Genomic DNA, 225,566 nt, shown 5'->3' on the forward strand with positions numbered 1-225,566 from the left:
AAAAACACCGAAACGCCAAAGCCGGGTTCAAGCCGAAACGAAGAAGAAACTCGCCACCAACCCTACCCCCACGAACCATACCAGCGAACGCAAGACTGCCCAGTCGGCCAAATAGCAAATGATGTAGAGCAGGCGGCTGGTGATGAACAACACAGCCAGGACGTTGATGGTCACCAGTTCGGCATTGCCGGCCAGGTGCGCAACGATCACGGCGGCGGCAAAGAACGGAGCGATTTCGAAACTGTTCAGTTGCGCGGCGTAGGCGCGCCGGGGAGCACCTTCGAGTGAGTCGAGAAAGTCCCGGGGATCGTGGTTATCTTGCAGCCTATATTTCCCGCCTGCCTTGGCGATGCCGATACACAGGTAAGGCAGGAGAAAAGCGATCAAAACACACCACAGGGCAACTGTCATACCGCATTTTCCTTTTTTAGTTTTAGAGATTCGAAGGCAAGCATCTCAGGATTTCATCACCAGCATGCCAACCTGCACCAGCCCGCAGGCTAAGAGTCGCTGCCAGCCGAAAGGTTCTTTCAGGCAGTGCATGCCTAAGAACACGCGCTCCATTACGCCTGCAGAATAGACTCGCGATCCGTTAGCAGCCGTTTATACTGCACTCGACCACGCCGCACTCAGTTGCGCATAGACCAATTCCAATAATTCTGCCGCCGCCTCGTTCGTCCGAACCAAGGCGTCGGCATGCGTATGCCTGATCCGAGCGTCAAGACTACAGACAGAGACCTTGCGCATGCCACTCGCCTTGCTTGCTTTGGCCGTTGCCGCTTTTGGCATCGGCACGACCGAATTCGTCATCATGGGCTTGCTGCCCGACGTCGCCCGAGACCTGGCCGTGAGTATTCCTCACGCCGGGTTGCTGATTACCGGTTATGCCCTGGGGGTTGTGTTCGGCGCGCCGATCCTGGCGATCGGCACCGCGAACATGCCGCGCAAGGCCACGCTGCTGGGAATGACCCTGATGTTCATTCTGGGCAACGTGCTCTGCGCCCTGGCGCCGAACTACACCACCCTCATGGCCGCCCGGGTCATCACTGCGTTATGCCACGGGGCGTTTTTTGGTATCGGCTCGGTGGTGGCGGCCGGGTTGGTGGCGCCGAACAAACGAGCCCAGGCGATCGCGATGATGTTCACCGGCCTGACCTTGGCGAATGTCCTGGGCGTGCCGCTGGGTACGGCCTTGGGCCAATATGCCGGCTGGCGGTCGACGTTCTGGGCTGTGTCGGTGATCGGTGTGATCGCGGCCATCGCCCAGTGGGTCTGGCTGCCAAAGGAAATCCCGATGGACAAGGCCAACCTCGCCAGCGAATTCAAGGTATTGGGCAAGGCCAACGTGTTATTGGCCCTGGGCATGAGCGTGCTGGCCTCCACCAGCCTGTTCAGCGTATTCACCTACATCGCGCCGATCCTGCAGGACATCACCGGCGTCAGCCCTCACGGTGTCACCGTCATGCTGTTGCTATTCGGGGTCGGCCTGACGGCGGGGAGTTTCCTCGGTGGACGCCTGGCCGACCGGCGCTTGCTGCCATCCCTGGTGGGCATGGCGCTGGCCGTGGTGCTGGTGCTCGCCGCCTTCAGCCAGACCAGCCGATCGGTGATCCCGGCGGCGATTACCCTGGTGCTGTGGGGCGTCTTTGCCTTCGCCCTTTGTCCGATCCTGCAACTGCTGATCATTGACCAGGCCCATGAGGCCCCGAACCTCGGCTCGACCCTGAACCAGAGCGCGTTCAACCTTGGCAATGCCGCCGGCGCGTGGATCGGCGGCCTGGTCGTCGCCAGCGGGGCCGACCTTGCGGATCTGCCGTGGACCGGCGCCCTGGTTGGCGGGCTGACCGTACTGGCCGCGCTTTACTTTATTTTTCGGCAGCGTCGCTTGGGCGCCGTGGCACGCCTTGCCGACTGAGGGGCGTATTGGTCTCGCTGCGCACTTGGGCGTGGCTGATCAGCGCGAAGATGAAACTGCCGCCAATAATGTTCCCCGCCAACGTCGGTGCGGCGAACACCATCCAGAAGTCTTCCCACGACAGCTGGCCGGCAAACACCAGGTAAGACACCTCGGCCGAGCCGACGACGATGTGGGTGAAATCCCCAAGCGCCATGAGGTAAGTGATCAGCACGATGATCCACATCTTGGCGCTTTCCATGGACGGGATCATCCAGACCATGGTGGCGATCATCCAGCCGGAGATGATGCCCTTGGCGAACATCTGGCCCGTGTCGTTTTCCATGACCTTGCGACCGATATCGAGAAAGGCCAGGTCGGTGCGCTGGTCGAAAATCGGTAGATGCAGCATCACGTAGGCCACCAGCAGCGTGCCGCAGAGGTTACCCACCAGCACCACGCTCCATAGCCGGAACAACCGGCCGAAGTTGCCCAGTGTCGGCTTGCTCATGATCGGCAGCACAGCGGTCAGGGTATTTTCGGTAAACAATTGCTGGCGCGCGAGGATCACCGCCAGGAAGCCCGCGCAATAGCCGAGGCTGGCGATCACCTTGAAACCTTCATGATCCGGCAACCGCGAGTTGAGCAGCCCCATCGCCATCAGCGACAGCCCCATGGTCAACCCGGCCGCAAGGGCCGACCACCACAGCGCCGCCACGCTGCGCTCCAATTCCTGGTCACCCTGGGTGCGGATGATTTCATGCAACACCGCGGCGCGAGGCGGCTGGTTGCGGTCGACTTCGTGCTGCTCCTCTGCCGAGAGATCAGGGGTCTTGCCGTCTTTATGAGTGTCCATACAGCTCCTGAACCGGTGGCGTGATGTAGCTACGACACGCGGCGTACGGAGCTGTTCAGTGGTGCCCGCAAATGAGAGGCATATCGCCATCCTATTCGATGGCATCGTCCTGGAATTGATCCTTGACGTACTTGATCTCGGTCCGGCCATGGGGGGCGGGCAAGCCGTCTTCGCCAAGATTGACGAAGACCATTTTTTCCACCGTCAGGATGCTTTTGCGGGTGATCTTGTTGCGCACTTCGCAGGTGAGGGTGATGGAGGTACGACCAAACTCCGTGGCGGTGATACCCAGTTCGATGATGTCGCCCTGGCGCGAAGCGCTGACAAAATTGATTTCGGAGATGTACTTGGTGACCACGCGCTGGTTGCCCAGCTGGACGATGGCATAGATGGCCGCCTCTTCGTCGATCCAGCGCAACAGGCTGCCACCGAACAGCGTGCCATTGGGATTGAGGTCTTCGGGCTTGACCCATTTGCGGGTGTGGAAATTCATGATCACTCCTGGACGTCTGGCCGATGAATGCCCGCATCATGGCAGACCGTGCAGATCCGCTCTACGCCGCGGCGCCTATAACGATCATCGGCAATTTTGATTTGCCGACAGAAACCCTTTGGAAGATCCGCTTAGCCCGTTATAATCGCCCCGCTTTACCCGGCCCACCCTTTGGTCCGGTCCCGCCACCTGTCCGAGGGGCGCTGCAGCAGGCTCGACCTGTCAGGCTCGGATGGGGCGTTGCTTGTACGGGGCTCCCCGCACAGGCACTAAACGCACAACGGCGCCCATTCGCATACATTACGAATGGAGGCTCTTGATGAGCGCTGTTATCACGCCTGCTGCTTTTACCGACTACAAAGTCGCCGACATGTCCCTGGCTGACTGGGGCCGTCGCGAAATCATCATCGCCGAATCCGAAATGCCAGCCCTGATGGGCCTGCGTCGCAAATACTCTGGCGAACAGCCATTGAAGGGCGCGAAGATCCTCGGCTGCATCCATATGACCATCCAGACCGCCGTGCTGATCGAGACCCTGGTTGCACTGGGTGCCGAAGTGCGCTGGTCCTCCTGCAACATCTTCTCGACCCAGGACCAGGCTGCCGCCGCCATTGCCGCTGCCGGCATCCCGGTCTTCGCCTGGAAAGGCGAGACCGAGCAAGAGTACGAGTGGTGCCTGGAGCAGACCATCCTCAAGGATGGCCAGCCATGGGACACCAACATGATTCTTGACGACGGTGGCGACCTGACCGAGCTGCTGCACAAGAAGTACCCGGCCGTGCTGGACAAGGTCCATGGCGTGACCGAAGAAACCACCACTGGCGTACACCGCCTGCTGGACATGCTGGCCAAGGGCGAGCTGAAAATCCCGGCCATCAACGTCAACGACTCGGTGACCAAGAGCAAGAACGACAACAAGTACGGCTGCCGCCACAGCCTCAACGACGCCATCAAGCGCGGCACCGACCACTTGCTGTCCGGCAAGCAGGCCCTGGTGATCGGCTACGGTGACGTGGGCAAGGGCTCGGCCCAGTCCCTGCGTCAGGAAGGCATGATCGTCAAGGTGTCCGAAGTCGACCCAATCTGCGCCATGCAAGCCTGCATGGACGGCTTCGAACTGGTTTCGCCGTTCATCGACGGGATCAACGACGGCACCGAAGCCAGCATCGACAAAGCCCTGCTGGGCAAGATCGACCTGATCGTGACCACCACCGGCAACGTCAATGTCTGCGATGCCAACATGCTCAAGGCTTTGAAGAAGCGCGCCGTGGTCTGCAACATCGGCCACTTCGACAATGAGATCGACACCGCTTTCATGCGCAAGAACTGGGCATGGGAAGAAGTGAAGCCACAGGTCCACAAGGTTCACCGCACCGGCACTGGCAGCTTCGATCCGCAGAACGATGACTACCTGATCCTGCTGGCCGAAGGCCGCCTGGTCAACCTGGGCAACGCCACAGGCCACCCAAGCCGCATCATGGATGGCTCGTTCGCCAACCAGGTCCTGGCCCAGATCTTCCTGTTCGGCCAGAAATACGCCGACCTGCCACCGGCCCAGAAAGCCGAGCGCCTGACTGTGGAAGTACTGCCGAAAAAACTCGACGAAGAAGTGGCCCTGGAAATGGTCCGCGGTTTCGGCGGCGTGGTCACCAAGCTGACCAAGCAACAGGCTGACTACATCGGCGTTACCGTCGAAGGCCCGTTCAAGCCGCACGCTTACCGTTACTGATCGGCGCCCCCCTTCCGGGGGGATGCACTTTTGTAGGAGCGAGCCTGCTCGCGATCGACGTCGCCTCGGTCTGACACTCCGATCGAGGTGCCTGCATCGCGAGCAGGCTCGCTCCCACACTGGCCCGCCTCCACAGGGCTCTGCAAGCCTCACGGCCTACGAGTTTCCAAGGATATGACCATGTCCCAAGACCGTCGCTACAGCTTCGAATTCTTCCCGACGAAGACCGATGCTGGGCATGAAAAGCTGATCGCCACTGCCCGCCAGCTGGCAAGCTACAACCCTGATTTTTTCTCCTGCACCTACGGCGCTGGCGGTTCGACCCGCGACCGCACGATGAACACCGTGTTGCAGCTCGAAAGCGAAGTCAAAGTCCCCGCCGCGCCACACCTTTCTTGCGTGGGCGACAGCAAGGACGACCTGCGCAGCCTGCTGACCCAATACAAGGCAGCCGGCATCAAGCGCATCGTTGCCCTGCGCGGCGACCTTCCGTCGGGCATGGGCATGGCCAGCGGAGAGCTGCGCCACGCCAATGAACTGGTTGAATTCATTCGCGAGGAAACCGGCGAGCACTTCCACATCGAAATCGCCGCTTATCCGGAGATGCACCCGCAGGCGCGCAATTTTGAGGATGACCTGCACAACTTCGTGCGCAAGGCCAACGCCGGCGCCAACAGCGCGATCACCCAGTATTTCTTCAATGCCGACAGCTATTTCTACTTTGTCGAGCGTGTTCGCCAGATGGGTGTGGACATTCCCGTGGTTCCGGGAATCATGCCAATCACCAACTACAGCAAGCTGGCGCGTTTCTCGGACGCCTGCGGCGCGGAAATCCCGCGCTGGATCCGCAAGCAGCTGGAAGCCTATGGTGACGACACCGCCAGCATCCAGCGCTTCGGCGAAGAGGTCATCACGCAAATGTGTGAGCGTTTGTTACAAGGCGGCGCACCGGGGCTGCATTTCTATACCCTGAACCAGGCCGAGCCTAGCCTAGCGGTATGGAACAATCTCAAACTGCCGCGTTAATGACTTAATGCAGTGGTACAAAAGGGCCCTGGCAAAAACCAGGGCCTTTTTCTTTAAAAAAAGGACATCAGGAGCAACTCGATGCCGAATGGTCAAAGGTCGACGACCCCACAACTTATCTATTTGGTCTATGGGGCCGAGACCTATCACCAGGAAGCGGTGTTCAGTATCGCCAGCGCCTTGGCGGGCCTGCGGGAGACCCCCGATGAGGCATTGGACATCCAAGTGTTCACCGACAATGCCGCGCCCTACGTGGATTTGCCCGTTCGAGTGCGCCACCTGGACAACGAAACGCGCCAAGGGTGGATCGCTCCCCACGGCTATCATTTCCGCGCCAAGCACGTGGTCATGCGGAAGGTGCTCGAGGAAAGCGACCTGGCATTGCTGATCGACACGGACACCTTCTTCCATTGCTCGCCGATCGAGCTGTTCAAGCGGATCGAGCCGGGCACACTGTTGTGCAATGCCGTCGGCATGAACTATGGCGCCAACAAGGATGCCGGGCTTTACCTGACCCTCGCCCAGCCCTTGGCTCAACGAGAACTGGCCGACGACAACATGCCGCTACTCAATTCCGGCGTGATTGGCCTGTACGCAGTCGATGCGGCAATCCTCGATCACTCCATTGCGCTGATGGACGAATTTTATCCGTTGGCCCAAGGAGCCTATACCCTGGAAGAGTTCTGCCTTTCGGTGGCGGCCTATCGCAAGGTCAAGGTGCGTGAATGTCCAGACCTGATCCACCACTACTGGAGCCGCAAGCAGCTGTTTCGGGCCAAGACCAAGGCCTGGTATGACAAACACCGCGCAGCCCCCGTGGGCCAACATGCCCTGGATGAAACGCGGCAAGTCACTGCCATACTACCGCGCCCACCTATCTTCCAGCGCCTGGCCTACAAATTCATTACCGTGGCGTTGCCCGGTCACAAACGTCAGTTCATGCGCGAGATCCTGTACGGCTGCTATCGCCATACCAATCCATTCGACCAGGCGTGCGGCCCGGTCTGGTGGGAAAAGGCCCTGGAGAACGTCGAGCACCGGTTGAAGAAGCCTTTGGAAGACCATGAGCTCAAACATTGGCTCAGCCATCCCGTGATTCGCCTGGTGCTGGGTAAACGCCGAGAAGCCATCTACCGACACCTGATGCAGACAAAGAGCAACTGAGCCACGTGCTAGAGCGCTCTAGCTATTTAATGAGTTCTCGTCGTAACCTCCGGTCATGCCCGTAATCCTCCCGTTGCTGACAGCCCTCCTTCTCTCGTGCCTGAGCGTTGCCGCCCAGGCCGAGAAGTTGCGCATTGTCACCGAACCCTGGGCACCTTATGTCTACGAGGAAAACGGCAAGACCCTTGGCCTGGACTATGAAACCACGGCCATTGTGTTCAAACGCCTGGGCATCGATGTGGAATGGCAACTGCTGCCGTGGAAGCGCTGCCTGGCCATGCTGGAGCAAGGTTTGGCAGACGGCGCGCTCGACATATTCCACAGCGACGAGCGCGATGCCCTTCTGCTATACCCCAGCGAACCGCTGTCGGAGGTTGAATTCGTCATGTTCTATGCCAACGCCCGCCCCCACCCTTTTCGCACGCTCGACGACCTGGACGGGCTGACCGTCGGCACGTCGCCCGGTTATCTGTATAGCCAGGCGTTCAGGGAATCGAGCCGATTCAAACGGGAAGCGGCTCCGACCCACGAAGCCAACTTCGGCAAGTTACAGCTGGGCCGCATCGACCTGCTCATCACCGACCGTCGTGTAGGCCGACACGCCGTCAAGGCGCTTCAACTGGACAACCAGATCACAGAGAATCCCACCGTGGTGAGCCGCCAGAGCCAATACCTGGCGGTACGACGCAAGGCGGGCATGGACTTGCTCGTGCAACGCTTCGGCGCCGAGCTCAAGCGTTTCAAGCATGAACCGGCCTATGCCGAGCTGAGTGCTCGTTATGGCGCTGCTCCGGCGGCCAAGGCGGCTGGGCACAACGCGGTGTCACGCTGAAATGCACCGTTGAGCAGCAGGAAAGCAGCGCAGGGCGATTGCTCTGTTATACTCCGGCCTTCCCGCCAGGCTCACGCCCGGACGCCCGGTCTTGCAAAAGGCATCCCGACACCGCTACAGCGCAGCTTCCAGCCCGCGCGAGCCCTGTCCGGACGTGTCTTCCAGACCCGGCGGGACCGGACGGGATGAGGTCTCCAATCGACCGCATTCGCGCCAGGCAAGACTATCCCATTGGGCCAGGCCCTCACTAAAAACAGGATTACTCATGTCCTTTGCTTCCCTCGGTCTCTCCGAGGCTTTAGTCGGCGCCATCGAAGCCGCCGGCTACACCCAGCCTACCCCGGTGCAACAGCGGGCCATCCCCGCCGTGTTGCAAGGTCGCGACCTGATGGTCGCCGCACAGACAGGTACTGGCAAGACCGGCGGTTTCGCCCTTCCGATCCTGGAGCGGCTGTTCCCTAACGGTCACCCAGACAAATCCCAGCGCCACGGCCCGCGCCAACCGCGCGTCCTGGTCTTGACCCCGACCCGCGAACTGGCCGCCCAGGTGCACGAGAGCTTCAAGGTCTATGCGCGCGACCTGAAATTTGTCAGTGCCTGCATCTTTGGCGGTGTCGGCATGAACCCGCAGGTCCAGGCCATGGCGCGCGGCGTCGACGTGCTGGTGGCCTGCCCCGGTCGCCTGCTGGACCTCGCCGGCCAGGGCAGCGTCGATCTGTCCCACGTGGAAATCCTCGTGCTGGACGAAGCCGACCGCATGCTCGACATGGGTTTTGTCCATGACGTGAAGAAAGTGCTGGCACGCCTGCCGGCCAAGCGCCAGAACCTGTTGTTCTCGGCGACCTTCTCCAAGGACATCACCGACCTGGCCGGCAAGCTGTTGCACAACCCGGAACGCATCGAAGTCACGCCGCCGAACACCACGGTCGAGCGCATCGAACAGCGCGTGTTCCGCCTGCCGGCCAGCCACAAGCGTGCCCTGCTGGCGCATTTGATCACCACAGGCGCCTGGGAACAGGTCCTGGTGTTCACCCGCACCAAGCACGGCGCCAACCGCCTGGCTGAATACCTCGACAAACATGGCCTGCCGGCCGTGGCGATCCATGGCAACAAGAGCCAGAACGCTCGCACCAAGGCCCTGGCTGACTTCAAGGCCGGCGAAGTGCGCATCCTGGTCGCCACCGACATCGCCGCCCGTGGCCTGGATATCGACCAGTTGCCCCATGTGGTCAACTTCGAACTGCCGAACGTCGATGAAGACTACGTGCACCGTATCGGCCGTACCGGCCGGGCCGGTCGTTCGGGCGAAGCGATTTCCCTGGTCGCGCCGGACGAAGAAAAACTGCTCAAGAGCATTGAGCGCATGACCAAGCAGAAAATCCCCGACGGCGACCTGATGGGCTTCGATGCCAGCACGATCGAGGCCGAAAAGCCTGAAGTGCGCGAGCGTCCGGATGTGCGCAACCCGCGCAACCCACGTGGCCCGCGGGGCGACGGCCCGAATGGCAGTGGCGGCGGTCGCAAGGACAAGGGCAAGGACAAGGGCAAGGGCAAGGACAAATCGGCCAGCAACGGTCGCGGCGAGCGCCCGGCCCGCGAGCAGAAACCACGCGAAGGTACGCCGGCCCGCGAACAGCAGCGCCCTGCCCCTCGCGCCGCAGCCGATCGCGGCCCGGCCGATCGCGGCCCGGCCGATCGCGCCCCGGACGAGTTCCTCGACGACGATATCGATAACTTCGGTAACCGTGTCGACTACGTGCCACAGCAGAAACCGGCCCAGGGTCGCGGTCGCCGTCCTGGCGCCCCGGCACAAGGCGCAGGTTCGGGCGCACCGCGCGGTGGCCAGTCACAAGGTCGCCAGAACGGCCCGCGCAACAGCAACGGTTCTTCCACCGGCACCCCGCCGGCCAAGCGCAACGGCCCGCGCAGCGGCGCCCCACGTGACGGCCAGGCCCGGCGCGAAGACTCCCGACCTCGCCGCCAGGCCCGTGGTGACGACCAGCCTCGCCAGGAACCCGCCGTGCAGAACCCGCGAGGCAACCAGCCGAAAATCATCCACAAGGAATCGAAAACCGATCGTTTCCCGACGCCTGAGCAGCTGGACCAATTACCAAGCCGTCCGCGTGGCGAAAAACCGGCCTTGCTGACACGCAATCGCTGAGTTTCTCCAAGCCATGAAAAATGCCCCGGGTCTCACGACCCGGGGCATTTTTTTTGTGAACTCTTCCAGCTGTGGGAGCGAGCTTGCTCGCGATGGCGGCAGGCCTGCCACATTGATGTTGGCTGAAGCACCGCTATCGCGAGCAAGCTCGCTCCCCCCAGCATCCTTTGTATCGCCGAAATCCAGAGCAATAAAAAACGCCCCTGGCCGCAAGACCAGGGGCGTTTTTCGTCAGGGGCTAACGTTACTTCGCCTTGACGCCTTCAAACGAGACATACAACTCGACCGCGTCGGATTTCGGACCCAGGTCTTTCTGCTTGCCGAAGTCGGAACGCTTGATGGTGGTAGTGCCTTCGAAGCCGGCACGGTAGCCACCCCATGGGTCTTTGCCTTCGCCCAGGAAGGTCGCCTTGACCACAACCGGCTTGGTCACGCCCATCAGCGTCAGGTCACCGGTCACGTCGGCGGTGTTTTCGCCGGTGGACTTGACGCTGGTGGACACGAACGTGGCCTTGCCGAATTTGCTGGCGTTTAGGAAGTCAGCGCTGGCGATGTGTTTGTCGCGCTCGGCGTGGTTGGTGAACACGCTGGCGGTGTTGACGTTGAACTCGATCTTGCTGTCTTCAGGCTTGGCGGCGTCGAAGCTGAACTTGCCGTCAATATCCTTGAAGGTACCGGTGATGAAGCTATAGCCCAGGTGGCTGATCTTGAAATCAACGAAGGCATGCTGGCCTTCCTTGTCGACCACGTAGTCTGCGGCCATGGCCTGGCCGGCGGACAGCAGGGCAGAACCGATTGCCAGGGCGGCGAGCGTCTTTTTCAACATGCTTTCTATTCCTTTGGAGTCGAGGTTGAACATCAGGCTTGGCGCCCCAGCATGCGCTTGAGGGTCGCGTCACGGTCGATAAAGTGGTGTTTCAATGCTGCCAACGCATGAAGGCCGGAAAAAATTACCAACGCCCATGCCAGGTAAAAGTGGATCTGGCCGGCGACATCTGCCTGATCGGGCAGTCCGAACACCAGCGCGGGTACTTCAAACAGACCAAACACCGAGATCCCGACACCGTCTGCGGTGGAAATCAGGTAACCGGCAATCATCACGGCGAACAGCCCGAGATACAGCGCGCTGTGGCCAAGCTTGGCGCCTACGCGGGTCAGTCGCCCGTAGGTTTCCAGGGTCGGTGGCGGCGGGCTGACAAAACGCCAGAGCACCCGCAACACCATCACCGCCAACAGCACCAGGCCGATACTTTTGTGCAGCTCCGGCGCGTCTTTGCGCCAGGTGCTGTAGTAGTCCAAACCGACCATCCACAAGCCCAGCGCAAACAGCCCATACACCGCCAAGGCAACGGCCCAATGGGAAACGATGCTGACCCAGCCATAACGAGAAGAGGAGTTGCGAAGCTGCATTGCTCATATCCTGTAAAAACTGCGATCAAGACTAGCGACTTATCGATCGATTTAAAGCGGAAAATTTCGCTTTGAAATATCGAGAAATACGATGATCAGTCTGCAGAGGGTGGGTTAAGGAAAGATTAAAGCGGATGCGTTGCGTGGTGGCGAGGGGAAGCGGGCATGGATCCCGCAAGATGGAAGGGGCTCATCGTGAGCAGGCTCGCTCCACGAAAGGCCGTGCTGGGTGATATTCCCTGTCTCCTCAAGCCCCGGGGAAGCGCTCGTATCGATATTTTCCGTGGCTTCGTCCCGGGACGGATGTCCAAGCCAAAGCGGGTCAAAAGTTTATTTGAGGACGTGGAAATTAAAAACTTGGTCGTTTTCGCTACTGCCTCTCTAGAGTTATCTGTTGACGCACTCAGGCCTGTAAGGATCCATATCGCATCTATACGACAATTGAGGATCGTGTTTTTTAAGTATCATACGGCCATCTGTACAGCCGCTGCCGAAGAGCATGATCAATAATATTAATGCCGCCACCGGTTTCATATGTTGCTCCAGTTCTACGCGTCTAACGCTTTGAATCAATTAACCGAGCACTCAGGCTTATATGGATCAAAGGTGCATTTGTACGCCAACTGAGGGTCCCGTTCTGGAATCATCGGAATAATCAGGGGATCCCGACATTCACCATACACACACCCGTACAGCGAAACCGATACGACCATTGCCATTAGTATTTTCATACGCGCTCCTGTTTTTCGAGGAGCCTAGACTTTTGGCTTGGTGCGCTATATCGCCTGCTTCCGGTTAAAGGGTGGGAAGTTTCCGATATCTCGTCTAGCCCTGTAGGACGTCGGCGTAATGATCCACCCGTGGCGAGGGAGCTTTCTCCCGCTCGGCTGCGAAGCAGTTGTAAACCGGCGGGTGCGGTGTGCCTGATGCTCGCATTCGGCAGGACTGGGGCCGCTTCGCGGCCCAGCGGGAGCAAGCTCCCTCGCCACGGGTTTATTGATTGCCTTAAGTGAACGGCAGCGTTCTTTGCACCTGACCTTACTGAGCCTTGATCTCAGTAGTCGCTGCCGGCTTGGCGGCGGGTTTCTTCACTGGCTCAGCCTTTTTCACTGGAGCCTTGGCCGGGGCCTTTTTAGCCGGGGTCTTGGCCGCCGGCTTCTTCGCCGCTGGCTTGGCCGTGACTTTCTTGGCTGGCTCGGTCTTCGCCGGCGCCGGCGCGGGTGGCTCCACCGGCGCAGGGGCTGGGACGGGGGCCGGTGCCGGCGCTGGAGGCGGCGCTACCGGCTCGGGAGCCTTGGCCGGTTCCGGCTTTTTGTCGTCATCCGAGCCACCGAACAGGTTGGTGAAGAAGTTGCCCTTCTTCGCAGCCACCGCACCCGCTGCCGCCGCCGCCACCGGAGCCACCTTAGCCGGTTCGAATGATTTGCCGGCGGCCAAGTCTTGCACCTGGCTGGCGGCACGTTGGCCACTGCGTAGCGCGCCTTCCAACGTGCCTGGATACATGGCGTCGGTGTGTTCACCGGCAAAAGCTACGCGCTGCAAAGGCTTTTCCCACAGGCGCCAGTATTTGCTGATCTGACCCGGACCAAACGCCAGGTACGCGCCGCCCATGGAAGGGTCGGTGCTGTAGCGACGGATTTCATAACCGGTGAACGCACCGCGCGCTTGGGGATAAAACGCATGCAGGCGGATCAGCACTTGGTCGACCATCTGCTTGTCGCCAAAAGCCTGCATCACCCGGGCATTGTCGCCGGACAGGTTGATGACCACATTCGCCCCGCCCTTCAAAGCCGGCTCGATCCACATCATGCCCAGGCCGGCGTTGCTGTAGATCTCGCCCGACATGCGCGCCTTGCTGTCCCAGACCGGGGTCTTGAACTTGAGCATGATCTGGTCGCGCCAGCCGTAATTGGTGCCTTTGATCGCGCCCTGGTGCTGGGCATCGAGGGCCGGGGTCAGCTGGATCTTGTTCAACGCCCGCAGCGGCACCGCGAGCACGACGTAGTCCGCCTGGTAACCCACGCTGCCGACCTTGACGGTGACGCCGTCCTTGTCCTGGGAGATGGCCGAGACCGGGGAGCCGGTCTTGATAGTTTTCAGTTGCTTGACGAACGCCTGGGCCAATACCGGGCTGCCACCGAGCAGGCGCGAGGCGCGCAGGTCACGGTCGGATACGCCGCGATAGACGCGGTTCTGCTGTGCGAAATACAGCAGCGACAGGCGGGACGGCTCGTCATAGCGCGTGCGAATTTCCTGATTGACCAACTGCCGCGCGGTAGCGGGCAGCTGCAAGCGGTCGAGCCAGTTGGACACGGTGATCTGGTCGAGGGCGTGCAGCGTGTTGGTGGCCGTCGGGTTCAGCGGATCGTCGATGGACCGCGCCAGCTCGTCCAGGGTGGTTTCATAGCGCTTGAGCGCTTCGGCGGTGGCGGGCTGCTTGGTCGCCAGGTCGGCGGCGGTGAAATAAGCACCGTCGATCAGGTAACTCGGGGTGCGCACGAATTCCGGCGCCGGCGTGGTGCTCAGCTTGAAGGTGGAGACGTATTTGTTCAGCACCGGCTGGGTCTTTTCGTTGCCGATCCACTCACTGGTGGCCATGCCCGAGCGACCGCCCAGGCTCGGCTTGGCTTCCAGCAGCGTCACGGCCCAGCCTTTGTTCTGCAATTCGTAGGCCGCCGTCAGCCCGGCCAATCCACCGCCGATGACGATGGCCGTCGGTTGCTTGTCCTTGGCCAGCGCCGAAACGCTGAACAGCCCTATCATCACCAGCGCACAGGCGCGCAGCCAACCAGCAGACATTCAACGAACTCCGGAACAAAGCGTAAGAATTTTCGGTTTTTTGAGCCAGTCGGCTCTCGGTTTTTCGAGCCAGTCGGCTCAGGGAACGGCGAAGAATACGTCAGCCATCAAAGCGCCGCCAGCGACGTCTATCGCCTGGCCCAAAGTCGCGTGAATGACACAATGGGTTGTCCGCGGGGCCGCCATTGCATAGGCTTGCGCGATTGTTTTGCCCGCGCCCGCCGCGAGCCGCCTCGAGGAGACTGTACATGGGCCTGAATAACCAGTGGATGCAACGCGATCTCGCGGTGCTGTGGCACCCCTGCACGCAGATGAAAGATCACGAACAGTTGCCGCTGATCCCCATCAAGCGCGGCGAAGGCGTGTGGCTGGAAGACTTCGAAGGCAAGCGCTACCTCGACGCGGTGAGTTCCTGGTGGGTCAACGTCTTCGGCCACGCCAACCCGCGCATCAACCAGCGCATCAAGGATCAGGTCGATCAACTGGAGCACGTGATTCTCGCCGGTTTCAGCCACCAGCCGGTGATCGAGCTGTCCGAGCGTCTCGTGAAGATGACGCCTGAAGGACTGACCCGGTGCTTCTACGCCGATAACGGTTCGTCCTGCATCGAAGTGGCGATGAAGATGAGCTTTCACTACTGGATCAATCGCGGCCGGCCGGACAAAAAACGCTTCGTCACCCTGAGCAACAGTTACCACGGCGAAACCATCGCGGCGATGTCGGTGGGCGACGTACCGCTGTTCACCGAAACCTACAAGGCGTTGCTGCTGGACACGATCAAGGTACCCAGCCCCGACTGCTACCACCGCCCCGAGGGCATGGGCTGGGAAGAGCACTCGCGAAACCTGTTCGCGGCCATGGAACAGACCCTCGCCGAACACCACGACAGCGTCGCCGCCGTGATTGTCGAACCGCTGATCCAGGGCGCCGGCGGCATGCGCATGTATCACCCGGTGTACCTGAAGCTGTTACGCGAAGCCTGCGACCGCTACGGCGTACACCTGATCCACGATGAAATCGCTGTCGGCTTCGGTCGCACCGGGACGATGTTTGCCTGTGAGCAGGCCGGCATCACCCCGGATTTCCTTTGCCTGTCCAAGGCACTGACCGGCGGCTACCTGCCGCTGGCGGCATGCATGACCACCGACGAGGTGTACAGCGCGTTCTACGACGACTACCCGACTCTGCGCGCCTTCCTGCATTCCCACAGCTACACGGGTAACCCGCTGGCCTGCGCCGCAGCCCTGGCAACGCTGGATATCTTCGAAGAAGACAACGTCATCGAAACCAACAAGGCCCTGGCCCAACGTATGGCGAGCGCCACCGCGCACCTGGCCGATCACCCGAACGTGGCCGAAGTGCGCCAGACCGGCATGGTGCTGGCCATCGAGATGGTCAAGGACAAGGCCAGCAAAACCGCCTATCCGTGGCAGGAACGGCGTGGGCTGGCGGTGTTCCAGCATGCCCTGGAGCGTGGTGCGTTGTTGCGGCCGCTGGGCAGCGTGGTGTATTTCCTGCCGCCTTATGTCATCACGCCGGAGCAGATCGATTTCCTGGCGCAAGTGGCCAGCGAAGGCATCGACATTGCCACCCGGGAAAAGGTTAGCGTGGCAGTGCCGAAGGACTTCCATCCGGGTTATCGCGATCCGGGCTGAATCCCGGCCTCCTGTTGAAACACTGTTGTGGTGAGGGAATTTAGCGAAACGTCGCCTCGCCACAGATTTAACTTTTCAGAGACTCCACATGAGACTGTCCCGCTTCTTCATCGACACCCCCCTGAGCCTTGGCGATCACGAGTTGCCTGAAGCCCAGGCCCATTACATCGGCCGGGTGCTGCGCATGGCCGAGGGCGATGCGGTGCAGGTGTTCGATGGCTCGGGCCAGGAGTTTCGTGGCACCCTGGCCGAGGTCGGCAAGAAACGCGTGCGCGTGCAGCTCGACGAGCAATTTGCCGGGCAAGCCGAGTCGCCGTTGCGCATTCACTTGGGCCAGGGCCTGTCCCGGGGCGAGCGCATGGATTGGGCGATCCAGAAGGCCACCGAGCTGGGAGTCACCGAGATCACGCCGATCTTCACCGAGCGGTGCGAAGTGCGCCTCAAGGACGAGCGCGCCGACAAGCGCCTGCTGCATTGGCGCCAGGTGGCGATCAGCGCCTGCGAGCAATGCGGGCGCTCCACCGTGCCGGTGATCCACCCTCCACTGCTGCTGGCCGACTGGCTGAAGCAGACCGACGCCGAATTGAAACTGGTGTTGCACCCGGTGGCCGATCCGCTGACCAGCCATGCCAAGCCCTCGTCCCTGGCGTTCTTGATCGGCCCCGAGGGCGGGTTGTCGGATGGCGAGGTCGAGCAGGCCAAGGCCGCCGGCTACCACGCCGCCCGCCTCGGCCCCCGCGTGCTGCGCACCGAAACCGCTCCGGTGGTGGCGCTGGCGGTGGCGCAGCAGTTGTGGGGGGATTTCTGAGTCTCGGCGACCACTGAAGACCCCTTGTGGGAGCGAGCCTGCTCGCGAAGGCGATTCAACATTCATCATCGATGCAAGCTGATCCACTGCATTCGCGAGCAGGCTCGCTCTCACAGTTCTTCCACAGTTCTTCTTCCAAAGGCTACTGCACCGGATCGCTCGTCGGCTTGGCAATGATCGCCTTCAACTCGCTGGTCATCGGGAACTCCAGGTTCAGCCCCTTCGGCGGGATCGGCTTCTGGAACCAACGGTCGTAGATGGTGTTGATTTCTCCTGATTTGTACAGGTCCGCCAGGGTCGCGTTGACCAGCGCCAGGAATTGCGGATCGTCCTTGCGCACCATGCAGCTGTAGATTTCCCGCGACTGTTCTTCCCCGACCACGACCCATTTGTGTGGATCGCGCGCCTTGGCCCGTTCGCCATAGAGCAGCGCGTCGTCCATGTAGAACGCCGCCGCCCGACCGGTCTCGAGCATCTGGAAGGCTTCACCGTGGTCCTTGGCGCTGATGACGAACATCTCGACTTTGTTGTTCAGGTTGTAGCTTTTGAGGAACCGCTCGTTGGTGGTGCCGGCGGTGGTCACCACGTTCTTGCCCCGCAGGTCGGCGAAGCCGTGAATGCCGCTGTCCTTGGCCGTCAGCAACTGGCCCTTCACGTAAATGAAACCGTAGGAAAACGCCACTTGCTTCTGCCGCTCGGCCGTTACGCCAGTGGAGCCGCATTCCAGGTCCACGGTGCCGTTCTGCACCAGTGGGATGCGGGTCTGGGAAGTGACGAGGTTGTATTTCACGTTCAGTTGCGGCAGCGCCAGTTGCTGCTTGATCCGCTCGACGATCTTGCTCGCCAGCTCCACGGAGTAGCCCATCGGTTTGCCGCTGTTGTCCCCCACATAGGAAAACGGCACCGAGGCGTCGCGATAACCCAGCGTGATGCTCTTGCTGCTGGCGATCTTGTCCAGCGTGCCGGCCGGCGGCGCTTCGTTGGCGAATGCCGGGGCGCTCAACAGCAGGCTCAGGGTGCAGCCGATCAACGTGATTCTTTGCATTGTTATTCTCCGTTGCGGGTGGGTCAGGCGGCGCGGGGCGCGAGGCCTCGCATGTCGATGGAAGGTGTACGTTGGCGGATCAGTTCACTGAGCAAGCGGCCGCTGCCACAGGCCAGGGTAAAGCCCAAGGCGCCATGGCCCAGGTTGAGCCACAGGTTGCGATAGCCGGTGGCGCCAATCAGGGGCACGCCGCTGGGCGTGGCCGGACGCATGCCCGCCCACTCGACGGCGCGTTCGTAGTCCCCGGCCTGTGGGAAGGTTTCCATGGCCTGGCGGCGGATCAAGGCCAGGCGCCTGGGGTCCGGTGCCGGGTCAAAACCGACAATGTCCACCATCGCCGCCACTCGCAATTGTTCGCCGATGCGAGCGTAGACGACCTTGCGGTCATAGTCGGTGATGCTCAGGTCCGGCGCCCGGTGCCGCGCCTCGATGGGGACCGTCAGGCTGTAGCCCTTGAGCGGGTACAACGGCATTCGTACGCCAGGCAACGCCAGCGCTGCGCTGCGGTGGCCAGCGGCGATCACCAAGGCGTCCACGTCCAGGCGATGGCCGCCCAGGTCGATAGCCTGCACCTCACCGTTGGCATAATGGGTAGCAGTCACCGCACGCCCCAACAGGAACTCGCAACGCCCCGAAGCCCGCAACCGCGCCGCCAATTGCTGGCAGAAGCCATGGCAATCGCCAACCTCCTCGTCCGGCGTATAGATCCCGCCCGCGAACGGCACGTCGGCCAATGCGGGTTCCAGGCTCGCGCAATCGGCGTGGCCCAGTACGTGCTGAGCAGGATCCGTTACCCGCCGCCGAGCGTGTTCGAAATGGCTGGCATTGCGAAACGTCACCAATTTGCCGTTGCGCCGCCAGTCAAAGCCGTCGAGGCGATCCTCTTCACGCCAGGTCTGCAATGTCGCTTGGCTCAGCAGTGCCAGACGCAACAGGTGTTCACCGTTGCGGCGGTTGACCGAGGTCCGGCACGCGGCGATAAACGCCGCCATCCAGCGCCATTGGGCCGGGTCGAGGCGTGGGCGCAGCTTGAGTGGCGAGTCCGCGCGCAACATCCAGCCAAGGGCCTGCCACGGCACCCCGGCATCCGCCAGCGGCGTGACGTAGCGATAAGATAACTGCCCGCCATTGGCGAAGCTGGTTTCGCTGCCCAACGCGTCGCGGGCTTCCACCAGTGTGACATCGACGCCTTCGCGGACCAGCGCGTAAGCCGTCGCCAACCCGATCACGCCTCCACCGATGATGCAAACCCGCTGAGCCATGTTCATCCCACACCTGTTTTGAATGGGTCAAGGTTAGGATCGGATGACAGCGTTCGAACAATGAATAAAGATGGGCCTCCTATAAACAAAGGTTATGGACTCGCCATGCGCCTTCGTCATATCGAGATTTTCCAGGCCATCCGCCAGACCGGCTCCATCAGCGGGGCGGCGCAATTGTTGCACGTCTCCCAGCCGGCCGTGACCAAGGTGCTGCAGCATGCCGAACAGCAACTGGGGTTTGCGCTGTTCCTGCGGGTGCGCGGCAAGCTGCAGGCCACGCCCGAAGCGCTGGAACTGGAACGCGAGGTCGACAAGGTCAGCGAAAGCCTGCAAGGCGTTCGGCGCCTGGCCCAGAGCCTGCGCCGCGAGCCCGGCCACAGCCTGCGGATCGGCGCCACGCCAGCCTTGGCCTTGTCGCTGATGCCGGCGGCGATCCATCACTGGACCCGACTGTATCCAGACATCGTGTGCGAATTATCCAGCGCCCACAGCCGCGAATTGACGCAAAACCTGCTGATGCGTGAGATCGACGTCGCCCTGACTTTGCAACCGCCCGATCACCCCGGCCTCAAGGCCCAGCCCCTCGCCAGCGGCGTGCTGGTGGCCCTGGCGCCCAGCGGGCACTGGCCCGAAATGGCCATCGGCACGCCCATGCCATTGCAGGCCCTGGCCGATGCGCCGTTGATCGGCCTGTCCAGCACCGACCCGCTATCGGCCAGGCTGGACGGCTATCTCAAGTCAGTGGAACCGCCGCCGCGCATCAACATCGCCGTGCAGACGTACTCACTGGCCCGGGCCATGGTCGAGTCCGGTGCCGGGCTGGCGGTGATCGACCCGTTCACGGCCTTGGGCGCTTCGCGCACCCGCACGGCCATCCGCCCGTTGTCACCTGCGCTGCCCATTTCCCTGTACGCCGTGACCCGGGCCAACGAGGCCCCAGCCCATACAATGGGTGCCCTGCTGGAGATTTTCGCCAGCCAGGCCCAGGCGCAACTGGATCGTCTGTTTACAAGTGCTCAAAGCACATAGAACAGAATCGCCACGAAATGCAGCAGGCTGCCGGCAATGACGAACAAATGCCAGATGCCATGGGCATGGCGCAGGCGTTGGTCGAGCGCGAAAAAAACGATGCCCACGGTGTAGAGCACGCCGCCCGAGGCCAGCCAGGCGAACCCGGTGCTACCCAGCGCCGCCAACAACGGCTTGACCGCCACCAGGACGATCCAGCCCATCACCGCGTATATGACGATCGAGAGGACCCGCGCTTCGGAGCGTGGCTTGATCTCCTGCAGGATGCCGATCAGGGCCAGTCCCCAGACAATCCCGAATAACGTCCAGCCCCACGGCCCGCGCAGGGTCACCAGGCAGAACGGCGTGTAGCTGCCAGCAATCAACAGGTAGATCGAAAAATGATCGACCTTCTGCATGATTTCTTTTTTGCGTCCGCGCACGCTGTGATAAACCGTCGAGGCGCTGTAGAGCGCCAGCAAGGTGAACCCGTAGATTGCCACGCTGACAATCTTCCAGGGATCGCCGGCCATTCCGGCAATCACCAACAACCACACCGCGCCGATAAACGCCGCGACAGCCCCAACCAGGTGCGTCCAGGCGTTGAGTCGTTCTCCGTGATACATCCAATCCCACCCCACATTCCGAAACTGGCGCCAAGGCTCAGGCCTGGCGCCTGAAACTGCAATGAATTGCTTTTCAAATTGCGATATAGCAGGTGTGGCGAGGGGATAAATCCCCTCGCCACAAAGGCAGGTTCGGGCACAATCAGCCCATACGAATAAGAGTCTGCCTCCCATGCTGATCGACGAAGAATTGACCCTGAAAAAACTCGAGGTGTTCCTGGCCTTCATGCGCACCGGCAACCTGGCGCGGGCGGCGGCCGATCTGCAAACCAGCAACGTCAGCGTGCATCGGGCCATTCACTCCTTGGAGAGCGCCCTGCGTTGTCCATTGTTCAAGCATGAGGGCCGCAACCTCACGCCGCTGGAAAGCGCCTATGTATTGGAAGAGCGTGCGCAGAAATTGATCCAGGACGTGATCGAAAGCGTGCGCCTGACCCGTGAGGCGGCTGGTTTTTCCGCCGAGCGTTTCAAGCTGGGATCGTTGTATTCATTGACGGTCAAGACCGTGCCGCAGCTGATCATGGGCCTGAAGATCCGCCGCAGCGAGCTCAATATCGACTTGATCATGGGCTCCAACATCGACCTGTTGTACAAGCTCAAGAACATGGAAGTCGATGCGATCCTGGTGTCGCTGGACGACAGCGTCAACGACCCGGACTGCGAGCAGATCCAGCTGTTTTCCGATGACATCTTCCTCGCCACGCCGGCCGACTCCCCCTTCGCCCAGCGCAGCGAAGTGGACCTGGCCGAAGTGCGCGACGAGACCTTCATCACCCTGACCCAAGGCTTCGCCACGCATCAGGACGGCGTTCGGGTATTCAAGCAGGCGGGGTTCGAGCCGAAGGTGGCGATGCAGGTCAACGACATCTTCACCCTGCTGAGCATGGTCAGCTCAGGGGTAGGCTATGCCTTGCTGCCGGGCAGGATCGCGGCGGTGTACGAAAACCGGGTGAAACTGATCCCGTTGCAGGAAAAGTACCGTTTGCAGCAGCACATCGGCGTAGTCTTTTTGAAAGCCAAGGAGCGCGACCCGAACCTGCTGGCGCTGTTGGCGGAGTGCCGGATGTATGCCAATCGCCAGGCTTGAAACCGAGCCGCGCCCATCGCGAGCAGGCTCGCTCCCACAGGGGATCTGTGAACACCGATCCAAAGTGGGAGCGAGCCTGCTCGCGATGGCGCCAGCGTAGTTAGCGAAGAGCCTAAGCCCTACCCCATCAACCCGCGCATGATCAGAAACAACAGCGAAGGCCCGAGCAAGCAGCCAAGCGCCGTATAGAACGCCGCCGTCAGGCAGCCATACGGCACCAGCTTCGGATCGGTCGCCGCCAGGCCGCCGGCCACGCCACTGGAAGTACCCATCAGCCCACCGAAGATCACCGCGCTGCGCGGGTTGTTGAGGCCGATGAAGGGCGCCACGAACGGCGTCGCCACCATCACCAGGATCGCCTTGATCAACCCGGCGGCGATGGACAGCGCCATCACCTCGGAACTGGCGCCAATCGCTGCCCCGGTCACCGGCCCGACAATATAGGTCACCGCCCCGGCGCCAATGGTGGTCAGGCTCACCACATCGGTGTAACCGAAGGCCATCGCCACCCCAACACCGGCGATAAATGAAGTCCCGACCCCGACGAACAAGGCCAGTATCCCCACGAAGCCGGCGCGCTTGAGCTCCTCGACGCTGACACCGAACGCCGTGGCGACAATCGCAAAATCACGCAGCATCGCGCCACCCAGCAAGCCGATCCCGGACAGCAGCGGGATGTCCACTACGCCCTTCTGCCCGCCGGTCATGGCCCCGCCGATGTATGAAAGCACCAGGCCCAGCAGGATCGCGATGGCCGAGCCATGCAGGCGACCTTTGGTGAACGTGTTACTCATCCAGTAGGACACCCACATGGTGATCCCGACAATCGCAAAACCACTGATCAGGCCGTAGCCGGTGATGACTTTCATCATGGATTCGTACATGGCGATCACCCGACCGTTTTCACGGACACGTTGGATTGAGGGTCCTTGTTACCAATGCGCACCAGCACCGGTACCAACGCAAAGGCAATCGCCACGGCCAGGGTCCCGGCCAGGATCGCCATCGGCCCGCCTTTCAGCGCGCCATAGACGTTTTGCTGCGCCGCCATCGCCACCACGATCGGGATATAGATGGCACTCCAGAATTCCACGCCAGCTTCAGACTTGCCCTTGAACAGGCCGCGCTTGTTCAGATAGCTGCCCAGGCCGATCAATAGCAGCATCGCAATGCCGACACCGCCGACGTTGGCCGGCACGCCGATCAATTTGCCCAGCAGCTCACCGATGAAAATACCCGCCAGGGTACAAAAGGCCAGAAACGCCACACCGTAGATAATCATTGTCGTAATCCTCAAAATGCATCGTCGAAGTTGTTGTTTTTGTGCTTCGCCAGCTTGAGTCGGTGTCTAGGGTTGGCGGCGTCCCTCCTCATGCAGTAGCGCTTGCAGCGTATCCAGCCGCGCGCCATCAAACGCCATGACAGTGCCTTGCTCGAACACCCGGCGCGCCAGCCCGGTGAGCACCGCGCCGGGCGGCAATTCGATTTGCAGGCGCACGCCACGCTCATAGGCGCTCTGCACCGTGCCGCGCCAATCGACGACACGGCACATGTTGAACGCCAGATCGTCGCGCAACGCATCGGTCTTGAACATCGGCCGGGCGCGGCTGCCACTGAGATAGCCCAATGTTGGCGCCTTCAACGGCACGTCGGCGAATGCCTGGGCCAACGTCCGGGCCGGTGCCTCCAGCAACGGGCAATGGGACGGCACGCTGACCGCCAGCCGGCAAGCCTTGCCCGCGCCTTGACGCCGGGCCTTTTCGGCGACGAGGCCCATGGCTTCGTCGCTGCCGGCGATGACTACCTGGTTATCGGCATTGATATTGGCGAGGTAGACCGGCGCTGTTTCGCTGTGTACCTGGGCAAGCAAGGTCTCCACCACCGCGAGGTCCAGGCCGATGATCGCCGTCATGCCGTAGCCTCGTGGATACGCCTGCTGCATCAGCTCGCCCCGCAGGCTGACCAGGCGCAGCGCATCCGCAAAATCCAGCGCCCCAGCCACGACCGCCGCCGGATAAGCACCGATGGACAGCCCCGCGACGTAATCCGGAGCGCGAGCCTGCTCAAGCAACCGACGAGCCGCCGCCACGCCTGCGATCAGCAGGCACAGCTGCACGGCGCGAGTCGATTGCAAAGCCTGGGCACTGTCCAATCGCAATACATCTTCACCCAGCACATCCCCCGCCTCTTCGAGGATCAGCGGTGCCAACCCATGGAGCATGCCCACGCGCTGCGCACCCTGGCCGGGAAAGACGAAAAGGCTGCTCACGCGACCTGCTCCACTGGAGATTGCCAAGGGTCGCTCACCAGGCGCGCCTGGACATCATCCTTGAGCAAGACCCGACGCGACGAGCCCGCCCACTCGCGTAGGGCGACGGCGCCGCAAGGCGTTTGCAACTGCATGTCCACGGCGCAGACCGAGGCATCCAACAGCGCCAGCAGTTCCTTGGCCTGGAGACGATTCAGACGACGCGGCGCGCGCAGAATCAAATCCAAGTCACTGCGTTCATGCAGCGCCTCGACACCCGTGGCCAATTCGAACCCGGCGCTGCCGCTCACGCCCCAGATCCAACCACTGGCGTCGAGCAAGGAGCGGAGCTGCGCCAGGGCGATCAGCGCAGGCAGGTCACGACGGCATTCGACATGACAAAGATCTTCCGGGCGTACCCGGCGCTGGACCGCAACCACAGGCATCGACGCGGCGTAACGCTGTTCCCGGGAGGGGCCGCGCAGGCCCACCGCGACGTGCCCGGGCAAGGTGAGCGCCCGACGCACCACCACCGGCTGCCCGAGGTCGAGCGATTCGACAGCCCAACCCGGCGCATCCGCAGGCAACTGCAAGGCAGTCATCCCCCAGAGCAGGTCATGGGCCAGGAACGTGCTCACCACTGCGCCCTCAACAACTGGCGAACTTGGCTGGAAGCTGCGCGATGGGCCGCCCCCAAACGCCCGCTCAGATCCCGAGGCGCACCCGCCACGTCGTTGATCGCCTGTTGCAGGCAATCAGACACCCGCCCCAGATCCGCTGCCGTCGGTTGCTCGATCTGCTCAACCGACAAGGTTTCCCAGAGCAAACCCAGGCTGGCGTAGCTGTCGATGTCATAGGCCATTGGCGGCACGCTGGCAGCCAGGGCTTCAAGTTCTTCGACACTGCGCAAGGTCACCCGCGCCGCCGAGGCCTTGCCCATGGCATGGACCATCACCCCCGGGTCGCGCAGGGCAATCAGCCGGTTGGCCTGGTAGCCGTGGGCCAGGAACGCGCCGGACATCGCCTTGCCCACCAGCAAGCCAATCACCGGGTGCCCGGCCAATCGGGCGCGGACATAACTGTCTGCCGCGCCAGCCAGTGCTTGGTGAATGCCGAGGGCTTCTTCGCGACGGCCATAAGCCTGGCTGGGCACATCGACGATGGCGATCAGCGCACGTTTGCGAGGCGCGTTGCGGTCGGCTTCGATGGCATCGTCCACCGCCTTGGCCAAGCCCCAACCTTCGAGCAACCCGACTTCGCCATTGCGCGCCCGAGGAAAACGGTTGTCGGGATCGGCCACCACGGCGATCAACCGCGCGGTTTGTTCGCCCAGTTGGACGTCGGCCACTTGCAGCGAAGCTGGCAAGCCATCCAACGGCTTGGCGCCGCCGCTCAAGGCCTCGAACCAGCGCGCGCCTCTCATTGAATACGAACTCATGGGCGTTCTCCCTGATACAGCTGGCGAACCGCTGACGGTTCGATTTGCACGTCGGTGTCCAGGCGGGCCAGGCGTTGCAGGAACAAATCGGCCTGACCGCTGCGGTGTTCGTCGGGCACACCCAGGTGCAACAGTTCGCCGACCTGCCGACGGATCTGCGCGACGTCATCGGCAACGTATCGGTCCACCAGCCCGGTCGCGTAGCGCTGCTCGCCGCCGGTCAGGCTCCAGATGAACGGACGATCGCGGGAGTCGTACTCGTCGATGCCGGCCTCCTGCTCGATCACTTGCGGGCCGTTCAACCCCAGCCGCGCTTCCTGGGTCACCAACAGGTAACTGCACAACCCGGCGGCAATCGACATGCCGCCAAAGCAGCCAACGCTGCCCGCTACCACGCCGATCACCGGTTGGAATTGGCGCAGGTCGACGATCGCCGAGTGGATCTCGGCGATCGCCGCGAGCCCGAGGTTGGCCTCCTGCAACCGCACGCCGCCGGTTTCCAGCAGCAGCACGACGCGGGTCGCGATGCCTTTGCGGTTGTCTTCAGCCGCCAGTTCCAGCGCACCGGCAATTTTTGCCCCGCCGACTTCGCCGAGGCTGCCGCCCTGGAACGCACCTTCGATGGCGGCGATCACCACCGGTAGGCCATCGAGCGTGCCCTTGGCGATCACCACGCCATCGTCGCTCTGCGGCACCACGCCTTGGCGCAGCAGCCATGGCGACATGACGCGCTGGAAGGGGTCGAGCAGTTCACGGAATGTTCCCTCGTCGAGCAAGGCCTTGGCCCGTTGCCGGGCACCGAGTTCGACGAAGCTGTGCTTGTTGAGCAGCGTTGCGCTGTCAGTCATGGCCGATCTCCTCGAAGCCTTGTTCCAGGCGCAGACGCACCACGCCTGGGGTGGCGCCGAAATCATGGATGTCGATGTTCATCGCCGGGGGCGTCTGGCCGTCGAACATGCGGGCGAACAAATGCTGCCAGCGTTGCTCGCTGCCATTGACCGAGGTCTGCACCTGAATGGTCAATTTTCCCGCCAGCCCCGGTTCGATCAGCACCTCCAGATCGCCCGAGCCGACGCAGCCCACCAGCGCCCGGCCTCGTGGCGGCTGTCCGGCGGAAAATTCAAAGGACAAGGTTTCCATCAGCACACTCCTGGAAAGAGGTCATCGCCGCGCTCGATACGGTCGAGAAAGAGGCAGGCGGCAAGCAGGTCGGCAGCGCCGCCGGGCGAGGCGTTCAAGGCAATCAATTGTTGGTCCAGCGCATGGAGTTGGCGGCGACCCACCAGGCTCGCGCTGCCACCGGCGTCGAGCACCGCTTTGGCGCCCTGTTGCATGGCTTGCAGCCCCGCTTCGCCGGCGCGGTAGAGCACGCAGGTGTCGGCCAGGGTGGTCATGATCGCCAGCAAGGCATCGAGCCGGGCGTTCTGTTCGCCCGCTCCAGCCGCGCGGCTGCGCTTGAGTTGCGGCAGGCCCAGGCCGGTGACGGCCGGGAACGCCAGCTGCGCTTCTTCCCGGGCACCGCGTACGCCGTAACGCTGGGCGACCTGGACGCCATGGCTCAAGGATTGGGGCGCATAACGGTCGTTGAGCAAGGCCAGACGAGCGGCGCGTAGGGTGACGGCGCCCGCGACGTTGGATTCAGGCTTCAGCGCCGCCGCAGCGATCAACAGGCCCAAGGCCCAGATCGCGCCACGATGAGTATTCACCCCACCCGTGGTGGCGAGCATCGCGGCTTCACCGTCACGGCCGATGCGGCCCAGGGCTTCGCGCAATGGCAGGCCGATCTCGCCACAGTCGAGGGCGGCTTCGGCCATTTCCTTGAAGGCCGGCCACAATGACAACGCCGAAGCGTGCATCAGACCCAAGTGCAGATCGGTATGGGCACCGCTGCCGCGCCGATCCACCAGCGCCGGTTTCGGCGAGAGGTCGGCCTCATCGATCAACGCGTCCACCGCCAGGTCGGCCAGACGTTCAGCCAGGGAAATTGGCTTGGGTTGCAGATTCAAGGCGCGCATTTACCAGCTCCTGAACTTGGCGGGCGGGTTGTAGAGGCCACCGGACCACTCCACCAGATCGGCCACGCTCTTGGCCGCGAGCAGCTCGCGGGTGGCGTCGGTGCGGCGGATACCGAGGTCTTCGGGCAAGGCAATCAACCCTTCGCGGCGCATGCGCGCGGTGTCTTTCGGGTCATGGCGCAAGCCGACGGCCGTCACCCCGGCCACGGCGGCGATCATCGCCTGGCGCTCTTCGAGGGAGCGGGCCTTGTACAGGTAGGCGATGCCTTCTTCGGTGAGCAGGTGGGTAACGTCGTCGCCGTAGATCATGATCGGCGCCAGGGGCATGCCGGCCTGCTTCGCCACGTCCACCGCGTCGAGGGTGTCGACGAAGGTCGGTTTGCCGCCCTCCTGGAACGTCTCGACCATCTGCACCACCAGCTTCTTGCCGCGCTCGAGCAGCGGCGCTTCGCCGTCGCCGTGGCGCATGTCGAGCCAGGCCGGGGTGCCATGACGACGGCCGCGCGGGTCGTGGCCCATGTTCGGCGCGCCGCCAAAACCGGCGAGTCGGCCACGGGTCACGGTTGAGGAATGACCGTCGCCGTCCACTTGCAGGGTAGCGCCGATGAACAGGTCCACCGCGTATTGCCCGGCCAGTTGGCAGACCATGCGATTTGAACGCAGCGAGCCGTCATGGCCGGTGAAGAACACGTCGGGCCGGGCGGCGATGTAGTTCTCCATGCCCAGTTCGGTGCCGAAGCAATGCACGCTTTCGACCCAGCCACTTTCGATGGCCGGGATCAGGGTCGGGTGCGGGTTGAGGGTCCAGTTGCGGCAGATCTTGCCTTTGAGGCCGAGGGATTCGCCGTAGGTCGGCAGGATCAATTCGATGGCGGCCGTGTTGAACCCAATGCCGTGGTTCAAGGATTGGACGTTGTGTTTTTCGTAGATCCCACGGATGGCCATCATCGCCATCAGCACATGCACAGGCTTGATGTGGCGCGGGTCGCGGGTGAACAGCGGCTCGATGTAGAACGGCTTGTCGGCCACCACCACGAAATCCACCCAGGACGCCGGGATGTCCACACGGGGCAGGTCGCTGACGTCGTCCACCAATTGGTTGACCTGGACAATGACGATGCCATCGCTGAAAGCCGCCGGTTCGATCAGCGCGGGGGTGTCTTCAGTGCTGGGGCCGGTGTAGATATTGCCGGCGCGGTCGGCCATGAAACCGGCCGAGAGCACAACGTTGGGAATCAAATCCACCACCAGCCGGGCATAGAGTTCGATGTAGGTGTGGATCGCGCCGATTTCCAGCAGGCCGTCTTCCAGCAATTGGCTGATGCGCAGGCTTTGGGTGCCGGCAAAGGAAAAATCCAGCTTGCGAGCGATGCCACGCTCGAAGAGGTCCAGGTGCTCGGAACGGCCGACGCTGGGCATGATCATGTGCAGGTCGTGCAGCTTCGATGGGTCGGCCTTGGCAAGGGAGCGCGAAAGAAAATCCGCCTGCTTCTGGTTATTGCCCTCCAGCACCACACGGTCGCCGGGCAAGATCAATGCCTCCAACGCCGCAACGATGTTATCGGTGGGCAACACCACGCCATCGGCAAGGTCCTTGACCAACGCCAGGCGCCGCTGCTTTTCGCTGCGCCGCCGCGTCCATCGCGAGTCGGGGGATATTGTTGTTGTCATGTCCACTCCACGGGTTCGCTTTCGTGGGGCTTACCTTAGGAGTGTTGTGGCGAGGGCATCAATCAAGCTCGATGGTGGATCGTTACGGTGGGAGTAATGGTTGAGTGCGGCGCGATGGACAGCGCTTTTCGTGGCGAGAAAGCTAGCTCCCTCGCCACGGATATCAGCTCTGGGACAGCCCCGCGGCAATCACCAGCTCCTCCAACGCCAACAGATCCGGTACTTTCGCCACATGTTCCCCGACCTGCACGGCGGCCTGCTCCAGCCCGCACAGCGGCACGTCAACGTAGCTCAACTGGCTGTCGAGCTTGTAGGAACGCGGGATGCCTTGGACCAGCAGGGCAATGAAGCGCAACTCCGGGCGGCCGCCCAGGGCGTTGAGCACGACGATGCGCGCGCGCTCGCCGATCATGGTTTTCTGGCCACAGGCCGACTCGAAACTCAGCAGTGGGATCTGGCGTTCGCGCCAGCTCACCCAGCCCAGAAACCAGGGCGGTGTGTCCATGTCGAACGCGCTGCTTTGGTAGTCGATCAGCTCCGCCACCGCGACATTGGGCAATACCAGATGCCGGTCGGCCAAGGGCAGCAATAACCCGGTGAGATGACTGGCGCGAAATTCATCCATGGTTTTTGCTCCAGTAGGCGATGCTGTCGAGCAGCACCGATTCCTGGTACGGCTTGCCCAGGTAATCGTTGACACCGATGGTCATCGCGCGGTCGCGATGCTTCTGGCCGGTGCGGGAGGTGATCATGATGATCGGCAAGTGCGCCAGGCTTGGGTCGTTGCGCACTTGGGTGGCGACTTCGAAGCCATCCATGCGCGGCATTTCGATGTCCAACAGCATCAGGTCAGGCGTGTGTTCGCTCAACAGGGCCATGGCGTCAACTCCGTCCTTGGCCGTGAGGACATGCATGCCATGGCGCTCCAGCAAGCGGCTGGTAACCTTGCGCACCGTCACCGAGTCGTCCACCACCAAAATCAGCAGCGGTCGCTGGGGTTCGCTCTCACTTTGGGTAGACAACTGGCGGCGCGGCACCTGGTGCGGCAAGGCGCGGATCGGCGCCAGCAGGTCGAGGATCAGCACCACCCGGCCGTCTCCCAGGATTGTCGCCCCGGACAGGCCCCGTACCGCTGAGAACTGCGAGCCGAGACTCTTGACCACGATCTCCCGGGTCCCAGCGGTGGCGTCCACCTGCACCGCGACGTGCCGTTCGTTGCACTGCACCAGCAGCACCGGCAAGGGCTGGCTTTGCCCCAGTAATTTCGGGCGGGCCGCGGTTTTCAGCAGCTCCCCCAAGTAACACAGCTCGTAGCGCTGCCCGGCGTAGGTGTAGGTGGGCGGATCGAGCTGGTAATAGCCGTCCAGTTCAGCGGGCAATACCCGGACGATGCTATCGATGGTGTTCAACGGAATTGCGTACTGGTCTTCATGGCACTGCACCATCAACGCCCGGTTCACCGACACCGTGAACGGCAGGCGAATGCGAAAGTGCACACCCTGCCCCGGCGTCGAGTCGATGGACATGGTGCCGCCCAACTGCCGCACCTCTTCGTGGACCACGTCCATGCCGACGCCACGCCCGGAAATCTGGGTAATTTTTTCCGCCGTGGAAAAGCCTGGCTGGAGAATGAACTGCAGCACATCACGGTCACTGATGTCGCTGTCGGGCGCCAGCAAGCCACGCTTGATCGCCTTGCGCCGCACCGCGTCCAGTGGCACTCCCGCACCGTCGTCGCGAATGTCGAAGATGATGTCGCCCCCCTCCCGGGACAAGTCGAGGCTGATGCGCCCCTTGGCCGGCTTTCCGGCGGCGATACGCACATCGGCGGGTTCAAGGCCATGGTCGACGGCGTTGCGCAACATATGCTCCAAAGGCGCCGCCATGCGTTCGAGCACGTTGCGGTCCATCTCGCCCTCGGCATTGTCGACCACGAACTCGACGTCCTTGCCCAGTTCTTGGGCGACTTGCCGGACGATGCGCTTGAGTCTCGGCACCATGCGCTCGAACGGCACCATGCGCGTACGCATCAGGCCTTCCTGGAGCTCGGTATTGATGCGCCCTTGCTGTTGCAGCAGGTTTTCCGCGTCGTGATTGCTGCGGTCAAGGGTTTCCTTGAGATCGAGCAAGTCCGAAGCGGACTCGAACAGCGCCCGGGACAATTGCTGCAACTGGGAATGGCGGTCCATCTCCAAGGGGTCGAATTCTTCGTAGCCCAACCGCTCGGCTTCCGCTTGCTGGCGGCTGAGAATGCGCCCCTGGGTTTCGGTATCCAGGCGACGCAACTGATCGCGCATGCGCTCGATGGTGGTTTCCATCTCGCCCAGGGCAATACGCGCGTCGTTGACTTGTTGCTCGATACGGCCACGGAAGATCGATGTTTCGCCAGCGAGGTTGACCAGGTCGTCGAGCAATTCGGCGGAGACCTTCACTGTGTCCACGCCGTCGCCCGACATTGCGGGCTCGGGTCGCGACGGCAGCGTTGCTGGCGCCTGGATCGAGGCAGGCTCCGGTGTTGCAACAGGTTCGGGCGCCTCGTTCTCCTGCGGATGGCCCACCGCGTGGATCCGCGCGATCAACCGATCGCCTGGCGGACACGGCTGCCCTGCGCGGACCGCGTCGAGCATCTGCGCCAGTCGGTCATGACTGCTTTGCAGCAGGACAAATAGCTCGGGGCCCGGTTGCAGCAGACCCGCCGACAGGCCTTCGTAAAGGTTTTCCAGTTCATGGGCGAGATCGCCGATGGGGGCGATTTCCACCATCCGTGCGCCGCCCTTGAGGGTATGCAAGTCCCTCAGCAAGGTTTCCACGGCCTGGCGGTTGCCCGGGTCTTCCTGCCAGCGCAGCAAAGCAGCGCCGGAACTGTCGAGGATGTCGAAACCCTCCTCGAGAAAGATTTCCAGCAGCTCCGGGTCATGCCCCGTGGCATCGCTCGGACTCGCCCCCGGTGTCTCGATGGCGTTCGGCCGGTCCTGGCGGAACCGGTGGATAGCGTCGATCAGCGCAACGGGATCGCCCAGTGGCTGGCCTTGCTGCAACTGCCCGAGCAAAAGATCGAGGCGCGCATGGCTGCTGTCGAGCAGTTGCGCCAGTTCCTCGCTGTAGCTGTAGCGGCGATCCACCAGTCCCTCATAGAGGCTTTCGAGCTCCTGGGCGAGGTCACTGACCGGCCGGATATTCGCCATGCGCGCGCCGCCCTTGAGCGTATGCAGATCGCGCTGCAGCGACGACAGCGGCGCGCCGTTGTCCGGATCGGCGAGCCAGCGCTGCAAGGCCTGGGCGGCGCTTTCCAGGATGTCCTGCGCCTCTTCGAGGAAGATCGAGGCGATGTCGTCGTCGACCGAGGTCTCGGTGGTCGCGCCCTGCTCCATTTCGGCGGTCGCCTGTCCCAGCTCGCGGATGCTAAGGGTGCGACTGCCGTCGCTGCGAATCAGCCCCGTGGCGGCTGGGTCGAGACTCTCTTCGAGCAGTTTGCGCAGGGCTTGCACCCGCTCGGACCGCGAATGCACATGCTGGCCGGCCGCCAACTCGTCGAGCATGTCGATCAACGCTTCGTGGGCGCGTTGCGCTTCCTGGAAAAAGGCGTCGCTGACTGCGAGGCTGCTTTCCTCCACCGCGCCGTAGAGGTCGAGCAACGCTTCGCAGAGCTCGTCCACCGGGTGCAGGTCGGCCAGGTGCGCGCCTTCGCCCAGGGTGGTCAGCTCATCGAGCAAGGCACTCAATTCCTGGCTTTCAGCGGGATGCTGCTGCCAACGCTGCAACAGGTTCTCTGCGTCCAACAGGATATCCATGCCTTGGGCGAGGAAGTTATTGATCAACTGCGGATCACGCTTGGTCCGCGCGCCTTGATCCACCGCGCCAACCGCCGCCTGCAAGCGCTCGGCCAGCAGCGCCCGGGCCCGCTGGATCAAGTCGGCGGCACCGGCTATCGAAGCCAACGGTTCGCTGTGCAACTGGCGCAGGCCGCGTCTCAACAGCCCCTCGCCCTCAAGCAGCAGTTCAATCTCATCCAGGTCCAGCGCCAGCGAATGCGCCTTGTATTCCCGGGCCAGCTCGTCCAGCGCCCCGGCAAGCTCGGCAATGGGCAGCACACCGGCCATCGATGCGCTGCCCTTGAGGGTGTGCAACGCCCGTTGCAGTTCGTCGCTGGCCTGCAACGGCAGTTGTTCGGCGGCTTGATCAAGGAAGCGATCGAGCGTGGCGAGGTGCCCTTGGGCTTCGTTGTCGAAAATGTTCAGGAGCAGCGGATCGAGAGCCGTCACGTCTCGCTCGTCGTCATCGTCTTCATCGCTGCCCTTGGCAAGAGCATGGGCGCGAGCCGCCAGACGATCGACGTCGTCACGCTGGGATTGGCGGTGCGCGGCGAATTCGGCGACCAGGGCCGGCAGCAGTTGCACCGTTTCTTCAATCAACTGCCGGACCGAAGCGCCTGGCTCCACGCTGCGTTCCAGCACCCGGTTGAGCAGGTTTTCCACGGCCCAGGCCAACTCACCGAGGATCAGCGCCCGAACCATCCGGCCGCTGCCCTTGACGGTGTGGAAGGCTCGGCGCAGTTCTGTGAGGGCGCCATGATCGTCCGGATGGGCAGCCCAGCGCGGCAGGTACTCGTTCAAGACATCGAGCACTTCGGCGGTTTCCTCGAGGAACACCTCGCGCAGCTCATCGTCTATCGGGCTTTCGTCCGCCGGGGGCGGCAGCAGGCTGGCCGGCATGTTTCTCGCCGGCGGGTTGACCGCCGAGACCGGGCTGGCCAGGACTTCGGCCAAGGATTGCACGGTCTGCGGGTCGTCCAGCTCTTGCAGATCCTGCATGACCTGGGCTTCGTTGGGGCTGAGCACGTCATCGAGTAACGGCACGCGGGCTTCGTCGGGGAAATACCCGAGGGCGCCCAGGCTGCGCTCGACCCCATCAAGCAGGTTCTCGGCAGGCTTGTGGGGGTCTTCGCTCAAGCGCTCCAGGTAATATTCCAGGCCGGTGATCACGTCGGCCAGGTGATCCAGCTCTTCCCAGCCCGGTCGGGCATGCTCGAGCAACAGGTGCTCGTGGATGAAACCGTGGCAAGCCTCCACGAGGCTGGCAGCACGGGTCAACGGGATCATCGCCAGCGCACCGCGCACCTGGGTCAGCAGCGCCGGCAATGGCTGGAGCTGCTCGCTGTTCCAGTCCGCGTCGATGTAGTCGACGATCAGGTCCTTGGCCTGCTGCAGGCAGGTGTGGGCTTCCTTGATGACGATCTGGTGGATCTGGGTCAGGTCGGTGGTCGGCAGACGGTTGTCTTCGCGGCTCTCCGGCTCGACAGTGCCGACCATGCCAGCCAGGGTCGCCTCGACATAGAGCAGGGCACCGGCGACGTCCATCAGGGTCGCGTCATCCGGCTCGCGTTGGCCCTGGGCCAGGCTCAGGACCACCGCCAACTGGTCGATGATCACTTTTCGGGGCTGGCCGAAACCCAGCACCGCCAGGGTGTCGGCGATCTGGCGCAGGGGCGCCAGCAAGCTGTCCAGCTCCGTGACGTGCTGCCGATCGCTGCGCACGAAAAGGTCCAGGCGTTCCTTGACCCGGACCAGTTCCTCGCAGAGCGCCGCCAGCACCGAGCGCATGGCATCGCGGTCGGGCCCGGCCAGGCGGGCCCGTTCCTCATCGACCATGGCGCTGTCGGGCAGCGCGTCGTCCAGTGAGTAGCGTTCTTTCATGATCTGCATCTGCCCGCTGGGATGTTCGGCCTTGGCAATATAGAACAACAGGCTCTTGACCAGGTGTGACGGGGCCGGTTGATTGACGCCTGGCATGCCCTGCACCAGCAGGCGCTTGAGCTCCTTGTCGGCATCCTTGAACAGGCTGCGCAACGCCGGGCTGTTGGCGATGCGCCCCTCGCGCATGCCCTCGACCAATGCCGAAGCGACCTGCCACAACGCATTGAGTGGCGCCCCGGCGCACAGCGTTTCCAAACGGTGGAAGACCTTGGCCAGGTAGCCGAGGTGAGTGGCGTCGTCTTGTTCGCGCAACAACCCCACCAACGCGACCTGCAAGGTTTGGCGCAGCTTGCGCAGGGTGCCTGGCAGGTCGGCGGGTTCGAGCCGTTTCAAGGCGTCATCCCTGAGAGGCGCGACATCAGGCAACTGCGGGCTGAACAGGCTGGTCTCCGACAACAGGCTTTCGCCCCTGGCGCTGCGCAAGTCGTTGATCAACGGCAGCACCACCAGCGGCAGGTCGCGACGGGCGCCTTGCACACGTTCAAGATAGGCCGGCAATTGGCCCAGGGCCTGGCGCAACAGGCTGACGGCCTCGTCGCGGTGGGCAATACGATTGTCCTGCAGCGCGATGCACAGTTGCTCCATTTCTTCGGCGAGTAACGCCGCGCCATAAAACTCGACCATCTGCAGGCCACCGTGGACCTGATGGATACAGGCCAGGCATAGGGCAAGTGCATCCGGCGCCTGCGGGTCGTCCTCCGGACGATTGAGTGCCAGATGAGCCTGCCTCAGCGTTTCGGCAATCTCGCCCTTGACCCACTCCAGGGCCACGTAGTCGTGCCGATCACCCATATCCACTCCAAATCAACAGTCATATGCAGCAGAGCACCTCAGCCCTTTTGGCGAGGGAGCTTGCTCCCGCTGGGCCGGTTCGACGCCTCGGGCGCAACGGCCAAGGATTTTATGAGCGCTGCGCGCTCAAGCGGGAGCAAGTTCCCTCTCCACAAAAACTTCCTCGCCAGATGCGTTTTTTCAATGTGCAGCGCTGGTCAGTCACTGCTTGTCCTCATCGCCAGCCGGTGCTGGCGGCAAGGTGAAACCCGACACCGAGCGGCGCAGTTGGCTGGCCATCTTCGCCAGGTTGCCGATGCTCTCGGCGGTGGCGGTGGAGCCGGACGAGGTCTGCGAGGTGATCTGCTGAATCACGTTCATGGTCAAGGAAATCTGCCCTGCGGAGGTGGTCTGCTGCTGCGCCGCGTTGGAAATGCTCTGGATCAGTGCCGCCAGGGTCTTGGACACACCTTCGATTTCCTCCAGGGCGACGCCGGCGTCCTGGGCCAGGCGGGCACCGCGCACCACTTCGGTGGTGGTCTGTTCCATGGAGATCACCGCTTCATTGGTGTCGGCCTGGATCGCCCGCACCAGCGTTTCGATCTGCCGGGTCGCCGCCGAGGAACGCTCCGCCAACCGCTGCACTTCGTCGGCCACCACTGCGAAGCCGCGACCGGCATCACCGGCCATGGACGCCTGGATCGCCGCGTTGAGTGCCAGGATGTTGGTCTGGTCGGCGATGTCGTCGATCAGGCTGACAATGTCGCCAATTTCCTGGGACGACTCGCCCAACCGCTTGATGCGCTTGGCGGTGTCCTGGATCTGTTCGCGAATGTTATCCATGCCATGGATGGTGTTGTGCACCACCTCGTTGCCCTTGTTGGCGATTTCCACGGAGCGCTCGGCCACCGCCGACGACTCGGCGGCATTGGCCGAAACCTGGTCGATGGATTGCGCCATTTCATTGATTGAAGTCGATGCTTCGGAAATTTGCTGGGCCTGGTGCTCGGATGCCTGGGCCAGGTGCATCGCCGTGGCCTGGGTTTCCTGCACGGCGGCAGCGACCTGGCCGGCGGTGAGGTTGATGGTCGCCACCAGATCACGCAACTGATCCACCGAGTAGTTGATCGAGTCGGCGATGGTCCCGGTGAAATCCTCGGTGACCGAGGCAGTGACGGTCAGGTCGCCGTCGGCCAGGTCCTCGATTTCGTCGAGCAATCGCATGATTGCATTCTGGTTGCGCTCGTTCTTTTCCGCCGTCTCTCTCAACTGGCGGTTGGTTTCGCGAACCATGACCAGGCCGATAAGGATAATCGACATCAGCGCCAGCAGGCCCAATACATAGCCGCCAATGGTGTTGACCGAACGCCCGCCCGCCAGGTTCTCGAACGCCGTGGCCAGGTGCGAGGCCTCATCGAGGAGGGTTTGCGACAGGCTGAAGATATTGCTCGCCGACTCGCGGACCTTGAACAGCTCCGGGGAGGTCTCGAGGATTTCATCCACCGAGCCCGAGACGAACTCGAACAGCTCGCTGATTTCCGACAGGCGCGCCCGGGCATCGCGATCCTGTACCTGGGGGATCTTCAAGGTCGGGTCCCCTTGCAGCATGCCGTTGAGCACCTGGCCGAAACGCGCGGCGTCGCGGCCAAAGGTATCGGCGGCCTGGCTGGCATTTTCATCGCCGGCCAATACGGTATTCACCGCGCCGAGGATGCGTTCGGCCAGCAGCGACTGGCGCTGGGCCATGGCCACCTGGGCGGCCGGCGCTCCACGTTGCAGGAGGATCTCGACGACTTTTTCATACTCGACCTGCAGTTGCGGAACGGTTTCGGCCAGGGTCGCCGCGACTTGATGCAGCGACAGGACGGTTTGCTCGCTGGAGAGGATGGCATCGGTATTCTTCAGCAGCCGCTCCCAGTCCAACTGCACGGCACGCATCTGCGGCCGCAGGGTGGCGGGCGCCGGCGGCAGGCCGGTCACCGGATCGCCCTGTTTCAGGTAGCCCCAGCGCTGGGCGAAGTCGTTGCGCGCATCGCTCAGCAGCTTGAACGCAGCCGCCTTGCCGGCCGCGGCCTCGGTGGCGTTCTTGGCGATGCGCTGGGACAACACCCGCAGCTCACCGGCATGGCCGATGTACTGTTTGTCATAGGTGGACTGGACGTTGAGGTACGCGAAATTGGCGAACAACAGCATGATGAAGACAATCAGCGCGACGAACAGCACGATGATCTGCGAACGACTGCGCGACGCTTCCAGTGGCTTGCCTGTTTTTGCTTTGATCATCGGTTCTCGCCTGTCCCCAAAACCCCAAACCACCGCCATTCAAATGTGGGAGCGAGCTTGCTCGCGATAGCGGCGGTACAGCTTGCATCAATGTTGACTGCACTGGCGCCATCGCGAGCAAGCTCGCTCCCACAGGGGCCGCGCTGCGGCCTGTTAAACCGCCACATCCATGAACCCCGGCGAACGCGCCAAGGCAAACGGGCTGAACACCTGCCATTGCCGCTCGCCGGCGAAACGGCCCTGGACGTACGCCGATTCCGGGCGATCCAAGGAGGCCGTGGGAATCGCTTCAAGGCTGTCCTTGGCAAAATGCTGCAAGCCGAGCACTTCGTCCACCAGCAAACCGGCGAAGACTTCGTCATGGTCCACCACCAATACCCGCCGCTGCTTGCGCACGCTGGACAGTTCATGGCCGAAAAAACCGCACAGGTCCATCAGCGGCAACAAACGCCCCCGCAGGTTGGCGACTCCGCGAACCCATGGCTTGACCCCGGGCAACGAGGTGTGGCGCGGCTCATGCAGCACTTCACTCACTTCGCCCATGGGCGCCACGTACCAATGTTCGCCCAGGCGAAAACCGATGCCGCTCCAGCTGTCCCGGTGCATGGGCTGGGACGGGAGGTCCGCGCCCAGCAACCGGCAGCGTCGATCGATCTGAAGCAACAGTTCGAATGCGGTCAGGGAGTGGCTCATGCCCGCGTCGTCAGCCTTCCAGCACTTTGTTCAGGGTCGTGATCAGGGTGTCCTCGTCCACCGGCTTGGTCAGATAGTCCTTCGCACCCTGGCGCGTACCCCAGACCTTGTCGGTGTCCTGGTCCTTGGTCGTGATGATGATCACGGGGATGTGTCCGGTATCAGGGTCCTTGGTCAGCTGGCGCGTGGCCTGGAAACCGTTGAGGCCGGGCATGACGATATCCATCAATACCGCATCGGGTTTTTCCTGGCGGGCCAATGCCACGCCATCGGCGCCGTTTTCGGCCTTCAGGACCTCGTGGCCGTGCTTTTCCAGCATGCCAGTGAGCTTGTACATCTCAGTCGGCGAATCATCGACGATCAGAACGCGTGCCATGGTGTTCCCCATTCTTCTGGACCTCGGGCCCGAGGCCGAGCGTCATTAATGTGCCTGGTGCGACTGGACAGCGGCAAAGCCCGGGACATGGGCCTGTATCGCGCCCAGCAGTTCTTCCTTGCTGAAAGGCTTGGTCAGGAATTGATCGGAGCCGACGATGCGCCCCTTGGCCTTGTCGAACAGACCATCGCGGGACGACAGCATGATCACGGGCGTCGCCTTGAAGGCGCTGTTGTTCTTGATCAGGGCGCAGGTCTGGTAACCGTCCAGGCGCGGCATCATGATATCGACAAAGATAATGCCTGGATGATGATCGACGATCTTGGCCAGGGCATCGAAGCCGTCGACCGCCGTTATCACTTCGCAACCAACGTTGCGCAGCAGGGTTTCGGCGGTGCGGCGGATGGTCTTCGAGTCGTCGATGACCATCACCTTCAAAGCGCTGGGTTGCTGCTGCGTAAGATGCTCTGCCATTGCTACTGCGAACCGGTTTTTAACGCATAAGTGTGATCGACAGCGCAAACCCTTGATGTTCAAGGCCCGCACGTCACATGGCAGCCTTTTTAGCACAGTCTCCAGCAACGATCTATCCGCCGCTCGGTACGGTGGTTTTTCCTTGACCGCCAATCTTCGGGGCGCCACTCTGACGCCACTTTTTCAGCCATTTGTGCCCATCAAATTTCGAGGAACCAAGCCATGAGCGTACGCGTCGGCATTGTCATGGACCCAATCGCCAGCATTTCCTATAAGAAGGATAGCTCGCTGGCCATGCTGCTGGCCGCTCAAAAGCGCGGCTGGGAGTTGTTCTACATGGAACAGCGCGACCTCTACCAGGCCGAAGGCCAGGCCCGGGCACGGATGAAGCCGCTGAAAGTCTTCGCCAACCCCGAGAAATGGTTCGAACTGGGTGACGAGAACGACGCGCTGCTAAGCGACCTGGACGTGATCCTGATGCGCAAGGATCCGCCGTTCGACATGGAATTCGTGTATTCCACTTATCTGCTGGAACAAGCTGAAAGCGCCGGCGTGCTGGTGGTCAACAAGCCGCAGAGCCTGCGCGACTGCAACGAAAAGCTGTTCGCCACGCTATTCCCGCAATGCACGCCGCCCACCATCGTCAGCCGTCGCCCGGACGTGTTGCGCGAATTTGCCGATCATCATGGCGACGTCATCCTCAAGCCCCTGGACGGCATGGGCGGCTCTTCGATCTTCCGCCACACCGCAGGCCATCCGAACCTGTCGGTGATCCTGGAAACCCTGACCTTGCATGGCCAGCAACAGATCATGATCCAGGGCTACCTGCCGGCTATCGTCGACGGCGACAAGCGCATCCTGATGATCGACGGCGAACCCGTCGATTATTGCCTGGCGCGCATCCCGGCGGCCGGCGAAACCCGTGGCAACCTGGCGGCCGGTGGTCGTGGCGAAGCTCGTCCGCTGACCGACAAGGATCGCTGGATCGCCGCCCAGGTCGGCCCGACGCTGCGCGAGAAAGGCCTTCTGTTCGTCGGCCTGGACGTGATCGGCGAGCATCTGACGGAGATCAACGTCACCAGCCCGACCTGCATCCGCGAGATCGACAATGCCTTCGGCACGGACATCGGCGGCATGCTGATGGACGCCATCGAGAAGCAGCTGCAAGCGGCAAGCCACACGCGGCAAGCTTGATGCAGCTTGTCGCTTGCTGCTTGAGGCTTGAAGTTAAAAACCAACATTGCGTTATCATGCCCGGCCTGTGAAACCCGCGATGTTGGTTTTTTTGCCATGACACTCCCGTCCGATCTGCCCCAAGAGCTCGCCCATCGTGGCGTGCGCCCGGCTGATCGCCTTGGCTTCACCCTTTTCCTGGCGGCATTGATCCACCTGGCGCTGTTGTTGGGCGTCGGCTTTGCCACGGTCGAACCCAAGCAGATCAGCCAGACCCTGGAAATCACCCTGGCCACCTTCAAGAGCGAAACCAAGCCACAGAAGGCGGACTTCCTGGCCCAGGAAAACCAGCAGGGCAGTGGCACCCTGGAAAAGAAAGCGACCCCCAAGACCACCGAGATCGCGCCGTTTCAAGACAATAAAGTGCAGAAGGTGACCCCGCCGCCCACGGCCAAGCCGGAGGTCCAGGAGACGGCGCCCAAGGCTGCCGTGACCACCGTGGCGCCGAAGCCGAAAAAAGCCCCGGTAAAGGAAGAGGTCAAGCCCGATCCGAAACCCAAGGCGCCAGAACCGACTTTCGACAGCTCGCAGTTGTCCAGCGATATCGCCAGCCTGGAAGCCGAACTGGCCCAGGAACAGCAGTTGTACGCCAAGCGCCCGCGCATCCATCGCCTGAGCGCAGCTTCGACCATGCGCGACAAGGGCGCCTGGTACAAGGACGAGTGGCGCAAGAAGGTCGAGCGCATCGGCAACCTGAACTACCCCGACGAAGCCCGGCGCAAGCAGATCTACGGCAACCTGAGATTGATGGTTTCGATCAACCGCGATGGCTCGCTGTACGAAGTGCTGGTGCTCGAATCCTCCGGCCAGCCGCTGCTGGACCAGGCGGCCCAGCGAATCGTGCGCCTGGCCGCGCCCTTCGCACCGTTTACCGGTGACCTGTCGGACATCGACCGCCTGGAAATCATCCGCACCTGGAAGTTCGCCCGGGGTGATCGGCTGTCCAGTAACTGATCTTCAGACAGTATCAATACCCTGTGGGAGCGAGCTTGCTCGCGATAGCCATCGATCATTCAGCATGAATGGCGACTGACACACCGCATCGCGAGCAAGCTCGCTCCCACAGGGGATTGGTGACAGCCCCAAGCATTTCCCAGCTTGTCAGTTCGCCCCCACGCCGCCACACTAGCGCCTATGAAAAACGTCAGCCCCACCTACCTCAAGCATCACTTCCTGATCGCCATGCCGCACATGGCCGATCCGAATTTTGCCCATACCTTGACCTACATCGTCGAGCACACGGCCAATGGGGCCATGGGACTGGTGGTCAATCGCCCACAGGAGCTGAACCTGGCGGACATCCTCGAGCAACTGCGCCCCGAGGTCGAGCCGCCATTGCTGTGCCAGCATGTGCCGATTTTCATCGGTGGCCCGGTGCAGACCGATCGCGGTTTCGTGCTCCACCCGTCGGGTCCCAAATTCCAGGCCACCGTCGATTTGAACGGTGTGTCGCTGTCCACATCCCAGGACGTGCTGTTTGCCATCGCCGACGGCGTCGGCCCGGAAAAGAGCCTGATCGCCCTTGGCTATGCCGGCTGGGAACCCGGGCAACTGGAGGCCGAACTGGCCGACAATGCCTGGCTGACCTGCCCGTTCGACGCCGACATCCTGTTCAACACCAGCAGCGAACTGCGCCTGGAAGCGGCCGCCAGCAGGCTGGGCGTCAACCTCAGCTTGCTCACCAGCCAGGCAGGACACGCCTGATGGCTCTCCGCCTGCTGCTGGGCTTCGACTACGGCACCAAACAGATCGGCGTTGCGGTCGGCCAGGTCGTCACCGGCCAGGCCCGCGAACTGTGTACCTTGAAGGCACAGAACGGCGTTCCGGACTGGAACCAGGTCGAAGCGCTGATCAAGGAATGGAAACCCGACGCCGTGGTGGTCGGCCTGCCGTTGAACATGGACGGCACGCCCAGCGACATGTGCGTGCGCGCGGAGAAATTCGCCCGACGGCTCAACGGCCGCTTCAATCTGCCCTTCTATACCCATGACGAACGCCTGACCACGTTCGAGGCCAAGGGCGAACGCCTGGTCCGCGGTGGGCAGAAAGGCAGTTACCGCGACAACCCGGTGGACGCCATCGCCGCCGCCCTGCTGCTGCAAGGCTGGCTCGATGCCAACGCCGCCCTGTTCGAAACCTGATTTTTTGAAAGCGCCGCGAGGCGCTTTCTTTTGGCGATAAACCGAGTCACCAGCACCGACCCGGAAACCTGAAGGAGCCAGCATGAGCCTGCCCAATCCCGCCGAACTGATCAGCCAGATGGCGATCCGTCTCACGGCGCACCTGGAACAACGCGGCATCAGCGAACCGCGCTACATCGGCATTCGCACCGGCGGCGTCTGGGTTGCCCAGGCCTTGCTCGATGAACTGGGCAGCGATTCGCCGCTGGGTACCCTGGATGTGTCCTTCTACCGCGATGACTTCAGCCAGAACGGCCTGCATCCACAAGTACGTCCCTCGGCCCTGCCGTTCGAGATCGAAGGCCAGCACCTGGTGCTGATCGACGACGTGCTGATGAGCGGCCGGACCATCCGCGCCGCCATGAACGAATTGTTCGACTACGGTCGCCCGGCCAGCGTGACGCTGGTGTGCCTGCTGGACCTGGACGCCGCCGAGCTGCCGATCCGCCCGAACGTGGTCGGCGCGACGCTGGCGCTGGCCGCCCACGAGCGGGTCAAGCTCTCAGGGCCGTCGCCGCTGCAACTCGAACTGCAAGACCTTGCCCTTTAACTGCCCTTGTAAGAGTCCATCGCGATGACGCCTCTCGAAACCAAGCGCCCGCTGCAGCTCAACGATCAGGGCCAGCTGCGGCATTTCCTGTCCCTCGACGGCCTGCGCCGCGAGCTGCTGACGGAAATCCTCGATACCGCCGACTCGTTCCTCGAAGTCGGTGCCCGAGCGGTGAAGAAAGTCCCGTTGCTGCGCGGCAAGACCGTGTGCAACGTCTTTTTTGAAAACTCCACCCGCACCCGCACCACCTTCGAACTGGCGGCCCAGCGGCTGTCGGCGGATGTGATCAGCCTCAACGTGTCCACATCCTCGGCGAGCAAGGGCGAGACCCTGCTCGACACTCTGCGCAACCTCGAGGCCATGGCCGCCGACATGTTCGTCGTGCGCCACGGTGACTCCGGCGCGGCACACTTCATCGCTGAACATGTCTGCCCGCAAGTGGCGATCATCAACGGCGGCGACGGCCGTCACGCCCACCCGACCCAGGGCATGCTCGACATGCTGACCATCCGTCGTCACAAAGGCAGCTTTGAAAACCTGTCGGTAGCGATCGTTGGCGACATCCTGCATTCGCGGGTGGCGCGCTCGAACATGCTGGCCCTCAAGACGCTGGGCTGCCCGGACATCCGCGTAATCGCGCCGAAAACCCTGCTGCCCATCGGCGTCGAGCAGTACGGCGTGAAGGTCTACACCGACATGACCGAAGGCTTGAAGGACGTGGACGTGGTGATCATGCTGCGCCTGCAACGCGAGCGTATGACCGGCGGCCTGCTGCCCAGCGAAGGCGAGTTCTACCGCCTGTTCGGCCTGACCACGGCACGCCTGGCCGGAGCCAAGCCGGACGCCATCGTCATGCACCCGGGGCCGATCAACCGCGGCGTGGAGATCGAGTCGGCGGTGGCCGACGGGCCGCGTTCGGTGATTCTCAACCAAGTGACCTACGGCATCGCCATCCGCATGGCCGTGCTGTCCATGGCCATGAGCGGGCAAACGGCCCAGCGCCAACTCGACCAGGAGAACGCCCAGTGAAGCTCAGCATTCTCGGCGCACGCGTGATCGATCCGGCCAGCGGCCTGGATCAAGTGACTGACATTCATATCGATGCCTGCAAGATCGTCGCTCTGGGCGCCGCGCCGACAGGCTTCGCGGCGGTCGAGACCCTCGACGCCCACGGCCTGGTAGCCGCCCCCGGTCTGGTTGACCTCAACGTCGCCCTGCGCGAGCCGGGCTACAGCCGCAAAGGCAGCATCATCAGCGAAACCCGGGCGGCCGCCGCCGGTGGCGTGACCAGCCTGTGCTGCCCACCGCAAACCAAACCGGTGCTGGACACCTCGGCCGTGGCCGAACTGATCCTCGACCGCGCCCGCGAAGCCGGCAACACCAAGGTCTTTCCCATTGGCGCACTGAGCAAGGGCCTGGAAGGCGAGCAACTGGCCGAGCTCATCGCCCTGCGCGACGCCGGTTGCGTGGCGTTCGGCAATGGCCTGAACAATTTCCGCAACACCCGTACCCTGTGCCGCGCGCTGGAATATGCGGCGACCTTCGGCCTGACGGTGATCTTCAACTCGCAGGACCTTGACCTGGCCGAAGGCGGCCTGGCCCACGAAGGCCCCACCGCCAGTTTCCTTGGCCTGCCGGGCATCCCGGAAACCGCCGAGACCGTGGCACTTGCCCGGGACCTGCTGCTGGTGGAGCAAAGCGGCGTGCGCGCGCACTTCAGCCAACTGACCAGCGCCCGCGGCGCCGCGCTGATCGCCCAGGCCCAGGCACGTGGTTTGCCAGTGACCGCCGATGTGGCGCTGTACCAGTTGATCCTCACCGACGAAGCGCTGATCGACTTCAATAGCGTCTATCACGTCCAGCCGCCGCTGCGCACCCGCGCCGACCGCGATGGCTTGCGCGAGGCGGTGAAGTCCGGGGTGATCTCGGCCATTTCCAGCCATCACCAACCCCACGAGCGCGATGCCAAGCTGGCCCCCTTCGGCGCCACCGAGCCGGGCATCAGCAGCGTCGAGCTGTTGCTGCCGCTGGCCATGACACTGGTGGAAGACGGATTACTGGATCTACCGACCCTGCTGGCACGCCTGAGCGCCGGCCCGGCCCAGGCGCTGCAATTGCCTGCCGGGAAACTGGCCGTGGGTGCCGCGGCGGACCTGGTGCTGTTCGACCCCGCCGCGTCCACCGTGGCCGGTGAAGCCTGGCGCTCCAAGGGTGACAACTGTCCGTTCCTGGGTCACAGCCTGCCGGGGGTGGTGCGCTATACCCTGATGGATGGGCGGATCACTCACCAGGTTTGATACCGCGTCGCCCCTATCGCGAGCAAGCTCGCTCCCACAAGGGGATCTTTGGTGAACACAGGATATGTGAACACCCTCGATCCAGTGTGGGAGCGAGCCTGCTCGCAAATGCAGGCGACACGATCTACCTGTCTTAATGGAAAGCCCCACGCTTCTGCGCATTACGAATCGAGACCTGGTCATTCAGCGTCCAGAAGTCATACAGCACCCCCAGGAAAAACACCCCACCGGTCAGCAGGTAAAGGAGCCCACTGAGCCACTTGCCTTGGTACATGCGATGCACACCAAGCACCCCGAGGAACGTGAGCAGGATCCACGCCACGCTGTATTCGATGGGGCCAGGGGTAAAGCGCAGGTCCGCTTCGCGGTCCATGGCAGGGATCAGGAACAGGTCGATCAGCCAGCCAATGCCCAGCAGGCCGAAGGTGAAAAACCAGATCGTGCCGGTCACCGGCTTGCCGTAATAGAAACGGTGAGCGCCGGTAAACCCGAGAATCCAGAGCAGATACCCGATGACTTTGCTGTGGGTATCGCGGATTGCGTCCTGTTGATAGCTGTTCATGAATGGTCTCTTTTGCCTCGATAGAAAAATTTGTTCGGACTTTTTGTGACTTTTTTGTGTCTCGCCGACAAGCGGTCCTGGTCGGCCCGAGCCGGGGAAACGCCCGTACTACGGGGCCTGTGTCGGACAATCAGGCCAAAATGACGGTATTGTGCGGCGTTTACGCTGGGTTTCGGATCGACAAACGGCCTCGGAAAGCGAAAAAAAGCTGTTATAAAGTTGCGCGCTAACCTTTATGAGCCCTGCCTAATGCGTCCATTTTTAAAGACATGGCTGACCATCTGCCTATTATTGCCACTGGCCGCCCACGCCACCAACCGTGAGCAACGTCTTCCCAACATCAATGGCTACACCCCTAAATCCCATGTTTCTGCTCCGTCGAGCAAGAACAAGCAAGGCGTCCAGCGCGTGAGCACGGCTCAGAGTCGACTGGTGCCACCCATGGCGACCAAGACCACCAGCAATGTCTTGAGCCGCGCCGTGAATGTACTCGGCACACCTTACCGTTGGGGCGGCAGCAGCCCAAGTAAAGGTTTCGATTGCAGTGGGCTGGTGAAATACGCCTTCAACGACGCCACCTTCGATTTGCCGCGCACATCCAACGCGATGGCAGCCGGCCACGGTGAAAAAATCGAGCGCAAGGACTTGAAGCCTGGGGACCTGATTTTCTTCAAGCTCAAGAGCCGGCGAGTCAACCATGTGGCCATCTACCTGGGCAATGACCGCTTCATCCACGCCCCGCGCCGTGGCAAGTCGGTGACCATCGACACGCTGAACAAGCCGTATTGGAACACCCATTACGTGGTTGCCAAGCGGGTACTGCCCAAAGAGCCGGGTGCGATGCGGGTGGTTCAGCGCTGATCTGAAGACCACTTGGTCCTTGTGGCGAGGGAGCTTGCTCCCGCTGGGGCGCGGAGCGGCCCCGACGGTGCATGCCTGGGTGACGGTGGCGTCTGATTTGGGGCTGCTTCGCAACCCAGCGGGAGCAAGCTCCCTCGCCACAAGAGCGGTACTGCCTTCTTGCCCTAGAAATTATCCGGCGTACGCGCCCGCTCCCGCGCATGCTCGCGGCTGATCAGTCCCTTGTTCACCAACTCCTTCAGGCACATGTCCAGCGTCTGCATCCCCAGCGAGCCGCCGGTCTGAATCGACGAATACATCTGCGCGATCTTGTCTTCCCGGATGAGATTGCGGATCGCCGAGGTGCCGAGCATGATTTCATGCGCCGCAACCCGGCCGCCGCCGATCTTCTTGACCAGCGTCTGGGAGATCACCGCCTGCAACGACTCCGACAGCATCGAACGAACCATGGACTTCTCGTCACCGGGAAACACGTCCACCACCCGGTCAATGGTCTTGGCCGCCGATGTGGTGTGCAGCGTGCCAAACACCAAGTGCCCGGTTTCTGCGGCAGTCAGCGCCAGCCGGATGGTTTCCAGGTCGCGCATTTCCCCCACCAGGATCACGTCCGGATCTTCCCGCAGGGCCGAGCGCAGCGCCGTGGAAAAGCCCTGGGTATCGCGGTGCACCTCGCGCTGGTTGATCAGGCATTTGCGCGGTTCATGGACGAATTCGATCGGGTCCTCGATGGTGAGGATGTGATGATGCTTGTGGCTGTTCAGGTAATCGATCATCGCGGCCAGGGTGGTGGACTTGCCGGACCCCGTCGGCCCGGTCACCAGCACGAGCCCACGTGGGGCCTCGGTGATCTTGCGAAACACCTCGCCCATACCCAGGTCTTCCATGGTCAGGACTTTCGAAGGGATGGTCCGGAACACCGCCCCCGCGCCACGATTCTGGTTGAAGGCATTGACCCGAAACCGCGCAACGCCTGGCACGTCGAAGGAAAAGTCGGTCTCCAGAAACTTTTCGTAATCCACTCGTTGCCGGTCATTCATGATGTCGTAGATCAGTTCATGGACCTGCTTGTGGTCCAACGCCGGCAGGTTGATACGCCGCACATCGCCATCGACACGGATCATTGGTGGCAACCCGGCGGACAGATGCAGGTCCGACGCCCCCTGTTTGGCGCTGAACGCCAGCAGTTCAGTGATATCCATAGCGCTCCTCAATTCCAGTAGAATGCCGCGAACCTCAGACCCGCTGGCCTTTCTTTATGACCACGATAGCAGACAACATTGCTCAGGTTAGATCGCGCATCCATGCGGCGGAACAGGCCGCCCGACGCGCCGGACACAGCGTCCATCTACTGGCCGTCAGCAAGACCAAGCCCGCCCAGGCCCTGCGCGAAGCCTACGCCGCCGGCCTGCGTGACTTCGGCGAGAACTACTTGCAAGAAGCCTTGGGCAAGCAGGCCGAACTGACTGACCTGCCCTTGATCTGGCACTTCATCGGCCCCATTCAATCGAACAAGACGCGCGCTATCGCCGAACATTTCGACTGGGTGCATTCCGTGGATCGCTTGAAAATTGCACAGCGCCTGTCCGAGCAGCGGCCAGCCGAGCTGCCACCATTGAACATCTGCATTCAGGTCAACGTCAGCGGCGAAGCCAGTAAATCCGGCTGCGCGCCAGCGGACCTGCCCGCCCTTGCCAGCGCCATCAGCACGTTGCCACGCCTCACGTTGCGCGGGTTGATGGCGATTCCCGAACCGACCGACGATCGCGCTGAACAGGACGCGGCTTTTGCTGCTGTCCAGCGCCTGCAAGCCAGCCTGGACCTGCCCCTGGATACGCTGTCCATGGGCATGAGCCATGACCTCGAATCCGCCATTGCTCAAGGCGCCACCTGGGTGCGCGTCGGTACTGCGCTGTTTGGGGCTCGCGACTACGGTCAATCGCCCAGCTGACTCACTCATCTTTCATAAGGATCCGTTATGAGCAACACGCGTATTGCCTTTATCGGCGCCGGCAACATGGCCGCCAGCCTGATCGGCGGCCTGCGGGCCAAGGGCCTGGATGCAGCGCAGATCCGCGCCAGCGATCCGGGTGAAGAAACCCGCCAGCGGGTGAGCGCAGAGCACGGCATCGAAGCCTTCGCCGACAACGCCCAGGCCATCGACGGCGTGGACGTCGTGGTGCTCGCGGTCAAGCCGCAAGCAATGAAAAGCGTGTGCGAAGCCCTTCGCCCGCATCTCAAGCCACATCAACTGATCGTGTCGATTGCCGCTGGTATTACTTGCGCGAGCATGAACAACTGGCTCGGCGCCCAGCCCATCGTGCGCTGCATGCCCAACACCCCGGCACTGCTGCGCCAGGGCGTCAGCGGCCTGTTCGCCACCGAACAGGTGACGGCCGCCCAACGCCAGCAGGCTGAAGAATTGCTGTCGGCCGTGGGTCTTGCGCTGTGGCTGGAAACCGAGCAGCAACTGGACGCGGTCACCGCCGTCTCCGGCTCTGGCCCGGCGTACTTCTTCCTGCTGATCGAAGCCATGACCGCCGCCGGCGAGAAACTCGGCCTGCCCCGGGAAACCGCCGCTCAGCTGACCTTGCAGACTGCCCTGGGCGCCGCGCATATGGCGGTCGCCAGCGATGTCGATGCGGCGGAGCTGCGTCGCCGCGTGACTTCGCCGGCCGGTACCACCGAAGCGGCCATCAAATCATTCCAGGCCGGAGGCTTCGAAGCCCTGGTTGAAAAAGCACTCGGCGCCGCCGCGCACCGCTCGGCCGAAATGGCCGAACAACTGGGCCAATAAGGAGCCATTCATGATTGGATTGAACACTGCAGCGGTCTATGTCCTGCAAACCCTCGGCAGCCTGTACCTGCTGATCGTGCTGATGCGCTTCGTGCTGCAACTGGTGCGCGCCAACTTCTACAACCCGTTGTGCCAGTTCATCGTCAAGGCGACCCAACCGCTGCTTAAACCATTGCGCCGGATCATTCCGAGCCTGTTCGGCCTGGACATGTCCTCGCTGTTGCTGGCGATCCTGTTGCAAATGGCGCTGATGGCCCTGACGCTGCTGCTGACCTATGGCATCACCGGCAATCCGCTGCAATTGCTGATCTGGTCGATCATCGGCGTTACCGCACTGTTCCTGAAGATATTTTTCTTTGCCCTGATCATCAGCGTGATCCTGTCCTGGGTCGCGCCGGGCAGCCACAACCCGGGCGCCGAACTGGTGAACCAGATCTGCGAGCCGGCCCTGGCGCCGTTCCGCCGCATCGTGCCGAACCTCGGCGGCCTGGACATCTCGCCGATCCTGGCATTCATGGTGCTCAAACTGATCGACATGCTGGTGATCAACAACCTGGCGGCGATGACGATGATGCCGGAGATCCTGCGGGTGCTGATCTAAAGCACGCTGCAACTTTTCCTGTGGCGAGGGAGCTTGCTCCCGCTGGGCTGCGAAGCAGCCCCAAACCGGGCGTCACCGTCGTCCAGACAGCCCCGGGCGGCAGCATTCAGGGCCGCTTCGCGCTGGAGCGCCAGCCCGGCCCAGCGGGAGCAAGCTCCCTCGCCACAGATTGATCCAGTCACCACAGGGTTTGCATCAGCGGACAATCAGCGCCGCCGTTTGCTTGCCGCTAACCCCAGCGGTCTTTAGACTTACGCCTCATTTCAACGAGAGCAGGGTCGATGCCAGCTGCCTTTCCCCCCGATTCCGTTGGTCTGGTGACGCCGCAAATGGCGCATTTCAGCGAGCCCCTGGCCCTGGCCTGCGGCCGTTCGTTGCCAGCCTATGACCTGATCTACGAAACCTACGGCACCCTCAACGCCACGGCGAGCAATGCCGTGCTGATTTGCCACGCCTTGTCGGGGCATCACCACGCCGCCGGCTACCACAGCGTCGATGACCGCAAGCCCGGCTGGTGGGACAGTTGCATCGGCCCCGGCAAGCCCATCGACACCAACCGGTTCTTCGTGGTCAGCCTGAACAACCTCGGCGGTTGCAACGGCTCCACCGGCCCCAGCAGCCTCAACCCCGACACCGGCAAGCCCTTCGGCGCCGATTTCCCGGTACTGACCGTGGAAGACTGGGTCCACAGCCAGGCCCGCCTGGCCGACCGCCTCGGCATCGGTCAATGGGCGGCGGTGATCGGTGGCAGCCTCGGCGGCATGCAGGCCCTGCAATGGACCATCACCTACCCGGATCGCGTGCGCCATTGCCTGGCAATCGCCTCGGCGCCCAAGCTGTCGGCGCAGAACATTGCCTTCAACGAAGTGGCGCGCCAGGCGATCCTCACCGACCCCGAGTTTCACGGAGGTTCGTTCCAGGAACATGGCGTGATTCCCAAGCGCGGGTTGATGCTGGCGCGGATGGTCGGGCACATCACCTACCTGTCCGACGATTCCATGGGTGAAAAATTCGGCCGAGGCCTCAAGAGCGAAAAGCTCAACTACGACTTCCACAGCGTGGAATTCCAGGTCGAGAGCTACCTGCGTTATCAGGGCGAGGAATTCTCCGGGCGCTTCGACGCCAACACCTACCTGCTGATGACCAAGGCGCTGGACTACTTCGATCCGGCGGCGAACTTCGACGATGACCTGGCGAAAACCTTCGCCAATGCCACCGCCAAGTTCTGCGTGATGTCGTTCACCACCGACTGGCGCTTCTCCCCGGCCCGTTCCCGGGAGCTGGTGGACGCACTGATGGCCGCGCGCAAGGACGTCTGCTACCTGGAAATCGACGCCCCCCAGGGCCACGACGCCTTTTTGATTCCGATCCCGCGCTACCTGCAGGCGTTCGGCAACTACATGAACCGTATTACGCTGTGAGGACGCCATGAGAGCCGATCTGGACATCATCCAGGAATGGATCCCCGCCGGCAGCCGCGTGCTCGACTTGGGCTGCGGCAACGGCGAACTGCTGACCTGGCTGCGGGACAACAAGCAAGTGACGGGCTACGGGCTGGAAAACGACCCGGACAACATCGCCGAATGCGTGGCCAAGGGCATCAACGTCATCGAACAAGACCTGGACAAAGGGCTGGGCAACTTCGCCAGCAACAGCTTCGACATCGTCGTCATGACCCAGGCCCTGCAAGCCGTGCATTACCCAGACAAGATTCTCGACGAAATGCTGCGCGTCGGGCGCCAGTGCATCATTACCTTCCCCAACTTCGGCCACTGGCGCTGCCGCTGGTACCTGGCGAGCAAGGGACGGATGCCGGTGTCGGAATTCCTGCCCTATACCTGGTACAACACCCCGAACATCCATTTCTGTACGTTCGAGGATTTCGAAGAACTGTGCCGCGAGCGCAAGGCCAAGGTCATCGACCGGCTGGCGGTGGACCAGCAGCACCGCCACGGGTGGGCCAGCAAGCTATGGCCTAATCTGTTAGGTGAGATTGGCATTTACCGGGTCAGCAGCCCGGGCCTTGCCGACCATCAGGTCGCGGTGTGAGCACCCGCCTTTTCAGGAGCACGACATGAAGCGTCTAGCGTTGCTGTTAATCACCTCCTGCCTGAGCATCGGCGCCATGGCCGCCGATGTCATCAAGGCCGAGCGCAAGGAAGTGTTCGGTGACGTCACCGTTCACTACAACACGTTCAACTCCACCTTCCTGACCCCGGACATCGCCAAGGGCGCCGAGCTGATTCGCAGCAAGCACCAGGGCGTCATCAACGTCTCGGTGATCAAGGAAGGCAAGCCGTTGATGGCCCAGGTCAGCGGTACGGTCAAGGACCTGACCAGCAAGACAGTCCCGCTCACCTTCCGTCAGGTCACCGAAGCAGGCGCGATCTACTACATCGCCCAATATCCAGTGGAACAGCAGGAAACCCGCACCTTCGAGATCAAGGTGCAAACCGGCGACAAAATCAACACCATCAACTTCAACCAGGAACTGTTTCCGGGCCAATGATCAACCTTACCCAACTCGTACTGGCCAGCCACAACGCCGGCAAACTCAAGGAACTCCAGGCGATGCTCGGCGGATCGGTGCAGCTGCGCTCGATCGATGAATTCAGCCAGGTCGAGCCGGAGGAAACCGGTTTGTCGTTCGTCGAGAACGCCATCCTCAAGGCCCGCAATGCGGCGCGCATTTCCGGCCTGCCGGCGCTGGCCGACGATTCCGGTCTGGCGGTGGACTTCCTCGGCGGCGCGCCGGGCATCTATTCGGCCCGTTACGCCGATGGCAAAGGTGACGCAGCGAACAACGCCAAGCTGCTCGAAGCCCTCAAGGACGTGCCCGAAGCCGAGCGCGGCGCGCAATTCGTTTGTGTGCTGGCGCTTGTGCGCCATGCCGACGATCCACTGCCGATCCTCTGCGAAGGCCTGTGGCACGGGCGCATCCTCGCCAAGGCCAGCGGCGAACACGGCTTTGGCTACGACCCGTTGTTCTGGGTGCCTGAGCGCAATTGTTCCAGCGCCGAGCTGGGCCCCGTTGAAAAGAACCAACTGAGCCACCGCGCCCGCGCCATGGCCCTGCTGCGCCAACGCCTGGGCCTGCAATGACCACCGACTCCCCCGCACCGCTGATCCACGGCGGCGCACAGACACCTCGGGCGCCGCTGCCCATGCTGCCGCCCTTGGCGTTGTACATCCATATCCCCTGGTGCGTGCGCAAATGCCCGTATTGCGACTTCAACTCCCACACCGCCAGCCCGCAGCTGCCGGAGGAGGAATACGTCGACGCCTTGCTGGCCGATCTCAACCAGGATTTGCATGGGGTTCACGGCCGGCCGTTGTCCTCCATTTTCTTTGGCGGCGGCACGCCGAGCCTGTTCAGCGCCCAAGCCCTGGGGCGTCTGCTGCGGGGCGTCGAGGCGCGCATCCCTTTTGCGCCCGATATTGAAATCACCCTGGAAGCCAACCCAGGCACCTTTGAGCAAGAGAAATTCGTCGCCTACCGGGCGCTGGGCATCAATCGTCTGTCCATTGGCATCCAGAGCTTCCAACAGGCCAAGCTCCAAGCGCTTGGCCGAATCCATAACGGCGACGAGGCGGTGCGTGCCGCTGGCATGGCCCGCCAGGCCGGGTTCGATAATTTCAATCTCGACTTGATGCATGGCCTGCCGGATCAATCCCTCGAAGATGCCTTGAGCGATCTGCGCCAGGCCATTGCCCTGAAGCCCACCCATTTGTCCTGGTATCAACTGACGCTGGAGCCGAACACGGTGTTCTGGAACCAGCCGCCAATCTTGCCGGAAGACGACACGCTGTGGGACATCCAGGAAGCCGGGCAGGCGCTGCTCGCCGAGCATGGCTACGACCAATATGAGGTCTCCGCCTATGCCCAGCCAGGGCGCGCGGCGCGTCACAACCTCAATTATTGGAGCTTCGGTGACTTCATCGGCATCGGCGCCGGGGCCCACGGCAAGCTCAGCCATCCGGACGGGCGCATCGTGCGCACCTGGAAGACTCGCCTGCCCAAGGATTATCTCAACCCGGCCAAACGTTTCCTGGCCGGCGAAAAGAGCCTGGCCAACGAAGAACTGCCTTTCGAGTTCCTGATGAACGCGCTGCGTCTTACCGAAGGTGTAGCGGCGCAGCTTTATCCACAGCGCACCGGCCTGTCTTTGGAAAGCCTGGCCGACGGCCGGCGCGAGGCCGAACAAAGTGGGTTGTTGCAGGTCGAACCGTCACGTCTGGCGGCGACCGAGCGCGGACAGCTGTTTCTCAACGACTTGCTGCAGAAATTTCTGAGCTGATCAACACAAGGAAATCGAATGGATCTGGTACTCGACCTGCTCGCCACCGTATCCCGCTGGAGCCGCAGCAACCTGTCGGAAATCTCCCTGGCGTTGGTAGGCTGCCTGCTGGTGTTGTTTGGTGCGGATATCAAGGGCTGGGTCGAACAGCGCCTGGGCAGCATCGCCGGCGCCTTGCGCGTCCCGCTGATCGCCCTGCTATGCATGATCGGCAGCGGCGCCGCGCTGATCTACGCCACGCCGTGGATCGTCCGGGGCTTGAGCCAGTTCAACAACTACAGCCTGGCGCCGGTGTTATTGGTGGTGCTGGTGTTGATTGGTGTGGTGGCTGACCGCCGCTGATTTAAGCCATCACATAAAACACATGTGGGAGCGAGCCTGCTCGCGAAGAGGGAGTGTCAGGCAATGCTTTTTTGGCTGACACACCGTATTCGCGAGCAGGCTCGCTCCCACAGTTTTATTGCGTGATGTTTAAGGCAGCTTCTCGAACTTCAAGTCCCAAACCCCATGCCCGAGCCGTTCGCCACGACGTTCGAACTTGGTGATCGGCCGTTCAGCCGGGCGCGGTACGCACTTGCCGTCCTCGGCCAGGTTGCGATAACCCGGCGCGACGTTCATCACTTCCAGCATGTATTCGGCGTAGGGCTCCCAGTCGGTGGCCATGTGCAACACACCGCCGACCTTCAACTTGCTACGCACCAGCTCAGCGAACGACGCCTGGACGATCCGGCGCTTGTGGTGTCGGCTTTTGTGCCACGGATCCGGGAAGAACAGCATCAGCCGATCGAGGCTGTTATCGGCCACGCAACGATTAAGCACTTCGATAGCGTCGCAATCGTAGACCCGCAGGTTGGTCAGCCCTTGGGTCAGCACACCGTTGAGCAGCGCACCGACACCCGGACGATGGACCTCCACGCCGATGAAATCCTGTTCCGGCGCGGCGGCGGCCATCTCCAGAAGCGAGTGGCCCATGCCAAAACCGATTTCCAGCGAGCGCGGCGCCGAGCGTCCGAAGACCTGGTCGAAGTCGACCGGTGCATCGGCCAGGGGCAGGACATACAGCGGGGCGCCCTGTTCCAGGCCGCGTTGCTGGCCTTCGGTCATGCGCCCGGCGCGCATCACGAAACTCTTGATGCGGCGGTGCTGGCGCTCTTCGCCTTCTTCCGGCAGGACAGGCGTGTCGTTCGATTCAGTCATCAATGGCTCTTACTTGATCAGACCATCCAGCGGCGAGGACGCGCTGGCGTAGAGTTTTTTCGGCATGCGGCCGGCCAGGTAGGCCAAGCGGCCGGCAACGATGGCGTGCTTCATGGCTTCGGCCATCAGGACCGGCTGCTGGGCATGGGCGATGGCCGAGTTCATCAGCACCGCTTCGCAACCCAGCTCCATGGCGATGGTGGCGTCGGAAGCGGTACCGACACCGGCATCCACCAGCACCGGGATCTTGGCTTCTTCCAGGATGATCTGCAGGTTGTATGGGTTGCAGATCCCCAGGCCGGTGCCGATCAGGCCGGCCAACGGCATGACCGCGATGCAGCCGATTTCCGCCAACTGACGGGCGATGATCGGGTCATCGCTGGTGTAGACCATCACGTCAAAACCTTCCTTGACCAGGGTCTCGGCGGCCTTGAGGGTTTCGATCACGTTGGGGAACAGGGTTTTCTGGTCCGCCAGCACTTCCAGCTTCACCAGGTTGTGACCGTCGAGCAGTTCACGGGCCAGGCGACAGGTGCGCACGGCCTCGATGGCGTCGAAGCAACCAGCGGTGTTCGGCAGGATCGTGTAGCGATCCGGCGGCAGGATATCCAGCAGGTTCGGTTCGCCCGGGTTCTGGCCGATGTTGGTGCGGCGCACGGCGACGGTCACGATTTCGGCGCCCGAGGCCTCGATGGCCAGGCGGGTTTCTTCCATGTCGCGGTATTTGCCGGTACCTACCAGCAAGCGCGACTGGTAGGTACGACCGGCCAGGACGAAGGGCTTGTCGCTACGAACGATGCTCATGGGAAATCCTCTGTTGGGGTGAGGTTCTTGCGAAAGGCTGCGAAACCGAGGCGACTAACCGCCACCGATGGCGTGGACCACTTCGACGCTATCACCGTCGTTCAATTTGGTTTCGGCGTGCTGGCTGCGCGGGACGATATCCAGATTGAGTTCCACCGCGACGCGGCGTCCGGTGAGTTCCAGACGGGTCAGCAGGGCCGCGACGGTTTCACCGTCGGGCAGATCAAGGGGTTCGCCGTTCAACTGAATGCGCATGCCGGATGCCGCCATCATTTTTAGGGGCTGGCATTCTAGCCCGATCAGTCTGGGTGACCCAAGCCCCTTGGTCAGCTACGAGCGACAAGCTTCAAGCGGCAAGTTGCAGGCGCCAGGCCGCGATGCCCAGGCACAACCAACCGATCAGGAAAGCCACGCCGCCCAGGGGCGTGATCATGCCCAGCTTGGTGACACCGGTAAGGGTCAGCAGATACAGGCTGCCGGAGAACAGCAGGATGCCGATCACGAATGAAATTCCGGCCCAAGTGACGATACGACCCGGGATGTGCGTGGCCAACAGCGCAACGCCGAACAGCGCCAGGGTATGCACCAGTTGGTAGGTCACCCCAGTGTGGAAAATCGCCAGATAATCGGCGCTCAGGCGGTTTTTCAGGCCATGGGCGGCAAACGCCCCCAGCGCCACGCCCGTGAAGCCGAAAAAAGCCGCCAGCATCAGAAAGCTACGCAACATGGGGAACTCCGGTCAGACTCGATGGACAGGGTCTGTATAATGGCCCGCTCGACGGGTTCGGCCAAGCCATCTCTATGCTGCGTTCATTGTTTCGACGATTCATTAAAGCCCTGTTCTGGTTCGCCGCCTGCAGCGTTGTGCTGGTGCTGCTGTTTCGCGTGGTGCCACCGCCGTTCACCGCGCTGATGATCGAGCGCAAGGTGCAATCCTGGTTCGGAGGCGAACCGATCGACCTGCAGCGTGACTGGCAACCCTGGGACAAGATTTCCAATCATCTCAAGGTTGCGGTCATTGCCGGGGAAGACCAGAAATTTCCCGAGCATTGGGGCTTTGACATCGGCGCAATCCAGGCCGCGTTCGCCCACAACGGGCGCGGCGGTTCGATTCGTGGCGCCAGCACCCTTAGCCAGCAGGTTTCCAAGAACCTTTTCCTGTGGTCGGGCCGCAGTTGGCTGCGCAAGGGGCTGGAGGCCTGGTTCACCGCGCTGATCGAAGTGTTCTGGCCCAAGCAGCGGATCCTCGAGGTGTACCTCAATAGCGTCGAGTGGGACGACGGGGTGTTTGGGGCCGAAGCGGCGGCGCGGCATCATTTTCGTGTCGGTGCAAACGCCTTGTCCCGACAACAGGCCAGCCTGTTGGCCGCAGTCCTGCCCAACCCGAGGGCCTGGAGCGCCAGTCGGCCGAGCCCTTATGTGCTCAGGCGTGCGAGTTGGATTCGCCAGCAGATGAGCCAATTGGGAGGTGATGGTTATCTGTTGCGGTTAGATGAGTCTCGGCCGGCGCCCTGGGCTCAATAGCCGCGACACCACGGATTCTTGTGGGAGCGAGCCTGCTCGCGATGACAATCGAGCACTCAGCAGAGATGTCGCCTGACCCACCGCCATCGCGAGCAAGCTCGCTCCCACAAAGGCTGAGTTGACGCTTGCATCGCACAAACAAAAACGCCCCGATCAGTAATGATCGGGGCGTTTTTGTGATAGCTGTCGCAGGTCAAGCCGCAATCGACACCTTGAGCTTGTTCATCGCGCTCTTCTCAAGCTGGCGAATTCGCTCGGCCGACACGTTGTACTTTTGCGCCAGGTCGTGCAGCGTGGCTTTCTCCTCGGCCAGCCAGCGCTGGTAGAGAATGTCGCGGCTGCGCTCGTCCAGCACTTCCAGCGCTTCGTGCAGGTTGGTGTTGGAGTTGTCACTCCAGTCGGCGTCCTCCAGTTGACGCGCCGGGTCGTACCGGTGGTCTTCCAGGTAGTTGGCCGGCGATTGGAAAGCGCTGTCGTCGTCCGCTTCGGCGGCCGGGTCAAAAGCCATGTCATGGCCGGTCAGGCGACTTTCCATTTCGCGCACTTCACGAGGTTCCACACCGAGGCTCTCGGCCACGCGATGGACTTCCTCGTTGTTCAACCAAGCCAGGCGCTTCTTCTGGCTGCGCAGGTTGAAAAACAGCTTGCGCTGGGCCTTGGTGGTCGCGACCTTCACGATGCGCCAGTTGCGCAGGATGAACTCGTGGATTTCCGCCTTGATCCAGTGCACTGCAAACGACACCAGGCGCACACCCATTTCCGGGTTGAAACGCTTGACCGCCTTCATCAGGCCAACGTTGCCTTCCTGGATCAGGTCGGCCTGGGCCAGCCCGTAGCCGGAATAGCTGCGGGCAATATGTACGACAAAACGCAGGTGGGCGAGCACCATCTGCCGAGCCGCCTCAAGATCCTGCTCATAGTAGAGACTCTCGGCCAGTTCACGCTCCTGCTCGGGGGTCAGCAGCGGGATGCTGTTGACCGTGTGCACATAGGCCTCCAGGTTCGCACCTGGGACCAGAGCATAAGCAGGTTGCAAAGAAGTGGTCATACGAAAAAACCTCCGACTCACATAACTCGTGCAGTTCAGCACTGCGAAAATTGACCGGGAACCGTAGGACAAGTTCCCACAAAAACCGAAAGGTCAATACGCGCAAAAAACAACTATTTTGGCGCAAGCTCACGTAGGTGGCGTGCTACCGCAATCCATGCACCGATATAACCCAACAGCACCGCGCCAAGCAAGAGCGACAGACCGTCAGCGACTGGCACTCCGGCCAGCGCGAAGTCACTGCCATACAAACCGGCCAGTCCCACTACCGCATCGTTCAGCCAGTCCAGGCCGAACGCCAATACGCCCCAGGACAGGATGCCTGCGCCGAAGCCATACAACGCTCCCATATAAAGGAAAGGCCTGCGTACATAACTGTCCGTACCGCCGACGAGTTTAATCACTTCTATCTCGGTGCGGCGGTTTTCAATATGAAGACGAATGGTATTGCCTATCACCAAAAGTAATGCAGAAACCAAGAGCACCGTCAGGCCGAAGACAAACCTGTCGCCGAGCTTGAGGATCGCCGCAAGACGCTCGACCCAGACTAGATCAAGTTGCGCCTGTTGTACCTTCGGCAGCTCGGAAAGTCTTTGTCTTAATGCTTCAAGGGTCGGCTTGTCGACCTCATTTGGGGTGACCAGCACAACGCCTGGCAGCGGGTTCTCCGGCAGCTCCTTGAGGGCTTCGCCCAGCCCCGACTGCTGCTGGAACTCTTCCAGCGCCTGCTCGCGACCCACGTATTCGGCATCGGCCACGCCCGGCATGGTCTTGATCTGCTCACGCAGCGCCTCGCCTTCGCCTGGCGTCGCATCCAGTTGCAAATAAAGGGAGATCTGCGCCGCGCGCTGCCAGGAACCGCCCAGGCGCTCCACATTACTCAGCAGCAATGACAGGCCCATGGGCAGGCTCAAGGCCACCGCCATCACCATGCAGGTAAAGAAGCTGCCGATCGGTTGCTTGCCCAGGCGCCGAAGGCTGTCCAGCAGGCTGGCGCGATGGCTTTCGATCCAGGCGTGCAACAGCGTGGTGAAATCCGGGCCATCGTCATCGTCGCGCTTTTTCTTCTGCGGCTGCGGATCGGTGCCCTTCGGGGCCACGCGTTCGGCCACTTTCGGGCTGCGAGTAGCACTCATACGCCTGCCTCCCCGTCGCCGATCAGTCGACCGCGTTGCAAGGTCAGCATGCGGTGACGCATACGCGCGATCAGTGCCAGGTCGTGGCTGGCGATCAGCACGCTGGTGCCCAAGCGGTTGATGTCTTCGAATACGCCCATGATCTCCGCCGCCAGTCGCGGGTCGAGGTTACCGGTGGGTTCGTCCGCCAACAGCAAGGCCGGGCGATGGACGATGGCGCGGGCAATGCCGACGCGCTGTTGCTGGCCGGTGGACAGGTCGCCCGGGTACAGATCGGTCTTGTCCGACAGAGCCACGCGCTCCAGGGCCGAATCAACGCGTTTGTTGATTTCGGCCTTGGACAGCCCAAGGATCTGCAAAGGCAGCGCCACGTTATTGAATACCGTGCGATCGAACAGCAGTTGGTGATTCTGGAATACCACGCCGATCTGGCGCCGCAGATAAGGGATCTGGGCGTTGCTGATGGTGCTCAAATCCTGGCCGGCCAGCAGCAGCTTGCCGGTGGTGGGCCGTTCCATCGCCAGCAGCAGGCGCAGCAAGGTACTTTTACCGGCACCGGAGTGGCCGGTCACAAACAGAAACTCGCCCCGACGGACCCGAAAGCTCAGCTCGTGCAAGCCGACGTGACCGTTCGGATAGCGTTTACCGACCTGTTCGAAACGAATCATGAATGCTCCCGCTCGGCAAACAGCGCCTGGACAAAGGGCTCGGCTTCGAAGGTGCGCAGGTCATCGATGCCTTCACCCACGCCGATGTAGCGAATTGGCAGGCCAAACTGCTTGGCCAGGGCGAAGATCACCCCGCCCTTGGCGGTACCGTCGAGCTTGGTCAGGGCCAGCCCGGTCAGTTCGACGGTCTGGTTGAACTGCTTGGCCTGGTTGATGGCGTTCTGGCCGGTCCCGGCATCCAGCACCAGCAACACTTCGTGGGGCGCATCGGCGTCGAGCTTGCCGATCACCCGGCGGACCTTCTTCAACTCTTCCATCAGGTTGTCTTTGGTGTGCAGGCGACCGGCCGTGTCGGCGATCAGCACATCGATGCCACGGGCCTTGGCGGCCTGCACGGCGTCGAAGATCACCGAAGCGGAGTCGGCACCGGTGTGCTGGGCGATGACCGGGATCTTGTTGCGCTCGCCCCACACTTGCAGTTGCTCGACAGCGGCGGCGCGGAAGGTGTCGCCGGCGGCAAGCATGACCTTCTTGCCTTCGAGCTGCAGCTTCTTCGCCAGCTTGCCGATGGTGGTGGTCTTGCCGGCACCGTTGACGCCAACGACCAGAATCACGAACGGCTTGTTCTGCGAGGCAATCACCAGCGGCTGCTCCACGGGCTTGAGCAGGTTGGTCAGTTCACCCTGGAGGGACTTGTACAGCGCATCGGCATCGGTCAATTGTTTACGCGCGACTTTCTGGGTCAGGCTCTGGATGATCACCGAGGTGGCCTCGACGCCTACGTCGGCGGTGAGCAGGCGGGTCTCGATGTCTTCCAGCAGCTCGTCATCGATGACTTTCTTGCCCAGGAACAGGCTGGCCATGCCCTCGCCAATACTGGCGCTGGTCTTGGACAGGCCCTGCTTGAGGCGGGCAAAAAAACCGACCTTGCTCTCTTCAACGGGCCGCGGCGGTTCGACCGGGGCCGAAGCCTCTACCACGACAGGTTCCGGCTCGGGGGCGAGCTCCGGGGTCGAAGGCGCGAGCACGGCAGCTGGCGCCTCCTCCGGTTGCATCGGGGCTGGGATTGGCGGCGTGACGTGGGGCGCCTGGGCGTCCTCTACCAGCGCGACCGGTTCTTCCGCCACGGGCAAGGTGAGCCAAGGGGCCTGCCCGGGAGGCGGGGTCAGGGGTTGCTCGAGCACCGGCTCATCCACCGGTTCAGCCACTGGCTCGGCTTCGGCCTCGGCCGGTTGCAGCACCGGCTCGGCGATCGGCAGGACAATGGGCGCAGCCTCTTCGACCACCGTCTCGTCGGCGGGCTCAGGCTGCGGTTGCGGCTGTTCACCCACGGTTTCCTGCGGCTTCTTGCGCAGCCATCCGAACAGGCTTTTTTTCTCGCCAGCCGCAGCTGGGGTCTTCTTGTCGTCGTTGGAACCAAACATGGAGGACGGCTATCTCACGGTAGCGACGCGCCTGGAGGGCGCCTCGGTGATAAATATTCGATGCTGAACAGACTGCGTTTCATCGAGCTTGTTCACGCGCAACAGATTGTCGAAATGTCGCCAGGACACCTCATGGTCGATTTTTTCGAAGGACTGGTACGGCATCGTCGGCGAAAACGCGGGGATACAGGAACAAACCCAACGTTTGTGCACGGAACCCAGACAGCCTTGGGCCGATAAAAGACCCGATAGGCGTGGCCGCCAGTAAAACGGACCGTTATCCTAGCACCTCCTCGCCTGCTGAGGCTAAGACCCGGCAGGCAGCCCGACAGGTTTAAACACGAATGAATGCTCTTGCCCGCCGCGCCGCAGGCCTGCTGCTCAGCACGGTTTGTCTGCCCTTTTCAGTCTTTGCTGCCGATCCACAACCTACCCACGAATTCACCCTCGACAACGGCCTCAAGGTCGTGGTGCGTGAAGACCATCGCGCCCCGGTCGTGGTTTCCCAGGTCTGGTACAAGGTCGGCTCCAGCTACGAAACGCCGGGCCAGACCGGTTTGTCCCATGCCTTGGAACACATGATGTTCAAAGGCAGCGATAAAATCGGCCCCGGCGAAGCATCGTTGATCCTGCGCGACCTGGGCGCCGAAGAAAACGCCTTCACCAGCGATGACTTCACTGCCTACTACCAAGTGCTGGCCCGGGATCGCCTGGGCGTCGCCTTCGAACTTGAAGCCGATCGCATGGCCAGCCTGCGCCTGCCGCCGGAAGAGTTCAGCCGCGAGATCGAGGTGATCAAGGAGGAGCGCCGCATGCGCACCGACGACAAGCCGATGTCGAAGGCCTTCGAGCGCTTCAAGGCCATGGCCTATCCAGCCAGCGGCTATCACACGCCGACCATCGGCTGGATGGCCGATCTGGACCGGATGACCGTCGGCGAGCTACGTCACTGGTACGAATCCTGGTACGCCCCGAACAACGCAACCCTGGTGGTGGTGGGTGACGTGACGCCGGATGAGGTCAAGAACCTGGCCCAGCGCTATTTCGGTCCGATAGCGCGGCGCGCGGTGCCCGCCGCCAAGATCCCACTGGAGCTGGCCGAACCGGGCGAGCGCAAGCTCACCCTGCATGTACAGACCCAACTGCCCAGCGTCATGCTGGCCTTCAACGTGCCCAGCATCGCCACCGCGACGGATAAGGGTTCGGTCAACGCGCTTCGCTTGATCTCGGCCTTGCTGGACGGCGGCTACAGCGGCCGGATTCCGACCCAGCTGGAGCGTGGCGAGGAACTGGTGTCGGGGGGCTCGTCGAATTATGACGCATTCACCCGTGGCGACTCGTTGTTCACTTTGTCGGCAACGCCTAACACACAGAAAAACAAAACCCTCGCCCAGGCCGAAGCAGGTTTGTGGCGCTTGCTCGAACAACTGAAAACCACGGCCCCGACCGTCGACGAACTGGAGCGCGTCCGCGCCCAGGTCATCGCCGGGTTGGTGTATGAGCGCGACTCGATCACCAGCCAGGCCACCGCCATCGGGCAATTGGAAACCGTCGGCCTGTCCTGGAAGCTGATGGACACCGAGCTTGCCGAACTGCAAAGCGTGACCCCGCAGGATATCCAGAAGGCAGCCCAGCTGTATTTCACCCGCTCGCGCTTGAGCGTTGCGCACGTCCTGCCCGAGGAGAAAGCCCATGAGTAAGCGCCAATCATCACGCCTGGTGCTGATGGGCCTGGTGTTGGTTGCCCTGGCCGGTTCCCTGGCCGTCTACCTGTCGCCATCGAAGAACACCGATGCCAGCCAGGCATTGGACAAGGCCAAGTCAGGCAACAAGTTGCAATCGCTGGCCGAACTGGATGACAAGGCACCGAGCCGCCGCCAGCTCGATGTGCAGACCTGGAAAACCGCTGACGGCGCCAAGGTCCTGTTCGTCGAGGCCCGGGAATTGCCAATGTTCGACCTGCGCCTGACCTTTGCCGCCGGCAGCAGCCAGGACGGCGACGCCCCCGGCCTGGCCCTGCTGACCAATGCCATGCTCAACGAAGGCGTGGCCGGCAAGGATGTCAGCGCCATCGCCCAAGGCTTCGAAAGCCTCGGCGCGGACTTCGGCAACGGCGCCTATCGGGACATGGCCGTGGCCTCCCTGCGCAGCCTCAGCGCGACGGACAAGCGTGAGCCGGCGCTGAAGCTGTTTGCCGAAGTCGTCGGCAAACCGACCTTCCCCGCCGACTCGTTCGCCCGAATCAAGAACCAGATGCTCGCCGGTTTCGAGTATCAGAAGCAGAACCCCGGCAAACTGGCGGGCTTGGAGTTGATGAAGCGCCTGTATGGCGATCATCCGTACGCCCACTCCAGCGACGGCACCGAACAGAGCATTCCACCGATTACCCTGGCCCAAACCCGGGCCTTCCATGCCAAGGCCTATGCCGCCGGCAACGCCGTGATCGCCCTGGTGGGGGACCTGTCCCGCGCTGACGCCGAAGCCATCGCCAACCAAGTATCAGCCGCGCTGCCCAAGGGCCCTGCGCTGGCCAAGACCCCGCCACCGGTGGAGCCGAAAGCGAGCGTCAACCATATCGAGTTCCCGTCCAAGCAGACCAACCTTATGCTCGCGCAGTTGGGCATCGACCGGGACGATCCGGATTATGCCGCCGTGTCCCTGGGCAACCAGATCCTGGGCGGCGGGGGTTTCGGTACACGACTGATGACCGAGGTCCGGGAAAAACGCGGCCTGACCTATGGCGTGTACTCCGGCTTCACGGCAATGCAGGCTCGCGGTCCGTTCATGATCAATCTGCAAACCCGCGCGGAAATGAGCGAGGGCACGCTCAAGCTGGTGCAGGACGTGTTTGCCGATTACCTCAACAATGGCCCGACCCAGAAAGAACTCGACGACGCCAAGCGCGAGTTGGCCGGGAGCTTCCCGCTGTCCACCGCCAGCAATGCCGACATCGTTGGCCAGCTCGGCGCGATGGGCTTCTATGATTTGCCGCTGAGCTACCTGGAAGATTTCATGCGCCAGTCCCAGGCGCTGACGGTCGAGCAGGTCAAGGCTGCGTTGAATAAACACCTGAGCACCGACAAGATGGTCATCGTCACCGCTGGCCCGACCGTGCCGCAAAAGCCATTGCCGGCCCCCACTGACAAACCTGCCGAGCAGCCGCTCGGGGTTCCGGAGCACTAATGGCCCGCCCATCCAATTCCAGCAAGAAACCCGTGCACAACGGCGTGAACCAGTTGCGCATCATTGGCGGCGAATGGCGCAGCCGGCGGCTGAGTTTTCCGGATGCTCCAGGATTGCGACCGACACCGGACCGGGTTCGTGAAACCCTGTTCAACTGGCTAGCGCCTTACGTGGCGGGCGCCAAGGTGCTCGACCCGTTTGCCGGCAGCGGCGCACTGTTTCTCGAGGCGTTGTCCCGTGGTGCCGCCATGGGCCAGGCGCTGGACGCCAGCAGCCTGGCCGTGTCCAGCCTGAAGGAACACCTCGGCACCCTACGCTGCACCGTCGGCCAGGTGCAGACAGCCGATGCGCTGCGTTACCTTGACAGCCAGCCGGCAACTCCATTCGACCTCGTCTTCCTCGACCCGCCATTCAACCAGAATCTGCTGCCGACGGTATGCGCCTTGCTCGAGGAACGTCAGTGGCTGGCCGAGGATGCCTGGGTCTACACTGAAAGCGAGACCGCTCCGTCCACCCTGGGCTTGCCGAGCAATTGGCGCTTGCATCGCGAGCAGAAATCCGGACAGGTGCATTACGCGTTGTGGCAGCGTTTACCAAAGGACATTGGCTGAACGGCTGGCCGTGCATCGAGAAATAGTCAGAATGTCCGCCGCATCCGAACCTTTCGTCCCTGCCCCTGGGCTTGGCAACCCGCACCTGCAAACATTGTGGGGGCCGTTATGGCGGAAGTCCTGCCCCATCGATCGCGAACGGGAGCGGCTGTGGCTGGAAGACGGCGACTTCCTCGACCTCGACTGGTATGGACCCCATAGCGCCGAGGCGCCATTGGTACTGGTACTTCACGGGCTGACCGGTTCTTCCAACTCGCCCTACGTGACCGGGCTGCAACAAGCACTCAACGACCAAGGCTGGGCCAGCGTCGCGTTGAACTGGCGCGGGTGTTCGGGGGAGCCGAACCTGCTGCCCCGCAGCTACCATTCAGGAGTGAGCGAAGACCTGGCCGCCGCCCTGACGCATCTGCGCACCCGGCGACCTCTGGCGCCATTGTTTGCCGTGGGCTATTCACTGGGCGGCAACGTCTTGCTCAAGCATCTGGGCGAGACCGGCAGCGACAGCCAACTGCTGGGCGCGGTGGCCGTTTCGGTGCCGTTTCGCCTGGACCAGTGCGCCGATCGTATCGGGCAGGGCTTCTCCAAATTCTACCAAGCGCATTTCATGAGGGAGATGGTCGCCTACATGCGCAACAAACAGCGCCAATTCCAGCACGACGGACGCCAGGAAGGGCTTGCGGCCCTGGCCGCGCTGGGCTCGCTGGACAATATGCGCACGTTTTGGGATTTCGATGGGCGCGTCACCGCGCCCCTACACGGATTCTCGGATGCGGCGGACTATTATCGTCGCGCCTCCAGCCGCTATTTCATGGCGGAGATCAAAACGCCGACCTTGCTTATCCAGGCCGCCGACGATCCGTTCGTATTTCCCCACAGCCTGCCCGCCCCTGAAGAGTTGTCAGCGTCGACCCGGCTTGAATTGCATGCCCGAGGCGGACATGTCGGATTCGTCGACGGGACGTTACGGCGTCCCGGCTACTATCTGGAACGACGCATCCCCAAATGGCTCGCCACCCTGGGCCATGGCTGACGATTCGCAAGCGAGAAAACTTTTGTGGGAGCGAGCTTGCTCGCGATAGCGACAGATCAGCGACATGACTGATACACCGCCATCGCGAGCAAGCTCGCTCCCAATTGGTTGTAGGTGCCTCGTTATTCGCCCTTCGCCACGCCCCGCCGCGGATCATTGATCCACTCGCTCCACGAGCCGGCGTACAGCTTGCCCAACGGATACCCTGCCAGGCACAAGGCGAACAGGTTATGGCATGCTGTCACGCCCGAGCCGCAATAGGCCACCAGGCCGCTCGGCGAGCGATCGCCGAATTTTGCGGCAAAGCGCTGCTTGAGCTGGTCGGTCGGCAGGAACCGCCCATCGGCGCCAAGGTTATCGGTGAAGGCCGCGCATTGCGCGCCCGGGATATGCCCGGCCACCGGATCGATCGGCTCGACCTCACCTTTGAATCGCGGCAACGCCCGCGCATCCAGCAACGTCATGTCCGGCTGGCCGAGGCGTTGCTGCAATATGTCGGCACTGACCAGCAGATTCGCGTCCGGCGAACCACTGAAGGAGCCGGCCTGGATGGCCGGCGGATCGAGACTCAGGGGCAAACCGACCGTGTGCCAGGCCTTGAGCCCGCCGTCGAGAATGTAGACGCCCTCGCGCTTGCCCAGCCAGGCCAGCAGCCACCAGGCCCGGGCAGCGTAGGTACCGGGACCATCGTCGTACAGCACGACGTCACTCTCATTGTTAATGCCCCAGGCCTGCAGACGCGTAACCAAGGCCTCAGGTGCGGGCAAAGGATGGCGCCCGGTCACGCCTTTGACCACCGGACCGCTCAGGTCGCGCTCAAGGTCCGCGTGAGACGCACCGGCGATATGGCCTTCGGCATAACTGCGCTGGCCGTAGTCCGGGTCCTCCAGGGCAAAACGACAATCAAGGATCACCAGCCCAGGCTGTGATCGCCTCTGTTCTAGGGCCTGGGGGCTGATGAGTTGCGCGATGGGCATGGTGAACTCCTGTGGCTGAATCAAGCAGGTCCGATCCTTATTGCCCTTCCTCCAGGGTCTGGGCCAGGGGGACATAAAATTCTTTGAACAACGCATCCACCGCTTCACGGGCCTGGTCAGTCACGAAACCCGCCTCGAGCACCAGGACCTGGTATACGCCACGCTTGATGGCTTGTTCGCTCAAGTGGCTGGAGTTTTCACGGGTCGTGCACAGGAACCGTACCCAGGACGTGAGGATGATCCAGGCGTTGAGGGTCAGGGATTCGATCTGCACACGGTCCATCTTCAGGATACCGGCTTCGACGAAGCCCTCGTAGATGGCGGTGCCATGGATCAGGCAGCGCTGGGAAAACCGCCGATAACGCGCCGCAAGTTCCGGGTCGCTGTCGAGCAGGTGTTCCAGGTCGCGATGCAGGAACCGGTAACGCCACATCGCCGACAGCAGCTCTTGCAGATAAAAGCGCTTGTCGTCCACCGTGGCCAGGCGGCCTTGGGGCGGGCGCAAGAAGCTGTCCACCAGGTTTTCATACTCACTGAACAGCACGGCGATGATCGCCTGCTTGTTGGGGAAGTGGTAGTAGAGGTTGCCAGGGGACATCTCCATGTGAGCGGCAATATGGTTGGTGCTGACGCTGCGCTCGCCCTGGCGGTTGAACAACTCGAGGCTGTTCTGCACGATGCGCTCGCTGGTTTTCATTCGTGGGGCCATGGCTTGGGCTTTAATAAAAAGTGATCGAAGGGCATCTTACGACCTATCGGTCACAGGATAAAACCCAAGGGATTTACAGAGGCTCATTTGACTTTCTAGAGCATAAGCTCTAGAAAACACCGATGCCAATAATAATCCGGTGCCCGCCATGCCTGCTGATGTCGCTTACCTGCACGAGTCTCAACAGCAGCTGGACGAGCTCCAAGCGCTCTTCATCGCCCAGCGCCAAGCCTACGCGGCTCACCCGATGCCACCGGCGGCGCAGCGACTGCAATGGCTCAAGGCATTGGGCGAACTGTTGAGCAATGAACGGCAGGCCTTGATCGACGCCATCAGCGAGGATTTCAGCCACCGCAGCGCGGACGAAACATTGTTGGCCGAGCTGATGCCGAGCCTGCACGGTATCCATTACGCCAGGCGACACCTCAAAGGCTGGATGAAGCCCTCTCGACGCAAGGTTGGCCTGGCCTTCCAGCCGGCATCGGCCAAAGTGGTCTATCAGCCGCTGGGGGTGGTCGGGGTCATCGTGCCCTGGAACTATCCGCTCTTCCTGGCCATAGGGCCTTTGGTCGGAGCCTTGTCGGCGGGCAACCGGGTGATGCTAAAACTCAGCGAATCGACCCCTGCCACCGGCTTGTTGCTCAAGCAACTGCTGGCCCGGATATTTCCCCAGGACCTGGTGTCCGTCGTGCTTGGCGAAGCAGACGTAGGCATCGCGTTCTCCAGGCTGCCGTTCGATCACCTGCTGTTTACCGGCGCCACCAGCATCGGCAAGCACGTCATGCGTGCGGCCGCGGAAAACCTGACGCCCATCACCCTGGAACTGGGCGGAAAATCTCCGGCCATCGTTTCCGATGACGTCCCGCTTGAACACGCTGCCGAGCGCATCGCCTTCGGCAAGACCCTCAACGCCGGGCAAACCTGTGTCGCACCGGATTACGTGCTGGTGCCGCAAAATCGTGTCGGGGCGTTCGTCGAGGCGTATCGCGAGGCCGTACGCGGGTTCTATCCGACGTTGATTGACAACCCGGACTACACCGCCGTAATTAACGAACGACAACTGGCACGGCTTAACGGCTACATCGGCGATGCAACAAGCAAAGGGGCGTTGCTGATCGAGCTGTTCGAGCAAAGCCAGGGACAACGCATGGCCCACAGCCTTTTGCTCAATGTCACGGACGACATGACGGTCATGCAGGACGAGATTTTCGGGCCGCTGCTCCCCATCGTCCCTTATGAGAACCTCGACCAGGCATTTGCCTACATCAATCAGCGACCTCGCCCCTTGGCGCTCTACTATTTCGGCTACAACAAGACCGAACAGAATCGCGTACTCGACGAAACCCATTCCGGCGGCGTCTGCCTCAACGACACGCTGTTGCACGTGGCCCAGGACGATATGCCGTTTGGCGGTATTGGCGCCTCGGGGATGGGGCACTACCACGGACATGAGGGGTTCCTGACCTTCAGCAAGGCCAAGGGCGTGCTGGTCAAGCAGCGGTTCAACGCGGCGAAACTGATCTACCCGCCCTATGGAAAGCCGTTGCAGAAACTGATCCAGAAGCTGTTTATCCGCTAACCAGTGTCTTCCCGGGTAATAACAATAATGAACCCAAGCCTGACCGATAAGCCCGTCCTGTCACGACGCGGTTTACTGCAACTGAGCTTCGGCGCCAGCGCCTTCCTGGCCACGGTGGGATTGGGCGCCAGCCTGAGCGGCTGCTCCTCCAGCCAACCGGCCCTCGGGCTGGCGGCATTGCGCGACAGCGACTTGCCGTTCTTGCGTGCCGTGATAGCCGTCATGCTCGACGGGGCCACAACAGCTGGAACGCTCCCCGCCGCCACCGATGCCACGCTGCAAAGCCTGGATCGAGGGCTGGCGCACCTGTCGCCCGCCATGCTCAAGCTAACGCACCAGCTATTCGACGTGCTGACGCTGGGGATTACCCGCGGGCCGCTGACCGGGATCTGGGGCGCGTGGGAAAACGCCAGCGCCGATGACATTCGACAGTTTCTGACGCGGTGGGAAAACAGCTCGCTGAGCTTGTTGCGCCAAGGCCACGGCTCGTTGCTGCAAATGGTGATGATGGCGTGGTACAGCCGGCCCGAGTCCTGGGCCCATTGCGGGTACCCGGGACCACCGATGGTTTGAAAGCCACAGTGGACTCCAGCGCCGTCCATAACAACAAGGGACCCCTAGCATGCCCGTACCCGACCCGTTCCGTGAAGGCCTCGCCCGTGGCTGGACCACCTACAACGGCGCGCAACTGAGCCAGGACCTCACGCTGGAAGCGGACGTGGCGATCATCGGCAGCGGCGCCGGCGGTGGCACCACGGCGGAAATCCTCAGCGCCGCCGGTTACAAGGTATTGCTCATCGAAGAAGGGCCGCTGAAGACCAGCCACGACTTCACGCTGCGGGAGGACCAGGCCTATACCAGCCTGTACCAGGAAGGCCTCGGACGCATGAGCAAGGACGGCGCCATCACCATCCTCCAGGGACGTGCGGTGGGCGGCACGACGTTGATCAATTGGACTTCAAGCTTGCGCACCCCAACGCAAACCCTTGAGCACTGGGCGGCCGAACACAACGTCAAAGGCCACGGCCCCGCCGACATGGCCCCTTGGTTTGAACGGATGGAACAACGCCTCGGCGTGGCACCCTGGATGATTCCACCCAACGCCAACAACGACGTGATCCGCAAGGGCTGTGACCAATTGGGCTACGCCTGGCATGTCATCCCACGCAACGTGCGAGGTTGCTGGAACCTGGGATACTGCGGCATGGGCTGCCCGACCAACGCCAAGCAATCGATGCTCGTCACCACCATACCCGCCACGCTGGACAAGGGCGGCGCGCTGCTTTACCTCGCGAGGGCTGAGCGTCTGGTCATCAAAAACGATGCGGTCGTCGGCTTGGATTGCCTGGCCATGGACGAGCATTGCGTGGCACCGACCGGGCGGCGCATCACGATCAAGGCGCGGCATTATGTATTGGCCGGCGGCGGTATCAACAGCCCTGCCCTGCTGTTGCGCTCCGAGGCACCGGACCCGCACGGACGGCTGGGCCAGCGCACGTTCCTGCACCTCGTGAACATGTCGGCCGGCCAGTTCGATGAAGTGATCAACCCCTTCTACGGCGCTCCGCAGTCGATTTATTCGGATCATTTCCAATGGCAGGACGGCGTCAGCGGCAGGATGTCGTACAAGCTGGAAGTGCCGCCATTACATCCCGCCCTTGCCGCCACGCTGCTGGGTGGCTTCGGCGGCGAAAATGCGGCGCACATGGCTCACCTGCCCCATACCCATGCCATGCTGGCGTTGCTGCGTGACGGCTTCCATCCGGATAGCCCCGGCGGCAGCGTCGAATTGCGCAGCGACGGCACGCCAGTGCTCGACTATCAGCTGTCGCCCTACGCCTGGGATGGCCTGCGCCGGGCATTTCACAGCATGGCCGAAATCCAGTTCGCCGGAGGCGCCCGGGCCGTGATGCCCCTGCACAGCGATGCCCATTATGTGAAAACCCTGGCGCAGGCCCGCGAAATGATCGACGGGCTTGATATGGTCCTGTACCGCACGCGCCTGGGCAGTGCCCATGTCATGGGCGGCTGCGCCATGGGAGAAGATCCGAAGGCTGCCGTGACGGACAGCCTCGGCCGACATCATCAATTGGGCAATCTCTCCATTCACGACGGCTCGCTGTTCCCCACCAGCATCGGCGCCAACCCGCAATTGTCGGTGTATGGATTGACGGCACAACTGGCGACATCCCTGGTCGAACGTCTGGAAAAACCTTGAAAACATGGATTATTCGCAGCGTCTATAGTGCTTTCTTCGCCAACAGCCGACTTGGCCGGCCGAGATGGCTGCGATACCATCCGACTCCCCAACGGACTCCCGCCAGGACGACGCGATGAACCGAGTGTTGTACCCAGGTACCTTCGACCCTATTACCAAGGGCCATGGCGATCTGGTCGAACGCGCCTCGCGCCTGTTCGACCATGTGATCATCGCCGTCGCCGCCAGCCCGAAGAAAAACCCGCTGTTCCCGCTGGAACAACGAGTGGAGCTGGCCCGCGAGGTCACCAAGCACCTGCCCAACGTGGAAGTGGTCGGTTTCTCGACCCTGCTCGCGCATTTTGCCAAGGAAAAGAACGCCAACGTGTTCCTTCGTGGCCTGCGAGCGGTCTCGGATTTCGAGTACGAGTTCCAATTGGCGAACATGAATCGCCAGCTGGCGCCGGACGTCGAGAGTCTTTTCCTGACGCCGTCGGAACGCTATTCCTTCATTTCTTCGACGCTGGTGCGAGAAATCGCGGCCCTGGGCGGCGATATCACCAAGTTCGTCCACCCGGCGGTGGCCGACGCGCTGACCCTGCGCTTCAAGAAATAACCCCTCCGGGCGACGATCCCTAACGCGGCTCGACAGTCATGCGTGCGCAGTCCATCGCGCCCGCGTGCACTGCGCGCGTGATTGCGGCACAATTGCGTCTATTCGTTTTCAACTGCCCGGGCCCTACGCCCCGGCCGGAGTCTGCATGTCCCTTATCATCACCGACGACTGCATCAACTGCGACGTCTGCGAACCCGAGTGCCCGAACGAGGCCATTTCCCAAGGCGAAGAGATCTACGTCATCGACCCGAACCTGTGCACCCAGTGCGTCGGCCATTACGACGAACCCCAGTGCCAGCAAGTCTGCCCGGTGGATTGCATCCCGCTGGACGAGGCTCATCCGGAGACGGAAGAACAGCTGATGGCGAAATATCGCAGGATTACTGGCAAGGCTTGAGCTTCTGGACGGCCTTGCCGGCCCTATCGCGAGCAAGTGATTTATTTCTGCCACACAGCAGATCCCTGTGGAAGCGAACCTGCTCGCGACAGGGCCATCAGCCACACCACAAATGCACACAAGTGACGATTCACTCCTGCCGCTCGAACCCCTCACCGATACACCCCAGGCATCGCACGAATGTGGCCTTCGCCGGGTCCACCACCAACGCCTTGCCCGCATCGCCCACGCCGCCGCCCAGCGCGGTAAAGGGTAACGACACGACAAACGCGCCGGCGCCGATCACAGTGGCAGCGAGCAGCAGCGGTCGCGCGATCAGCAAGTCGCCGATCATGGCGTAGGCCGGTGGGTTCTGGATGGTGTAGCGCGGATCACCGCTTTCGGTGTTTGCGAATACAGGCAAACCGACACTCAGCGAGAGCGCCAGAACGACAGTTCGAATGAGACTCATGGGTGCGATCCTTCGGCTAAATCAATATGACTACTGACTATAGACCGTAGGACGAATCAACTCTGGCAGCGTGGACACCAGACACTCGCTCGCTGCCCCAGGCGGATCTCCCGCAGCCCCGTGCCGCACATCTTGCACGTCTGCCCGCCTCGTCCGTACACGAACAATTCCTGCTGGAAATACCCAGGCTGGCCGTCGCCGCCAATGAAATCCCGCAGCGTGGTCCCGCCGCGCTCGATGGCATGGGCGAGGATGCGTTTGATCTCGATCGCCAGTTTCAAATAGCGCGCCCGGGAAATGCCCCCCGCTTCGCGGCGCGGGTCGATTCCGGCGGCGAACAGCGCTTCCGTCGCATAAATATTGCCCACGCCCACGACGATCGCGTTATCCATAATGAACGGCTTGACCGCCATCGAGCGGCCGCGGGAAAGCTGGAAAAGCCGTTCGCCGTCGAACAGATCGGTCAGCGGCTCAGGCCCAAGGCGGATCAGGAGTTCGTGGTTGAGCGGATCAAGACTCCAGAGCATCGCGCCGAAGCGACGAGGGTCGGTGTAGCGCAGAGCCAGGCCCGACTCCAGTTCGATATCGACATGCTCATGCCTCGCGGCGGGCATGCCGGTTTCAACCAGCCGCAAATTGCCGGACATGCCCAGATGACTGATCAACGTGCCGACTTCGGCGTTGATCAGCAAATACTTGGCCCGCCGTTCCACTTGAACGATGCGCTGCCCCGAGAGGCGCACATCGAGGTCTTCAGGAATCGGCCAGCGCAAGCGGTGATCGCGCACCACCACGCGGCTGACCCGCTGCCCCTCGAGATGTGGCGCGATTCCGCGGCGAGTGGTTTCGACTTCCGGCAGTTCTGGCATGGGGTTCTCGAATCAGGCGAAGACTGGCATTCAACGACTGGCCAGGTCGCGTATTTCCTGTTTCTGGGTCTGGAAGTCATATTCCGACAACCCGATATAGTCGAGCACCAGCGGTCCGACGCATTCCCACTCGTGATCGTCGGCCTGGTTACCCAGCACGCGGTGGGACGAGCAGATGTTTTCCGACATCTTCAGGATCGCCAGCAGGTTTTTCAGCGGGCAGTTATTGCGCGCATTTTCGTCGCTGAAGATCGCCAGGGCGTTGTGGTGATTGGCGATGGCCTGGCTGACATGGTCCGGCAGGCGCCAGGACTTGGACGTGTAGTAACCGACCACGGCATGGTTGGTATTGAACACACGGTTTTCGGTGTCCACCACCCGGCATTCGGCACTGGCGTTGGCGTAGGCCTCCTCCAGCACGCTCATGTAGGTTGGGAATTGCTTGAGCATCAGCGGCACGCCACAGTCGTGGAACAGCCCGAGGGCGTAGGCTTCGTCACCATTCTGCATACCGAGGCGCTTGGCCAGGGTCAGGCAGGTCATCGCCACGTCCTGGGCGGTGTCCCAGAAACGATTCAAGGTCACGATGGTGTCGTCGTGCAACTCTCCCTTGATCGATTGGGCATTGATCAGGTTAATGATCGAACGGCTGCCCAGCAGGTTCACCGCGCGCTGGATCGAGGTGATCTTGTTGCTCAAGCCGTAATACGGCGAATTGACGATCTTGAGCAAGGCCCCGGAGAGGCCCGGATCCTGGGAAATCAGCTTGGCGATGGTCTCCAGGTCCGGATCGGGCATGTACTGCTCCATCTGCAGATCCACCATGATTTGCGGCTGCGGCGGGACGCTGATCCCTTGCAGGGACTGTTGGATCTGTTCGGTGGAAAGCTCTTTGGACATGGGTACGCACTCTGGGCCAGGCGGGGATTCTAACCCTTAAAGATAAATCCGGCACACCGCCGGGTAGACCGGCGGAACTTTCATTCAAGCCTCGGCTTCGGATTTTGTAGGACCGACAACCAAGCCTGCATACCGGCTTAGGTCGGCAGCTCACCCACTCAGCTTGAGGAGATTTTTCATGCCCGGCTCCCTGAATGACAAACGCGTGGCCATCCTGGTGACAAATGGTTTTGAACAGGCCGAACTGACCGGTCCGAAGCAGGCGCTGGAGCAGGCCGGGGCCAAGGTGGAAATCGTTTCGGCCAGCGAAGGCCAGGTCAAAGGGTGGAACCATGACCAGCCGGCCGACGATTTCCAGGTCGACCTGACGTTCAAGGCCGCCAATGTCGAGCAATACGATGCCGTGGTGCTGCCCGGTGGGGTACAGAACTCCGACACGATCCGTATCGACCCCGACGCCCAGAACCTGGTCAAGGGCTTCGAGGCGGCCGGCAAGCCCATCGCAGTGATTTGCCATGGCGGCTGGTTGCTGGTGTCGAGCGGGCTGGTCAAAGGCAAGACCATGACCAGCTACAAGACCCTCAAGGATGATTTGACCAATGCCGGCGCGAACTGGGTCGATCAGGAAGTGGTCAAGGATGGCAAACTGATCAGCAGCCGCCAGCCTGATGACATTCCTGCTTTCAACCGCGAGCTGATCAGCGCGCTGTCCGCCTGAAGCCGTTACATTGCGGCGAGGCGAGCGCGCTCCTTCGCCGCATGTCCAGCATAAGCCCCGCAACGGTTGCAACACGGTATACTCCCGCTCTTTTTTCCGGAGCGACGTCATGTCCCTGCCTAGCCTGCGCCTCAAAGCCAACGCCGACCGTCGCCTGCGCGCCGGCCATTTGTGGGTCTACAGTAACGAAATCGACGTAGCCGCCACCCCGCTGCACGGTTTCAAGGCTGGCGACCAGGCCATCCTGGAGGCTGCGGGCGGCAAGCCGCTGGGCATCGTCGCGATGAGCCCCAACAACCTGATCTGCGCCCGATTGCTGTCCCGTGACGTGAAGCTGCCCCTGGACAAATCCCTGCTGGTGCATCGCCTCAACGTGGCGTTGTCCCTGCGCGAGCGCCTGTTCGACAAGCCGTTCTATCGCTTGGTCTATGGTGATTCCGATTTGCTGCCGGGGCTGGTGGTCGACCGTTTCGGCGACATCCTGGTGGTCCAGATCGCTTCCGCCACTATGGAAGCCCATAAAGACGACGTGATCGCCGCCCTGACCCAGGTCCTCAAGCCAAGCGGCATCCTGTTCAAGAACGACTCCGCGGCCCGTGACGCCGAAGGCCTCGAACGCTACGTCGAGACCGTGTTCGGCCTGGTACCGGAATGGGTCGCCCTGGAAGAGAACGGCGTGAAGTTCGAAGCCCCGGTGAGGGAAGGCCAGAAGACCGGCTGGTTCTATGACCATCGCATGAACCGCGCGCGCCTGGCGCCGTATGCCAAGGGCAAGCGCGTGCTGGACCTGTTCAGCTACATTGGCGGCTGGGGCGTGCAAGCCGCCGCGTTCGGGGCCAGCGAAGTCTTCTGCGTCGACGCATCGGCATTCGCCCTTGACGGCGTGGAGCGCAACGCTGCCCTGAACGGCTTCGCCGAACGGCTGACCTGCATCGAAGGCGATGTATTCGAAGCCTTGAAGGAGCTCAAGGCCGGCGAGGAGCGTTTCGACGTCATCGTGGCCGACCCGCCCGCCTTCATCAAGCGCAAGAAGGATCTGAAGAACGGCGAAGGCGCCTACCGACGCCTCAACGAGCAAGCCATGCGCCTGCTCAGCAAGGACGGCATCCTGGTCAGCGCTTCGTGCTCGATGCACTTGCCCGAGGACGACCTGCAAAACATCCTGCTGACCAGCGCCCGTCACCTGGACCGCAACATCCAATTGCTCGAACGCGGCGGCCAAGGCCCAGACCATCCGGTGCATCCGGCAATCGCCGAAACGCGCTACATCAAGAGCATTACCTGCCGTCTGCTGCCCAACAGCTAAGGCCTTGTTGGGCGTAGCCGCTGCTGCGCCCAGCCTGCAACAATTAGAACGTCCCCACGCAGCCCAGGCTGCGTTTTTTTTGGTCGTAAGAAAAGTTACCGCATCAGGAAGCAAATAATTGTATTAGTAGATCTTGTATGAACTATCCCACGCAATTACTGGAGCCGTCCTACCTGATATTTGCTTGCCATGCATTCGTTAGAAACTATGATTGAGCTGTCACACCGGAAGTGACAACCCATAGTAAAAAACAACACTTAACGAACAAGGAGTTTCGTCATGAAAACAATTACCCTCGAAGTCAGCAAAATCGCCAACCTGGCAGGCTTGGTGACGCCTAAAGCCCGCTAAGCAAGACGACGGGGACGCGGTTGCCGGCGCCTCGCCCCCTTCTTTCTCTTCGCCACAGCGGAAACGATGCCATGCAAATAAACCCTTGCCTGTTCATATTGGCGCGCCCACCCCATCAAGTCGTATGGAATTATGAACAACACACCCAGTTCGAACTGGACATCTATTACGCAACCAGACTGGCGCAACTTATAAACGACCCTTCACGATTCGATCGTTCAAACCCCATCGACAGGGAATTTGCCAAAGTCGATATATTGGTCGAGGGTCGGACTAAGAATATTGACTGGAAGTGGGACGAACTCTCCAGGATCTTTCATATCGGAACAAAAAACATTCCCTGCGAGAGCGTCCCCCAGGATGTGGACGAATGGGCGACGCTTTACCTGCACCATTGCGCCGAAGTCCTCTCCTCTCCCGCGCCCCCAGCCAGGACAACACCCTGTCCCGTCGGGCGAACCGTCCTTGAGCGCCCTTCATGGGATGAACTCAAAGAGGTGTCGCTGGTACGGACGCTCGTCAGCCGAAGCACCTCCCGCTCATTCGACAATCGCGCCATTTCCATTGCTCAGGTCAGCACTCTCCTTTACCTGGCCTTGGGTTACCTGAACGAACGATCATGCCCTCTCGAACGGTTCGCCGCGCGAAGAAGCAGCCCCTCGGGTGGTGGTCTTAATGCCTGCGAAGGTTATTTGTACGTGCGTAACGTCACGGGACTTGATGCGGGCCTCTATGCCTATCACCCGGACGAACATTCGGTCAGCCTGATCCGGACGCTGCCGGATGAATCCCTGGGCCAGCTGCTGTGCGGCCAGCATTTCATCAACAACCTGCCGTTCGGGCTGTTCATTACTTCGCGCTTCGACAAGCTCTGGTGGAAGTACGAACATTCGCGCGCCTATCGGATGGCTTTTGTCGAGACCGGCCATGTCTCCCAGAGCTTCCTGATGGTAGCCACCGCCATGGGCCTCGATACATGGCTGACAGGGGCCTTGGCCGACTGCCAGGTGGAGCACTTGCTCGGCCTTGAGGGAACCCCCGAACAACCGTTGTTCTTTGTCGGCTGCGGCCACGGTGACGGCCAGGTCCACTGCCGCGAGTTGATATCGTTGCTCGACGAACAGGACGCTGCGCCATGAGCGAGCAGACCTTTGTCCAGCCACCGCTTTACTCCTTGGCCGACTGGAATCGCAAAGCCGCCGTACGAGCAGGTAAGGACGACTATCGCCTGCCTGACGATCTGGAGCGGCAGTTATCGAGCCGGCACTGGTTTCCACCAGCCTTCATTCCCTATGTCGAACACCCGTTGGTCATACACGCAGGTCAATCCGTTGCCCAACGGCTGGCGGCCAATCACCTGGTGTACTTCCTCGATTACACGACGATGCTGGAACACCGGATCGTCAACCGCTCCGTGGAGGCACTGGTCCATGGCGAACTGGCCGTGCCGATTCCGACCGAAATGAAAACCGCGGCCCTGCAGCTGTATACGGACGAGGGCTACCACGCACTGTTTTCCAACGAGGTGGCTGAACAGATCGCTGCCTTGTACGGCATCCAGGATCGCCCTCCGGCCAGGCGAATCGGTCGGCTGTTGGGCGTGATCCAAAAATGCCCACCCCCGGACCGCCCCCTCGCGTGGTTCCTGTTGGGGTTTGTCTCCGAAACGATCATTGCCCGGGAGCTGCTCACCCTCACCCGGAAAACCTTGGTCTGTACGGTCTACCGCATGCTCAAAACTCATCTGCAGGACGAAGCGCGCCACAGCCGATACTTCAGCGAGGTCTTCGGCTACCTCTGGCCGATTCTCGACGCAACACAACACGAGTGGGCGGCGAGGCTGCTGTTGGAGATCATCGGGCTTTATTTCGAACCGGATATCCCCTGGTTGATGGGCAGCCTCGCCAGCGTGGGCTTCGACGAGACGGCATCCCTCCAGATCGTTGCCGACATCGTGCCGCCACACGCCCATGCCGCACGGGTTCGCTCAGGTGCGGTATCGACATTCGCGGCCATGCAACGAGCCGGTTTTTTTGACAATGACCACAACCGAGCGCTCTTTTGCGAGGCGGGGTTCCTTGATGGCTGACCTATCCAGTCGTCCATCTGCGGACAAGCCAGCCATCGTCGGGCTCCTGACGATGTTGACGCTGCTTGGCGTGTTTCCGATCGATGTTGTACTGCCTTCGTTTCCGGCGCTGGCTGGGCACTTTCGCAACTCATCCTCAGACATTGCCCTGTCTGTCAGCCTGTTTGCCGTAGGCATTGCGCTCTCACAGCTATTGATTGGCCCGCTTTCCGATGCCATGGGCCGCAAGACACTGTTGTTGGTCGGCATCGCCGTCTCGGTTGTCGGCGCAGCGGGGTGCACCTTGACTGACGACTTCCGGCTGTTCCTGGTTTTTCGAATCATCCAGGCGTTGGGGTGCGGTTGCTTTGTGCTCTCCCAGGCACTGGTCCAGGACCTGTTTACCGGAACGCAACAGCAGCGGCTGCGTATCTTTCTGGTCACCTGCGGCGGCGTCTTTATTTCCATCTCGCCACTGGCCGGCACTGGCCTCCAAGGTTGGATGGGGTGGCGCGGCAGTTTTCTGGTGTTCATCGTACTGGCAATCGGCGCATTTGCCGGCGCCTGTCTTTTACTTGAAGGCCCGGCCCAAAACTGCCGATCCACGCGGATGAACTTCTTTGCGTCTTATCGCAGAGTCTGCGGTCATTTCAGCTTCATGGCCTATTGGCTGATTTCGGCACTCGCGTTTTCCTGTCATTTTTCATTCATTGTCATTTCGCCATTGATCTTCATCGACCAATTGCAGCTCTCGCAGCAGGCTTTCTCAGTGATGCTGCTGGGCTATGGGCTGGCCTATATCGGCGGCGGCGCATTCGCGACCGTACTCGACAACCGAATCGACTCGCACACCCAGATCATCACTGGCCTGAGCCTGATCCTAACGGCGGGTCTATCGATGCTGGTGCTTTTCTACATCATTGGCCTGTCCATCACGACCGTTCTGCTGCCCATGGTTGTATGCACCACTGGCACAACGATTGCGCGCGCCGCCGCCCATACCCGGGCGATGAACACCTTTGCGGAGCAAGCGGGTACCTCCGCATCGGCGGGCAGCGTGCTGATCTTCATCACGGGCGGCCTGGCCAGCGCCGGCATCAGCCTCTCTCCCTTACCCTTGCCTTTCACGCTTGCGCTATGCCTGATCGCATTCAGCCTCCTTGGCATGACGCTCAACACGCTGGTCAGGCTTCGTCACCGAAGGTTATTGCCCGGCTGAACGCTGCCAGTCGTCATCCCGAGCGTGACATTGGCGACAGATCGGCGCTTTGCGTCATTTCATCCTGGCGCCAGCGGTGTAGAATCGGGGGCATTCATCGCCATTCATCCCCGGCGGGTTTATGAGCTCATGCTGAGGCACGCAGCGATCCTGCAAAGTCATCGGCCACTTCCGGACACACCGCCAATCCCGAGTGTTCCAGACGTCGACAGAAGCTCACTCCCCATTGATACCTGATAAGTACCTGATTAGCCGCCCGGAGTGCTCCATGCCTGATTACCGTTCGAAAACATCCACCCATGGCCGCAACATGGCCGGCGCCCGTGCATTGTGGCGCGCCACGGGGATGAAGGATGACGACTTCAAGAAGCCGATCATCGCCATTGCCAACTCTTTCACCCAGTTCGTACCGGGTCACGTCCACCTCAAGGACCTGGGCCAATTGGTTGCCCGTGAAATCGAACGTGCCGGCGGTGTTGCCAAGGAATTCAACACCATCGCCGTGGACGACGGCATCGCGATGGGCCACGACGGCATGCTTTATTCGCTGCCCAGTCGCGAGATCATCGCCGACTCGGTCGAGTACATGGTCAACGCCCACTGTGCCGACGCCATCGTCTGTATCTCCAACTGCGACAAGATCACCCCCGGCATGCTCATGGCCGCACTGCGCCTGAACATCCCGGTGATCTTCGTTTCCGGCGGCCCGATGGAAGCCGGCAAGACCAAGCTCGCCAGCCACGGCCTCGACCTGGTGGACGCGATGGTAATCGCCGCCGACTCCAGCGCTTCTGACGAGAAGGTCGCCGAGTACGAGCGCAGCGCCTGTCCGACCTGCGGTTCGTGCTCCGGCATGTTCACCGCCAACTCGATGAACTGCCTGACCGAAGCCCTGGGCCTGGCATTGCCAGGCAACGGTTCGACCCTGGCCACCCACAGCGACCGCGAGCAACTGTTCCTGCAGGCCGGCCGGACCATCGTCGAGCTGTGCAAGCGTTACTACGGCGAAAACGATGAATCGGTGCTGCCACGCAACATTGCCAACTTCAAGGCGTTCGAGAATGCCATGACGCTGGACATCGCCATGGGCGGTTCCACCAACACCATCCTGCACTTGCTCGCTGCCGCTCAGGAAGCCGAGATCGACTTCGATCTGCGCGACATCGACCGCCTGTCCCGTCACGTACCGCAGCTGTGCAAAGTCGCGCCGAACATCCAGAAGTACCATATGGAAGACGTGCACCGCGCCGGCGGCATCTTCAGCATCCTCGGCTCCCTGGCCCGAGGCGGTCTGTTGCATACCGACCTGCCAACGGTACACAGCAAGACCATGGCCGAGGCCATCGCCAAGTGGGACATCACCCAGACCACCGACGAAGCCGTGCATCACTTCTTCAAGGCCGGCCCGGCGGGCATCCCGACCCAAACTGCCTTCAGCCAATCGACTCGCTGGGAAACCCTGGATGACGACCGTGAAAACGGCTGCATCCGCAGCGTCGAGCACGCCTACTCCAAGGAAGGTGGCCTGGCTGTGTTGTACGGCAACATTGCCTTGGACGGCTGCGTGGTAAAAACCGCCGGCGTCGACGAGTCGATCCATGTATTCGAAGGCAACGCCAAGATCTTCGAAAGCCAGGACAGCGCCGTGCGCGGCATCCTTGCCGATGAAGTGAAGGCCGGCGATATCGTGATCATTCGCTACGAAGGCCCTAAAGGCGGCCCGGGCATGCAGGAAATGCTCTACCCGACGTCCTACCTGAAGTCCAAAGGCCTGGGCAAAGCCTGCGCGCTGCTGACGGACGGGCGGTTCTCTGGCGGCACCTCTGGCCTGTCCATTGGCCACGCTTCGCCGGAAGCGGCGGCTGGCGGCGCCATTGGCCTGGTGCGCGATGGCGACAAGGTATTGATCGACATTCCCAACCGCTCGATCAACCTGCTGATCAGCGACGAAGAATTGGCCGAACGCCGCGTCGAGCAGGACAAGAAAGGCTGGAAGCCGGTGGAAGTGCGTCCGCGCAAAGTCACCACCGCCCTAAAGGCCTACGCCCTCCTCGCCACCAGCGCCGACAAAGGTGCGGTGCGCAACAAGGCGATGCTTGACGGGTTATAAGCGTCCTAGCTTCGAACAAAATGCCCCGCCAAGCGCGGGGCATTTTTTGGGCTTCAGTCTGACCCTTTTGGGCCAAGTGCTCCCTCGCCACAGGGTTACTTGGTATCAGTGTGGGGGACGGGTTACTGAATGTCCTCGGGCTTGACGATCACCCAGTTCTTGTCAGCCGTCACCGGCAATCCTTCCTTGGCCTGGGCGGCGGCGTGCTTGGCCATCATGCCGTTGATCTGGGTCATGTACTTGTCCTTGCGGTTGACCCACAGGTGGATGCCGTCCTTGGCCACGTCCACATCGTGGAACAACATGTAGCCGTCGCTGCTCGGCGTATCGCCGGCGACGAGTACGGGTTTTTTCCATTCGTCGATGTAGGTCAGGATCGCCGCATGCTTGCCGGCCATCCAGGTCGCCGGGGTCCAGAGGTAGGGGGTGTACTCCAGGCCCAGGTTGGCCTTCTCGTCGTATTTGCCGTTTGTGATCTGTTTGCGCGCGGTGGTCAGCTCGCCGGTCTTGCGGTCCTTGAGCAGCGTGGTCACGCCGATCACGTTCTGCGGCTTGAGGTTGTAGCCGTACTTCGGATCGGCCGCGACCATGCGCACCAGCTCTTCGGAAGCCGCGGTCATGACGTAGACCTCGATACCGTTTTCCATCAGTTTGTTGTACAGCTCGGTCTGGCCGGTGAAGATTTTCGGCGGGTTGACGTTGTACTGGACCACCTTGTCGCCATCGTAATAGGTGGTCGGCACCGGTTTGCCTGAAGCCATCAATTCATCGACATAACCCTTCAGCTCCTTGAGCGTGAACCCAGAGAACACCTGGGCCACCCACGGGTAGCAAACCATGTCGTCCAGTTCGCACAGGCGGTAGTAATAGCTGAAGAGGCTTTCCTTGTGTTCAGCCGTATCCTTGAACGGCATCAGCTTCAGGGATGGGTCCAGGGTTTCACGGCTGATGAGGCCCTTGTTCTCCATGAACGGCAACAGCGACTCCTCCAGGTCGTAGCGGTAGCTGGTGTTGTCCATGTCAAAGACCGCGTAGTTACCCTTGTTGGCGTTGGCCGCGATCATCGCTTCCAGCGCCTTGGCCTGTTCCGTCGGCCAGTGCTTGAGATCGGTGGCGAGCGCTTGGCCGACGAGGCCCAAGCCTAGAGCGACAGCGAGCAGGTGCGGTACGAGCTTCATCGGCGTTTACTCCCAGTTTGTAAGAGTTCGACGCTAACAAATGCCTGTGACGGATCCCGCCTGTGGGCGACCGCTTGCGTCCCGATAACGGCAGCGGCATGTCCGTGGGCGCCAGCGCCTTATTCCAGAAGCGACAGTAATCATTCTTTTTTAGTATTAATTCTTTAGATATCAGACTGTTAGGCTTTCCGGCTCACAGTCGCGGCTCGTGGCGACTGGCAAAGTCTTATCGGAGCTTTTCATGAATGTGCCGCTGATACTCAATCTGCTGGTGTTCATTGGCCTGCTGTTCGGCCTGGCGCAAACCCGCCACAGCACCTGGAGCCTGGCCAAAAAGGTCTTGCTGGCGCTGGCGCTGGGCGTGGTGTTCGGTATCGCCCTGCATACGATTTATGGGGCAGCGAATCCCGTGCTCAAAGCGTCGATCGGTTGGTTCGACCTCGTGGGCAATGGCTATGTGCAGTTGCTGCAGATGATCGTGATCCCGCTGGTCTTCGCCTCGATCCTCAGCGCCGTGGCCCGCCTGCACAATGCCGCGTCCCTGGGCAAGATCAGCTTCCTGACCATCGGTACGCTGCTGTTCACCACCGCCATCGCGGCGCTGATCGGCATCGGCCTGACCAACCTGTTCGGCCTCACCGCCGAGGGCCTGGTGGCCGGCACCCAGGAACTGGCGCGCCTGCAAGTGATCCAGGGCGACTACGCCGCAAAGGTCGCCAACCTGAACATTCCGCAGCTGCTGCTTTCGTTCATTCCACAGAATCCTTTTGCCGACCTCGCCCGGGCGAAGCCGACGTCGATCATCAGCGTGGTGATTTTCGCCGCGTTCCTCGGTGTCGCCGCGTTGCAGTTGCTCAAGGATGACGCCGAGAAAGGCCAGAAGGTGGTCGACGCCATCGACACCCTGCAAAGCTGGGTGACGCGCCTGGTGCGCCTGGTGATGAAGCTCACGCCATACGGCGTGCTGGCGCTGATGACGAAGGTGGTCGCCGGCTCGAATCTGCAGGACATCATCAAGCTCGGTAGTTTCGTAGTGGTGTCGTACCTGGGGCTGGGCTTGATGTTCGTGGTCCATGGCCTGCTGGTGTCGGCCGCCGGGATCAACCCGCTGCGTTTCTTCCGCAAGATCTGGCCGGTGTTGACGTTCGCCTTCACCAGCCGTTCCAGCGCCGCGACCATTCCGTTGAGCATCGAGGCCCAGACCAGTCGCCTCGGCATTCCCCGGGCGATCGCCAGCTTCAGCGCCTCGTTCGGCGCCACCATCGGCCAGAACGGTTGTGCCGGGCTGTATCCGGCGATGCTGGCGGTGATGGTCGCGCCCACCGTGGGCATCAACCCGCTGGATCCGGTGTGGATCGCAACGCTGGTCGCCATCGTGACCTTGAGTTCGGCGGGCGTGGCAGGAGTCGGTGGTGGCGCGACGTTCGCCGCGCTGATCGTGCTGCCGGCCATGGGTTTGCCGGTCTCGCTGGTGGCGCTGCTTATTTCGGTGGAGCCGCTGATCGACATGGGCCGCACTGCATTGAATGTCAGTGGCTCGATCACTGCGGGGGCGATTACCAGCCAGGTGATGCAGCAGACTGACAAAGCACTGCTCGATGCCGACGAGCATGGGGAGTTGGCGCAGGCTTGACGGGGGGCCTGTTAAATCGGCTATCGCGAGCAAGCTTGCTCGCGATGCTTCAGCGTTTTTCCCAGACTTCGAAACTGTAGGCCGGCTTGTCCCCTTCGGCCGGATTCGGCTGGTTCGAAACCAGCTTCCACTGGTTCGAATCAAACGCCGGGAACCAAGCATCCCCTTCCGGGCTCAGCGCCACGCGGGTCAGGTACAGCCGATCCGCCTGATCCAATGCCTGGGCATAGAGCTGGGCACCGCCGATCAGCATCAGCTCGTCCACGCCTTGTTCCAGCGCCCAGGCTTCGGCCCGTTCCACTGCGGCTTCAAGCGTGGAATAAACCTGCGCGCCTTCCAAAACCAGGCCGGGTTGGCGGCTCACCACGATATTCAAGCGACCCGGCAGCGGTCGACCGAGGGAGTCCCAGGTCTTGCGGCCCATGATGATCGGCTTGCCCAGAGTGGTGGCCTTGAAATATTTGAAATCCCCCGGCAAGTGCCAGGGCATGGTGTTGTCGATGCCGATCACACGGTTTTCACCGAGGGCTGCGATCAGGCTTAAGGGAAGAGTTTTTTTCATGAGGGCGAGAATACCAGAGGCCCGGACTGGCGCCACAGCGGTTATGCTCTTTGCTCATTCGAGCAACGGAAGCGCCCGTGACAGAACTGCAGAACCTCTGGTTGACCGAGACGATACGCCTGCGTGAAGAACACGCCGGCCCGCTCGAGGACCAGGAAGCCAATCGCCTGGCCCGCGCGGCAGGAGGCGATCTATCCACCCGCATCCGCCACCGCGCCCGCTGGCTGGCCGACCGCGACGGCCTTGCTCAAGCCCTGCGCCACTGGCTGCAGGGAGCGCGGCTGGCGCTGATGGCGTTGGCGGTGCTCGCCATCGCCAGCGGCGCCGGCCTGGGGTTCGCCGCCCTCGGCGATGGACGCGCGCCGGTCAACGTTTTCTGGGCCTTGGGCAGCCTGTTGGGGCTGAACCTGCTCCTGCTCATTGGCTGGCTCCTGGGCCTGCTGTTCGCTGGGGAGCAAGGCGCCACGCTGGGACGCCTTTGGCTGTGGCTCAGCGAAAAACTGGCGCGCGATGCCAAGGCTGCCCAACTGGCGCCAGCCCTGCTGCTGTTGTTGCAACGGCACCGGCTCAATCGCTGGGCGCTCGGCGTGCTGGTCAACGGCTTGTGGCTACTGGCGATGCTCAGCGCGCTGGTCATCGTACTGATGCTGATGGCGACCCGGCGTTATGGCTTCGTCTGGGAAACCACGATTCTGGGCGGCGATACCTTTGTCGCCATGACCCAGGCCCTCGGTGCGCTGCCCGCCCTGCTGGGCTTCAGCGTGCCGACCGTCGAGATGATCCGCGCCAGCGGTGACGCCGCGTTGGATATCGAGAGCGCCCGCCAGGCCTGGGCCGGGTGGTTGGTCGGCGTCTTGCTGGTCTACGGCGTGCTGCCGCGCCTGTGCCTGACGCTGCTGTGCCTGTGGCGATGGCGTCGTGGCCGCGCCAGACTTCGCCTGGACTTGAACCTGCCCGGTTACGCGCAGTTGCGCGAGCGGTTGATGCCCAGCAGCGAGCGCCTGGGGGTCAACGATGCCGCGCCCGCACAGTTGCACAGAATCGACAGCGCCGTCGGGGCAATGGAAAGTGACGGCGCGTTGCTGGTGGCGATCGAGCTGGACGAACGTCCCTGGCCGCCCAAGCTGCCCGACTCCGTTAAAAACGCCGGCATCCTCGACAGCCGCGAGTCCCGCCACAGACTCTTGGAACAACTGTCGCGTTTCCCACCCGCGCGCCTGGCGATTGCCTGCGACCCCCGGCGTTCGCCGGACCGTGGAAGCCTAGCGTTGATTGCCGAGCTGGCCCGCAGCGCCAGCGCTACCCGTATCTGGTTATTGCAGGCGCCACCCGGCGAAGCGCTGGACGGCGAGCGCCTGGGTGATTGGCATAACGCGCTGCAACAGTTGGAGTTGCCGTTCGCCGATTGCGCCCCGATGAACTGGCTGGAGACCGGCCATGACTGAATCCATCAAGCCCCTGAAGCTCGCGGTGGTCGGCCACACCAATGTCGGCAAGACCTCCTTGCTGCGCACCCTGACCCGCGACGTCGGCTTCGGCGAGGTGTCCCATCGCCCGAGCACCACCCGTCACGTCGAAGGGGCTCGCCTGTCGGTGGATGGCCAGGCGCTGCTGGAACTGTACGACACGCCGGGGCTGGAAGACGCCATCGCCCTGCTCGATTACCTGGAACGCCTGGAGCGGCCGGGCGAACGCCTGGACGGCCCGGCACGCCTGGCGCGCTTCCTCGATGGCAGTGAGGCCCGGCAACGCTTTGAGCAGGAAGCCAAGGTGCTGCGGCAGTTGCTCGCCAGCGATGCCGGACTGTATGTCATTGATGCCCGCGAGCCAGTGCTGGCCAAATACCGCGATGAGTTGGAAGTCCTCGCCAGTTGCGGCAAACCGCTGCTACCGGTGCTCAACTTCGTCAGCAGCGCCCAGCATCGCGAACCTGAGTGGCGCGAAGCCCTGGCGCGATTGGGCCTGCATGCGCTGGTGCGCTTCGACAGCGTCGCCCCGCCGGAAGACGGCGAACGGCGCCTGTACGAAAGCCTTGCGCTGTTGCTGGAAAACGCTCGCGAACAGCTGGAGCGACTGATCGATGATCAACAGGCCCAGCGCCAGGCTCGCCAGCAGAGCGCAAAGCGCCTGATCGCCGAACTTCTGATCGACTGTGCCGCCTGCCGACGCAGCGTCGCCAGCGATGCGGATCTGGAGCACCAGGCCATCGGCCAATTGCGCGACGCCGTCCGTCAGCGCGAGCAGCGCTGCGTTGAAGCGCTGCTCAAGCTTTACGCTTTCCGTGCCCAGGACGCGGCCGCCAGCGATTTGCCTCTGCTGGACGGTCGTTGGGGCGATGACCTGTTCAATCCCGACACCCTCAAGCAATTGGGCGTGCGAGTCGGTGGCGGGATCGCGGCCGGGGCAGCGGCGGGTGCGGGCGTGGATTTGCTGGTGGGAGGGTTGACCCTTGGCGCCGCAGCCCTGGCCGGAGCCATTGCCGGCGGTGCGCTGCAAACCGCCCGCAGCTATGGCAACCGGTTGATGGGCAAGCTCAAGGGCCAGCGCGAACTGACCGTGGACGACAGCGTGCTGCGCCTCCTGGCCTTGCGCCAACGGCAATTGCTGCAAGCGATCAATCAGCGCGGTCATGCGGCGATGGACAGTATCCGTATCGCCACGCCCCACGATAAGACATGGCGCGAAGGCAGGTTGCCCGAAGCATTGAACAAGGCCCGGGCGTATCCGCAGTGGTCGTCGCTCAACCCCAGTCCCCGCTTGAGCCAGGCCGAGCGGCAAGAGCAGATCGAGCTATTGGCCGAGCAGCTTTAGACACCGTCATTTCTGTGGTGAGGGCATTTATCCCCGTTGGGTCGCGAAGCGGCCCCCTGCTTTTTGGATGTGCGGCTGTGGTCGATATTTTTTTGGGGGCGCTTCGCACCCCAGCGGGGATAAATCCCCTCGCCACAAAAAAACGGTTCGCCGCAATTATTCCGCGGCCAACGCTTTTAGCGCCGACGCCGCTTCCGCCAGCTCCAGCTCGCTGAACACCCGTACGCCATGGCGCTTGAGCAACGCCGCCGTCACGCCCTCGCCGAGGACTTTCACACCGCTGAATGTCCCGTCATAGGTGAGCAGGTTGCCGCAGGAGGGGCTGTTGGCCTTCAGCACGGCGATCCGGATGCCGTGTTCGCGCACCAAATCCAACGCTTGATAGGCACCCGACAAAAACTGCGCGCTCACATCCTCGCCATCGGTGGTGATGACCGCCGCGTCGCCATCGAGCACTTTCACTCCTTGCCCGCCAGGAATCTCCGCCGCCGGCCGGGGCGTGGGCAAGCCGCCGGCGACCTCCGGGCACAGCGGCACGACACGACCCTCGTCGAGCCATTGCTGGAGCTGATCGAATGGCCCGCTGGCGCCACCGTCGTAACGCACGCGATGACCGAGCAGACAGCGACTGACTAGGATTTTTTCCATGCTCAGAACAACTCGTTGCCGCGGCGTCGGAACCAACCGGTCAAGGACAGGCGCTCACGCGTCGCCGGCAGCACTTCATGGGGAATGTCCCCCGAGAGAAACACCACCAGGCAGCCGCCGGTGGGCACTACATCGTGCTCACTTTCGCCCAGGTACATGCGCAACTGACCGCCGTGTTCCGGCAGCCACGCGTCATTGAGATAGAGCACCGCCGAGACCATGCGCCGGTCATCGTCACGGAAGCGGTCGACGTGCTTGAGGTAGAACGCGCCGGGCGGGTACAGGGCGAAGTGGCTCTCGAAATCCTCCAGGCCCAGGAACAGGCCGCGGTTCAAGGCCTCGCGCAGGCTGTCCATCAACCCCAGGTAACGGTCGCAGGCGTCAATCTGGCCGGGCTCGATCCACTGGATGTGATCGCCACGGATCCCTTCGCGAATTTCCGAAAACGGCCCGCGTCCAACGGCGGCCGGGGCCAGTTCACCTTCAGCGGCGCGCTGGCGGCACTCGGCCGCCAAGGCGCGCGTCAGCGCATCCGGCAGGAAGATGTTCTGCTGCGACCAGCCGCGCTCGGCCAGGTCGTCGACGATACGTAACAGCAACGGATGATCAGAAGGTATTTGCATGGCGCGCATAGTATTCCTGTGCCTGCAAAACCGACAGCGCCGCGCAGCGGGTTCGCTGCGCCAGGTGGCACCGCCGTACGAACTTGATACGAATTCTCGACAAGTTCCCGCACCCCACGGAGAATAGTCGGCTGCTGACAGGAGTCCCTATGCGCCGTTTGCTTTTCTCACTGTTGATGTTCTGCGTATTGCCCGCCTGGGCAGACAGCTACGACCAGTTGTATAAGGTCGCCGGCTGGCCGGAACAACGGGCGCATTTCAATGACGCCTTGAATGCCGCGCAGCAGCGCTATCAGAACAGCCTGCCGCCAGCGGTATTCCAGGCGTTGGTGAACAACAGCAACCAACGGTTCGCGCCCCAGGCCATGGACCAGCGGGCCGAGGCCCAGCTGCGCAAGAACCTTGCCGACCCGGACCCGGCCCTGACCTTTTTCCAATCGCCCCTGGGCCGCAAAGTCGTCGCGGCCGAACTGCTCGCCACCCGCCGCGACCAATTGGCGAAGAACGCCAAGGGCCTGCCTAAGATGCAGGCCAGCGATAACCGCCTGCTGATCATCGGCCATCTGGCCCAGGCCCTGCCCGCCCGTGAAGCCGGTGCCGAAGTCAGCCTGGCGATCGCCGGCGTGGCGGCCGACAGCCTGAGTTCGATGATTCCAGGCTTGCTGGGCGGCGGGCAGGCTCAAGGCATGTTGAACGGCCAGCGCCAGCGCCTGATGGACCAGATCGGTGCGGACCTGAACAACACGTTGCTGTACGTCTACCGTGACCTGACCGACACCGAGCTGGAAGAATTCGCCACCTTCGCCGAGTCGGCCGAGGGGCAGGCCTATTACCAGGCGGCGCTGGCGGCGATTCGGGCGGGGTTGGCGGTGGGGCAGAACTTAGGGCAGTAGGGATTCAACATCGCTATCGCGAGCAGGCTCGCTCCCACAGGGACTGATTGCACAGATCCATCGTGGGAGCGAGCCTGCTCGCGAACGCGATAGATCGATCACCGCCGGACCCGACTCATCCGCCTGCTCAAGAACTCAAACATTTCCTGACGCATCGCCAACCTCTCATTCGCCAGGTGATGCCGCCCCTGCGGCAACATCAGAACCTGCGGCCGGTCGAATTTGGCCTGCAACACTTGCAAGTTGTGTCGCCAATCCACCGTCATGTCCGCCTGCCCCTGGACGATCAACGGCTGGCGCGGGCTGCTCGGCGCCGCCTCTATGCGCTTGATCCACTGCGCGAGCGCCCCGACCCACGCGGTGGGCAGGCGCAGCGGTTGCAGCGGGTCGGCCTGCAGGAACGGAAGGAAATCCGGGTCGGTGGAATTCTCGGTGAACCGCCGGGCAATGCCGGTCACGAACGGCTTGAGCAGGTAATAACTGAGGCGCGACCAGCCCCAGGCGCGAGGCCGGACCAGGGGCGACAACAGGATGACCTGGCCCTGGGCCGGGCTGTTTGCGCCCTGGTTGAGGACATGGTCGACCACAATTGCCCCGCCGGTGCTTTGTCCGCACAGGTGCCAGGGTTGCGGCAAGCCAAGGCTGTCCCCTTCTGCCAGCAAACCTTGCAATGTCGCCTGGTAGTCGGCGAAATCGCCGATGCTGGCGCGCTCGCCACTGGACAATCCATGGCCCGGCAAGTCGCAGCTGATCACCACGAACCGCTGCTCCAGCGCCCAGTCGATCAAGTGCCGGTAAAGGCCCATGTGGTCGTAATAGCCATGGAAAAGGAACAGGGTCGCCACGGCTTTTTCCGGCCACCAGACCTGGCCGACCAGCTCATACCCCGCAACGTCGAAACGACCCAGGCCGCTGCGCAGCGTGCGTGCCGGGAAATCCAGTCCATAGAATTGCTGGTAGGCCTGCGCTTGCGCAGACAGCGGCTGCCACTGCGCCAAAGGTTGCAGGCTGGCGCGCAGATGATCAGGGTCAAAAGAAGCGGGCATTGGTATTCCAGGCAGGAGCGCATCGCGCGAAACAGGCTTTGTAAGCCTGTGATATTCATCTGTCGCGTCGGGCATGGCAAGCTACGCGGCTCCAGAGGATCGACTCCATGCGCCCGTCCCACCGCACGACCTTGCTTGCCAGCCTGCTCGCCCTCGCGTGCGCCGTCGTGCTGTGGCTCGCCTACGACTGGTTCCAGGGCCGATTCCTGAGGACGTTCAGCCAACACACGGCAGTATTTTCCGGCGACCCCCTGCGCCTGCCGCCCGACCTGGCCGGCCCCGGCGCAATCCGCCTGGTGCATTTCTGGGATCCGGCCTGCCCGTGCAACGTTGGCAATCAGCAGCACCTCTCCGAGCTGGTCGAGAAATACACCCCCCTTGGCGTGGCGTTCTACGCAGTACAAAAAACCGGCAGCCTGGGCCGCCTGCCTGCCACGCTGAATAGCCTCAAGACACTGCCGGCGCTTCCCGGTTCGGAACAGATTCCTGCCAGCCCCGCCGTGGCGATCTGGGACCGCCACGGCAAACTGGCGTATTTCGGCCCGTACAGCGAAGGCTTGACCTGCAATTCGAGCAACAGCTTTATCGAACCGATTCTCGAAGCGTTGAGTACCGGCCGGCAAGTCGACGCAACCCACACCATGGCGGTGGGTTGTTATTGTCCGTGGGCCCAGGACACATCCAGCAAACAGTAGGGCCGAAGATATCCCTCCGAGGAACGATGCACCGGGAAGCGGTCACGTGTTAAACAGGCGATCCACAGCGAGATCGTGGGACCGCTGCCACTCGAATAAGGAATGACCATGAAACGGACCCTCGTTGCCTTCCTGTCACTGGTCGTCACCGCCGTTATCGTCGCGGGCGGCTACCTCTACAGCAAGCAGCCCACCCGCCAGGGCACGGTGCAGTTGCAAGGGCTGCAAGGCTCGGTGACGGTGCGCTACGACGAACGCGGCGTGCCGCATATTCGCGCCGAGAACGAAACCGACCTGTACCGTGCCCTCGGTTACGTCCACGCCCAGGATCGGCTGTTCCAGATGGAGATCATGCGGCGCCTCGCCCGGGGCGAGTTGGCCGAGATCCTCGGGCCCAAGTTGCTCGACACCGACAAGCTGATGCGCAGCCTGCGCATTCGCGAGCGCGCCGCCAGCTACGTCGCCGAGCAGGATCGACAGTCGCCGGCCTGGATCGCTACGCAAGCGTACCTGGACGGCATCAACGCCTATCAGCAAACCCACACGCGGCCGCTGGAGTTCGATGTGCTGGGCATTCCCAAGCGTCCCTTTACCGCTGAAGACACCGCCAGCATCGTCGGCTACATGGCCTACAGCTTCGCCGCGGCCTTTCGCACCGAACCCTTGCTGAGCTATGTGCGCGACGAACTCGGTGCCGAGTACCTGAAGATTTTCGACCTCGACTGGCAGCCCCAGGGCGTCCTGCCTCAGGATCCGGCAGGCGGCACGACATTGTCCGCCACTGACTGGAAAGACCTCAACGCCCTCGCCCGCCTGAGTGAGCAGGCCTTGGCCGACCATGGCCTGCCGCAGTTCGAAGGCAGCAACGCCTGGGCGGTCTCGGGCAACCGCACCCACAGCGGCAAGCCTTTGCTGGCGGGCGATCCGCATATCCGCTTTTCCACGCCGTCGGTGTGGTACGAAGCCCACCTGTCGGCGCTAGGTTTCGAACTCTACGGCCAGTATCAGGCCCTCATGCCGTTCGCCTCCCTGGGCATGAACAAGGATTTCGGCTGGAGCATCACCATGTTCCAGAACGACGACCTGGACCTGATCGCCGAGAAGATCAACCCGGACAACCCCGAACAGGTCTGGTACCGCGGCCAATGGGTGGACATGACCCGCAGCGAACAGCAGATCGCCGTCAAAGGCCAGGCGACGGTAACGCTGGTGTTGCGCCAGTCGCCCCACGGCCCGATCGTCAACGATGCCCTCGGCGCCAATGCGGGCAAGACGCCAATCGCCATGTGGTGGGGGTTCCTGGAAAGCCGCAATCCGATCCTCGAGGCGTTCTACCAGCTCAACCGCGCCGACACCTTGGTGAAGGCCCGCGGTGCGTCGGCCAATATCCATGCGCCGGGGCTAAACGTGGTCTGGGCCAATGCCAAGGGCGACATCGGCTGGTGGGCCGCGGCGCAATTGCCCAAGCGGCCGGCTGGCGTGAAACCCGGCTTCATTCTCGACGGCACCAGCGCCGAAGCGGAAAAAGACGGTTTCTACCCTTTCAGCAGCAATCCCCAGGAAGAGAACCCGGCCCGGGGCTACATCCTCTCAGCCAATTTCCAGCCGGTGGCGGCCAGCGGGATCGAGATCCCTGGCTACTACAACCTCGCCGACCGGGGTCAGCAACTCGACCGACAACTGAGCGACAAACAGGCCAAATGGGACATCCAGACCACCCAGAAACTGCAACTGGGCACCACCACCGCCTATGGCCCGCGCCTGCTTGCACCTTTGTTGCCGATCCTGCGCGAAGCGGTCAGCGACCCGCAGGAGCGCAAGTGGGTGGAACAACTGGCTGAGTGGAAGGGCGACTACCCGCTGGACTCCATCAGCGCCACGCTGTTCAACCAGTTCCTGTATGACCTGGCCAACACCGCCCTGCGGGACGAACTGGGCGACGGATTCTTCGAAACCGCGCTATCGACCCGTGTCATCGACGCCGCGCTGCCACGCCTGGCCGCCGAGAAAGACTCGCCGTGGTGGGACGACCGATCGACGCTGGGCACCGAAACCCGCGCCGACACGGTGATCAAAGCCTGGGACAAATCCCTGGCGCACTTGAGGGCGACGCTGGGGGCCGACCCCGCCCAATGGCGGTGGGGTCAGGCACACACCCTGACCCATGGGCATCCCTTGGGCCAGCAAAAGCCGCTGGACCGGGTCTTCAACGTTGGACCGTTCGCCGCACCCGGCACCCATGAAGTACCGAACAATCTCTCGGCCAAGATCGGACCAGCGCCCTGGCCCGTGACCTATGGCCCTTCCACCCGGCGCATCATTGACTTCGCCGACCCGGCCCACAGCGTCACCATCAACCCTGTCGGCCAGAGCGGCGTACCATTCGACAAGCACTACAAGGACCAGGCCGACGCCTATATCGAAGGGCTGTATCACCAGGCGCACCTGGCCGAGGAAGAAGTCACCGCCAACACCCACGGCACACTGAAACTGCTGCCCGCCAGGGCCGAGCCCTGACCATGGCATCGGAATGTTTCTGACGATCGACAGGCTTGGACATCAATGATCGTCAAGACTGCAAAAGCCCAACCCGTTTATCACAATGGAGTCGATGCAATGTTCAATAACTGGTCCGAACTGCTGCCCACCATCAAGAGCGCCTTTGGCGCCCTGGGCAAAAGCAATCCGAAAATGGTCAAGGCCTACATGGCCCTGGATGAGGCTGCCGCCGAGAACAACGTGCTCGACGCCAAGACCCGTGAACTGATCTCCATCGCCGTGGCGATCACCACCCGATGTGACGGCTGCATCGGCGTACACACCGACGCCGCGATCAAGGCCGGCGCGACCCGCGAAGAAATCGCCGCCACCCTGGCAACGGCGGTCTCGCTGAATGCCGGAGCGGCTTATATCTATTCCCTGCGGGCGCTGGAGGCCCATGACGCACTGAAAAAATGAGCTTAAAGCAACGCGGCAAAATTCAACCTGAACTGTTGCGGCGTCACGCCCAACCGCCGATTGAAGACGCTGCGCATGTGTTGGGCATCGCGAAAGCCGCATTGGTAAGCGACGGTCTTGAGCGGTGCCCGAGTGCTTTCCAGCATCACGCGCGCCGCGTCTACCCGGGCCTGTTCGACGAACTCGGCTGGCGTGACCTTCGCCTCCCGGGCGAACACGCGGGAGAAATTGCGTGGGCTCATGTTCGCCGCGCTGGCGAGGTTGGCGATGCCCAGATCACCGTTGAGATTCGCCAGCACGTACGCCTGGACCTGGGCCACGGTGGAGGTCGGCTCGGCATGGGGCGCGAGAAACGGACTGAACTGTGATTGACCGCCTGAACGCTGGGTGAACACCACCAGCCGCTTGGCGACATTCAGTGCCACCTCCGGCCCATGGTCCTGAGCCAGCAGAAACAGTGACAGGTCGATTCCCGCCGTAACGCCCGCCGAGGTATACAGCTCGCCGTCCTGCACGTACAGCCGATCGGCTTCGATCCGGGTCGAGGGGCACAGCTGCGCCAGCGCCGAAGCATCGCCCCAATGGGTGGTGACGGTCCGCCCCTGGAGCAATCCCGCCCGAGCGAGCATGAACGCGCCATTGCAGATCGAACCGAAGCGCCGTGCCCGGGCGCAGGCTTCGCGCAGCCAGGCATTGAACGCTGGGCCAACGTCCATGAACGGCAATTGCGGCCCGCCCGCGACCAGCAGCAGGTCGTACGGCCCTGACGCTGCGCTGAAATGGCGGTGGGGATTGAGGGACATGCCGTTGGAGCAAGACGTCGCACCGCGCTCGACGCCGATCACTTCCAGCCGATAGTGATCCTGCGCGGCGAGAAAGCGATTGGCTTCGCAGAACACATCCAGGGGGCCGCTGACGTCCAGGGACTGGACGCCCGTGAACACCACGATGGCGACGGTTTTTTCCATGGTGCTCACTTACCTGTCCGGGTTGACCACAGAACCCTAGCCAATCCGGCGTGCAGAAGCCAGATGGCATGAAACCCAAGTTCATTGGCCGTAATCGCAGCCATGGCGCGATTGCTGCGCCGTATCCCGGCGAACAGACTGAACCCTCAGCGCCGCCACGGCGCACCGCCAAGAGGAAAGCAGCATGACCCGCATCGCCGGCATCCAGATTCCCGACAGCGCCCTCGCCCGGGCCACCACCGAATACATCCGCGACATTGAATCGGACCTGCTGTATCACCATTCCCGCCGGGTGTTCCTGTTCGGCGCCTTGAGCGGCCAGCGCCAGCAGTTGGCTTACGATCCGCAGCTGCTCTACGTCGGCGCGATGTTCCACGACCTCGGGTTGGTGGAAGGCTACCGCAGCGACGATGAGCGCTTCGAAGTGGACGGCGCGAATGCCGCCGCGGCCTTCCTCAAACCCTACGGGTTGAGCGATGACGACATCGAGCAAGTGTGGCTGTCGATCGCGCTGCACACCACGCCCGGCGTGCCGAAGCACCTGCGCCCCAACGTCGCCCTGGTGACCGCTGGCGTGGAAATGGACGTGCTGGGCATGGATTACGCCGCGTTCCCCGCCGCACAGCGCGACGCCGTGGTGCATGCGCATCCCCGGGGAGAAGGCTTCAAGGAGTGCATCATCTGCGCCTTCGCCGACGGCTTGCGGCATCGTCCACATACCACCTTCGGCAATGTGAAAACCGATGTGCTGAGGGATCAGGAGCCGGGGTTCAAGCCGATGAACTTCGTTGAAGTGATCCGCAGCTCGCCCTGGAATTCATAGCCAGCACACCCCGCCACTATCGCGAGCAGGCTCGCTCCCACAAGGGGATCTGCAGTGAGCCACGGATTTGCAGGCAAAAAAACACCAGTGGGAGCGAGCTCGCTCCCACATTTTGGTCCCAGAGTCGGTTAGGCCGAAGCGGTTTCCGCCCGGCGTACTTCCGGTTGCTTCCAGGAATCGGCGGCGCTTTCCTCGATCGCTTGCTGGATCGCCCGCTTGCGGTTTTCTTCGGCACGGCGGCTGAAGTACCAGACCAGGAAGGTCACCAGGGACACCGCCAGCAGGATCAGGCTCGCCACGGCGTTGATTTCCGGTTTCACCCCCAGGCGCACCGCCGAGAAGACTTCCATCGGCAAGGTGGTCGAGCCAGGGCCGGAGACGAAGCTTGCCAGCACCAGGTCGTCGAGGGACAGCGCGAACGACATCATGCCGCCCGCCGCCAGCGACGGCGCGATCATTGGAATGGTGATCAGGAAGAACACCTTCCACGGCCGCGCGCCGAGGTCCATGGCCGCCTCTTCGATGGACAGGTCCAGCTCACGCAAGCGCGCCGAGACCACCACCGCCACGTAGGCCGCGCAGAACGTCGTGTGGGCGATCCAGATCGTGACGATGCCACGTTCCTGAGGCCAGCCGATCATTTGCGCCATGGCCACGAACAACAGCAACAGCGACAGGCCGGTGATCACTTCCGGCATCACCAATGGCGCGGTGACCAGGCCGCCGAACAGCGTCCGACCCTTGAAGTGGGTGATGCGGGTCAGCACGAAGGCCGCCAGCGTGCCCAGGGCCACCGCGGCAATCGCCGTGTAGCAGGCGATTTCCAACGAGCGCATCACCGAGCCCATCAGCTGGCTGTTGTCCAGCAGGCCGACGTACCACTTGACTGACCAACCGCCCCACACCGTCACCAGTTTGGAGGCGTTGAACGAGTAGATCACCAGAATCAGCATCGGCGCGTAGATGAACAACAGACCCACCACCAGCATCAGGCTTGAAAAACTGAAGCGCTTCATTACTTGCCCTCCATTTCTTTGGCCTGACTGCGGTTGAACAGGATGATGGGCACGATCAGGATCGCCAGCATCACCACCGCCAAAGCGGATGCCACCGGCCAGTCTCGATTATTGAAGAATTCCTGCCACAGCACTTTGCCGATCATTAGCGTTTCCGGGCCGCCCAGCAGTTCCGGAATCACGAACTCGCCCACCACCGGGATGAACACCAGCATGCAGCCGGCGATGATGCCGTTCTTGGACAGCGGCACGGTGATCTTCCAGAAGCTGTTGAAGGTGCTCGAACCCAGGTCCGACGCGGCTTCCAGCAGGCTGGCATCATGCTTTACCAGGTTGGCGTAGAGCGGCAGGATCATGAACGGCAGGTAGGAATAGACCACGCCGATATAGACCGCCAGGTTGGTGTTGAGAATTTGCAGGGGTTCGCTGATCCAACCCATGCTCATCAGAAAGCCGTTAAGCAAGCCGTTGTTGCTGAGGATACCCATCCACGCGTAGACGCGAATCAGGATCGCGGTCCAGGTCGGCATCATGATCAGCAGCACCAGCACCGTCTGCATCTCTTTGCGGGCGTTGGCGATGCCATAGGCCATGGGGTAGCCGATCAGCAGGCACAACGTGGTGCTGATCAGCGCCATCTTCAGCGAGCCGAGATAGGCGGAGATGTACAGCTCATCCTCGCTGAGCATCACATAGTTGCCAAGGTTGAGCAGCACCTGCAGCTTCTGGTCGATGTAGCTGTAGATTTCGGTGTAAGGCGGGATCGCCACGTCGGCTTCGGCGAAACTGATCTTCAGGACGATGAAGAACGGCAGCATGAAGAACAGGAACAGCCAGATGAAGGGCACCCCGATGACCATCTGACGGCCACCGGGCGTTATTCGGGCGAGACGGCGTTTGAACTTGCGCATGTTCATGAGCGAAGCACCACGCCGCTGTCGTCTTCCCACCAGACGAATACCTGGTCGCCCCAGGTCGGACGCTGGCCTCGGCGTTCGGCGTTGGCGACGAACGACTGCACCAGCTTGCCACTCGGCAGCTCGACGTAAAACACCGAGTGGCCGCCCAGGTAGGCGATGTCATGGACCTTGCCACTGGACCAGTTGTGCTCGCAGGTTGGCTGCTCGGGCGTGACCAAGAGTTTTTCCGGGCGGATGGCGTAGGTGACGGACTTGTCCTGCACCGAGGTGCTGATGCCGTGGCCGACGTAAATGTTGCGGTCCAGGTCCTTGCACGTCAGCACCGCGTGGCCCTCGGCGTCGTCCACCACTTCGGTCTCGAAGATGTTGACGTTGCCGATGAATTCACAGACCAGGCGGCTGGTCGGGGTCTCGTAGATATCGATCGGGCTGCCGATCTGGGCGATCCATCCCAGGTGCATGATCGCAATGCGCTCGGCCATCGTCATGGCCTCTTCCTGGTCGTGAGTCACCATCACGCAAGTCACGCCGACCCGCTCGATGATCTCCACCAGCTCAAGTTGCATCTGCGAGCGCAGCTTCTTGTCCAGAGCGCCCATTGGCTCGTCGAGCAGCAAGAGTTTGGGCCGCTTGGCCAGGGATCGGGCCAGGGCCACGCGCTGGCGCTGGCCACCAGAGAGTTGGTGCGGCTTGCGCTTGGCGTACTGGCTCATCTGCACCAGCTTGAGCATTTCAGCCACGCGGGCGTCGATCTCGGCTTTCGGGATCTTGTCCTGTTGCAGGCCGAAGGCGATGTTCTGTGCCACGGTCATGTGGGGGAACAAGGCGTAGGACTGGAACATCATGTTGATCGGCCGCTCGTAGGGCGGCAGGTCGGTGATGTCCACGCCATCGAGGAAAATCCGCCCCTCCGTGGGCCGCTCGAAGCCTGCCAGCATGCGCAGCAAAGTGGATTTGCCCGATCCCGAACCGCCGAGCAAGGCAAAGATCTCGCCTTTCTTGATTTCCAGGGACACGTCGTCCACGGCAATCGTCTCGTCGAACTTCTTCGTGACCCGGTCGATCTTGACCAGCACCTGCTTGGGTGTCTGGTCGCCCTCGAGGGCTTTCTTATAGGCGCCGGAGGCAACTGCCATTTACGAAACTCCCACAAAATTTGCAGCTCGCCCAAGACGGGCGAACCTTGGAAAAGTTAGAGCGCTTGACGCTATTTACCCGACTTGACCTTGGTCCAGCTGCGGGTCATGAGTCGTTGGATCTTGGGCGGCAACTCGGAGTTGACGTAGAGCTTGTCGACAACCTCCTGCGGGGGATAAACCGCTTCGTCGGTGCGCACTTCCTGGTCCATCAGTTCGCCAGCCTTGGGGTTCGGGTTGGCATAACCGACGTAGTCGCTCACCTGGGCGATGACCTCAGGCTTGAGCAGATAGTTCATGAACGCGTGGGCCTCCTTGACGTTGGCGGCGTCGCGTGGGATTGCCAGCATGTCGAACCAGAGGTTGCCGCCTTCCTTGGGAATCACGTAGGCGATTTCGACGCCCTTGCCGGCCTCGCTGGCACGTTCACGGGCCTGGAAAATATCGCCGGAGAATCCGGCAGCCACGCAGATGTTGCCGTTGGCCAGGTCCGAGATGTACTTGGAGGAGTTGAAGTAGGTCACGTAAGGCCGGATCTTGAGGAGCTGGGCCTCGGCCTTCTTGTAGTCTTCGGGGTTCTGGCTGTTGGGGTCCAGGCCCAGGTAGTTGAGCATCGCCGGGATCATCTCGTCGCCCGAGTCGAGGAACGAAACGCCGCAGCTGGACAGCTTCTTGATGTTTTCCGGTTCAAACAGCATGGCCCACGAGTCGATTTTTTCGACACCCAGTACCGCCTTGATCTTCTCGACGTTATAGCCGATGCCGTTGGTGCCCCACAGGTAAGGCACGGCGTATTGATTGCCCGAGTCGTTTTTTTCCAGACGCTTGAGCAGCGAAGGATCGAGGTTGGCGTAGTTCGGCAGCTGCGATTTGTCGAGCTTCTGGAACGCCCCGGCCTTGATCTGCTTGCCCAGGAAATGGTTGGACGGCACGACCACGTCGTAACCGGTGCGACCGGCCAGCAACTTGCCTTCCAGGGTTTCGTTGGAATCGAACACATCGTAGACCGGCTTGATCCCGGTGGCTTTCTCGAAGTCCGCCAGGGTGGATTCGCCGATGTAGTCCGACCAGTTATAAATATGCACGATGGAAGCCGCTTGGGCACTGACAGCGAGTGTCAGGCCAGCACCGACCAGCAAGGCGTTGCGCAACAAAGAAAAGACAGGCACGTGGAGGTCCTCTTAAATAGTTGGGCCCAAGTTGCCCCCGTTACCGGGCAACGATATGCCCTGCAACAAAACCGGCGCGCAACTTACCCTCGATAAACCGATCCAGCAAAACTTTTAGTTATTTAATTGCTCCTGTTGCCGCCCTCCCGGGGACGGCGACAACCGGAGCGTGCTTCAAGCCGGCTTATTTGCCGGATTTGATCTTGGTCCAGCTGCGGGTCAGGATCCGCTGGGTCGCCGACGGCAGGTCGGCGATGGCGTACAGCTTGGCCTTCACTTCGTCCGATGGGTAGATGCTCGGGTCACCGGAGATTTCCTTGTCCACCAGCGCGGTGGCGGCCTTGTTGCCGTTAGGGAAACGCACGTTGTCGGTGATCTCAGCCATGATTTCCGGCTGCATGATGAAGTTCATCCACTTGTAGGCGGCTTCGACGTTTTCGGCATCTTTTGGAATGGCGACCATGTCGTAGAACGAACCGGCACCTTCCTTCGGAATGGTGTAGGCCACTTTCACCTTGCCGCCAGCTTCAGCCGCACGGCTCTTGGATTGCTCGATATCACCCGAGTAACCCACGGCCACGCAGATGTTGCCGTTGGCCAGGTCCGAAATGTACTTGGAAGAGTGGAAGTAACCGATCGATGGGCGCAGCTTGAGGAACAGTGCTTCGGCTTCGGCCAGTTGCTTCTTGTCCTGGCTGTCGGTCGGGTAGCCGAGGTAATGCAGAGCCACGGGAATCATTTCGGTTGGCGAATCGAGGAAGCTCACGCCGCAGCTCTTGAGCTTGGCAATGTTCTCGGGCTTGAGCAGCACGTCCCAGGAGTCGATCTTGTCGACGCCCAACGCGGCCTTGACCTTCTCGGGGTTGTACCCGATGCCGATGGTGCCCCACATGTACGGAAACGCGTGCTTGTTGCCCTGGTCGCTGGCATCGCCGACGGCCTTGAGCAGGTCGGGGTCCAGGTTCTTCCAGTTCGGCAGCTTGGACTTGTCCAGCTCCTGGTAGACGCCGGCCTTGATCTGCTTGGCGAGGAAGTTGTTCGACGGCACCACGACGTCATAGCCGGATTTGCCGGCCAGCAACTTGGCTTCCAGCGTCTCGTTACTGTCGAATACGTCGTAGACGACCTTGATCCCCGTTTCCTTCTCGAACTTGGCGACCGTGTCCGGCGCGATGTAGTCGGACCAGTTATAGACGTGCAGCACCTTGTCGTCCGCCTGGACGGCGCCCGCCATCACGCCCATCAGGGACATGGCGAGGAGGGTCTTGCCAGCTAACTTCATACCTAATGTCTTCATGCCTAATGCCTTCATGAAAAGTGCTCCAGTTATTCTTCTTGGCCACGGTTGCGTAGCCGGCTCTCTGGCAACTTGAACAGCGGGGGTAGTCTGGCAAGTTACAGGGCAAGCTTTCAACAAAAGCCCAGCCTTTTGTTCACGCTGGGCGAGGCCCATGCCGGCACCTCGCTCAGAGCCTAGCACTTAGCCCTGCAACGCACTGAGCGTCAGGTCCAGGCATTGCCGCGCCTTGGCCACCAGTTCGTCGATCTCGGCCTTGCTGATCACCAGCGGTGGCGCAATGATCATGGTGTCGCCCACGGCGCGCATGATCAGCCCATTATCGAAGCAGAACTGCCGGCAGATCATGCCCACGCCCTTGCCTTCGTAACGCTTGCGCGTGGCCTTGTCCTGGACCAGCTCGATCGCCCCCAGCAAACCGACGCCGCGCACTTCACCCACCAGCGGATGATCGTTCAGTTCCCGCAGACGTTGCTGCAAATAGGGTGCCGTCTCGCCGTGGACACGCTCGATGATCTTCTCGTCGCGCAGGATCCTGATATTTTCCAGGGCCACTGCCGCAGCCACCGGATGGCCGGAGTAGGTGAACCCGTGGTTGAAGTCGCCGCCTTCGTTGAGCACCGCGACCACGTCGTCGCGCACGATCAGGCCACCCATGGGGATGTAGCCGGAGGTCAGGCCCTTGGCGATGGTCATCATGTGTGGTTTCAACCCGTAATGGTCGGTACCGAACCACTCGCCGGTGCGCCCGAAACCACAGATGACCTCGTCGGCCACGAAGAGGATGTCGTACTTGGCGAGGATTTCCTTCATGCGCGGCCAGTAGCTGTCCGGCGGCACGATCACGCCACCGGCGCCCTGGATCGGCTCGGCGATGAACGCACCGACGTTATCCACGCCGATCTCGAGGATTTTTTCTTCCAGCTGATTGGCCGCCCAGATGCCGAACTCTTCAGGGCTCATGTCGCCGCCTTCACCGAACCAGTACGGTTGGGCGATGTGGACGATGCCCGGGATCGGCAGGTCGCCTTGCTCGTGCATGTAAGTCATGCCGCCCAGGCTCGCGCCGGCCACGGTCGAACCGTGATAACCGTTCTTGCGACTGATGATGACTTTCTTGCTCGGCTGGCCCTTGATCGCCCAGTAGTGGCGGACCATGCGCAACATGGTGTCGTTGCCTTCGGAGCCAGAGCCGGTGAAGAACACGTGGTTCATGCCTTGCGGCGCGATATCGGCGATGGCCTTGGACAATTCCAGCACGGGCGGGTGAGCGGTCTGGAAGAAGAGGTTGTAGTACGGCAGCTCACGCATCTGTTGGCTGGCGGCGTCCGCCAGTTCATCGCGACCGTAACCAACGGCCACACACCAGAGGCCGGCCATGCCGTCGAGAATCTTGTTGCCTTCACTGTCCCAGAGGTACACGCCCTTGGCGTGGGTGATGATGCGCGGGCCTTTCTCTTTCAGTTGCTTGAAGTCGCTGAACGGTGCCAGGTGATGATCGCTGCTAAGAGCCTGCCATTCGCGAGTTTGCGGGTTGTTGCGGGTCATGCGAATTCTCCTTTATTCCATGAGGGCGGGGCCTATGGCAGCCCCGCCCGGCGCATCAGACGGCAAAGAGCAGGAATTCCCGCTCCCACGAACTGATGACGCGCTTGAAGTTTTCATGCTCGGCCCGTTTGACCGCGACGTAGCCCGTGATGAATTTCTTGCCCAGGTACTTCTCGATGGTGGTGCTGTTCTCCATGCGTTCCAGGGCGTCTTCGATGGTCAGCGGCAGGCGCAGGTTGCGGCGCTCATACCCTCGACCCACCACCGGCGCGCTCGGGTTGATGCCTTCGACCATGCCGATGTAGCCGCACAGCAGGCTGGCGGCAATCGCCAGGTACGGGTTGGCGTCGGCGCCCGGCAGGCGGTTTTCCACCCGACGGTTCTGCGGCCCGGCATCCGGCACCCGCAGGCCCACGGTGCGGTTCTCTTCGCCCCACTCCACGTTCACCGGCGCCGAGGTGTCGGGCAGGAAGCGGCGGAACGAGTTGACGTTGGGTGCAAACAGCGGCAACAGCTCAGGGATGAATTTCTGCAGGCCACCGATGTGGTGCAGGAACAGATCGCTCATGGTCCCGTCTTCATTGGAGAAGACGTTCTTGCCTGTTTCCTTGTCGATAATGCTCTGGTGCAGGTGCATGGCGCTGCCCGGCTCGCCGGTCATGGGCTTGGCCATGAACGTGGCGGCCACGTCGTGCTTGAGCGCGGCCTCGCGCATGGTGCGTTTGAACACCAGGATCTGGTCGGCCAGGGACAGCGCATCGCCGTGACGGAAATTGATTTCCATCTGCGCGGTGCCGTCCTCGTGGATCAGCGTGTCGAGGTCCAACTCCTGCAATTCGCACCAGTCATAGACGTCTTCGAACAGCGGGTCGAATTCGTTGGCCGCTTCGATCGAGAACGACTGGCGACCGGTTTCCGGCCGGCCGGAGCGGCCGATCGGTGGTTGCAGCGGAAAGTCCGGGTCGTCGCTGCGCTTGGTCAGGTAGAACTCCATCTCCGGCGCGACAATCGGCTGCCAGCCCTTGTCCGCGTAGAGCTTGAGCACCTTCTTCAATACGTTGCGGGGCGACAGCTCGATGGGGTTGCCCTGCTTGTCGTAGGAGTCATGGATCACTTGAGCGGTGGGCTCGATGGCCCAGGGCACCAGGAAGACTGCGTTTTCGTCCGGGCGGCACATCATGTCGATGTCGGCAGGGTCGAGCAGTTCGTAATAGATGTCGTCTTCGACATAGTCGCCCGTTACGGTCTGGAGCAGGACGCTCTCGGGCAGGCGCATGCCTTTTTCGGCAATGAACTTGTTGGTCGGCGAAATCTTGCCCCGGGTGATGCCGGTCAGGTCGCCAATCATGCATTCGACTTCTGTGATCTTGTGGTCTTTCAACCAATCGGTGAGCTGGTCGAGGTTGTTACTCATAAATGCCTCTAGGCGTGAGTTTCCTGGCTGCTATTAGTAGTCAGGCGTTGTTTGACGCATCGGCGTCGCGTTGTGTTGCCCTTGCTCGGCAGGCATCGCCAAATGCCTGGAAAATCGCAAGATAGTTCGGATTAGAGCCTACCGCCCATTCCGGGTGCCATTGCACACCTAAAGCAAAAGCCTTGCCTTGTACAACCGAGACGGCTTCGATCAGGCCATCCGGCGCCAGCGCTTCAACCCGCAGCCCCGGTGCCAGGCGCTCGATGCCCTGGCTGTGAATCGAGTTGACCTCAATGTTCGGCGGCAGGCCCAGGGCCGCGAGGACCCCGCCTGGCTGGACATGCACGGCATGGGCGGGGCCGTATTGAATGTCCACCGGCTGGGTGTCGTCTTCACGATGATCGATGAAGGTTCCGACTTCATGAACTTTCTGATGCAGGCTGCCGCCAAAGGCTACGTTCACCTCCTGGAAACCCCGACAGATGCCCAGCACCGGAACGCCCGCATCGACGGCAGCGCGTATCAGTGGAAGGGTAATGGCATCCCGTGCAGGATCATGGGCAGTGCCTGGCGCGCTAGCCGGGCCTTGATAGTGAAAAGGTTCTACATTGGAAGGAGAGCCGGTAAAAAGAATACCGTCCAGGGCGTCCAGAATATCGGACGGTGCGAACAGATCCGCCAGGGAGGGAATCAGCACTGGCAAACCCTTGGCGGCTGTTGCGACAGCCCGGGCATATTTGTCGCCAGTGGTGTGATACGCATGCAAACCGATCTGCCTGGAGCAGGTGGTGACGCCGATTAACGGCAGGCGAGACATGAAGCACCCCGGTATTATTGCTGTTATGGGTTTGAATCGAGCTTAGCCTTGTTCATTTTTTTACACAACACCCCCGTAAAAAATACAACACGGCACGCTCAAGCCTGCGGGCGCGAAGGCCCTCAAAGGAAAAAAAACGCCCCAAACTGCCTCAAAAATGCCCCTCGGGTGCTTTTTTAGGGCACAAAAGGCCCAGCTTGACTTCGGCATGCCGTTCGGGTTGACTGGCTTTCGAAGAGATCAATGATTGATATTTTTAACAACAAAGGTGTTGCATCATGTCGGTACCCCCGCGTGCCGTTCAGCTTAACGAAGCGAACGCGTTCCTTAAGGAACATCCTGAGGTTCTGTACGTTGACCTTCTGATTGCGGATATGAATGGTGTGGTGCGCGGCAAGCGCATCGAACGCACCAGCCTCCACAAGGTTTACGAGAAAGGCATCAACCTGCCGGCCTCTCTATTTGCCCTGGATATCAACGGCTCGACGGTGGAAAGCACCGGCCTGGGCCTGGACATCGGCGATGCGGACCGCATCTGCTATCCCATCCCCGGCACCCTGAGCAATGAACCCTGGCAGAAGCGCCCGACCGCGCAACTGCTGATGACCATGCACGAACTCGAAGGCGACCCGTTCTTCGCCGACCCTCGGGAAGTCTTGCGCCAGGTCGTGACCAAGTTCGACGAATTGGGCCTGACCATTTGCGCGGCATTCGAGCTGGAGTTCTACCTGATCGACCAGGAGAACGTGAACGGCCGTCCGCAACCACCCCGCTCACCGATCTCCGGCAAACGCCCGCATTCGACCCAGGTCTACCTGATCGATGACCTGGACGAATACGTCGATTGCCTCCAGGACATCCTCGAAGGGGCCAAGGAGCAAGGCATTCCCGCCGACGCCATCGTCAAGGAAAGCGCCCCGGCGCAGTTCGAAGTGAACCTGCACCACGTGGCCGACCCGATCAAGGCCTGCGACTACGCGGTACTGCTCAAGCGCCTGATCAAGAACATTGCCTACGACCATGAAATGGACACCACCTTCATGGCCAAGCCGTATCCGGGCCAGGCGGGCAACGGCCTGCATGTCCACATCTCGATCCTGGACAAAGACGGCAAGAATATCTTTGCCAGCGAGGATCCCGAGCAGAACGCCGCGCTGCGTCACGCGATCGGCGGTGTGCTCGAGACCCTGCCCGCGCAGATGGCTTTCCTCTGCCCGAACGTCAACTCCTATCGTCGTTTCGGCGCGCAATTCTACGTGCCGAACTCGCCGTCCTGGGGCCTGGACAACCGCACCGTGGCCTTGCGCGTGCCGACCGGCTCAGCCGATGCCGTGCGCCTGGAACACCGGGTTGCCGGCGCCGACGCCAACCCGTACCTGCTGATGGCCTCCGTGCTGGCGGGCGTTCACCACGGCCTCGTCAACAAGATCGAGCCCGGCGCGCCGGTCGAAGGCAACAGCTACGAGCAGAACGAGCAGAGCCTGCCGAACAACCTGCGCGATGCCTTGCGCGAACTTGACGACAGCGAAGTCATGGCCAAGTACATCGACCCGAAATACATCGATATCTTCGTGGCCTGCAAGGAAAGTGAGCTGGAAGAGTTCGAACATTCCATCTCCGACCTTGAATACAACTGGTACCTGCATACCGTGTAAGCGGTTGCGGTAAAAAAGAAACGCCGCAGACCTTATGGCCTGCGGCGTTTTTTTATGTCTGGGCGGGTGGCCGCCTTCGGCCGATCGCGAGCAAGCTCGCTCCCACAGGGATTTTCAGCGCACATGATTCAAGGGGCACCGCACACTCAATGTGGGGGCGAGCTTGCTCGCGATGACGGCCTGGCAGACAACACAAGAACCGACTCGTACAATGCCCGCCAGCCCCGCAGGAGACGTCCATGACGCGCATCGCCACCCCTCGCAAACCTCGCGCACGCAGCCAGGCCCGGATCGACTCGATCCTCGATGCCGCCCGTACGCTGCTTGCCGCCGAAGGCGTGGCCAGCCTGTCGATCTACAGCGTCGCCGAACGCGCGGGGATCCCGCCCTCCTCCGTCTACCACTTCTTTGCCAGCGTCCCGGCACTGCTCGAAGCCCTGACTGCCGACGTTCACGCCGCCTTTCGCGCCTGCCTGCAAGCACCGATCGACCATGGCGCGCTGAACCATTGGCACGACCTGTCGCGGCTGGTGGAACAACGGATGCTGGTGATCTACAGCGAGGACGCCGCCGCTCGGCAACTGATCCTGGCCCAGCATGGCCTCACCGAAGTCACCCAGGCTGACCGCCAGCACGACCTGGAACTGGGCGCGTTGATGCACACCGTGTTCGCCCGGCATTTCGAGCTGCCGACGCTCCCCTCCGACGTCGACGTATTCGCCCTGGCCATGGAATTGGGCGACCGCGTCTATGCCCGCTCGGTCCAGCAACAGGGCCAGATCACTCCGCGAATGGCTGAAGAAGGCATGCGTGTGTTTGACGCGTACCTGGGGCTGTATCTGCCACCGTATCTGCCCAAGCGCCCTGATTGATCGTGCCCACGCTCCGCGTGGGAACGATAAGCCCCGAAGGGCTCACGCCGTCCGGGGCCCGGGGTAAAACACGGTTCACAACTTGGCGATCGACACCTCGGTGGATTTGACGAAGGCAATCACTTCGCTGCCGATCGCCAACTCCAACTCCTTGACCGAACGCGTGGTGATGACCGACGTGACGATGCCCGAAGCGGTCTGCACATCGATTTCCGACAGCACGTCGCCTTCGACGATTTCCTTGATGGTGCCTTTGAACTGGTTGCGTACGTTGATGGCTTTGATGGTCATGGTGTCGATTCCTGTCTGGATGAAGTTATTGCGCCCAACGCAACTGCGTGGGCAAGGGTGAAACGGGTTCGGGTTCCGGCGGTTGGCCGGGCAAGGACAGCACACGGTTGAGGACTTCGGTTTCCAGGCTCGCCAGGCGATGCGAGCCGCGAGCACGGGGGCGTGGCAGGTCGATGGCCAGGTCGAGACCGATCTGGCCGTCCTCGATCAGGATGACCCGATCGGCAATCGCCACTGCTTCGCTGACGTCATGGGTCACCAGCAGCACGGTAAAGCCGTGTTGCTGCCACAGACGCTCGATCAGTTGCTGCATTTCTATCCGGGTCAAGGCATCGAGCGCGCCCAAGGGCTCGTCCAGCAACAACAGGCGCGGTTGATGGATCAGCGCGCGAGCCAACGCCACCCGTTGCTTCTGGCCGCCGGACAACGCCGCCGGCCATTCATGGGCACGATCCGCCAGGCCTACGGCATCGAGCGCCTGCAAGGCTTGTGGCCGCCAGTTGCCCTTCAGGCCAAGGCCGACGTTGTCGATGATCTTCTTCCAAGGCAGCAGACGCGCTTCCTGGAACATCAGCCGAGTGTCTTCTCGCGCGGCGCTCAGCGCTGCCGAGCCGGCCAGCAACTGGCCGCCCGAGGGCTGATCCAACCCGGCCAACAAACGCAGCAAGGTGCTTTTACCGCAGCCACTGCGCCCCACTACCGCGACGAACTGCCCAGCCGGGATATGCAGGTCGATGTCACGCAATACCTGTCGCGAGCCAAACGTCTTCTGAAGATTGCGCACCGCCAGCGGAATGCCTCGCAGCAGGCGCGGTGGTTGTTGGGCGGTCATGCGACACCTCCCTTGTTCACTTGGTAGGCCGGATGCCAGCGCAGCCAGACCCGTTCAAGGCCACGGGCGGCGAGGTCAGCCAGCTTGCCAAGCACGGCGTACAGAAGAATCGCCAGCACCACCACATCGGTTTGCAAGAATTCCCGGGCATTCATCGCCAGGTAACCGATGCCGGAACTGGCCGAGATGGTTTCCGCCACGATCAGCGTCAACCACATGAAGCCCAGGGCGAAACGCACACCCACGAGGATCGAAGGCAAGGCGCCCGGCAGGATCACCTGGCGAAACAGGCTGAAACCGGACAAGCCGTAGCTGCGGGACATTTCCACCAGCGCCGGGTCGACGTTACGGATCCCGTGGTAAGTGTTGAGGTAGATGGGAAACAGCGTGCCCAGCGCCACCAGGAAAATCTTCGCCGACTCGTCGATGCCGAACCACAGGATCACCAGCGGAATCAATGCCAGGTGCGGCACGTTCCGCACCATCTGCACAGAGCTGTCCAGCAGCCGCTCGCCCCACTTCGACAGGCCGGTGATAAAGCCCAGCGCGAGGCCGATGCCGCCGCCGATCAGGAAGCCGACCGCCGCGCGCCAACCGCTGATCGCCAGGTGAGTCCAGATCTCGCCGCTGCGCACCAGGCTCACGCCAGCCTCGATCACTGCCACTGGCGCCGGCAGGATCCGCGTGGAGAGCCAGCCGGCCGATACCGACAATTGCCACACCGCCAATAACAGCAGCGGCACCGCCCACGGCGCCAGGTTGTGGATAACTTTCTTCATGGCCGCCTCAACTCTGGGACGCGGCTTTGGGCAGAATGTCGTTGGCGACCATCTCACCGAACGGGCTCACGTAGCCCTGGCTTTTCGGCAATTGCGGGCGTTCCACGTCCAGGTGCGGAAACAGCAGCTCCGCCACCCGATACGACTCTTCCAGGTGTGGATAACCCGAGAAGATGAACGTGTCGATGCCCAAGTCGGCGTACTCCTTCACCCGCGCGGCCACGGTCGGGCCATCGCCCACCAGCGCCGTCCCGGCACCGCCGCGAACCAGGCCGACACCGGCCCACAGATTGGGGCTCACCTCCAGTTTGTCGCGGCGACCGCCGTGCAGCGCGGCCATCCGCTGCTGACCCACCGAGTCGAAGCGCGCGAGGGAGGCCTGGGCGCGAGCGATGGTTTCGTCGTCCAAATGGGAGATCAAGCGGTCGGCCGCTTGCCAGGCTTCGGCATTGGTTTCCCGCACGATCACATGCAGGCGAATGCCGAAGCGCACGGTGCGTCCTTGCTTTGCGGCCTTGGCCCGCACCTGTTGGATTTTTTCGGCGACGGCTGCGGGCGGTTCGCCCCAGGTCAGCACCATTTCCACCTGCTCGGCGGCCAGGTCCTGGGCAGCTTCCGACGAGCCACCGAAGTACAGCGGCGGGCGCGGTTGCTGGATCGGCGGATAGAGCAGCTTGGCGCCCTTCACGCTGATGTGTTCGCCGTCGTAATCCACGGTCTCGCCTTCCAGCACCCGGCGCCAGATCCGGGTGAATTCCACCGAGGCCTGGTAGCGCTGTTCGTGATCGAGGAACAGCCCGTCGCCGGCCAGTTCGTCCGGGTCGCCGCCAGTGACCAGGTTGAACAGCGCGCGTCCTCCCGAGAGTCGATCCAACGTCGCGGCCTGACGCGCCGCCACCGTCGGGGAAATGATCCCGGGCCGCAGGGCTACCAGGAATTTCAAGCGCTGGGTCACCGGAATCAGGGAAGCGGCCACCAGCCAGGAGTCTTCGCAGGAACGCCCGGTAGGAATCAGCACGCCGCCGAAACCCAGTCGATCGGCCGCCTGGGCAATTTGTTGCAAGTAACCATGATCGACGGCGCGGGCGCCTTCAGCGGTGCCAAGGTAATGGCCGTCGCCGTGGGTGGGCAGGAACCAGAAAATATTAAGGCTCATGGAGTGGTCTCCTAAGGGATCGAATTACTGCGCGTTCGCAACGGCCGCCCGCGGCGTCCAGATCACGTCCTTGATACTCAAGGGCTTGGGAATCAATTTGAGCTGGTAGAAGCTGTCGGCGATTTTCTGCTGCGCCGCGACGACTTCCGGCGTCAGGAACAACGCCCCGTAGCCTTGCCGCTTGACCGAGGTAAGCGTGATATCGGCAGGCAAGCCGAGCAGCGGCGAGACCTGCCGCGTCACGTCTTCAGGATTGGCCCTGGACCACTCCCCTACCGCCCGCACCTCTTCCACCAGAGCCGTAATCACCTGGGGATTTTTCTGCGCATAGGGTTTGGTGGCGAGGTAGAACTGGTGGTTGTCGACGATGCCTTTGCCGTCACGCAGGGTGCGCGCCTGCAATTGCTGCTCAGCGGCGGCCTGGTACGGATCCCAGATCACCCAGGCGTCCACGCTGCCTCGTTCGAACGCCGCGCGGGCATCGGCCGGTGGCAGGAAAACCGTCTGGACGTCGGTGTATTGCAGGCCCGCATCTTCCAGCGCCCGTACCAGCAGGTAATGGACGTTGGAGCCTTTGTTCAGCGCGATTTTCTTGCCCTTGAGATCCTGCACCGATTGGATCGGCGAGCCCTTGGGCACCAGGATCGCTTCACTGTTGGGAGCCGGCGGTTCGTAGGCCACATAGAGCAGGTCCGCGCCGGCTGCCTGGGCAAACACCGGCGGGGTTTCGCCGGTCACGCCAAAATCGATGGAGCCGACGTTCAAGCCTTCAAGCAGTTGCGGGCCGCCAGGAAACTCGGTCCATTGCACGTCCACGCCTTGGGCGGCGAGGCGTTTTTCCAGGGTGCCCTTGGCCTTGAGCAGCACCAAGGTGCCGTACTTTTGATAACCGATCCGCAAGGTTTCGGCTTGAGCCTGGGTGATGACGCCGAAGGACACAGCCGCAGCAAACAGAGCGACCAGCCCGCGACGCAAAATGACAGTGCGCATGGCGCCTCTCCTTTTTGCTATGGGGTTTTGGCTGCACCTGCTGGGCCGTTGGCGGCTGAGTAAGGTGGAGTTGAATCAGGGATGTAGCGCGTCAAATGCTCCAGCGAGCACTCAACAGACGTTCGTTCAGTACGCTGGGATCCAACGGTTTGGGCCGACGGGCCATGGCGCTGTAGAACTGCTCCAGCGCTTCATCCAGGCGCTGTTGCAAGGCAGGCGTCAACCGCGCTTGAGCGCTGCCTTCGCCGTAGGCTATCTGGTTGTCTTCAGCGAAGATCCCATGGAGCATCTCCTGGGCCTTGAGCGCCGACAGCACCGGCTTGAGGGCATAATCCACCGCCAGCATGTGGGCGATGCTGCCACCTGTCGCCATGGGCAACACCACCTTGTGGGCCAGGGCCCGTTCCGGCAGCAGATCAAGGACGGTCTTCAACGCACCGGAAAAAGACGCCTTGTATACCGGCGTGGCGATCAACAGGCCATCGGCGTTTTCGATCTGTGCCAGCAGGTCTACCACCTTGGGACTGTCGAAGCGGGCATGGAGCAGATCCTCGGCCGGGAAGTCCCGTACCTGATAACTCACCACTTCCACACCTTGATGTTGCAACCAACGTTGCGAGCGCTCCAACAGCACACCTGAACGTGAGCGCTGGCTGGGACTGCCGCCGAGCGAGACAACCAACATGCCAACCATTCCTTAAGAGTCGTGCGCGATTCGCGGTGGGCGATCTCGCTGTATGGGCCAAACCATAACAGCGCTTTTATATATCTTTAAATCATATTTATTCATTTAGTTATTCTTTACGGAGATATACGTTCTGCTTTTTTCGGCACAATAAAAAAGGCCGTCGAAACGGCCAAAATCCTTTGGTACAAATCCAGTCCTGTGGGAGCGAGCCTGCTCGCGAAGGCGGCGTACCAGTCAATATAAATGCATCTGACAGACCGCTTTCGCGAGCAGGCTCGCTCCCACAGGTTCTGCGTCAACGATTAGGTTGAGGCGTGAGGCGCAGATAGGGCTTCACGGCACGGTAGCCCTTGGGGAAGCGCTGCTTGAGTTCTTCTTCATCCTTGAGCGACGGCACGATCACCACTTCATCACCGTCCTGCCAATTGGCGGGCGTGGCGACTTTGTAGTTGTCGGTCAGCTGCAGGGAGTCGATCACCCGGAGGATTTCGTTGAAGTTGCGCCCGGTACTGGCCGGGTAGGTGATGGTCAGGCGAATTTTTTTGTTCGGGTCGATCACGAACAATGAGCGCACGGTCAAGGTGTCGCTGGCGTTGGGATGGATCAGGTCGTACAGGTCGGACACCTTGCGGTCGGCATCGGCCAGGATCGGGAAATTGACCACGGCGTTCTGGGTTTCGTTGATGTCGTCGATCCACTTGTGGTGCGAGTCCACCGGGTCCACCGACAGGGCGATGGCCTTGACGCCGCGTTTGGCGAACTCGTCCTTGAGCTTGGCAGTGAGACCCAACTCGGTGGTGCACACCGGGGTGAAGTCCGCCGGATGGGAGAACAACACGCCCCAGCTGTCGCCGAGCCATTCGTGGAAGCGAATCTTGCCGGCGCTGGAATCCTGTTCGAAATCGGGGGCGATGTCGCCGAGTCTGAGGCTCATGATGCGGCTCCTGAATGTTTTTGGAGCCCAACTGTGCACCGCTTTTCGTTGCTTTAAAAAGAATGAATACCCATTTATCTAGATCATTAAGAAATATAAAAAACTGTTCACTGGTGCCGCAGCGTATAGCGGCCCAAGATCATTCCCGAGGTTTCGAGAAGGCCTCGAGTGCTGAAAAAGAGGAGAAGGTTCGGGAAAGGCTACAGGGGTGGGCCGGACCCGAAACGCAAAAGCCCCGCCGGGCGTGATGCCGGGCGGGGCTTTTTTACTTCGCTACGTCTTACATGAAGCTGTAAGTGTAGTTGAAGATTACGCGGGTCTGATCCTGGTCGTCGCCGACACCGCCGCTGCGGTAGCTACCGTGACGCACAGTAGTACCGAAGCCTTTCAACGCGCCTTGCTGGATCACGTAATCCACACGCATGTCGCGTTCCCACTCGGAGTAATCGCTTGTGCCGCTAGCGGTCTTGACGTCGTCGCCACGCAGGTAGGCAACCGAGGCTTTCAGGCCTGGAACGCCCATGGAAGCGAAGTCGTAGGAGTACTGGCCGAAGGTGGTGTTCTCACCGGCACGGACAAAACCGTTGATCATGCTGTCGGTGAACAGGTAGAAGCTCGCACCACCAGCACCTTCAGGACGGTTGTTGCCGTCAACCACGTTGCCTTGGTTCAGGTAGACGAAGCCACCGTCATCGCCGACTTGTTGATGACCCAACAGGAAGGCACTGCCACCCAGGGTGTAGGTGAACATGGCGCTCCAGGTCTTGTTATCGACCTCGCCCGGGTTCTTGGCATAGCCACCGTTGTTGTTGAAGCGATAGCCCAGGTCACCGTTGCGGCCATCCGAACTGCTGTCGAAGTAACGCAGGTCAGTCTTGAAGGATTGACCTTCGCTGATCGGGAAAACATGGACCGCGCCCAGGAAGTGTTGCTTGTAGTAATCCTGCAGGTTCGCGTAGTAGTACTGCAGCGTCAGGTCTTTGGTGACCTTCCAATCAGCACCCGCGTAACGGAACTGGTTACTGTCCTGGGTACCGCCCGCCACGGCCAGGCCAGTGCTGTTGCTCGATGCACGGCCAGTGGCCTGCTCCAGCTGACCAGCGTTGAGCGTGACGTTGTCGATTTCCTTGGAGGTGATGGTGCCACCCTCGAAGGTCTGCGGCAGCAGGCGGCTGTCGTTGGCCACCAGGATCGGCAGGCTAGGCGCCAAGGCACCGCCCAGGTGAGCTTCGGTCTTGGAGAAAAGAGCCTTTACGTTACCGGACAAACGGCTCCACTCGTGGACCGCCGCGCCATCGGTATCGGCTGGCATATAGGAACCGTTGTTACGACCCCTGCCGCCATCGAGACGGATACCCACCAGAGCCTGGGCGTCGATACCGAAGCCAACGACACCTTGCGTGAAGCCAGACTTGTAGTCGAACTTAAGGCCGGTGCCCGTTTCGCGCAGGTCTTCACTGCCCGTCTCGTGGTTGTCGTTGTTGAAGTACAGCGTACGGGAACTGACCGACGCCTTGCTGTCTTCGATAAAACCGGCGGCGCCTGCCTGCTGCGCCAATACCCCAAAGGCCACTGCCATGGCCAAGGTAGACTTCTTCATGCTTCGCTCCTCTCGTTTTCTAATTCTTGTGTGTCTTTGGTTCCGAATCGAACGCCCGGAATCCGCGGATGCGCGATTAGCGCCAGACCGTGACTGGCAAGTCAACCGTAACCCTTTCGGCCTACGACCATGGTCTAACCCCGCGACACCGGCCCGGAGAATAAAGGATTATTTATAAATCCAAAAAGAATTGTTTCGGCAGTTTTCAGCGTTTTTTGACATATAAGTGCCATCACTGCGTCATCAAGCCGTGAAACGTCTTATCGGCGGCGCAAAGGATTACTGAATGGTGTTTTGTCGCCAGCTTTGGAGACCCGCAAAAGTCTGGCGCAGAGATGTGTTTGCGCGCCTCCTGCGCCTTCGACCCAGTCAACAACCGCTCGCGTATGCCGCGATCTTGACGGGATCCAGACTAGCTGCTCATTGTCTGAAATCAAGAAGACCGCGGTAACGCCAGTTTGCCGAATGGCTGCCTACAGGGTTTTTTCGAAGATTTTCGAATTGCGCTGGTAGTTGTAAAGCGATGCCCGGGCCGCAGGCAGGCGCTCGACGCTGCTGGGTTCGAAGCCCCGCTCACGAAACCAATGGGCCGTGCGCGTCGTCAATACGAACAACGTCTTGAGCCCCTGGGCACGGGCCCGGGTTTCGATCCGTTCCAGCAATTCATCGCCCCGGCCACCGTGGCGATACTCCGGATTCACCGCCAGACAGGCCAGTTCACCGGCATCCGAATCGGCGATCTGGTAGAGCGCCGCGCAAGCGATGATCATTCCTTCGCGCTCTACCACGCTGAACTGTTCGATCTCACGCTCCAACACCTCACGGGAACGGCGCACCAGGATGCCCTGTTCTTCCAGAGGACTGATGAGGTCGAGCAATCCGCCGACGTCTTCGATGGCCGCTTCGCGCACCACCTCGAACTGCTCCTGGGCCACCAGTGTGCCGCTGCCATCGCGAGTGAACAATTCGGCCAGCAGCGCGCCGTTTTCGGCATAGCTGACGATATGGCTGCGGGCAACACCGCCGCGGCAGGCCTGGGCCGCCGCATCCAGCAGTTCGGCTTGGTAGTCGCTGCCCAAGCGCTGCATATGGGCCGGGACCTGTTGCGGGCGCAGCTCACGGACCAGTCGGCCATCTTCGCCGATCAGGCCTTGCTCGGCGCCGAACAGCAGCAGCTTGTCCGCCGCCAGGTCGATGGCGGCCCGAGTGGCGACGTCTTCGCAGGCGAGGTTGAAGATCTCCCCGGTGGGCGAATAGCCCAACGGCGACAGCAGCACGATGGAACGCTCGTCCAGCAGGCGATTGATGCCCTTGCGATCGACCCGGCGCACTTCGCCGGTGTGGTGATAATCCACACCCTCGAGCACGCCGATCGGCCGGGCGGTGACCAGGTTCCCACTGGCGACCCGCAACCGCGAACCCTGCATCGGCGATGACGCCATGTCCATGGACAGGCGTGCCTCGATGGCGATGCGCAACTGGCCGACCGCGTCGATCACGCATTCCAGCGTCGCGGCATCGGTGATGCGCATGCCGTGATGGTAATGGGGCGTCAGGCCCCGTGCGGCCAGGCGGGTTTCAATCTGCGGGCGAGAACCATGGACCAGCACCAGGCGCACGCCGAGGCTGTGCAGCAGCACCAGGTCATGGACGATGTTGCCGAAGTTGGGGTGCTCGACCCCGTCGCCAGGCAGCATGACGATGAAGGTGCAATCGCGGTGGGCATTGATGTAAGGCGAAGCGTGACGAAGCCAATTGACGTATTCGGGCATGAACCTGGACCTGTAATAAATAACAGCCGAAAAAAGACGAAACAGAACGCACAGCGGGCTGGTGGTTATCGTCGGAACAGGCTTGGCGACACGCGCGCTCTCCTCATGTGATGGATACGGGCCCGCACGCGGGCAATTTAATCGGCCGTGGTCGGCGTCAGGCAGTAATGACCGATCAACTGACGGAGCAATTGCACGGTAGGTTGCAAACGTGACATTTCAAGGTACTCGCCCGGCTGATGAGCGCAGGCGATATCGCCAGGGCCCAACACCAGGGTTTCGCAGCCAAGGCGCTGAAGATAAGGCGCTTCGGTGCCGAACGCCACTGCTTCGGCGCGATAACCGGTCAGCCGCTCGGCTACGCGCACCAATGCGCAGTCTTCGGGCTGTTCGAACGGAGGGACTTCAGGGAACAACGGAGCGTAGTCGATCTTGACCTTATGCCGCTCGGCGATGGGGTCGAGCTTCTGCCGGATCGCCGCCCGCAGCACTTCAGGGTCCATGCCCGGAAGGGGGCGCAAGTCGAACTCCATGGAACATTGCCCACAAATTCGATTGGGATTGTCGCCGCCGTGGATGCAGCCGAAATTCAGCGTCGGTTGCGGCACGGTGAATTGTGGATTACGGAATTCACGCTGCCATTGCAGGCGCAAACCGCGCAGTTCGCCCATGGCGTCGTGCATGGCCTCGAGGGCGCTGTGGCCCAGGCTTGGGTCGGATGAATGGCCGCTGCGCCCGAGGATGTCGATGCGCTCCATCATCACGCCCTTGTGCAGGCGAATCGGTCGCAGGCCGGTGGGCTCGCCGATCACCGCAGCGCGGCCCAACGGACGACCGGCATCCGCCAGGGCCCGGGCGCCGGCCATGGAGCTCTCTTCATCGCAGGTGGCGAGGATCTGCAACGGTTGCTTGAACGGTTGGTCCAGCAGCGGCCTGACCGCCTCGATGGCCAGGGCGAAGAAGCCTTTCATGTCGCAACTGCCCAGGCCCACCCAACGCCCATCGATTTCGGTGAGCTTCAGCGGATCGGTCTGCCATAACGCGCCGTCGAACGGCACCGTGTCACTGTGGCCGGCCAGTACCAGCCCGCCAGGGCCCGTGCCGAAACTGGCCAAAAGGTTGAACTTGCCGGGGCTGACCTGTTGGATGTCGCAGCGAAACCCAAGCTCGGAGAGCCAGCCCGCCAGCAGTTCGATGACGGTGCCGTTGGACTGATCCAGCGCGGGCTGGGTGCAGCTGACCGACGGTGCAGCGATCAGGGCAGCGAATTGGTCTTTCATGGACGGCAAAGGCATCGCTGGCTCCGGACTTGCAAATTGAAGTCCATCATAGAGCCATCGAGCGCAAGGATGGAACCGTTCGGCGCGTAGGCTCGACGAGTCCTGTACACTGCACGGCCTTGGCAGCCACACCTTCCCCCGGCTGCGCACCCGATCCCTGGATTTTCCGGCCATGCAGAAAGAAACCGAAATCAAACTCCGCGTCAGCCGCGAGACCCTGGCAGCGTTGCGTGAGCATCCGCTGTTGAAAAAACGCAACAAGAGTGGCTGGGAACGCCACGAACTGATGAACCAGTACTTCGACACACCAGAGCGCGACCTGGCTCGGGCCAAGGTCGCCCTGCGCCTGCGTCGCGATGGCGAAGCAGTGATCCAGACCCTCAAGACGCGGGGCCAGAGCATCGCTGGCCTATCCGAGCGCAACGAATACGATTGGCACCTGCCCAAGGCCAAGCTCGATCTGAAGAAACTCGACGGCGAATGCTGGCCCGAGGCGCTGGCTGACCTGGACAAAAAAACCCTCAAAGCGATCTTCACCACCGACTTCGTTCGCGAACGCGCCGAAATCGCCTGGGGCCGTGGCAAGAGCAAAGTGGTCATCGAAGCCGCCCTGGACCTGGGCCACGTCGTGGTGGGCAAGCAGAAGGAAGAAATCTGCGAGCTGGAACTTGAACTGCGCGAAGGCGAACCCGCCGCCTTGCTGGAACTGGCCGCCGAACTGGCCGTGACCCTGCCCTTGATGCCGTGCGACATCAGCAAGGCCGAACGCGGCTATCGCCTGCAAGATGCGAGCAGTTATGCCCTGAGCCTTCCGGCCCCGCAATTGACCGCTGAAACGCCGCTGGACGACGCCTTCGCCGCATTGAGCTGGCACCTGCTAGGGAGCAGCCAGCGCCTGGCCGAGCAGTACCGTTTCAACGGCCATTGGCGCCTGCTGCAAGACTGGGTGGAAAATCTCGCCGAACTGCGTGCCCTGCTCAGCAGCCTCGGCCAGGCCGCGCCGCGCCAGTCGACCCACGACCTGCGGGTGGCCCTGGACGCGCTGCTGGAGGACTGGCGTCCACTGGTTCAGGCCGGCATCGAAGACGAAGACGTGCGCAAGGCCGCGCCGGAGCAATTCCTCGAGGAGCTGCAGGACCCGCGTTGGGGCCTCTTCTCTCTCCAAGCGTCACGCTGGCTGCTGGCCCGCAGTTGGGCCGCCGACCGCAACACCCGGGGCAATCGCCAGGGCGCGGCGCAACTGGGCAGTTGGCTGCCACGGCTGCTGGGCGAAGAAGCTTCGTCGCTGCAACTGCAACGCTACCAACAGCAGCCGGAAGACCTCGCCGAACAACTGCCGCGCATCGAACGCATCCAGGCCTGGCTGCATCACGCCCGCCAGGTGCTGGAAATCCCTGAAATGGACCGACTCTACGGTGAGCTGAACAAGCTGGCGCAGCTGGCCAACGAACCGATCACCGACGAACTCCTGGACGCGCGCAAGCAACAGGCGATCGCGGTGTATCAGAATCGGGCCTGGAAGACTTTGTTGCGCCTGTAAGATCGCCATCGTCGGATCGCCGCCCGGAGCAAGCTCGCTCCCACAGGGGTCCAGCGTTGCACACAGATCTTGTGGCCGCTGAAGATCAACTGTGGGAGCGAGCTTGCTCGCGATGAGGCCAGCCCAAACATCGCAAAAACAAGCTCAGCGCACCACCGGCAAACTCGTCGTCGACTTGATCTCCGACAGCGCCACGATCGAATTCACTTCCTGGATCCCCGGCACCATCGACAGCTTCTCGAAAAAGAAGCGCTCGTAGGCCTCGATGTCCGCCGTGACAATGCGCAGCAAGAAATCCACCGACCCCATCAGCACGTAGCATTCCAACACGTCCGGAAAGCCGCGGATCGCCTCCGTGAACTCGGTAAAATTCGAGCGTCCATGGGCGTTGAGTTTGATTTCGGCGAAGATCTGCGTGTTCAGGCCGATTTTCTTACGATCCAGCAACGTCACCTGCCCGCGAATGATCCCTTCTTCCTTCATCCGCTGAATCCGCCGCCAGCATGGCGATTGGGACAAACCTACCCGTTCGGCGATCTGCGCGCTGGAGAGCGAAGCGTCGTCCTGCAACAAGGCCAATATCTTGCGATCAAACCCGTCCAGCTCGCTCTGCATAAAAAATCCCCGATAAGGCCATCACATGGTTTATCCAATTCGCCAGGTTGGCGAATAAGCTTATTTTAGATAAGAAATACCCCCAATCCCATGCAAAGATTTCTCTCCAATCTCAGGAGAAATGCCATGCCCTCTTTGCAAGCCCCCGGCACCGCCGCGCTCCGCGCCGACGTCTGGCACACCGCCAATCCCTATTGTCGCGCCCGCTTTCATTTGCTCGGGGAAGCCGAGGCGGACCTGCCCTGCCGGGTGCTCAACCTGTTCGCCTTGCAGGGCCTTGTTCCGGAAACCGCACGCATCGAACGTCTCGACGAATTGCTCTCGATGGAATGCCTCCTGACCGGGCTGAGCTGGCACCGCGCCCAAGTCATCGCTGGAAAATTGCGTAACCTGATAAGCGTCTGTTCAGTCGACTTGCAAGACGCTGATATCGCGCGGGCCGAGCCGATGCTGGCGGCAGGTTGAGGGCCTCCAGGCAAGAATTGGAAACGCATTGGTCGGGTAGTGGCCCAACGGTCCGCAGGGTCGGGACTATTCTTTTGCAGAACGAGCCACGACGCCGAAGCGTCTGTATCGCGGCTTTGCTGCAATTGTCCAATAGGAACCCGAACGCCCATGTCCACCAAACACGCCACTCAGGACCGCTGGCTGGACCTCAACGACCTGCTGCGCCAACTGGTTGCCCAAGGCCTCATCAGCCAGGACTCTGCCGAGACTGCGCTCAATGCCCGCCGGCGCCATAACGCCAACAGCCAGCTGCATCCACTGGAGTTCATCGCCAACCAGCATCTCGACGACCTCAGCCGTCCCGGCAAGCGCCTGGACCTGGAAAACCTGACGTTGTGGCTGGCCCAGCAGGCCGACCAGCCCTACATGCGCATCGACCCATTGAAGATCAACGTCGCGGCCGTTACGCCGCTGATGTCCTACGCCTTTGCGCAACGCCACAAGATTCTCGCGGTAGCGGTGGACCGGGACGCCGTGACGGTCGCCAGCGCCCAGCCCTATGTCAGCAGCTGGGAAGCGGACCTGACCCACGTACTGAAGTTGCCGGTCAAGCGCGTGGTGGCCAACCCTGTGGACATCCAGCGCCTGAGCGTGGAGTTCTATCGACTGGCCAAGTCGGTCAGCGGCGCGACCACGGTCGACCAGCAACCCAGCAATCTGACCAACTTCGAACAACTGCTCAACCTGGGCGCCAGCGATCAGGAGCCGGATGCCAACGACGCGCATATCGTCAATATCGTCGACTGGCTGTTCCAATACGCCTTCCAGCAACGGGCCAGCGATATCCATATCGAACCGCGCCGCGAGCAAGGCACCGTGCGCTTCCGCATCGACGGCGTGCTGCACACCGTCTATCAATTTCCGCCACAGGTGACGATGGCCATCATCAGCCGGCTCAAGAGCCTGGGCCGGATGAACGTTGCCGAAAAGCGCAAGCCCCAGGACGGCCGCGTGAAGACCAAGACCCCGGACGGCGGCGAGGTGGAGTTGCGACTGTCGACCTTGCCGACCGCGTTCGGCGAGAAAATGGTCATGCGGATCTTCGACCCGGAAGTGCTGCTCAAGGATTTCGACCAGCTCGGCTTCTCTGTCGACGACCTGCGCCGCTGGCAGGACATGACTCGCCAGCCCAACGGCATCATCCTGGTCACGGGCCCCACCGGGTCTGGCAAGACCACGACCCTGTACACCACGCTGAAGAAACTGGCGACGCCTGAAGTGAATCTCTGCACCATCGAAGATCCGATTGAAATGGTCGAGGCGTCATTCAACCAGATGCAGGTCCAGCACAACATCGACCTGTCGTTTGCCGCGGGGGTACGCGCATTGATGCGGCAAGACCCGGACATCATCATGATCGGCGAGATCCGCGACCTCGAGACCGCTGAAATGGCGATCCAGGCAGCGCTCACCGGGCACCTCGTGCTCTCGACCCTGCACACCAACGATGCACCGAGCGCCATCAGCCGGCTGCTCGAACTCGGCGTGCCGCATTACCTGATCAAAGCGACGGTGCTCGGCGTCATGGCCCAGCGCCTGGTGCGAACATTGTGCCCGCATTGCAAGGCTCCCCTGACCCTGGACGAAGACGACTGGCAAACCCTGACGCGTCCCTGGCAGGCGCCGTTGCCCACCAATGCCCAGCAGGCCGTGGGTTGCTCGGAATGCCGTGACACCGGTTATCGCGGTCGCGCCGGGGTGTACGAGATCATGCAACTGAGCGACAGCGTCAGAGCCTTGATCCATCCCGACACCGACCTGCTTGCGGTGCGCCGCCAGGCGTTCAAGGAAGGCATGCGAAGCTTGCGACTCTCGGGCGCGCAAAAGGTGGCGGCGGGCTTGACCACGGTCGAGGAAGTATTACGAGTGACACCACAGAGCGAGCAGAAGTAGGCACGGTCCGGCTCAGGGACCGGAAACGTCCCACAGACATACCGGAACGGACCGTAGCGAAGATAATGGCCGCTTGCCCTACACTCAGGGTTAGCAGGTCCATTCAATTCGTACAGGGAACCGTCATGCAGATCGGCAGCGTGCTTCTACTCTTCATCGGCCTCGTGGTCGCCATCCTGTTCATGGGGTTCAAGGTGGTGCCCCAGGGTTATCAATGGACGGTCGAGCGGTTCGGCCGCTATACCAATACGCTCAAGCCTGGCCTGAACATCATCATTCCCGTGATGGACCGCATCGGGCGCAAGATCAACGTCATGGAAAGCGTGCTGGACATCCCGCCCCAGGAAGTCATCACCGCCGACAACGCTACAGTGCAGATCGACGCCGTGTGCTTCTTCCAGGTGGTCAATACCGCCCAGGCCGCCTACGAGGTCAACAACCTCGAACACGCCATCCGCAACCTGTTGCAGACCAACATCCGCACGGTGCTGGGCTCCATGGAACTGGACGCCATGTTGAGCCAGCGCGACGGTATCAACGAGAAGTTGCTGCGCACGGTCGACGAAGCCACGGCGCCGTGGGGCATCAAGATCACGCGGATCGAGATCAAGGACATCAGCCCGCCGGCCGACCTGATGGCCGCCATGTCGGGGCAGATGAAAGCCGAACGTATCAAGCGTGCACAGATCCTGGAAGCCGAGGGGCTGCGAGCGTCGGCGATTCTTACCGCCGAGGGCAAGAAACAGGCCCAGATCCTCGAAGCCGAGGGCAGCCGCCAGGCCGCGTTCCTTGAATCCGAGGCACGTGAACGCCAGGCGCAAGCCGAAGCCCTCGCCACCCAGGTGGTGTCCCAGGCAATCGCCGACGGTAACGTACAGGCCGTGAACTACTTCGTTGCGCAAAAATACATCGACGCGCTGGGGCAACTGGCCTCGGCCAACAACAGCAAGGTGATCCTGATGCCGCTGGAAGCCAGCCAGGTCATCGGTGCGGTGGGCGGCATTGGCGAAATCGTCAAGGCCACCTTCGACAACAAGAAAGCCTGAGGCGCGTATGTGGCTGTTCCTGCAGCAATTGTCTTATTGGGACTGGCTGGCGCTGGGCGTCATCCTGTTGATATTGGAAGTGTTCGGCGCGGGCGGATACCTGCTGTGGATTGGCATGGCCGCCGCAGCGGTCGGCGTGCTGACGTTCGTCCTGCCGCAATTGGTGTGGGAGATCCAGCTCCTGCTGTTCGGCCTGTTCGCTATCGCGACAGCCCTGTATTGGTGGCGACGCCAGCGCAGCGCCATCCGCCAAAGCGACCAGCCGCACCTGAACCTGCGCGGGCAGGAGCTGATCGGCAAGGTGTTCCAGGTCCACGAGGCGATTGTCGATGGGCGCGGCAAGATCAGGGTGGCCGACGGCGTCTGGTTGGCGAAGGGTCCCGACCTGTCCATTGGCACGCGGGTCAGGGTGGTGGCACAGGAAGGTACGGTATTGACAGTGGAAAGGGCTGACTAACGTGCCATGGAACTGAACCGGGGCAACCGTAATCCAACGTCATAGTTAACCCTGTGGAGTCACCTATCATGCGTCTCAAACTTGCTGTCGCGACCCTGGCCTTGCTTTCTCTCCCCGTGGGCTCGGCAATGGCCGACACGTTTTGGCGTAACGTCATTTCGTCCGGCGCAACCACCGGTTCCACCTACCTGACCTTCAAGGATAACAAGCTGATCGTCGCCGCCCAGGACGACGCCGGCAGCTTCGTCGCCAGTGACGGCGGCATTCGTGGCCCTTACCTGGAAGCGGCCATGCAGAAAGTCCGTGCCGACAACCCTGGCCTGCAAGCCACCGACATGGAACTGGCCAACGCGATCCTGGCGAAGAACGCCATCGCCCAGGAGTGATTCCCGCCCCATGAAAAATGCCGCTCGATCGAGCGGCATTTTTTTATGGGCAAACAACTGCTGAGCTTCTTTCCTACATCGAACCGGCCAACAACCCCGCCGCTACGATGAAAGTTCACCGGCCCGCGGAGGAAGGCTCTGATACAAACGTGCGAGGCTGGCACCGCAAACTCTATCGATTCGAACATTCCCCACAATGCGAACCGATACTCATGAACAAGCCATGCCTTTCGTTGCTGCTGATCACCGCCACACTTAGCACCACGTCACATGCCGAGGGCCTATACGGCTCGATAAAAATCCTGAGCGTGCAGCAAGATCTTTCCGATGCCCTCCTTACCAGTCCCAGGGTCAACAATCGTGTTGTCAGCCCGACCAGCAACAAAGACGTTGGCGGATCTGTAGCGGTTGGCTATGGATTCGAAGGCAACTGGCGGCTGGAAACCGAGTATTCACTCAAACAGAATTCGGAGTTCAAGAGTCATTGGGCGCCGTTCGATGCCAACGTCAACAATATGCAAGTTTCGTCCAGCCGCTTGATGATCAACGGGTACAAAAACTTCCCGCTTAACCAACATTTTTCGCTGTACGCCATGGCTGGCCTGGGTGTGGCGTTTATCGATTCCGAGGGTTACCAGTCCAACCCTTCGCGACGATTCGCAAACAACAGCCAGAACAACTTCGCCTATGCACTGGGCGTAGGGGCGGATATCAAGCTCAGCCAGCAACTCACCCTTGGCACTGGTTATCGCTACGTTGACATGGGCGATATCGAAACCGGTTACAACACCTTTGCCAATCGCATCAACGCTCGGGACGAACAGCTCAAGGGCAAATTGCGCGAACAGAACCTCTACGTCGAGGCACGGATGGCGTTCTGATCTGAGACACAAATCAGAACTGCGGTGCACTCTCATAAAAAATGCCGCTCAGTTGAGCGGCATTTTTGGCCCGGTGAGCTCTAGCCAGGTCCGGGTTATTCGCCGATTGCAGCTTTGTAGCCGGCCGCATCAAGCAACTTGTCCAGCTCGGCCTCGTCGCTTGGCTTGAGCTTGAAAATCCAGGCGCCGTACGGATCAGAGTTCAGCAGCTCTGGTGAACCACCCAGCTCTTCGTTGATTGCAATCACTTCTCCCGAAACAGGGGCATAGATATCGGAAGCGGCCTTGACCGATTCCACCACGCCGGCTTGATCGCCTGCAGCAAAAACTTTACCGACTTCAGTCAGCTCGACAAACACCACGTCGCCCAACGCTTCCTGTGCATGGTCGCTGATGCCCACGGTGACGGTACCGTCGGCTTCCAGGCGTGCCCACTCGTGGCTTTCGGCAAAACGCAGTTCGGCAGGGATATCGCTCATAATTCTGTGTCCTCAAGAAAAAGTGTCAGCGGCCGGCGGCCCGCCGTAAAAAATCAGATCAGGGTTTTGCCATGGCGGACGAAGGTCGGCTTGACCACTCGTACCGGGTACCACTTGCCACGAATTTCCACCTCGGCACGGTCGGCGGTAGCCATCGGAACGCGTGCCAGGGCAATCGACTTGCTAAGCGTAGGAGAAAAACTACCACTGGTGATCTCTCCTTCGCCAACATTGGCGATACGGACCACTTGGTGAGCGCGCAATACACCGCGCTCTTCCAGCACCAACCCCACCAGTTTGTGCTGCACGCCGGCGGCAAGTTCAGCCTCCAGCGCAGCGCGACCGATGAACTGACGGCTCGCCGGTTCCCAGGCAATGCTCCAGGCCATGTTCGAGGCCAACGGTGAAATATCCTGGTGGATGTCCTGGCCGTAGAGGTTCATGCCGGCTTCCAGGCGCAAGGTATCGCGGGCGCCGAGTCCGATGGGAGGAATACCGGCACCCACCAGGTCGTTGAAGAAACTCGGGGCCTCACGGGCCGGCAGGACAATTTCCAGGCCGTCTTCTCCGGTATAGCCGGTACGGGCAATGAACCAATCACCGTCGGCGCGACCTTCGAAGGGCTTGAGTTGCTGGATCAACTGGCCGCGTGGTTGCGTAACCAGCTCGGCAATCTTGTGCCGGGCCTGGGGGCCTTGGATAGCCAGCATCGCCAGTTCGGCACGCTCGTGCAGCTGCACTGCGTAATCGCCGAGTTGCGCTTGCATCCAGGCCAGGTCCTGGTCGCGTGTCGAGGCGTTGAACACCAACCGGTAACCGTCCTCGACACGATAGATGATCATGTCGTCGACAATGCCGCCGCGCTCGTTGAGCATCGCGCTGTACAACGCGCGACCAGTGTCCTGCAAGCGATCGACGTCGTTGGCCAGCAGGCGCTGCAGCCAGGCTTTGGCCTGGGGGCCGGCTACATCGATCACGGTCATGTGGGATACATCGAACACACCGCAGTCGCGACGCACCTGATGGTGCTCTTCAACTTGCGATCCATAGTGCAAGGGCATATCCCAACCGCCAAAATCGACCATTTTCGCGCCGAGGGCGAGATGAAGGTCATACAGAGGCGTACGCTGTCCCATGGGTTTCTCCTTCCGGGCTTGGCGAAGGTGCGGATGGGTACTGCCACAGCCCGAACGCCTGAAAAAAGAATTTTCCGACGCTCCTAGCTACCCGGTCCGACAGACGGACCGCACCGAATGCCGCGCATTGTATCCGCATGATCCAAGGCTGGCACCTAGGCGTGTGCTCTATTCACTCAGAACGCGTCGATGGGCCGAACGCCGTATCAATCCGATGACTGGCAGCAGCCCCACCAGCACCAGGCTCAGCGCCGGTAGGGCGGCCCGCGCCCACTCCCCTTCGCTGGTCATTTCAAAGATCCGTACCGCCAGCGTGTCCCAGCCAAACGGGCGCATCAGCAAAGTCGCCGGCATTTCCTTGAGCACATCGACGAATACCAGCAGCGCGGCGCTCAGGGTGCCAGGAAGCAGCAACGGCAGATACACTTTGAAAAACAGTCGCGGCCCACTCACCCCGAGACTTCGTGCGGCTTCGGGCAACGACGGGCGAATACGCGCCAGGCTGCTTTCCAACGGGCCATAGGCCACGGCCAGGAAACGCACCAGGTACGCCAGCAACAGTGCCGACAAACTGCCCAGCAGCAACGGCTTGCCCGCGCCTCCGAGCAGTGTCGACAGCGGGATGACCAGCTCGCGATCCAGATAACTGAACGCAAGCATGATCGATACCGCCAGCACCGAACCGGGCAAGGCGTAGCCCAGATTCGCCAGACCGACCCCGGCGCGGATCGACCGGGTCGGCGCCAGACGTCGAGCGAAGGCAAGCAGCAAGGCGACGCAAACCGTGACAAGTGCCGCGAGTCCGCCCAGATAGAGGGTATGGAGAATCAACCCGGCGTAACGCTCATCCAGGTCGAAACGACCGCGCTGCCAAAACCAGACCACCAATTGCATGAGCGGAATGACAAACGCACAGGCGAAAACCAGCAGGCACCAGCCGCTGGCCGCCACCGCCTTGAGTCCTCGCAGGTGGTATAGCGCCTGGGCTCGCGGTCGCTCGTTGCCGGCCCGCTGGGCGCCCCGGGCGCGGCGTTCGCCGTAGAGGACCACCATGACCGTCAACAACAGGAGACTGGCCAGCTGGGCTGCGCTGGAAAGGCTGAAAAACCCGTACCAGGTCTTGTAGATGGCCGTGGTGAAGGTGTCGAAGTTGAACACTGATACCGCACCGAAGTCCGCCAGGGTTTCCATCAGCGCCAGCGCCACGCCGGCGCCGATTGCCGGCCTGGCCATCGGCAGCGCCACACGCCAGAACGCCTGCCAAGGCGATTGCCCGAGCACCCGCGCCGCTTCCATCAGGCCCTTGCCTTGCGCCAGGAAAGCGCTTCGCGCCAGCAGGTAGACATAGGGGTAGAACACCAGGACCAGCACCAGGATCACACCGCCAGTGGAACGCACCCGAGGCAGGCGCAGGCCACTGCCAAACCATTCGCGCAGCAACGTTTGCACCGGACCGGCAAAGTCCAGCAGGCCTACGAAGACAAATGCCAATACATAGGCAGGCACCGCGAACGGCAGCATCAGCGCCCAGTCGAGCCATCGACGGCCGGGAAATTCGCAAAGGCTCGTGAGCCAGGCCAGGCTCACGCCCAGCAGCGTCACCCCAACACCTACACCAAAGATCAGCGTGAGGGTGTTACCCAACAGGCGTGGCATCTGGGTGTCCCACAAATGGGACCAGATTTGTAGATCAATGCTCTGCCAGGACAGCAGCAGCACGCTCAAGGGCAACAAGACTAGCGCAGCGACGGCGAAGACCAGGGGATACCAGCGGCGTTGGGCGGGGTGGGTCAAGGAAAGTTCTCGTTCGCGTCATTACTGACAAAGGGCTCATGTGGCAAGGGAGCTTGCTCCCGCTGGGCTACGAAGTAGCCCTAACGATCCGGATCATGCCCCGTCAGATAGACCCGGTCGATAGTTGGGGAGGGCTTCGCCCTGGAGCGCCAGCCCGATCCCGCGGGAGCAAGCTCCCTCGCCACACTTCATCGATGGACTGAGCGATCCCGTCTCAATTCCAGCCAGCACGGTCCATCATGCGGATGGCTTCGGCCTGGCGCTTACCGGCCACTTCCACTGGCAAGGTATCGGCCTTGAACTTGCCCCAGGCAGCGACTTCCTTGGAGGGTTCCACTTTTGGATTCGCCGGAAACTCCTGGTTCACGTCAGCAAAGATGCTTTGCGCTTCAGGCGTGGTCATCCATTCCACCAACTTCTTCGCGGCTTCCGGGTGCGGCGCGTGCTTGGTCAGGCCGATGCCCGAGAGGTTGATGTGCACGCCCCGATCGGCCTGGTTCGGCCAGAACAACTTGACCTTCAGGTCCGGCTTCTGCTGGTGCAGGCGACCGTAGTAATAGGTGTTGACGATGCCGACATCACACTGGCCGGCATTGATCGCTTCAAGCAGCGCAGTGTCGTCGGAGAACACGTCGGTGGAGAGGTTCTTGACCCAACCCTTGAGGATTTCCTCGGTTTTTTCCGCGCCGTGGGTTTCGATCAGCGTCGCGGTCAGGGACTGGTTGTAGACTTTCTTCGACGTCCGCAGGCACAGGCGGCCTTCCCACTCCTTGCCCGCCAGCGCCTCATAAGTGGTCAACTCACCCGGTTTGACCCGGTCAGTGGAATAGGCGATTGTCCGCGCCCGCAGGCTCAGGCCAGTCCAGGCATGGGAGGACGCGCGATATTGAGGCGGGATGTTGGCGTCGATGACCGACGAGGTGAAGGGCTGCAGGATCCCCATCTGCTCGGCCTGCCAGAGGTTCCCGGCGTCCACGGTGAGCAACAGGTCGGCGGTGGCGTTTTCACCTTCGGCCTTGATCCGCTGCATCAACGGCGCTTCCTTGTCGGTAATGAACTTCACCGCTACGCCGGTCTTCTTGGTATACGCGTCGAAAACCGGTTTGATCAATTCATCGATGCGCGAGGAATAGACCACCACCTCATCGGCGGCCTGGGCCGTGGTAGTGCCAATCAGGGCCAAGGCGAGGGCGGACAGCAGGCGTTTTGTGGCCGACATGGTGGCGATCTCTCGATTGTGAACAGAGCGCAAATGATAAGGACTCACATTTAGCACCACAATCGAACAGTGGGCAGACACGTTTCCAAATGTTGCAACGGTGGGGTCGAGGTAGCGGTTCCGGCCTCATCGCGAGCAGGCTCGCTCCCACATTGACTTGCTTTCACATAACCCTGTGGGAGCGAGCCTGCTCGCGATGAGGTCATGAGCCCCGACACACCTCTCAGGCCCTGGCCAGTTCCGGCAAATCCCCGGTCAACCCCAGCGCCTCGCGCACGAACAACGCCTTGGCTTCAGGCAGGCGGTCCACCAACTTCAGACCGGCGTTGCGCAACCAGCGAACCGGCAACGGATCAGCCTGGAACAACCGCTCGAAACCTTCCATCGCCGCCATCAACGCCAGGTTATGGGGCATGCGGCGGCGCTCGTAGCGGCTCAATACCTTCACGTCAGCCAAGCGTTCGCCACGCCCGGCCGCTTGCAGCAGCACTTCGGCCAGCACGGCGGCATCCAGCAAGCCCAGGTTCACGCCCTGCCCGGCCAGCGGATGGATGGTGTGGGCCGCATCACCGATCAGTGCCAGCCCTTCGGCCACATAGCGCTTGGCATGGCGCTGGCGCAGTGGCACGCACAGGCGCGGGTCGGCGCTCAGTACCGTGCCGAGCTGGCCTTCGAAGGCACGCTCCAGCTCGTTGCAAAACACAGTGTCATCAAGAGCCATCAAGCGCTGCGCTTCATCGGGAGTGGTGGACCAGACGATCGAACACCAGTCTTCCTGACCCTCGCGGGCCAGTGGCAGAAACGCCAGCGGGCCGTTGTCGGTGAAACGCTGCCAAGCCGTCGTCCGATGAGGACGGGCGCTACGCACGCTGGTGACAATAGCGTGGTGCAGGTAATCCCACTCCCGCGTGGCCACCCCGGTCAGGCGACGCACGGCTGAATTCGCGCCGTCGGCGGCAATCACCAGCGGCGCGCGCAAGGTACGGCCGTCGGCCAGCGTCAGTAGCCAGTCATCACCTGAGCGGCGCATCTGCTCCAGGCGCGCGTTGGCAAGCAGGCCTAAATCACAATCGTGCAGTCGGTCCAGCAGCGCGTCCTGGACGACGCGGTTTTCAACGATATGCCCCAGCACGTCGGCATGCAGACTGGCGGCGGAAAAGTGAATCTGCCCAGTGCCGCTGCCATCCCAGACGTGCATGTCGGTGTATGGGCTGGCCCGTCGGCCGGTGATCCCGTCCCAGACACCCAGGCGTTCGAGGATCCGTTGGCTGGCTGCCGACAGAGCACTGACCCGTGGCTCGAATGCGGCCTGGGCATCAAAGGGCTTGACGCTCATCGGGCTGCCGTCGAGCAGCAGCACTTGCAGGCCACTGCCCTGCAACGCCAGCGCCAGGGCGCTGCCGACCATGCCGGCACCGACAATCAACAGATCTGCACGCAATTCCATGCTTTAAGCCTGTGTTGCTGGCGACATCAGCCGCCGGTGAAAGGAATGATCCGTATCAAGCATCAGGGCGTGTTCCCAAACCCATGGCCTGACGGGCGAACCAGCGCTTGGCGGGCGGCAGCAGGTCCAGGCCCAGCAGGCCGAGATTACGGCCCAGGGACACCAGCGGCAGATCGCTGCTGAACAGCCGCGTCACCCGGTCGGAGAAGCCCACGGTCAAGGCCTGATCCATCCGCTGACGCTCGCGATAGGCTTGCAATACGGTGAAGTCGCCGGGCGTGCTGTCGCTCTCAAGCAAGGTATCGGCCAAGGCCTGGGCGTCACGCAGGGACAGGTTGAAGCCTTGCCCGGCAATCGGATGCAAGCTGTGGGCAGCATTGCCCAGGATGGCCAGGTGCGGACGCACCTGTTCCTCGGCTTCCACCAGCGCCAATGGATAAAGATGACGCGCGCCTACTTGCTTCAGCGTGCCCAGGCGATAGCCGAACACATTCTGCAATTCACTGAGGAAGCTGCGCTCGTCAAGGGCCGCGAGTCGTTGCGCATCCATGCCCTGGCGAGTCCAGACCAATGCACAGCGATTTTCCGGCAGCGGCAACAACGCCATCGGGCCGTCATCGGTGAAGCGCTCGAAAGCCATGCCGTTGTGCGCTTCGCTGGGCGTGATGTTGGCAATCAAGGCGCTCTGGTCGTAGGGACGATTGCGCACCCCGACCCCCATCTGCTCCCGCAGGCCGGAGCGACCGCCGTCGGCCAATACCGCGAGGTCGCATTCCACAACAGTTTCGTCGTCCAGCGTCAGGCGATAGCCCGCGATTTGCGGCTCCATCCGAGCGACCTGCGCGGGGCAGCGCCAACTGACGACATCCTTGTCCAAGCCTTGCCACAGGCATTGGCCGAGCCAGGCATTCTCCACGACGTAGCCAAGGGCCGGCACGCCCTCCTCCATGGCCGACAACCGCGCCGTCGAAAACCGCCCGCGGTCGGACACGTGGATCTGCTTGATCGGCTCGGCCCGGCGGGAAACTTCCTGCCACAGGCCCAAGCGTTGATAAATTTGCCGCGCGCCGAACGAAAGCGCCGACGAGCGCGCATCGTAGCTCGGCTGCCAGGCGTCACCGGGAGCGAAGGGCTCGATCAGCATGATCTTCCAACCCCGTGCCTTGGCACCGGCTTGCAGCGCCAGTGCCAGGCTCGCGCCGACCAGGCCGCCACCGATGATTGCAACGTTGACCCGGTTCATGCCGCTTGAGTCCGTGCGGCGGCCATCAAGGCCTCGATTTCGGCGACCGTCTTCGGTACGCCGCGGGTCAGGATTTCACAACCGGTCTTGGTCACTACCACGTCATCCTCGATGCGCACGCCAATGCCGCGCCATTTCTTCGCTACGCCGCGATTGTCCGGGGCAATGTAGATGCCCGGCTCGACGGTCAAAGTCATTCCGACCTCCAGCACTCGCCACTCGCCACCCACGCGGTATTCGCCCACATCGTGTACATCCATTCCCAGCCAGTGGCCGGCGCGGTGCATGTAGAACGCCCGGTGGGCTTCGCTTGCGATCAGTTCGTCCACTTCGCCTTCCAGCAGCCCCAGGCGGACCAGCCCCTCGGTAATTACCCTGACGGTCGCCTCGTGGGCCTGGTTCCAATGTTTGTTCGGCGCGATTTGCGCAAATGCGGCTTCCTGGGCCGCCAGCACCACTTCGTAGATCGCCTTCTGCTCGGCAGAAAACTTCCCGCTGACCGGCCAGGTGCGGGTGATATCGCTGGCATAACAATCGATTTCGCACCCGGCATCGATCAACACCAGGTCGCCATCCTTGAGCACGGCATCATTTTGCTGGTAATGCAAAATGCAGCTGTTGCGCCCCGCCGCGACGATGGAACCGTACGCCGGCATCTTTGCCCCGCCCTTGCGAAACTCATAATCGAGCTCGGCTTCCAGGCTGTACTCATACAGCCCAGGCCGCGCCGCCTGCATCGCCCGGATATGTGCCTGGGCGGAGATCCGCGCCGCTTCGCGCATCACCTTCACTTCCGCCGCCGATTTATACAGGCGCATGTCGTGCAGCAGATGATCCAGGGCAACGAATTCGTTCGGCGGCTGGGCACCGAGGTGGGCCTTGGAGCGGATCACGTTGATCCACTCCATCAGGTGCCGGTCGAACTCCGGGTTGCTGCCCATGGCCGAGTACACCCGGTCGCGGCCTTCGATCAGCCCCGGCAGGATGTCGTCGATGTCGGTGATGGGGAACGCGTCGTCGGCGCCATAGTCACGGATCGCTCCCTCCTGGCCGGCACGCAGGCCATCCCACATTTCCCGCTCGGCATTGCGCTCGCGGCAGAAGAGGATGTATTCGCCATGGGCCCGGCCGGGCATCAACACGATGACGGCCTGCGGCTCGGGAAAGCCGCTCAGGTATTGGAAATCACTGTCCTGGCGATAGACATGCTCGACGTCGCGGTTGCGGATCGCAACGGCGGCGGCGGGCAGGATTGCGATACTGTTGGGCTCCATCTGCGCCATCAGGGCCTTGCGGCGACGGCTGTATTCCGACTTCGGGATATGAATCATGGGCAGACGGTGTTCCCTTTCAAGCGATCAGTGCAAGGACGGTTTGGCGGCCGGTTCAGCGGTCTTCTTGGTCTCGGTGAACAGGAGCAGAGGCGCGACCCGCAGGTACTCCATCACTTCCATATAGTCGCTTTCGCCGTCGTCGGACTCTTCCAGGGCATCCTGTACCTGGGAAATCGCCGCCAGGTCTTGCAGGACTTCCTTCGCTTCATCGCTCAGGGCGTATTCGCGGCGGGTCAGGCCGAAACCGGCGAGAAAGCCCTGGCACCACTGGCCCAGCGCAGCGGCGCGCTCGCTCAGCGGCGCATCGTCAGTCGGCAGCAGCAGGACGACGGTCATGTCATCGCTGGTCAGCTCGCCCTTGACCATTTCCTGCAGGCCGATGAGCGCATTACGCACGTTGTCCGCCGGCTCGCCTTCGAGCAGCTCGGCGGCGTCGGCCAACCAGCCGTCGGCCTCGAAGCCGGCGCCGGCGCAGCTGCGGCCAAGCAACAGGCCGTGGAGTTCGGCGGGCGAGACAGGATGACCGCTGGTGCTCAGCAGGGTGGCGAACGCTTGATACGGGGAATTCTGAATGGGCATGGGCAGCTAGGCGCCAGACGGCGCTATGTCTAGAATGGAGGCCTTGTATCCTACATCGACAGACTCGCCAAGACCATTAAAGGCTGTGCGACCTTTATCCCCCATCAGACACAATCTTCAGTGGACACAATGGAAGACACCGACCTGCAAGCGCTGATGGCCAGACTCGAGCTGCTAATTGAACGGGTCGAGCAACTTAAGAGCCAAAACGGACTCCTATTAGCTCAGGAAAAAACCTGGCGCGAGGAACGCGCGCACCTCATTGAAAAAAACGAAATCGCCCGGCGTAAGGTCGAATCGATGATTTCGCGCCTCAAGGCCCTGGAGCAAGACTCATGAGTTCAAGCAATAGCGTTACCGTGCAGATCCTCGATAAAGAATATTCGATCATCTGCCCCCAGGAAGAGCGTAGCAACCTGGTGAGTGCCGCCCGTTACCTGGACGGCAAGATGCGCGAGATCCGCAGCAGCGGCAAAGTCATCGGCGCCGATCGCATCGCCGTGATGGCCGCCTTGAACATCACCCACGACCTGCTGCACCGCCAGGATACGCCGGACGTACAGGTCAGCGGCTCGACCCGCGAACAAGTCCGCGACCTACTGGATCGAGTGGATTTGGTACTGGCCACCGATCCGGACGTCAGCAAGGGCTGATTCGCGAGGCTGCCTGGGGTATACTTGCGTCACTCCCTGGGGTGCTTGCCAGTTGGTGATGTCCCTGAGCCGATACGCACAACCACGGGGGTTGCACGTTGGGGCCGGTGTGCATGTCCGCTTGACGGAAAGCCTTAACGCCTCCTGCAACTTCCACCTTGAACTTTCGGGTTCAAGGGCTAAGCCGACAGCGGTTCATCCGGGGAGCCTGATTCTCGAAACAATGCCAGTCATCATGACTGGCATTGTCGTTTCTGGCGTTTGGCATTTCTGGCGCCGTTGTTTGCGGTTACGCTGTTTCGATGCCACCGCCTCGGAAACCTCGATATGACCGAACCTGCGTTGCCGACCCGCCCGCAACTTCGCCGCCTGCTGCGCCAGGCGCGTCGCTCCCTGACCCCGGCCCAGCAACGGGACGCCGCCCAAGGCCTCTACAGGCAACTGGCCCAGCACCCGCTGTTTCGCCGCGCGCGACACATCGCCCTGTACCTGCCCAACGACGGCGAGATCGATCCACGCCTGCTACTGCGCGCGGCCCAGCGTCGGGGCAAGGCGACTTACCTGCCGGTGCTCAGCCCATGGCCGCAGACGAAAATGGTTTTCCAGCGAATCCATCCCGGCGAGAAGATGCAGCCCAATCGCTTTCGCATCCCGGAACCACGCAAGAATATAGCCCGGCAACGCAAGGTCTGGACGTTGGACCTGGTGCTGTTGCCGCTGGTCGGGTTTGACGATGCCGGGGGTCGGCTGGGCATGGGCGGGGGATTCTACGATCGCAGCCTGGCGTATCTGTCGCGCCGCAAACAATGGCGCAAGCCGACCTTGCTGGGGCTGGCCCACGAATGCCAACGGGTCGAGCGATTGGTACAGGCAAGCTGGGACGTGCCGCTGCAAGGAACAGTCAGCGACAGGCGTTGGTACATCGCATGATAGGCGCCACCGGAATCAGCGGCGCCTGAAAGAAAGCGCTCAGCGCTTGAGCGATGGGGCAGGCTGGGCGATGTTCATCGGAACATCGTTCTTGCTGCTCCACAAGCTCTGGGCGTAACCCGTGGTCACGACACCCAGGCCGAACAGAATGACCAGTATCCACAACAAATCCGGTTTGCGTTTCATCGATTGCCCCCCTCAAGGCATATCACACACGATGACAGCAGCGGTTTTCTTATTGGCCGTGCAGCAGCGTCAAGCTTGGAAGGCCGGCATTTTGCGATAACCCGGACCCACACGCAAACTCTGGCGTCAACCGACTGTCGGTTTGTCATAAAATCGCTGAACTATTTTTAACTATATCGCCCAGGAGTAGAAATCATGGCTTATTGGCTGATGAAATCCGAGCCCGACGAATTGTCCATCCAGGACTTGGAAAAGCTCGGCCAAGCTCGCTGGGACGGAGTTCGCAACTATCAGGCACGCAATTTCCTGCGCGCCATGGCAGAAGGCGATTTATTTTTTTTCTATCACTCCAGCTGCCCGGAGCCTGGCATCGCGGGCACCGGAAAAATCATCAAGGCCGCCTACCCCGATCCCACGGCGCTGGAGCCTGACAGCCACTACTTCGACGCCAAGGCCAGCCCGGAGAAAAACCCCTGGACCGCGATCGACGTGGCCCATGTCGAAACGTTTCGCCACGTCCTGAAGCTCGACCACCTCAAGCAACAGACCGCTCTGGCAGAAATGCCGCTGGTGCAGAAAGGCTCGCGACTGTCAGTGATGCCGGTGACGGCGGAGCAATGGGCGGCGGTGGTTGCTCTGAAGCCTTGAGTGATTCGCTGTCGGGTAGGCCACCATCGCGAGCAAGCCCGCTCCCACAGGGAATCTCGGTTGCTCACTGTTCACTGCACATCCACTGTGGAAGCGAGCCTGCTCGCGAAAGGGCCCGCCTGGTTACCACAAGACTTATTGAATGATCAGGTTGTTGAACAACAGATCCTCAACCATCGGCTTGCCGGTCTCGTCGTTCATCACTTGCTGGGTCTGCTTCAACGCTTCCTGACGCAGCTTTTCCTTGGCTTCAAGGTTGTTCATGGTCTCGGTCGTCTGCTGAGCGAACAGCGCGACCAATTGGTTGCGAATCAACGGCTCGTTCGCTTTCACCGCCGCAGCGGCGGCATCGCCGGTCACGCGCAAGGCGACGTCAGCCTTGTAGACCTTCAGCTTGGTCGTACCATCCAGCCCATAGTTGCCCACGAACGGCGGGCTCAACGTGATGTAACTGACCTTGGGTGCCTCGCCTTCCTTGCTCTCTTCGGCCATCGCCGCCACAGGCAGCGACAGGGCCAGCATCAACATCATCCACGCTTTCACATTCCACTCCTCATCCGGTTTGCGGCCCAGCATACCGACCCGCCGTCCAAGCACAAGCTTATGGCCGGCTATCAGGGCGGGGCATGCTCGTTGACCCGTTGACTCTCACACCTACACTTATCGGCCATCACTCCCAAAGGAATAGCCCTGATGAAAGCCGTGCTGTGCAAAGAATTCGGTCCCGCCGAATCGCTGGTGCTGGAAGACGTCGCCAGCCCTGTCGCAAAGAAGAATGAAGTGTTGCTGGATGTGCACGCCGCCGGGGTGAATTTTCCTGACACGCTGATCATCGAGGGCAAATACCAGTTCAAGCCGCCCTTCCCGTTTTCCCCGGGTGGCGAAGCGGCCGGGGTCATCAGCGAAGTAGGGGAAAAGGTCAGCCACCTGAAAGTTGGTGATCGGGTCATGGCCCTGACCGGCTGGGGCAGCTTCGCCGAGCAAGTAGCGGTACCGGGCTACAACGTGCTGCCGATTCCCTCCGCCATGGATTTCAACACCGCGGCCGCGTTCAGCATGACCTACGGCACGTCGATGCACGCCCTCAAGCAGCGCGCCAACCTGAAGCCCGGAGAAACCCTGCTGGTGCTCGGTGCCTCCGGCGGGGTCGGCCTGGCGGCGGTGGAAATCGGCAAGGCCATGGGTGCGCGAGTCATCGCGGCCGCCAGCAGCGCGGAAAAACTCGCCGTGGCAAAGGCCGCCGGTGCTGACGAGTTGATCAACTACAACGAAACCAGCCTGAAGGACGAAATCAAGCGCCTCACCGACGGCCAGGGCGCCGATGTCATCTACGACCCGGTGGGCGGCGACCTGTTCGACCAGGCCGTGCGCGCCATCGCCTGGAACGGCCGGTTGTTGGTGGTTGGCTTTGCCAGCGGGCGCATTCCCGAATTGCCGGTGAACCTGGCCTTGCTCAAGGGCGCCTCGGTGGTCGGTGTGTTCTGGGGCTCCTTCGCCCAGCGCCAGCCCCAGGACAACGCCGCCAACTTCCAGCAGCTGTTCGGCTGGTTCGCCGAAGGCAAGCTCAAGCCGCTGGTGTCGCAGGTCTACCCGCTGGACGATGCCGCCCAGGCGATCAATGACTTGGGGCAGCGCAAGGCGGTCGGCAAGGTGGTGGTGCAGGTTCGCTGATTGGCTGCGATTCTCTTTCATCTGTACCGGGTCGAAGCCCTACGACCCGGCTTCGCCATTCCCGCAACGCCCTTCATTTATATCTGAGCGACATGTTCATAAAAGAACATGCCAAATCCAGCATTTCCACTGTTTTGCTGATTCGAACCAATGCTATTTTCGGTAACGAAACTGTAACATTCGCATCCGCAGTCAAAACAAGAATTCTGGAGCACTTGAATGTTTGCTTTCTTTCGACCCGCCGCACATCAGGCAACCCTGCCTGAAGAAAAAATAGACAGCACCTACCGACGCCTTCGCTGGCAGATCTTCGCGGGGATTTTCATCGGCTATGCCGGTTACTACCTGCTGCGCAAAAACTTCTCCCTGGCCATGCCCTACCTCATCGACGAGGGCTACACCCGTGGTCAACTCGGCCTGGCCATGTCGGCCATCGCGATTGCCTATGGCTTGTCGAAGTTCTTGATGGGCCTGGTGTCCGACCGCTCGAACCCCCGCTATTTCCTGCCATTCGGCTTGCTGGTATCAGCCGGCGTGATGTTCATTTTCGGTTTTGCGCCCTGGGCGACGTCCAGCGTGACGATCATGTTCATCCTGCTGTTCATCAACGGCTGGGCACAAGGCATGGGCTGGCCACCGAGCGGACGGACCATGGTGCACTGGTGGTCGCAGAAGGAACGCGGCGGCGTGGTGTCGGTGTGGAACGTGGCGCACAACGTCGGCGGCGGCCTTATCGGCCCGTTGTTCCTGCTGGGCATGGGCTGGTTCAATGACTGGCATGCGGCATTCTATGTGCCCGCTACCGTAGCACTTGCCGTTGCGGTGTTTGCCTTCGCGACCATGCGCGACACCCCGCAATCGGTGGGCCTGCCGCCGATCGAGAAGTACAAGGACGATTATCCGGAAGGCTACGACGACAGCCACGAAAAGGAATTCAGCGCCAAGGAAATTTTCGTCAAGTACGTGCTGCGCAACAAGATGCTCTGGTACATCGCCATGGCTAACGTCTTCGTCTACCTGCTGCGCTACGGGGTGCTGGACTGGGCACCGACCTACCTGAAGGAAGCCAAGGGCTTCACGGTGGACAAGAGCTCCTGGGCCTATTTCTTCTACGAGTGGGCGGGCATTCCCGGCACGCTGCTGTGTGGCTGGATGTCGGACAAGATCTTCCGTGGCAATCGTGGCCTGACCGGCATGGTATTCATGGCCCTGGTGACCGTGGCCACCCTGGTGTACTGGCTGAACCCGGCCGGCAACCCGACCGTCGATATGATTGCCCTGGTATCCATCGGCTTCCTGATCTATGGCCCAGTCATGCTGATCGGCTTGCAGGCATTGGAACTGGCGCCGAAAAAAGCCGCCGGCACCGCCGCCGGTTTCACCGGCCTGTTCGGGTACCTGGGTGGTTCGGTCGCGGCCAGCGCCGCCATGGGCTATACCGTCGACCATTTCGGCTGGGACGGCGGTTTTGTACTGCTGGTCGGCGCTTGTCTGCTGGCGATGGCGTTCCTTGCGCCAACCTTGTGGCACAAGCAGATCGCCAGTCAGAGCCGCGAAGCGGTCGCCTGATCCCACATTGATTGGCAGCGCTTGAGCCGCGCCTCCAGGTTCCGGTCTGGCATGGCGTGGCTGCGCAGGGCGTGGACGGTCTGCTCGACATAATCGCGAGTGGTGCCGTAACGCCCACAGGCGCTTTCAAAGACCTGGCTCAGCACGTGGTCCGGCAAGTTGCCGGCATAGCTCGGCAGGTGTCGCTCCAACACAAAACCCAAGGCTTGCACCCGGCTGCCATCCTCGAGACGGCAACTGAGCCAGTGCGGGCGATAGGACGGCACCGGCATTTCCCGCTGCCACAACGCGAACAGCGAATCCTCGAGGTTTTCCTCCGGCAGCCGGTAGGCGAAACCGCTGCACGAACCGCCGCGATCCAGTCCGAACACCAACCCTGGCAACTCCGGAGTGCCGCGATGTTCGTGGGACCACAGGTATAAACCGCGATGGTAGCCATGGACCCGACCGCGCACGCGCTCCACCGCCGTGCATTCCGGCCGCCAGATCAATGAACCGTACGCGAACAACCAGACCGGACCGCCCTGGTGGAGACTCATGGTCAATCGCATCGAGGCGAGCAGTTGTTCATGGGTCAGCTGCGCACCCAGCTCGAGTCGTGGCGGGTATAAGGCGCAGGTAATGGCGGATTCGATAGCGGTCATGGCCGTTAGCGGTTGGCTTCTCAGAAAATAAAGGGACGCCAGTGTGTTGACGTTCGTGAGGAGCGAGGCAAGTTAAATGCCAGCCCGACGCTATATACGTTATCGGTATCTGGCCGGCCAACTAAATACCGAAACGCAATATATGAAGTTATATCGAGGGCGGTCAGGGCTTTTGTGGCGAGGGAGCTTGCTCCCGCTCGGTTGCGCAGCGACCGCCTCTTTTGGGACTGCTTCGCCCGAGGCGTCGGACCGGTCCAGCGGGAGCAAGCTCCCTCGCCACAACGGCACAGCTCAAGGCTCGGTTGGGTCAGGCCCTTGGCGCATACGCAAACACATCGGCGCGCATCTGGTGAGCGTCCATGCCGGCTTCCACCAGGGCGTCGAGGGTGGCATAGATCATGGCCGGCGAGCCGCTGGCGTAGACGTGCACACCAGAAAGGTCGCTGATGTCCTCGCACACCGCCTCATGGAGCATCCCGCAGCGCCCTTCCCAGCCACACAAGTCGCTGACGACTTTATGCAGGAACAGGTTCGGCAGTTTTTTCCATTCGTCCCAATGCTCGATTTCGTAGAAATCTTCCGGTCGCCGTACGCCCCAATACAGGTGCACCGGGTGCTTGAAGCCCGCCGCGCGGCAGTGCTCGATCAAGCTGTGCATCTGCGCCATGCCGGTCCCGGCGGCGATCAGCACGAGCGGACCGTCAGGAAGCTCGGACAGGTGGGTGTCGCCAAACGGCATCTCGATGCGCACATTGGGGTTGCGCTGCAGTTGCTCCAAGAGCTTTTGCGCACTGCTTTCGCGCACCAGCACGTGTAGTTGCAGGTCGCGCCCCGAGTGCGGCGCCGAAGCGAGGGAGAAGGCTGATTTTTCACCGTTGTCGCGCTCGATCAACAGGTATTGCCCGGCGTGGTAGCGCGGCGGTTTGCCCGCTGGCGCGCGCAAGCGTACCCGCCAGACGTCGCCGCCCACTTCAACGCATTCGCTGACCTGGCACGCCAGGTTGCGCACCGGCAGCTCGCCCGGTGCCAACACGCCATCCCACAACACCACGCAGTCCTCCAGCGGCTCGGCGATGCACGTGAAGATCTCGCCATGGTCACGCACTTCACCGGCCTGCTCCACGCGACCTTCCACCAACAATGCGCCACAGACATGGCAGTTGCCATTACGACAGCTTTGGGGGCAGTCGTAGCCCAGGCGCCGCGCGCCGTCGAGAATCCGCTCGGCCGGCTGTATCTCCAGCACCGCGCCGGAAGGCTGCAAGGTTACACGCATCAATCTATTCCTAACTGATTCCAAATGGCATCGATCCGTTGGGTAACGGCTTCATCCTTGACGATAACCCGACCCCACTCGCGGGTGGTTTCACCGGGCCATTTATGCGTGGCATCGAGCCCCATCTTCGACCCGAGGCCGGATACCGGCGAGGCGAAGTCGAGGTAGTCGATCGGCGTGTTCTCGATCATCACCGTGTCGCGCTTGGGGTCCATGCGCGTCGTGATGGCCCAGATCACGTCGTTCCAATCCCGTGCGTTGATATCGTCGTCGGTGACGATAACGAACTTGGTGTACATGAACTGTCGTAAAAACGACCAGACGCCCAGCATCACTCGCTTGGCGTGCCCAGGATACGACTTCTTCATCGTCACCACGGCCATGCGATAGGAACAACCTTCGGGCGGCAAGTAGAAATCGGTGATTTCCGGAAACTGCTTCTGCAGGATCGGCACGAACACTTCGTTCAGCGCCACGCCAAGAATCGCCGGCTCATCAGGCGGACGACCGGTGTAGGTGCTGTGGTAGATCGGCTTGATCCGGTGAGTGATGCGCTCGACAGTGAACACCGGGAAGCTGTCTACCTCGTTGTAATAACCGGTGTGATCGCCGTAGGGACCTTCATCGGCCATTTCGCCGGGGTGGATCACGCCTTCAAGGATGATTTCTGCGGTGGCCGGCACTTGCAAATCGTTGCCCCGGCACTTCACCAGCTCCGTACGGTTGCCGCGCAGCAGGCCGGCAAACGCATATTCGGAGAGGCTGTCGGGCACGGGCGTGACAGCGCCGAGGATGGTCGCCGGATCGGCGCCCAACGCGACCGACACCGGGAATGGCTGGCCGGGATGCTTTTCGCACCACTCCCGATAATCCAGCGCGCCGCCCCGATGGCTCAGCCAACGCATGATGACCTTGTTGCGGCCAATCACCTGCTGACGGTAGATACCCAGGTTCTGACGGTCCTTGTTCGGGCCTTTGGTGACGGTCAGGCCCCAGGTGATCAGCGGCCCGACGTCGCCCGGCCAGCAGGTCTGCACCGGAAGCATGGCCAGGTCGACATCGTCACCCTCGATCACCACTTCCTGGCAGACCGCGTCCTTGACCACCTTCGGTGCCATGGAAATGATCTTGCGGAAAATCGGCAGCTTGGACCAAGCGTCCTTCAGCCCTTTCGGCGGCTCGGGCTCCTTGAGGAACGCCAGCAGCTTGCCAATCTCGCGCAGCTCGCTGACCGCCTCGGCGCCCATGCCCAGGGCCACGCGCTCCGGCGTGCCAAACAGGTTGCCCAGCACCGGAATGTCATAACCCGTGGGGTTTTCAAACAGCAGCGCCGGGCCTTTTGCGCGCAGGGTGCGGTCGCAGACCTCGGTCATTTCCAGGACGGGTGACACCGGCACCTGGATGCGCTTGAGTTCGCCGCGCTGTTCCAGACCGCTGATAAAGTCGCGCAAGTCGCGATACTGCATGCAAAAGCCTCATGGTGTCCGTGGCGTTCGGGGGCCCGAGTTTAACGCCGCCCGTCCAGAATAGTGAATGCACGGACAGCAAAAAGCCGGGTTTCCCCGGCTCTTGCTGGCCTGCTCGATTTACTTGCGTTTCATCGACAGGAAGAACTCATCGTTGGTCTTGGTCGTTTTCAGCTTGTCGACCAGGAACTCGATGGCCGCGACTTCATCCATCGGATGCAGCAGCTTGCGCAGGATCCACATGCGCTGCAACTCGTCATCGGCCGTCAGCAATTCTTCGCGACGGGTACCGGAACGGTTGATGTTGATGGCCGGGAATACACGTTTCTCGGCGATGCGACGGTCCAGGGGCAGTTCCATGTTACCGGTACCCTTGAACTCTTCGTAGATCACTTCGTCCATCTTCGAGCCGGTTTCGACCAGCGCGGTGGCGATGATGGTCAGCGAACCGCCTTCTTCGATGTTTCGCGCGGCGCCAAAGAAACGCTTCGGCTTTTCCAGGGCATGGGCATCGACACCACCGGTCAGTACCTTGCCGGAACTCGGGATGACGGTGTTGTAGGCACGGGCCAGACGCGTGATGGAGTCGAGCAGAATCACCACGTCCTTCTTGTGCTCGACCAGGCGCTTGGCCTTCTCAATCACCATTTCGGCAACCTGCACGTGACGGGTCGGCGGCTCGTCGAACGTCGAGGCAACCACTTCGCCGCGCACGGTGCGCTGCATCTCGGTCACTTCTTCCGGACGCTCATCGATCAGCAACACGATCAGGTGGACTTCAGGGTTGTTACGGGCGATGTTGGCCGCGATGTTCTGCAGCATGATCGTCTTGCCCGCCTTCGGCGGCGCCACGATCAGGCCACGCTGGCCCTTGCCGATAGGTGCGCACAGGTCGATGACACGACCGGTGAGGTCTTCGGTGGAACCGTTGCCGGCTTCCATCTTCATGCGCACGGTCGGGAACAGCGGAGTCAGGTTCTCGAAGAGAATCTTGTTCTTCGCGTTTTCCGGACGGTCGAAGTTGATGGTGTCGACCTTGAGCAGTGCGAAGTAACGCTCGCCTTCCTTAGGAGGGCGGATCTTGCCAACGATGGTGTCACCGGTGCGCAAGTTGAAGCGACGGATCTGGCTCGGCGAGACGTAGATATCGTCCGGGCCGGCGAGATAGGAAGCGTCTGCGGAGCGGAGGAAGCCGAAGCCGTCCTGGAGAATCTCCAGCACGCCATCACCGGAGATTTCCTCGCCGCTTTTCGCGTGCTTCTTGAGCAGGGAGAAAATCACGTCCTGCTTGCGCGAACGGGCCATATTTTCTATGCCCATCTGTTCGGCCAATTCGAGCAGTTCGGTAATCGGCTTTTGCTTGAGTTCAGTCAGATTCATATAGGAATGACGTAATCATTTATGGAGGGGAAAATTAAGCTTTTGGCTTAATGAGGCCGCGCCGCGGAGAAGGCGACAGGATCGCGTACTTATTCGAAAGGAGAGCGTCGGCGACGGCTTGCAGGGGGCAATGGAGAAACCAGTGCGGGGCCGAATGTAACACCTGGATTTGCGAGCGTCTAGCCCCGGATAACGAAAAAGCCCCGCGATTTGCGGGGCTTTTGGCAAGGCATTCGACGCTTAGATGTTGGCGTCGAGGAACGCGGCCAGTTGCGACTTCGACAGCGCGCCGACCTTGGTGGCTTCGACGTTGCCGTTCTTGAACAGCATCAGGGTCGGAATGCCACGCACGCCATGCTTGGCCGGGGTTTCCTGGTTTTCGTCGATGTTCAGCTTGGCAACGGTCAGCTTGCCCTTGTAGGTCTCGGCAATTTCGTCCAGGACCGGAGCGATCATTTTGCAAGGACCGCACCACTCAGCCCAATAGTCGACCAGCACTGCGCCTTCGGCTTTGAGTACGTCAGCTTCGAAGCTAGCGTCGCTAACGTGTTTGATCAGATCGCTGCTCATGGAAATCTCCGGGGTAATCAGCAAAAAAACGTGGCCCATCATAGCTGCCCTTCCCAGGTTCAGGAAGCCGCAGTTGATTGAGTCTCCCTATGGTGACCGATGGGTTTACGTATGGCCCACGTCAGGAAGCGGTCGGGGCGATGAAGGAAATACCGGTGCGCAACGCAGCATTACGTACATGTTCTTGCATGGTTTTGTGCGCCGAAACCGATGCGCGACGGGCCAGGGCGCGAAGGATCTTGCGGTGTTCCTGCCACGTTTCCATCGCCCGCTCCGCCCTGATGAACGGTAGCTTCTGACTCTCAAGGAAGATATCGGCGCTGGCGGTGAGAATGCTCAACATCGCCTGGTTGCCGCTGGCCAGCAGAATGCGCCGGTGAAATTCGAAATCCAGTTGTGCCGCTGCGTCGAACTCCCCGGCCTTCAATTCGCGGCGCATGGCCTCGACGTTGTCATCCAGTGCGTCGAGTTCATCGGCGCTCAACGTCACGGCCGCCAATCCGGCCGCGAAACCTTCAAGGGCATAGCGCAGCTGGAAGATATCCACCGGCGAGGCCTGGGCGGCGAACGGCCAGCGCGCTGTCGAGTCGTCGCGCGCGACCTGCGCTGCTCCCTGGACGAAAACGCCCCTACCCGGTTGGACGCTGATCAACCCCAGGGCGCTCAACGATGACAGCGCCTCGCGCAGAGACGCCCGGCTGACGCCCAGTTGCAAGGCCAGGTCCCGTTGAGAGGGCAGCGCATCGCCCGGGCCGAAGCCTTCGTCGACGATGAGTTTGCGGATGGCTTGCAGCGCCACTTCAGGCACGGCACGAGCGATGGAATTCATGGTTTTCCAGACAACCCGGACGAATGAGCGGCTAGTTGTAAAGCTATTCGAAGCCCCCGGCAAGTCGTGCCCCAGCGGGGTTCGGCCGCCCGACGCGACGCTCGATAACGGTGCGAAAAACAACCCAACTGTTCAGACCAGTCAGACCGACCGGTGCCTGCAAAACCGTGGCTTTGGCGGACCGACGCCCGGTTTGGCATGCCCTGTGCTGTGTCCGATCGGAGAAATCACACCATCGACCGCGGAGATTCACCATGATCCAGCGTTGCAGCGTCCTGCTCACTGCCCTGTTTGCCAGCCTGATGCTTTGCCAATTGCCCGCCCACGCCGATGGCCTGGAAGACGTGGTAAAACGCGGCACGCTCAAGGTCGCGGTGCCCCAGGATTTTCCACCGTTCGGTTCGGTCGGCCCGGACATGAAGCCGCGCGGCCTGGATATCGACACGGCGAAACTGCTGGCCGACCAGCTCAAGGTCAAACTGGAATTGACGCCGGTCAACAGCACCAACCGCATCCCTTTCCTGACCACAGGCAAGGTCGACCTGGTGATTTCCAGCCTGGGCAAGAATCCGGAGCGTGAAAAGGTCATCGATTTCTCCAGCGCCTATGCGCCCTTCTACCTCGCCGTGTTCGGCCCGCCCGATGCCGCAATCACCGGCCTGGACGACCTCAAGGGCAAGACCATCAGCGTCACCCGTGGCGCTATCGAGGACATCGAGTTGACCAAGGTCGCCCCCGAAGGCGCCACCATCAAGCGTTTCGAAGACAACAACTCGACGATCGCCGCCTACCTGGCCGGTCAGGTGGACCTGATCGCCAGCGGCAACGTGGTGATGGTCGCCATCAGCGAGCGCAACCCCAAGCGCGTCCCGGCGCTGAAAGTGAAACTCAAGGATTCTCCGGTCTACGTGGGCGTGAACAAGAACGAGCCGGCGTTGCTGGACAAGGTCAACCAGATTCTCGCCACCGCCAAGACGGACGGAAGCCTGGAAAAGAACGCGCAGACCTGGCTCAAGCAACCGCTGCCGGCCGACCTCTGATCGTCCTTTGAGAGGCTGAGCATGGCTTACCAGTTCGATTTTCTGCCGGTGGTGCAAAACACCGAGCTGCTGTTGCGCGGTGCGCTGTTCACCGTGGAACTGACAGCCATCGGCGCGTTGCTCGGGGTTGGCCTGGGCATCGTCGGCGCGGTGGTGCGGGCGTGGAATATCCGTCCGTTCGCGGCGATCTTTGGCGTGTACGTGGAGCTGATCCGCAACACGCCGTTCCTGGTCCAACTGTTTTTCATCTTCTTCGGCTTGCCGTCCCTTGGCTTGCAGATTTCCGAGTGGCAAGCGGCGGTGCTGGCGATGGTGATCAACCTGGGGGCGTATTCCACCGAGATCATCCGGGCCGGTATCCAGGCCATTGCACGAGGGCAACTGGAAGCCGCCGCGGCGTTGGCGATGAGCCGCTTCGAAGCGTTCCGCCACGTGGTGCTGCTGCCGGCGCTGGGCAAGGTCTGGCCGGCCTTGAGCAGCCAGATCATCATCGTGATGCTCGGCTCAGCGGTCTGTTCGCAGATCGCCACCGAAGAGCTGAGTTTCGCCGCCAACTTCATCCAATCGCGCAATTTCCGCGCCTTTGAAACCTACGCACTGACGACGCTGATCTACCTGTGCATGGCACTGCTGATCCGCCAGTTCCTGAATTGGGTCGGGCGTCGCTACATCGCCAGGAGCAGCCAATGAGCGATTTCACGTTCTGGGACGTGGTGCGCAACCTGCTCACCGGCCTGCAATGGACTCTGGCGCTTTCGCTGGTGGCGTTTATCGGCGGTGGTGTGGTCGGCTTGTTGGTGATGGTGCTGCGCATCTCCAAACGCGCCCTGCCCCGCAACATTGCCCGCACGTATATCGAGCTGTTCCAAGGCACGCCGCTGTTGATGCAGCTGTTTTTGGTGTTCTTCGGCGTGGCCCTGGCCGGGGTGGAGATTTCGCCGTGGATGGCGGCGGCGATTGCCCTGACGCTGTTCACCAGCGCTTACCTGGCGGAGATCTGGCGCGGTTGTGTCGACTCGATTGCCAACGGCCAATGGGAAGCCTCCGCGAGCCTGGCCCTCAACCCGTTGGAGCAGTTGCGCTACGTGATCCTGCCCCAGGCCCTGCGCATCGCCGTGGCGCCGACCGTTGGCTTTTCCGTGCAGGTGGTCAAGGGCACGGCCGTGACGTCGATCATCGGTTTTACCGAACTGACCAAGACCGGCGGCATGCTCGCCAACGCCACGTTCGAGCCGTTCATGGTGTATGGCCTGGTCGCCCTCGGTTATTTCCTCCTTTGCTACCCCCTGTCCCTCAGCGCGCGCTACCTGGAAAGGAGACTGCATGCCTCTGCTTAGAATTTCCGCCCTGCATAAATACTACGGCGATCACCATGTGCTCAAAGGCATCGACCTGAGTATCGAAGAAGGCCAGGTGGTGGCGATCATCGGTCGCAGCGGCTCGGGCAAATCCACCCTGCTGCGCACCCTCAATGGCCTGGAATCGATCAACGATGGCGTGATCGAAGTGGACGGCGAATACCTCGACGCGGCCCGCGCCGACCTGCGCAGCCTGCGGCAGAAAGTCGGGATGGTGTTCCAGCAGTTCAATCTGTTCCCGCACCTGACCGTCGGCGAAAACGTCATGCTCGCGCCGCAGGTTGTACAAAAAGTGCCCAAGGCCAAGGCGGTGGAACTGGCCCGCCAGATGCTCGAACGGGTCGGGCTCGGCGAAAAATTCGACGCCTTCCCCGACCGCTTGTCTGGCGGGCAGCAGCAACGGGTGGCGATCGCCCGTGCCTTGGCGATGTCGCCGAAAGTCTTGCTTTGCGATGAAATCACCTCGGCGCTGGACCCAGAGCTGGTCAACGAAGTGCTCAGCGTAGTGCGGCAACTGGCCAAGGAAGGCATGACACTGATCATGGTCACCCATGAAATGCGTTTCGCCCGGGAAGTGGGCGACAAACTGGTGTTCATGCACCAGGGCAAGGTGCACGAGGTGGGTGATCCCAAGCTGCTGTTCGCCGATCCGCAGACGGCGGAGCTGGCGAACTTCATCGGGACGGTGGAGCCTGCCTGATTTTTGCTGCCAAAGAACACTCTGTGAAAGGCTCTGGATCAAGGGTTTGGATCAGGTGCGTTGGCGTAGGCGGTCGATCGTGGCAGGATGGCAAGGTTATCGACCGAGACTCTCTGACCATGCCGCCATCCCAAGCCAAGAATCTGTCCCTGATCGCCGCTATCGACCTGGGCTCCAACAGCTTCCATATGGTCGTCGCGAAGGCCCAGAACGGGGAAATCCGCATTCTTGAGCGGCTCGGTGAAAAGGTTCAGCTGGCCGCCGGGATCGACGAAGAACGCAGGTTGAGCGAGGAGTCCATCCAACGCGGGCTCGATTGCCTCAAGCGATTCGCCCAGTTGATCAACGGCATGCCCTTGGGCGCGGTGCGGATCGTGGGCACCAACGCCCTGCGCGAGGCGCGCAACCGTGGCGAGTTCATCCATCGCGCCGAAGCGATCCTCGGCCATCCGGTGGAAGTCATTTCCGGCCGTGAAGAGGCCCGCCTGATCTACCTCGGCGTTTCCCACACCCTGGCTGACACCCCCGGCAAACGCCTGGTGGCGGACATTGGCGGTGGCAGCACCGAGTTCATCATCGGCCAGCGCTTCGAACCGCTGTTGCGCGAAAGCCTCCAGATGGGTTGCGTCAGCTACACCCAGCGTTATTTCCGCGACGGCAAGATCACCCCGGCCCGCTATGCCCAGGCCTACACCGCAGCTCGCCTGGAAATCATGAGCATCGAACATGCCTTGCACCGGTTGACCTGGGACGAAGCCATCGGCTCCTCGGGGACCATCCGCGCCATCGGCCTGGCTCTCAAGGCTGGCGGCCACGGCACCGGTGAAGTCAACGCCGAGGGCCTGGCCTGGCTCAAGCGCAAGGTGTTCAAGCTTGGCGATTCGGACAAGATCGACTTCGAGGGCATCAAGCCTGATCGCCGGGCGATTTTCCCGGCGGGCCTTGCGATCCTCGAGGCGATCTTCGACGCGCTCGAATTGCAACGCATGGACCATTGCGAAGGCGCCCTGCGTGAGGGCGTGCTCTACGACTTGCTCGGGCGGCATCATCACGAAGACGTGCGCGAACGCACCCTGGGCTCGCTCATGGAGCGTTATCACGTCGACCAGGAGCAGGCGGCGCGGGTCGAGCGCAAGGCGCTGCATGCCTTCGACCAGGTGGCCGACGATTGGGACCTGAACGACGGCGTTTGGCGCGAACTGCTGGGTTGGGCCGCCAAGGTGCATGAAGTGGGCCTGGACATCGCCCACTACCATTACCACAAGCACGGCGCCTACCTGATCGAGCACTCCGATCTGGCGGGTTTCTCACGCGAAGACCAGCAAATGCTGGCGCTATTGGTACGTGGTCATCGACGCAATATTCCCAAGGACAAATTCGCCGAATTCGGCAATGACGGCATCAAGCTGATTCGCCTGTGCGTGCTGTTGCGCTTCGCGATCCTGTTCCACCACATCCGCGGCACCCAGCAAATGCCCCAGGTTACCCTGCACGCCGACGGCGATCAGTTGGATGTGATATTCCCCGAAGGCTGGCTGGACGAGAACCAACTGACCCAGGCGGACTTTGCCCAGGAAGCCGAATGGCTGACGCGGGTGGGGATTTTGCTGAACATTCACTGATCGGCACACAGCAAGCTCCCCCGTGGCGAGGGAGCTTGCTCCCGCTCGGCTGCGCAGCAGCCGCAGGATCTGCCTGAAATGGAATTTTTCCTGACCCACCGAGCTGAATGGCTTCGGGGCTGCTTCACGCAGCCCAGCGGGAGCAAGCTCCCTCGCCACGAAAAACCAATCTACTCCGGGCTTTAACTAACCGCCAACACCGGGCTGCTCAAGCGCTCCAGCAAAGTCGCTTGGGCGCTGCGCGGGTTCTGGTTGCCGGTCGGTGTGTTGCGGATGTAGCGACCGTCCGACTGCAAGCTCCAGCTGTGAGTGTTGTCGGTGAGGTAACTCTCCAGCTCTTTCTTGACCCGCAGGATCAGCTTCTTGCCTTCCACCGGGAAGCAGGTCTCGACGCGCTTGTCGAGGTTGCGCTCCATCCAGTCGGCACTGGAAAGAAACATCTGCTCTTCGCCACCATTGAGGAAATAGAACACCCGCGTGTGCTCCAGGAAACGCCCGATGATCGAGCGCACGTGGATGTTATGGGACACCCCCGGGATACCCGGCCGCAGGCAGCACATGCCACGCACCACCAGGTCGATGCGCACGCCCGACTGGCTGGCCTTGTACAACGCACGGATGACTTTCGGATCGGTCAACGAGTTGAACTTGGCGATGATGTGCGCAGGCTTGCCGTCCAGGGCGAACTGGGTTTCCCGGGCGATCATGTCGAGCATGCCCTTCTTGAGGGTGAACGGTGCATGCAGCAGCTTCTTCATCCGCAACGTCTTGCCCATGCCGATCAACTGGCTGAACAACTTGCCGACGTCTTCACACAAGGCGTCGTCGGACGTCAGCAAGCTGTAGTCGGTGTACAGGCGGGCGTTGGCCGCGTGGTAGTTGCCGGTGCCCAAGTGAGCGTAGCGCACGATCTCGCCGGCCTCGCGCCGCAGGATGAGCATCATCTTGGCGTGGGTTTTGAAGCCCACCACGCCGTAAATCACCACCGCACCGGCCGCTTGCAGACGGCTGGCCAGTTGCAGGTTGGACTCTTCATCGAAGCGCGCGCGCAATTCGATCACCGCCGTGACCTCCTTGCCGTTTCGCGCCGCGTCCACCAGGGCATCGACGATCTCGGAGTTGGCGCCACTGCGGTACAGCGTCTGGCGCACCGCCAGGACATGTGGGTCCTTGGCGGCCTGGCGCAGCAAGTCGACCACCGGGGTGAACGACTCGAAGGGGTGCAACAGCAGGATGTCCTGCTTGCTGACGACACTGAAAATGTTTTCGCTGTTTTGCAGCAGTTTCGGGATCTGCGGTGTAAACGGCGAATATTGCAGCTCCGGATGGCTGTCCAGGCCGGTGATGCTGAACAGCCGCGTCAGGTTCACCGGACCATTGACCTGGTACAGCTCGGTCTCATGCAGGTTGAACTGCTTGAGCAGGTAGTCGGACAGGTGTTTCGGACAGGTATCGGCCACTTCCAGGCGCACCGCATCGCCATAGCGACGGGAGAACAACTCGCCGCGCAGTGCGCGGGCCAGGTCTTCTACATCCTCGGTATCCACCGACAGGTCGGCGTTGCGGGTCAGGCGGAATTGGTAGCAGCCCTTCACCTTCATGCCCTGGAACAGGTCATCGGCGTGGGCGTGGATCATCGACGACAGGAACACATAGTTGTCGCCCGGGCCGCCGACGTCTTCCGGGACGCGGATGATCCGCGGCAACAGGCGTGGCGCCGGGATGATCGCCAGGCCGGAATCACGGCCAAAGGCGTCGATGCCTTCCAGCTCGACGATGAAGTTCAGGCTCTTGTTCACCAGCAATGGGAACGGGTGAGTCGGGTCGAGGCCGATCGGGGTGATGATCGGAGCGATTTCGTCACGGAAGTAACGGCGTACCCAGGTCTTGAGCTTGGTGGTCCAGTAGCGGCGACGGATGAAGCGCACCTGGTGCTTTTCCAGCTCCGGCAACAGGATATCGTTGAGGATCGCGTACTGGCGATCGACATGACCGTGCACCAGTTCGCTGATGCGCGCCAGGGCCTGGTGCGGTTGCAGGCCGTCGGCACCGGCCTGCTCGCGGGCGAAGGTGATCTGCTTTTTCAGCCCGGCGACGCGAATCTCGAAGAACTCGTCCAGGTTGCTGGAGAAGATCAGCAGGAATTTCAGCCGCTCCAGCAGTGGGTAGGACTCATCCAGCGCCTGTTCAAGGACGCGGATGTTGAATTGCAGTTGCGACAGCTCACGATGGATGTACAGGCTGCTGTCATCCAGGTTGGGCACCGCAATCGCCGGCGCTGGGGCCGGCTCGGGCGCGGCAGCGGGGGCCGGTTCCAGCTCCGGAGGCGTTTCGGCGACTGGCTCGACCACGGGCTGAGCGTCTTTTACGGCAACTTCTGTGAGTCCTTCGGTATTCATCGCAAGTTCCTGGGAGGCTATTTCTGCTCTCGTAACAATTGGGCGGCGCGCACGGCAAAGTACGTCAGGATGCCATCAGCACCCGCGCGCTTGAAAGCGGTCAGGGATTCGAGAATCACCCCTTCGCTCAGCCAGCCGTTCTGGATCGCCGCCATGTGCATCGCATACTCGCCGCTGACCTGATAAACAAAGGTCGGCACTTTGAATTCATCCTTTACCCGACAGAGAATGTCGAGGTAAGGCATCCCCGGCTTGACCATGACCATGTCTGCCCCTTCTGACAAGTCGGCAGCCACTTCGTGCAGGGCTTCGTGGGCATTGGCCGGGTCCATCTGATAGGAGGCCTTGTTGGCCTTGCCCAGGTTCAGGGCCGAGCCGACCGCGTCGCGGAACGGGCCGTAATAGGCGCTGGCGTACTTGGCCGAGTAGGCCATGATGCGCACATTGACATGCCCGGCCACTTCCAAGGCTTCGCGGATTGCCTGGATCCTGCCGTCCATCATGTCCGACGGCGCCACCACCTGGGCACCGGCCTCGGCGTGGGACAGCGCCTGCCTGACCAGCGCATCGACGGTGATGTCGTTCTGCACATAGCCTTCTTCGTCGAGAATGCCGTCCTGCCCGTGGGTGGTGAACGGGTCCAGCGCCACGTCGGTAATCACCCCCAGCTCCGGGAAACGTGCGCGCAGGGCACGGGTCGCGCGCTGTGCGATGCCCTCGGGGTTCCAGGCTTCGGCGGCATCCAGGGATTTCAGGCCCGGCGGCGTGACAGGAAACAGTGCCAACGCCGGGATACCCAGCTCGACCCACTCGGCCGCCGCTTCCAGCAACAGGTCGATGGTCAGGCGCTCCACGCCTGGCATCGAGGCCACCGCCTCACGGCGATTCTCGCCGTCCAGCACGAACACCGGCAGGATCAGGTCGTCGGTGGTCAGCACGTTTTCGCGCACGAGCCGACGAGAAAACTCATCCCGGCGATTGCGACGCAGGCGAGTGGCGGGAAACAGACGGTTGGCGGGGGTAAAGCTCACGGCAGACTCCTGAGCCCGCAAAAACGGGCGAGCGTGACAGTTATAAGCGGCCATTATGACGAACACATGACAGTTGTGCTAAAGCGTGACCGGTAGTCGCAGTCATTGTCTTCTGTAGGAAATGTTCACGTCGAGACACATTTCGATACTTTCCTGAATGTGCCTGAAGGGTTAGGCTGCGCGTTCATTTCGCCAGCACCCAGACAATGCTCCAACAATTTCTCCACGACTTCGGCTACCTGGCCCTGTTCATCGGCACGTTCTTCGAAGGTGAAACCATCCTCGTGCTCGCAGGTTTCCTGGCGTTCCGTGGCTACATGGACATCAACCTGGTGGTCGTCGTGGCGTTTTGCGGCAGCTACGCCGGTGACCAGCTGTGGTATTTCCTGGGGCGCAAGCACGGTCGCAAGCTGCTGGCGCGCAAACCGCGGTGGCAGTTGATGGGTGACCGGGCGCTGGAGCACATCCGCCGGCATCCGGACATCTGGGTCCTGAGCTTCCGCTTCGTGTATGGCCTGCGCACCGTGATGCCAGTGGCGATCGGCTTGTCAGGCTATCCACCGGGCCGCTATCTGTTGCTCAACGGTATCGGTGCGGCGATTTGGGCCACGGCGCTAGCTGCCGCCGCGTATCACTTTGGCGCGGTGCTCGAAGGCATGCTGGGCAGTATCAAGAAATACGAACTGTGGGTACTCGGCGCCCTGCTGTTGCTGGGCTTGGGCCTGTGGCTGCGCCGTCGCATCAAAAATGCCCGGCTGGCCAGGAAAAATCTCGAGACCGAGCGACAGGAACAAGCCAGGGCCAGCGAATCTACGCCAGGCGAGTGAGTCGGTTGCGACAGCAGTAAAGCCCGATGCCACTGACCAGGCTGTAGCTCAACAACCCCACCCAAGCCACCGGGCTCGCTGGCCACAACCCTGCCACCGGCGCCAACCCTACCAGCGGCAGGTTCGCCGCCAGCCGCAGCAACTCCAGCTTCAGCGCCCAAGGGCGATTCTCAAGGGCCACGCCCAAGGCAAACAGCCCCAACGCAATCGCCCCCCAGCCCAATACCAGGGCGGCAACCGGCAGGCTGTTTTCAAGGTTCATCAGATAGCTGCCCAAGGCGATGTAGATACAGAACTGCAGCGCCACATACCACCGCTGGCGTGCGTCCAGCGGCACTTCGAATTTGCGGAATTGGGACAGGTCAGGCTTGTTCAGCGGGTATCTGGCGGCCACATCGGCCGGGCGCCAACCGGTGGGCATGAACCAGATCCGCAGCTTGTCCCACCAACGCTCGGCCCGCCGGGCATCAGCCCAGAGCTGCCCATAGAACTGCACGTTCGCCCACAACGGATTCCAGCTCGCCAGCGGCGTAGTCACGCCAAACACCACCGGCTCATCCTCGTCCTCTTCCTGGAAGGTGCCAAACAGACGGTCCCAAATAATGAACACGCCGCCGTAGTTGCGATCCATGTAGAGAGGGTTCTGCGCATGGTGGGCACGATGATTGGACGGCGTGACGAAGCACCATTCCAGCCAGCCGAGCTTTGGAATGTGTTGGGTGTGGACCCAGAACTGATACAGCAGGTTCAGCGCCGCGACACTGACGAACACCACCAGCGGCACGCCCAGGATCGCCAGCGGCAGATAGAAAATCCAGCTCAGCAGAAAGCCGGTGCTGGTCTGGCGCAAGGCGGTGGAGAGGTTGTAATCCTCGCTCTGGTGATGCACCGAATGAGCGGCCCAGAGGATATTGCGTTCATGGCCCATGCGGTGCAGCCAGTAGTAGCAGAAGTCATAGAAGACGAAGGCAGCCACCCAGGTCCAGGCCTGATCAGCCGGCAGTTGGAAGATTGCCAGGTGCTCCAGTGCAAAGGCATAGGTGACCAAGCCGACACCTTTGGTCAGCAGCCCGGTGGTGGTCGACAGCACGCCGGTACTCAGGCTGTTGATGGCGTCCGCCAGCCGATAATGGCTCACGCCGCGCCAACGATCGGCGAGCAACTCGACGGCGATCAACACGAAGAAAAACGGCACGGCATACAGAATGAAATTCATGATGCGACCCGGGCAGGCAAGGCAAGGAAGATAGTCGGCAGATTAGGTGTAGCTGCCCGAGACCCCTATGGCAACGAGTGACAAATTAGTAGACATTTAACGCCATGAATCTGGAGAAAAAGCCCATGAGCAAAAAAGTTGCAGTGATCCTTTCCGGCTGTGGCGTGTACGACGGCGCGGAGATTCACGAAAGCGTGATTACCTTGCTGCGTCTCGACCAGCGTGGCGCACAGGTCCAATGCTTCGCCCCCAACATTGCCCAGCTGCATGTCATCAACCATCTGACTGGCGAGGAAATGCCCGAAAGCCGCAACGTGCTGGTGGAGTCGGCGCGCATCGCCCGAGGCGATGTGAAAGACCTGCGCGAAGCCAAGGCCGAGGACTTTGACGCGCTGATCGTGCCCGGTGGTTTCGGCTCGGCGAAAAACCTGTCCAACTTCGCTGTCGAAGGGGCCGGTTGCGTCGTGCAGCCGGACGTCCTGGCGCTCACCGAGGCTTTCGCCGAAGCGGGGAAACCCGTGGGGCTGATGTGCATCTCACCGGCCCTGGCGGCGAAGATCTACGGCCCCGGCGTGACGTGCACCATCGGCACGGATGCCGATACCGCCGCTGCCGTGACCAAGATGGGCGGCACCCATGAAGAATGCCTGGTCACCGATATCGTCGAGGACACTGCGCGCAAACTCGTCAGCACACCCGCCTATATGCTGGCGAAGAACATCAGCGAGGCGGCTTCGGGGATCAACAAGCTGGTGGACCGGGTGTTGGAATTGACCCACGAGAACGACGCCTGACCCCATTTCCTCTTTCCTGTGGGAGGGGGCCAGCATCAGGACAAGCGAGCCAACCGCGTCAATATCCGATCCAGCGCATTGGCGAAACCCTGCTTGTCCCGCTCGCTGTACGCCGCCGGGCCGCCGCCCACATGGCCCTGCTCACGCAAGTCGGTAAACAGGTTGCGCACCGCCAGTCGATCGCCCATGTTCTGCGCGTCGAATTCCTTGCCCCTCGGATCGAGGGCGGCGACGCCCTTCTTGACCAGGCGGTCCGCCAGCGGCACGTCGCTGCAGATGACCAACTCACCCGGGACGGCGTGCTCCACCAGGTAGTCATCCGCCGCATCAGGACCGCTTGGCACCACGATCAGCTTGACCAGGGCCAGGCCCGGCTTTATTTGCGGCTGCCCAGCGACCAGCACCACTTCGAACTGGCGCTTCAAGGCGAACTTGACCACCAGTTCCTTCGCGGCCTTGGGGCAGGCGTCAGCGTCGATCCATACGCGCATAAGTGGTTTCCTCTATCTAAAAAGCATCGCGAGCAAGCTCGCTTCCACAGAGACAGCCTACATCCTGTGGGAGCGAGCTTGCTCGCGATTATGAGCGCAGCGAATGTGGCCGTTCAGGAAACCTGGACCCGACGCTTCTCCGCCACCCAACTGCGCCCGTACAGTACGACGATCGCCAGGATCGCCACCACCTGGGCGGTCAGCGAATAAGCATCGGCATGAATGCCCAGCCAGTCGAACTCGAAGAATGCCACCGGCCGCGTGCCGAATATCCCGGCTTCCTGCAGCGCCTTCACGCCATGGCCAGCGAACACCACCGACAGCGCACAAAGCAACGCGGCGTTGATGCTGAAGAACAGCGCCAGGGGCAGTTTCGCAGAGCCCCGCAAGATCACCCAGGCCAACCCGACCAGCAACACCAGCGCCGTCGCGCCGCCAGCCAATACGGCGTCATGACCGGCGGGACCGGCCTGCAGCCACAGGGTTTCGTAGAACAGGATCACTTCGAACAATTCGCGATAGACCGAGAAAAACGCCAGGATCGCGAATCCGAAACGGCCACCGCCGCCCACCAGGCTGCTTTTGATGTAATCCTGCCAGGCCGCGGCGTGACGCCGGTCATGCATCCAGACACCCAGCCACAACACCATCACGCTGGCGAACAACGCGGTGGCGCCTTCGAGCAACTCACGCTGGGCGCCGCTGACGTCGATCACATAGGCGGCCAGCCCCCACGTCGCCAGACCAGCGAGCAATGCCAGCCCCCAGCCGATGTTGACGCTGCGAACCGCCGACTGCTGGCCGGTGTTGCGCAAGAATGCCAGGATTGCCGCGAGCACCAGGATCGCTTCCAACCCCTCGCGCAACAGGATCAGCAAGCCAGAGATGTAGCTCAACGACCAGCTCAAGCCATCGCCACCCAACAGGCCGGCGGATTCCTTCAACTTGGCCTTCGCCGCGTCCAGGCGTTGTTGGGCCTGGTCCACTGGCAAGCCATCCTGTAAACACTGACGGAAAGCCATCAACGCCTTTTCGGTGTCTTTGCGCACATTGGCGTCGACGTTATCGAGCGAACTCTCCACCAGCTCGAAGCCTTCCAGGTAAGCCGCGACCGAAAGGTCGTAGGCCTGGTCATGATCACCGGCGCGATACGCCGCGATGCTTTTGTCCAACGTCGTGGCGGTGTAGTCGAGCAACTGCGCCGGGCCGCGCTGCACTTGCGGCGGCTGGGCACGTTGGGCGCGAAACGTCGCTGCTGCCGCGGGCCCTTGGGCAGCCAGGATTTCGGCCGGAGTCTGGCGGGCCAGATCGGCCAGGTTGTAGGTCAGCTCGCTTTTTGTCGCGGCCGGGTCGGCGCTGAAGCTGGCAATGTAAGTTGCCAGGTCCCAGCGCTGGCGGTCGTCGAGCTGGTCGGCGAAAGCTGGCATGTCCGTGCCCTCGACGCCCATGCTCAGGGTGTTGTAGATCGCGTAGAGGCTCAGGCGATCCAGGCGCTGGCCATCACGCAGGTTCGCCGGTGGCGGCTCCAGGCCGACGCCGGCCGGACCATCGCCAGCACCGGTGTCACCATGGCAAACCGAGCAATTCTGCGCGTACAACGGCGCACCGCGCGCCGGATCCGGGGTAATGATCGGCGCTTGGCTGACTTCGTACGCCACCGCCAGCCTTGCCCCCAACTGCCGAGCCAGGCGGGCGACGTCGTCGCCGTCCCGGCGTTCGGTGATAGCCCCGCGCAACGTGCCGATGCCTTGGGTCAACTCAGCCTTTTCCGGCTTGGCCGGCAGCGCAGCAATCAACCCCTCCAACACTTGGGTGAACTCCAGTTGCTCGCGGTATTCCGAATCATCGATGACTTTTCCCGCTTCGACAGTCGCTGGGTAATCCGCGCCGATGTAATCAAGCAGGTGCAAGGCCTGGGGAGCGCCTTCAGTGGTATCGGCCAGCAGATCGGCGCTGCACAGCGCCAACAACGGCAGCGCTAGCCAAGCCAGGAAACGAAACGGGGCAGGCATGAATGACTCTCGGTTGGAAATAAGAAGTAACATATTGTTCACTTCCAATGCGCTTGGCTCAAGTACCGATGTGTTTTCCACGCACATTTTCATCTGATCTTCATGGTTTGGAAGTGACATCACAAAAACATCATTTGGCGATTAAAAAGCCACTACGCGGTCAATCCTCCTGTTTATAATGCGCCGCCCTCTTATTTGTTGAAGGCATAAGAGCTCCTCTGTCCATGAGGAACCGACGGCGCTCCAGTGCCCCGTTCGTGGATCGCCCCAGCCCGACCCGCACACCTGGCTGATATTCAGGGAAGAAGTGTTCATGGCATCCCGTGCCTGTTTTCCGGTCGCCCTCTGCGCGATCACTCTGCTGTCCGGCTGCTCGGCCTTTCGCAACTACGACAGTGAATTGGCCCAGACCAATCAGCAATTGACCTCCGGCAATGTCGACGCGGCGCTGGCCCTGCTGGAGAAGAACAACTCCAGCCAAGATAAAGACCTGCTGTATTTCTTCGAGAAGGGCGAATTGCTGCGGGCCAAGGGTGACCTCTCCGGCAGCCAGGCGGCCTGGGGCAGCGCAGACCAGCAGGTTGGCCAATGGGAAGACGCGGTCAAGCTCGACACCGCCAAGTACCTGGCGCAGTTCGGCAGCTTCCTGGTCAACGACAAGGTCCGGCGCTACGAGGGTTATGACTATGAGAAGGTCATGCTCACCACGCAGATGGCCTTGAACCTGCTGGCGGTGAATGACTTCGACGGCGCACGGATGCAGATCAAAAAGACCCACGAGCGCGAAGCGGTGATTGCCGACCTGCGGGACAAGGATATCTCAAGCGTGAAGAGGACGCCGAAAAGCAAGGAGTCCAGACCGAATACAAGGACCTCAAGGGTTACCCGGTTGCCAGCCTGGACGCACCGGAAGTGGTCAGCCTGAAAAACAGTTACCAGAGCGCGTTCAGCCATTACCTGGCGGGCTTCGTGTACGAGGCGTTGGGCGAAAAAGACCTGGCCGCGCCGGGTTACCGTAAAGCCGCCGAACTGCGCCCCAATACCCCTCTGCTGGAGCAGGCGCTGCTCAATCTCGACAAGCCCGCCGCCAAGGACGACGACAGCGATATCCTGATCGTGGTGCAGAGCGGGCTGGCGCCCTCCCGGGATTCGATCCGTATCCCGCTGCCCCTGCCCATCAGCGGCAACGTGGTTATCACGCCGTTGTCATTCCCGCTGATCAAGCCGGACACGTCCACCGCCACCTTCGCCCAGATCGGCGTCGACGGCCGGCAACTGGACCTGACCTCACTCAACAGCACCACGGCCATGTCGCGCCGCGCCCTGCGCGATGACATGCCGGGGATCATCCTGCGTACCACCGTACGCGCGGTGAGCCGTGGCGTGGCGCAAAAGCAGATCAACGAAACCAATCCCCTGGCCGGCCTGGCCGTGGGCATTACCTCGGCCGTGCTTGAAGGGGCCGACACCCGGACCTGGCGCACCCTGCCGGATTACACCCAGGTGGTGCGCCTGCGCCTGAAAAAAGGCGAGCACCAGGTCACCTTGCCAAGCGTGGTCGGCGGCTCGGTGGTGAAGGTCAAGGTCGATCAGCGTTACCAGGTCATCACCCTGCGGGCGGTGGGCAACCAGGTGTTCGCCGGCGGCCTGGCGGCCCAGGTAATCCCGAGCGCCAATCCCACCGCCATCGCCCTCAAGCAACCTTAAGAACGGAGTCTTGTTCACATGCGTTTAAAACTGATCGCCGTCGGCGCCCTGGCCTTGCTGGCCGGCTGCGCCACCCCACCGCCACCGGAGCCGGGCAGCGCCGCCAGCAAGGTCGTGGCAATGGGCAAGACCAAGAACATCGTGGTGGGCGCCATGCGCGTCGCTCGGGAAAACGGCTACATGACCGTCAATGTGCAGCTGAGCAACACCAGTTTCAACAACAAGAACATGTATTACCGCTTCGCCTGGCTGGGACCGGAAGGCTTCCCCATCGCCGAGGAAGAAAGCTGGAAAAGCCTGACGCTGTACGGCGAACAGACCCGCTTCCTGCCGGCCATCGCACCGACACCCAAGGCGGTGGATTTCCGACTGGAAATCAACACCCCGTGAGGTGCTGAAACCTGTGGGAACGAGCTTGCTCGTTCCCACACCAGCCCCCGAGTGATGCCTGATCCCTTTATTCAGCTTTTGAGAGCAACCCTATGTTCCTACGCATTTCCTCCCTTGCCCTCGCCGCCCTGCTCGTCAGCGGCTGTGCGAACAATTCACCGGTCCTGGGCAACAAGAACATCAGCTATGGCGACACCAAGGCCGTGGAAACCGTCACCAACGAATTCGGCTCCACCGATCTGCAAATGATCGCCGAATCCATGACCCGCTCCCTCGCCCAGTCCGGCGTGCTGCAGGGTCGCCCAGTGGTCCAGGTCTATGACGTGAAGAACAAGACCAGCGAGTACATCGATACCCGGGAAATCACCACTAGCATCAAGACCCAACTCATGAAGACTGGCGCGGCGCGCTTCGCCAGCGACAACAACGCCATGGACAGCCAGGTCGACCAGCTGAAGTTGCAGAACCAGAGCGGCCTGTACAAAAAGAGCACCGTAGCCAAGACCGGCAACATGATCGCCGCCAAATATCGTATCGAGGGCTCCATCAGCTCGATCGTCAAGCGCAGCGAAGATTACAAGGACGTGTTCTACAAGTTCAGCCTGCAACTGATCGACGTCGAAAGCGGCCTGGCCGAATGGATGGACGAAAAAGAAATCCGCAAGACCACGGAGCGTTAAGCCATGCGCACATGGATCGCAATGATGGCCCTGGCTTGCGCATTCACTGCGCAAGCGGCCCCAAAAGTCGCGGTGACGGATCTGGCGTACCAAGAACGCGTCGAGGAATACATCCACACGGTTTCGGCCCAAAGCAACTTCCAGGCAAGCCCGTACAGCGCCAGCGCGTCGTCGAGCTACGACGAGATGGAGGCCACCAGCAGTTACATCGAGCAGGGTGAGCTGCGCAAGTTCACCGGTGATATCAAGGGCGAGATGCTGCGCAGCGGCATGTTCCAGCTGGTGCAGGGTACGCCGTATACCGCGTCGTCCAAGGGCGACGTATACGACGTAATCAAGCGTATCAAGGCGGGGAACTTCAAGGGGGCCGACTACGTGCTGTTCGGCACTGTGTCGGACATCGACTTCACCCGCGACATCAATGAACTTGGCACTGCCGACAGCTACTCGGCGGTGCTGGCCCTGACGTTGGTGGCGGATTTCAGCCTGATCAACACCAAGACCTTTGAGATCACCTCGGCCTTCACCGCCATGGGCGAAGGCCAGGACACCAAGCTACTGAACCACCGTGACGTGCGCATCAGCCTCAATCGTCCGCGGGTCGTGCGTGAAGTGTCCAAGGCGCTGGGGGAGGATGTGGCACGGCAGTTGAGCGAACAGCTCGGCGGCCCGATCCAGGAGCAAGCCGGCGAACCTGTGCAGCGCAACAATCTGCCGAGGGACACGGCGCCGGTGATCCTGCGCTGATTTTCAGTCAGGCAACTGATTTTGTGGTGAGGGGATGGCTCCCCTCACCCCATTGGTTTACACCGCAGCCTTGCGGATCGTCGCCAGCAAACCCGCCGCGCCAATGAACAATCCGGCAAAGGTCCGGTTCATCCGCCGTTGCTGCTTAGGGGTTCGCAACAGGCGCAACACCTTGGACGCCAGTCCGGTGTACCCGGCCATGACAATCAGATCGACGCAAATCATCGTCACGCCAAGGATCAGGTATTGCTTGACCAAAGGTGCATGGGGATCGATGAACTGTGGCAGCACGGCGAGCATGAACACCAGGGCCTTGGGGTTGCTGATGTTGACCAGAAAGCCGCGAAACACCAGCGCCAAGGGCTTGCCGATGGGGCGCACCGCCGCGTCGTCGCTGAGGTCGCCGGGGACGGCCCGCCACTGCTTGACGCCCAGGTAGACCAGGTACGCCACGCCGAACCACTTGATTGCATAGAAGGCGGTTGCCGACGCGGTGAGGATCGCGCCCACGCCTGCCGCGACAATTGCGATTTGCAGCGCCAGGCCCAATTGCAGGCCCAAGGCGTTCCAATAACCGCGCCAGAAGCCGTATTGCAAGCCACTGGACATCGATGCAATGGCACCGGCGCCCGGCGAAAGACTGATGACCCAGCAAGCGGCGAAAAACGCCAGCCACGTTTCCAGCAACATTGCACACCTCGGCTCAGATCCATCGAAACGACTAAGCTAATGCGCCGCCGGGCCGGTGGCCATTCTTTTTTTCAGGGGACGCCAGGGTAGGTGCAGGGTTATTCGACGAAACCGCCGACCGGAAACGCCTCGCTGCCGCGCCAGCGCCGCACCGACCGTTGGAAAAACAGGCTATTGGGCACCTGAACCATGGAACTGCCGGTGCCGAGTTCCTCGGGTTCGATCAACGTGGTGTAGAGCAGATTGATCGCCACCACCCGCCCCTTGATGCCTGGCTTGTCGGTGGCTTCCACCAGCTCGACTACGTCGCCCAGGCGGAACGGGCCGACGGTGTAGATCAGGATGGCACACAGCAAATTCGACAATACGCTCCAGATGGCAAAGAACGCGACCGCCGCAACGGCAACGAACCCCGACAGCGCGGTCCAGAGCACCGTGGCCGAGACACCGAGGCGCTCCAGCGCCACCAGCACTGCGCTGCCCATGATCAACCAGCGCAGCACGCCGCGCAGGATGATCATCAGCTGGGTCGGCAATGGATAGCGCTCGCCGAGCCCCGTGAGGAAGCGCGCCACGAACCGCTGGGCAACATAACCTACCAACAGGATCAGCAGGATTTGCACACCGAGCCAGATCGGCTCGATCCACAGGACCGGTATGGGCAAGGACAACGCTTCCATCAGGACAACGCCTCCAGCTCCGCTTGCAGGTTTTCCAGCAACTCCAGGGCTTGCATCCACGCCTCCTCAAGTTCCGCTTCCCGAACCTTCAGCTTGGCCTGTTCAGCCAGCAGATCACGCAGCTCGTCCTTGCGTGCCGCCTCGTAGAGACCACTGTCCCCGAGGCTGGTTTCGATTTTTTGCAGCTTTTCATGCAGCTTGCCCAGCTCGCCTTCGAGCTTGTCGGCTTCGCGCTTGTGCGGCGCCAGTTGCTGGCGCAACGCCGCGGCGGCCTGGCGTTGGGCTTTCTTGTCGGTTTTGTCCGGGTTGACCGGCGCGCTGCTAACCGGTGCGTTGCGCTGGCGATAATCCACCAGCCAGCGCGCATAGTCTTCAAGGTCGCCGTCGAACTCTTCGACTTTACCGTCCGCGACCAGATAAAAGTTGTCCGTGGTGCTCTTGAGCAAGTGCCGGTCGTGGGAAACCACCAGCACCGCGCCGCTGAATTCCTGCAAGGCCATGGTCAGGGCCAGGCGCATCTCCAGGTCCAGGTGGTTGGTCGGTTCGTCGAGCAACAGCAGGTTCGGCCGCCCCCAGGCGATCAACGCCAGGGCCAGGCGGGCTTTTTCGCCGCCGGAGAAATTCAGAACCGGCTCGTCGATGCGCGCCCCGCGGAAATCGAAACCACCGAGGAAGTCCCTGAGTGTCTGCTCACGCTCGGTTGGCGCCAGGCGCTGCAAGTGCAGCAGCGGGCTGGCCTTGGCATCGAGGGAATCCAGCTGATGCTGGGCAAAGTAGCCGACCACGGTGTTTTCACCGCGCGTCAGGCGCCCGGCCAGGGGCTGGAGCTCACCGGAAAGGTTTTTGATCAGGGTCGATTTACCGGCGCCGTTAGGCCCCAACAGACCGATCCGCGCGCCGGGGGTCAGTTGCAACTTGACCTTCTCCAGCACGGTTTTTTCGCCATAGCCCAGTCGTGCATCCGACAGGTCAATCAACGGGCTGGAGATCTTCGACGACTCGCGGAAAACAAAATCGAATGGCGAATCGACATGGGCCGCCGACAGCTCTTCCATCCGCTCCAGGGCCTTGATCCGGCTCTGCGCCTGGCGAGCCTTGGTGGCTTGGGCCTTGAAGCGAGCGATGTAGCTTTCCATGTGCGCGCGCTGCGCCTGCTGTTTCTCATAGGCTTGCTGTTGCTGGGCCAAGCGCTCGGCGCGGGCACGCTCGAAGGCGCTGTAGCCGCCGCGATACAAGGTGAGCTTGCGCTGATCGACATGGGCCACGTGGTCCACCACGGCGTCAAGGAAATCCCGGTCGTGGGAAATCAACAACAACGTGCCCGGATAGCTCTTGAGCCAGTCTTCGAGCCAGATGATGGCGTCGAGGTCCAAGTGGTTGGTCGGTTCGTCGAGCAACAGCAAGTCCGACGGGCACATCAGGGCTTGCGCCAGGTTCAGGCGCATCCGCCAACCCCCGGAGAAATCACCGACCTGACGGTCCATCTGTTCATTGGTAAAGCCCAGCCCGGCGAGCAATTTACGAGCCCGGGCGTCGGCGGTATAACCGTCGGCGCTGTCGAGCTCCGCGTGCAGGCGAGCTTGGGCGGCGCCGTCATGGTCGGCTTCGGCTGCGGCGAGGTCGCGCTGGACCTGACGCAGGCGCAGGTCGCCATCGAGCACATAATCCACCGCCAGGCGTTCGAGGGTGTCGACCTCCTGACGCATATGGGCGATGCGCCAATCGGCGGGCAGCAAGCAATTGCCGGAGTCCGGGTGCAACTCGCCGCGCAACAAGGCGAACAGGCTCGATTTGCCGGCGCCGTTGGCACCGATGAGGCCGGCTTTGTGGCCGGCGTGCAGGGTCAGCTCGGCGTCTTCTAGCAGACGTTGCGGGCCACGCTGTAAAGTCAGGTTCTGAAGTCGAATCATAATGGCGGCGGAGTCTACCAGCTTCGCCCGCAACTGGCGCGAGTAGCACGATGTCGTCTGATCTGTGGAGCTTTTCGATCAACCTCTACGCCAAGCCTGGTGTGGAATCCGCGTGCCTGGCACTACAGACAGGTGGCGCGAACGTGTGCCTGCTGCTCTGTGGGCTGTGGTTGGAACAACGCGGCGTGAGCTGTGATGAGCAAAAGCTGCAGCAGCTTAAGCATCTGGCCGGACCATGGGACTCGACCGTCGTGCAACCGTTGCGCAAGTTACGCACCCAATGGAAAAACCTTGCCCTTCAGGATCCAGGGCTGGGTGGCTTGCGCGAACAGGTCAAGAAACTGGAACTGGAAGCCGAACGGCTATTGCTTGAGCGGCTGGAGGCAACGGTCAAGGAATGGCCAACGGGACAATCCTTGGATTCAGCGCAGTGGCTGCAAAGGCTTGCGGCAAATGCCGGCCAAGCCAACCACGACGCGCTGCATCAGCTGCGCGTCGCGGTTTCCGGCACTTAGGAAGCGCGGGTTGGAGTGGGGCTTGGGACGGTGGCTACACTCGGGTTCAGTGCCGGTGCTGGCGTACCAACCGTTGGCGCGGGGGTCGCCGCCGGAGCTGGCGCAGCAGGTTTGGCAGCCGGAGCGGTTGCCGGTTTTGCAGCGGCTGGCTTGGCGGCGGCTGGCTTTTTCACGGCCGGCTTCGCAGCGGGCTTGGCGGCGGCAGGTTTGGCGGCAGGCTTGGTCGCGGCAGGCTTGGCGGCAGCGGTGCTCGCTGGTTTGGCTGCAGCCGGTTTAGCCGCAGGCTTAGCCGCAGCTTTGGCAGGCGCCTTGGCGGCGACTGGCTTGGCCGCGGATTTCGCAGCAGGTTTGGCAGCAGCACGTTTGGCAGCAGTGGCCTTGGTCGCAGTTGGCTTGGCAGCCGGCTTCGCAGCGGGTTTGGCGACCGCTTTCACAGCCGGTTTGGCAGCGGTGGCTTTCGTTGCCGCAGGCTTGGCGGCAGCGGTTTTCGCAGCGGGCTTGGCAGCCACTTTGGCAGCAGGCTTAGCGGCGACAGGTTTGGCAGCGGCTGCTTTTACGGCAGGCTTGGCGGCAGGCTTGGCGGCAGCTTTGGCGGCCGATTTTTTCGCAACGGGTTTCGCCGCGCTGGCAGCAACCGGTTTTTTCACGGCAGGTTTGGCCACTGGTTTGCTGGCTGCCTTCGCGCCTACCTTGGTCACCGGCTTGGCGGCCACTTTTGTTGGAGTTTTTGCCGCGACAGGTTTAGCCGCTGGCTTCTTGGCCGATACAGCGGCAGGCTTTGCCGCGCGAAGCGTCAGCGCCTTGCCTGCGGCTTCCTGGACACGACCCACGCCTTGGGCCAGCTTCAGGCTTTCCTGGGCGTCACGCTTGAGTTGCAGGATGTAGGCGCGGGTTTCGGATTGACGATCCTTCAGGGCATCGAGCAGGTTCTCGAGTTCCTTCACGGCATCCTTGGCCTTGGCTTGTGCCTTGGCTTTGCCAGCGGTTGCCGCGTCTTGCAGTTTGGTGCGCGACTTGTGAAGTTTTTCCTGCGCCTTGCCGCGTTGTTTTTCCAGCTTGGCGAGTAGTTTTTCAGCATCAGCCAGGGCTTGGGAGCAGGCATTTTCCAGATGCTCGAGCAAGCTGCCCGACAGTTGTTGGAGCAAGTGCAACGGAGTGTTTACAGGCTTCTTAGTGGCCGACATGGTTTACCTCCTGACTGACGTGAGTGCGGCTCATACTAGACCTCTGCTGCAACCGCCGCTAGGGCATGTTGACACTACACAAGGCGTTGCGTTGCACGGCACAAGAAATCTTCTGCGCCGGCGCCTGGGCAATTCACTTTTACTGTTTGCGGCACTGGCATAATCCCTCGAATCGAGGCCGGAGAAAGTACACATGTCGCGTCATCTTTTTTTACTTCTTTGCATGATTTTCCCAGTGGCCCAAGCCACAGAAAAACCCAACGCAAACGAAGCCCGGGAGCTGGCCTACAGTCTTGGCGCGAGCCTGGGGGAACGCCTGCGCCAAGACGTACCCGACCTGCAGATACAAGCCTTGGTCGAAGGCCTGCAACAGGCCTATCTTGGCAAGCCGCTGGCGTTGGATGATGAACGCATCGAAAGGATCCTGGCCGAACACCAGGCGCAGTTGACGGCGCAATCGGCGACGCCGCAAGACCAAGTGGCGCTGAAGACCGAGCAGAAGTTTCTCAACGAGGAAAAAGGCCGGCCAGGCGTCCAGCAATTGCCGGACGGCATCCTGTTGACCGAACTCAAGCCGGGCAGTGGCACGAAAGCCGGCCCCCACGGCAAGGTCCAAGTGTTGTATGTCGGTCGTCTGCCGGACGGCACGGTGTTCGATTCCAACCATCAGGCACAGTGGTTCAATCTTGATAGCGTGATCGATGGCTGGCGCAGTGCATTACCGCAGATGCCCGTAGGCGCAAAGTGGCGGTTGGTGATTCCTTCAGCCTTGGCCTATGGCGCCGAAGGTGCCGGAGACGTTATTCCACCTTTCACGCCCCTGGTATTTGAAATTGAACTGCTGGGCGCGACGACTTGACGCCCTGAAAAGAAAAACGGCACGCAATGCGCACCGTTTTCTGTCCCGAAGATGATCTCAAGCCTGGACCGCAGCTTCTTCCTTGTGGGCGTTGTGCAGCACTTCGATCAGGCAGTCTTCCAGCTCGAAACGCTCGTGCAACAAGCCGCCCAGTTCCTTGAATTTTTCCGCCACGCATTTGCCTTCATCGCACAGGTCGTTGAAGGCCAGCAGCTTCTCGGTGATGACATCGATGCGCGGGTAAATCGTGTCGGCCAGTTCCAGGCCGCGCTTGTCATTGAAGGCCTTGGCCTCGCCCGTGAGTTGCTCGTAGATCTCGAAATGACCCGCGGACACATAGTCCACCAGCACACCACAGAACTCTTGCAAGGGCTTGCGGCTTTCACTCAGTGCTTCAGGCTTGTCGCCAAGAGCATCATAGGCTCGAACCAGTTCGTGACGCTCCTGCAACCAGCGGTCGATCAGCAGATGCACCCCACCCCAGCGTTCCTGAGCATTCTGACAACTTTCGAGCATGGTGATTTCTTCCCTTCTGAGTCACGCCCCTCGCCGTCTGAAACACCCGCCTGAATGATCAGGAGCAAGCCAGACACAACATGATCGAGTGGCATGATTCCAATGATACGTGCGGGCCAGATTATGCCCGCGCGACAACTGCTTCAAGGTACGCAGGAGAGAAAGTTCATACAAGTGTTTAATCCAGCGCCCGGACCAACTGCGACGTCTCGCCGCCGAGCGGCCGTACCAGGGCATCCCAGACCAGGCGCAACAGCAGGTAAGTCATCGAGACAGCAACGGCGAGGAAGAACAGCAGGCTCCATTCGGGGATGCTCAGGTCGAACAGCGTCCAGGTGACACTCGCACAGTCGGGGGCACCATTGGCGACGCGATGCGCGGCACTCCACCACGAGTCCACCTCCGGCAATTGGGCCATGCAGTCAGGCAGCAGCTCATGTGACTCGCTTTGCACCAGTACATTGCGCCAAGCCAACGCCAACCCTGCCGATGCAAAGGCAGCCCCCATCGCTGCATAGGCGATGCAGCCCTTGCGGGTTGGGCCATGCACGCACGCCACGAGGCAATTCACCAGGAAGAGCATCAGGCACAGCCGCTGCAAGATACACAGGCTGCAAGGGGACAGGCCAACCGCGTATTCCAGATAACTGGCGACGCCCATAGCCAGGGCAGCAGCGATGGAAGCCATGAGAAACAAGAAGCGTGAGCTGGCCAGAGACATGGCGGATCCGTAACAGAAGAGACAAGCTGTAACGGTAGAGGAAAGCCCCTGGGCCTTTCAAGGCAGCCCCGCGCAGACACTTCACCAGAGGTGTAGGGAATTCCCGACAGGCCAAAGAGGATTCAGCTCAGTGTGCTGTAGGACTTCGCTGAGCGCTTGGTCAGACCTCCAAAAACCGGGCCGGGATTCGCCACCGTTTGCCTCAGGATGGGTACGACGCCGTGGCGAGAGAGTGTGCTCTCCCTTCCCGGCGGTTCATACCCACCTCAAAGAGTCTTCGTCCCGCCTCAAGTCGACAGGACTTGAGGCGAAACCGGTAGCGGCGCCGCAAGCAAGCGCTCATCCAGCAACCCCAACCCCTCCTGGAACAGCTGGTTGCTTCGCTCGGCATCCCCCAACTGCGCCAGCAGCCGCGCCAACTCGGCGCAAGCTTCGGGGTTGCGCTGCATGCGCAGGCTGCTTTCCAGATAATCCCTTGCCTTGCCCCACAGGCTGTTCTGCAGGCACAGGCGCCCGAGCGTCAGGAGCAGGCTCGGATCATTCGGATGATCCTTGAGCCAGCCTTCAGCCACCTGCAGTTGCCGGCTCGAATCCGCGCCACGAACCAGGCCATACAGGCGCGCCAGGTGGCTGTCGTAGTTGCGCTTGAGCGCAGCGCGCAGCACCTCTTCCGCCTCTACCTGGGCACCCAGCTGCCGAAGCTGCTCGGCGTAGGCCAATACCAGTGCCGGTTCCTGGCGCTGGGCGGAAGTCAGTTGCTGCCACGCGCGATCAAGCGATTGCAGGCCGACACTGCCATCGGCCTCGCGGTGGGCTGCCAGGGTGAGGTTTTCGCCCCAGGCCCGGCGCTCCAGTTCTGCCAGTTCGGCGGCAGGCAGGACCTTGTCCTTGCGCAACTCGGGCAGCAACCGGATCACCGCCGGCCAATCCCCCCGCTGCTGGTGCAAGCGTTGCAGCTGACGCAAGGCCTGGGTGTTATGGGGGTAGCGTTCGTGCATGGCTTGCAGGGTAGTCAATGCACCGTCTGTGTCGCCACGGTCCATCTGCAACTGGGCGTGAGTCAGCGCGATAGCCAGCTCCGCCTGGGGCTGACGCTCCAAGGCGCGCTCCAGCAAGCTATCGCTCTGATCGTAAAGGCCCTGCTCGTTGGCAGCGCGAGCGGCGCCGAGGTAATACAGCAACGGCTGCCGCTCGGCTTCGGCGGCACGATGCAAGTGCCGTTGGGCGCTGGCCCAGCGTCCCTCTGCCAGGTCCAACTGTCCGTGCTCGATTGCAACCTGGATTCGACGACTGCGGTTGCGCCGCGACCACGGGTTGACCACGCCGGTCGAGGTGGTCACCAGCCCAATCAGCGCGGTGACACCTCGCCACAGCAACCAAAGCACCGCGATCAATGCCAGCGTGACCCACAACCCGGCCTCGTAGCGGAAGTTCTTGTACGCCACCAACACGTAACCCGAATGCTCGGCAATCGCGACGCCCAGCACAGCGGCAACGGCGATGGCCACGAACAGAATCACGTAGAGGCGCTTCATGGCGTGGCCTCCTGCTCACCTGCCTTGGGCAACGGCTTGACCGATTCTTCGGCGTTCACGTTGCGGCGTTCAAGATAGGCCTGGACGGCGCTGAGCGTGCCGGTAAGGTCTGGCGTGACCACCGTCACCGGCATCTTGCCCAGCTCAACGACTCGTTCCAGCATGATTTTGCTTTGCGGGTTGTCCTGGTTGAAATTGTTCTTGAGGACGTCACGGGCTTCGGCCAGTGCCTGGGTGTACACCGGCGCCTGGCCGTTGAGGGCGGCCCATTGCGCCTGCTCCAGGGCCAGGCTCAAGGCCAGGCGCACCTGCATCAGGCTCTGGCCGGCGAGGAGCGGACGGACATTTTCATCGGCATTGAAATCGATGCGGATGTAGCGCGAAATACGATCCCACCACTGCGACCACTGGCTGGCGCCGTCGCCATCGGCGGTCAGCCCCAGCAGGGATTCACCGCGGTCCTTGTATTCGGGAGCGATTTCCGACAACTGCAAGACCTGGTCACGCAGGGCGCCCAACTGGAGGAACAGGCCGGTGCGATCTGGCTGCTCTGTGCTGCGCAACGCAGCGAGGGTCTTGGCCAGCTGTTCGCGGGCAGCGAAGGACCCGGGATCGTTTTGCTCGCGAAGGATTTCATCGGCACCCTGCACAAGGGCCTGGGCACTGTTGATGTCTTGCAGGGCGGAAAGTCGCAGGCTGGCCAGGCGCAACAGGTGCTCGGCTTCGGCCAGGCGCCAGTCCTTGCGGCTGGAACCAAGCACGGTTTCCAGGCGCTGGTTCAGGCGCTGCTGGTCGCCTTGCAACTGGGCGACCTGACGTCGCCGCTCTTCCAGCTCTTGAGCCGCAGGCAACTGCTCCAGGCGTTCGCTCAGCCGCTGCTCGTTGAGCTTGAGGTTCTGGGCCTGGTCGTTGAGTGCCTGGACCTGAGCGGCCTGCTGCTGGGTATTGGCTTGCAGGTGACGCACTTGCCAGATACCCCATCCGCCCACGGCCACGCCGGCAGCGCCCAACAATAACGCGACAATCGCAAGCCCGTTACCGCGGCGCGGCGCCACCGGCACCGACGGGTCAGTCGGAGCTTCGACCGCTGGCTGATCTTGATCTTTTGGCAAGGCTGTTTCGCTCACGTATCCATCCTTTGCATTAGAAAACGGCACGGACTGTTCCCGTAAAGCCGCCAGCAAAGCCGCGGCACTGGCGCCACGACAATCCACAACTGTCCTGGCCCCGGCGGCACGCGCCATCTCGGCGACCCTGGGGCTTGGAACAAACAAGGGTAGCCGCGCCAGGGCGGGCCACGCGTCACCGGCCAGCCGGTGCAGATGCTCGAAGCTCTGCCCACTGCTGACCACCAGCGCGTTCAAGCGTTCCGCCTCGACCTTCGCTGGCAACTCGCCTTCGCCGTAGTGCGGCAAGCCGCGACGGTACAACTCCAGGTAGTCGACACTAGCACCTTGCTCTCGCAAACGCTCTGCCAGCAAACCGCGCCCACCCTCGCCACGCACAATCAAGACACGTGCGTCAGGCCGGTCGATAGCCTGGCGCAACGCCGCCAGCTCAAGCAGGGCTTCGCTGTCGTCACCGTTTTCGGGGTAAAAAACGCGGAGGCCGGCATCGGCCAGAATTTGCCCGGTCGCGGCGCCTACGCTGAACCAGGGTTGCTCTGGAAGGCGCGGCCAGTATTGACGCAGCAACTCCACGGCCAAGCGTGCCGCAGGCTTGCTGACGACGATCACCGCGCTGTACCGATCCAGAGCCTGGAACTTGTCTCGCTCGGACTCGGACAGGGGGACCGGCGTGATATCCAGCAGCGGCATGGCGCTGCTATGGATGCCCGCCTGCGCCAGAACGGCCGCCAACGCAGACGACTCGTCCGCCGGCCGGGTCAGTAGCAGCCGCCATCCCGTCACGCGTCGCCGGCCTCGCCGTAGACTTTCTTGAGAATATCGTCGGCGCCTTGGCTCAACAGGTCCTCGGCGACGCGCACGCCCAACGCCTCGGCATCGCGACGCGGCGCCCGGGCCTCGGCGGCGAGCAGTTGGCCGCCACTCGGATCGCCCACCAGGCCCCGCAACCAGACCTGCTCACCTTCAAGGACGGCGTAGCAGGCGATCGGCACCTGGCAGCCGCCGTTCAGATGCTTGTTGAGTGCCCGCTCGGCGAAGACTCGGATAGCCGTGTCTTCATGGTGCAGCGGTGCCAGCAGAGCGTGAATCTCGCTGTCGGCGCTGCGGCATTCAATGCCCACCGCCCCCTGCCCTCCGGCCGGCAGGCTGTCATCGACGCTGATGGCCGAGGTGATGCGTTCTTCGAAACCCAGACGGATCAGGCCCGCTGCGGCGAGGATGATCGCGTCGTACTCGCCGGCGTCGAGCTTGGCCAGGCGCGTGTTGACGTTGCCCCGCAGGAAGCGGATCTGCAGATCAGGGCGACGGGCCAGCAGCTGTGCCTGGCGGCGCAGGCTCGATGTGCCCACCACACTCGCGGCGGGCAGCGCGTCAAGGCTGGAAAAGTCGTTTGAGACGAATGCGTCGCGCGGATCTTCTCGTTCGCAGATGCAAAAAAGGCCCAGGCCTTCGGGGAAGTCCATGGGCACGTCTTTCATTGAATGCACGGCGATATCGGCTTCATTGTTCAGCAAGGCTGTTTCCAGTTCCTTGACGAACAAGCCCTTGCCACCGATTTTCGAGAGTGGCGAGTCCAGCAGCTTGTCGCCGCGACTGACCATGGGCACCAGCGTCACGACCAGCCCCGGATGGGCCGTTTCGAGGCGGGCTTTGACGTATTCGGCCTGCCAGAGGGCCAAGGCGCTTTTACGGGTGGCGATGCGGATCTCGCGAGGGGACATGGATCAATCCGTACTTAAAAGATACGGCAGATAATAACAGCTCAGCCAAAACCGCTTTGACTTGAATCACGACGTCGCGGCCTCCCTGGCCGCCAATCCTGGAAACGGAACGCTCGAGGACGTCGCGCTAGAGCTGCTGCATCATCTTGCGCACGCCGGCGACATGCCGCCGACTGACGATCAGCGCATCGCCATTCAATCCCTTCAGGTACAGCTGGAAATGCCCCAGCGGCGTACGCTGCAAGCGCTCGATACGTTCGCGGGCCACCAGGGCGTTGCGGTGGATACGCACGAACCGCTCGCCGAACTCATCCTCGAGAGCCTTGAGCGGCTCGTCCAGCAACACTTCACCGCTTTCGTGACGCAAGGTCACGTACTTGTGGTCGGCTATGAAATAAACCACTTGGTTCAAGGGGATCAATTCGATGCCCTTGCGGGTCCGCGCGCTGATGTGGCTGCGTGGGCCACTGCCACTCTCGGCGGCCGGGCGGGTGAGCGCCGCCAACTGCGTGCGGTTCGGCCGCTCGGCCTTGCGCAACGCCTCCTCCAGCGCCTGGATGGACACTGGCTTGAGCAGATAGCCCACGGCACCGGTCTGCAATACCTCGGGAGGAAACTCGTCACGCGTGGTGCAAAACACCACCGCCGGAGGTGACTCGCGCTCGCAGAGCTTCGCCGCGACCTGCAAGCCGTCGAGACCCGGCATGCGAATGTCGAGCAGCACGATATCCGGCTTGTGGCTGTCGATTAGGGCCAATGCCTCTTCGCCATTGGTGGCGCTCGGCTCCAGGACACTGTAACCCTCGAGTTCACGGAGCAATCGGCTCAGGTCCTCGCGGGCCAGTGGTTCGTCGTCAACGATCAGGACATTCATATAGCGCTGGATTCCTGCGTGAGTCTCGCACAAGGATAGCGTAGACAGGGGAAGTGACATCCGTCACCGCGATCCACGCTAAGACTCGTCCGAGGGCCAAAAAGTGCCGCGAGGCGGTTGTCGATCTTTACCAGCGCTTGCCCACCGATGCTCGAGGCCTGTTGTCGCACAGCGTCGCCACAGGGTTTGTTAAGACTCGATCTGACCAATATGAGCACCCCCCTTTAATGGTGCGTCCGATGCGTCCAGGATGAAAAAGCAAAGACCTACCGTCCACTGTAGACGGTTGCCACGACGATATTGCTCAATCGAAAAATATCCTTGTGCAAAAAACCCATGCAATGGTTGACCCGCACGGTAAAAAACCTGCCGAGCAGTGCCAGCGCCAGCCCCGGCAACCCTGTTATCATCCGGGCCAGCGTTAACCGTTATCTTTTTCCAGCCGATCACGAGCGAATTCATGAGCACTGACAAGACCAATCAGTCCTGGGGCGGCCGCTTCAGTGAACCCGTCGACGCTTTCGTCGCCCGCTTCACCGCCTCCGTCAACTTCGACCAGCGCCTGTATCGCCACGACATCATGGGCTCGATTGCCCACGCCACCATGCTGGCCAAGGTCGGCGTGCTGACCGATGCCGAGCGCGACAGCATCATCGATGGCCTGAAGACCATCCAGGGCGAGATCGAGGCCGGCCAATTCGATTGGCGCGTTGACCTCGAAGACGTGCACATGAACATCGAAGCGCGCCTGACCGATCGCATTGGCGTGACCGGCAAGAAACTGCACACCGGCCGCAGCCGCAACGACCAGGTCGCCACCGATATCCGCTTGTGGCTGCGCGATGAGATCGACCTGATCCTGGCCGAAATCACCCGCTTGCAAAAAGGTCTGCTGGAACAAGCCGAGCGCGAGGCCGAGAGCATCATGCCGGGCTTCACGCACCTGCAGACCGCCCAACCTGTAACGTTTGGGCATCACATGCTGGCCTGGTTCGAAATGCTCAGCCGTGACTACGAGCGCCTGGTGGATTGCCGCAAGCGCACCAACCGCATGCCCCTGGGCAGCGCCGCGCTGGCCGGCACCACCTACCCGATCGACCGTGAATACACCGCCCAGTTGCTGGGCTTCGACACCGTCGGTGGCAATTCGCTGGATAATGTCTCGGACCGCGATTTCGCCATCGAATTCTGCGCCGCCGCGAGCATTGCCATGATGCACTTGTCGCGCTTCTCCGAAGAGCTGGTGCTCTGGACCAGCGCGCAATTCCAGTTCATCGATTTGCCCGACCGTTTCTGCACCGGCAGCTCGATCATGCCGCAAAAGAAAAACCCCGACGTACCGGAACTGGTACGCGGCAAGAGCGGCCGGGTGTTCGGCGCATTGATGGGCCTGCTGACCCTGATGAAAGGCCAACCGCTGGCCTACAACAAGGACAACCAGGAAGACAAGGAGCCGCTGTTCGACGCTGCCGACACCCTGCGTGATTCGCTGCGGGCGTTCGCCGACATGATCCCAGCCATCAAGCCCAAGCATGCGGTCATGCGCGAAGCGGCCCTGCGCGGCTTCTCCACCGCCACTGACCTGGCCGATTACCTGGTGCGCCGTGGCCTGCCGTTCCGGGACTGCCATGAAATCGTCGGCCATGCCGTGAAGTATGGCGTAGACAGCGGCAAGGACCTGGCAGAGATGAGCCTGGACGAACTGCGCCAGTTCAGCGACCAGATCGAGCAAGACGTGTTCGCCGTGCTGACCTTGGAAGGTTCGGTCAATGCACGTGATCACATTGGCGGCACCGCACCGGCGCAGGTCAAGGCCGCCGTGATGCGTGGCCAGGCGCTGATTGCCAGCCGCTAAAAAGCCAAAAGCATCGCGAGCAGGCTCGCTCCCACATTTGATCTGCGCAGGCTCACACAATATGTGTTCACTGAAGATCTAACCGTGGAGCGAGCCTGTTCGCGATGGCGACCTGCAAGGCGCTAGAATTTCATTTCCTGGCCGCGGTCTTCGCCAAAAACGCGGGCATCTCAGCATCCCGATCCGCCGCGATCCGCTTCACGTGCGGATTCTGCTCCAACAACTCCATCAAGTTCCTGGCTGCCGGCATGTCCGCCAACAGATCGATGTCGAAGACTTTCCGGCCCACCTGCAAAACCAACGAAAGGCTGTAGTAGAAATACAGGTCCGCGATGCTGAACGCCTCTCCCGCCACATAAGGCGAAAACTTGCCGTGCCGGCGGAGCGAAGCGAACCCCAACAGCAATTCACCTCTGGCCTTTTCCTTGATCGCATCGGGCACCGACATGCCGAAAAACGCTTCCGGATAACAGGCGCGCCCCGGCAGCTCGATGTACAGCTCGATTTCCCGGCACAAGGCCAATACCTGGGCTCGCCCGAACGGGTCCGTTGGCAGCAAGGCCTTGCCTGGCTGGGTTTGCTCGATGTACTCAAGGATCACGCTGGTCTCGTTGATGAAACCCTGCTCGGTCTTCAGCACCGGAACCTTGCCGCGCGGGCTGATGGCCAGCGCTTCCGGAGTCTGGGCGCCAAAGAACTGGACTTCTTCGAAGGGCACTCCCTTCTCCAGGAGAGCCAGCTTGACCATGTTGTAATAATTGCTGACAGAAAAACCATAAAGCTTGAGCATTCCATAGCCTCCAGGCCGTGCGGGGTTGGCAGCCTTGGGTTATAGACCGCCGGCGTGTTTCGCGCCAGGCGCATCACGCCGCTGAATACAGGTAAACTGGCGCCTTTTCCTAGAGGAGGCTGCCATGAGCGAGCCCATCGACAACGGCAACGACATTGACGAAGAAGAGTTCGTCGAGAATACGCTGATCCAGGCCATCGAGAATCAGATCGAAAGCGACAATCCACCAGCGGCCAAGGCCACGTTCAACAAGCTGACCCTGGTGGGTTATGAGCGTGAAGAAATTCTCAACCTGATGGCCCACGTACTGGCGGTGGAAATCGACGCGATCCTCGAAGAAGACCGTCCGTTCAATACCGAGTGGTACGAAGCTGCATTGCGCGCCCTGCCCGAGTTGCCGCCGGAAAAAAACTAAGCTGTTCTTGTGGCGAGGTAGCTGGCTCCCTCGCCATGAAAAAGTTCCCGGACAAAAAACCATGACTCTGACACTGGACAGCTCGCCCAAGTGCGCTCACCTTAGTGACGCTGTCGTCCAAATTCCTAGAAAGTCTGGAGTCCTTATGTCGCTTACCCCTGAGCTGGTTGCCGAACTGGAAATCCTTGCACTCTTCAACCTGGACAGTTCCCAGGAAGGCCTGAAAATTCATCAGACCGCTGCCCCCAAAGCCATCGCCGCTGCCCAACGCCTGTTTGACAAAGAACTCATCACCCAACCCGATGGCGGTTACCTGACCAGCCTGGGCCGTGATGCCGCACAGAATGTGCAAACGGTTCTGACGATTCTTAGCGTCCAAGAAACCGCCTGATTTTCCGCCTCGCCCACGGGAATCCCTCTGCTCGGGATTTCCGCAGGCGCGTGGCGCCTCCGTAAAAATACTTGGCTCGACCGCGTTTTCCAGCTCAAGAATTCCAGGAACCGGGCGCTATCCTGCCATCACCTGTTTTTTTCCCCACGTTCGACGCCGCGATCCGGTTTGAGCTGACATGACCCGCAACCATGAAATACGCCCCGATCTGGACCAGGGAATCGACCGCAAGGTCCTGAGCCAGCTGCGCGCGCGTTTCCTCAAGCTCAACAGCGGCCGAATGGAGCGCGCCCTCGAAGGGCTGTCGACCCGCCAGCAGGGCGTGTTGACGCTGCTTCCGCTGTTTTTTCATGTCAACCATCCCTTGTTGCCCGGTTATGTCTCGGGCAGCACACCGGCCGGGCTGTCCAATTACGAACCCGACACCGACGTCCTCGCCGAGGCTCAGCGGCTGACTCGCTCGTTCTCGTACAAACCTCGCCACGGCAGCAACCCACCGCGGCCCATCCTCGGCCTGTTCCTGATGGGCAGTCTCGGCACCTTGGCCCAGGCCGATCAGAGCGACATGGACGTTTGGGTGTGCCATGGCCCGGACCTGAGCGACGACGAACTGGCCGAACTGCGAAAGAAATGCCAGTTGCTGGAAACCTGGGCGGCCACCCAGGGCGCCGAAGCGCACTTCTTCCTCATCGACCCGCAGCGATTCGTCCGCGGCGAACGGGACAATCAGCTCAGCTCCGACGACTGTGGAACCACCCAGCATTATCTGTTGCTGGATGAGTTCTATCGCACCGCGATCTGGCTGGCCGGGCGCACGCCAATCTGGTGGCTGGTGCCGGTCTACGAAGAAGAAAACTACCAGCAGTACACCCATACGCTGATCTCCAAACGCTTCATTCGTGCGGACGAGACTCTGGACTTGGGTCACCTGGCCTACATCCCGCCGGGAGAATTCATCGGCGCCGGGCTCTGGCAGTTATTCAAGGGAATCGAATCGCCCTACAAGTCGGTGCTCAAGCTACTGCTGACCGAGGTCTACGCCAGCGAACATCCGGATGTCCGCTGCCTGAGCCTGCGTTTCAAGCAGGCGGTGTTCGCCAATCACCTGGATCTGGATGAGCTGGATCCGTACATGGTCGTTTATCGCCGCCTCGAGGAATACCTGATCGCCCGCGGCGAGCCGGAACGTCTGGAACTGATCCGGCGCGCCCTGTACCTGAAGGTCAATCGCAAGCTCACCGGCCATGCTCGCAGTAGCGGCTGGCAGCGCAACCTGCTGGAGCGCCTGGCCCGGGATTGGGGCTGGGACCAACGTCAACTGGCGCTGCTGGACAGCCGCAGCCAGTGGAAGGTGCGCCAAGTCAGCAACGAGCGGCGGGCCCTGGTCAACGAGCTGACCTACAGCTATCGCTTCCTGACCCAGTTCGCCCGCACCGAGAAAACCGTCAGCCTGATCAACAAGCGCGACCTCAATGTTCTCGGACGCCGGCTGTACGCGGCCTTCGAGCGCAAGGCTGACAAGGTCGAGTTCATCAATCCCGGGATTGCCCCGGACCTGGCGGAAGACACCCTGACCCTGGTCCAGTCGCCGAACAAGAAAGAGCCCGGGCAAAACCAATGGGGTTTGTACAACGGCAGCCTGAACGCGCTGGAATGGGAAAATTTCGCCCCCATCAAACGCAGCCGCGAGCTGCTTGAATTACTCACCTGGTGCCATCGCAACGGTGTGATCGACAGCAGCACGCGTCTGGCGCTGCACCCGGGCGAAAGCGACCTGAGCGAGTTTGAACTGTTCAACCTGTTGGGCAGTTTGCAGCAGGCCATCGCTTTGCCCCTGGCCACGGTCGACGAAGAACAGTTGCTCCACGCCAGCGTGCCCAGTGAAGTGTTGATTCTGGTAAACGTGGGCGTCGACCCACTCAAGCATCACCGCGACCTGAACATCCTGATGACCACCGAGCGCACCGATTCCCTGAGCTACGCCGGGGTCCGGGAAAACCTGGTGCTGACCCTCGACCAGGTCACGCTCAATAGCTGGAATGAAGTGCTGGTCAACCGCTTCGACGGCGAGCATGCCCTGCTCGATTGCTTGCGCGACTACCTCAACGCCTTGCCTGCGATACAACGCCAGCCGCGCTTGCAGGTCCGGTGCTTCTGTCACAACCGCGCGCAATTCATCGCACGCCGGGTCGAAGAAGTCATCGAGACCACCCAGACCCTGCTATTGAGCAAGCTCAATTACCGTTATCTGCTGCAAGTCCAGCAGCACTACCACGTACTGGAATTGGTGCCGGGCCAGGTCAGCCACGTGGCGCTGGGCAGCCTGTCGGCATTGATGGATTACCTGGGGGAAGAGCTGACGGCCTATAGCCCGCTGCACCTGGATTCAATGGCGTTGGAAGATCACGATGTGGCGCTGATCCTGCCCATGGGCCAACCCGAGTGCATCCAGGTGTTCTACCGGGTCTATGAGGACGAAGCCGAGCTGTACGTGCTCGATGAGCTCAACGCCTTGTGGCAGCAGCGCTTGCCTTATCACGACGAACAGAGCCTGCTGGTACCGCTGCAGCGGTTCCTGCAATCGGTGCTGTACCGCCGCGATGCCTTGCTACCGATGGACGCTGCCCAGCCGGTCACGCTGGAAATGCTCTATTACCAGCTCCTGCCTTCAGGGAACGGGCGGGCCCGGAGGGTCGAGTCACGACAGGCGCCGCAGACGCCGGTCAACAAACCGTTCTATGACGTACAAGCAATCATCGGCAAAGCGGCGCACGGACAAGTGCACGTCACCCTGTATTGCGATCAGCGGGAATTTTCGGAACTGGAGCATGGCGACCAATTGTTTCATGTGGTCGCCAGGGAAATTGTCGGGCAGCGCCGCGACGCCGAACGCTATCGTTGCTACATCACCGACCTGGACCTCTCGGGCCTGGTGGGTGACGGCGCCAGCCCAAGTATCCTGTTCCTGCGCTACAAAGCCGACCTGGAACGGGCACTGAACGAGGCGCTGAACCAGGTCTGAGGCGGGCTTCAGAATGCGCAGTCGCCACCGTTGACCGGCTGCGACTCGACCTCCAGCAATGTCAGCTTCAAGGTCTTGCCGCCCGGCGCCGGCCAGTCGATGTGCTGGCCGACTTTCAAGCCCAGCAAGGCGCTGCCCACTGGCGCCAGGATCGAAATCTTGCCCTCGTCGGCGTTGGCATCCTTGGGGTAGACCAGCGTCAGGTGATAATCCTTGCCGCTGCTTTCCTCGCGACAGTGCACCCGCGAGTTCATGGTTACGACATCGGCAGGCACTTCATCGTGACCCACCAGGTTCTCGGCGCGATCCAGTTCGGTTTGCAAGGCGATCACGCCGGGAAGCGTTTCATCCAGGCTGTCGATCAAACGCTCCAGACGCTGCACGTCCAAGCGAGTAAGGGTGATGGAAGGTGCGGTCATGATTCAGGCAGACTCCTTTCTTCTGCACGAAAAAAGCAAAACCCCGCCACATAAAGACGGGGTTTTCACGCGCCTCGATGAGTTGAGGCGTTGCTGGACACTACCACAGCTCAAAAAATATACAACCCAAGGGCTCTCGCCACAAAAGCGCTCTCGCCAATCCAGCGATTAAACCAGCGACTTGCGCTTGAGCGCCTCGGCGCAAATCAACCGCCGACGCTCATCATCAGCCGAGCGCCATTCGCGTATGTCCTCCACATGCCGGAAACAACCCAGGCAGACCTTGCGTTCATCGAGCTTGCACACACTGGTGCACGGCGACGGCACGGCCGGGCTGACATTGCTGTAGAGCGGCTTGGGCGGCCGCGCCGGGACGGTCTGGCTCACGGAATCACAAACCTTCGAAATCGAATTCGACGCCAGCCTGCTGCTTGACGATGCGCTCGAGCATCTCGCCCAGTTGCTCTTCGCTCTTGTCACACATCCAGCGCTCGCTTTCCTCGTCGTAGTCGAAGTGGAAACCACCGGACACCGCCGCCAGCCACAACTGCCGCAACGGCTCCTGGCGGCTGAAAATCAGCTGGCTGCCATTTTCGAACTTGACGGTCAGTACGCCGGCGGAGATTTCCAGGTCGATGTCCAGGTCGCTCTCGTCGAAGATATCCTCCAGCTTTTCCTGGGTTTCATCGACCAGATCGTGGAAACGGGCTTCAGTCAAACTCATTGCGACAACCTCAAAATGTCTGATCATGCTCAAGCGCCGCAAGATACGGACGCGCCCGGCTGAATGCAAAGGATAACGACCAAGGGCCCGTGGGTGCTGAACATTGTCCATCGAATGAACGCCCCTGGAGCCCAAGGCCCGCCGGACGGGCGCCCCGTTGCATAGGCAAGCTGTCGGGTGGCCGGTATACTCCGGCGCAATTAACGCATTTTCAAGGATTTCGCCATGAAGCGCCTGATCTCTTCCCTTGCTGCGCTCGTCGCGGTTGCCTGCCTTGTGACAGCCTGTGGTCAAAAAGGTCCGCTGTACCTGCCTGATGACAGCAAGTCCCCTGAAGAGCAGGCCAAGTCGTCGCAATCCAAGTCCCACTCGCACGACACCCAGACCACTTACTAAGGGACCGCCATGGACGCTTTTAACTACCGTGGCGGGGAGCTGTTCGCGGAAGGGGTTGCCCTGTCCGCGATCGCCGAACGTTTCGGCACGCCGACCTACGTCTATTCCCGGGCCCACATCGAAGCCCAGTACCGGACGTTCGCCGATGCCCTCGAAGGCATGCCGCACCTGGTGTGCTTCGCTGTAAAAGCGAACTCGAACCTGGGCGTGCTCAACGTCCTGGCGCGCCTGGGCGCAGGCTTCGACATCGTGTCAGGTGGCGAGCTGGAGCGCGTGCTGGCCGCGGGCGGCAGTGCCGACAAAATCGTGTTCTCCGGCGTCGGCAAGACCCGCGAAGACATGCGTCGCGCCCTGGAAGTCGGCGTGCACTGCTTCAACATCGAATCCACTGACGAACTGGAGCGCCTGCAAGTCGTCGCCGCCGAACTGGGTGTTCGTGCGCCGGTTTCCCTGCGCGTGAACCCGGACGTCGACGCCGGCACCCACCCGTACATTTCCACGGGCCTTAAGGAAAACAAGTTCGGCATCGCCATTGCCGACGCCGAGGACGTGTACGTACGCGCCGCCCAACTGCCGAACCTGGAAGTGCTGGGCGTCGATTGCCACATCGGCTCGCAACTGACCACCCTGGAACCGTTCATTGACGCCCTCGACCGCCTGCTGGCGCTTGTCGATCGCCTCGGCGATTGCGGCATCTACCTGCGTCACATCGACCTGGGCGGCGGTGTCGGCGTGCGCTATCGCGATGAAGAGCCACCGCTGGTGGCCGACTACATCAAGACCGTGCGCGAGCGCCTCGAAGGCCGTGACCTGGCGCTGATGTTCGAGCCCGGCCGCTACATCGTCGCTAACGCCGGCGTGCTGTTGACCCAGGTCGAGTACCTCAAGCACACCGAGCACAAGGATTTCGCCATCGTCGACGCGGCGATGAATGACCTGATCCGCCCGGCGCTGTACCAGGCCTGGATGGACGTCACAGCCGTGCGCCCTCGCGATACCGCGGCCCGCCCCTACGACATCGTCGGGCCGATCTGCGAAACCGGCGACTTCCTTGCCAAGGGCCGGGAGTTGGCGCTGGAAGAAGGCGATCTGCTGGCCGTTCATTCGGCGGGCGCCTACGGGTTTGTCATGAGTTCCAACTACAACACCCGCGGCCGCTGCGCCGAGGTGCTGGTGGACGGTGATCAGGCATTCGAAGTACGCCGCCGCGAGACGGTAGCCGAACTGTTTGCCGGCGAAAGCCTGCTGCCGGAGTAAAACCATGCTGCTGCGTTTTACCAAGATGCACGGCCTGGGCAATGACTTCATGGTCCTCGACCTGGTCAGCCAGCACGCGCATATCCTGCCCAAGCACGCCAAACAATGGGGCGACCGGCACACCGGCATCGGTTTCGACCAATTGCTGATCGTCGAGGCACCAAACAACCCGGACGTGGATTTCCGCTACCGGATCTTCAATGCCGACGGTTCGGAAGTGGAGCAGTGCGGCAACGGCGCGCGCTGTTTCGCCCGTTTCGTGCTGGACAAGCGCCTGACCGCCAAGCGGCAGATTCGCGTCGAGACCAAAAGCGGCATCATCGAACTGGATGTGCGCAGTGACGGCCAGATCGGCGTCAACATGGGCGCCCCGCGCCTGGTGCCGGCGGATATCCCATTCCAAGCGCCAGCCCAAGCCCTGAGCTATACCGTGGACGTCGACGGCACCGCGGTGGAACTGGCGGCGATCTCCATGGGCAACCCCCATGCCGTACTGCGCGTGGACGACATCAACAGCGCTGCCGTACACGACCTGGGACCAAAGATCGAAAACCATCCGCGCTTCCCGGCGCGCGTCAACGTCGGCTTCCTGCAGGTCATCGATCGCCACCGCGCCCAATTGCGTGTATGGGAACGTGGCGCCGGGGAAACCCAGGCATGCGGCACGGGCGCCTGCGCCGCCGCCGTCGCCGCGATCAGCCAGGGGTGGATGGATTCGCCGCTGCTGATCGACCTGCCCGGCGGGCGTCTGTCCATCGAATGGGCAGGTCCAGGCCAACCGGTGATGATGACCGGCCCGGCCGTACGTGTATACGAAGGACAAGTTCGTCTTTGAGTGAGCCAAACCCATGACCGACAAGCCAAAGGTTCCAGCCCCGCAGCCCGACGAATCCTCGAGCCCCTCAGACGCCGCGGCCGTGGCCGCCTACCTGGAGGCGCATCCGGACTTCTTCGTCGAGCATGAAGACCTGCTTGCAACGATGCGGATCCCCCACCGGCGCGGCGATACCGTGTCGCTGGTCGAGCACCAGATGAAGATCCTGCGTGAGCGCAACATCGAAATGCGCCATCGCCTCTCGCACCTGATGGACGTCGCCCGGGACAACGACCGGCTCTTCGACAAGACCCGTCGGCTGATCCTCGCGCTGATGGACGCCAGTACTCTTGAAGACCTGGTAATGAGCGTCGAAGACAGCCTGCGCCAGGATTTCCAGGTGCCCTTTGTCAGCCTGATCCTGTTTGGCGACAACGCGATGCCGGTGGGCCGCTGGGTCACCCACGCGGACGCGCAGACGGCCATTGGCGGGCTGCTTACCGAAAACAAAAGCGTCAGTGGCAGCCTGCGCGAACATGAGCTGGATTTCCTGTTTGGCGAAGAACAGCGCAAGCAGATCGGCTCCACCGCCGTTGTCGCCATCGCCCACCAAGGCGTGCATGGCGTGCTGGCCATCGCCAGTCGCGATCCGCAGCACTACAAGAGCTCGGTGGGTACGCTGTTCCTGAGCTATATCGCCGAAGTGACCGGCCGTGTGCTGCCACGGGTTGCCGGTTCGCTGCGTTCGGTACGCTGATGATGGAGCGGCAACTGGACGCCTACTGCGAACACCTGCGCAGTGAGCGCCAGGTGTCCCCTCACACCCTGTCGGCCTACCGTCGTGACCTCGAAAAGGTGCGGGGCTGGTGCCAGAAGCAAAACATCGACAACTGGTCGGCCCTCGATATCCAGCGCCTGCGCAGCCTCGTTGCTCGCCTGCATCAGCAAGGGCAATCCTCCCGCAGCCTGGCGCGACTGTTGTCGGCGGTGCGCGGCCTGTATCAATACCTCAATCGCGAGGGCCTGTGCGATCACGATCCAGCCACAGGCCTGGCACCCCCCAAGGGCGAACGCCGGTTGCCGAAGACCCTCGACACCGACCGTGCCTTGCAATTGCTCGATGGCGCCGTCGAGGATGATTTCATGGCGCGACGGGACCAGGCGATCCTCGAACTCTTCTACTCCTCAGGCCTGCGGCTTTCCGAGCTGACGGGGCTGAACCTGGACCAATTGGACTTGGCCGACGGCCTGGTTCAGGTACTCGGTAAAGGCAGCAAGACCCGCTTGCTGCCTATCGGCCGCAAGGCCCGCGAAGCCCTGGAGCTTTGGTTGCCACTACGAGCGCTGACCAACCCCGTCGATGACGCGGTCTTCGTCAGCCTGCAAGGCCGACGCCTGGGCCCACGTACCATCCAGCTGCGGGTCAAGGCCGCCGGCGAACGGGAGCTCGGTCAGAACCTGCACCCGCATATGCTCCGGCATTCGTTCGCCAGTCATCTGCTGGAATCTTCCCAGGACCTGCGTGCCGTCCAGGAACTGCTTGGCCACTCGGACATCAAGACGACCCAGATCTATACCCACCTGGATTTCCAGCACCTGGCGTCGGTCTATGACAGTGCCCACCCCAGGGCCAAACGCATCAAAGGCGACGAATCATGACCATCGAGCTCATCACCTTCGACCTGGACGACACGCTGTGGGACACCGCGCCGGTGATCGCCAGCGCCGAAGCCGTACTACGTCAATGGCTGACCGACAACGCACCCGACCTGGGCGATTTTCCCGTGGAGCGCTTGTGGGCGATCCGCGCCCAAGTGCTCAGCGAAGAACCGAACCTCAAGCACCGCATCAGTGCGTTGCGCAGGCGCGTGCTGTTCCGGGCGCTGCAAGATGCCGGCTACGACCAGTGGCGAGCCTCTGAGTTGGCGGACCAAGGATTCGAAGCATTCCTGCATGCCCGCCATCAACTGGAGATCTTTCCAGACGTACAGCCGACCCTGGAAATCCTCGCCAATCATTTCGCCCTTGGCGTCGTCACCAACGGCAACGCCGACGTGCGACGCCTGGGGCTGGCGGATTATTTCAAGTTTGCCCTGTGCGCCGAGGACATTGGCATCGCCAAGCCTGACGCAAGACTGTTCGAGGAAGCCTTGCAGCGTGGCGGTGCCACGGCACAGACCGCCGTGCATGTAGGCGATCACCCGGGCGACGACATCGCCGGCGCCCAGCAGGCCGGCCTGCGTGCGGTGTGGTTCAACCCGATGGGCAAGGCCTGGGATGCCGATCACGCACCGGATGCGGAGATTCGCAGCCTGACCGAACTGCCAGGGTTATTGGCGGCGTGGCATAGCCAACCCTGAACCTTGTGGGAGCGAGCTTGCTCCCACAAGGCCGAGCCTGTCCGTGGAGTTTATCCCGCCCATGAAAAAGCCCGCAGCGACGGCGGGCTTTTTCAGCAAGCAAGAAACAGAGGCTCAGATAGGGCGACTGCCATACTTGTTGTCAGGCTTCTTGGGCGGATCGGCGACCACGTTGGCCTCCACTTCCTGCACCTTTCCGCCCCTGGCCAGGAATTCCTCCATGGCCTTGGCAAGCGCGTCACGCTCCTTGTTCTTGGCCTCTACGCTCGGTAACTCGTCGACTGATACCGCTGCCTTGGCCTTGCCTTTGGCAGTGGGGACCGGAACATCGGCACCTTCGTCGTCGGCAACATCTTCAGCCGCCGCTTCCAGGCCTTCTTCGGTCTCGTCTTCGTCACCTACTTCGAGGTCGTCGTTTTCCAGATCATCGTCGCTCATGTTCTACCTCATGACTTGCGAAAAGCAGATTAGTTATAGCCCAGCTTCGCCATCTGTCGAAGGCTGCCAGAAAAAATTCAAGATCCGCTGACAAGCAGCGGTCATGCCCCTTCACCGTGCAAGGTGGCGAGGACTTTACGAGCACCGCCATGATCTCGGTGCTCGCCCAGATAAACGCCTTGCCAGGTACCCAACGCCAACCGTCCCGCCGTCACCGGAAGGCTGAGCTGACATCCCAGCACACTGGCCTTGAAGTGCGCCGGGAGGTCGTCCAGGCCTTCGTCGTTGTGCTCATAGCCGGCGGTTCCTTGTGGGATCAGCCGATTGAAAAATCGTTCGAAGTCTCGACGTACCGCCGGATCGGCGTTCTCGTTGATGGTCAACGAGGCCGAGGTGTGCTGCAGCCACAGATGCAACAGACCGACACGACATGCCTTGAGTTCAGGCAGGCCGGCGAGTAGCTCGTCCGTCACCAGATGAAAGCCCCGGGGCCTCGCCCGCAGGGTTATCAACGTCTGTTGCCACATACAGATCTCCGCACGTTCGGCGCGCATTCTAGCGCGCTCTGGAAAAAAACAAAGGGCCTAATATTCCTGCCTCGATGTAAGTCTTTGGCGGTAGAAAAACCCATGTCGTATACACAACAAAAGGCGTCGGAAAAAACCGGCGAACCTTGTGAGCAATGACAAATTCCAGACAAAAAAATGCCCGGCGAACCGGGCATTTTTTTTGCGCGTTGCTTACAGGTTGTAACCACGCTCGTTGTGCTGGGCCAAGTCCAGGCCCACGGCTTCTTCTTCCTCGGAGACACGCAGGCCCATGACGGCGTCCAGTACCTTGAGAATGATGAAGGTCACGACCGCGGTATAGATCACGGTGAAACCCACGCCTTTGAATTGAATCCACACTTGTGCGCCGATATCGGTCACGGTGCCGAAGCCACCCAGTGCCGGTGCAGCGAATACACCGGTCAGGATCGCCCCGAGGATACCGCCGATGCCATGTACGCCGAAGGCATCCAGGGAGTCGTCATAGCCGAGCTTGCGCTTAAGGGTGGTGGCGCAGAAGAAGCACACCACGCCCGCCGCCAGGCCGATGACCAAGGCGCCCATCGGGCCCACGGTGCCGGCAGCCGGGGTGATTGCAACCAGGCCGGCCACCACGCCCGAGGCAATGCCCAGCGCGCTTGGCTTGCCGTGGGTGATCCACTCGGCAAACATCCAGCCCAGTGCCGCGGCAGCCGTGGCGATCTGGGTGACCAGCATCGCCATGCCGGCAGTGCCGTTGGCCGCGACGGCGGAGCCGGCGTTGAAGCCGAACCAGCCTACCCACAGCATGGCCGCGCCCATCAGGGTATAACCCAGGTTATGCGGTGCCATTGGGGTGGTCGGGAAGCCTTTGCGCTTGCCCAATACCAGACAGGCTACGAGACCGGCGATACCGGCGTTGATATGCACCACGGTGCCGCCGGCGAAGTCCAGCACGCCCCAATCCCACATCAGGCCGCCGTTGCCGGACCAGACCATGTGCGCAATCGGCGCATACACCAGGGTGAACCACACGCCCATGAAGATCAGCATGGCGGAGAATTTCATCCGCTCGGCAAAGGCACCGACGATCAGCGCTGGGGTGATGATGGCGAAGGTCATCTGGAAAGTGATGAACACCGCTTCTGGAAACAATGCAGCCGGACCGGTCAGGCTGGCCGGGGTGACGCCCGCCAGGAATGCCTTGCCCAGGCCGCCGATGAAGGAATTGAAGTTGACGACGCCCTGTTCCATGCCAGTGGTGTCGAATGCGATGCTGTAGCCGTAGATGACCCACAGGACGCTGATCAGACCGGTGATGGCGAAGCACTGCATCATCACCGAAAGAATGTTTTTCGACCGAACCATGCCGCCGTAGAACAGCGCAAGGCCAGGGATGGTCATGAACAGGACAAGAATCGTGGCAGTCAACATCCAGGCAGTGTCGCCGGAGTTGAGGACTGGGGCTGCCGCTTCTTCCGCCATGGCCAGGCCAGGCATTACGAAGGACAACAGGGCTCCTAGCCCTGCGAATTTACGCAGAGTCATATTGTTTTCTCCTGGGGCGTTGGGTTTGACGGCTTAGATAGCGTCGGTATCGGTTTCGCCGGTACGGATGCGAATGGCCTGTTCCAGATTGACCACGAAGATCTTTCCGTCACCAATCTTGCCGGTGTTGGCGGCCTTGGTAATCGCCTCGATGACCCGATCAAGATCCTTGTCGTCGATGGCGACATCGATCTTCACCTTGGGCAGGAAGTCGACCACGTATTCCGCGCCGCGATACAGCTCGGTATGGCCTTTCTGCCGACCGAAGCCTTTGACTTCAGTAACGGTAATGCCCTGCACGCCGATTTCGGACAGCGACTCGCGTACGTCGTCCAGCTTGAACGGCTTGATGATGGCAGTGACTAGCTTCATGAAACTCTCTCCCGAATTGGTGGACTTGCCCCAGGAAAACAAACCCGACTCAAGTCTAAGCGCAGTGCCTGGCTTTGTAACGCGTCGTCGGCCCAAGTTGCCCGACCGGCGCCAGCTGACTACTCCTGACGAAACTCCCCGCTCCGCCTGCTGCACTGCATTCGTCACAGCGACTGCATCAGTGCATGGGTCACCAGCCACTAAGCAGAAAGCTTGCCATCTGTACCCAACCCCCCTGATTTCAACCCTTTACCCGTTGCGCCGGTCTGCGCCGAACCACGAACCGCAGCGATACGCACAACAACGGTGCGGTGATGCCCGGGGCCGTGCGCGAAAAGCGTGCAACCCGAGCCGCGAATTGACTATAGACACTGCGTGATACACTGCCCGCCATTGTTTCCAGGACACCTGACATGCTCGCGCCCAAAGACCTCCTCGACGCCCTGAGCGGCCACGCCTCCCGCCTGTTGAGCGGCGACACGCCACTCCCCAAGAATGAAATCGAAAGCCAGTTCAAGGCCCTGCTGCAAAGCGGGTTCAGCAAGCTGGACCTGGTCAGCCGGGAAGAATTCGACAGCCAGATGGTCGTGCTGGCCCGGACCCGGGCACGGCTGGAGAGCCTGGAAGCCAAGGTGGCCGAGCTGGAGGCGCGACTCGACCCCAAGGACGAGTGAGTACCTCGCGCCAGGGATGCGGCCTTAAGCGCGTGATTTGTCCCAGGCCCACCAGATCATCCAAAGCGCCGGCAGGGGCTCGCCGCCTGTAACGGCAACTGAAAAACAACCGTCTGAATGACGGTTGTTCATTCATGCCCCCACTTGCGCAACATCCTGCGAAAATTTGCCCCTTCAATTGCCCCGCCCTCTCAGTTTCCCCGGACTAGTCTTCAAGAGCCGCAGGATGCGGCTCTCCATCAGTCAAGGAACGCTTCATGTCGCTCGCCATCGTCCACAGCCGCGCCCAAGTGGGGGTCGAAGCCCCTGCCGTTACCGTTGAGGTTCATCTGGCCAACGGCTTGCCGTCACTGACGATGGTCGGCCTGCCGGAGGCGGCGGTGAAGGAGAGCAAGGACCGGGTGCGCAGCGCGATCATCAATTCAGGGCTCAATTTCCCGGCGCGGCGCATCACCCTGAACCTGGCGCCAGCGGATCTCCCCAAGGACGGAGGCCGGTTCGACCTGGCGATTGCCTTGGGAATCCTGTCGGCCAGCGTGCAGGTGCCGACCTTGATGCTGGACGACGTGGAGTGCCTCGGCGAACTGGCATTGTCCGGCGCCGTGAGACCGGTACGCGGCGTGCTCCCCGCGGCGCTGGCGGCACGCAAGGCTGGACACATGCTGTTGGTACCCCGGGCCAACGCCGAGGAAGCTTGCCTGGCGTCGGGGCTGAAGGTGATCGCCGTGGACCATCTGCTCGAAGCAGTGGCGCATTTCAACGGCCACGTCCCAGTCGAGCCTTTTGTGTCCAACGGGCTGCTCTCGGCCAGCAAACCCTATCCCGACCTCAGCGAAGTACAAGGTCAAGCCGGAGCCAAGCGCGCCCTGCTGATCGCGGCAGCGGGAGCTCACAACCTGTTGTTCAGTGGCCCACCCGGTACGGGCAAGACGCTGCTGGCGAGTCGTTTGCCGGGGTTGCTGCCACCGCTGGCCGAAAGCGAGGCCCTGGAGGTCGCGGCTATACAGTCGGTCGCCAGTTGCGTGCCCTTGAGCCATTGGCCGCAACGGCCGTTCCGCCAGCCACACCATTCGGCGTCCGGCCCTGCCCTGGTGGGTGGAGGCTCCAAGCCGCAACCGGGGGAAATCACCCTCGCCCACCACGGCGTGCTGTTCCTGGACGAGCTTCCAGAGTTTGATCGCAAGGTATTGGAAGTCCTGAGGGAGCCCTTGGAGTCGGGGCATATCGTGGTTTCGCGCGCCCGCGATCGCGTGCGCTTCCCGGCCCGCTTCCAGTTGGTAGCGGCCATGAACCCCTGCCCCTGTGGATACCTTGGCGAGCCCAGCGGCCGCTGCTCGTGCACACCGGACATGGTGCAGCGCTATCGCAACAAGCTGTCCGGCCCCTTGCTCGACCGCATCGACCTGCACCTGACCGTGGCGCGGGAAGCCACGGCGCTCAATCCCAAAGGCGAACCGGGTGACGACACCGCCACCGCGGCCGAGCGGGTGGCCGAAGCCCGGGAACGCCAGCAAACCCGCCAAGGCTGTGCCAACGCATTCCTAGATCTACCGGGGCTGCGCCGCCATTGCAAACTGTCCTCGACCGACGAGGCGTGGCTGGAAACCGCCTGCGAACGACTGTCCCTGTCGCTGCGAGCCGCCCACCGCTTGCTGAAGGTCGCCCGCACGCTGGCCGACCTTCAGCAGTTGGAACGGATCAGCCGCGAGCACCTGGCCGAAGCCCTGCAATACCGGCCCGCAACGCCATGAAACAGGTCACGGCTTGCTCAGGTCCACCAGCGGTGTGTCTCGCACCTCGACTTTTCGATCGCCCTGGATGTCATCAATGCGCTTGAGGGCTTTGTCCACGGCCCCCTTGTCCGCCAGAAGACTGTAGTGGATCTGGAACTGCTTGCGCTCTTTCGGTGCGATGCTGGGCACCAGGCCCAGCGGACGCTGGTAGCGGCGGTTATAGGAAAAACTGGTACCTGGCTCCAAGCCGGTCACGTAGCCCTGGCCTTGGGTATCGGTGTTTTTCCACAGGGAAAACACCGGAAGCGTCCCTGTATTGAAGCCCACGGAAACGCCGAGGCTACCGGCCTTGTTGTGCAGGACGGTCAGCGTATCGCCCTTGGCGTCGGCGTAAGGCACGACGTTGTAAACGGTTTCATCGTAGTCCTTGGTGGGAGCTCGATAGGTGGTCCAATCCTTCAGGTCGCCCTTGGCCTTGTCGTTGAACGGCGAAACCTGTTTGACCGGGGCGGCGAAGCGGGCCCCCTGCTCCAGGAATGGCGTGCTGAAATTGCTGTGATAGAGCGCCTGGTATTCCTTTGGATAATCGCCATTGTTGGTCAGCGTGTCGTTGAGGGAAAAGGTCACGCTGCCGGGCTCGGTGACCAATTCAGTCTGGACCGAGAAGTCAACCTTCTTGAACGCCTGCTCCTTCAACTCGCCTCGCAGGGTGATGGCGTAAGGTGGCTTTTCATCAATGTGCAAGGTGACTTTGTTCGCCGAAATGTTCGCGGCGCGCCCATGCAAGGTCAGCAGCTCACCGTTGTCGATGCCGGGGTGGCCGACCCACTCATAGCCGCAGCGGGTCACCAACTCATTGAAGCCTTCAAGCCAGCCCAGGCCACCTCGGCCGTTGAGTTCGATGAATGCTGGATTGACCACTTCTTTGACCGGCGAATCCCAGCCCATACGCACATCGCCGACCGAGGCTTGAAGCACGTTCATGCCACGGGTCGGGACGACTGACAGCTTCAGAGTGCCGTTGTCGATGTCGACAATGCTCACGCCTTCCTGACGCCCCCCGTGGAGGGTGCGCATCGTCACGGAAAACGGCTTATCGGTTTTCACGCCCAGTTGTTGGCTGGTGATTTGCCAGGGTTGGGCGGCTTTATCGGAGTCGAGCAGTACGTAATCCCACGCCATCGCATGGGAAGCTACGCCCAAGGCGCCGAGGGCAACGAAGAGTCTTAGGGAATTCATGGAGACGGCCTTTTGTTGGAGTTGTGCGGTTTTTATAGACTTGAAGAAACGTTTCAGCAAGCCAAAAAACAGCAACTACCTGAAAAAGTACACGGCTACAGATTGGAGATTTTTTGCGGGAAACGAGCTTGCTCGCGGTGATTTTTTGCCTATGCAGCCTAGAACCGGTGGCGGGGGGGAGCTTGCTGCCGCTCGACTGCGCAGCAGGCGCAAGACGCGACGATAAGGTCTGCCTGAAAAGGCGCGGGCCTGCTGTGCAGGCCCGCGGGAGCAAGCTCCCTCGCAACGGGATTGGGTTGGCTTGCTCGTGAGGGGACGGTTTCAGCGGAACCGATCGACTTCTTTGCGGAGGTCCTGCGCCAGTTTTTCCAGTTCCTTGGCGGTGATCGCCAGGTTCGAAACCACTTCGCGCTGTTCGCTGTTGGCCATGGCAATACTCTGCAGGTTGCTGCTGAGCAGGGTCGCGGTGCTGCTTTGCTCCTGCGTAGCCGTAGTGATCGCGGCGAATTGCTGGCCGGCCGAGCGGCTTTGCTCATCGATACGCGCCAGGGCCGAGGCCACGTTGGCGTTACGCGACAGGCCTTCCTGCATGAGCAGGTTGCCCTTCTCCATGGTGCTGATGGCGTTGCCGGTTTCCTGCTGGATGCTGTTGATCATGCCGGAAATTTCGTCAGTGGCCTGGCGAGTGCGCGAGGCCAGGCTCCGAACCTCGTCAGCTACCACGGCAAAACCACGACCCTGCTCGCCCGCCCGTGCAGCTTCGATGGCGGCGTTCAACGCCAGCAGGTTGGTTTGCTCGGCGATCGAAGTGATCACACCGACAATGCCGCCGATCTCCTGGGAGCGCTGGCCCAGCGTGTTGATGACCGTTGCAGTGCTGTTCAAGGCGCCCGCGATCTGTTCCAGGGACGATGACGCTTCGTCCATCGAGGTACGGCCGATGCGAGTCTGTTGGGCATTGTCCTGGGCCAGGCGCTCGGTATTGCCCATGTTGTCGGCGATGTTCAGGGAGGTGGCGCTGAATTCTTCCACCGCCCCGGCCATGCTGGTGATCTCGCCGGACTGTTGCTCCATCCCTTCATAGGCGCCACTGGACAATCCGGAGAGCGCCTGGGCACGGCTGTTGACCTCTTGGGAGGCTTTGCGAATGTGCTCGACCATGGTCGACAAGGCTTGGCTCATCTGGTTGAACGCACGGGCCAGTTGGCCGATCTCGTCGTGGCTCGACACATTCAGGCGCACGCTCAGGTCGCCGGCGCCCAAGGCCTCGGCCTGACGCACCAAGTCACCGAGGGGAGCCAGTTTGCTGCGCAACAGCCATACCGCCGCACCGACCGCCAGCAACATCGCCAGCAAACTGCCGATCGCCAGTTGCGTACCGACGTTCCAGGTCACTGCGTTGATCTCGGTTTTCGGCATGCTCGCCACGACCGACCAGGGCCCGCCCTCGAACGGCACGGCAACGCTATAGAACTCCTCCGCGGTGTCGTCCCAGAAAGCACCCTTGCCAGGCTTCTTGACCAACGCTGTGATGGCCGCGGTAGCACGGTCCAGTGCCTGCACACCGGCCGGCGGCACCAACCATTTGTTCTGCTCGTCCAATAACGCCAGCGAGCCGGTCTGTCCGATTCGGAAGCGCTTGAGGTTTTCGAACTGCGCATTCTGCGCATCGGTGTAATCGAATCCTACGTACAACACGGCAATGATCTTGCCGCTGCCATCACGCACAGGCGTGTACTGCGACATGTAGAAGCGCCCGAACAGCAACGCCCGGCCAATGTAGCTCTGGCCGCTGATCACCGGGCCGTAGGCCGGTCCGGCGCGGTCGAGCACAGTACCGATGGCGCGCGTACCGTCCTGTTTGCTGACGGATGTACTGACGCGGACAAAATCGTCGCCGCTGCGCACGAATACCGTGGCCACGCCGGCGGTCATCGTCTTGAAATCATCCACTTCCTTGAAATTGTTGTTCAACACTTCGCTGCCAAGGCTCAAGCCAGGCGTCTGAACGCCCGCCACCGTCACCGGCTGGTCCGGATGCACGCTCAAGCCGGCGCTGAAACGCTTTTCGAACAGACCCGCCAGCCGTTGGGTGCTTTCGCGCAACGTGCTGTGGAACGTGTTGAGCTGATCGGCCATCAGCCGCGCTTCGCTCGCGAGATGCTCTTCACGGGTAGAAAGGTTTGCAGCGTCAAGCGAACGCAAGGCAAAGACAGTACTGCCGGAGATCACGACCGCCAGTATCACGGCAAGGGCAAGGCCTAGCTGTGAGGCGATCCGGGCACGAGGTTGAGACATGACGGCTCCTGGCCGAGAGACTGGATCATCTTGATCACATCGCACGCTCGGCATCTGATTCGATGAGGTAGGTATTGGCCCTTTCTGAACGAAGGTTCTATGTTCACCTTCGGCCGTGACGCCGAATACTTGAGGGCTTTGGAAGGAATAATACCAAGTGGCTAGCACGGCGACTGCAACGTTTCAGCCCAGGCGCTTGACCTCAGGTAGTTGCATGGCCTTCACCTCGCTCTGGAGAAAGTCGCTGAGCCGGCGCAAACGTTCACCCCCGGGCCGGGTTTTCGGCCAGACCAGGTAGTAATGCTCGCCGCTGGCGACAGCGGTTGGCCATGGCAGGCTCAAGCGCCCCTGGGCAACGTCCTCGGCCACCATCAACAAATCGCCCATGGATACGCCGTAGCCGCGCGCGGCCGCGATCATGCCCAGTTCCAGGGTATCGAACACCTGACCGCCCCTGAGCGAGACTTTGTCAGCCAAGCCCATGCGCTGCAGCCAATTGCGCCAGTCGCGGCGATCCGGAGTGGGATGCAATAGCTCGGCCTTGGCCAATCGCGCCACATCCCAGGGTTGGTCATTGAGCAGGTTCGGAGCGCCGACCGGTATCAACTCCTCGGGAAACAGCAGGCTGGCCTCCCAGTCCGCAGGGAAATGCCCATTGCCCAGCAGGACTGCGCAATCGAAGGGCTCGGTATTGAAATCCACCGAGTCGATGTCCATCCAGGCGCTTGTCAGCTGCACTTCGTTGCCCGGTTGCAGATGGCGAAAGCGGCTCAGGCGCGCCAGCAGCCAGCGCATGGTCAGGGTCGATGGCGCCTTCATCCGCAGGATGCCGTCTTCTCCGTGCAATGTGTGGCAAGCCCGCTCCAGCGCCATGAAGCCCTCCCGCACGCCCGGCAGCAGCAGGCGCGCCGACTCGGTCAGTTGCAGGTTGCGCCCGCTGCGCTGGAACAGTCGACAGGCAAAGTGATCTTCGAGTGTGCGGATGTGCCGGCTGACGGCGCTCTGGGTGATCGACAGCTCCTCGGCGGCGCGGGTAAACGAGCTGTAGCGCGCCGCGGCTTCGAATGCCCGTAGCGCATAAAGCGGAGGAAGACGGCGTGACATCGCAAAAGCTCCATGGCGTGGTTTGCAAACCCTACCAGAAACCCATTCAGCATGAGTTTTAATCATGCCAGCGATCTTTTTTATCCTTTTGTGCAATCCGGCGGGAGGGCCGAGAATCTTCGTCTTACTGCCTTGCTGGAACATGGAGTGTGATGATCATGCGGCATCCTGTGCGTACCGAACTCTGGGCCATCCTGCGCCTGGCGGGACCGTTGATTGCTTCGCAGTTGGCGCACATGCTGATGGTGCTGACGGACACCCTGATGATGGCTCGCCTGAGCCCCGAAGCCCTGGCAGGCGGCGGGCTCGGGGCGGCGAGCTATTCATTCGTATCGATTTTCTGCATCGGCGTGATCGCGGCGGTGGGCACCCTGGTAGCGATCCGCCAGGGCGCGGGCGACATCGAAGGCGCCACCCGGCTGACCCAGGCCGGATTATGGCTGGCCTGGTTGATGGCGCTGGTGGCGGGCCTGCTGTTGTGGAATCTCAAGCCGGTGCTGTTGATGTTCGGCCAGACCGAAACCAACGTGCTCTCTGCCGGGCAATTCCTGCTGGCACTGCCGTTCGCCCTGCCCGGTTACCTGAGTTTCATGGCCCTGCGTGGCTTTACCAGCGCCATCGGGCGGGCCACGCCGGTGATGGTGATCAGCCTCGGCGGCACGGTGGCCAACTTCCTTCTCAACTATGCGCTCATCACCGGCATGTTCGGCCTGCCGAAGCTCGGCCTGATGGGGATCGGCCTGGTCACGGCCATCGTCGCCAACTGCATGGCCCTGGCGCTGGCCTGGCACATTCATCGGCACTCGGCCTACCGCGCTTATCCATTGCTTGCCGGCCTGTCGCGACCCAATCGCCAATACCTCAAGGAACTGTGGCGACTGGGCTTGCCGATTGGTGGTACTTACGCGGTGGAAGTCGGCCTGTTCGCATTCGCCGCCCTGTGCATGGGCACCATGGGCAGCACGCCGCTGGCGGCCCACCAGATCGCGCTGCAAATCGTCTCGGTGGCCTTCATGGTTCCGGCGGGCATGTCCTACGCCATCACCATGCGTATCGGCCAGCATTACGGTGCCGGGCAATTGCTCATGGCGCGCCTGGCCGGGAGGGTCGGGATTGGTTTTGGCGCGGCCGCCATGCTGGCGTTCGCCATGGTGTTCTGGCTGCTGCCGAATCAATTGATCGGCCTGTTCCTGGACCATGAGGACCCGGCGTTCCGCGCGGTCATCGACCTGGCGGTGAGCCTGTTGGCCGTGGCGGCGTGGTTCGAGCTGTTCGACGGCACACAAACCATTGCGATGGGCTGCATCCGCGGATTGAAGGACGCCAAGACCACGTTCCTGGTGGGCCTGGGTTGCTATTGGTTGATCGGCGCGCCGGCGGCGTGGTGGATGGCGTTCCATTTGCATTGGGGCCCGACCGGCGTCTGGTGGGGCCTCGCCCTGGGCCTGGCCTGCGCGGCGGTGAGCCTGACGTTGGCGTTCGAGTGGAAGATGAAGCGGATGATTCGCAGCGAGCCGGGACAGCAAGGTTTCGAAGCGATCCAGGCCAAATGAAACAAAGCCTTTTGTGGGAGCGAGCTCGCTCCCACCGGGTTTTGGGTTAGCTGATTTCCAGCATCGACTGCTGATCACCCTCGGACATCAGGTATTCAACCAACTCCGCCAGCGGCAACGGCTTGCTGATCAGGAACCCCTGCACCTGGTCGCATCCGAAACCGTGCAGCAACTCCAGTTGCTCGCGGGTCTCGACGCCTTCAGCCACCACCTCGAGGTTGAGGTTATGGGCCAGGTTGATCATCGCGTGGACCAGCTTGCGGTTCTCTTCGCGCTGCTCCATGCCGCCGACGAAGCTCTTGTCGATCTTGAGCAGGGCGATGGGCAGGCTGTTGAGGTGCACGAACGAGGAGAATCCGGTGCCGAAATCATCCAGGGAGAACCGTACCCCCAGGCGACCCAGGGCATCCATGGTCTGTTTGACCAGTTCGCTGCGACGCATCACGGCGGTTTCGGTGAGCTCGAACTCCAGCCATTGGGCCTCGACACCCCGCTCGGCGATCAACCGGCTCAGGGTCGGCAGCAACTGGCTGTCCTGGAACTGCCGGAACGAAAGGTTGATCGCCATGTGCAACGGCGCCTGCCCACGTTCACGCAGGTCCTGCATGTCCCGAAGGGCCCGGGCAATCACCCAGTAACCCAACGGCACGATGAGCCCGCTCTGCTCGGCCAGCGGCACGAACTCACTCGGTGGCAACAAGCCGCGCTCGCCATGGCGCCAGCGCACCAGGGCTTCGAGGCCGACAATCGTGCCATCTGCCAGGTTCAGCCGAGGCTGGTAATGCAATTCCAGCTCATCACGTCGCAACGCCCGCCGCAGCTCGCTTTCCAGGTCGGCGAGGCTGCGGGCGTTGCGGTTGATGCGCTCGTTGAAAATATGAAAGGTGCAGCCTTGGGTGCTCTTGGCCTGCTGCATCGCGATATGGGCGTGCCACATCAAGGGGTCCGCACCGGCTTGCGCCCGGGCGTGGGCAATGCCCAGGCTGCAACCGATCAACAGGCTTTCACCGTCGACCCAGTAGGGTTCGGCCATGGCTTCGATGATGCGCTCGGCCATCCACTCCGCTCGCTGGGGCGCCCGGCGGGTGTCTATCAACAAGGCGAACTCGTCGCTCCCCAGCCGTGCCAGCTGATCACCGGCCTCAAGCGCGCCTTTGAGCCGCGAGACAACCTGCAGGATCAGCCGATCGCCGGCCTGGTGGCCGAGGGCGTCATTGGCGTGGCGGAAATTGTCGAGGTCCAGGTGACCCAGGGCCAGGCCACGGCCTTCGTTTTCAGCCAGGCGAGCCGCCAGCAAGGTCTGAAAACCCTGGCGGTTGGCGATGCCTGTCAACGGGTCCTGCTCGGCGAGCCGTTGCAGGGTGTTTTCGAGCATCCCCCGCTCGCGCACGTGACGCAGGCAACGACGCAGGGTCGCCTCATCGAGGGCGTCGCGCACCAGCCAGTCGCTGACGCCATCCGGGGAAACCGAAGGTTCATGCTCGAGCAACAGAACTGTCGGCAAACGACAACGACCCGGTGCCGGCTGCAGGGCGGCAACGGTGAGCAGCACCGCGTTGCGGTTGTCCTCGAACAAGCTGCTGACCGAGTCCCAGTTCGGGGCGCTGATCAACACGACCGAGGGCCCCATGGGCGCCAGGCACTCGCGCAATATCGCTGACCACTCAGGCGTTTCGGCCAACAACAGCAAACGCAAGGGTTCGACAGGCGTGGACAAGCTGACTCCCTAGACTCTGCAAGGTGGTAGGCGCGGGGCATTATGACGCGCCGATGGGCAATCACCAATGCCAATGGTTCTCAGATACCCGCTTTTTGAAGCTTTTTCATCTCAAAAAACGAACGTTGGAACCAATTTCCGTCCGCATCCTGAGGGAAAGTGACGAAAGCGGCAATTGCAATGATGCGCAACGTCACAAGTCGGACAGGGCAGCACAATTCTCAGAGCCTGTTAAAATGCCGGCCCATTTCGCAAACGACTCCCTGAACCCTGTCATGTCCCGACTCAACCCCCGGCAGCAAGAAGCCGTGAACTATGTCGGCGGCCCTCTTTTGGTGCTCGCCGGTGCAGGCTCCGGCAAGACCAGCGTGATCACCCGCAAGATCGCGCACCTGATCCAGAATTGTGGCATCCGCGCCCAGTACATCGTCGCCATGACCTTCACCAACAAGGCCGCCCGGGAAATGAAAGAGCGGGTCGGCGGCCTGCTGCGCGCCGGCGAAGGTCGCGGCCTGACGGTCTGCACCTTCCACAACCTGGGCTTGAACATCATCCGCAAGGAACATGCGCGGCTGGGCTACAAACCGGGCTTCTCGATCTTCGACGAGGCCGACGTCAAGGCCCTGATGACCGACATCATGCAGAAGGAATATTCCGGCGACGACGGCGTGGATGAGATCAAGAACATGATCGGCGCCTGGAAAAACGACCTGATCCTGCCGCCCGAAGCACTGGAAAACGCCCGCAACCCCAAGGAACAGACCGCCGCTATCGTCTACGCCCATTACCAGCGCACGCTCAAGGCGTTCAATGCGGTGGACTTCGACGACCTGATCCTGTTGCCGGTCAAACTGTTCCAGGACCACGCCGACATCCTCGAGAAATGGCAGAACAAGGTCCGCTACCTGCTCGTGGACGAATACCAGGACACCAACGCCAGCCAGTATCTGCTGGTGAAACTGCTGATCGGCAAACGCAACCAGTTCACCGTGGTGGGCGACGATGACCAGTCGATTTACGCCTGGCGCGGCGCGCGGCCGGAAAACCTGATGCTGCTCAAGGAAGACTACCCGTCGCTCAAAGTGGTGATGCTGGAACAGAACTACCGCTCCACCAGCCGGATCCTGCGCTGCGCCAACGTGCTGATTTCCAACAACCCCCATGAGTTCGAAAAACAACTGTGGAGCGAGATGGGCCACGGCGACGAGATCCGCGTGATCCGTTGCCGCAACGAAGACGCCGAAGCCGAGCGCGTGGCCATGGAAATCCTCAGCCTGCACTTGCGCACCGACCGGCCGTACAGCGATTTTGCGATCCTGTACCGCGGCAACTACCAGGCCAAGCTGATCGAGCTGAAACTGCAGCATCACCAGGTCCCGTATCGTCTGTCGGGGGGGAACAGCTTTTTCGGCCGCCAGGAAGTGAAGGACCTGATGGCCTACTTCCGCCTGATCGTGAACCCGGACGACGACAACGCCTTCTTGCGGGTGATCAACGTGCCGCGCCGGGAAATCGGTTCGACCACCCTGGAAAAACTCGGCAACTACGCCACCGAGCGCAAGATCTCGATGTACGCCGCCACCGACGAAATCGGCCTTGGCGAGCATCTGGACAGCCGCTTCACCGATCGCCTGGCGCGCTTCAAGCGTTTCATGGACAAGGTCCGCGAGCAGTGCGCCGGGGAAGATCCGATCTCTGCGCTGCGCAGCATGGTCATGGACATCGACTACGAAAACTGGCTGCGCACCAACAGCTCCAGCGACAAGGCCGCCGATTACCGTATGAGCAACGTCTGGTTCTTGATCGAGGCGTTGAAGAACACCTTGGAAAAAGACGAAGACGGCGACATGACCGTCGAGGACGCCATCGGCAAGCTCGTGCTGCGGGACATGCTCGAACGCCAGCAGGAAGAGGAAGAAGGCGCCGAAGGTGTGCAGATGATGACGCTGCACGCCTCCAAAGGCCTGGAGTTTCCCTACGTGTTCATCATGGGCATGGAAGAAGAAATCCTGCCGCACCGTTCCAGCATCGAGGCCGACACCATCGAAGAAGAACGGCGCCTGGCCTACGTCGGGATTACCCGGGCACGCCAGACGCTGGCCTTCACCTTCGCCGCCAAGCGCAAGCAATACGGCGAAGTGATCGACTGCGCCCCGAGCCGCTTCCTCGATGAGTTGCCGCCGGACGACCTGGCCTGGGAAGGCAACGACGATACGCCGACAGAGGTCAAAGCCGTTCGCGGCAACAGTGCCTTGGCGGATATACGCGCGATGTTGAAGCGCTAGAATTTTCCACTATTTCAGGCGCTGAACGCGTCCCAGAGGAGGCTTCATGGAAGCCCTGCACCAGAAAATCCGAGAGCTAGGCATCGTGCTGTCCGACCAGGTATTGAAGGTCGATGCGTTTCTCAACCACCAGATCGATCCGCAGTTGATGAAGCTGATCGGTGATGAATTTGCCGCACTGTTCAAGGATTCGGGCATCACCAAGATCGTCACCATCGAAGCCTCGGGCATCGCCCCGGCGATCATGACCGGGCTGAATCTTGGCGTGCCGGTGATCTTCGCCCGCAAGCAACAGTCCCTGACCCTGACGGAGAACCTGCTGTCGGCCACCGTGTATTCCTTCACCAAGAAGACCGAAAGCACCGTCGCCATCAGCCCGCGCCACCTGACCAGCAGCGACCGCGTGCTGATCATTGATGATTTCCTGGCCAACGGCAAAGCCTCCCAGGCGCTGATTTCCATCATCAAGCAGGCCGGCGCCACCGTCGCCGGGCTGGGGATCGTGATCGAGAAGTCGTTCCAGGGCGGCCGCGCCGAACTGGATGCCCAGGGCTATCGCGTCGAATCGTTGGCCCGGGTGAAGTCGTTGGCGGGTGGGGTTGTGACCTTCCTAGACTAATACCCATTCCCCTGTGGGAGCGAGCCTGCTCGCTCCCACAGGGGATGGCCGATTTCTAAGGCGCGGTCGCCTTGAGCCCCGCCAGCAACAGCCGCTGATACAGCTCTTCCTTCAGCCCCTCCGGGCTCGTCAGCTGCATTCGCTCCAGATGCCCGGCATATTCCCAGGGCTGCGGCGCATCCAGGGCGGCTTTGCCCAGATCCAGGATCTCGGTGAGCTTGAATTTGCTTTTCAGCCAATTCAGCGCCCGCAATAAGTCCCGCTCGACCTCATCGAAATCACAGCCCAACGGGTACTCCGGAAACAGGTTGGGATGCCGCGCCTGGATCCCCTGCAAACGCTCCGAGGTGTTGTCGGCAAAGCGTGGATCGAGGCGAAAGTCCTTCGGCAGCTTGCCGGCATTTTGCGCTTGCTCGATCAATCCGGGTTGGAAGCGTGAATCGCTGATGTTCAGCAACGCCTCGATCACCGAGGCGTCGGTCTTGCCCCGCAGGTCGGCGATGCCGTACTCGGTTACCACAATGTCACGCAAATGGCGTGGAATCGTGCAGTGACCGTATTCCCAGACAATGTTCGAACTGACCACCCCTCCCGATTCCCGCCAGCTACGCAACAGCAGTATCGAACGCGCCCCTTCAAGCGCGTGGCCCTGGGCGACGAAGTTATACTGCCCACCGACGCCGCTGAGCACCCGCCCGTTTTCCAATTGGTCAGCCACTCCCGCGCCCATCAAAGTCATGGTGAAGACCGTGTTGATGAACCGAGCATCGAGGCGCTGCAAGCGCTTGAGCTGCTCCTGACCGTACAGCTCGTTGATGTAGCTGATACGCGTCATGTTGAATTCAAGCAGACGGCTCTGCGGCAACTCGCGCAAGCGCTCGTAGAAACTGCGCGGGCCGAGGAAGAACCCGCCATGAATGCAGATGCCATCGGGTTGCGCCGCCTCGTCGAGGGTTCCGGCAATGGCCCGCTCCTGGGTCGGCTCGTCGGGGTAGACCTTGCGCCGGATAATTCCGGCTTCCGCCAGCACCAGCAAACCGTTGACGAACATCTCACTGCAACCGTACAACCCCTTGGCGAAAGGCTCGACCCCGCCTTCGCGCTCGATCAATTGCGCCCACTGGCTGAGGTTCAGTTCCGCCAACAGAGCCTGGTAACCGGCGTTATCGGCTTGGCGCGCCAGCAGTGCCGCTGTCAGTGCGTCGCCCATGGAGCCGATGCCGATTTGCAACGTACCGCCATCGCGCACCAGGGTGCTGGCATGCAGGCCGATCAAGTGATCCTGGAACCCCACCGGCATGTTGGGCGTGGAAAACAACGTGTGGCTGTCCTTCTCGTCGATCAACAAGTCGAAGCCATCGATGCCGATTTCCGCGTCACCGGGCATGTACGGCAAGTCGCTGTGGACTTGGCCCACCAGGAGAATGGTCTCCCCCGCCTCGCGCCGCTTGGCGATCATCGGCAACAGATCCAGGGTAATGTCCGGATTGCAACTCAGGCTAAGGCGATCCGGGTGCTCCGGGTCGCTCGCCACCAGTTGGGCGATCAGGTTCAAGCCTGCCCCGTTGATGTCCCGGGCCGCGTGGCTGTAGTTACTGCTGACATAGTCCTGCTGGGCCGACGCGCTGTGTAAAAGGCTGCCGGGCTGCATGAAGAATTGTTGGACGCGGATATTGGCCGGCAGGCTATCGCGCTGCAGGTCGGCCAGGTAATCGAGTTCGGGATAATCGCCAAAGACCCGTTCGACGAAGGGTTCGAGGAAGCGCTTCTGCAACCCATCGCCCAAGGTCGGCCGCCCCAGGCTCAAGGCGGTGTAAATGGTCAGCTGTCGCTCGGGCAGTTGCGCGATGCGCCGGTACAGCGCGTTGGCGAACAGATTGGGTTTGCCCAGCCCAAGGGGCATGCCGAGGTGGATATGCGCGGGCAGACGCTCGAGTACGTCATCCACCGCCTGTTCGATTGAACACAACTGCACCATCCGACCCTCCGGGACATTCCATGAATGTGGGTTGGACCGAGCTTGCCGGGTCTTGGTTGCGATGACCAGTCCGGAAAAAAATCCCAGGCACAAAAAAGCCGCTCGTAAGCGGCTTTTTTGCGGAAGATGAATGCCTGTTACAGACCGGACATCTCTTTGATGGCGCCTTTGAGTTCATCATCGGTGCAATCGGCGCAGGTGCCTTTAGGCGGCATGGCGTTGACGCCCGTGATGGCCTTGGCCAGGATGCCATCGAGACCGCCCTGGTGGTCGGCGCGTTCTTTCCAGGCTGCCTTGTCACCGATTTTCGGCGCGCCCAGCAGACCAGTACCGTGGCAAGCGTTGCAATGTTTGGCAATGACGTCTTTTGGCGCCTTGGCACCGCCGGCACCGCCCGCCGCTGTAGCCACTTCCATCCCCTTGCATTCCTTGCCCTGGACGCAAACCTGGCCGACGGGTTCAAGGCGCTTGGCGATGTCATCGTTGGGCGCCGCTTGAGCGCTCGCAGCCCATAGGGCCAATACGGTTGCTGGTGCAGCCAGCATTTTCATAATTAGGTTCACGCGTACACCCTCAATGGTGGCTAGTCACGCCTGCGGCCACGGTTTGCAGGCGGGCGCAAGTATAGCGGTAAGCCTGTCACTCCGAAACAACCCCAAAGTCGCAAGGGTCTTGTTTGTCATGACAGGCCAACCTTCGGGCGCCTTTGCCCCTGCGGGCTCGGCGCCTCTTGGTCTAGAAATTGGCCGGTGTGGCTGCGCTGATCAGTCGCGCCGGCACGTCGAACGGGTTACGGAAGCGGTGGGGCTTGGTGCTTTCGAAATAGTAGCTGTCACCGGCTTCGAGCACGAAGGTTTCGGCGCCCACCACCAATTCCAACCGCCCTTCCACCAGGATCCCGGTTTCTTCGCCTTCGTGGGTGAGCATCTCGTCGCCCGTGTCGGCGCCAGGCGGATAGATTTCGTTCAAAAACGCAATCGCCCGGCTCGGATGCGCCCGGCCCACCAGTTTCATGGTCACGGCGCCATCGGAGATGTCGATCAGTTCGTTGGCTTTGTAGACGATCTGGGTCGGTTTCTCCTGGAGGATTTCTTCGGAGAAAAACTCGACCATGGACATGGGAATCCCGCCAAGGACCTTGCGCAGCGAGCTGATCGAGGGGCTCACGCTGTTTTTCTCGATCATCGAAATGGTGCTGTTGGTGACGCCCGCGCGCTTGGCGAGTTCACGCTGGGAAAGGCCTTTGAGTTTACGAATGGATTGCAGTCGTTCACCGACGTCCAATGCTGGAGCCTCCAGGGAATCAGGTTGTGTGTAAAGTGAGCGTTATCATGGCGACAGCGTTCAGTATTTACAACACTTTGGCCCGAATCCTGTGCGGTGAAGCGACTTTCGGTAGATAGCGCTCAGCCTCACCCCTTGGAATAGAGCCTTGGCACCCGCCGCAGGTTGCAGAATATCTGGTAGGGAATCGTGCCGGCAGCCATCGCCACGTCGCTGGCGAGGACATTTTTGCCCCATAGCTCGACCGTGGAGCCGAGCCCGGCCTGGGGGATATGGGTCAAGTCCACGCACAGCATGTCCATCGATACCCGCCCGACCAGTTGGCTACGCTGCCCGTCCACCAGCACCGGCGTGCCGTTGGGCGCCTGGCGCGGGTAGCCGTCGGCGTAGCCCATGGCGACCACGCCCACGCGTGTCGGTTGCGCCGTGACAAAGCGTGCGCCATAACCCACGGGCTCGCCGACGGGAAGCTCGCGCACGCTGATGATTCTAGACTCCAGCGTCATAACCGGCTGCAGGCGCGAAGCAACGGCATTGGCCTCCTCGAAAGGCGTTGCGCCGTACAGCATGATGCCGGGCCGCACCCAGTCGCTGGGGATCTGCGGCCAACCCAGCACCGCCGGAGAATTGCGCAGGCTGACCTCTGCCATCAGGCCCTGGCGGGCCTGCTCGAATACTGCTAATTGTTGCAGGCTGCTGGGGTCATGCAGTTCATCGGCACGGGCGAAGTGACTCATTAATACGATCTTCGCCACGTTTCCACTGGCCAGGAGGCGACGATACGCCGGCTGGAACTCGTCCTGATGCAATCCGACCCGATGCATACCCGAATCGAGCTTGAGCCAGACCGTGATCGGCTTGCCCAGCGTCGCGCGCTCGATCGCTTCGAGTTGCCACAACGCATGCACCACGCACCAGAAATCATGTTCGACGATCAAGGCAAGCTCATCGGCCTCGAAAAATCCTTCCAGCAGCAGGATCGGTCCACCAATACCGCCCGCTCGCAGCTCCAGGGCCTCTTCGATACAGGCCACGGCAAACCCGTCGGCCGTTTCCTGCAAGGCTTCGGCGCAGCGCACCGCCCCGTGCCCATAGGCGTCGGCCTTGATCACCGCAAGGGCTTTGGCCCCAGTGACTTCGCGGGCCAATTGATAGTTATGACGCAAGGCTTGGAGGTCGATCAGGGCACGGGCAGGACGCATGGCGGCACGCTTCTAGGCAGTCATGGATAAAAAACCGGCGCAGGCTGACAGCATCAACCACCAACAGCGCCGGGAGAGGGAGAGTTTTGACAGCTGTCAGGGCAGCGCGGCCGAAACACTCAAGCAGTCATTGGTGAGCTGGCGCTGGATTGCCATGTTTTGCGGACTCCTGGGGTTTGCTGCCATAACGGGAAATGTCGAGGCCTTCGGCGCTGATCTGTGGCTTTTTCTTCGCCATCAGGTCCGCCAGCAGGCGACCGGAACCACAGGCCATGGTCCAACCGAGGGTGCCGTGGCCAGTGTTCAGGAACAGATTCTTGAACGGGGTAGCGCCCACAATAGGCGTGCCGTCCGGTGTAGTTGGGCGCAGGCCTGTCCAGAAACTGGCCTGGGCCAGGTCGCCGCCCCGAGGATAAAGGTCGTTGACGATCATCTCCAGGGTTTCGCGCCGACGCGGGTTCAGCGAAAGGTCGAATCCAGCGATTTCGGCCATGCCGCCGACGCGAATACGATTGTCGAACCGGGTGATCGCGACCTTGTAGGTCTCATCGAGGATGGTCGAGGTCGGCGCCATCGCCGGGTCGGTAATCGGCACGGTCAGGGAATAGCCCTTGAGCGGATACACCGGCGCGCGGATACCGAGGGGCTTGAGCAACTGTGGCGAGTAGCTGCCCAAGGCCAGGACGTAGCGGTCGGCTGTTTCCAGCTTGCCGTCGATCCAGACGCCGTTGATGCGGTCACCGGCGAAATCCAGGCGCTCGATATTCTGGTCGAACCGAAATTGCACGCCGAGCTGGACAGCCATTTCCGCCAGGCGGGTGGTGAACATCTGGCAGTCGCCGGTCTGGTCATTGGGCAGGCGCAGCGCACCAGCGAGGATGTCGGTGACGTTGGCCAACGCCGGCTCGACCCGGGCGATGCCTGCGCGGTCGAGCACTTCGAACGGCACGCCAGACTCCTTCAACACGGCGATGTCCTTGGCCGCGCCATCGAGCTGGGCCTGGGTGCGGAACAGTTGAGTAGTTCCCAGGCTGCGGCCCTCGTAAGCAATGCCGGTCTCGGCGCGCAACTCGTCCAGGCAGTCACGGCTGTACTCGGACAGGCGGACCATGCGCTCCTTGTTGATTGCGTAGCGGCTGGCAGTGCAATTGCGCAGCATCTGCGCCATCCAGAGGTATTGATCGATGTCGGCAGTGGCCTTGATCGCCAACGGCGCGTGACGCTGCAACAGCCACTTGATGGCCTTGAGCGGCACACCGGGCGCGGCCCACGGCGAGGCGTAACCCGGCGACACCTGGCCGGCGTTGGCGAAGCTGGTTTCCATGGCCGGCGCCGGCTGACGGTCGACCACCACCACTTCAAACCCGGCACGGGCCAGATAGTAAGCACTGACGGTACCGATGACGCCGCTACCCAAGACCAGAACGCGCATGTTGAATCCTCATCGCGGATGACCGCTGACGTTTGTTGTACAAAGCTTAGATGGGCGCAGTGTAAAAAAGATCAGCCAGTGCTTTTCACTATATAAATCCCTATATTTGGCGAGAATTCTCGGCAAAAACCCTTTTCATGGAGGCGCATCACCTGTGCGTACCAATACCCAGACCAAGCGCGAGCTGGACAAGATCGACCGCAACATTCTGCGCATCCTCCAGGCGGACGGGCGGATTTCCTTCACCGAACTGGGCGAAAAGGTCGGTCTCTCCACCACGCCATGTACCGAGCGGGTCCGGCGCCTGGAGCGCGAAGGCATCATCATGGGCTACAACGCCCGGCTCAATCCGCAGCACCTGAAGGGCAGCCTGCTGGTGTTTGTCGAGATCAGCCTCGACTACAAGTCCGGCGATACCTTCGAAGAATTCCGACGCGCAGTGCTGAAATTGCCACACGTCCTGGAATGCCACCTGGTGTCGGGCGACTTCGATTATCTGGTGAAGGCGCGGATTTCCGAGATGGCCTCGTACCGCAAGCTGCTGGGCGACATTCTGCTCAAGCTGCCCCACGTGCGTGAGTCCAAGAGCTATATCGTGATGGAAGAAGTGAAGGAGAGCCTGAACCTGCCGATCCCGGATTGAGAGGCCTAGACCAACACCTGCCGGGTACTCGCCATGTACTCATGAATCTGCTTCTCGACACGCGGGTGGATCAGCTCCACCGGGCGTCGACCATTGGGACATGGCAAGGTCGCCGTGGTGCCGAACAGACGGCAGATCAACGGCCGCTCGTCGTAGACCGTGCAACCGTTCGGCCCCAAGTGCACGCAATCGAGCGCTTCCATGGCGGCGTCCTGTTCGGCGCGGGTCTTGCGCGGTAGCCGGGACATTTCCTCGGGCGAGGTGGTCACCGGGCCGCAGCAGTCGTGACAGCCCGGCACGCACTCAAACGTAGGGATCTGCTGACGCAGCGTGCGGATTTTTTGGCTGTTGCAGCTCATCGAGGCGAGTACCGGGTCGGGACAGCCTTGGATTCTGCCTCAAAAGGCGCAGGCCAGACAGCGTCAGCCGACCAGAGTTGCCGATGGAGGAAAGCACGGCTTATGCTCCGTAAAATTTCTCAAACACATCAATCAGGATTACGCACATGAACGCCCGTGTTCAGCAACCTGTCCCGAGCCACGCGCACGCCGCCTCTTATTACGCCGCCAGCAGCCTGCCGCAGCCGGACCATCCGGTGTTGCAAGGCGAGCTGATCGCGGACGTCTGTGTGGTGGGCGGCGGGTTCTCCGGGTTGAACACGGCCATCGAACTGGCCGAGCGCGGGATGAGCGTGGTGTTGCTCGAAGCACATAAAATTGGCTGGGGTGCCAGCGGACGCAACGGCGGCCAGTTGATTCGCGGCGTTGGGCACGGCCTCGACCAGTTTGCTTCGGTCGTCGGTAACGACGGCGTCCGTCAGATGAAACTGATGGGGCTTGAGGCGGTGGAAATCGTCCGACAACGAGTCGAGCGCTTTCAGATTTCTTGCGACCTGACCTGGGGTTATTGTGACCTTGCCAACAAACCCGGCGACCTCGAGGGCTTCGCCGAAGACGCCGAAGAATTGCGCAGCCTGGGCTACCGCTACGAGACCCGACTGCTGCGCGCTGACGAAATGCACAGCGTGGTGGGCTCGGATCGTTACGTTGGCGGCTTGGTCGACATGGGTTCGGGTCACCTGCATCCGCTCAACCTGGCGCTGGGAGAAGCCACGGCGGCCCAGCAATTGGGAGTTCGACTGTTCGAACGATCAGCCGTCACCCGCATCGACTATGGCCATCAAGTAAAAGTACATACCGAGCACGGCTCGGTCCGCGCCAATACCCTGGTGCTGGGCTGCAACGCCTACCTCAATGGCTTGAACCAGGAGTTGAGCGGCAAAGTGCTGCCGGCCGGCAGCTACATCATCGCGACCGAGCCGTTGAGCGAAACGCAGGCACATGCGCTATTACCGCAGAACATGGCCGTTTGTGATCAGCGGGTGGCGCTGGATTATTACCGGCTTTCGGCGGATCGCCGCTTGTTGTTCGGCGGGGCTTGTCATTATTCCGGGCGCGATCCGCAGGACATCGGCGCCTATATGCGTCCGAAAATGCTCAAGGTTTTCCCTCAGTTAGCGGACGCGAAAATCGATTATCAATGGGGCGGGATGATCGGCATCGGCGCCAACCGCTTGCCACAGATCGGCCGCCTCAAGGGTCAGCCGAACGTGTATTACGCTCAGGCCTACTCGGGCCATGGCGTAAACGCCACGCACCTGGCGGGCAAACTGCTGGCCGAAGCAATCAGTGGGCAACAGGGAGGTGGCTTCGATCTTTTTGCAAAGGTGCCGCACATGACATTCCCAGGGGGCAAACATTTGCGCTCACCGCTGCTGGCATTGGGGATGTTGTGGCATAGATTGAAAGAACTGGTGTGACAGGGGCCGAGGGAGCTTGCTCCCTCGCCACAGGTTTCTTATCGATTCAAATCCGCCAGAACGGCTTCAAGCCTTCCGCCCGCGCCTGCTCCCGACTCAGTCCAATATCACGCAACTGTTCGGTCGACATGTCCAACAGGGCTTTGCGTGTATGCAAACGATGCCAGAACAGTCCCCAGCGACTCAGGCCGGCTGGCGCATTGCGCAAAGCCCCGCTGCGCAGCTCCTTTTCCTGCCCAGCCGCCAGTTCCTGACTGTGTAACGTCAGCCGTACATCGCTCAAGCCGTTCATTTTTGATCGCTCCTGTTTACTTGGGTAGCCAGAGCTTTCATGATGCGCGGACGGCCAAAAGCAATACAGATTCAGGCGATGTCTTTTATAAGCATACAGAATCGGCGTTTTCGGCACTGAATCGAAGTTTTGCGCCGCAACTGTATTGGTTGTCGCTTTCCCACTTCACTGAGAACGCACCATGACGCTGTACGTGAACCTCGCCGAGCTGCTCGGCACCCGTATCGAACAAGGCTTCTACCGCCCCGGTGACCGGCTGCCGTCGGTGCGCGCCTTGAGCACCGAACACGGGGTCAGCCTGAGCACGGTCCAGCAGGCCTATCGCGTGCTGGAGGACAGCGGGCTGGCAATGCCGAAACCCAAGTCTGGCTATTTCGTGCCGGTCAGCCGGGAACTGCCGGACCTGCCGGCGGTGGGCCGTCCAGCCCAGCGCCCGGTGGACATTTCACAATGGGACCAAGTGCTGGAACTGATACGCGCCGTACCGCGCAAAGACGTGGTGCAGCTGGGTCGCGGGATGCCGGATATCCATTCGCCAACCATGAAGCCATTACTTCGCAGCCTGGCGCAGATCAGCCGACGGCAAGACATGCCCGGCCTGTATTACGACAACATCTATGGCAACTTGGAACTGCGGGAACAGATCGCCCGGCTGTCCTTGGACTCCGGCTGCCAACTGGGCGCCAACGACCTGATTGTCACTACCGGCTGCCACGAAGCGTTGTCAGTGAGCGTCCGCGCCACCTGCGAGCCAGGTGACATCGTCGCGGTGGATTCACCCAGCTTCCATGGCGCCATGCAGACGCTGAAAGGCCTGGGCATGAAAGCCCTGGAAATCCCCACCGACCCACTCACTGGCATCAGCCTGGAAGCTTTGGAACTGGCGTTGGAGCAATGGCCGATCAAGGCCATACAGTTGACCCCGAGCTGCAATAACCCGTTGGGTTACATCATGCCCGAGGCCAACAAACGAGCCCTCTTGACCTTGGCACAGCGCTTTGATGTGGCGATTATCGAAGACGATGTGTATGGCGAACTGGCTTACACCTACCCGCGTCCGCGCACCATAAAGTCTTTCGACGAAGATGGGCGCGTCCTGCTCTGCAGTTCTTTTTCCAAGACCTTGGCGCCGGGCCTGCGAGTGGGTTGGGTTGCCCCCGGCCGCTATCTGGAACGGGTGCTGCACATGAAATACATCAGCACGGGATCTACCGCGCCGCAGCCCCAGATCGCTATTGCCGAGTTTCTCAAGGCTGGTCATTTCGAGCCGCATTTACGCCGCATGCGCGGGCAATACCAGCGCAATCGCGACGTAATGATGGACTGGGTCAGCCGATATTTCCCCCAGGGCACCCGCGCCAGCCGCCCTCGTGGCAGCTTCATGCTCTGGGTCGAGTTGCCGGAAGGCTTCGATACGCTGAAGCTCAACCGCATGCTTCATGACCAAGGGGTCCAGATCGCGGTCGGCAGTATTTTCTCGGCATCTGGCAAATACCGTAATTGCCTGCGCATGAACTACGCTGCCAAGCCAACGGCGCAAATCGAAGATGCTGTACGCAAGGTGGGTGCCGCCGCGAGCAAGCTGTTGAGCGATGTCGCCAACGTCCAATGAAGCTCATCGATCACTGAATGATCGGCGGTGCAGGCACGCTCAGCCAACCTGGCAAGCCACCTCAAGACGATCGATAGGCGCTGAGGATGCCGGCATCTGGCGAGTATCGATTTCCAAGCGGCAGATTTGCTCATCGGCAAGCGCTATAGAGAGTTTTGCCACGACAGGGGCATCCTCCAGATATACCAGGCCCGTGTCGACCACCGTCGTCAAGTACTGACCCGCGTGGTCATAAACCCCAAGGCCCTTGGCCATGGGTACCCCCTCTTCGTTGCGCACGTATAGCAACAAGCGACGAACCCTGGCGGCCTGGAAGTCGAGCCGCGGCACAGCGCCGCGCGCTGCCCGCACTTCTTGGTAACCATTTGGCACCTCAATGTTGCGAGGGAGGCTGACCGTGTCGATTTCAACACGGCTCGCCTGGTAAGGCGGCAGTTCAGCCGCCACCGCACGCCCGGCTCCATCGGTCCAGACGGGCCCCTGGGGCGTTCCAATCTTCACTCCGGCGTAGTCGCCGACTTTGAGCAGGCCGAACGTGTCGCGCAGCGGATACGGCGAAGGCGTCACGCCCTCGTCGTGCAAAGCCAACCCGCCGCGTAGCGTCAGGTCATAATGGCGCGCGCCGGCGCTGCTCCGGGAATACCCCAGTTCTGCGCTGGTATAACGGGGCACGGCGTTAAGCCTGGCGTTGAAGTCGTTCCGGTCGTCGGCGAAGCGATCGGCACCGATGCTGTAGCCAAGGCTGTCACTGACCTGCTCCGAATAACGTGCGCCACTGCGCACTCCTCTCGAATCATCGTAACGTACAGAAGTGCTTATTCTTCGGTTGCGTCCCAGGGGAACACCCACGTTGACGAACGCACCTGATCTACCCGCTTGCTCAAACCTGTCGTGTTCAAGGCTCAGCGAAAACGTCGCCCAGTCGAAACCCCGCGACCATGCCGCGCTGACCCTCGAATGAGCTTTTCCACCCCCGCCCTGATAGCGAGCCAATGATCCGCTCAGCGCACCCCAAGCCGGATCCGCTCTCCTCAGCGATAGGCTCCAGTGATTGGCCGCGCGGGCAAACGGGTCACCTCCAACGGCATCACGCCCGGCCTCAGACAAGTATCGAAACCCAGGGCTGCGCTGGCCCGCTGTCAAACCGACCGATAGCCCGTCGCCCAGCGTCGTGTTGAGTGTGGCCTGGATCTCTTGGCCGCCGATGCCTCGTGTCGTGCGTGAACCGAGCTGCTGCAGGGTCAGCACGGTCGCTGGGGTCAGCGCTTGAGAAACGCCCCATCCAAAGGATTGGTAACCGTCGGCCCCCATCCACCCTGCGCTCGTCTGCGTCCGAGGGCCCCATCGCCAGTCCCGGCTGGCGGCAAAAAATGATGGGGTGTCATGGTCACGCCCGATCTGCCGGATCCTGCCTGCCGCCAATCCATAACTGGGCAGGGTGCCTAGTCTCGCGGGACGCACTTGCGCGGCAGGCACATGAAAGTCGCGACGCTCACCGCTTTCTTCGAACACGCTGACTTCCAGATCCAGCCTATCACTGATCAGCGGCAGGTCGCGCAAGGTGAACGGCCCGGGGGGGACCAGAGTGGTATAGATCACGATGGCACTCTGGCGGACCTCGACTCGGGCCGTCGAATAGGCCAACCCTTGGACCTCGGATCCCGCGCCCAGCCCACCCGCATCCGCGGAAAGCGCCGTTTCCGGGAAGATTTGCACCCCGGTGAACGGGCCCGTGGAAAACAACGAGGAACGCATGTTCAACTGGCCCAACTGCACCTGCGCGCCAAATCGCTCCCAGGTCTTGGATGCTTGGGTGTACAGCGTCTCGAAACGCGTCACGCCCTGGAACGACGTGTAATTCTGGCGGCTGCGTACGACCCAATCTCCGGCATTGAAACCCAGCTCAGTGCCCAAGCTGCGATAGTGGCTGGACTGCCCCGCAGCGGAACCGTCGATGACCAGAGCATCGTAATTCCACACACCCGCCACCCCTCCGGAGTCCCAGCCGCCGGGACGCTGCCCTGGCGTCGCCAGCAAGTCGGCGGGCACCACCAATGAAACCAGGTTCTGTCCCGGATCAAGCTGCACCTGGAAGCCGGCCAACGCTTGTACGGCAGACAGGCAAAGCGCCTCATCAACGCCTGGATTCACGTTCGACGGCGCGGCGATTCCCACGTGCTCAAACAAGTTCGCATCGGCGCACAACTGCCCTTCGTCATCGAACGTCACGGAGATCTGCCCGGAAGGTACGCCATTGACATTCAGGGCGACGCGGTTGCGTCCTGCGGCAAACCGCGCGGCGCTGCGAAAGTACTCGGCGACATTCGGATCGATCCCTCGCGCTTCGAGCACCGAACGGTCAAATTCATCGGACGCCTGTGCCGAGGCTTCGGTCCAGGCAATCGACATCAGGACCAGGCTGCCGACAGGCCGCCAGAAGACACCCAGGCCCACTACTGCAAGCTCAAGCGTGCGTCGTGGCTACCAGCGGCAAACCCGTAGGTGGTGGCTGGGAACAACCGGACATGTGTGCCCAGGCTCGATGGCGTGGCGAACGCCAGCGTTTCCCCCGGCAGGATATAGGTACGGCCGATATCCAGTGTTGCACCACCGGGAATCAGACTCACCGATCGCGCCAGCCTCACAACATAGGGGCTGGGATTGCTCACGCTTATCTCACCGGTCCTGGCGCTCCAGACCAGCCGTTTCCAAGGCATTCGCTCCGTTGCCAGGCCAGCCGGACGAATAATCACCGGGATGTTCTGGCGCACGCCCATGGAGATTTGTGCGCCGCTCGCCGCCGGACGCGCTTTGATGCCCTCGAACACGACGCGCTTGAGCCGCTCCGTCTGCAAGACAGCGGCACTGTGAAGGATAAAACGCACTTGCTGGCTCTGGCCGGGTTCCAGTCGAGCCACGGGAGGGTTGACCAGGAGCAACGGTTCCTTGTCCTGCGGAAGGTCAAGGACAGCGCTATAGAGCAATGCCGGTTGATCGTCCGTATTCCTGACATTCAGGGTCGCCTCCCCTATGCCCTGGTCGACAATCACAACCGGCGTTTCCGGGACCATTCCGGCCGCCTGGGCGCCAAGGCCTATGAATGGCAGGCACAGCGCTGCCATCGCACTCGTCCACAGCGAGCAATTTCGAACAAACATGGGAATCTCCAGAGGCACCGACCGAGACATGCCAGGCACGTCTCGTCGGCATCAAACCTACCCGCAGGAGCACGGCTCCTCAGGCGAATCGATAGCCCTTCAGACGCGCATCACGCGTCGCATGCGCCAGGAGTCAGAGGTAAAACACATCGAACGTAACCGAACCGTCGAGATCGAAGTCATCGGTGGTAGCCGGTAATTCGGACGTGGCGCGAATGACCGCGGCGACTTTCATCGGGAAGGTGTGAAGACGAGCCGGTGCGGGACCGGCTGCCGGGCTACCCCCCCAGGAGTAAGTCGTTGGCGCATTGGTCACCAAACCATTGGTCGGCACGCTCCAGCCCGGATTGGCCGCCGTTCGTAGCAGCAGTGACTGCAAAGCGCCGTCGGCCCGAGGCTGGCCACCCAACAAACCGAAACCACCGATGCCGACCCCCTGGGTGCTACCCAGGCCGTAATACAGATCATCGCCTCGGCTTCCGTTGAAGGACAGGCCCGGCACTTTGGAAGCACCGCGGTTGTCAGTCACGGCAATTTCCACGGCCGCCGGAGCGGAGCAGGTGATTTGCAGGCTGACGTCCCGCTGAGGAAGATCGTTCTGCCGATCGGGGGCCAGGGTGGACGAAAAAATCCGGCCTAGGTTGACATCGCTACCACCGGCAAATGCCGGAACGCAGGAGGTCGGAATGACCCGGCCAGTTACATTCAAATCAACACTGGCCGCCTGGGCGATCATGGGCGTGGAAGCAGCAGCCAGCATGCTGGCCAGGAATATTTTTTTCATGATTACTTACCTGTGGAATGGGAGGGAGTGGAGTCATGCGATGGCTATCAGGGAAGGAAACCAGCCACCGGCAGCAATGCCTGCGTATCGTTGCCTACCAGATGGGATTTTTCTGTAGGAAAAGGCTCCTCGACGCGCCATGTTTTTCAGCAAAACGCGTGGCTCTCTTGGCCTTGGAGGCGGTGTCCCACACCCAAGGGGCATCGCATCTCGCAGGCATGACGGATCAAAAAGCCGTGCCATACTCCTTCGCAACGACCCGGGATGATTCGACTTGAAACCCCACGTTCCCCTGACATTCGCTCTGTTGCTCGCCACGACTCTCTGCGGCTGCGCGAGCCTGGATATCACTCGCGAGCCCAGCCAGGCGCTAGCGGCGGAGCATTCGACCTTCGGTCGCTCAGTCCAGGCCCAAGCCGCTCTTCACGAGGGCCGCTCGGGCTTTCGTCTACTGTCGGACAGCTCCGAGGCCTTCACCGCCCGGGCCGAATTGATCCGCAACGCTCAAGGCAGCCTGGACTTGCAGTACTACATCGTCCATGACGGGATCAGCACGCGAATGCTGGTGGACGAGTTGCTCAAGGCCGCCGACCGGGGCGTACGCGTGCGCATCTTGCTGGATGACACCACCAGCGACGGGCAAGAGGAGACCATCGCGACGCTCGCTGCCCACCCCAACGTCCAGATCCGCCTGTTCAACCCTTTGCATCTTGGCCGCGCCACCGGCGTGACCCGCGGCCTCGGGCGGCTGTTCAACCTGTCGTTGCAGCATCGAAGGATGCACAACAAGCTTTGGCTGGCGGACAACAGCATGGCGATCGTCGGAGGCCGAAACCTGGGGGATGAGTATTTCGATGCCGAACCCAACCTGAACTTCACCGACATCGACCTGCTCGGCGTCGGGCCGGTGGCCGAGCAGCTGGGACATAGCTTCGACCAGTATTGGAACAGCGCCCTGAGCAAGCCCATCGAGCAGTTCATGTCCCATCGGCCCACTGCCCAGGACTTGGCCGACAGCCGCTTGCGCCTGCAAGCGTCCCTTGATCAGACGCACAAGGAAAACCAGGCGCTGTATCAACAGCTGACCACCTACAAGACCCAGCCACGCCTGGACACCTGGCGCAGTCAATTGATCTGGGCCTGGAACCAGGCATTGTGGGACGCGCCTAGCAAAGTACTGTCAAGGGATGAGCCTGACCCCCAATTGCTGCTGACAACGCAACTGGGGCCGGAGCTGACCGGAGTGAGCAAGGAATTGATCATGATCTCGGCCTACTTCGTCCCCGGCCAGCCGGGCCTGGTGTACCTGACCAGTCGCGCCGATGCCGGCGTGTCGGTGAGCCTGCTGACCAACTCCCTGGAAGCCACTGATGTGCCCGCTGTTCATGGCGGCTACGCGCCGTATCGCAAGGCCCTGTTGCAGCACGGCGTGCGCCTGTTCGAACTGCGACGACAGCCGGGCGACAATGGCAGCAGCCCACATCTGTTCTATAGCAAATCCTACGGCGAGTCGGACTCCAGCCTGCACAGCAAGGCGATCATCTTCGACCGGCAGAAGTCCTTCATCGGCTCGTTCAACTTCGACCCGCGTTCGGTCCTGTGGAACACCGAGGTCGGTGTCCTGGTGGACAGCCCGGAGCTTGCCGACCAGGTGCGCGAGCTGGCGTTACAGGGGATGGCGCCGACCCTGAGTTATCAAGCGCGGCTTGAAGAGGGAAGAATGGTATGGACCACCGAAGACAACGGCAAGCTACACGACTTGGACCGCGAGCCAGGCAGTTGGTGGCGCCGGTTCAATGCCTGGTTCGCCACGACGATCGGGCTTGAGAGCATGCTCTGAGGGTTGACTGCTTTTCTGGCAGTCCGCCTTTGTGGCGAGGGAGCAAGCTCCCTCGTCGCCGGCCTCTTCTAACTTCAGGCGGGCTGTGTCGCTCCGAACGCGCCTTGTCGCAACAACAGAATCACCAACCCGAACGCCCCCGCAGCCATGAACAGGGGCAGCGCGTGCCCGCTGATCCATTGGCTGCCCGCCCCCGCCAACAAAGGTCCAACCAGGCATCCAATGCCCCAAAGCTGGGCAATATGAGCGTTGGCCCGGACCAGCGCATCGTCGCGATAACGCTCGCCGATCAAAATCAGCGACAAGGTGAACAGCCCTCCCGCGCTGGCACCAAACAGCACCCACAGCGGCCAGATGAAGAGCGTGTCGATCAGCAGCGGCACTGCCAGGCTGGACAACATCAAGACCACCGCGCAGCCAGTGAACAGCGAGCGACGCGAAAGACGATCGGCCAGGGCACCGATGGGCAATTGCAGCAAGGCATCGCCGACCACCACTGTGCTGACCATCGCCAGTGCGACATCGGCGCTGAAGCCCTGGCGCAAGCAATAGACGGGCAGTAACGTCAGGATCATGGCTTCAAAGGCGGCGAACAACGACACGGCCCAACCAATCGCCGGCAAGCCCCGGCAAAAGCCCCAGAGATCTTTGAAGGTGACACTGCTGGCTTCACTGCTGGGCGCCCCGCTACGGCCAAGCAACAATAAGGGCGAGACCAGCAGCAGGCCGACGCCCACCCAGAAGCCATAGTCGTGGTCGGTCCCAAGGGCGCCGAGCAGCAACGGACCGGACAGTTGGCTCAACGCATAGCTGCTGCCGTACAGCGCGACCAACCGGCCGCGCCATTGTTCGACGACCAATTGATTGATCCAGCTCTCGCCAAGGATGAACACCAGCGTCAGGACCACGCCGATCAACAGCCGCAGCAGCAACCACACCGGATAACTGGGCAACAGCGCCAGCAACCCGATGGACAGCGCCCCGCCCCAGAGGCACAGGCGCATCAATGCCGCCGTGCCGAAGCGCGCCGCCAGTCGGCTCGATACCTTGGCCCCGACCAGCACCCCAACGGCCGGCATGGCGGCCATAACGCCGATGGCGAACGAACCGTAACCCCAGCCCTCCAGGCGCAGCGACACCAGCGGCATGCTCACGCCCAGGGCCAGGCCGACACTCAGGACAGACGCCAACACGGCGAAATAAGTCGCCCAACGCATTTCCCTGCTCCTGTAGCAATCACTCAAAACCAATGCGGGAGCGAGCTTGCTCGCGATGGCGGTCATACATTCATCATATTTGCCGACTGTCACACCGCTATCGCGAGCTCGCTCCCACACAGAGGTCACAGAACGCGGAATATCAGCGATCAGCGACGACGCTACCCCGTGGCGAGGGAGCTTGCTCCCGCTCGGCTGCGAAGCAGTCGTAAAAGCTGGGGCCGCTTCGCAACCCAGCGGGAGCAAGCTCCCTCGCCACTGTGGCTGGGCTGGAATGATGATTTCTGAACGCCAGAAAAACCTGTGGGAGCGAGCTTGCTCGCGATGGCGGCGCGACATTCAACGATGTCGTCGACTGTCATACCGCTGATCGCGAGCAAGCTCGCTCCCACAGGGGACTAGCGCTACTTGAGGGCCCGAACCGGATCCGGAGCCGTCATTTCATCAGAGCTTGATCCAGGTCGCCTTCAGCTCGGTGTATTTGTCGAACGCATGCAACGACTTGTCCCGGCCGTTACCCGACTGCTTGAAGCCACCGAACGGCGCGGTCATGTCACCGCCGTCGTACTGGTTGACCCAGACGCTGCCGGCGCGCAGCGCCTTGGCGGTCAGGTGGGCCTTGGAGATGTCCTTGGTCCACACCGCGGCAGCCAAGCCGTATGGCGTGTCGTTGGCGATCTGGATGGCTTCTTCGGCGCTGTCGAAGGCGATGACGGACAATACCGGGCCGAAGATTTCTTCCTGGGCGATCTTCATTGCGTTGCTCACGCCATCGAAGATCGTCGGTTCAACGTAAGTGCCGCCGGTCTCTTCGAGGATCCGCTTGCCGCCCGCCACCAGCGTGGCGCCGTCGCTGTGACCGGCCTCGATGTAGGACAACACGGTATTCATCTGCTGGGTATCGACCAGGGCACCGACATTGGTGGCCGGGTCCAGCGGGTTGCCAGGCTTCCAGCCCTTGAGGGCCTCGATCACCAGCGGC

The 225,566-nt window shown here is 61.6% G+C and carries 216 protein-coding genes, 1 other RNA gene, 5 pseudogenes and 1 riboswitch (1 of these 223 cut by a window edge); of the genes and pseudogenes, 99 read left to right on the forward strand and 123 right to left on the reverse strand.

Features of this window, described 5'->3' with window-relative positions:
* Positions 1-27: 27 nt before the first annotated feature.
* Together J3P76_RS23705 and J3P76_RS23710 are read right to left on the reverse strand one after the other, a co-directional pair.
* Positions 28-411 carry an MAPEG family protein gene (locus tag J3P76_RS23705; RefSeq protein ID WP_420764991.1) on the reverse strand — a complete coding sequence of 128 codons (384 nt, stop codon included), beginning with the start codon at positions 409-411 and terminating at the stop codon, positions 28-30.
* 45 nt (positions 412-456) lie between these two features.
* Positions 457-555: pseudogene (locus J3P76_RS23710) on the reverse strand (EamA family transporter); the annotation flags it as partial.
* A gap of 190 nt (positions 556-745) precedes the next feature.
* On the opposite strand from J3P76_RS23710, the gene J3P76_RS23715 reads away from it, so the two are divergent.
* Positions 746-1,915 carry an MFS transporter gene (locus J3P76_RS23715; RefSeq protein ID WP_434561849.1) on the forward strand — a complete coding sequence of 390 codons (1,170 nt, stop codon included), beginning with the start codon at positions 746-748 and terminating at the stop codon, positions 1,913-1,915.
* Here J3P76_RS23715 and J3P76_RS23720 read toward each other — a convergent pair.
* A complete protein-coding gene (locus J3P76_RS23720; protein ID WP_434561847.1) occupies positions 1,866-2,750 on the reverse strand; it encodes a formate/nitrite transporter family protein in 885 nt (294 codons plus the stop codon). The genes J3P76_RS23715 and J3P76_RS23720 overlap by 50 nt on opposite strands.
* A gap of 91 nt (positions 2,751-2,841) precedes the next feature.
* Positions 2,842-3,243 carry an acyl-CoA thioesterase gene (locus J3P76_RS23725; protein WP_420764994.1) on the reverse strand — a complete coding sequence of 134 codons (402 nt, stop codon included), beginning with the start codon at positions 3,241-3,243 and terminating at the stop codon, positions 2,842-2,844.
* Positions 3,244-3,432: 189 nt separating this feature from the next.
* Positions 3,433-3,539, forward strand: a riboswitch (S-adenosyl-L-homocysteine riboswitch).
* A 23-nt stretch (positions 3,540-3,562) separates the two neighbouring features.
* Between J3P76_RS23725 and ahcY the strand changes: the two genes are divergently transcribed.
* The 5 genes and pseudogenes from ahcY (at position 3,563) to J3P76_RS23750 (ending at position 10,155) form a co-directional block, all read left to right on the forward strand.
* On the forward strand, positions 3,563-4,972 hold the full coding sequence (ahcY, locus tag J3P76_RS23730; protein ID WP_420764995.1) for an adenosylhomocysteinase: 1,410 nt from the start codon (positions 3,563-3,565) through the stop codon (positions 4,970-4,972).
* A gap of 180 nt (positions 4,973-5,152) precedes the next feature.
* Positions 5,153-5,998 (forward strand): methylenetetrahydrofolate reductase [NAD(P)H], encoded by an 846-nt coding sequence (metF, locus tag J3P76_RS23735; RefSeq protein ID WP_420764996.1) that lies wholly within the window; start codon positions 5,153-5,155, stop codon positions 5,996-5,998.
* An 81-nt stretch (positions 5,999-6,079) separates the two neighbouring features.
* Positions 6,080-7,162, forward strand: a complete 1,083-nt coding sequence (locus tag J3P76_RS23740) for a hypothetical protein (RefSeq protein WP_434701308.1) — start codon at positions 6,080-6,082, stop codon at positions 7,160-7,162.
* Between the two features lie 55 nt (positions 7,163-7,217).
* A pseudogene (locus J3P76_RS23745) lies at positions 7,218-8,026 on the forward strand (substrate-binding periplasmic protein); the annotation flags it as partial.
* Positions 8,027-8,259: 233 nt separating this feature from the next.
* The gene (locus J3P76_RS23750; RefSeq protein WP_434609073.1) at positions 8,260-10,155 is read left to right on the forward strand and encodes a DEAD/DEAH box helicase; all 1,896 of its coding nucleotides are present in this window, start codon (positions 8,260-8,262) and stop codon (positions 10,153-10,155) included.
* A gap of 244 nt (positions 10,156-10,399) precedes the next feature.
* Here the strand turns inward: J3P76_RS23750 and J3P76_RS23755 are convergent, their stop codons facing one another.
* From J3P76_RS23755 to J3P76_RS23765, 3 genes are all read right to left on the reverse strand, one after another.
* Positions 10,400-10,981, reverse strand: coding sequence for a YceI family protein (locus J3P76_RS23755; RefSeq protein ID WP_420764999.1), 582 nt, complete (start codon positions 10,979-10,981; stop codon positions 10,400-10,402).
* 32 nt (positions 10,982-11,013) lie between these two features.
* Positions 11,014-11,565 (reverse strand): cytochrome b, encoded by a 552-nt coding sequence (locus J3P76_RS23760; protein WP_434701309.1) that lies wholly within the window; start codon positions 11,563-11,565, stop codon positions 11,014-11,016.
* A gap of 1,038 nt (positions 11,566-12,603) precedes the next feature.
* Complete coding sequence (locus tag J3P76_RS23765; protein WP_434609070.1) at positions 12,604-14,364, reverse strand: flavin monoamine oxidase family protein; 1,761 nt, start codon at positions 14,362-14,364, stop codon at positions 12,604-12,606.
* A 248-nt stretch (positions 14,365-14,612) separates the two neighbouring features.
* Here J3P76_RS23765 and J3P76_RS23770 point away from each other — a divergent pair, with 248 nt between their 5' ends.
* Both J3P76_RS23770 and J3P76_RS23775 read left to right on the forward strand, forming a co-directional pair.
* Positions 14,613-16,019 carry an adenosylmethionine--8-amino-7-oxononanoate transaminase gene (locus tag J3P76_RS23770; protein ID WP_420765002.1) on the forward strand — a complete coding sequence of 469 codons (1,407 nt, stop codon included), beginning with the start codon at positions 14,613-14,615 and terminating at the stop codon, positions 16,017-16,019.
* A gap of 88 nt (positions 16,020-16,107) precedes the next feature.
* Complete coding sequence (locus tag J3P76_RS23775) at positions 16,108-16,827, forward strand: 16S rRNA (uracil(1498)-N(3))-methyltransferase (RefSeq protein WP_434561837.1); 720 nt, start codon at positions 16,108-16,110, stop codon at positions 16,825-16,827.
* Positions 16,828-16,969: 142 nt separating this feature from the next.
* On the opposite strand, the gene J3P76_RS23780 is transcribed toward J3P76_RS23775, so the two are convergent.
* Both J3P76_RS23780 and J3P76_RS23785 read right to left on the reverse strand, forming a co-directional pair.
* Positions 16,970-17,872, reverse strand: coding sequence for a transporter substrate-binding domain-containing protein (locus tag J3P76_RS23780; protein ID WP_434675509.1), 903 nt, complete (start codon positions 17,870-17,872; stop codon positions 16,970-16,972).
* A 23-nt stretch (positions 17,873-17,895) separates the two neighbouring features.
* Entirely contained in the window at positions 17,896-19,134 is a 1,239-nt protein-coding gene (locus J3P76_RS23785; protein WP_434702052.1) for a D-amino acid dehydrogenase, read from the reverse strand.
* Positions 19,135-19,239: 105 nt separating this feature from the next.
* Here J3P76_RS23785 and J3P76_RS23790 point away from each other — a divergent pair, with 105 nt between their 5' ends.
* Positions 19,240-20,163 carry a LysR family transcriptional regulator gene (locus tag J3P76_RS23790; RefSeq protein ID WP_434701310.1) on the forward strand — a complete coding sequence of 308 codons (924 nt, stop codon included), beginning with the start codon at positions 19,240-19,242 and terminating at the stop codon, positions 20,161-20,163.
* On the opposite strand, the gene trhA is transcribed toward J3P76_RS23790, so the two are convergent.
* Entirely contained in the window at positions 20,151-20,768 is a 618-nt protein-coding gene (trhA, locus tag J3P76_RS23795) for a PAQR family membrane homeostasis protein TrhA (protein WP_420765005.1), read from the reverse strand. The two genes, J3P76_RS23790 and trhA, sit on opposite strands and share 13 nt — an antisense overlap.
* A 172-nt stretch (positions 20,769-20,940) precedes the next feature.
* Here trhA and J3P76_RS23800 point away from each other — a divergent pair, with 172 nt between their 5' ends.
* Entirely contained in the window at positions 20,941-21,855 is a 915-nt protein-coding gene (locus tag J3P76_RS23800) for a LysR family transcriptional regulator (RefSeq protein ID WP_434561831.1), read from the forward strand.
* A gap of 119 nt (positions 21,856-21,974) precedes the next feature.
* Here the strand turns inward: J3P76_RS23800 and madM are convergent, their stop codons facing one another.
* From madM to pilG, 15 genes are all read right to left on the reverse strand, one after another.
* Positions 21,975-22,739, reverse strand: a complete 765-nt coding sequence (gene madM, locus J3P76_RS23805) for a malonate transporter subunit MadM (protein WP_420765007.1) — start codon at positions 22,737-22,739, stop codon at positions 21,975-21,977.
* 5 nt (positions 22,740-22,744) lie between these two features.
* Positions 22,745-23,137, reverse strand: coding sequence for a malonate transporter subunit MadL (gene madL, locus J3P76_RS23810; protein ID WP_420765008.1), 393 nt, complete (start codon positions 23,135-23,137; stop codon positions 22,745-22,747).
* A 66-nt stretch (positions 23,138-23,203) separates the two neighbouring features.
* Positions 23,204-24,124: a malonate decarboxylase subunit epsilon gene (gene mdcH, locus J3P76_RS23815; protein ID WP_434561829.1), complete on the reverse strand. Its 921-nt coding sequence runs from the start codon at positions 24,122-24,124 to the stop codon at positions 23,204-23,206.
* Positions 24,121-24,744: a malonate decarboxylase holo-ACP synthase gene (locus tag J3P76_RS23820; RefSeq protein ID WP_434609062.1), complete on the reverse strand. Its 624-nt coding sequence runs from the start codon at positions 24,742-24,744 to the stop codon at positions 24,121-24,123. Before J3P76_RS23820 ends, mdcH begins: the two co-directional genes overlap by 4 nt.
* Positions 24,738-25,541: a biotin-independent malonate decarboxylase subunit gamma gene (gene mdcE / locus J3P76_RS23825; RefSeq protein ID WP_434609060.1), complete on the reverse strand. Its 804-nt coding sequence runs from the start codon at positions 25,539-25,541 to the stop codon at positions 24,738-24,740. The genes J3P76_RS23820 and mdcE overlap by 7 nt, the downstream gene beginning before the upstream one ends.
* A complete protein-coding gene (locus tag J3P76_RS23830) occupies positions 25,538-26,389 on the reverse strand; it encodes a biotin-independent malonate decarboxylase subunit beta (protein ID WP_434609058.1) in 852 nt (283 codons plus the stop codon). The genes mdcE and J3P76_RS23830 overlap by 4 nt, the downstream gene beginning before the upstream one ends.
* Positions 26,382-26,681, reverse strand: coding sequence for a malonate decarboxylase subunit delta (locus J3P76_RS23835; protein ID WP_420765013.1), 300 nt, complete (start codon positions 26,679-26,681; stop codon positions 26,382-26,384). Before J3P76_RS23835 ends, J3P76_RS23830 begins: the two co-directional genes overlap by 8 nt.
* A complete protein-coding gene (locus J3P76_RS23840) occupies positions 26,681-27,556 on the reverse strand; it encodes a triphosphoribosyl-dephospho-CoA synthase (RefSeq protein WP_434609056.1) in 876 nt (291 codons plus the stop codon). The genes J3P76_RS23835 and J3P76_RS23840 overlap by 1 nt, the downstream gene beginning before the upstream one ends.
* On the reverse strand, positions 27,557-29,227 hold the full coding sequence (gene mdcA / locus J3P76_RS23845) for a malonate decarboxylase subunit alpha (RefSeq protein ID WP_434609054.1): 1,671 nt from the start codon (positions 29,225-29,227) through the stop codon (positions 27,557-27,559).
* Between the two features lie 163 nt (positions 29,228-29,390).
* Positions 29,391-29,852: a chemotaxis protein CheW gene (locus J3P76_RS23850; RefSeq protein WP_434609052.1), complete on the reverse strand. Its 462-nt coding sequence runs from the start codon at positions 29,850-29,852 to the stop codon at positions 29,391-29,393.
* Positions 29,845-35,772 carry an Hpt domain-containing protein gene (locus tag J3P76_RS23855; protein WP_434609050.1) on the reverse strand — a complete coding sequence of 1,976 codons (5,928 nt, stop codon included), beginning with the start codon at positions 35,770-35,772 and terminating at the stop codon, positions 29,845-29,847. The genes J3P76_RS23850 and J3P76_RS23855 overlap by 8 nt, the downstream gene beginning before the upstream one ends.
* 201 nt (positions 35,773-35,973) lie before the next feature.
* Positions 35,974-38,034, reverse strand: a complete 2,061-nt coding sequence (locus J3P76_RS23860; RefSeq protein ID WP_434561815.1) for a methyl-accepting chemotaxis protein — start codon at positions 38,032-38,034, stop codon at positions 35,974-35,976.
* Between the two features lie 153 nt (positions 38,035-38,187).
* The gene (locus tag J3P76_RS23865) at positions 38,188-38,727 is read right to left on the reverse strand and encodes a chemotaxis protein CheW (protein ID WP_420765020.1); all 540 of its coding nucleotides are present in this window, start codon (positions 38,725-38,727) and stop codon (positions 38,188-38,190) included.
* A gap of 10 nt (positions 38,728-38,737) precedes the next feature.
* Complete coding sequence (pilH, locus tag J3P76_RS23870) at positions 38,738-39,103, reverse strand: twitching motility response regulator PilH (RefSeq protein WP_420765021.1); 366 nt, start codon at positions 39,101-39,103, stop codon at positions 38,738-38,740.
* Positions 39,104-39,148: 45 nt separating this feature from the next.
* Positions 39,149-39,577 (reverse strand): twitching motility response regulator PilG, encoded by a 429-nt coding sequence (gene pilG, locus J3P76_RS23875; protein WP_434561813.1) that lies wholly within the window; start codon positions 39,575-39,577, stop codon positions 39,149-39,151.
* Positions 39,578-39,799: 222 nt separating this feature from the next.
* On the opposite strand from pilG, the gene gshB reads away from it, so the two are divergent.
* The 7 genes from gshB (at position 39,800) to J3P76_RS23910 (ending at position 45,837) form a co-directional block, all read left to right on the forward strand.
* Positions 39,800-40,771, forward strand: coding sequence for a glutathione synthase (gene gshB, locus J3P76_RS23880; RefSeq protein ID WP_420765023.1), 972 nt, complete (start codon positions 39,800-39,802; stop codon positions 40,769-40,771).
* 96 nt (positions 40,772-40,867) lie between these two features.
* Entirely contained in the window at positions 40,868-41,764 is an 897-nt protein-coding gene (locus J3P76_RS23885; RefSeq protein ID WP_420765024.1) for an energy transducer TonB, read from the forward strand.
* Positions 41,765-41,944: 180 nt separating this feature from the next.
* Entirely contained in the window at positions 41,945-42,514 is a 570-nt protein-coding gene (locus tag J3P76_RS23890; RefSeq protein WP_186612059.1) for a YqgE/AlgH family protein, read from the forward strand.
* Positions 42,514-42,951, forward strand: coding sequence for a Holliday junction resolvase RuvX (gene ruvX, locus J3P76_RS23895; protein WP_434649767.1), 438 nt, complete (start codon positions 42,514-42,516; stop codon positions 42,949-42,951). The genes J3P76_RS23890 and ruvX overlap by 1 nt, the downstream gene beginning before the upstream one ends.
* Before the next feature lie 82 nt (positions 42,952-43,033).
* Positions 43,034-43,540: a bifunctional pyr operon transcriptional regulator/uracil phosphoribosyltransferase PyrR gene (gene pyrR / locus J3P76_RS23900; RefSeq protein ID WP_039590496.1), complete on the forward strand. Its 507-nt coding sequence runs from the start codon at positions 43,034-43,036 to the stop codon at positions 43,538-43,540.
* 24 nt (positions 43,541-43,564) lie between these two features.
* Positions 43,565-44,569 carry an aspartate carbamoyltransferase catalytic subunit gene (locus J3P76_RS23905; protein ID WP_420765027.1) on the forward strand — a complete coding sequence of 335 codons (1,005 nt, stop codon included), beginning with the start codon at positions 43,565-43,567 and terminating at the stop codon, positions 44,567-44,569.
* The gene (locus J3P76_RS23910; RefSeq protein ID WP_434609044.1) at positions 44,566-45,837 is read left to right on the forward strand and encodes a dihydroorotase; all 1,272 of its coding nucleotides are present in this window, start codon (positions 44,566-44,568) and stop codon (positions 45,835-45,837) included. The genes J3P76_RS23905 and J3P76_RS23910 overlap by 4 nt, the downstream gene beginning before the upstream one ends.
* 133 nt (positions 45,838-45,970) lie before the next feature.
* Here the strand turns inward: J3P76_RS23910 and J3P76_RS23915 are convergent, their stop codons facing one another.
* Entirely contained in the window at positions 45,971-46,399 is a 429-nt protein-coding gene (locus tag J3P76_RS23915; protein ID WP_420765029.1) for an NINE protein, read from the reverse strand.
* A 249-nt stretch (positions 46,400-46,648) separates the two neighbouring features.
* On the opposite strand from J3P76_RS23915, the gene J3P76_RS23920 reads away from it, so the two are divergent.
* The gene (locus J3P76_RS23920; protein ID WP_434649763.1) at positions 46,649-47,260 is read left to right on the forward strand and encodes a C40 family peptidase; all 612 of its coding nucleotides are present in this window, start codon (positions 46,649-46,651) and stop codon (positions 47,258-47,260) included.
* 164 nt (positions 47,261-47,424) lie between these two features.
* Here J3P76_RS23920 and J3P76_RS23925 read toward each other — a convergent pair whose 3' ends face one another.
* The gene (locus tag J3P76_RS23925) at positions 47,425-48,459 is read right to left on the reverse strand and encodes a type IV pilus twitching motility protein PilT (RefSeq protein ID WP_198796877.1); all 1,035 of its coding nucleotides are present in this window, start codon (positions 48,457-48,459) and stop codon (positions 47,425-47,427) included.
* 56 nt (positions 48,460-48,515) lie between these two features.
* On the opposite strand from J3P76_RS23925, the gene J3P76_RS23930 reads away from it, so the two are divergent.
* The 9 genes from J3P76_RS23930 (at position 48,516) to J3P76_RS23970 (ending at position 55,295) form a co-directional block, all read left to right on the forward strand.
* Positions 48,516-49,208: a YggS family pyridoxal phosphate-dependent enzyme gene (locus J3P76_RS23930; protein WP_434561799.1), complete on the forward strand. Its 693-nt coding sequence runs from the start codon at positions 48,516-48,518 to the stop codon at positions 49,206-49,208.
* 27 nt (positions 49,209-49,235) lie between these two features.
* Complete coding sequence (proC, locus tag J3P76_RS23935; RefSeq protein WP_420765033.1) at positions 49,236-50,054, forward strand: pyrroline-5-carboxylate reductase; 819 nt, start codon at positions 49,236-49,238, stop codon at positions 50,052-50,054.
* A 10-nt stretch (positions 50,055-50,064) separates the two neighbouring features.
* Entirely contained in the window at positions 50,065-50,655 is a 591-nt protein-coding gene (locus J3P76_RS23940) for a YggT family protein (protein WP_420765034.1), read from the forward strand.
* A gap of 281 nt (positions 50,656-50,936) precedes the next feature.
* Positions 50,937-52,076: a homoserine O-succinyltransferase MetX gene (metX, locus tag J3P76_RS23945; protein WP_055127826.1), complete on the forward strand. Its 1,140-nt coding sequence runs from the start codon at positions 50,937-50,939 to the stop codon at positions 52,074-52,076.
* A gap of 7 nt (positions 52,077-52,083) precedes the next feature.
* The gene (gene metW, locus J3P76_RS23950) at positions 52,084-52,704 is read left to right on the forward strand and encodes a methionine biosynthesis protein MetW (RefSeq protein ID WP_420765036.1); all 621 of its coding nucleotides are present in this window, start codon (positions 52,084-52,086) and stop codon (positions 52,702-52,704) included.
* 25 nt (positions 52,705-52,729) lie between these two features.
* A complete protein-coding gene (locus J3P76_RS23955) occupies positions 52,730-53,164 on the forward strand; it encodes a DUF4426 domain-containing protein (protein WP_434561797.1) in 435 nt (144 codons plus the stop codon).
* Positions 53,161-53,757 (forward strand): RdgB/HAM1 family non-canonical purine NTP pyrophosphatase, encoded by a 597-nt coding sequence (gene rdgB / locus J3P76_RS23960; RefSeq protein WP_434701311.1) that lies wholly within the window; start codon positions 53,161-53,163, stop codon positions 53,755-53,757. The genes J3P76_RS23955 and rdgB overlap by 4 nt, the downstream gene beginning before the upstream one ends.
* Before the next feature lie 62 nt (positions 53,758-53,819).
* The gene (hemW, locus tag J3P76_RS23965; protein ID WP_434702053.1) at positions 53,820-54,953 is read left to right on the forward strand and encodes a radical SAM family heme chaperone HemW; all 1,134 of its coding nucleotides are present in this window, start codon (positions 53,820-53,822) and stop codon (positions 54,951-54,953) included.
* Between the two features lie 18 nt (positions 54,954-54,971).
* On the forward strand, positions 54,972-55,295 hold the full coding sequence (locus J3P76_RS23970; protein WP_014340681.1) for a DUF3392 domain-containing protein: 324 nt from the start codon (positions 54,972-54,974) through the stop codon (positions 55,293-55,295).
* A gap of 129 nt (positions 55,296-55,424) precedes the next feature.
* Here the strand turns inward: J3P76_RS23970 and trmB are convergent, their stop codons facing one another.
* From trmB to J3P76_RS23990, 4 genes are all read right to left on the reverse strand, one after another.
* The gene (trmB, locus tag J3P76_RS23975; protein ID WP_434561791.1) at positions 55,425-56,150 is read right to left on the reverse strand and encodes a tRNA (guanosine(46)-N7)-methyltransferase TrmB; all 726 of its coding nucleotides are present in this window, start codon (positions 56,148-56,150) and stop codon (positions 55,425-55,427) included.
* A 9-nt stretch (positions 56,151-56,159) separates the two neighbouring features.
* Entirely contained in the window at positions 56,160-56,954 is a 795-nt protein-coding gene (locus J3P76_RS23980; RefSeq protein WP_060740195.1) for a thiazole synthase, read from the reverse strand.
* A gap of 54 nt (positions 56,955-57,008) precedes the next feature.
* Positions 57,009-57,209, reverse strand: coding sequence for a sulfur carrier protein ThiS (thiS, locus tag J3P76_RS23985; RefSeq protein WP_420765040.1), 201 nt, complete (start codon positions 57,207-57,209; stop codon positions 57,009-57,011).
* Between the two features lie 91 nt (positions 57,210-57,300).
* Positions 57,301-57,681, reverse strand: a complete 381-nt coding sequence (locus J3P76_RS23990) for a DUF423 domain-containing protein (RefSeq protein WP_420765041.1) — start codon at positions 57,679-57,681, stop codon at positions 57,301-57,303.
* Between the two features lie 74 nt (positions 57,682-57,755).
* Here J3P76_RS23990 and mtgA point away from each other — a divergent pair, with 74 nt between their 5' ends.
* Positions 57,756-58,478 (forward strand): monofunctional biosynthetic peptidoglycan transglycosylase, encoded by a 723-nt coding sequence (gene mtgA / locus J3P76_RS23995; RefSeq protein WP_420765042.1) that lies wholly within the window; start codon positions 57,756-57,758, stop codon positions 58,476-58,478.
* 193 nt (positions 58,479-58,671) lie between these two features.
* On the opposite strand, the gene rpoH is transcribed toward mtgA, so the two are convergent.
* The 4 genes from rpoH to ftsY all read right to left on the reverse strand — a co-directional run bounded on the left by rpoH (position 58,672) and on the right by ftsY (position 62,754).
* Positions 58,672-59,526, reverse strand: coding sequence for an RNA polymerase sigma factor RpoH (gene rpoH / locus J3P76_RS24000; RefSeq protein WP_003177476.1), 855 nt, complete (start codon positions 59,524-59,526; stop codon positions 58,672-58,674).
* Between the two features lie 113 nt (positions 59,527-59,639).
* A complete protein-coding gene (gene ftsX / locus J3P76_RS24005; protein ID WP_420765043.1) occupies positions 59,640-60,662 on the reverse strand; it encodes a permease-like cell division protein FtsX in 1,023 nt (340 codons plus the stop codon).
* Positions 60,659-61,330: a cell division ATP-binding protein FtsE gene (gene ftsE, locus J3P76_RS24010; protein ID WP_024778908.1), complete on the reverse strand. Its 672-nt coding sequence runs from the start codon at positions 61,328-61,330 to the stop codon at positions 60,659-60,661. The genes ftsX and ftsE overlap by 4 nt, the downstream gene beginning before the upstream one ends.
* Positions 61,327-62,754, reverse strand: a complete 1,428-nt coding sequence (ftsY, locus tag J3P76_RS24015) for a signal recognition particle-docking protein FtsY (RefSeq protein WP_434701312.1) — start codon at positions 62,752-62,754, stop codon at positions 61,327-61,329. Before ftsY ends, ftsE begins: the two co-directional genes overlap by 4 nt.
* Before the next feature lie 344 nt (positions 62,755-63,098).
* On the opposite strand from ftsY, the gene J3P76_RS24020 reads away from it, so the two are divergent.
* From J3P76_RS24020 to J3P76_RS24035, 4 genes are read left to right on the forward strand one after another with little or no spacing between them, the layout of a single operon-like run.
* Positions 63,099-64,454, forward strand: coding sequence for a M16 family metallopeptidase (locus J3P76_RS24020; RefSeq protein WP_420765045.1), 1,356 nt, complete (start codon positions 63,099-63,101; stop codon positions 64,452-64,454).
* Positions 64,447-65,937 carry a M16 family metallopeptidase gene (locus J3P76_RS24025; protein WP_420765046.1) on the forward strand — a complete coding sequence of 497 codons (1,491 nt, stop codon included), beginning with the start codon at positions 64,447-64,449 and terminating at the stop codon, positions 65,935-65,937. The genes J3P76_RS24020 and J3P76_RS24025 overlap by 8 nt, the downstream gene beginning before the upstream one ends.
* Positions 65,937-66,548 (forward strand): 16S rRNA (guanine(966)-N(2))-methyltransferase RsmD, encoded by a 612-nt coding sequence (gene rsmD, locus J3P76_RS24030; protein WP_420765047.1) that lies wholly within the window; start codon positions 65,937-65,939, stop codon positions 66,546-66,548. The genes J3P76_RS24025 and rsmD overlap by 1 nt, the downstream gene beginning before the upstream one ends.
* A gap of 31 nt (positions 66,549-66,579) precedes the next feature.
* A complete protein-coding gene (locus J3P76_RS24035) occupies positions 66,580-67,578 on the forward strand; it encodes a hydrolase (protein ID WP_434649750.1) in 999 nt (332 codons plus the stop codon).
* Positions 67,579-67,700: 122 nt separating this feature from the next.
* Here the strand turns inward: J3P76_RS24035 and J3P76_RS24040 are convergent, their stop codons facing one another.
* Positions 67,701-68,555 (reverse strand): sulfurtransferase, encoded by an 855-nt coding sequence (locus J3P76_RS24040; protein ID WP_434701313.1) that lies wholly within the window; start codon positions 68,553-68,555, stop codon positions 67,701-67,703.
* A gap of 37 nt (positions 68,556-68,592) precedes the next feature.
* Positions 68,593-69,264: a TetR/AcrR family transcriptional regulator gene (locus J3P76_RS24045; RefSeq protein WP_420765050.1), complete on the reverse strand. Its 672-nt coding sequence runs from the start codon at positions 69,262-69,264 to the stop codon at positions 68,593-68,595.
* Between the two features lie 148 nt (positions 69,265-69,412).
* Here J3P76_RS24045 and J3P76_RS24050 point away from each other — a divergent pair, with 148 nt between their 5' ends.
* The 5 genes from J3P76_RS24050 (at position 69,413) to J3P76_RS24070 (ending at position 74,053) form a co-directional block, all read left to right on the forward strand.
* The gene (locus tag J3P76_RS24050) at positions 69,413-70,843 is read left to right on the forward strand and encodes a coniferyl aldehyde dehydrogenase (protein ID WP_434609020.1); all 1,431 of its coding nucleotides are present in this window, start codon (positions 69,413-69,415) and stop codon (positions 70,841-70,843) included.
* Positions 70,844-70,870: 27 nt separating this feature from the next.
* Positions 70,871-71,416, forward strand: coding sequence for a twin-arginine translocation pathway signal protein (locus tag J3P76_RS24055; protein ID WP_434701314.1), 546 nt, complete (start codon positions 70,871-70,873; stop codon positions 71,414-71,416).
* A 49-nt stretch (positions 71,417-71,465) separates the two neighbouring features.
* Positions 71,466-73,061, forward strand: coding sequence for a GMC family oxidoreductase N-terminal domain-containing protein (locus J3P76_RS24060; RefSeq protein WP_434701315.1), 1,596 nt, complete (start codon positions 71,466-71,468; stop codon positions 73,059-73,061).
* A gap of 115 nt (positions 73,062-73,176) precedes the next feature.
* Positions 73,177-73,656, forward strand: a complete 480-nt coding sequence (gene coaD, locus J3P76_RS24065) for a pantetheine-phosphate adenylyltransferase (RefSeq protein WP_007897855.1) — start codon at positions 73,177-73,179, stop codon at positions 73,654-73,656.
* A 145-nt stretch (positions 73,657-73,801) separates the two neighbouring features.
* Positions 73,802-74,053 (forward strand): YfhL family 4Fe-4S dicluster ferredoxin, encoded by a 252-nt coding sequence (locus tag J3P76_RS24070; protein ID WP_009683359.1) that lies wholly within the window; start codon positions 73,802-73,804, stop codon positions 74,051-74,053.
* Between the two features lie 130 nt (positions 74,054-74,183).
* Here the strand turns inward: J3P76_RS24070 and J3P76_RS24075 are convergent, their stop codons facing one another.
* Genes J3P76_RS24075 through J3P76_RS24085 form a run of 3 tightly spaced genes read right to left on the reverse strand, consistent with a single transcriptional unit; the run spans position 74,184 to position 76,273 of the window.
* Entirely contained in the window at positions 74,184-74,504 is a 321-nt protein-coding gene (locus tag J3P76_RS24075) for a multidrug transporter (protein WP_434701316.1), read from the reverse strand.
* 56 nt (positions 74,505-74,560) lie between these two features.
* Positions 74,561-75,373, reverse strand: coding sequence for a bifunctional DNA-formamidopyrimidine glycosylase/DNA-(apurinic or apyrimidinic site) lyase (gene mutM, locus J3P76_RS24080; RefSeq protein WP_420765055.1), 813 nt, complete (start codon positions 75,371-75,373; stop codon positions 74,561-74,563).
* A 30-nt stretch (positions 75,374-75,403) separates the two neighbouring features.
* Entirely contained in the window at positions 75,404-76,273 is an 870-nt protein-coding gene (locus J3P76_RS24085) for an HDOD domain-containing protein (protein WP_434609013.1), read from the reverse strand.
* 178 nt (positions 76,274-76,451) lie between these two features.
* Between J3P76_RS24085 and J3P76_RS24090 the strand changes: the two genes are divergently transcribed.
* The 6 genes from J3P76_RS24090 (at position 76,452) to ilvD (ending at position 84,045) form a co-directional block, all read left to right on the forward strand.
* Positions 76,452-76,991 (forward strand): type 1 glutamine amidotransferase domain-containing protein, encoded by a 540-nt coding sequence (locus tag J3P76_RS24090; RefSeq protein ID WP_434561773.1) that lies wholly within the window; start codon positions 76,452-76,454, stop codon positions 76,989-76,991.
* Between the two features lie 109 nt (positions 76,992-77,100).
* Positions 77,101-78,297, forward strand: coding sequence for a class I SAM-dependent rRNA methyltransferase (locus J3P76_RS24095; RefSeq protein ID WP_434701317.1), 1,197 nt, complete (start codon positions 77,101-77,103; stop codon positions 78,295-78,297).
* Between the two features lie 422 nt (positions 78,298-78,719).
* On the forward strand, positions 78,720-79,787 hold the full coding sequence (locus J3P76_RS24100) for a SagB family peptide dehydrogenase (protein WP_434609009.1): 1,068 nt from the start codon (positions 78,720-78,722) through the stop codon (positions 79,785-79,787).
* Positions 79,784-80,737 (forward strand): diiron oxygenase, encoded by a 954-nt coding sequence (locus tag J3P76_RS24105; protein WP_434675522.1) that lies wholly within the window; start codon positions 79,784-79,786, stop codon positions 80,735-80,737. Before J3P76_RS24100 ends, J3P76_RS24105 begins: the two co-directional genes overlap by 4 nt.
* Complete coding sequence (locus J3P76_RS24110) at positions 80,730-81,935, forward strand: MFS transporter (protein WP_434701318.1); 1,206 nt, start codon at positions 80,730-80,732, stop codon at positions 81,933-81,935. The genes J3P76_RS24105 and J3P76_RS24110 overlap by 8 nt, the downstream gene beginning before the upstream one ends.
* A gap of 268 nt (positions 81,936-82,203) precedes the next feature.
* A complete protein-coding gene (ilvD, locus tag J3P76_RS24115; protein WP_420765062.1) occupies positions 82,204-84,045 on the forward strand; it encodes a dihydroxy-acid dehydratase in 1,842 nt (613 codons plus the stop codon).
* 122 nt (positions 84,046-84,167) lie between these two features.
* Here the strand turns inward: ilvD and J3P76_RS24120 are convergent, their stop codons facing one another.
* Positions 84,168-85,223: a haloacid dehalogenase-like hydrolase gene (locus J3P76_RS24120; protein WP_434701319.1), complete on the reverse strand. Its 1,056-nt coding sequence runs from the start codon at positions 85,221-85,223 to the stop codon at positions 84,168-84,170.
* Between the two features lie 241 nt (positions 85,224-85,464).
* Between J3P76_RS24120 and J3P76_RS24125 the strand changes: the two genes are divergently transcribed.
* Positions 85,465-86,856, forward strand: a complete 1,392-nt coding sequence (locus J3P76_RS24125; RefSeq protein ID WP_434701320.1) for an L-cystine transporter — start codon at positions 85,465-85,467, stop codon at positions 86,854-86,856.
* A gap of 49 nt (positions 86,857-86,905) precedes the next feature.
* Here J3P76_RS24125 and J3P76_RS24130 read toward each other — a convergent pair whose 3' ends face one another.
* Positions 86,906-87,418, reverse strand: a complete 513-nt coding sequence (locus tag J3P76_RS24130; protein ID WP_434561759.1) for a dihydrofolate reductase — start codon at positions 87,416-87,418, stop codon at positions 86,906-86,908.
* A gap of 77 nt (positions 87,419-87,495) precedes the next feature.
* Here J3P76_RS24130 and J3P76_RS24135 point away from each other — a divergent pair, with 77 nt between their 5' ends.
* Together J3P76_RS24135 and J3P76_RS24140 are read left to right on the forward strand one after the other, a co-directional pair.
* Positions 87,496-88,863 (forward strand): DUF2868 domain-containing protein, encoded by a 1,368-nt coding sequence (locus tag J3P76_RS24135; RefSeq protein WP_434649736.1) that lies wholly within the window; start codon positions 87,496-87,498, stop codon positions 88,861-88,863.
* Positions 88,856-90,229, forward strand: a complete 1,374-nt coding sequence (locus J3P76_RS24140; protein WP_434649734.1) for a GTPase/DUF3482 domain-containing protein — start codon at positions 88,856-88,858, stop codon at positions 90,227-90,229. The genes J3P76_RS24135 and J3P76_RS24140 overlap by 8 nt, the downstream gene beginning before the upstream one ends.
* A gap of 156 nt (positions 90,230-90,385) precedes the next feature.
* On the opposite strand, the gene J3P76_RS24145 is transcribed toward J3P76_RS24140, so the two are convergent.
* On the reverse strand, positions 90,386-90,877 hold the full coding sequence (locus J3P76_RS24145; RefSeq protein WP_434561753.1) for a DUF523 domain-containing protein: 492 nt from the start codon (positions 90,875-90,877) through the stop codon (positions 90,386-90,388).
* Positions 90,878-90,879: 2 nt separating this feature from the next.
* Positions 90,880-91,509, reverse strand: coding sequence for a 2OG-Fe(II) oxygenase (locus J3P76_RS24150; protein WP_434701321.1), 630 nt, complete (start codon positions 91,507-91,509; stop codon positions 90,880-90,882).
* A 140-nt stretch (positions 91,510-91,649) separates the two neighbouring features.
* On the opposite strand from J3P76_RS24150, the gene J3P76_RS24155 reads away from it, so the two are divergent.
* The gene (locus J3P76_RS24155) at positions 91,650-92,393 is read left to right on the forward strand and encodes a DUF2059 domain-containing protein (protein WP_434608990.1); all 744 of its coding nucleotides are present in this window, start codon (positions 91,650-91,652) and stop codon (positions 92,391-92,393) included.
* Positions 92,394-92,491: 98 nt separating this feature from the next.
* On the opposite strand, the gene J3P76_RS24160 is transcribed toward J3P76_RS24155, so the two are convergent.
* Entirely contained in the window at positions 92,492-93,439 is a 948-nt protein-coding gene (locus tag J3P76_RS24160; RefSeq protein ID WP_434675526.1) for an alpha/beta hydrolase, read from the reverse strand.
* A 107-nt stretch (positions 93,440-93,546) separates the two neighbouring features.
* Between J3P76_RS24160 and J3P76_RS24165 the strand changes: the two genes are divergently transcribed.
* The 3 genes from J3P76_RS24165 (at position 93,547) to J3P76_RS24175 (ending at position 97,092) form a co-directional block, all read left to right on the forward strand.
* Entirely contained in the window at positions 93,547-94,134 is a 588-nt protein-coding gene (locus tag J3P76_RS24165) for a DUF6436 domain-containing protein (RefSeq protein WP_434608988.1), read from the forward strand.
* Between the two features lie 108 nt (positions 94,135-94,242).
* On the forward strand, positions 94,243-96,651 hold the full coding sequence (locus J3P76_RS24170) for a penicillin acylase family protein (protein WP_434701322.1): 2,409 nt from the start codon (positions 94,243-94,245) through the stop codon (positions 96,649-96,651).
* A gap of 99 nt (positions 96,652-96,750) precedes the next feature.
* Positions 96,751-97,092 (forward strand): carboxymuconolactone decarboxylase family protein, encoded by a 342-nt coding sequence (locus tag J3P76_RS24175; protein WP_014340738.1) that lies wholly within the window; start codon positions 96,751-96,753, stop codon positions 97,090-97,092.
* A 2-nt stretch (positions 97,093-97,094) separates the two neighbouring features.
* Here the strand turns inward: J3P76_RS24175 and J3P76_RS24180 are convergent, their stop codons facing one another.
* Complete coding sequence (locus J3P76_RS24180) at positions 97,095-98,060, reverse strand: GlxA family transcriptional regulator (protein WP_420765173.1); 966 nt, start codon at positions 98,058-98,060, stop codon at positions 97,095-97,097.
* A gap of 184 nt (positions 98,061-98,244) precedes the next feature.
* Between J3P76_RS24180 and J3P76_RS24185 the strand changes: the two genes are divergently transcribed.
* Positions 98,245-98,883, forward strand: a complete 639-nt coding sequence (locus J3P76_RS24185; protein ID WP_434561743.1) for an HD domain-containing protein — start codon at positions 98,245-98,247, stop codon at positions 98,881-98,883.
* 128 nt (positions 98,884-99,011) lie between these two features.
* Here the strand turns inward: J3P76_RS24185 and J3P76_RS24190 are convergent, their stop codons facing one another.
* The 8 genes from J3P76_RS24190 to J3P76_RS24225 form a co-directional block, all read right to left on the reverse strand.
* Complete coding sequence (locus J3P76_RS24190) at positions 99,012-99,899, reverse strand: ABC transporter permease subunit (protein WP_434701323.1); 888 nt, start codon at positions 99,897-99,899, stop codon at positions 99,012-99,014.
* The gene (locus tag J3P76_RS24195; protein WP_420765076.1) at positions 99,899-100,816 is read right to left on the reverse strand and encodes an ABC transporter permease subunit; all 918 of its coding nucleotides are present in this window, start codon (positions 100,814-100,816) and stop codon (positions 99,899-99,901) included. The genes J3P76_RS24190 and J3P76_RS24195 overlap by 1 nt, the downstream gene beginning before the upstream one ends.
* The gene (locus J3P76_RS24200) at positions 100,813-101,955 is read right to left on the reverse strand and encodes an ABC transporter ATP-binding protein (RefSeq protein WP_420765077.1); all 1,143 of its coding nucleotides are present in this window, start codon (positions 101,953-101,955) and stop codon (positions 100,813-100,815) included. Before J3P76_RS24200 ends, J3P76_RS24195 begins: the two co-directional genes overlap by 4 nt.
* A 71-nt stretch (positions 101,956-102,026) precedes the next feature.
* Entirely contained in the window at positions 102,027-103,124 is a 1,098-nt protein-coding gene (locus tag J3P76_RS24205; RefSeq protein WP_434701324.1) for a polyamine ABC transporter substrate-binding protein, read from the reverse strand.
* A gap of 184 nt (positions 103,125-103,308) precedes the next feature.
* Positions 103,309-104,406, reverse strand: a complete 1,098-nt coding sequence (locus J3P76_RS24210; protein WP_420765174.1) for a polyamine ABC transporter substrate-binding protein — start codon at positions 104,404-104,406, stop codon at positions 103,309-103,311.
* Between the two features lie 198 nt (positions 104,407-104,604).
* Positions 104,605-105,969: an aspartate aminotransferase family protein gene (locus J3P76_RS24215; RefSeq protein WP_434649730.1), complete on the reverse strand. Its 1,365-nt coding sequence runs from the start codon at positions 105,967-105,969 to the stop codon at positions 104,605-104,607.
* 55 nt (positions 105,970-106,024) lie between these two features.
* The gene (locus J3P76_RS24220; protein WP_030138097.1) at positions 106,025-107,383 is read right to left on the reverse strand and encodes a glutamine synthetase family protein; all 1,359 of its coding nucleotides are present in this window, start codon (positions 107,381-107,383) and stop codon (positions 106,025-106,027) included.
* 40 nt (positions 107,384-107,423) lie between these two features.
* A complete protein-coding gene (locus tag J3P76_RS24225; protein WP_434701325.1) occupies positions 107,424-108,200 on the reverse strand; it encodes a gamma-glutamyl-gamma-aminobutyrate hydrolase family protein in 777 nt (258 codons plus the stop codon).
* Between the two features lie 278 nt (positions 108,201-108,478).
* Between J3P76_RS24225 and J3P76_RS24230 the strand changes: the two genes are divergently transcribed.
* On the forward strand, positions 108,479-109,855 hold the full coding sequence (locus J3P76_RS24230) for a glutamine synthetase family protein (RefSeq protein ID WP_420765081.1): 1,377 nt from the start codon (positions 108,479-108,481) through the stop codon (positions 109,853-109,855).
* Between the two features lie 239 nt (positions 109,856-110,094).
* Complete coding sequence (locus J3P76_RS24235) at positions 110,095-110,727, forward strand: TetR/AcrR family transcriptional regulator (RefSeq protein ID WP_434701326.1); 633 nt, start codon at positions 110,095-110,097, stop codon at positions 110,725-110,727.
* A 75-nt stretch (positions 110,728-110,802) separates the two neighbouring features.
* On the opposite strand, the gene J3P76_RS24240 is transcribed toward J3P76_RS24235, so the two are convergent.
* From J3P76_RS24240 to argE, 10 genes are all read right to left on the reverse strand, one after another.
* Complete coding sequence (locus tag J3P76_RS24240) at positions 110,803-111,018, reverse strand: TOBE domain-containing protein (protein ID WP_003177394.1); 216 nt, start codon at positions 111,016-111,018, stop codon at positions 110,803-110,805.
* A 25-nt stretch (positions 111,019-111,043) separates the two neighbouring features.
* Positions 111,044-111,850 (reverse strand): aliphatic sulfonates ABC transporter ATP-binding protein, encoded by an 807-nt coding sequence (ssuB, locus tag J3P76_RS24245; protein WP_434561733.1) that lies wholly within the window; start codon positions 111,848-111,850, stop codon positions 111,044-111,046.
* On the reverse strand, positions 111,847-112,629 hold the full coding sequence (gene ssuC, locus J3P76_RS24250) for an aliphatic sulfonate ABC transporter permease SsuC (protein ID WP_420765084.1): 783 nt from the start codon (positions 112,627-112,629) through the stop codon (positions 111,847-111,849). The genes ssuB and ssuC overlap by 4 nt, the downstream gene beginning before the upstream one ends.
* 7 nt (positions 112,630-112,636) lie before the next feature.
* Positions 112,637-113,785 (reverse strand): FMNH2-dependent alkanesulfonate monooxygenase, encoded by a 1,149-nt coding sequence (gene ssuD / locus J3P76_RS24255; RefSeq protein ID WP_420765085.1) that lies wholly within the window; start codon positions 113,783-113,785, stop codon positions 112,637-112,639.
* Between the two features lie 24 nt (positions 113,786-113,809).
* Positions 113,810-114,775, reverse strand: a complete 966-nt coding sequence (locus J3P76_RS24260) for a sulfonate ABC transporter substrate-binding protein (protein WP_434701328.1) — start codon at positions 114,773-114,775, stop codon at positions 113,810-113,812.
* Between the two features lie 91 nt (positions 114,776-114,866).
* Positions 114,867-115,460: an NADPH-dependent FMN reductase gene (gene ssuE, locus J3P76_RS24265; protein WP_434561727.1), complete on the reverse strand. Its 594-nt coding sequence runs from the start codon at positions 115,458-115,460 to the stop codon at positions 114,867-114,869.
* 298 nt (positions 115,461-115,758) lie between these two features.
* On the reverse strand, positions 115,759-116,397 hold the full coding sequence (locus J3P76_RS24270) for a peroxiredoxin (protein WP_304551669.1): 639 nt from the start codon (positions 116,395-116,397) through the stop codon (positions 115,759-115,761).
* 280 nt (positions 116,398-116,677) lie between these two features.
* Complete coding sequence (locus J3P76_RS24275) at positions 116,678-117,997, reverse strand: OprD family porin (protein ID WP_420765090.1); 1,320 nt, start codon at positions 117,995-117,997, stop codon at positions 116,678-116,680.
* A 473-nt stretch (positions 117,998-118,470) separates the two neighbouring features.
* Positions 118,471-119,769, reverse strand: a complete 1,299-nt coding sequence (gene argA / locus J3P76_RS24280) for an amino-acid N-acetyltransferase (RefSeq protein WP_420765091.1) — start codon at positions 119,767-119,769, stop codon at positions 118,471-118,473.
* A gap of 137 nt (positions 119,770-119,906) precedes the next feature.
* Complete coding sequence (gene argE / locus J3P76_RS24285; RefSeq protein WP_434701329.1) at positions 119,907-121,064, reverse strand: acetylornithine deacetylase; 1,158 nt, start codon at positions 121,062-121,064, stop codon at positions 119,907-119,909.
* A gap of 157 nt (positions 121,065-121,221) precedes the next feature.
* Here argE and J3P76_RS24290 point away from each other — a divergent pair, with 157 nt between their 5' ends.
* The gene (locus J3P76_RS24290; protein ID WP_434701330.1) at positions 121,222-122,589 is read left to right on the forward strand and encodes an inorganic triphosphatase; all 1,368 of its coding nucleotides are present in this window, start codon (positions 121,222-121,224) and stop codon (positions 122,587-122,589) included.
* A gap of 144 nt (positions 122,590-122,733) precedes the next feature.
* Here the strand turns inward: J3P76_RS24290 and J3P76_RS24295 are convergent, their stop codons facing one another.
* Positions 122,734-123,204, reverse strand: coding sequence for an Lrp/AsnC family transcriptional regulator (locus J3P76_RS24295; protein ID WP_434701332.1), 471 nt, complete (start codon positions 123,202-123,204; stop codon positions 122,734-122,736).
* 126 nt (positions 123,205-123,330) lie between these two features.
* On the opposite strand from J3P76_RS24295, the gene J3P76_RS24300 reads away from it, so the two are divergent.
* From J3P76_RS24300 to J3P76_RS24325, 6 genes are all read left to right on the forward strand, one after another.
* Entirely contained in the window at positions 123,331-123,669 is a 339-nt protein-coding gene (locus J3P76_RS24300; RefSeq protein ID WP_434701333.1) for a hypothetical protein, read from the forward strand.
* A gap of 150 nt (positions 123,670-123,819) precedes the next feature.
* Positions 123,820-125,604: a GspE/PulE family protein gene (locus tag J3P76_RS24305; protein ID WP_434608956.1), complete on the forward strand. Its 1,785-nt coding sequence runs from the start codon at positions 123,820-123,822 to the stop codon at positions 125,602-125,604.
* A 125-nt stretch (positions 125,605-125,729) separates the two neighbouring features.
* Entirely contained in the window at positions 125,730-126,650 is a 921-nt protein-coding gene (locus tag J3P76_RS24310; protein ID WP_434561715.1) for an SPFH domain-containing protein, read from the forward strand.
* 7 nt (positions 126,651-126,657) lie between these two features.
* Positions 126,658-127,107 carry an NfeD family protein gene (locus J3P76_RS24315; protein ID WP_434701334.1) on the forward strand — a complete coding sequence of 150 codons (450 nt, stop codon included), beginning with the start codon at positions 126,658-126,660 and terminating at the stop codon, positions 127,105-127,107.
* 68 nt (positions 127,108-127,175) lie between these two features.
* Entirely contained in the window at positions 127,176-127,493 is a 318-nt protein-coding gene (locus J3P76_RS24320) for a DUF2388 domain-containing protein (protein WP_186633889.1), read from the forward strand.
* Between the two features lie 212 nt (positions 127,494-127,705).
* Positions 127,706-128,374 (forward strand): outer membrane protein, encoded by a 669-nt coding sequence (locus J3P76_RS24325; RefSeq protein ID WP_434608952.1) that lies wholly within the window; start codon positions 127,706-127,708, stop codon positions 128,372-128,374.
* A gap of 95 nt (positions 128,375-128,469) precedes the next feature.
* On the opposite strand, the gene gcvH is transcribed toward J3P76_RS24325, so the two are convergent.
* From gcvH to J3P76_RS24365, 8 genes are all read right to left on the reverse strand, one after another.
* On the reverse strand, positions 128,470-128,853 hold the full coding sequence (gene gcvH, locus J3P76_RS24330) for a glycine cleavage system protein GcvH (protein ID WP_434561707.1): 384 nt from the start codon (positions 128,851-128,853) through the stop codon (positions 128,470-128,472).
* A 53-nt stretch (positions 128,854-128,906) separates the two neighbouring features.
* Positions 128,907-129,989 carry a glycine cleavage system aminomethyltransferase GcvT gene (gene gcvT / locus J3P76_RS24335; protein WP_434608950.1) on the reverse strand — a complete coding sequence of 361 codons (1,083 nt, stop codon included), beginning with the start codon at positions 129,987-129,989 and terminating at the stop codon, positions 128,907-128,909.
* A gap of 168 nt (positions 129,990-130,157) precedes the next feature.
* The gene (locus J3P76_RS24340) at positions 130,158-131,783 is read right to left on the reverse strand and encodes an ABC transporter permease (protein ID WP_420765101.1); all 1,626 of its coding nucleotides are present in this window, start codon (positions 131,781-131,783) and stop codon (positions 130,158-130,160) included.
* 214 nt (positions 131,784-131,997) lie between these two features.
* Positions 131,998-133,002 carry an extracellular solute-binding protein gene (locus tag J3P76_RS24345; RefSeq protein ID WP_420765102.1) on the reverse strand — a complete coding sequence of 335 codons (1,005 nt, stop codon included), beginning with the start codon at positions 133,000-133,002 and terminating at the stop codon, positions 131,998-132,000.
* 223 nt (positions 133,003-133,225) lie between these two features.
* A complete protein-coding gene (locus tag J3P76_RS24350) occupies positions 133,226-134,443 on the reverse strand; it encodes a 2-octaprenyl-3-methyl-6-methoxy-1,4-benzoquinol hydroxylase (RefSeq protein WP_434564068.1) in 1,218 nt (405 codons plus the stop codon).
* Between the two features lie 61 nt (positions 134,444-134,504).
* On the reverse strand, positions 134,505-135,692 hold the full coding sequence (gene ubiH / locus J3P76_RS24355; protein ID WP_434561703.1) for a 2-octaprenyl-6-methoxyphenyl hydroxylase: 1,188 nt from the start codon (positions 135,690-135,692) through the stop codon (positions 134,505-134,507).
* Positions 135,689-137,023, reverse strand: a complete 1,335-nt coding sequence (gene pepP / locus J3P76_RS24360; RefSeq protein WP_434649717.1) for a Xaa-Pro aminopeptidase — start codon at positions 137,021-137,023, stop codon at positions 135,689-135,691. Before pepP ends, ubiH begins: the two co-directional genes overlap by 4 nt.
* A gap of 27 nt (positions 137,024-137,050) precedes the next feature.
* Entirely contained in the window at positions 137,051-137,605 is a 555-nt protein-coding gene (locus J3P76_RS24365) for a YecA family protein (protein WP_420765105.1), read from the reverse strand.
* Positions 137,606-137,734: 129 nt separating this feature from the next.
* On the opposite strand from J3P76_RS24365, the gene J3P76_RS24370 reads away from it, so the two are divergent.
* The 4 genes from J3P76_RS24370 (at position 137,735) to J3P76_RS24385 (ending at position 139,188) form a co-directional block, all read left to right on the forward strand.
* Positions 137,735-137,944, forward strand: a complete 210-nt coding sequence (locus J3P76_RS24370; protein ID WP_030138125.1) for a TIGR02449 family protein — start codon at positions 137,735-137,737, stop codon at positions 137,942-137,944.
* Entirely contained in the window at positions 137,941-138,258 is a 318-nt protein-coding gene (locus J3P76_RS24375; protein ID WP_039590276.1) for a cell division protein ZapA, read from the forward strand. Before J3P76_RS24370 ends, J3P76_RS24375 begins: the two co-directional genes overlap by 4 nt.
* A gap of 30 nt (positions 138,259-138,288) precedes the next feature.
* Positions 138,289-138,468, forward strand: a non-coding RNA gene (ssrS, locus tag J3P76_RS24380) — 6S RNA.
* Positions 138,469-138,585: 117 nt separating this feature from the next.
* Complete coding sequence (locus J3P76_RS24385) at positions 138,586-139,188, forward strand: 5-formyltetrahydrofolate cyclo-ligase (RefSeq protein ID WP_420765106.1); 603 nt, start codon at positions 138,586-138,588, stop codon at positions 139,186-139,188.
* A gap of 39 nt (positions 139,189-139,227) precedes the next feature.
* Here J3P76_RS24385 and J3P76_RS24390 read toward each other — a convergent pair whose 3' ends face one another.
* On the reverse strand, positions 139,228-139,374 hold the full coding sequence (locus tag J3P76_RS24390; protein WP_420765107.1) for a hypothetical protein: 147 nt from the start codon (positions 139,372-139,374) through the stop codon (positions 139,228-139,230).
* A gap of 195 nt (positions 139,375-139,569) precedes the next feature.
* Here J3P76_RS24390 and J3P76_RS24395 point away from each other — a divergent pair, with 195 nt between their 5' ends.
* On the forward strand, positions 139,570-140,022 hold the full coding sequence (locus tag J3P76_RS24395) for an EVE domain-containing protein (protein WP_434608942.1): 453 nt from the start codon (positions 139,570-139,572) through the stop codon (positions 140,020-140,022).
* A gap of 135 nt (positions 140,023-140,157) precedes the next feature.
* Here J3P76_RS24395 and J3P76_RS24400 read toward each other — a convergent pair whose 3' ends face one another.
* The gene (locus J3P76_RS24400) at positions 140,158-140,565 is read right to left on the reverse strand and encodes a flagellar basal body-associated protein FliL (protein WP_420765109.1); all 408 of its coding nucleotides are present in this window, start codon (positions 140,563-140,565) and stop codon (positions 140,158-140,160) included.
* A gap of 150 nt (positions 140,566-140,715) precedes the next feature.
* Between J3P76_RS24400 and J3P76_RS24405 the strand changes: the two genes are divergently transcribed.
* Both J3P76_RS24405 and glpT read left to right on the forward strand, forming a co-directional pair.
* Positions 140,716-141,693, forward strand: a complete 978-nt coding sequence (locus J3P76_RS24405) for an NADPH:quinone oxidoreductase family protein (protein WP_420765110.1) — start codon at positions 140,716-140,718, stop codon at positions 141,691-141,693.
* Positions 141,694-141,912: 219 nt separating this feature from the next.
* A complete protein-coding gene (gene glpT / locus J3P76_RS24410) occupies positions 141,913-143,262 on the forward strand; it encodes a glycerol-3-phosphate transporter (RefSeq protein WP_434561697.1) in 1,350 nt (449 codons plus the stop codon).
* Here glpT and J3P76_RS24415 read toward each other — a convergent pair.
* The 6 genes from J3P76_RS24415 to J3P76_RS24440 all read right to left on the reverse strand — a co-directional run bounded on the left by J3P76_RS24415 (position 143,238) and on the right by J3P76_RS24440 (position 149,427).
* Positions 143,238-143,906: a gamma-glutamylcyclotransferase gene (locus tag J3P76_RS24415; RefSeq protein ID WP_420765112.1), complete on the reverse strand. Its 669-nt coding sequence runs from the start codon at positions 143,904-143,906 to the stop codon at positions 143,238-143,240. The genes glpT and J3P76_RS24415 overlap by 25 nt on opposite strands.
* A gap of 307 nt (positions 143,907-144,213) precedes the next feature.
* Complete coding sequence (locus J3P76_RS24420; protein WP_434561693.1) at positions 144,214-145,182, reverse strand: CDP-6-deoxy-delta-3,4-glucoseen reductase; 969 nt, start codon at positions 145,180-145,182, stop codon at positions 144,214-144,216.
* Entirely contained in the window at positions 145,182-146,648 is a 1,467-nt protein-coding gene (gene ubiD, locus J3P76_RS24425; RefSeq protein WP_420765114.1) for a 4-hydroxy-3-polyprenylbenzoate decarboxylase, read from the reverse strand. The genes J3P76_RS24420 and ubiD overlap by 1 nt, the downstream gene beginning before the upstream one ends.
* A 120-nt stretch (positions 146,649-146,768) precedes the next feature.
* A complete protein-coding gene (gene rho / locus J3P76_RS24430) occupies positions 146,769-148,028 on the reverse strand; it encodes a transcription termination factor Rho (protein ID WP_003206716.1) in 1,260 nt (419 codons plus the stop codon).
* A gap of 240 nt (positions 148,029-148,268) precedes the next feature.
* Positions 148,269-148,598, reverse strand: a complete 330-nt coding sequence (gene trxA, locus J3P76_RS24435) for a thioredoxin TrxA (RefSeq protein ID WP_003206727.1) — start codon at positions 148,596-148,598, stop codon at positions 148,269-148,271.
* A gap of 121 nt (positions 148,599-148,719) precedes the next feature.
* Positions 148,720-149,427, reverse strand: a complete 708-nt coding sequence (locus J3P76_RS24440; protein WP_420765115.1) for a FadR/GntR family transcriptional regulator — start codon at positions 149,425-149,427, stop codon at positions 148,720-148,722.
* A gap of 254 nt (positions 149,428-149,681) precedes the next feature.
* On the opposite strand from J3P76_RS24440, the gene J3P76_RS24445 reads away from it, so the two are divergent.
* From J3P76_RS24445 to ppx, 5 genes are all read left to right on the forward strand, one after another.
* Positions 149,682-150,467: a transporter substrate-binding domain-containing protein gene (locus J3P76_RS24445; RefSeq protein WP_434561687.1), complete on the forward strand. Its 786-nt coding sequence runs from the start codon at positions 149,682-149,684 to the stop codon at positions 150,465-150,467.
* A 21-nt stretch (positions 150,468-150,488) separates the two neighbouring features.
* Positions 150,489-151,157, forward strand: coding sequence for an amino acid ABC transporter permease (locus J3P76_RS24450; protein WP_420765117.1), 669 nt, complete (start codon positions 150,489-150,491; stop codon positions 151,155-151,157).
* The gene (locus J3P76_RS24455; RefSeq protein WP_420765118.1) at positions 151,154-151,804 is read left to right on the forward strand and encodes an amino acid ABC transporter permease; all 651 of its coding nucleotides are present in this window, start codon (positions 151,154-151,156) and stop codon (positions 151,802-151,804) included. Before J3P76_RS24450 ends, J3P76_RS24455 begins: the two co-directional genes overlap by 4 nt.
* On the forward strand, positions 151,791-152,525 hold the full coding sequence (locus J3P76_RS24460) for an amino acid ABC transporter ATP-binding protein (RefSeq protein ID WP_420765119.1): 735 nt from the start codon (positions 151,791-151,793) through the stop codon (positions 152,523-152,525). Before J3P76_RS24455 ends, J3P76_RS24460 begins: the two co-directional genes overlap by 14 nt.
* 119 nt (positions 152,526-152,644) lie before the next feature.
* Positions 152,645-154,147, forward strand: a complete 1,503-nt coding sequence (gene ppx / locus J3P76_RS24465; protein WP_434608934.1) for an exopolyphosphatase — start codon at positions 152,645-152,647, stop codon at positions 154,145-154,147.
* Positions 154,148-154,329: 182 nt separating this feature from the next.
* On the opposite strand, the gene ppk1 is transcribed toward ppx, so the two are convergent.
* Together ppk1 and hemB are read right to left on the reverse strand one after the other, a co-directional pair.
* Positions 154,330-156,546 carry a polyphosphate kinase 1 gene (ppk1, locus tag J3P76_RS24470; protein WP_434649709.1) on the reverse strand — a complete coding sequence of 739 codons (2,217 nt, stop codon included), beginning with the start codon at positions 156,544-156,546 and terminating at the stop codon, positions 154,330-154,332.
* 17 nt (positions 156,547-156,563) lie between these two features.
* Positions 156,564-157,577 carry a porphobilinogen synthase gene (gene hemB, locus J3P76_RS24475; RefSeq protein WP_420765122.1) on the reverse strand — a complete coding sequence of 338 codons (1,014 nt, stop codon included), beginning with the start codon at positions 157,575-157,577 and terminating at the stop codon, positions 156,564-156,566.
* 206 nt (positions 157,578-157,783) lie between these two features.
* On the opposite strand from hemB, the gene J3P76_RS24480 reads away from it, so the two are divergent.
* Positions 157,784-158,404 carry a DedA family protein gene (locus J3P76_RS24480; RefSeq protein WP_420765123.1) on the forward strand — a complete coding sequence of 207 codons (621 nt, stop codon included), beginning with the start codon at positions 157,784-157,786 and terminating at the stop codon, positions 158,402-158,404.
* On the opposite strand, the gene J3P76_RS24485 is transcribed toward J3P76_RS24480, so the two are convergent.
* Positions 158,388-159,620 carry a sterol desaturase family protein gene (locus J3P76_RS24485; RefSeq protein WP_420765124.1) on the reverse strand — a complete coding sequence of 411 codons (1,233 nt, stop codon included), beginning with the start codon at positions 159,618-159,620 and terminating at the stop codon, positions 158,388-158,390. The two genes, J3P76_RS24480 and J3P76_RS24485, sit on opposite strands and share 17 nt — an antisense overlap.
* A gap of 125 nt (positions 159,621-159,745) precedes the next feature.
* Between J3P76_RS24485 and elbB the strand changes: the two genes are divergently transcribed.
* Positions 159,746-160,414: an isoprenoid biosynthesis glyoxalase ElbB gene (gene elbB, locus J3P76_RS24490; protein ID WP_434561681.1), complete on the forward strand. Its 669-nt coding sequence runs from the start codon at positions 159,746-159,748 to the stop codon at positions 160,412-160,414.
* Between the two features lie 35 nt (positions 160,415-160,449).
* On the opposite strand, the gene J3P76_RS24495 is transcribed toward elbB, so the two are convergent.
* A complete protein-coding gene (locus tag J3P76_RS24495) occupies positions 160,450-160,905 on the reverse strand; it encodes a YaiI/YqxD family protein (RefSeq protein WP_420765126.1) in 456 nt (151 codons plus the stop codon).
* Positions 160,906-161,018: 113 nt separating this feature from the next.
* Positions 161,019-162,917: an FTR1 family protein gene (locus tag J3P76_RS24500; protein ID WP_434701335.1), complete on the reverse strand. Its 1,899-nt coding sequence runs from the start codon at positions 162,915-162,917 to the stop codon at positions 161,019-161,021.
* A 313-nt stretch (positions 162,918-163,230) separates the two neighbouring features.
* Here J3P76_RS24500 and J3P76_RS24505 point away from each other — a divergent pair.
* From J3P76_RS24505 to J3P76_RS24520, 4 genes and pseudogenes are all read left to right on the forward strand, one after another.
* Positions 163,231-164,624, forward strand: a pseudogene (locus J3P76_RS24505) (COG3014 family protein).
* An 18-nt stretch (positions 164,625-164,642) separates the two neighbouring features.
* The gene (locus J3P76_RS24510; protein ID WP_420765129.1) at positions 164,643-165,014 is read left to right on the forward strand and encodes a DUF1425 domain-containing protein; all 372 of its coding nucleotides are present in this window, start codon (positions 164,643-164,645) and stop codon (positions 165,012-165,014) included.
* A gap of 92 nt (positions 165,015-165,106) precedes the next feature.
* Positions 165,107-165,694, forward strand: coding sequence for a penicillin-binding protein activator LpoB (gene lpoB / locus J3P76_RS24515; protein ID WP_030138155.1), 588 nt, complete (start codon positions 165,107-165,109; stop codon positions 165,692-165,694).
* Positions 165,695-165,697: 3 nt separating this feature from the next.
* Positions 165,698-166,441, forward strand: a complete 744-nt coding sequence (locus J3P76_RS24520) for a penicillin-binding protein activator LpoB (protein ID WP_420765130.1) — start codon at positions 165,698-165,700, stop codon at positions 166,439-166,441.
* A gap of 57 nt (positions 166,442-166,498) precedes the next feature.
* Here J3P76_RS24520 and rhtB read toward each other — a convergent pair whose 3' ends face one another.
* From rhtB to J3P76_RS24535, 3 genes are all read right to left on the reverse strand, one after another.
* A complete protein-coding gene (rhtB, locus tag J3P76_RS24525; RefSeq protein ID WP_420765131.1) occupies positions 166,499-167,131 on the reverse strand; it encodes a homoserine/homoserine lactone efflux protein in 633 nt (210 codons plus the stop codon).
* Between the two features lie 98 nt (positions 167,132-167,229).
* Positions 167,230-167,811 (reverse strand): mechanosensitive ion channel domain-containing protein, encoded by a 582-nt coding sequence (locus J3P76_RS24530; RefSeq protein ID WP_420765132.1) that lies wholly within the window; start codon positions 167,809-167,811, stop codon positions 167,230-167,232.
* Positions 167,811-169,721: an ATP-binding cassette domain-containing protein gene (locus J3P76_RS24535; protein ID WP_434701336.1), complete on the reverse strand. Its 1,911-nt coding sequence runs from the start codon at positions 169,719-169,721 to the stop codon at positions 167,811-167,813. The genes J3P76_RS24530 and J3P76_RS24535 overlap by 1 nt, the downstream gene beginning before the upstream one ends.
* A 50-nt stretch (positions 169,722-169,771) precedes the next feature.
* On the opposite strand from J3P76_RS24535, the gene J3P76_RS24540 reads away from it, so the two are divergent.
* Complete coding sequence (locus J3P76_RS24540; protein ID WP_434608916.1) at positions 169,772-170,236, forward strand: TIGR02444 family protein; 465 nt, start codon at positions 169,772-169,774, stop codon at positions 170,234-170,236.
* Here the strand turns inward: J3P76_RS24540 and J3P76_RS24545 are convergent.
* Positions 170,233-171,420, reverse strand: coding sequence for an AlgP family protein (locus tag J3P76_RS24545; protein WP_434608913.1), 1,188 nt, complete (start codon positions 171,418-171,420; stop codon positions 170,233-170,235). The genes J3P76_RS24540 and J3P76_RS24545 overlap by 4 nt on opposite strands.
* A 193-nt stretch (positions 171,421-171,613) precedes the next feature.
* Here J3P76_RS24545 and J3P76_RS24550 point away from each other — a divergent pair, with 193 nt between their 5' ends.
* Positions 171,614-172,279 (forward strand): FKBP-type peptidyl-prolyl cis-trans isomerase, encoded by a 666-nt coding sequence (locus J3P76_RS24550; RefSeq protein ID WP_420765136.1) that lies wholly within the window; start codon positions 171,614-171,616, stop codon positions 172,277-172,279.
* A gap of 57 nt (positions 172,280-172,336) precedes the next feature.
* Here the strand turns inward: J3P76_RS24550 and J3P76_RS24555 are convergent, their stop codons facing one another.
* The 9 genes and pseudogenes from J3P76_RS24555 to J3P76_RS24595 form a co-directional block, all read right to left on the reverse strand.
* Positions 172,337-172,795, reverse strand: coding sequence for an Rsd/AlgQ family anti-sigma factor (locus J3P76_RS24555; RefSeq protein ID WP_039590209.1), 459 nt, complete (start codon positions 172,793-172,795; stop codon positions 172,337-172,339).
* Between the two features lie 178 nt (positions 172,796-172,973).
* Entirely contained in the window at positions 172,974-173,516 is a 543-nt protein-coding gene (locus J3P76_RS24560) for a disulfide bond formation protein B (RefSeq protein WP_434675543.1), read from the reverse strand.
* 287 nt (positions 173,517-173,803) lie between these two features.
* Positions 173,804-175,051 carry a heme biosynthesis protein HemY gene (locus J3P76_RS24565; protein ID WP_434701338.1) on the reverse strand — a complete coding sequence of 416 codons (1,248 nt, stop codon included), beginning with the start codon at positions 175,049-175,051 and terminating at the stop codon, positions 173,804-173,806.
* Positions 175,048-176,178 carry a uroporphyrinogen-III C-methyltransferase gene (locus tag J3P76_RS24570; RefSeq protein WP_434676604.1) on the reverse strand — a complete coding sequence of 377 codons (1,131 nt, stop codon included), beginning with the start codon at positions 176,176-176,178 and terminating at the stop codon, positions 175,048-175,050. Before J3P76_RS24570 ends, J3P76_RS24565 begins: the two co-directional genes overlap by 4 nt.
* A gap of 84 nt (positions 176,179-176,262) precedes the next feature.
* Positions 176,263-176,961 (reverse strand): annotated as a pseudogene (locus J3P76_RS24575) (uroporphyrinogen-III synthase); the annotation flags it as partial.
* Positions 176,958-177,899, reverse strand: a complete 942-nt coding sequence (gene hemC / locus J3P76_RS24580) for a hydroxymethylbilane synthase (RefSeq protein WP_434649693.1) — start codon at positions 177,897-177,899, stop codon at positions 176,958-176,960. The pseudogene J3P76_RS24575 and the gene hemC, both read right to left, overlap by 4 nt.
* Before the next feature lie 127 nt (positions 177,900-178,026).
* Positions 178,027-178,773, reverse strand: a complete 747-nt coding sequence (locus J3P76_RS24585; protein WP_420765140.1) for a LytR/AlgR family response regulator transcription factor — start codon at positions 178,771-178,773, stop codon at positions 178,027-178,029.
* Positions 178,770-178,919, reverse strand: a pseudogene (locus J3P76_RS24590) (sensor histidine kinase); the annotation flags it as partial. The pseudogene J3P76_RS24590 and the gene J3P76_RS24585, both read right to left, overlap by 4 nt.
* A 43-nt stretch (positions 178,920-178,962) precedes the next feature.
* Positions 178,963-179,235 (reverse strand): hypothetical protein, encoded by a 273-nt coding sequence (locus tag J3P76_RS24595; RefSeq protein WP_434608905.1) that lies wholly within the window; start codon positions 179,233-179,235, stop codon positions 178,963-178,965.
* Here J3P76_RS24595 and argH point away from each other — a divergent pair.
* Positions 179,234-180,628, forward strand: coding sequence for an argininosuccinate lyase (gene argH, locus J3P76_RS24600; RefSeq protein WP_434608903.1), 1,395 nt, complete (start codon positions 179,234-179,236; stop codon positions 180,626-180,628). The genes J3P76_RS24595 and argH overlap by 2 nt on opposite strands.
* Before the next feature lie 130 nt (positions 180,629-180,758).
* On the opposite strand, the gene J3P76_RS24605 is transcribed toward argH, so the two are convergent.
* Entirely contained in the window at positions 180,759-181,418 is a 660-nt protein-coding gene (locus tag J3P76_RS24605) for a glutathione S-transferase family protein (RefSeq protein WP_434701339.1), read from the reverse strand.
* Between the two features lie 124 nt (positions 181,419-181,542).
* On the opposite strand from J3P76_RS24605, the gene J3P76_RS24610 reads away from it, so the two are divergent.
* The 3 genes from J3P76_RS24610 to J3P76_RS24620 all read left to right on the forward strand — a co-directional run bounded on the left by J3P76_RS24610 (position 181,543) and on the right by J3P76_RS24620 (position 185,246).
* A complete protein-coding gene (locus tag J3P76_RS24610; RefSeq protein ID WP_420765143.1) occupies positions 181,543-181,833 on the forward strand; it encodes a hypothetical protein in 291 nt (96 codons plus the stop codon).
* A 145-nt stretch (positions 181,834-181,978) separates the two neighbouring features.
* The gene (locus tag J3P76_RS24615; protein ID WP_030129110.1) at positions 181,979-182,224 is read left to right on the forward strand and encodes a TIGR02647 family protein; all 246 of its coding nucleotides are present in this window, start codon (positions 181,979-181,981) and stop codon (positions 182,222-182,224) included.
* A gap of 178 nt (positions 182,225-182,402) precedes the next feature.
* Entirely contained in the window at positions 182,403-185,246 is a 2,844-nt protein-coding gene (locus J3P76_RS24620; protein WP_434701340.1) for a class I adenylate cyclase, read from the forward strand.
* 8 nt (positions 185,247-185,254) lie between these two features.
* On the opposite strand, the gene rnk is transcribed toward J3P76_RS24620, so the two are convergent.
* From rnk to cyaY, 3 genes are all read right to left on the reverse strand, one after another.
* Complete coding sequence (gene rnk / locus J3P76_RS24625) at positions 185,255-185,665, reverse strand: nucleoside diphosphate kinase regulator (protein ID WP_420765145.1); 411 nt, start codon at positions 185,663-185,665, stop codon at positions 185,255-185,257.
* 168 nt (positions 185,666-185,833) lie between these two features.
* Entirely contained in the window at positions 185,834-186,052 is a 219-nt protein-coding gene (locus J3P76_RS24630) for a DUF1289 domain-containing protein (protein ID WP_420765146.1), read from the reverse strand.
* 4 nt (positions 186,053-186,056) lie between these two features.
* A complete protein-coding gene (gene cyaY / locus J3P76_RS24635; protein ID WP_434608895.1) occupies positions 186,057-186,389 on the reverse strand; it encodes an iron donor protein CyaY in 333 nt (110 codons plus the stop codon).
* A 225-nt stretch (positions 186,390-186,614) separates the two neighbouring features.
* On the opposite strand from cyaY, the gene lptM reads away from it, so the two are divergent.
* Genes lptM through J3P76_RS24665 form a run of 6 tightly spaced genes read left to right on the forward strand, consistent with a single transcriptional unit; the run spans position 186,615 to position 191,216 of the window.
* Positions 186,615-186,785: an LPS translocon maturation chaperone LptM gene (gene lptM, locus J3P76_RS24640; RefSeq protein ID WP_033034938.1), complete on the forward strand. Its 171-nt coding sequence runs from the start codon at positions 186,615-186,617 to the stop codon at positions 186,783-186,785.
* A 9-nt stretch (positions 186,786-186,794) separates the two neighbouring features.
* A complete protein-coding gene (gene lysA / locus J3P76_RS24645; protein ID WP_434701341.1) occupies positions 186,795-188,042 on the forward strand; it encodes a diaminopimelate decarboxylase in 1,248 nt (415 codons plus the stop codon).
* 4 nt (positions 188,043-188,046) lie between these two features.
* Positions 188,047-188,877: a diaminopimelate epimerase gene (dapF, locus tag J3P76_RS24650; RefSeq protein ID WP_420765149.1), complete on the forward strand. Its 831-nt coding sequence runs from the start codon at positions 188,047-188,049 to the stop codon at positions 188,875-188,877.
* A 13-nt stretch (positions 188,878-188,890) separates the two neighbouring features.
* The gene (locus J3P76_RS24655) at positions 188,891-189,613 is read left to right on the forward strand and encodes a DUF484 family protein (protein ID WP_420765150.1); all 723 of its coding nucleotides are present in this window, start codon (positions 188,891-188,893) and stop codon (positions 189,611-189,613) included.
* Between the two features lie 2 nt (positions 189,614-189,615).
* Positions 189,616-190,515 (forward strand): tyrosine recombinase XerC, encoded by a 900-nt coding sequence (gene xerC / locus J3P76_RS24660; protein WP_434651219.1) that lies wholly within the window; start codon positions 189,616-189,618, stop codon positions 190,513-190,515.
* The gene (locus J3P76_RS24665) at positions 190,512-191,216 is read left to right on the forward strand and encodes an HAD family hydrolase (protein WP_420765151.1); all 705 of its coding nucleotides are present in this window, start codon (positions 190,512-190,514) and stop codon (positions 191,214-191,216) included. Before xerC ends, J3P76_RS24665 begins: the two co-directional genes overlap by 4 nt.
* Before the next feature lie 114 nt (positions 191,217-191,330).
* On the opposite strand, the gene sutA is transcribed toward J3P76_RS24665, so the two are convergent.
* The 4 genes from sutA to glnK form a co-directional block, all read right to left on the reverse strand.
* Positions 191,331-191,654 carry a transcriptional regulator SutA gene (gene sutA / locus J3P76_RS24670; RefSeq protein ID WP_420765152.1) on the reverse strand — a complete coding sequence of 108 codons (324 nt, stop codon included), beginning with the start codon at positions 191,652-191,654 and terminating at the stop codon, positions 191,331-191,333.
* Between the two features lie 101 nt (positions 191,655-191,755).
* Positions 191,756-192,181 (reverse strand): secondary thiamine-phosphate synthase enzyme YjbQ, encoded by a 426-nt coding sequence (locus tag J3P76_RS24675; protein ID WP_420765153.1) that lies wholly within the window; start codon positions 192,179-192,181, stop codon positions 191,756-191,758.
* A gap of 213 nt (positions 192,182-192,394) precedes the next feature.
* On the reverse strand, positions 192,395-193,729 hold the full coding sequence (locus J3P76_RS24680) for an ammonium transporter (protein WP_420765154.1): 1,335 nt from the start codon (positions 193,727-193,729) through the stop codon (positions 192,395-192,397).
* 33 nt (positions 193,730-193,762) lie between these two features.
* Positions 193,763-194,101, reverse strand: coding sequence for a P-II family nitrogen regulator (glnK, locus tag J3P76_RS24685; RefSeq protein ID WP_002555808.1), 339 nt, complete (start codon positions 194,099-194,101; stop codon positions 193,763-193,765).
* A gap of 413 nt (positions 194,102-194,514) precedes the next feature.
* Between glnK and J3P76_RS24690 the strand changes: the two genes are divergently transcribed.
* Complete coding sequence (locus J3P76_RS24690) at positions 194,515-194,775, forward strand: accessory factor UbiK family protein (protein ID WP_420765155.1); 261 nt, start codon at positions 194,515-194,517, stop codon at positions 194,773-194,775.
* 257 nt (positions 194,776-195,032) lie between these two features.
* A complete protein-coding gene (locus J3P76_RS24695; protein ID WP_434701342.1) occupies positions 195,033-196,526 on the forward strand; it encodes a YifB family Mg chelatase-like AAA ATPase in 1,494 nt (497 codons plus the stop codon).
* A gap of 6 nt (positions 196,527-196,532) precedes the next feature.
* On the opposite strand, the gene J3P76_RS24700 is transcribed toward J3P76_RS24695, so the two are convergent.
* The 3 genes from J3P76_RS24700 to J3P76_RS24710 all read right to left on the reverse strand — a co-directional run bounded on the left by J3P76_RS24700 (position 196,533) and on the right by J3P76_RS24710 (position 201,149).
* Positions 196,533-197,747, reverse strand: coding sequence for an aldose 1-epimerase family protein (locus J3P76_RS24700; protein ID WP_434701343.1), 1,215 nt, complete (start codon positions 197,745-197,747; stop codon positions 196,533-196,535).
* A gap of 321 nt (positions 197,748-198,068) precedes the next feature.
* Positions 198,069-200,045, reverse strand: a complete 1,977-nt coding sequence (locus J3P76_RS24705; protein WP_434608886.1) for a methyl-accepting chemotaxis protein — start codon at positions 200,043-200,045, stop codon at positions 198,069-198,071.
* Between the two features lie 183 nt (positions 200,046-200,228).
* Complete coding sequence (locus J3P76_RS24710; protein WP_420765159.1) at positions 200,229-201,149, reverse strand: LysR substrate-binding domain-containing protein; 921 nt, start codon at positions 201,147-201,149, stop codon at positions 200,229-200,231.
* A 152-nt stretch (positions 201,150-201,301) separates the two neighbouring features.
* On the opposite strand from J3P76_RS24710, the gene J3P76_RS24715 reads away from it, so the two are divergent.
* A complete protein-coding gene (locus tag J3P76_RS24715; RefSeq protein ID WP_434561651.1) occupies positions 201,302-202,702 on the forward strand; it encodes a NorM family multidrug efflux MATE transporter in 1,401 nt (466 codons plus the stop codon).
* A gap of 46 nt (positions 202,703-202,748) precedes the next feature.
* Here J3P76_RS24715 and J3P76_RS24720 read toward each other — a convergent pair whose 3' ends face one another.
* Positions 202,749-204,419, reverse strand: a complete 1,671-nt coding sequence (locus J3P76_RS24720; protein ID WP_434701345.1) for a putative bifunctional diguanylate cyclase/phosphodiesterase — start codon at positions 204,417-204,419, stop codon at positions 202,749-202,751.
* Between the two features lie 275 nt (positions 204,420-204,694).
* On the opposite strand from J3P76_RS24720, the gene rep reads away from it, so the two are divergent.
* Complete coding sequence (gene rep / locus J3P76_RS24725; RefSeq protein WP_420765162.1) at positions 204,695-206,704, forward strand: DNA helicase Rep; 2,010 nt, start codon at positions 204,695-204,697, stop codon at positions 206,702-206,704.
* 46 nt (positions 206,705-206,750) lie between these two features.
* The gene (locus tag J3P76_RS24730; RefSeq protein WP_420765163.1) at positions 206,751-207,323 is read left to right on the forward strand and encodes a xanthine phosphoribosyltransferase; all 573 of its coding nucleotides are present in this window, start codon (positions 206,751-206,753) and stop codon (positions 207,321-207,323) included.
* Positions 207,324-207,378: 55 nt separating this feature from the next.
* Here the strand turns inward: J3P76_RS24730 and J3P76_RS24735 are convergent, their stop codons facing one another.
* From J3P76_RS24735 to dadA, 5 genes are all read right to left on the reverse strand, one after another.
* Complete coding sequence (locus J3P76_RS24735) at positions 207,379-209,301, reverse strand: acetyl-CoA hydrolase/transferase C-terminal domain-containing protein (protein WP_434608879.1); 1,923 nt, start codon at positions 209,299-209,301, stop codon at positions 207,379-207,381.
* Positions 209,302-209,438: 137 nt separating this feature from the next.
* A complete protein-coding gene (locus J3P76_RS24740; protein ID WP_434611694.1) occupies positions 209,439-209,852 on the reverse strand; it encodes a c-type cytochrome in 414 nt (137 codons plus the stop codon).
* A 184-nt stretch (positions 209,853-210,036) separates the two neighbouring features.
* Positions 210,037-210,585 (reverse strand): cupin domain-containing protein, encoded by a 549-nt coding sequence (locus J3P76_RS24745; RefSeq protein ID WP_030138196.1) that lies wholly within the window; start codon positions 210,583-210,585, stop codon positions 210,037-210,039.
* Between the two features lie 128 nt (positions 210,586-210,713).
* Positions 210,714-211,787, reverse strand: coding sequence for an alanine racemase (gene alr, locus J3P76_RS24750; protein ID WP_434561645.1), 1,074 nt, complete (start codon positions 211,785-211,787; stop codon positions 210,714-210,716).
* 127 nt (positions 211,788-211,914) lie between these two features.
* Entirely contained in the window at positions 211,915-213,219 is a 1,305-nt protein-coding gene (gene dadA / locus J3P76_RS24755) for a D-amino acid dehydrogenase (protein WP_420767172.1), read from the reverse strand.
* A gap of 154 nt (positions 213,220-213,373) precedes the next feature.
* Here dadA and J3P76_RS24760 point away from each other — a divergent pair, with 154 nt between their 5' ends.
* Positions 213,374-213,862 (forward strand): Lrp/AsnC ligand binding domain-containing protein, encoded by a 489-nt coding sequence (locus tag J3P76_RS24760; protein WP_003206849.1) that lies wholly within the window; start codon positions 213,374-213,376, stop codon positions 213,860-213,862.
* Between the two features lie 5 nt (positions 213,863-213,867).
* Here the strand turns inward: J3P76_RS24760 and J3P76_RS24765 are convergent, their stop codons facing one another.
* Positions 213,868-214,221: a YkgJ family cysteine cluster protein gene (locus tag J3P76_RS24765; RefSeq protein WP_420767171.1), complete on the reverse strand. Its 354-nt coding sequence runs from the start codon at positions 214,219-214,221 to the stop codon at positions 213,868-213,870.
* Positions 214,222-214,367: 146 nt separating this feature from the next.
* On the opposite strand from J3P76_RS24765, the gene J3P76_RS24770 reads away from it, so the two are divergent.
* Positions 214,368-215,681, forward strand: a complete 1,314-nt coding sequence (locus tag J3P76_RS24770) for an NAD(P)/FAD-dependent oxidoreductase (RefSeq protein WP_434608876.1) — start codon at positions 214,368-214,370, stop codon at positions 215,679-215,681.
* A gap of 46 nt (positions 215,682-215,727) precedes the next feature.
* Here the strand turns inward: J3P76_RS24770 and J3P76_RS24775 are convergent, their stop codons facing one another.
* Positions 215,728-215,973 carry a DUF1127 domain-containing protein gene (locus J3P76_RS24775; protein WP_420767169.1) on the reverse strand — a complete coding sequence of 82 codons (246 nt, stop codon included), beginning with the start codon at positions 215,971-215,973 and terminating at the stop codon, positions 215,728-215,730.
* A gap of 181 nt (positions 215,974-216,154) precedes the next feature.
* Between J3P76_RS24775 and J3P76_RS24780 the strand changes: the two genes are divergently transcribed.
* Positions 216,155-217,585 (forward strand): PLP-dependent aminotransferase family protein, encoded by a 1,431-nt coding sequence (locus tag J3P76_RS24780; protein WP_420767168.1) that lies wholly within the window; start codon positions 216,155-216,157, stop codon positions 217,583-217,585.
* Positions 217,586-217,624: 39 nt separating this feature from the next.
* On the opposite strand, the gene J3P76_RS24785 is transcribed toward J3P76_RS24780, so the two are convergent.
* The 3 genes from J3P76_RS24785 to J3P76_RS24795 all read right to left on the reverse strand — a co-directional run bounded on the left by J3P76_RS24785 (position 217,625) and on the right by J3P76_RS24795 (position 221,527).
* On the reverse strand, positions 217,625-220,039 hold the full coding sequence (locus J3P76_RS24785; protein WP_434701346.1) for a fimbria/pilus outer membrane usher protein: 2,415 nt from the start codon (positions 220,037-220,039) through the stop codon (positions 217,625-217,627).
* Entirely contained in the window at positions 220,039-220,743 is a 705-nt protein-coding gene (locus tag J3P76_RS24790; protein ID WP_434608871.1) for a fimbria/pilus chaperone family protein, read from the reverse strand. The genes J3P76_RS24785 and J3P76_RS24790 overlap by 1 nt, the downstream gene beginning before the upstream one ends.
* Positions 220,744-220,876: 133 nt before the next feature.
* A complete protein-coding gene (locus J3P76_RS24795; RefSeq protein ID WP_434608869.1) occupies positions 220,877-221,527 on the reverse strand; it encodes a DUF1120 domain-containing protein in 651 nt (216 codons plus the stop codon).
* A gap of 274 nt (positions 221,528-221,801) precedes the next feature.
* Between J3P76_RS24795 and J3P76_RS24800 the strand changes: the two genes are divergently transcribed.
* On the forward strand, positions 221,802-223,367 hold the full coding sequence (locus tag J3P76_RS24800) for a phospholipase D family protein (RefSeq protein WP_434701347.1): 1,566 nt from the start codon (positions 221,802-221,804) through the stop codon (positions 223,365-223,367).
* Between the two features lie 74 nt (positions 223,368-223,441).
* Here the strand turns inward: J3P76_RS24800 and J3P76_RS24805 are convergent, their stop codons facing one another.
* Both J3P76_RS24805 and J3P76_RS24810 read right to left on the reverse strand, forming a co-directional pair.
* Positions 223,442-224,584: an MFS transporter gene (locus J3P76_RS24805; protein WP_420767163.1), complete on the reverse strand. Its 1,143-nt coding sequence runs from the start codon at positions 224,582-224,584 to the stop codon at positions 223,442-223,444.
* A 444-nt stretch (positions 224,585-225,028) separates the two neighbouring features.
* Positions 225,029-225,566 carry the 3' end of an aldehyde dehydrogenase gene (locus J3P76_RS24810; protein ID WP_420767162.1) on the reverse strand. It continues 956 nt past the right edge of the window, so the window shows 538 of its 1,494 coding nt (coding positions 957-1,494); its start codon lies off the right edge, out of view; its stop codon occupies positions 225,029-225,031.

This window comes from Pseudomonas sp. D1-36 (genome assembly GCF_051132205.1).
Taxonomy (GTDB): Bacteria; Pseudomonadota; Gammaproteobacteria; order Pseudomonadales; family Pseudomonadaceae; genus Aquipseudomonas.

Excerpts from the sequence above, each read along its gene's own strand:
- J3P76_RS23705 (WP_420764991.1), bottom strand. The coding sequence starts at position 411 with ATGACAGTTGCCCTGTGGTGTGTTTTGATCGCTTTTCTCCTGCCTTAC.
- J3P76_RS23715 (WP_434561849.1), top strand. The coding sequence starts at position 746 with ATGCCACTCGCCTTGCTTGCTTTGGCCGTTGCCGCTTTTGGCATCGGC.
- J3P76_RS23720 (WP_434561847.1), bottom strand. The coding sequence starts at position 2,750 with ATGGACACTCATAAAGACGGCAAGACCCCTGATCTCTCGGCAGAGGAG.
- J3P76_RS23725 (WP_420764994.1), bottom strand. The coding sequence starts at position 3,243 with ATGAATTTCCACACCCGCAAATGGGTCAAGCCCGAAGACCTCAATCCC.
- ahcY (WP_420764995.1), top strand. The coding sequence starts at position 3,563 with ATGAGCGCTGTTATCACGCCTGCTGCTTTTACCGACTACAAAGTCGCC.
- metF (WP_420764996.1), top strand. The coding sequence starts at position 5,153 with ATGTCCCAAGACCGTCGCTACAGCTTCGAATTCTTCCCGACGAAGACC.
- J3P76_RS23740 (WP_434701308.1), top strand. The coding sequence starts at position 6,080 with ATGCCGAATGGTCAAAGGTCGACGACCCCACAACTTATCTATTTGGTC.
- J3P76_RS23750 (WP_434609073.1), top strand. The coding sequence starts at position 8,260 with ATGTCCTTTGCTTCCCTCGGTCTCTCCGAGGCTTTAGTCGGCGCCATC.
- J3P76_RS23755 (WP_420764999.1), bottom strand. The coding sequence starts at position 10,981 with ATGTTGAAAAAGACGCTCGCCGCCCTGGCAATCGGTTCTGCCCTGCTG.
- J3P76_RS23760 (WP_434701309.1), bottom strand. The coding sequence starts at position 11,565 with ATGCAGCTTCGCAACTCCTCTTCTCGTTATGGCTGGGTCAGCATCGTT.
- J3P76_RS23765 (WP_434609070.1), bottom strand. The coding sequence starts at position 14,364 with ATGTCTGCTGGTTGGCTGCGCGCCTGTGCGCTGGTGATGATAGGGCTG.
- J3P76_RS23770 (WP_420765002.1), top strand. The coding sequence starts at position 14,613 with ATGGGCCTGAATAACCAGTGGATGCAACGCGATCTCGCGGTGCTGTGG.
- J3P76_RS23775 (WP_434561837.1), top strand. The coding sequence starts at position 16,108 with ATGAGACTGTCCCGCTTCTTCATCGACACCCCCCTGAGCCTTGGCGAT.
- J3P76_RS23780 (WP_434675509.1), bottom strand. The coding sequence starts at position 17,872 with ATGCAAAGAATCACGTTGATCGGCTGCACCCTGAGCCTGCTGTTGAGC.
- J3P76_RS23785 (WP_434702052.1), bottom strand. The coding sequence starts at position 19,134 with ATGGCTCAGCGGGTTTGCATCATCGGTGGAGGCGTGATCGGGTTGGCG.
- J3P76_RS23790 (WP_434701310.1), top strand. The coding sequence starts at position 19,240 with ATGCGCCTTCGTCATATCGAGATTTTCCAGGCCATCCGCCAGACCGGC.
- trhA (WP_420765005.1), bottom strand. The coding sequence starts at position 20,768 with ATGTATCACGGAGAACGACTCAACGCCTGGACGCACCTGGTTGGGGCT.
- J3P76_RS23800 (WP_434561831.1), top strand. The coding sequence starts at position 20,941 with ATGCTGATCGACGAAGAATTGACCCTGAAAAAACTCGAGGTGTTCCTG.
- madM (WP_420765007.1), bottom strand. The coding sequence starts at position 22,739 with ATGTACGAATCCATGATGAAAGTCATCACCGGCTACGGCCTGATCAGT.
- madL (WP_420765008.1), bottom strand. The coding sequence starts at position 23,137 with ATGATTATCTACGGTGTGGCGTTTCTGGCCTTTTGTACCCTGGCGGGT.
- mdcE (WP_434609060.1), bottom strand. The coding sequence starts at position 25,541 with ATGAGTTCGTATTCAATGAGAGGCGCGCGCTGGTTCGAGGCCTTGAGC.
- J3P76_RS23830 (WP_434609058.1), bottom strand. The coding sequence starts at position 26,389 with ATGACTGACAGCGCAACGCTGCTCAACAAGCACAGCTTCGTCGAACTC.
- J3P76_RS23835 (WP_420765013.1), bottom strand. The coding sequence starts at position 26,681 with ATGGAAACCTTGTCCTTTGAATTTTCCGCCGGACAGCCGCCACGAGGC.
- J3P76_RS23840 (WP_434609056.1), bottom strand. The coding sequence starts at position 27,556 with ATGCGCGCCTTGAATCTGCAACCCAAGCCAATTTCCCTGGCTGAACGT.
- mdcA (WP_434609054.1), bottom strand. The coding sequence starts at position 29,227 with ATGACAACAACAATATCCCCCGACTCGCGATGGACGCGGCGGCGCAGC.
- J3P76_RS23850 (WP_434609052.1), bottom strand. The coding sequence starts at position 29,852 with ATGGATGAATTTCGCGCCAGTCATCTCACCGGGTTATTGCTGCCCTTG.
- J3P76_RS23855 (WP_434609050.1), bottom strand. The coding sequence starts at position 35,772 with ATGGGTGATCGGCACGACTACGTGGCCCTGGAGTGGGTCAAGGGCGAG.
- J3P76_RS23860 (WP_434561815.1), bottom strand. The coding sequence starts at position 38,034 with ATGATCAAAGCAAAAACAGGCAAGCCACTGGAAGCGTCGCGCAGTCGT.
- J3P76_RS23865 (WP_420765020.1), bottom strand. The coding sequence starts at position 38,727 with ATGAGCCACTCCCTGACCGCATTCGAACTGTTGCTTCAGATCGATCGA.
- pilH (WP_420765021.1), bottom strand. The coding sequence starts at position 39,103 with ATGGCACGCGTTCTGATCGTCGATGATTCGCCGACTGAGATGTACAAG.
- pilG (WP_434561813.1), bottom strand. The coding sequence starts at position 39,577 with ATGGCAGAGCATCTTACGCAGCAGCAACCCAGCGCTTTGAAGGTGATG.
- gshB (WP_420765023.1), top strand. The coding sequence starts at position 39,800 with ATGAGCGTACGCGTCGGCATTGTCATGGACCCAATCGCCAGCATTTCC.
- J3P76_RS23885 (WP_420765024.1), top strand. The coding sequence starts at position 40,868 with ATGACACTCCCGTCCGATCTGCCCCAAGAGCTCGCCCATCGTGGCGTG.
- J3P76_RS23890 (WP_186612059.1), top strand. The coding sequence starts at position 41,945 with ATGAAAAACGTCAGCCCCACCTACCTCAAGCATCACTTCCTGATCGCC.
- ruvX (WP_434649767.1), top strand. The coding sequence starts at position 42,514 with ATGGCTCTCCGCCTGCTGCTGGGCTTCGACTACGGCACCAAACAGATC.
- pyrR (WP_039590496.1), top strand. The coding sequence starts at position 43,034 with ATGAGCCTGCCCAATCCCGCCGAACTGATCAGCCAGATGGCGATCCGT.
- J3P76_RS23905 (WP_420765027.1), top strand. The coding sequence starts at position 43,565 with ATGACGCCTCTCGAAACCAAGCGCCCGCTGCAGCTCAACGATCAGGGC.
- J3P76_RS23915 (WP_420765029.1), bottom strand. The coding sequence starts at position 46,399 with ATGAACAGCTATCAACAGGACGCAATCCGCGATACCCACAGCAAAGTC.
- J3P76_RS23920 (WP_434649763.1), top strand. The coding sequence starts at position 46,649 with ATGCGTCCATTTTTAAAGACATGGCTGACCATCTGCCTATTATTGCCA.
- J3P76_RS23925 (WP_198796877.1), bottom strand. The coding sequence starts at position 48,459 with ATGGATATCACTGAACTGCTGGCGTTCAGCGCCAAACAGGGGGCGTCG.
- J3P76_RS23930 (WP_434561799.1), top strand. The coding sequence starts at position 48,516 with ATGACCACGATAGCAGACAACATTGCTCAGGTTAGATCGCGCATCCAT.
- proC (WP_420765033.1), top strand. The coding sequence starts at position 49,236 with ATGAGCAACACGCGTATTGCCTTTATCGGCGCCGGCAACATGGCCGCC.
- J3P76_RS23940 (WP_420765034.1), top strand. The coding sequence starts at position 50,065 with ATGATTGGATTGAACACTGCAGCGGTCTATGTCCTGCAAACCCTCGGC.
- metX (WP_055127826.1), top strand. The coding sequence starts at position 50,937 with ATGCCAGCTGCCTTTCCCCCCGATTCCGTTGGTCTGGTGACGCCGCAA.
- metW (WP_420765036.1), top strand. The coding sequence starts at position 52,084 with ATGAGAGCCGATCTGGACATCATCCAGGAATGGATCCCCGCCGGCAGC.
- J3P76_RS23955 (WP_434561797.1), top strand. The coding sequence starts at position 52,730 with ATGAAGCGTCTAGCGTTGCTGTTAATCACCTCCTGCCTGAGCATCGGC.
- rdgB (WP_434701311.1), top strand. The coding sequence starts at position 53,161 with ATGATCAACCTTACCCAACTCGTACTGGCCAGCCACAACGCCGGCAAA.
- hemW (WP_434702053.1), top strand. The coding sequence starts at position 53,820 with ATGCTGCCGCCCTTGGCGTTGTACATCCATATCCCCTGGTGCGTGCGC.
- J3P76_RS23970 (WP_014340681.1), top strand. The coding sequence starts at position 54,972 with ATGGATCTGGTACTCGACCTGCTCGCCACCGTATCCCGCTGGAGCCGC.
- trmB (WP_434561791.1), bottom strand. The coding sequence starts at position 56,150 with ATGACTGAATCGAACGACACGCCTGTCCTGCCGGAAGAAGGCGAAGAG.
- J3P76_RS23980 (WP_060740195.1), bottom strand. The coding sequence starts at position 56,954 with ATGAGCATCGTTCGTAGCGACAAGCCCTTCGTCCTGGCCGGTCGTACC.
- thiS (WP_420765040.1), bottom strand. The coding sequence starts at position 57,209 with ATGCGCATTCAGTTGAACGGCGAACCCCTTGATCTGCCCGACGGTGAA.
- J3P76_RS23990 (WP_420765041.1), bottom strand. The coding sequence starts at position 57,681 with ATGTTGCGTAGCTTTCTGATGCTGGCGGCTTTTTTCGGCTTCACGGGC.
- mtgA (WP_420765042.1), top strand. The coding sequence starts at position 57,756 with ATGCTGCGTTCATTGTTTCGACGATTCATTAAAGCCCTGTTCTGGTTC.
- rpoH (WP_003177476.1), bottom strand. The coding sequence starts at position 59,526 with ATGACCACTTCTTTGCAACCTGCTTATGCTCTGGTCCCAGGTGCGAAC.
- ftsX (WP_420765043.1), bottom strand. The coding sequence starts at position 60,662 with ATGAGTGCTACTCGCAGCCCGAAAGTGGCCGAACGCGTGGCCCCGAAG.
- ftsE (WP_024778908.1), bottom strand. The coding sequence starts at position 61,330 with ATGATTCGTTTCGAACAGGTCGGTAAACGCTATCCGAACGGTCACGTC.
- ftsY (WP_434701312.1), bottom strand. The coding sequence starts at position 62,754 with ATGTTTGGTTCCAACGACGACAAGAAGACCCCAGCTGCGGCTGGCGAG.
- J3P76_RS24020 (WP_420765045.1), top strand. The coding sequence starts at position 63,099 with ATGAATGCTCTTGCCCGCCGCGCCGCAGGCCTGCTGCTCAGCACGGTT.
- J3P76_RS24025 (WP_420765046.1), top strand. The coding sequence starts at position 64,447 with ATGAGTAAGCGCCAATCATCACGCCTGGTGCTGATGGGCCTGGTGTTG.
- rsmD (WP_420765047.1), top strand. The coding sequence starts at position 65,937 with ATGGCCCGCCCATCCAATTCCAGCAAGAAACCCGTGCACAACGGCGTG.
- J3P76_RS24035 (WP_434649750.1), top strand. The coding sequence starts at position 66,580 with ATGTCCGCCGCATCCGAACCTTTCGTCCCTGCCCCTGGGCTTGGCAAC.
- J3P76_RS24040 (WP_434701313.1), bottom strand. The coding sequence starts at position 68,555 with ATGCCCATCGCGCAACTCATCAGCCCCCAGGCCCTAGAACAGAGGCGA.
- J3P76_RS24045 (WP_420765050.1), bottom strand. The coding sequence starts at position 69,264 with ATGGCCCCACGAATGAAAACCAGCGAGCGCATCGTGCAGAACAGCCTC.
- J3P76_RS24050 (WP_434609020.1), top strand. The coding sequence starts at position 69,413 with ATGCCTGCTGATGTCGCTTACCTGCACGAGTCTCAACAGCAGCTGGAC.
- J3P76_RS24055 (WP_434701314.1), top strand. The coding sequence starts at position 70,871 with ATGAACCCAAGCCTGACCGATAAGCCCGTCCTGTCACGACGCGGTTTA.
- J3P76_RS24060 (WP_434701315.1), top strand. The coding sequence starts at position 71,466 with ATGCCCGTACCCGACCCGTTCCGTGAAGGCCTCGCCCGTGGCTGGACC.
- coaD (WP_007897855.1), top strand. The coding sequence starts at position 73,177 with ATGAACCGAGTGTTGTACCCAGGTACCTTCGACCCTATTACCAAGGGC.
- J3P76_RS24070 (WP_009683359.1), top strand. The coding sequence starts at position 73,802 with ATGTCCCTTATCATCACCGACGACTGCATCAACTGCGACGTCTGCGAA.
- J3P76_RS24075 (WP_434701316.1), bottom strand. The coding sequence starts at position 74,504 with ATGAGTCTCATTCGAACTGTCGTTCTGGCGCTCTCGCTGAGTGTCGGT.
- mutM (WP_420765055.1), bottom strand. The coding sequence starts at position 75,373 with ATGCCAGAACTGCCGGAAGTCGAAACCACTCGCCGCGGAATCGCGCCA.
- J3P76_RS24085 (WP_434609013.1), bottom strand. The coding sequence starts at position 76,273 with ATGTCCAAAGAGCTTTCCACCGAACAGATCCAACAGTCCCTGCAAGGG.
- J3P76_RS24090 (WP_434561773.1), top strand. The coding sequence starts at position 76,452 with ATGCCCGGCTCCCTGAATGACAAACGCGTGGCCATCCTGGTGACAAAT.
- J3P76_RS24095 (WP_434701317.1), top strand. The coding sequence starts at position 77,101 with ATGTCCCTGCCTAGCCTGCGCCTCAAAGCCAACGCCGACCGTCGCCTG.
- J3P76_RS24100 (WP_434609009.1), top strand. The coding sequence starts at position 78,720 with ATGCAAATAAACCCTTGCCTGTTCATATTGGCGCGCCCACCCCATCAA.
- J3P76_RS24105 (WP_434675522.1), top strand. The coding sequence starts at position 79,784 with ATGAGCGAGCAGACCTTTGTCCAGCCACCGCTTTACTCCTTGGCCGAC.
- J3P76_RS24110 (WP_434701318.1), top strand. The coding sequence starts at position 80,730 with ATGGCTGACCTATCCAGTCGTCCATCTGCGGACAAGCCAGCCATCGTC.
- ilvD (WP_420765062.1), top strand. The coding sequence starts at position 82,204 with ATGCCTGATTACCGTTCGAAAACATCCACCCATGGCCGCAACATGGCC.
- J3P76_RS24120 (WP_434701319.1), bottom strand. The coding sequence starts at position 85,223 with ATGAAGCTCGTACCGCACCTGCTCGCTGTCGCTCTAGGCTTGGGCCTC.
- J3P76_RS24125 (WP_434701320.1), top strand. The coding sequence starts at position 85,465 with ATGAATGTGCCGCTGATACTCAATCTGCTGGTGTTCATTGGCCTGCTG.
- J3P76_RS24130 (WP_434561759.1), bottom strand. The coding sequence starts at position 87,418 with ATGAAAAAAACTCTTCCCTTAAGCCTGATCGCAGCCCTCGGTGAAAAC.
- J3P76_RS24140 (WP_434649734.1), top strand. The coding sequence starts at position 88,856 with ATGACTGAATCCATCAAGCCCCTGAAGCTCGCGGTGGTCGGCCACACC.
- J3P76_RS24145 (WP_434561753.1), bottom strand. The coding sequence starts at position 90,877 with ATGGAAAAAATCCTAGTCAGTCGCTGTCTGCTCGGTCATCGCGTGCGT.
- J3P76_RS24150 (WP_434701321.1), bottom strand. The coding sequence starts at position 91,509 with ATGCGCGCCATGCAAATACCTTCTGATCATCCGTTGCTGTTACGTATC.
- J3P76_RS24155 (WP_434608990.1), top strand. The coding sequence starts at position 91,650 with ATGCGCCGTTTGCTTTTCTCACTGTTGATGTTCTGCGTATTGCCCGCC.
- J3P76_RS24160 (WP_434675526.1), bottom strand. The coding sequence starts at position 93,439 with ATGCCCGCTTCTTTTGACCCTGATCATCTGCGCGCCAGCCTGCAACCT.
- J3P76_RS24165 (WP_434608988.1), top strand. The coding sequence starts at position 93,547 with ATGCGCCCGTCCCACCGCACGACCTTGCTTGCCAGCCTGCTCGCCCTC.
- J3P76_RS24170 (WP_434701322.1), top strand. The coding sequence starts at position 94,243 with ATGAAACGGACCCTCGTTGCCTTCCTGTCACTGGTCGTCACCGCCGTT.
- J3P76_RS24175 (WP_014340738.1), top strand. The coding sequence starts at position 96,751 with ATGTTCAATAACTGGTCCGAACTGCTGCCCACCATCAAGAGCGCCTTT.
- J3P76_RS24180 (WP_420765173.1), bottom strand. The coding sequence starts at position 98,060 with ATGGAAAAAACCGTCGCCATCGTGGTGTTCACGGGCGTCCAGTCCCTG.
- J3P76_RS24185 (WP_434561743.1), top strand. The coding sequence starts at position 98,245 with ATGACCCGCATCGCCGGCATCCAGATTCCCGACAGCGCCCTCGCCCGG.
- J3P76_RS24190 (WP_434701323.1), bottom strand. The coding sequence starts at position 99,899 with ATGAAGCGCTTCAGTTTTTCAAGCCTGATGCTGGTGGTGGGTCTGTTG.
- J3P76_RS24195 (WP_420765076.1), bottom strand. The coding sequence starts at position 100,816 with ATGAACATGCGCAAGTTCAAACGCCGTCTCGCCCGAATAACGCCCGGT.
- J3P76_RS24200 (WP_420765077.1), bottom strand. The coding sequence starts at position 101,955 with ATGGCAGTTGCCTCCGGCGCCTATAAGAAAGCCCTCGAGGGCGACCAG.
- J3P76_RS24210 (WP_420765174.1), bottom strand. The coding sequence starts at position 104,406 with ATGAAGTTAGCTGGCAAGACCCTCCTCGCCATGTCCCTGATGGGCGTG.
- J3P76_RS24215 (WP_434649730.1), bottom strand. The coding sequence starts at position 105,969 with ATGACCCGCAACAACCCGCAAACTCGCGAATGGCAGGCTCTTAGCAGC.
- J3P76_RS24220 (WP_030138097.1), bottom strand. The coding sequence starts at position 107,383 with ATGAGTAACAACCTCGACCAGCTCACCGATTGGTTGAAAGACCACAAG.
- J3P76_RS24225 (WP_434701325.1), bottom strand. The coding sequence starts at position 108,200 with ATGTCTCGCCTGCCGTTAATCGGCGTCACCACCTGCTCCAGGCAGATC.
- J3P76_RS24230 (WP_420765081.1), top strand. The coding sequence starts at position 108,479 with ATGTCGGTACCCCCGCGTGCCGTTCAGCTTAACGAAGCGAACGCGTTC.
- J3P76_RS24235 (WP_434701326.1), top strand. The coding sequence starts at position 110,095 with ATGACGCGCATCGCCACCCCTCGCAAACCTCGCGCACGCAGCCAGGCC.
- J3P76_RS24240 (WP_003177394.1), bottom strand. The coding sequence starts at position 111,018 with ATGACCATCAAAGCCATCAACGTACGCAACCAGTTCAAAGGCACCATC.
- ssuB (WP_434561733.1), bottom strand. The coding sequence starts at position 111,850 with ATGACCGCCCAACAACCACCGCGCCTGCTGCGAGGCATTCCGCTGGCG.
- ssuC (WP_420765084.1), bottom strand. The coding sequence starts at position 112,629 with ATGAAGAAAGTTATCCACAACCTGGCGCCGTGGGCGGTGCCGCTGCTG.
- ssuD (WP_420765085.1), bottom strand. The coding sequence starts at position 113,785 with ATGAGCCTTAATATTTTCTGGTTCCTGCCCACCCACGGCGACGGCCAT.
- J3P76_RS24260 (WP_434701328.1), bottom strand. The coding sequence starts at position 114,775 with ATGCGCACTGTCATTTTGCGTCGCGGGCTGGTCGCTCTGTTTGCTGCG.
- ssuE (WP_434561727.1), bottom strand. The coding sequence starts at position 115,460 with ATGTTGGTTGTCTCGCTCGGCGGCAGTCCCAGCCAGCGCTCACGTTCA.
- J3P76_RS24270 (WP_304551669.1), bottom strand. The coding sequence starts at position 116,397 with ATGAGCCTCAGACTCGGCGACATCGCCCCCGATTTCGAACAGGATTCC.
- J3P76_RS24275 (WP_420765090.1), bottom strand. The coding sequence starts at position 117,997 with ATGAAGAAGTCTACCTTGGCCATGGCAGTGGCCTTTGGGGTATTGGCG.
- argA (WP_420765091.1), bottom strand. The coding sequence starts at position 119,769 with ATGCCCGAATACGTCAATTGGCTTCGTCACGCTTCGCCTTACATCAAT.
- argE (WP_434701329.1), bottom strand. The coding sequence starts at position 121,064 with ATGCCTTTGCCGTCCATGAAAGACCAATTCGCTGCCCTGATCGCTGCA.
- J3P76_RS24290 (WP_434701330.1), top strand. The coding sequence starts at position 121,222 with ATGCAGAAAGAAACCGAAATCAAACTCCGCGTCAGCCGCGAGACCCTG.
- J3P76_RS24295 (WP_434701332.1), bottom strand. The coding sequence starts at position 123,204 with ATGCAGAGCGAGCTGGACGGGTTTGATCGCAAGATATTGGCCTTGTTG.
- J3P76_RS24300 (WP_434701333.1), top strand. The coding sequence starts at position 123,331 with ATGCCCTCTTTGCAAGCCCCCGGCACCGCCGCGCTCCGCGCCGACGTC.
- J3P76_RS24305 (WP_434608956.1), top strand. The coding sequence starts at position 123,820 with ATGTCCACCAAACACGCCACTCAGGACCGCTGGCTGGACCTCAACGAC.
- J3P76_RS24310 (WP_434561715.1), top strand. The coding sequence starts at position 125,730 with ATGCAGATCGGCAGCGTGCTTCTACTCTTCATCGGCCTCGTGGTCGCC.
- J3P76_RS24315 (WP_434701334.1), top strand. The coding sequence starts at position 126,658 with ATGTGGCTGTTCCTGCAGCAATTGTCTTATTGGGACTGGCTGGCGCTG.
- J3P76_RS24320 (WP_186633889.1), top strand. The coding sequence starts at position 127,176 with ATGCGTCTCAAACTTGCTGTCGCGACCCTGGCCTTGCTTTCTCTCCCC.
- J3P76_RS24325 (WP_434608952.1), top strand. The coding sequence starts at position 127,706 with ATGAACAAGCCATGCCTTTCGTTGCTGCTGATCACCGCCACACTTAGC.
- gcvH (WP_434561707.1), bottom strand. The coding sequence starts at position 128,853 with ATGAGCGATATCCCTGCCGAACTGCGTTTTGCCGAAAGCCACGAGTGG.
- gcvT (WP_434608950.1), bottom strand. The coding sequence starts at position 129,989 with ATGGGACAGCGTACGCCTCTGTATGACCTTCATCTCGCCCTCGGCGCG.
- J3P76_RS24345 (WP_420765102.1), bottom strand. The coding sequence starts at position 133,002 with ATGTCGGCCACAAAACGCCTGCTGTCCGCCCTCGCCTTGGCCCTGATT.
- ubiH (WP_434561703.1), bottom strand. The coding sequence starts at position 135,692 with ATGAACCGGGTCAACGTTGCAATCATCGGTGGCGGCCTGGTCGGCGCG.
- pepP (WP_434649717.1), bottom strand. The coding sequence starts at position 137,023 with ATGATTCATATCCCGAAGTCGGAATACAGCCGTCGCCGCAAGGCCCTG.
- J3P76_RS24365 (WP_420765105.1), bottom strand. The coding sequence starts at position 137,605 with ATGCCCATTCAGAATTCCCCGTATCAAGCGTTCGCCACCCTGCTGAGC.
- J3P76_RS24370 (WP_030138125.1), top strand. The coding sequence starts at position 137,735 with ATGGAAGACACCGACCTGCAAGCGCTGATGGCCAGACTCGAGCTGCTA.
- J3P76_RS24375 (WP_039590276.1), top strand. The coding sequence starts at position 137,941 with ATGAGTTCAAGCAATAGCGTTACCGTGCAGATCCTCGATAAAGAATAT.
- J3P76_RS24385 (WP_420765106.1), top strand. The coding sequence starts at position 138,586 with ATGACCGAACCTGCGTTGCCGACCCGCCCGCAACTTCGCCGCCTGCTG.
- J3P76_RS24390 (WP_420765107.1), bottom strand. The coding sequence starts at position 139,374 with ATGAAACGCAAACCGGATTTGTTGTGGATACTGGTCATTCTGTTCGGC.
- J3P76_RS24395 (WP_434608942.1), top strand. The coding sequence starts at position 139,570 with ATGGCTTATTGGCTGATGAAATCCGAGCCCGACGAATTGTCCATCCAG.
- J3P76_RS24405 (WP_420765110.1), top strand. The coding sequence starts at position 140,716 with ATGAAAGCCGTGCTGTGCAAAGAATTCGGTCCCGCCGAATCGCTGGTG.
- glpT (WP_434561697.1), top strand. The coding sequence starts at position 141,913 with ATGTTTGCTTTCTTTCGACCCGCCGCACATCAGGCAACCCTGCCTGAA.
- J3P76_RS24415 (WP_420765112.1), bottom strand. The coding sequence starts at position 143,906 with ATGACCGCTATCGAATCCGCCATTACCTGCGCCTTATACCCGCCACGA.
- J3P76_RS24420 (WP_434561693.1), bottom strand. The coding sequence starts at position 145,182 with ATGCGTGTAACCTTGCAGCCTTCCGGCGCGGTGCTGGAGATACAGCCG.
- ubiD (WP_420765114.1), bottom strand. The coding sequence starts at position 146,648 with ATGCAGTATCGCGACTTGCGCGACTTTATCAGCGGTCTGGAACAGCGC.
- rho (WP_003206716.1), bottom strand. The coding sequence starts at position 148,028 with ATGAATCTGACTGAACTCAAGCAAAAGCCGATTACCGAACTGCTCGAA.
- trxA (WP_003206727.1), bottom strand. The coding sequence starts at position 148,598 with ATGAGCAGCGATCTGATCAAACACGTTAGCGACGCTAGCTTCGAAGCT.
- J3P76_RS24440 (WP_420765115.1), bottom strand. The coding sequence starts at position 149,427 with ATGAATTCCATCGCTCGTGCCGTGCCTGAAGTGGCGCTGCAAGCCATC.
- J3P76_RS24445 (WP_434561687.1), top strand. The coding sequence starts at position 149,682 with ATGATCCAGCGTTGCAGCGTCCTGCTCACTGCCCTGTTTGCCAGCCTG.
- J3P76_RS24450 (WP_420765117.1), top strand. The coding sequence starts at position 150,489 with ATGGCTTACCAGTTCGATTTTCTGCCGGTGGTGCAAAACACCGAGCTG.
- J3P76_RS24455 (WP_420765118.1), top strand. The coding sequence starts at position 151,154 with ATGAGCGATTTCACGTTCTGGGACGTGGTGCGCAACCTGCTCACCGGC.
- J3P76_RS24460 (WP_420765119.1), top strand. The coding sequence starts at position 151,791 with ATGCCTCTGCTTAGAATTTCCGCCCTGCATAAATACTACGGCGATCAC.
- ppx (WP_434608934.1), top strand. The coding sequence starts at position 152,645 with ATGCCGCCATCCCAAGCCAAGAATCTGTCCCTGATCGCCGCTATCGAC.
- ppk1 (WP_434649709.1), bottom strand. The coding sequence starts at position 156,546 with ATGAATACCGAAGGACTCACAGAAGTTGCCGTAAAAGACGCTCAGCCC.
- J3P76_RS24480 (WP_420765123.1), top strand. The coding sequence starts at position 157,784 with ATGCTCCAACAATTTCTCCACGACTTCGGCTACCTGGCCCTGTTCATC.
- J3P76_RS24485 (WP_420765124.1), bottom strand. The coding sequence starts at position 159,620 with ATGAATTTCATTCTGTATGCCGTGCCGTTTTTCTTCGTGTTGATCGCC.
- elbB (WP_434561681.1), top strand. The coding sequence starts at position 159,746 with ATGAGCAAAAAAGTTGCAGTGATCCTTTCCGGCTGTGGCGTGTACGAC.
- J3P76_RS24495 (WP_420765126.1), bottom strand. The coding sequence starts at position 160,905 with ATGCGCGTATGGATCGACGCTGACGCCTGCCCCAAGGCCGCGAAGGAA.
- J3P76_RS24500 (WP_434701335.1), bottom strand. The coding sequence starts at position 162,917 with ATGCCTGCCCCGTTTCGTTTCCTGGCTTGGCTAGCGCTGCCGTTGTTG.
- J3P76_RS24510 (WP_420765129.1), top strand. The coding sequence starts at position 164,643 with ATGCGTTTAAAACTGATCGCCGTCGGCGCCCTGGCCTTGCTGGCCGGC.
- lpoB (WP_030138155.1), top strand. The coding sequence starts at position 165,107 with ATGTTCCTACGCATTTCCTCCCTTGCCCTCGCCGCCCTGCTCGTCAGC.
- J3P76_RS24520 (WP_420765130.1), top strand. The coding sequence starts at position 165,698 with ATGCGCACATGGATCGCAATGATGGCCCTGGCTTGCGCATTCACTGCG.
- rhtB (WP_420765131.1), bottom strand. The coding sequence starts at position 167,131 with ATGTTGCTGGAAACGTGGCTGGCGTTTTTCGCCGCTTGCTGGGTCATC.
- J3P76_RS24530 (WP_420765132.1), bottom strand. The coding sequence starts at position 167,811 with ATGGAAGCGTTGTCCTTGCCCATACCGGTCCTGTGGATCGAGCCGATC.
- J3P76_RS24535 (WP_434701336.1), bottom strand. The coding sequence starts at position 169,721 with ATGATTCGACTTCAGAACCTGACTTTACAGCGTGGCCCGCAACGTCTG.
- J3P76_RS24540 (WP_434608916.1), top strand. The coding sequence starts at position 169,772 with ATGTCGTCTGATCTGTGGAGCTTTTCGATCAACCTCTACGCCAAGCCT.
- J3P76_RS24545 (WP_434608913.1), bottom strand. The coding sequence starts at position 171,420 with ATGTCGGCCACTAAGAAGCCTGTAAACACTCCGTTGCACTTGCTCCAA.
- J3P76_RS24550 (WP_420765136.1), top strand. The coding sequence starts at position 171,614 with ATGTCGCGTCATCTTTTTTTACTTCTTTGCATGATTTTCCCAGTGGCC.
- J3P76_RS24555 (WP_039590209.1), bottom strand. The coding sequence starts at position 172,795 with ATGCTCGAAAGTTGTCAGAATGCTCAGGAACGCTGGGGTGGGGTGCAT.
- J3P76_RS24560 (WP_434675543.1), bottom strand. The coding sequence starts at position 173,516 with ATGTCTCTGGCCAGCTCACGCTTCTTGTTTCTCATGGCTTCCATCGCT.
- J3P76_RS24565 (WP_434701338.1), bottom strand. The coding sequence starts at position 175,051 with ATGAAGCGCCTCTACGTGATTCTGTTCGTGGCCATCGCCGTTGCCGCT.
- hemC (WP_434649693.1), bottom strand. The coding sequence starts at position 177,899 with ATGTCCCCTCGCGAGATCCGCATCGCCACCCGTAAAAGCGCCTTGGCC.
- J3P76_RS24585 (WP_420765140.1), bottom strand. The coding sequence starts at position 178,773 with ATGAATGTCCTGATCGTTGACGACGAACCACTGGCCCGCGAGGACCTG.
- argH (WP_434608903.1), top strand. The coding sequence starts at position 179,234 with ATGAGCACTGACAAGACCAATCAGTCCTGGGGCGGCCGCTTCAGTGAA.
- J3P76_RS24595 (WP_434608905.1), bottom strand. The coding sequence starts at position 179,235 with ATGAATTCGCTCGTGATCGGCTGGAAAAAGATAACGGTTAACGCTGGC.
- J3P76_RS24605 (WP_434701339.1), bottom strand. The coding sequence starts at position 181,418 with ATGCTCAAGCTTTATGGTTTTTCTGTCAGCAATTATTACAACATGGTC.
- J3P76_RS24610 (WP_420765143.1), top strand. The coding sequence starts at position 181,543 with ATGAGCGAGCCCATCGACAACGGCAACGACATTGACGAAGAAGAGTTC.
- J3P76_RS24615 (WP_030129110.1), top strand. The coding sequence starts at position 181,979 with ATGTCGCTTACCCCTGAGCTGGTTGCCGAACTGGAAATCCTTGCACTC.
- J3P76_RS24620 (WP_434701340.1), top strand. The coding sequence starts at position 182,403 with ATGACCCGCAACCATGAAATACGCCCCGATCTGGACCAGGGAATCGAC.
- rnk (WP_420765145.1), bottom strand. The coding sequence starts at position 185,665 with ATGACCGCACCTTCCATCACCCTTACTCGCTTGGACGTGCAGCGTCTG.
- cyaY (WP_434608895.1), bottom strand. The coding sequence starts at position 186,389 with ATGAGTTTGACTGAAGCCCGTTTCCACGATCTGGTCGATGAAACCCAG.
- lptM (WP_033034938.1), top strand. The coding sequence starts at position 186,615 with ATGAAGCGCCTGATCTCTTCCCTTGCTGCGCTCGTCGCGGTTGCCTGC.
- lysA (WP_434701341.1), top strand. The coding sequence starts at position 186,795 with ATGGACGCTTTTAACTACCGTGGCGGGGAGCTGTTCGCGGAAGGGGTT.
- dapF (WP_420765149.1), top strand. The coding sequence starts at position 188,047 with ATGCTGCTGCGTTTTACCAAGATGCACGGCCTGGGCAATGACTTCATG.
- J3P76_RS24655 (WP_420765150.1), top strand. The coding sequence starts at position 188,891 with ATGACCGACAAGCCAAAGGTTCCAGCCCCGCAGCCCGACGAATCCTCG.
- xerC (WP_434651219.1), top strand. The coding sequence starts at position 189,616 with ATGGAGCGGCAACTGGACGCCTACTGCGAACACCTGCGCAGTGAGCGC.
- J3P76_RS24665 (WP_420765151.1), top strand. The coding sequence starts at position 190,512 with ATGACCATCGAGCTCATCACCTTCGACCTGGACGACACGCTGTGGGAC.
- sutA (WP_420765152.1), bottom strand. The coding sequence starts at position 191,654 with ATGAGCGACGATGATCTGGAAAACGACGACCTCGAAGTAGGTGACGAA.
- J3P76_RS24675 (WP_420765153.1), bottom strand. The coding sequence starts at position 192,181 with ATGTGGCAACAGACGTTGATAACCCTGCGGGCGAGGCCCCGGGGCTTT.
- J3P76_RS24680 (WP_420765154.1), bottom strand. The coding sequence starts at position 193,729 with ATGACTCTGCGTAAATTCGCAGGGCTAGGAGCCCTGTTGTCCTTCGTA.
- glnK (WP_002555808.1), bottom strand. The coding sequence starts at position 194,101 with ATGAAGCTAGTCACTGCCATCATCAAGCCGTTCAAGCTGGACGACGTA.
- J3P76_RS24690 (WP_420765155.1), top strand. The coding sequence starts at position 194,515 with ATGCTCGCGCCCAAAGACCTCCTCGACGCCCTGAGCGGCCACGCCTCC.
- J3P76_RS24695 (WP_434701342.1), top strand. The coding sequence starts at position 195,033 with ATGTCGCTCGCCATCGTCCACAGCCGCGCCCAAGTGGGGGTCGAAGCC.
- J3P76_RS24700 (WP_434701343.1), bottom strand. The coding sequence starts at position 197,747 with ATGAATTCCCTAAGACTCTTCGTTGCCCTCGGCGCCTTGGGCGTAGCT.
- J3P76_RS24705 (WP_434608886.1), bottom strand. The coding sequence starts at position 200,045 with ATGTCTCAACCTCGTGCCCGGATCGCCTCACAGCTAGGCCTTGCCCTT.
- J3P76_RS24710 (WP_420765159.1), bottom strand. The coding sequence starts at position 201,149 with ATGTCACGCCGTCTTCCTCCGCTTTATGCGCTACGGGCATTCGAAGCC.
- J3P76_RS24715 (WP_434561651.1), top strand. The coding sequence starts at position 201,302 with ATGATCATGCGGCATCCTGTGCGTACCGAACTCTGGGCCATCCTGCGC.
- rep (WP_420765162.1), top strand. The coding sequence starts at position 204,695 with ATGTCCCGACTCAACCCCCGGCAGCAAGAAGCCGTGAACTATGTCGGC.
- J3P76_RS24730 (WP_420765163.1), top strand. The coding sequence starts at position 206,751 with ATGGAAGCCCTGCACCAGAAAATCCGAGAGCTAGGCATCGTGCTGTCC.
- J3P76_RS24735 (WP_434608879.1), bottom strand. The coding sequence starts at position 209,301 with ATGGTGCAGTTGTGTTCAATCGAACAGGCGGTGGATGACGTACTCGAG.
- J3P76_RS24740 (WP_434611694.1), bottom strand. The coding sequence starts at position 209,852 with ATGAAAATGCTGGCTGCACCAGCAACCGTATTGGCCCTATGGGCTGCG.
- alr (WP_434561645.1), bottom strand. The coding sequence starts at position 211,787 with ATGCGTCCTGCCCGTGCCCTGATCGACCTCCAAGCCTTGCGTCATAAC.
- dadA (WP_420767172.1), bottom strand. The coding sequence starts at position 213,219 with ATGCGCGTTCTGGTCTTGGGTAGCGGCGTCATCGGTACCGTCAGTGCT.
- J3P76_RS24765 (WP_420767171.1), bottom strand. The coding sequence starts at position 214,221 with ATGAGCTGCAACAGCCAAAAAATCCGCACGCTGCGTCAGCAGATCCCT.
- J3P76_RS24770 (WP_434608876.1), top strand. The coding sequence starts at position 214,368 with ATGAACGCCCGTGTTCAGCAACCTGTCCCGAGCCACGCGCACGCCGCC.
- J3P76_RS24775 (WP_420767169.1), bottom strand. The coding sequence starts at position 215,973 with ATGAACGGCTTGAGCGATGTACGGCTGACGTTACACAGTCAGGAACTG.
- J3P76_RS24780 (WP_420767168.1), top strand. The coding sequence starts at position 216,155 with ATGACGCTGTACGTGAACCTCGCCGAGCTGCTCGGCACCCGTATCGAA.
- J3P76_RS24790 (WP_434608871.1), bottom strand. The coding sequence starts at position 220,743 with ATGTTTGTTCGAAATTGCTCGCTGTGGACGAGTGCGATGGCAGCGCTG.
- J3P76_RS24795 (WP_434608869.1), bottom strand. The coding sequence starts at position 221,527 with ATGAAAAAAATATTCCTGGCCAGCATGCTGGCTGCTGCTTCCACGCCC.
- J3P76_RS24805 (WP_420767163.1), bottom strand. The coding sequence starts at position 224,584 with ATGCGTTGGGCGACTTATTTCGCCGTGTTGGCGTCTGTCCTGAGTGTC.